Source organism: Streptomyces diastatochromogenes (genome assembly GCF_002242805.1).
GTDB classification, from domain to species: domain Bacteria; phylum Actinomycetota; class Actinomycetes; order Streptomycetales; family Streptomycetaceae; genus Streptomyces; species Streptomyces diastatochromogenes.
On record NZ_MCGQ01000029.1, the window covers coordinates 56371 to 227348 of the forward strand.

A 170978-nucleotide genomic window follows, 5' to 3' on the forward strand; every position below is an offset into this window, starting at 1 on the left:
GCTCTCTTCTTCGTCTCGTGGGTCGTACGTATTGAGCCAATCCGTCTGCGGCGGGCCCGGCTTGTTCATGTCCTGTTAACGCGGCGTGGACTCAGTACACCGCCCCGTACTCCGACGCGGTCAGTCACCGAAACCATGAAGGAGTTGGCTGGCCACGGCGATCGTCTTGTAGATTCGTATGAACGGAGGTCATCGGTAACCCCTCCGTTTTCCTCGGGAAACGCTGGAAACAGCCCGACGACCCCGGAGAACGGCCTGCGCGCCCCGCGTCGGGTCACTCCCCCGTCACCCATCAAGATTCATCGTAGGTTTCGAGACAAAGAACGGCGGCGACGAGATGCGGCTGCGCGCACTGCTGGACACCGATGCGCTGGGCCTGCGGCTGCTCGGCGGCGAGGACGAGCTGGACCGCTCGGTCCGCGGGGTCATGACCACCGACCTGCGCGACCCGAGCCGCTACCTCTCCGGCGGCGAGCTGGTACTGACGGGCCTGGCCTGGCGCCGGGACGCCGACGACTCCGAACCCTTCGTGCGCATCCTGGCGCAGGCCGGGGTGGCGGCCCTCGCGGCCGGCGAGGCCGAGCTGGGCGATGTGCCCGAGGACCTGGTGCTGGCCTGCGCCCGGCACCGGCTGCCGCTGTTCGCGGTGCACGAGTCGGTGGCGTTCGCGACCATCACCGAGCACGTCGTACGGCAGGTCTCCGGCGAGCGGGCCGGGGACCTGGCGGCCGTGGTCGACCGGCACCGCCGGATGATGACCTCGGGCCCGGCCGGCGGCGGCCCGGACGTGGTCCTCGACCTGCTCGGATCCGATCTGGACCTGCGCGCCTGGGTGCTCTCCCCCGCCGGCCGGCTGATCGCGGGCTCGAAGGTCACGGGCCCCGAGCTGCCGCCGGAGACCTGCGCCAAGCTCGCCGCCGAGCACCTGGCGGCCGCCCGCACCGGCCGCCGCGGACCGCACCGGATGGTGCTGGGCGGCTCCCGGTACTCGCTCTTCCCGATCCGCTCCTCCGGGCGCTCCCCGCAGGCCGCCCGCGACGTCCGCGAGACGGTCCTGTCGGACTGGCTGCTGGCCGTGGAGGCGGACGCGGGCGACTGGCCGGAAGAGCGCCTCGACCTGCTCCAGGGCGTCACCCAGCTGATCGCCGTAGAACGGGACCGCCGGGACGCGGCGCGTACGGTACGGCGCCGGCTCGCGCAGGAGGTGCTGGAGCTGGTGCAGACGGGCGCGGCGCCCGCCGAGATCGCCGCCCGCCTGAGGGTCGCCGCGCCGGTGCTGCTGCCCGGGCTCGGGGCGGCCCCGCACTGGCAGGTCGTGGTGGCCCGCGTGGAGTGGGAAGGCGGCGCGGTCGAGGGCGGCCCGGTCGCCCAGTCGCTGCTGGAGGAGGTCCTGGTCGACCCGCTGGCCACGGGCCCGGAGCCCTCGGACCGCATCGCCGTCGCGCACACGGGCGACGAGGCCATCGCGCTGGTCCCCCTCCCGGCGGTCTCCACCGAGCACGACGGCTCGGAGTCCGGCCTGCTCGCCGACGCGCTGCTCCAGACGGTCCGCGAGCCGCTGTCGGCGGGCCTCAACGACGACGGGCGGCTCACCCTCGGCGTCAGCGCCGCCGTGCACTCGGCGGAGGGGCTGCGCGGCGCCCTGGAGGAGGCCCGGCACGCCCGCCGGGTCGCCGCGGCCCGCCCCGGCCGGGTCTGCGCGGCCGGCCACCAGGAACTGGCCTCCCACGTCCTGCTGCTCCCGTTCGTCCCGGACGACGTCCGCCGCGCCTTCACGGCCCGCCTGCTCGACCCCCTGAAGGACTACGACCAACGCCACCGCGCCGAACTGATCCCGACCCTGGAGGCGTTCCTGGAGTGCGACGGCTCCTGGACCCGCTGCGCCACCCGCCTCCACCTGCACGTCAACACGCTGCGCTACCGGGTGGGCCGCATCGAGCAGTTGACGGGACGGGACCTGTCGCGCCTGGAGGACAAGCTGGACTTCTTCCTGGCGCTGCGGATGAGCTGAGCTCAGGCGGGCGCGGGGTGATCAAACCAACTCACGCCAATGCCCCGCCACTTTGTGAAAACTTTCACCCATCCTCTTGGCCCGGCCCCGTCATTGGTGCTGGAATGCCGCCACCACTCAACAGCTCGACGGCGTGCTCGGGGAGGGCAACGTGGCGCATTCCGCCATGTCTGGTAACGGAACGACCGCCGGTGACGATCCTCTCCAGACCGCGGTATGGCGGTTGCGCTCGCGGGCCTGCTGGGCCGACGCGGCGGCGCTGCTCCCGACGGACACCCCGGCCACGACCCTGCAGCGGGCCGCGCTGCAGGTCGAGCGGTGTCTGTACACCGAGCGGGGCTGGGAGGAGGCGGAGGACGCCCTCCGCACGGCCGAGGCGCTGGCGCACACCGACGAGGAGCGGGGGGCGGCCGCCTGCGAACGCGGCCAGCTCGCCTACGCGGCCACGCTGCACGGGGTACGGGACCGGGCCGACGAGGCGCGGGCCGCGCTGGGGCGGGCGGCCGCGCTGATCCCTCCGGGGGCCGCGGGGCGGGCCCTGCTGGACTTCCGCCGGGGCCTGCTGGCCGAAAACCTCGCCCGCTCCCCGCAGGCGGCCCGCGCCGCGTACCGCCGGGCCCACGCGGGCGCGACGGCGCACGCCGACCCGCTGCTCCTGTCCTTCACCTGGCGCCACCTGGCCGGACTCGCCCTACGGGACGGCGAGTTGGCGGAGGCCCGGCACGGCTTCGCCGAATCCCTCCGTATCCGCGAGGAGTTGGGCTACTTGGTGGGCACCGCCCCCGCGCTGGCCTCCTTGGCCGACGCGGAGACCGAGCCGGAGGCTTCGCGGCTACGGGAGGAGGCTCGGCGACTGTTCCGGTTGCTCGGGGGCGTCCCCACGTGGCTGGCCCGCCAGTTGGCTCCGCCGGCTCCGGGGGCGGCTACGGCGTAGGGGGGTGCGGTTTCGTCGCCGGGTGCGGGCCGGTGGGGGTTGATCGCGCCCGCGCGGCGGAGCCGCAAATCGATACAGCCCCGCGCCCCTGAGGTACGTTGCGCTGACCCACCTGAAGGGGCGCGGGGAACTGCGCGACAAGCCACAACGGACCCGCACCCGACAGTCGACCCGTACCCCTACGGCGAGACCCCTGCTCAGCTCATGCTGGCGAAGTGCTCCCCCACCAGCGCCCGCACGACCTCCAGGTCCCGCGAGATCAACGCGTCCAGCAGAGCGGTATGTTCCGCCGCATCTGCCACCAGCTGCGCCCGGCCATGCCGCACCGGTCCCCCGACCAGCGGCCACTGCGACCGCCGGTGGAGATCCTCCGCGAGCCGGACCAGCTGCTCGTTGCCCGACAGGGACAGCACCGCCCGGTGAAAGGCCCTGTCGGACTCCGCGTACGTCGCCACGCAGCCGGAGGACGCCGCGCGTACCGTCGCCTCCGCGAGCGGCCGGAGTTCGGCCCACCGCTCGGCCGGGACGGCGCGGGCCAGCCGCAGCATCACCGGCACCTCGATCAGCGCCCGCACCTCGGCCAGCTCGGCCAGCTCGCGCGCACCCCGTTCGACGACCCGGAAGCCACGGTTGGGCACGACCTCGACGGCACCCTCCAGCGCGAGCTGCTGCATGGCCTCCCGCACCGGTGTCGCCGACACCCCGAAGCGTTCGCCGAGGACCGGCGCCGAGTAGACCTCGCCGGGCTTGAGCTCGCCCGCCACCAGCGCCGTACGCAGCGCGTCCAGGATCTGCCCGCGCACCGAGGAGCGCTGCACGACGGCCCGCGGCTCGGGAATCGGCCGCTCACAGTGCGTGTGCTCACCGCGCGCGCCCGGCAGGGCGACGTCCCGTTCCCGGGCCACGTCGACGTCCACCGCGCGCTGCTGCGCGGGCACCCGGGGGTAGCCCTGCAAGCCCTGCTTCACGGGGTCCTCCTCCGGCTGGTCGGCACTTGGGTCATTAACGGCGGGTTGTTACTTGTCCGTCAAGCACCTTAGGCGCACAAGGCGACACTTCAAACTCCCCGAAGGCGCAAATAAGGCTAGCCTTACCTAAGTAGTCTGGTCCGGAGCAGCCCCTCGGGTCCACTAAGATCATCGGAATCGGACCGCCCACCTCCGGACAGGTAATTCACAACTTCCTCACCTGTCCCAGGAACTTTCCGAGGAACCATCCGTGCGGGTAGTCTTATTCGAACTCAACTCCCGCCCCTCAAGCGGCAGTTCGAGCAGAACGCCGCCCTGGGCATCCCCTTGCACTTCCTTGGCGGCCTCTTGCCCCGAAACCCCCTGAGGGCCGTCGGGCGTGGGCCACTATGGCGGGCGTTACGCCCTATCCCAATGCAAGGGACCCCTGATGAGACTGACCGACATATCGCTGAACTGGCTGCTTCCCGGCGCCGTACTGCTCCTGGGCATGCTGGCGGCGGTGGCGGTGCTCGCGCGCGGCAAGCGCTCCTCCGGGGAGAACGCGAGCGCCGACGACTCGTGGGAGCGCAGCGAGGAGCGCCGCAGGCGCAAGGAGGCCATCTACGGCACGGCCTCCTATGTTCTTCTGTTCTGCTGTGCGGCGGTCGCTGCCGCACTCTCTTTCCACGGCCTGGTCGGCTTCGGCGAGCAGAACCTCGGGCTGACCGGCGGCTGGCAGTACCTGGTGCCGTTCGGCCTGGACGGCGCGGCGATGTTCTGCTCCGTCCTCGCGGTGCGCGAGGCCAGCCACGGTGACGCGGCGCTCGGCTCCCGGATACTGGTCTGGTTGTTCGCCGCGGCCGCGGCCTGGTTCAACTGGGTGCACGCGCCGAGGGGCGTGGGTCACGACGGCGCGCCGCAGTTCTTCTCCGGCATGTCGCTGTCCGCGGCCGTCCTGTTCGACCGCGCGCTGAAGCAGACCCGCCGGGCCGCGCTGCGCGAGCAGGGTCTGGTGCCGCGTCCGCTGCCGCAGATCCGCATCGTCCGCTGGCTGCGGGCCCCCCGCGAGACCTACAAGGCCTGGTCGCTGATGCTCCTGGAGGGTGTGCGGAGCCTGGACGAGGCCGTCGAGGAGGTCCGCGAGGACACCAAGCAGAAGGAGCAGGCGCGGCAGCGCAGGCGCGACCAGCAGCGTGTGGAGCGCGCCCAGCTGAAGGCGATCAGCCGGGGCCACCGCGGCTTCGTCGGCCGCACCGGCGGCCGCCAGGTCGAGATCCAGCTGGAGCGCGACCCCGCGCCGGCAACCGCGGAGCCTGCCATATCGTCGCCGGAGCAACTGCCCGTACGCTCTCGGCCGTCCCTTCAGCCGGTCCGCAAGGCCGGTGAGCCGCTCACGGTCGACCTCACGGCTGAGGACGACACCATGGCTCTGCCGCGCCTGGACTCGCTCGAGCGCAAGCTGAAGGACCTTGAGCAGCAGTTCGGCTAGGACTTCGGCTCATCACGGGACGGGGGCGTGACCGCACGGGTCACGCCCCCGTCCCGTTCCCGTCTCTCTCACGCGGTCCCGCTCACGCGGCCTCGGCGCCGAGTTCGAACCACACCGACTTGCCCACGCCGTGCGACCGTACGCCCCAGGCGTCCGCGAGGGACTGCACCAGGACCAGCCCCCGGCCGTGGGTGCCGTCGCCGGTGTCCGGCGCCCGCAGGTGCGGCCTGCGGGCCACGAAGTCCCGTACCTCCACGCGCAGTCCGCGCGGCGAGACGACGGCGGTCAGGACGGCGTCGTCGTCGGTGTGCACGAGCGCGTTGGTGACGAGTTCGCTGGTGAGCAGCTCCGCTATCTCCGAGCGGCCGGGCCTGCCCCAGTGCCGCAGCAGTTCGCGCACCTCCCGGCGGGCCTCGGGCACCGCCCTGAGGTCCGCCCGCCCCAGTCTGCGCCTGACCTGAGGCCCGTGCGCCCGTTCCGTGATGGTGTCGGTCTCTTCCCCCGCCTTCGCCGAGGAGGCCCCTATGGCCACGGGACCGCCCCCTCGCGCTTGCCTCTTCATGGCCCCCGCCCGCACGTCGCCGTACCTGCCCCTCCTGATCGAACACGTACACGGGGATCCATGCCCAACGGTCCTTCGGGCACGCATGGCGATCCGCCGACGGCCGTCTGTTCGGCCACACCCGTACGGCCCTCCGGCCGGCCCTCCGGCACCCCCGCACCCGTGCCGGGCCCGCCAAGCCCGCCGTACGGCGTCACGGGCGCCCCATCGCGGCAGCGCGCGACCGTCCGGCACCGGAGACCGACGGGCCGTCACCCCGCCCGAAACTGGCCGGAAACCATCGCTCCGGTCGGGGATATGACACACGCCCTCAGGGCCTCGGGACGTTGCGCAGGTTGGAGCGGGCCATCTGGAGCATGCGGCCGACGCCGCCGTCGAGCACCATCTTCGAGGCGGAGAGCGCGAATCCGGTGACCATCTCGGCGCTGATCTTCGGCGGGATGGACAGGGCGTTGGGGTCGGTGACGATGTCCACCAGGGCCGGGCCCTTGTGCCGGAAGGCGTCCTTGAGGGCGCCGGCGAGCTGCTTGGGCTTCTCGACCCGGATGCCGAAGGCACCGCAGGCGCGGGCCACGGCGGCGAAGTCGGGGTTGGTGTTCGTGGTGCCGTACGAGGGCAGTCCCGCGACCAGCATCTCCAGCTCGACCATGCTCAGGGAGGAGTTGTTGAACAGGACGACCTTCACCGGCAGGTCGTACTGCACCAGGGTCAGGAAGTCGCCCATCAGCATGGTGAACCCGCCGTCCCCGGACATCGACACGACCTGGCGCCGGCGGTCGGTGAACTGCGCCCCGATCGCCATCGGCAGCGCGTTCGCCATCGAGCCGTGCGAGAAGGAACCGATGACCCGGCGGCGGCCGTTGGGAGAGATGTAACGAGCCGCCCATACGTTGCACATACCGGTGTCGACCGTGAACACGGCGTCGTCGTCGGCGAGTTCGTCGAGCACGGAGGCCACGTACTCCGGATGGATCGGGACGTGCTTCTCGACCTTGCGGGTGTACGCCTTGACGACACCCTCCAGCGCGTCGGCGTGCTTCTTCAGCATCTTGTCGAGGAAGCGCCGGTCGGTCTTCTCCCGCACCCGCGGGATCAGACAGCGCAGGGTCTCGCGGACATCGCCCCACACGGCGAGGTCGAGCCGGGAGCGGCGGCCGAGGACCTCGGGCCGCACGTCGACCTGGGCGATCCGCACGTCGTCCGGCAGGAAGGCGTTGTACGGGAAGTCGGTGCCGAGCAGGATCAGCAGGTCGCACTCGTGGGTCGCCTCGTAGGCGGCGCCGTAGCCGAGCAGACCGCTCATGCCGACGTCGTACGGGTTGTCGTACTGGATCCACTCCTTGCCGCGCAGGGCGTGCCCCACGGGCGACTTGACGCGCTCCGCGAACCGCATGACCTCGGTGTGTGCGCCGGCCGTGCCGCTGCCGCAGAAGAGGGTGACCTTGCCGGCCGCGTCGATCATCTCCACGAGTCTGTCGATCTCGGCGTCGCCGGGCCGGACGGTGGGCCGGGACGTGACGAGGGCGCTCTCGGGGGACTTGTCCGGGGCGGGTTGGTCGGCGATGTCGCCGGGCAGCGAGACCACGCTCACGCCGCTCTGCCCCACCGCGTGCTGGATGGCGGTCTGCAGCAGCCGGGGCATCTGCTGCGGGCTGGAGATCAGCTCGCTGTAGTGGCTGCACTCCTGGAAGAGCCGGTCCGGGTGGGTCTCCTGGAAGTAGCCGAGGCCGATCTCGCTGGAGGGGATGTGCGAGGCGAGGGCGAGCACGGGGGCCATGGAGCGGTGGGCGTCGTACAGGCCGTTGATGAGGTGCAGGTTGCCCGGGCCGCAGGAGCCCGCGCAGGCGGCCAGCTTGCCGGTGATCTGGGCCTCGGCGCCGGCCGCGAAGGCGGCGGTCTCCTCGTGGCGTACGTGGATCCAGTCGATGGCGGAGTTGCGGCGGACGGCGTCGACGACCGGGTTGAGGCTGTCGCCGACGACGCCGTAGAGGCGGCGTACGCCGGCGCGGACGAGGATGTCGACGAACTGTTCGGCGACGTTCTGCTTGGCCATGGCTCGCGTCAGCCCCTTCGATGTCCCGGGACCCGCCCCTCCCGTTCCATCAATCCACAAGGGCCGCGGTCACGCCTCCCAAACGGCCGCCGCCGTACGGTCGTCCGAGTAGCCCTTCACCCGCACCTGGGTGTCCGCGAGGAACGCGGCGAGGCCGGGCGGGGTACGGCCGGACCAGCGGCGGGCCAGGTAGGCGCAGAGGGCGGGCTCGCCGCGCAGCGGGTCGGCGAGGCCTCCGGTGCCCATCACCAGCACATCACCCGGGCGGGCTACCGAGGCACGGAACCGGAAGGGTTCGCGCGGCGGCTCGGGGGCCGGTTCGTAGGGGCTCGGCGGGGTCGGGATGCCGAGGTCCATGGTGAGGCGATCGCCCTCGGGGGTCTCGGCCGGCGGGGAGCCGAAGCCCAGGACGGGTTCGCCGGTGGTGTCGGCGGGTGACACCCGCGGCTCGATGTCCTGCCACTCACCGTCCCGCAGCCGGAACAGGCCCCCTTCGCCGACACCGAAGAAGACCCGGGTACGGCAGTCGGGGTCGGCGGGCAGCAGCAGACAGCGCAGGCTCGCCGAGTAGTCCTCGGGGTCCAGGTCCTGCTCGACGGCGCTGGCGCGCAGCTTGCCGAGACTGCGGTCGGTCAGCCGGTGCAGCCCCGACTTCAGGTCGCCGCGCCGGGCGGCCCGGATGTCCGCCACCAGCCGCTGATGGCTACGGCCCACGGCCCGCCCGATCAGCCAGCACGCCTCGGCCGCCGCCAGGTGCGCACCCGGCGTGGCCCGCGCGCCGGTCGCCATCGCGACGAGCACCAGCGCCTGCTCCCCCGTCCCGAACCGCGCGGTGAGCAGGGCGTCCCGGCGCGGCTCCCCCCGGTACCGCGCCGAGTCCCCGCGCAGCGACACGGCCCGCAACGTGGAGGACCCGTACCGGGCACCGTCCAGCACGGTGTCGGCGACCAGATCACCGAGTTCATCGGGATCGGCGACGGGGAGCGCGGTGGGCTCGGGGTCGTAGGTGGGGGGTCCGGAGCCGACGTAGTCGAGGGAGGAGGGGGGTGGGGGTGGAGCGGAGGTGGCGGGGAGGTCGAGCTGAGTGGCCACGGGAGGCGCGCTTGCGAAGCCGGCGACCGGGGGCCGGGAGGCTTCGGGGCGCTCGGACGCCTCGGAGGTCGGGTCGGGCTCGGGCGGTACGGCGGACCGGTCGGCGGGCGCCGGTTCGGGTTTCTCCACCTGTCCTTCTGCGCTGCCCGACACGGGCGGCCAGGCCCGGGTCACCTCGGCTTCCGCGCTCCGGGCCGGTGCGGGCGCCTTCTGTGTCCGTCCGTCCGCTCGGCCCGGCACAGGCGGCCAGGCCCCGGGCGCCCCGGGATCGACGTCCCCGGCCGGTGCGGGCGCCTTCTCTGCCCGCCCGTCCGCTCGGCCCGGCACAGGCGGCCAGGCCCCGGGCGCCCCGGATTCGGCGCTCCCGGCCGATGCAGCCGCCTCCTCCACCCGTCCGTCGGCCCTGCCTGCCACGGGCGGCCAGGCCCCGGGCACCTCGGGATCGACGTCCCCGGCCGGTGCGGGCGCCTTCTCTGCCCGCCTGTCGGCCCTGCCCGCCACGGGCGGCCAAGCCCCGGGCGCCCCCGCGTCGGCAGGCGGGGGTTCCCAGGGGGCGCGCCGGCTGGGCGGAGTCGACGGGCTCGGACTGGGCGGCGGTGGTGCGGCGCGCTGTGGTGGTACCGCGGGCTCCCGAGGCGGCTCCTGGCGCGGTGTCTCCGGCGCCGTGCCCCCGGTGTGCCCCGGCGTCCCGCCCGGCTGCCCCGCCACCGTGTTCTTCGCCGAGGCGAAGCGGTCGTCCAGGGAGTCGGGTGCGGCCGTGGGGCCCGTGTCCTCGGTGGAGTCGTCGTACAGCTGCCCCCACCAGTCGTCCTCGTGACGGGTGGGCCTTCCCCCCTGCTGGCTCATGCCCCTAATTGTCCACCGCAGGGGCCGGATGAAAACGGGGCATCAGGAAAATCCGGCGCACATGGCCGGCTCGAACGGCGTGTCGAGGGATAGAGCGAACAGCCGTACGAGGAACGGCGGTTGATGGCCGCCGGGCGACCCCACCCCCCACGGGAGGGCCGCCCGGCGACATCGTGAGTGACCCGGCCCCGCATCCCCTCGTGCGCTCGCGCACGTGCGGGCCCGGGTCACCGTCTCACGCGACCGGGTCGCCGAGGGCGCCGGTCGAATGGCGTGATTGTGGCTTGGTTTCCTGGGACGCGGCTGTGAATTGTGTGCACGGCCAACGTCCTTCGATGGCCCCACCTTGGCAGAGTCACCCGCGGTACGGCGATGATGTGCGGCGGCGGGTTTGTGCCGTGGCCGGTTTCCGCCAGACCGTACGGCGTGGACGGCTGGTTCTCAGGGGAGGGACGTGGGCCGATGCTGGCAGCGATAGGCCTGGACGAGACGCACGAGTCGGCGTACCGGGCTCTGGTGTCCGTGGGCGCGGCCGAGGTGGCCGATCTGGCCCGGCGCCTGTCGCTGGCCGAGCCGGACACCGAGCGTGCGCTGCGCCGGCTGGAGCGGCAGGGCCTGGCGGCCCAGTCCCCGGCGCGGCCGGGCCGCTGGGTGGCGGCCCCGCCCGGCGTGGCGCTGGGAGCGCTGCTCACCCAGCAGCGGCACGAGCTGGAGCAGGCGGAGCTGGCGGCAGCGCTGCTGGCCGAGGAGTACCGGGCGGCGGCGGCCGAGCCGGAGGTGCACGACCTGGTGGAGGTGGTGACCGGCGCCTCGGCGGTCGCCCAGCGCTTCCTGCAGCTCCAGCTGGGCGCCGCCGAGGAGGTGTGCGCGCTGGTCACCGGCAACCCGGTGGTGGTCTCCGGGACGGAGAACGACGCGGAGGAGCAGGCGGCCGGGCGCGGGGTCCGCTACCGGGTGGTGGTGGAGCGCGCGGTGCTGGACCTGCCGAACGGGCTCACCGAGCTGACGGCCGCGCTCGGCCGGGACGAGCGGGTACGGGTGGTGGACCGGGTGCCGACCAAGCTGGTGATCGCCGACCGTTCCCTCGCGATGGTGCCGCTGACCTCACGGACGGCCGAGCCGGCCGCGCTGGTGGTGCACGCGAGCGGTCTGCTGGAGCTGCTGGCCGGGCTGTTCGAGTCGGTGTGGCGCGAGGCGCTGCCGCTGCGGCTGGGCGCGTCCGGGGTGATCGAGCAGCAGCCGGACGGCCCGGACGTCACCGATCTGGAGGTGCTGTCGCTGCTGCTGGCGGGGCTGACCGACGCGAGCGTGGCCAAGCAGCTCGACCTGGGCCTCAGGACCGTACAGCGCCGGGTGAAGCGGCTGATGGAGCTGACCGGGGTGACGACCCGGCTGCAGTTGGGCTGGCAGGCCTACGAGCGGGGCTGGGTGTCCCGCGAAGGCGGCTCCGGGTGACCTGCGGGTTCTTCCGTCCTCCGGCACTCTGGGCAGATGGGAGCGTGGGAACTCCTGCTGGTCGGCGTGGTGCTGGTGCTCGGCCTGTGCGGAGTGCTGGTGCCCGGGGTGCCGGGGTCGTGGCTGGTGTGGGCCGCGGTGCTGTGGTGGGCGCTGCAGGACCCGCAGCCGGTGGCCTGGGGCGTGCTGGTGGGGGCCACCGGGGTGCTGCTGCTGTCGCTGGTGGTGCGCTGGGCGCTGCCGCCGCGCCGGCTGCGGGCGAGCGGCGCCACCCCTCGCATGGCGGTGTACGCCGGGGCCGGCGCGTTCCTGGGCTTCCTGCTGATCCCGGTGGTGGGCGCGCTGCCGGGCTTCATGGCCGGGATCTACCTGCACGAGCGGCTGCGGCTGGGCCGGCACGGCGAGGCGATGGCCGCGCTGCGCACGACGATGCGGTCGGGCGGCTCCAGCGTCCTCGCCGAACTGTTCGCGTGCCTGCTGATCGCGGGGGCGTGGCTGGGGGCGGTGGTGTGGGGCTGACGGTCGGCCGACGGCGGCGATGGTGGTCCCCCGGGGCGCGGGGAACTGCGCGACCAGCCACGACGGCGCCGCTGACGGCTGACGGCTGACGACACATCCCGCGGAGCGCTCAGTGGCTTGCGTGCGTGCCGGGCGCCGCGCCGCAGGCGGGAATGGTCAGACAGGCCCCAGCGCACGCGCCACGACCTTGGCCACCCTGTTCATGCCCGCGTCGTTGAAGTGCAGGTGGTCGCCGGGGTCGTAGCCGGGCAGGATGCGCTGGGGCGCGGCCGGGTCGCGTACGGCGGCGTCGGCGTCGGCGACCGCGTCGAAGGCGCCGCCGGTGCGGATGAACGCGTTGACCCGCTGCCGTACCGCCTCGCGGGCCGGGGTGTAGGCGGGGTAGCCCCCGTAGGGGGTGAGGGTGACGCCGACGACCCGGATGCCGCGGGCGTGGGCGCGGGCGACGAGGGTGCGGTACGCGGCGGCGAAGGCGGCGGGGTCGTTCGCCTCGGGGCTGCCCTTGATGTCGTTGATGCCCACGAACACGATCAGGGCCCGCACCCCGGCCCGGTCCAGGGCGTCGGCGTCCAGGCGGGCCAGGGCGCTCGGTCCGACGCCGTCGCGCAGCAGGCGGTTTCCGGCGACGCCGGCGTTGAGGACGCCGAGCCGGTGGCCGCTCAGGCGGTGGGCGAGCCGGTCGGGCCAGCGGTGGTTGGTGTCGGCGGTGGAGCCGTTGCCGTCGGTCAGGGAGTCACCGAAGGCGACGACGCTCCCCGCGCCGGTGCCGAGGACGTCGACACCGGTGACGTAGTACCAGTAGCCGATGGCCGTGGTGTACGCGGAGCCGTCCACGTCGGCCGGGTGACCGGCGCCGGCACGGGCGAGGTAGCTGGTCTGCAGGGCGGTGCGGTGATAGGTGGCCGGCCCGGAGTCGACCGGGGTGAGGACGGTGACCAGCAGGTCGGCGGCGGGCGGTACGGGCAGCCGGACCGGGTCGGTGACCAGATCCCGTCCCACCGGGACGACGGCCGTCGGGGCGCCGCCGAAGGTGGCGGTGCGCAGGGTGCCGAGCACCGCGTCCGGCCCGGCGCCCCGGCGCAGCGCGACCGTGACCGCGCCGAGCCGCAGGGGCGCGGTGCCGAGCCGGTTGCTGAGCCGGACCCGCACGGCCGTGCCGCCGACGCTGAGGTGGACGACGTTGCGGACGGCGGCACCGGGCAGCGCGGGGGCGGTGCCGGAGGGGGCCGTCTCCCAACTGCCGGTCCACACCGGCGTCGCGGGCCGGGCGGCGGCCGTCGCCGTCGGACCCGGCAGCACCGCGAGCAGAAGCGCTACGACGACCCGTCCGACCTTGCCCATGCCTGCGCCCGCCCTTCCCGTGCCCGTCGCAGGCGACCGTCCCACACGCCCGCCGCACGGCACCGGAAGATGCGCACCGGTCCACCCGGTCGGCCTAGGGGGTGTCAGACCGGCAGTGCCCCCTCCAGCTTCAGCAGCCACACCTTGCGCTCAAGTCCTCCCGCGTACCCCGTCATCGAGCCGTCCGCGCCGATGACCCGGTGGCAAGGGCGCACGATGAGCAGGGGGTTGGCGCCGATGGCTCCGCCGACGGCGCGGACGGCGGCGCGCGGGGCGCCGATGCGGGCGGCGATCTCGCCGTAGGTGGTGGTGCCGCCGTACGGCACGGCGTCGAGCGCGGCCCACACCCGCTCGCGGAACTCGGTGCCGTGGGTGCGCAACGGCAGGTGGAACTCCTTGAGTTCGCCCGCGAGGTAGGCGGTGAGCTGTTCGTCGGCCGCGCGGAAGGGGCCGGGGTCGTGTCGCCAGCCGTCCTGGACGGTACGTCCGCCCTTCTGGCCCGGCATGGACAGGGAGGTGAGGGCGCCGTCCGCGTCGGCCGTGAGCAGGAGCCGGCCGAGCGGGGTGTCGAGGTCGGTCCAGTAGGTCGCTTCCATCAGTGGCTCAACTCTCCCGTGATGCGCAGATGTTGGGCGGCGTAGGAACGCCAGGGCCGCCAGGTGTCGGGTACGTCAGCCCCGGGTGGGGCCACGTCGGGGTCGCCCAGGGCGCGGGCGCGCAGGGTGGCGACGACGGACGGGGCCAGGCCGGGCAGGGCGAGCAGGGCCTGCTGGGCGTCGTCGCGGTCGGCGCCGGGGTCCAGACGCAGGGTGCCGTCGGCGAGGGCGGCGGCCAGCGCGCCCAGCGGTCCGCCGAGGTCGGCCTCGGCGAGGGCGGCCGGCTCCGGGAAGAGGTGGGTCAGGCTGCCGCAGGGGGCGTCGATCGCCTTGCCGTACCGGCGGACCAGGTCCTCCGCACCGGCCACCCCCACCAGCGCCCGAACGGCGGGCTCCAGCGGGTCGACGGAGCCGGGCGAGCGCAGCCCGGGCCGGGCGGCGACCAGCGGGGCGAGCCGCGGGTCGGCGCCGAGCCGTTCGTCCACCGCGTACGGGTCGGCGTCGAGGTCGAACAGCCGCCGCAGCCGCTGCACCGCGGTGGTCAGGTCCCGTGGGTCGGTCAGGTGCAGGCGCGCGTCGAGCCAGCCGCCCGGATGCGTGCCGCCGCCCGCCTTCGGCCCCCGGGTGCGCTCCTCCACGGCGACGAGCGCGGTGCCGTACGGCAGCCGCAGGGTGCGCCGGTAGATACGGCCACCGGGAGCGCCGCCGACCTCCTCGACGCCGGGCACGGCCTCCCGGGCCAGCTGGTCGAAGACGGCGGCGGCCTGGTAGGGGCCGCGGTAGGCGAGCCGGAGGGGGATGCCCGCGCTCGGGGTGGCCCGGCGGGCGCCCCTGCCCCGGGGTGCGGCGGACCGTACCTCGGTGGGCGTGGAGGCGTACACCTCGCGGACGGTGTCGTTGAACTGCCGCACGCTGGCGAACCCGGACGCGAACGCGATCTCGGTGATCGGCAGGTCGGTGGTCTGCAGCAGGACCCGGGCGGTGTGCGCGCGCTGGGCGCGGGCGAGCGCCACGGGTCCGGCGCCGAGTTCGGTGGTGAGCTGCCGCTGCACCTGCCGGGCGCTGTAGCCGAGCCGGGTGGCGAGGCCGGCGACGCCCTCGCGGTCGACGACCCCGTCGGCGATCAGGCGCATGGCCCGGCCGACGGCGTCCGCGCGGACGTTCCACTCGGCGGACCCGGGCACGGCGTCCGGCCGGCACCGCCGGCAGGCCCGGAATCCGGAGCCCTGCGCGGCGGCGGCCGTCGGGAAGAACCGCACGTTGCGCCGCTTCGGGGTGACCGCCGGGCAGCTGGGCCGGCAGTAGATCCCGGTCGTCTCGACGGCGAAGAAGAACGCCCCGTCGAACCGTCCGTCCCGGCTGCGCACCGCTTCGTACCTGGTGTCCTCGTCCATCACGTGTTCCAGTGTGGGGCGCGGCGGCGGGGCGGTCTGGCGAAAATCGGACGTGCAGCTGGTCACAGGCAGGCCCCTAGAGGGCGGAGTCGTCCCACTGGTCCAGAAGGTCGTCGGCCGTCTGCGTGGGCTCGTGCCGGTCCGCCTGCAGGGACTGCTCCGCCCAGATCACCTTGCCGCGGGCCGTGTAGCGGGTGCCCCAGCGGGCGGCGAGCCGGGCGACCAGGAACAGACCGCGGCCGCCCTCGTCGGTGACCGCGGCCTGGCGCAGGTGCGGGGAGGTGCTGCTGCCGTCGGAGACCTCGCAGACCAGGCTGCGGTCGTACAGCAGCCGGACGCTGATGGGCGGGGAGCCGTACCGGATCGCGTTGGTGATCAGCTCGCTGAGGATCAGCTCGGTGGTGTATCCGATGTCCGTGAGCCCCCAGCCGTCCAGGGTGCGGGCGCACGCGGCGCGGACCGGGGCCACGGCCGCCGGGTCGGGGCGCACCTCCCATTCGGCGATGCGGTCGCGGTCCAGCAGCCGGGTGCGGGCCACCAGCAGGGCCACGTCGTCGCTCGGCCGGGCCGGCAGCACCGCGCCGAGGATGTCCGCGCAGGTCTCCTCCGGGGTACGGCCCGGCCGGCCGGCAAGCGTGGCGCGCAGCTGCTCCAGACCCGTGTCGAGGTCCCGGTCGCGGTCCTCCACCAGCCCGTCGGTGTACAGCACCAGCCGCGATCCTTCGGGCAGGGCCAGCTCGCGCGCCTCCACGGGCATGCCGAAGCCCAGGCCCAGGGGCGGGGAGACGGGGACGTCGGGGTAGGCGGCCGTGCCGTCGGGCAGGACCAGGGCGGGCCCGGGGTGGCCGGCCCGGGCGACCGTGACCCGCCCTGCGACGGGGTCGTAAAGGGCGTAGAGGCAGGTGGCGCCGGTGATGGCCGAGCCGCCGTTCTGGTCGCCCGTCTCGTCGCTGTCGATACGGCTGACCAGCTCGTCCAGGTGGGCCAGCAGTTCGTCCGGGCTCTGGTCGAGGGCGGAGAAGTTGTGCACGGCGGTGCGCAGCCGGCCCATGGTGGCCGCCGCGTGCAGCCCGTGCCCGACCACGTCGCCGACGACCAGCGCCACGCGCGCGCCCGGCAGCGGGATGACGTCGAACCAGTCGCCGCCCACCCCGGCCTGCGCGGGCAGATAGCGGTAGGCCACGTCGAGCGCGGACTGCTCGGGGACACCGCGCGGCAGCAGGCTGCGCTGCAGGGTGACCGCGGTGGTGTGCTCGCGGGTGTAGCGGCGGGCGTTGTCGATGGCGAGGGCGGCCCGCGCCACCAGCTCCTCGGCGACCGCCACGTCCTGTTCCTCGAAGGGTTCGGGCCGCTCGGAGCGCCAGAAGCTGGCCACGCCCATGAGGATGCCGCGGGCGCGCAGCGGGATCACCATCATCGAGTGGATGCCGTGTTCGAGGATCAGGCGCGCGTTGACGGGATCCTGTTCCTGCCATCCGGTGAGGTCGGGCAGGTGCGCCTCCAGGACGGGCTCACCGGTGCCGAAACCGATCGCCTGCGGGGTCGCGGAGCCGAAGTCGATGAGCTTGCCGACCGGGTACAGCGGATGGTTCTCGTGGATGCCGGTGAGGGCCGTACGACGCATCATCGTGCCCTCCGGCTCGTGGCCGCCCCGCAGGATCGAGTCGACCAGGTCGACGCTGGCGTAGTCGGAGAACCGGGGGACGGTGAACCGGGTGAGTTCCTCCGCGGTCCGCTCCAGGTCGAGGGTGGTGCCGATCCCGGTCATGGCGTCGTACAGCAGTCTCAGCCGCCGCTCCGCCACGGCGGCCTTGCCGGTCACGGCCCGCAGCTCGGTGGTGTCCCGCAGCGTCACGACGCTGCCGGGCGGGCCGCCGTAGGGTGCGGTCGGCCGTACGCTCACCGCGAGCATCCGCTCGCCTGCCTCGCGCACCTCGTCGGTGGCCTGCTGCCCGTCGGCCAGCAGGGCGGCGAGGCCCGGTTCCAGGCCGAGGTCGGTGACGCGGCGACCGCGCACGTCCTCGGGCAGGTCGAGCAGACGCCGTGCCTCGTCGTTGACGAGCACCAGCCAGCCGTCCTCGTCGACGATGAGCACGCCCTCGCGGGCGGCGTGCAGAACGGCGTCGTGGTGGTCGTACATGCGGCGCAGCTCGGCCGGCTCCAGGCCTCGGGTCTGCCGCCGCAGCCGGTTGCTCACCAGCGCGGACCCGCCGGTCGCCAGCAGCAGCGCACCGCCGGCGGCGCCGAACACGAGCGGCAGGTGCTGTGCCACGCGCGCGTGCACGCTGCGGACCGTGATGCCGACGGCCACCAGCCCGACGACCTTGCCGCGGCTGTCGAGGACCGGGACGGTGGAGTCCACCGCCTGGCCCACGGGTGTCTCGAAGGTCGAGGTGTGCGGATGCCCGGCGAGCGCTTCGCCGTACGTGCCGGTCACATGCTTCCCGATCAGGCGCGGGTCGGGATGGGTCCAGCGGTATCCGGCCGGGCTGAACGCCACGATGTAGTCGACGCCGGACCCCTTGCGGGCCGCCTCGGCCCGGGGCTGCAGCAGCGCGCTGGGGTGGGCGGAGCGCATCGCGTCGAGCGTGCCCGGGGCGTTCGCGAAGGTCTCGGCACCGGCGAGCGAGCGTTCCCGTGCCTCGGCCAGGCTCGCCTGCTGGGCCTGCAGCACCAGGGCCGTCACGGCCGCCGCGCCGACCAGCAGCAGGATGACGAGCTGCAGGACGAACACCTGTCCCGCGACACTGCGTTCGAACAGGCCGAAACGCCTCTTCATGGTCTATTTCTACATCAATGACGGGAATCGTCATCAACGATAGAGAACAGATGCATCGCTCGCGGCGCAGCACTACGGCTCCTGGCGGGCGCCGAAGCCGCCCGCCAGGAACTCACCCTCACCCCGGGGCCGCTACATCCACCGCCCCCGCTTGGCCTCCATCGCCGCCTTGCCCTCGGCCCCCTTGCGCCTCCAGTCCTTGCGGATCTCGGAGCGGAGCCGGGCGTCCGTCTTGGCGACGATCCACTGGTTCTCCCGCATGAGCTTGCGGTAGCTCTCCAGGCGGCGGGCCGGGAGGACACCGCTGTCCACCGCGGAGCGGACCGCGCAGCCGGGCTCGGTCTCGTGCGCGCAGTCGTGGAAGCGGCACTCTTCGGCCAGTTCCTCGATCTCGGAGAACACCTGCCCGACCCCGGTCTCGGCGTCGAACAGCCCGACACCCCGCAGCCCGGGGGTGTCGATGAGCACGCCCCCGGAGGGCAGGGGCAGCAGGTTGCGGGTGGTCGTGGTGTGCCGGCCCTTGCCGTCGACGTCACGCGCGGCCTGGACGTCCATGACGTCCTCACCGACGAGGGCGTTGGCGAGGGTGGACTTGCCCGCGCCGGACTGCCCGAGCAGCACGGTCGTGCCCGAGCCGACGAGGGAGACGAGCACGTCGAGGCCGTCGCCGTGCAGGGCGCTGACGGTGAGCACGGGCACACCGGGCGCGGTCGTCTCGACGTCCTGGACGAGGTGGGCGAGCGTCACCGGGTCCGGCACGAGGTCGGCCTTGGTGAGCACGACCACGGGCTGTGCGCCGGACTCCCAGGCCAGGGCCAGGAACCGTTCCACGCGCCCGAGGTCGAGTTCGAGGGCGAGGGACACGGCGACGACGGCGTGGTCGACGTTGGCCGCGAGGATCTGCCCCTCGGACCGCTTGGAGGAGGTGGAGCGCACGAAGGCGGTGCGGCGCGGCAGATACGCGCGCACATAGCGGGGGTTGCCGCCGGGTTCGACGGCGACCCAGTCGCCGGTGCACACGACCCGCAGGGGGTCGTGCGGGGTGACGAAGGCGGTGTCGGCACGCACCACACCACCCGGGGTGACCACGTCGCACTGACCGCGGTCGACCCGGACCACCCGTCCGGGCAGCAGCCCCTCGGACTCGTACGAGGTGAACGCGTCGGCCCAGGCGTCGTCCCAGCCGTAGGGAGCCAGCGCGGTGAAAACAGCGGAGCTGGAAGTCAAGGGAGACCCTTCACAAGGGTGGCCCCGGCGGGCGCGTACAGCGCAGGTCGGTCAGCCGGCGGCCACGGAGGTGGACTTGAGGAGTTCCTGGATGAGGGCAGCGCCCAGCACAGTGACAGCCATCGGTCGACACCTCCTCGCTCAGCTCGTACGTACCCACGCCACCTCGGCGTGCTTGATCACTGTAGCCCGCCTCCGGCGCCTCGCGTCAACGCATTTTCACGGCACCGGTCGCGGACGCCTCGGCGCCCGCCGTCAGCTCGTCGCGCAGGCCGCCCCGTTGAGCGTGAAGGCGTACGGCACCCGGTTCTTGCCCTGCCAGGACGCCAGGAAGCCGAACGTCAACGTCCCGTGCGCGGCCACGGACTTGTTGTAGTCGGCGGCGGTGGCGGTGACGCGGGAGCCGTTCTGGTGGACCGTCGCGTCCCACATCTGACCGACCTGCTGGCCGTCGCGGAAGCTCCAGGCGACCTGCCAGCCGCTGAGGGCCTTGCCGGTGGTGACGGTGAGGGTGGCCTGGAAGCCGTCGGTCCACTGGCTGTCCAGGTTGTAGTCGACCCGGCAGGTGGGCGCGGGGTCGGTCGTACGGCTCGGACCGCCGCTGCCGGTGGTGGCGGCGGAGGTGCCCTGGGGTTCGGGGTCGGGGTTCTTCCGGTCGGACTTGCCCTTGGAGGCGGTCGGGGAAGGGGTGGTGGAGGGCGTGCGGGAGGGGGTCGGGTCGGCGGCGGTGGCGGCGGTGCCGGAGGCGGTGGGGTCGACGACCGGCTGACGGTCGTCGCTGGCGGCGACCGCCTTGTCGTCGCCGGAGCCGCCGGATGCGCCGGAGCCGCCCGAGTCGCCGAACGGCATCATCGACACGCCGAGGGCCAGCACCGACAGCAGGACGGCGGCGGCGAGCAGGCCGTTGCGCAGGACGCGGCTGCGGCCCTCCTTCTCCTTCGGGTCGCCGCCGTCGGCCTCGGCCGCGCCCGGTCGGCCCACGCCGAGCCGGACCTCGGCGGCGCGGCGCCGACGCTCCAGATAGGCGAGGCCGCCCCAGCCGACGACCCCGCCGGCCAGCGCGGCGGGCAGCCCGCCCCCGTGCAGCCGCAGACAGGCGGCGGCCTCGGCGCACTGGACGCAGGTGGCGAGGTGCCGGGAGAGGTCGCCCGGCGTGTCGGCGGCCGGCGAGCGGGTGACCGCGTCCAGCAGGCGGGCGTAGCTGCGGCACTGCGCGTCCATCGGGGTGTCGACGTGCGCGCGGTGGCAGCGGTCCCGGAACAGGCCGCGGACCTGGTCGAGTTCCTCGGCGACGGTGGCCGGGTCGAGACCGAGCCGACGGGCCACGGTCGGCAGCGGCAGCGCCTCCACCTCGGCGAGCCACAGCAGCGAGGCGTCCGCGTCCTGCATGTCCCTGAGGCCGCGCAGCGCGACCGGGCGTTGCAGCGGCGGGCCGGTGTAGCGGGCGGCCTGGCCGGAGTTGAGCCACAGCCTCAGGTCGGGATCCAGCTTGTGCCCGTCGCCGTCGGCCTCCCAGCCGGCGGCCGTGTTGCGTACGGCGGTCAGCAGCTCCGGGATCATGGGCAGCCGGGCGGCGCGTCGGCCGGGGCCGCGCGCGGGCACGGTCCCGGCGGCGCGTACCTCGCGCATGCCGAGGGTGAATGCCTCGGTCGCCAGCTGATGTGCCGTCAGCGAGCCGGAGGTGCACAGGTCGGCGTACGAGAGCACCGCGTCCCAGCACTCCGAGAACAGCGCGGCCTCGGTGGCGTCCTGGGGGGTCGGCAGGTCGGGCATGGGACTCCTGCATCCACGTGCGAGGTCAACTCACCATAGAGGAAATGGAGTTGGGGGGAACCTCGCGGCGGCAGGAGCCTTTCACGTCATCGCCACAACTGACAAGCGCCGTATTCAAATCCGGTGACCACGAGGTCGCGCGACGTGACCGCATCCGCCCAGGACCACAACTCCGGCCTCTGATACGGATGCGGGCGCCGTGCGACTCAACGTCCCGTCGGAAAACTCGTGCGGATCACACCTCCGCCGGCTCCGCGGCCGGCAGGCTGTCCATGAAGGAGCTGACGGAGAACACCGCGCGGCCGGGTCCGGGCGGGCCGTAGCCGGGGGGCGAGGAGAGGCCGAACTCGTCCATGGTGGCCCGGTAGGCCTCCAGCAGCCGGATGTGGTACTCCAGCGGCGCGCCCTGCGGGTTGGCCTTGCCGAGCGGGGTGGTGGGCTCCGGGCACCAGGTGGTGAAGCGGGGCGTGATGCCCTGCGACATGAAGAAGCGCAGGCCCTCGGTGGTGGAGGCGATGGCCTCGTCGACGGTGGTGAAGCCGAACGGCTCGGCCATCTCCACGCCCGCCACGAAGTTGGGGATCACGTTGCGCGCGCCGAAGATCTCCGCCGAGTCCAGGATCCGCTTGTGCCACTCGTCCCGGCCGACGTACCGCTCCTTGCCGGGGCAGTACAGCTCGAACAGCCGGCGGTCCCACACCTCGAAGTTGGGGTGGTAGATCTGCACGCCGTAGTCCTTGAACCGCTGCACGTCGTCGCGCGGCAGCGCCTGGGCGACGACCTTGCCGATCCACCGCCCCGGGAAGCGCTCCTCGATGGCCTTGGCGTAGTGCCCGTAGAAGTCGGCCTCGTCGCGCCCGGCGACCGTCTTGGTGATCGCACCGCCGGTGAGGGTGTAGGCGGTGGACGCCTTCTGGGTGTCGTACCGGTCGATGATCTCCAGGGCCTCCAGGACCTCCTCGACGTCCTTGACCCCGGTGTACGGCCGCCCGGCCGCCTTGTGCTGGCGCCAGTTGTGGTTGATGTCGCAGTACTGGCACTCCTCCTTGGCGCCGAAGTACTGGCAGACCCGGAAGACGGTGAGGTAGATCAGGTAGCCCCACTGGATGGTGGGGGCCACCTCCATCACGGACTTCCCGTTGGAGAGGGTGTGCCGGTAGTACTCGGGCATGGGCGGCACGCCCACGTCGGCGATCCGCTTCCCGTCGAGGTAGAGCCCGAGCAGCCCCTCCTCGTCGGCCGCCACACGGTACGGCGAGGCGGGGTTCACGCGGACCGACACCACGGTCCGCCGCAGGTCGTACGGGCCGCCGGTGAGGATGATCTCCTCCGGCGGCCGGCGCAGCGCGGCCTCGCCCAGCTCGGGCAGGGTGCCGTGGTCGAAGGAGAAGATGAAGTACGACTTCGGCTTGACCTCGCCGCTCTCGTTGTCACTGAGGGCCGACGGGTCGAAGGCGACGCCGCCGCGAAGCAGGTCCTCCTTGAAGACGGCCTCCCGTGGCACATGCGGGAAACGCTCCATCAGATCCTCGACCAGCGCGGTGCGACTGCCCATCCGTAATCTCCTCCCGGCTCAGGCGTTCGCCTCTCACCGTATGCCCCTGCCCCCGCGTCAGCCGTGCCGGGTCCCCGCACGCCGCGCGATGTGCCCCGGTACGGCGGTGTCGGACGGCAGCGCCGGGTCGGCGACGGGCTCGCCCCAGACGGAGGTCAGCGGCAGGACCCCGGCCCACAGGCCGAGTTCCGCGTCGGGACCGTCACCGTCGTCGGGAGCGCCGGTACGGATCTTGACGGAGGCCTCTTCCAGGGAGAGCGCGAGCAGCGTGGTGGCGGCGAGTTCCTTCCGGTTCGGCCGCCGGGCGTACGACCACTGCCCGGGCGTCGCGTGCTCGGTGAGCCGGCGCAGCCCCTCCAGCTTCTCTTCCGGGTCGGTGACCTTGCGGGCGTCGCCATGGATCACGGCACTGCGGTAGTTCACCCCGTGCTCGAAGACGGACCGGGCGAGCACGAGTCCGTCGATGTGCGTGACGGTGACACAGACCGGGAGATCACCGGCCAGGCTGCGACTGGCCACGGACCCGTGGACGTACAGCTGCCGCTCGTCCCGCCCGTACACGGTCGGCACGACCAGCGGCCGCCCCTCGACCACCACCCCCAGGTGACAGACGAACCCGGCGTCCAGGATCGCGTCCAGATCGGCCCGCTCCAGGCTGCCCTGCTCGCGGAGGCGGCGGTGGCGGGTGCGGTCGGTTTCGGGGAGTCGAGCAGAGAAGGCTTCAGAGGGCATGCAGCGGAAGCTACCGAAACAGCCACGATACGGCCAGATATTTTTCGGATTCCGCAAATGAAAGTCATCTAGACAACGAAATCCGCACTACTGTCGAGACAGGAAGGCGGACGCCGCACCCGCCAGGAGCGGACCGACGACGACCAGGTTGGTCTGGATGTCACCGAAGGCGGTGCGATCCACACCCAAAGCGCTTTCCAGCCGGGAACGTTTGTCCAGGGCATCGGCCAGTTCATCGGGTGCCAGCGGCCCCAACGGATGGCAGATGTCGACCAGTTCGCGACCGCGCTGACGTAGTTTCGCCGCCACCGGCGCGTACACGATCGCAACGAGCGCGGAACTGCCGGCTCCGAAGACCAGAGTGCTCTCAATGCTGGTCTGCTCGTGCATGCGCTGGCTGGTGGCTTCAGCGATCACCAGCAGGGCGACGATCCCGCCCATGACGGTCAGCAGTGACTGCAGCAGACGTCCGGCCGAGATCAAAGTGCCGAGTTGGAGTCCGGGTGCGGCGGGGGCGGTGTCGGCGCGGATGCGCGCCACATGACCGACACCGACCATGGTGGCCGCCCCGGGGGCGAGCCCCAGGCCGGCGAGCGCGATCAGCACCAGTGCCCGCCAGGCGTGGGCGAGATCCCCGAGCAGGAGCACGACCAGGATCGCGCCGCTGATCGCATACAGCAGGACCAACGGCCGGGCCACCACCTGCGGCGGTACGTCACCGAGCGCGGCGAGTTCTGCCCAGCGCCGCAGTCCATGGACAAAGGCGGCGCCGCTCGCGGCAGCCAGCGCGACCGCGGCACAGCTCCAGACGAGCCAGGCGTCGGTGCCCCGGTAGGCGGACGTCAGCACCACACCGAGCCCCACAGCGCCGGCCAGGGGCATCGTCAGGCCCGCAAGCCAGGGGAACGACGCACAGCTCCGAACACTCATCACAACCCCCCACGACAGTACCGCTGCTGTTTACTCCGCTCTGCGCGTCGAGTCCCGCAGCACCACATGCGTGCCCAGCACCAGATGCTGGCTGTCGGGCAGTTCCTCGCGGTGCAGGGCGAGGCGGACGGCGGCGCGGCCCAGTTCCTCCTGGGGGACGTGGACCGTGGTGAGGGCGGGGTAGACGTCGCGGGCGACCGGGATGTCGTCGTAGCCCGCCACCGCCACGTCGTCCGGAATGCGCCGGCCGGCCTCGCGCAGGGCCTGGATCACGCCCGTGGCGATCATGTCGGTGGCGGCGAAGACGGCGGTGAACTCCGGGCCCGAGGCGAGGAGTTCACGGATTGCCTGGTAGCCGTACGAGCGGGAGAAGGGGCCGTCGACGATCAGCCGGGGGTCGGGGGCCAGGCCGAGGAGGTCGTGGGCCCGGGTGAAGCCGCTGATGCGCTGGGCGCTGGTGGACAGGCCGGGGACCCGGCCGAGGTAGGCGACGCGGCGGTGACCTGCGGAGAGCAGGTGGGTGGTGAGGGCGAAGGCGCCGCCCTCGTTGTCGTAGTCGACGACCGTGGCGGGCACTCCGGGCCCGAGCGGCGGGCGGCCGACGAGGACCAGCCGGGAGCCGGCCCGGTCCAGGGCGTGCGCGAAGTGGGTCATGCGGTCCTGGTAGGCCTTGTCCTCCCAGGCGCCGCCCACCACGATCACCGCGTCGGCGCGCTGCTCGCGCATGGTCTCGACGACGGCGAGGATGCGCTTCGGGTCGCCGTGCGTGGTGCACAGCATGCACAGCCGGCCCTCCGCCGAGGCCTGCTCCTCCACCCCGCGGGCGATGTGCGCGTAGAAGGGGCCGGTGACGTCGTCCACCACGAACGCGACCGTGTTGTTGGTCGCGCCGCCGAGCGCGCGGGCGTGCGCGTTGACCACGTAGTCCAGCTCGCGCATCGCCTTGAGGACCCGGGCGCGGGTCGCCGCGGCCACCGGGTAGGTGCCGCCGAGCACCCGCGAGACGGTCGACGCGGACACCCCGGCCCGCGCGGCGACGTCCCGTACGGTCGAGGCGTCCCCGTTCGGTGCGGGCTGCGTCCGCTTGACCACCGCTCGGCCCCCCTTCCTCACATGTTCAGGTCACCTTATGAGGCGGGGGTCCGTCACGCCGCCCGCTCCAGCGCCGTGTGGTCCACCGCGTACGCCAACTCGCCGCCGGACAACAGTCGTTCGGCCTCCTCCACGACCGTCAGACCGAGCCGCGCCACCTCGTTGCCCTGGGAGCCCGCGAGGTGCGGGGTGATGAAGGCGTTGGGCAGGTCGAACAGGGGCGAGTCGGCGGGCAGCGGCTCGGGGTCAGTGACGTCGAGGACGGCGTTCAGGCGTCCGGTGCGCAGTTCCTCGACCAGGGCGTCGTGGTCGACCAGGGCACCGCGCGCGGTGTTGATCAGCACCGATCCGGTGGGCATCAGGGCCAGTTCGCGGGGGCCGACCAGGTGCCTGGTCTCGGGGGTCTGCGGGGCGTGCAGGGTGACGATGTCCGAGGTGCGCAGCAGGTCGTCGAGGGGCAGCAGGGGTACGCCGAGCCGCGCCGCCTCCGCCGCGTCGACGTACGGGTCGGCGAGGCCGACCCGGAGGTCGTAGGGCCGCAGCAGTTCGATCAGGCGGCGGCCGATGCGCGAGGCGCCGACGACGCCGACGCGGCGGCCGTGGTTGCCGATGCCGGGGACGATGTCGCCGTAGGGGAAGGTGCGGCGGGCGCGCAGCAGGTCGCGGAAGGCGAAGACGTCCTTCCCGGCGAGCAGGATCATCGCGAGGGTGTACTCGGCGACGGGCAGCGCGTTGGCGGCGGCCGCCGACGAGACGGCGATGCCGCGCTGCCAGACCTCGGGCGTGGTGAACCCCTTGACCGAGCCGGCCGCGTGCAGCACGGCGCGCAGCTTGGGGGCGGCCTCCAGGACGGCCGTGTCGAGGCGGGGGCAGCCCCAGCCGGTGATGAGGACCTCGGTGCGGGCGAGCGTCTCCCGTACCCGTGGTTCGGTGAAATCGTGCGCCACCAGAGTGGGATCGATTTCTACGGACGCGCGCAGCCGCGCGAGCACCTCCGGCGGAAAAATGTGCGGCACGTTCTGGGCGGTCATGGCGAACAACGCCTGCGGACGCTCGGGCAACGAAGTGACCTTCCGGCTCGGTGGCGCACGGATAGCAACCGGTCTCTACGGTAGGTCGCGGCGAATGAGAGGGTCAATGGACACGCACTCACCCGGAGGGACGACAGGGATGACGGGAACGGCCGGCACGGCTACCACCAACTGGGCGCGCAACATCACCTATGCGGCCGAGGAGTTCCACCGCCCGCGTTCGCTCGACGCGCTCAGGACCCTGGTGGCCCGGGGCACGCGGGTGCGGGTGCTGGGCAGCGGCCACTCCTTCAACGAGATCGCCGACCCGGGCGCCGACGGCGTCCTGCTGTCGATCGCCGACCTGCCGCCGGTGATCGACGTGGACACCACGGACCGTACGGTGCGGGTCTCGGGCGGCGTCCGGTACGCCGAGCTGGCCCGCGCGGTCCACGCGCACGGCCTCGCGCTGCCCAACATGGCCTCCCTGCCGCACATCTCGGTGGCCGGCTCGGTGGCGACCGGCACCCATGGCTCGGGGGTGGGCAACGGACCGCTCGCGGCGGCGGTGCGGGAGGTGGAGCTGGTGACCGCGGACGGCTCGACGGTGTCGATCGCCCGCGGGGACGCCCGTTTCGACGGTGCCGTGACCTCCCTCGGCGCGCTCGGCGTGGTCACCGCGCTCACCCTCGACCTGGAGCCGTCGTACGAGGTGGAGCAGTACGTGTTCACCGAACTGCCGCTGGACGGACTGGACTTCGAGGCAGTCGCGGGGGCGGCGTACAGCGTGAGCCTGTTCACCGACTGGCGCGAGCCGCGCTTCGGGCAGGTGTGGGTCAAGCGCCGTACCGATCAGGCGCCGGTGGACTTCCCGTGGGCCGCGCCCGCGACCGAGGCGATGCATCCGGTGCCGGGGATGCCCGCGGGCAACTGCACCGAGCAGTTCGGGGTGCCGGGGCCGTGGCACGAACGGCTGCCGCACTTCCGGGCGGAGTTCACGCCGAGCAGCGGTGACGAACTGCAGTCGGAGTATCTGCTGCCGCGGTCGGCCGCCGTCGAGGCGTTGTATGCGATCGACGGGATCCGGTCGACGGTCGCCGGTGTACTGCAGACCTGCGAGGTGCGGACGATCGCCGCCGACCCGCAGTGGCTCAGCCCGGCCCACGGCCGCGACTCGGTGGCCCTGCACTTCACCTGGGTCGAGGACACGGCGGCCGTGCTGCCGGTGGTCCGCCGGGTGGAGGAGGCGCTGGACGCCTTCGATGCACGCCCGCACTGGGGGAAGGTCTTCACCGTGCCGTCGGCGGTACTCCGTGGACGGTATGCACGCCTGGCCGACTTCCGCGCCCTGGCCCAAACCCTCGACCCCACCGGCAAGTTCACCAACGCCTTCGTCCGGGGTGTCCTGGGAGACTGACGGGCGTCAACGGGCGGCAGACTTTCTCCACCCCCTTTCCTAACCCCTTGTCGATACTCCCTCCCAGCCCATAGCCTGACGCCGCGCCGGTGCCCACCTCGCCCCGGCCTGGCCTGACGGGATGGGAGGGGCAGCTCCGTGAAGCGCACTTCACGTGACATCCGCACCGCGAACCGCTACGAGGTGCTGCGCCAGATCATCGCCGAGTCTCCCACCTCCCGGCAGGAACTCGCGGCCGCCACCGGGCTGAGCCTGGCCACGGTCGCCACGCTCGTCGGCGAGCTGCTGGACCTGCGCATGATCACCGAGGTCGGTTTCGAGGACTCGGCAGGGGGCCGCCCCCGGGGTCTGGTCGCCGTCAACGCGGCGGGGGGCGCGCTGATCGGGGTCGACATCGCGGAGACGTACGTCCATGTCGAGCTGTTCGACCTGGCGCTGAACGTGCTGGCCCGCGCCGACGAGGACATGCGGCCCGGCGAGAGCCGTCCCGAGCAGGTGGTCGGCCATGTCGCCACCGCCGTCGGCTCGGTGGTCGCCCAGGCCGGGGTCGAGGCCGCCCGGGTGCTCGGCGTCGGGGTGAGCGTGCCGGGCCAGGTGGACCGGGACACCGGGATCGCCGAGTACGCGCCCAACTGGAACTGGCACGACGTCCCGCTGCTCGACCTGCTCGCGGAACACATCGCGTACCCCCTGTACCTGGACAACCCGCTGCGCGCCTGCGCGGTCGCCGAGCTGTGGTTCGGAGCAGCGCGGGGCCGCGGGGACGCCGTGGTGGTCAACCTCGGCACGGGCGTCGGCGCCGGTCTGGCGCTCGGCGGCGGGCTGCACCGGGGCGTGAGCAACAGCGCCGGCGAGTGGGGGCACACCACGCTCGTGCTGGACGGGCGGCTGTGCCACTGCGGCAACCACGGCTGCGTGGAGACGTACGTCGGCGCGCCCGGCATCATGCAGAACCTGCGCGAACTCAGCCCGCAGTCCACGCTGTTGCACCCCGAGGACCAGACGGCCACCATCGACGCGCTGGCCCGGGCGGTCGCCACGGACGACCCGGTGGCGCTCAAGGTGGTCCGGGACACCGCCCGTTACCTGGGCGCCGGGATCTCCGACCTGATCAACCTCCTCAACCCCGAAGTGGTCGTGCTCAGCAGCTGGGTGGCGTCCCGGCTGGGCGAGCCGCTGCTCGGCGAGGTACGCGCGGCCGTCGCCCGGCACGCGCTGAGGCGGCCGCTGGCCGCCACCGAGATCGTCCTCTCCCCGATCCCCACCGACCCGGTGTCCCTGGGCGCGGCCACGTTCGCGCTGGAGGGGGCCCTGCAGTCCGTCGGACAGAGGACTGGCACCAAGCGCACCACCCCACCCGCAAGGAGCCGTACCGCACCGCCTTCATGACGACGGAAGGGATGCACGTGTCTCACCCCCGCACCGGTCACCTCCGCACCAGGAGATCCGTCCTGCTGACAACCGCGGCCGCACTGGTTGTCTCCGGAGCGCTCCTCACCTCCCCGGCCGCGAGCGCCGCCGAACCCGCGACGGCCGAGGTCTCCCCCCACGCCGCCCAGACCATCGACGACATCGGCGCCTCGGGCGCCTGGTGGGTCAACGACCTGAAGAACTTCGACCCCAAGGTCCAGGCCCGGGTCGCCGAGCTGCTCTTCTCGCACCAGGGCCTGGACCTGAGCGCGTACCGCTACAACATCGGCGGCGGCGGTACCGGCGTGACGTACGCGCCGCGCGCCCCCGAGGACTTCCTGAACTCCGACGGCAGCTACGACTGGAGCAAGGACAAGGCCGGCCGGTACTTCCTCTACGCCGCCGCCAAGTACGGCGTGAAGGACCTGATCGGGTTCGTCAACAGCGCGCCCGCCGCGTGGAAGACGAACGGCAAGAGCTGCGGCGGCTATCTGAAGGCGGAGAACGAGCAGGACTTCGCCAAGTACGTCGCCGACGTCACCGACCACTTCGCGCGGCAGGGCGTGAAGCTCGACTACATCAGCCCCTTCAACGAGCCGACGAACAGCTTCGACTCGTGCGGCCAGGAGGGCATGCTCGTCGACCCCTCCCAGCGGGACGACATCGTCCGCGCGCTCGGCGCCGAGCAGCGCGCCCGGCACCAGAAGACGAGCATCATCGCCGACGAGTCGACCAGCACGGTCAAGTTCAACGAAGAGATACCCCAGTGGATCTCGCAGCCGGGCACGGCCCAGTACGTCTCCAAGCTGGCTCACCACACCTACGACAACCCCGGCGACGCCAACCGGGCCAAGGTCTACGAGACCTCCAAGGCCGCCGGAAAGCAGTCCTGGTCGACGGAGATCTGCTGCTTCGGCAAGGGCGGCACGGGCTGGGCGCAGGAGTACGACCCGACGATCGACGGCGGGCTGAACCTCTCGCGGATCATCTACAAGGACTTCGCGACCGCCCATGACTCGGCGTTCCAGTGGTGGGTGGCGCTGTCGGAGATGATCGGCAGCGACCCGCTGGCGAAGAACAACGACGGCTGGAACGACGGCCTGCTCTACTACGACCCGAACTACGCCACGAACGGCAACCAGACCCTGTACTTCACCAAGCGCTACTACGCGCTGGGCCAGTACAGCAAGTTCGTGAAGCCGGGCTCGGTCGCCCACAACGTGACCGGGACGCCGGACGGCGTGGAGGTGTCGGCCTATGACCGCGGCGGAAAGTGGGTCGTCGTGGTGAACAACCACAACACCACGGACACCGCGCTGAACCTGCACTTCAACGGCGCGACCCCGGTGCGGGCCACGCAGGCCGTGCGCACCTCGGCCGACGAGAACTGGGCGAAGGCCGCGAAGCCGGCCGTCAAGGGCGGTACGGCGACGGCGACGCTCGCGGCCCGCTCGATCACGACGTACGTCTTCGACCAGCGGGGTCACGGCAGTTCGGCGCTGACCGGGGCGCTGGTGGGCAAGCAGTCGGGCAAGTGCCTGACCGCCGACGCCTCGGGTGCGGTGCTCGCCACCTGCACGGGCGCAGCCGGGCAGTCGTGGTCGTACGACGCGAAGGGCACCCTGAAGAGCGCCAACGGCTATCTGACGGACGGCAGTTCGGGGCTGACGGCGGCCGCGGCGACCGGTGACGGTACGCAGCAGTGGCTGCTGAACTCCAACGGGCAGATCGTCAACGAGGCCTCTGGCAAGTGCCTGGACGTCAGCGGGCAGGCGACCGCCGACGGCAGCAAGGTGATCGCCTACAGCTGCAACGGCGGCACGAACGAGGCGTGGACCAGGCAGTAGCCCCCGTATCCCCCTGACCGAGGGCCGCCGGCCGTCTCCCTGACCCGGCGGCCCTCATCTCCCTTTGCCCACAGCCCTGTTCGGGATTCCGAACCGGACGCAACGCTTCGAACAGCCTTCGTCCAACCCCTTGCCGAAGCCTTAGCCGAAGGTTAACGTCCGGCTCCGCAACGCAATTTGAGCCACTGGGCTCTCAGGCGTAGAGCCGCCGAGCCGCACTCGACAGACAAGGACGTCAGCATGTCGGCACAGAGCAGCAACTGGGACCGCCGATCGATATTCCGGGCCGCAGCGGGCCTGGCCGCCGCCGGCACGCTGGCCGCGTGCGGCGGCAACAACGGCCGTGGCGGCAGCTCCGGTTCGGGCAAGAACCTGGTCCAGTACTTCCACGCCTACGGCGAGGCGGGCACCGAGCAGGCCATCAAGCGGTACGCGAAGGCGTACTCGAAGGCCGATGTGACCACGCAGTGGATCACCGGCTCGAACTTCGAGAGCAAGCTGTTCGCGTCGCTGCTGACCGACCAGGCGCCCGACCTGTTCGAGTTCCACCCGCAGATCCAGCTCGTCAAGAGCGGGCAGGTGGCGGACCTGACCGACATCATCGAGCCGGTCAAGGACGACTTCAACCAGGCCGACATCAAGTCGCACACCGTCGACGGCAAGATCTACGGCGTCCGGATGATCGACGACCCGCAGTTCTTCTTCTACCGCAAGTCCCTGCTGGAGAAGGCGGGCATCCAGCCGCCCACCACCCTGGACGAGCTGATCGAGGCGGCCGCCAAGCTCACCACGAGCAAGGTCAAGGGCCTCTTCCTCGGCAACGACCTGCACGCGGTGATCAACCCGATGATCTGGTCGGCCGGCGCGGACACCCTCGACGACAAGAACCAGATCGCCTACCACACGGACGGCGTCGTCGAGGGCCTGAAGAAGATGCGCAAGCTGTTCACCAGCGGCGACCTCCTGCTCGACGCCCCGGCCGACTACTGGGACCCGTCCGCGCTCAACCAGGGCCTGTGCGCGATCCAGTTCTGCGGCATGTGGGCCATGCCGCAGTTCCAGCAGACACTCGGCGACGACCTCGGCATCATGCCGTTCCCGAAGGTCACCGACGCGGGCAAGCCGTCCGTCTACAACGGCGGCTGGTCGATGTTCGTCAACGCCAAGGGCAAGAACGTCGAGGCGGCCAAGGAGTACGTGAAGTGGCTGTGGATCGACCAGAAGAAGTACCAGGAGGACTGGGCGACCTCGTACGGCTTCCACATCCCGCCGCGCACCTCGATCGCCCAGTCGGCGACCAAGCTGAAGTCGGGCCTGCCGGCGGAGGGCGTGAAGCTCTTCACCGAGTACGGGCACTTCGACAACATCGGCTGGACCCAGGCGATGATCACCGCCACGGAGAACGTCTTCGCCGACTGCGTCCGCAAGGGCGGTGACCCGGAGGCCGCGCTCACCAAGTGCGACAAGACGGTCAACGCCGAGCTGAAGAAGCTGTTCGGATAGGCCGCCGGGCGGACCACGACATGTCGACGACCACCACGCGCGGTCTCGCGAGCCCCGCCCCGGCCGAGGTCACCAAGCCCCGGCCGCGGCGGGGGCTGCGCGGCAGCCGCACCTTCAACTTCTGGCTCTTCATCAGCCCGTTCCTGCTCGGGCTGATCGTCTTCGTCTACATCCCCATCATCTGGAGCGCCTACCTCAGCTTCTTCGAGGCCCGCTTCACCGTCACGCCCAGCGACTTCGTCGGCCTGGACAACTACCGGGACATCTTCTCGGACACCCAGTTCACCGGCTCGCTGGTCACCTTCACCGTCTTCGCCGCGTTCATCGTGCCCACCACCTGGGCGGTCTCACTGGGCCTCGCCCTGCTGGTGAACCGCCTGAGGTTCATGCGGGCGTTCTACCGGTCGGTGTTCTTCCTGCCGACCGCGTGCAGCTATGTCGCGGCCTCGCTGATCTGGAAGATGTCCCTCTTCAACGGCGTCCGCTTCGGCCTGGCGAACACCGTCATCGGCTGGTTCGGCGTGGACAACATCGCCTGGCTCGCCAACCCCGACCCGCCGTGGTACTGGCTGGTCATCATCACCGCCCGGCTGTGGCTGCAGTCCGGCTTCTACATGATCCTGTTCCTGGCCGCGCTGCAGAACATCCCGCAGGAGCTGTACGAGGCCGCCGCCATCGACGGCGCCAAGCCCGGCTGGCAGACCTTCCGGTACATCACGCTGCCGCAGCTGCGGGCCACCTCCACGGCCGTGGTCCTGCTGCTGCTCGTCGCCGCCTACCAGGCCTTCGACGAGTTCTTCAACCTGCTCTCCAAGACGACCTGGGGCCGCCCGCCGCTCGTCGACCTGTACTACACCGCACTCGGCCAGGACCAGAACTACGGGAAGGGCAGCGCCGGCGCCATGGTGCTGACCGTGCTGATCTGCGTGGTCACCCTGTTCCAGGGCAAGATCATGGGATTCGGAAGGGGTGACGAGTCCAGGTGACCACCACCGCACCCGAGACCCGCAAGCGCACCCGGCGCGGCGGCGTGATGAGCTCCACCGGCCTGTACATCGCCACCAGCGTCGCCGCGCTGTTCTTCCTCGTCCCGTTCTACCTGCTGGTCCGCAACGCCCTGTCCACGGACCCGGAGATCACCGGCGAGAACTGGAAGTTCTTCCCCACGCACATCCAGTGGGGCAACATCACCGAGCCGTTCGACGACCCCACGGTCGACTTCGGCCAGTCGATGTGGAACTCGCTGGTCGTCGGCATCCTGCATACAGTCGGCACGCTGCTCGTGTGCTCCCTCGCCGGCTACGCCCTGGCCCGCATCCCCTACCGGCACGCCAACAAGATCTTCTACGGCGTCCTGGTGACCCTGATGGTCCCCACGGCCGTCACCTTCGTCCCCAGCTTCGTCCTGGTGTCGTCCCTCGGCTGGGTCGACAGCTACCGGGGTCTGATCATTCCGGGCCTCTTCAGCGGTTTCACCTGCTTCCTGTTCCGGCAGTACTTCCTCGGGTTCCCGAAGGAGCTGGAGGAGGCGGCGCGCGTGGACGGGCTCGGCTACTGGGGCGCGTACTGGCGTGTCGTGGTGCCGAACTCGCTGAACTTCTTCGCGGCGATCGCCACGATCACCTTCATCAACGGCTGGAACGCCTTCCTGTGGCCGCTGGTCATCGGCCAGGACCCGAGCGCCTGGACGGTCCAGGTCGCGCTGTCGTCGTACATGACCAACCAGACCGTGAACTACCACCTGATCTTCATGGCCACCGCCATTTCCATCCTGCCCCTGCTGTTCGTCTTCCTCTTCCTCCAGCGCTGGCTGGTCCAGGGGATCGCGCAGACCGGCATCAAGGGCTGAGCTAGGAGACCGATGACTTTCCGCACGGCCACCGAGTACGTCGAGAACGTCTCGCCGGGATCCGGAGCGCTGCCGCCCCGGCCCTGGTACGCGTCCTCGGACGCCAAGTCCCTCTCCCTGAACGGCAGCTGGCGCTTCAGACTGTCGGACACGGCCGACGCCGAGGACGACTCCTTCGCGGAGGAGGGGTACGACGCCGGTGGCTGGGCGGAGGTGTCGGTCCCCGGCCACTGGGTCCTGCAGGGGCACGGCTCCCCCATCTACACCAACCACCTCTACCCGTTCCCGGTCGACCCGCCCCGCGTCCCGACCGAGAACCCGACCGGCGACCATCTGCGCGTCTTCGACCTGCCCGAGGACTGGCCGGCCGACGGCGGGGCGGTGCTGCGCTTCGACGGTGTGGAGTCCTGCGCCCGGGTCTGGCTCAACGGCACGGACATCGGCGAGTTCAAGGGCTCCCGGCTGCCGCACGAGTTCGCGGTCGGCCATCTGCTGAAGACTGTAGACAATGTACTGGCGGTCCGCGTCCACCAGTGGTCGGCCGGCTCCTACCTGGAGGACCAGGACCAGTGGTGGCTGCCCGGCATCTTCCGTGACGTCACCCTGCTGCACCGCCCGGCCGGCAGCACCCTCGACTTCTTCGTGCACGCCTCCTACGACCACGTGACCGGCACCGGCACCCTGCGCGTCGACTCCGACGTGGACGGCCGGGTGACCGTCCCCGGCCTCGGCGTCGACATCGCGACCGGCGAGCCGGTGACGGTGCCGGTCGAGCCGTGGACGGCGGAGCGGCCGACGCTGTACGACGGTGTGCTGGCCACCGAGGGCGAGCGGGTGCCGCTGCACATCGGCTTCCGCACGGTGGAGCTGTCGGACGGCCTGATCAAGGTCAACGGCAGGGCGGTGCTCTTCAAGGGCGTCAACCGGCACGAGTGGCACCCGGAGCGGGGCCGCGCGCTCGACCTGGAGACCATGCGCGAGGACGTGCTGCTGATGAAGCGGCACAACATCAACGCCGTCCGCACCTCCCACTACCCGCCGCACCCCGCCTTCCTCGACCTGTGCGACGAGCTGGGCCTGTGGGTGATCGACGAGTGCGACCTGGAGACCCACGGCTTCACCGAGCAGGCCTGGCGGGACAACCCCGTCGACGACGACCGCTGGACCCCGGCGCTGCTCGACCGCGCCGCCCGGATGGTCGAGCGGGACAAGAACCATCCCTCGGTGATCATCTGGTCCCTCGGCAACGAGGCCGGCACCGGCCGTGGCCTGACCGCGATGGCCGAGTGGATCCGCGGCCGGGACTCCTCACGGCTCCTGCACTACGAGGGCGACCTGGGCTGCCGTGACACGGACATGTACTCCCGGATGTACGCCGACCACGCCGAGGTCGAGCGGATCGGCCGCGGCCTGGACGGCGGCACCCACAAACGCCGCGAACTCCCCTTCATCCTCTGCGAGTACGGGCACGCCATGGGCAACGGCCCCGGCGGACTCGTCGACTACCAGCGGATCTTCGAGTCGTACGACCGGCTCCAGGGCGGCTTCATCTGGGAGTGGATCGACCACGGCATCCAGGACGAGCGGTACGGCTACGCGTACGGCGGCGACTTCGGCGAGGAGCTGCACGACGGCAACTTCGTCTGCGACGGCCTGCTCTTCCCGGACCGGCAGCCCTCCCCCGGCCTGGTCGAGTACAAGAAGGTGATCGAACCGGTCGCGATCGAGGGCGACGGCGACGGCACCCTGCGCATCACCAACAAGTACGACTTCGCCGACCTGTCGGCGCTCGCGTTCACGTGGTCGTACCAGGTGGACGGCGAGACGGTCGGCTCCGGCGACCTGACGGTGCCCGCGCTGGCGCCCGGCGAGTCGGCCGAGGTGAAGCTGCCCGAGCCGCCGGCCACAGCCCCGGCCGGCGAGGCCCACTGGACGGTACGGGCGCTGCTCGCGGCCGACACCCCCTGGGCGCCGCGGGACCATGTCGTCGCCTGGGGCCAGGTCGCCGTGTCCGCGCGCCAGGCGCCGTCGGTCGCGGCGACCGACGGTCCGGTGCTCGGCGACGCGCTGATCACGCTCGGCCCGGCCTCCTTCGACGCCCGTACCGGCGCGCTCAGGACGGTCGGCGGGGTGGATGTCACCGGGCTGCGCCTGGACGTGTGGCGGGCGACGACGGACAACGACGACGGCGCCGCCTGGCAGACGGACGTCCGCTACGGCCTGCTGTGGCGCAAGCTCGGCCTGCACCGGATGCGGCACCGCCTCGACGCCGTGGAGCTGGGCGACGACGCGCTGACGGTCCGCACCCGGGTGGCGCCGGCGGCCTGGGAGATCGGGCTGTCGACCGTGTACCGCTGGACGTCGGACGGAAACCGTCTCCAGCTGACCGTGTCCGTGACACCGGACGGCGACTGGACCGTACCGCTGCCCCGGCTCGGCATCCGCTTCGGGCTGTCCGCGGCGGACCGTGTGCGGTGGTTCGGCGGCGGCCCGGGTGAGGCGTATCCGGACAGCAGGATGGCGTCGACGGTCGGCCGTTGGCAGTCGACTGTAGACGATCTGCAGACGCCGTACGTCCGTCCGCAGGAGAACGGCGCCCGCGCCGACGTCCGCTGGGCGGAGATCGGCGGCCTGCGCATCGAGGGTGACCCGGAGTTCTTCTTCACCGCCCGCCGCTGGACCACCGAGCAGCTGGACGCGGCGGCCCACCGCACCGACCTCTCCCCCGGCAGCGCTGTGTGGGTCAACCTCGACCACGGCCAGCACGGCCTCGGCTCCCAGTCCTGCGGTCCCGGCCCGCTGCCCCAGTACCACCTGGCGGCCGAGCCGGCGGAGTTCTCGTTCGTCCTCTCCGAGGCCCCCGCCTCGGAGACCAGGTGACCGACACGGTCCTGACACCTTCCGCGGCCGGCCGGCGGCTGTTCCCCCGGCCGGCCGCGGTCGCGTCCCGCGTGCGTCGCATCCGGCAGCCGAGGAGACATATCGAGTGATCGGCAACATCGAGGTCCGTGGCCTGACCCGCACCTTCCACACGACCGTCCGCCGCCCGGGCTTCGCGGGCGCGCTGCGGTCCCTGGTCAACCCGGAGCGCGTCGCCAAGCACGCCGTCTCCGACATCACCTTCGACGTCGCCGCGGGCGAACTGCTCGCCCTGCTCGGCCCGAACGGCGCGGGCAAGTCGACCACCATCAAGATGCTCACCGGCATCCTCACGCCCACGTCCGGCGAGGCGCGGGTCGCGGGTGTGGTGCCGTACCGGGAGCGGGAGCGCAACGCCCGTAACATCGGGGCGGTGTTCGGGCAGCGCACCCAGCTGTGGTGGGACCTGCCGGTGCGGGAGTCGTTCGCCATCCTGCGCGACATCTACGACGTACCGGAGGCCGAACACGCCGCCCGGCTGCGGGAGTTCGACGAACTCCTCGGCCTGTCCTCCTTCTCGGACACCCGGGTGCGCCACCTCTCGCTGGGCCAGCGCGTCCGCTGCGACCTGGCGGCCGCGCTGCTGCACGACCCGCCGGTGGTCTTCCTCGACGAGCCGACGATCGGCATGGACGTGGTGGTCAAGGAGCAGGTCCGCGAGTTCCTGCGGCACCAGGTCGCCGAGCGCGGCCGTACGGTGCTGCTGACCACGCACGACATGACCGAGGTCGAGCGGCTCGCCGAGCGGGTGGTGCTGGTGAACCATGGCCGGCTGGTCCTGGACGGCACCCTCGACGAGATCCGCCGCACGTTCGGCTCGACCTGGCAGGTGCGGGCGACCCTCGCCGACCCGCACACACCGGTGGGCCCGCTGCCGGGCATCGCGCTGATCCGCCGGGACGGCCCGCAGGTGGTCTTCGGCCCGGACGGTCCCGCCGCGCCCACGGTCCACCAGGCGCTGAAGCAGGTCATCGAGCGGTACGAGGTGACGGGCGTCGCCGTCGACGAGGCGGACCTGGAGGACGTGATGCGCACGGCCTACGCCCAGGCCGAGGCGGTGTGACATGGCCGTCCCGCATGCCTGGCGCGCCGCCCGGGTCACCCCGCTCGGCGAGCTGAACTCCCCGCCCCGCATCACGGCGGCCCTGCTCCGGCTGGCCGTGCAGGTCGTCCTGGTGGCGTCCCTGTGGCGGGGGCTGTACGCGCACACCGGTACGACGGCCGGGCTCGGCCGCGACCAGGCGGTGACGTACGCCGTCCTGGCCGTACTCGCCTCCCGGCTGCGGGAGTTGGACCAGCACACGGGCCGGGACACCGTGCAGCAGCACGTGCACTTCGGCACGATCGTCTACTGGTACCTGCGCCCGCTGCCGCCGCACCGCTACTACACGCTGCGCGCCCTGGGCGAGCAGCTGTACGGCCTGACGTGGGCGCTGGCCGGATACGCGGTCTGCCTGGCGGCCGGAGTGGTGGAACCCCCCAAGTCAGCGGCCGTGGCAGGGGTGTTCGCGCTGAGCCTCCTGCTCGGCCAGTGGGTCATGCACTACGTCATGCTGCTCACCGACCAGCTGTGCTTCTGGACGCTGCGCAACGATGTCGCCCTGATGATCCTGGTCTTCGCGCAGAACCTGCTGTCGGGGGTGTACGCCCCGCTGTGGTTCTTCCCGGACTGGTTCGTGACGCTCAGCTCGTTCCTGCCCTTCCAGGCCACGCTCAGCGTGCCGCTGTCCCTGTACGTGGGCCGCATCTCCCTGTCGGACGCGGGCTTCCAACTCGCCGTGCAGGCGGGCTGGGTGGTGGCCCTGTCCCTCCTCACCCGGTACCTGTGGCGGCGCGCGGGTCGCCGTGTCATCTCCCAAGGAGGCTGATGCCGGTGAACGCCGTCCGCACCGCCTGGCGCATCACGTGCCTCAACTTCCGTGCCCAGCTGGAGTACCGCACCGAGTTCCTGATGAACATCGCGATCGGCGCGATCTGGCAGGTGTCGGTGATCGTCTTCGCGACAGTGCTGCTGACCCGGTTCACCGGGATGGGCGGCTGGGACACCTCGGACGTGCTGCTGATCCCCGCGACCCGGATGCTGGCCCACGGCCTGTTCGTGCTGTTCCTCGGACGGGTGCACGGTCTGGGCCGGTCCATCCAGGAGGGCAGGATCGACGCGTATCTCCTGCGCCCCATGCCGGTCTACCGCCAGGTCCAGTTGCAGTACTTCCCCACGAACGCGATCGGCGACCTCACGGTGGCCATGGGCCTGATGGTGGGCGCGCTCGGCCGCAGTCACCTGGACTGGACGGCGGGCCGGATCTCGTACCTGATCGCGGCGATCCTCGGCGGCCTCCTCCTGGAGGCGGCCCTGTTCACGGCGGTGGCCTCCGCCTCCCTGCGCTTCCCGGCCGCCGACTACTGGGGCCGCTGGCTGGAGGAACTCCTCGGCACCTTCGGCAGCTACCCGCTGAACGTGCTCCCGAGGGCGGTGGGCGGCCTCCTGACCTACGGCCTCCCACTCGCCTTCGTCGCCTACTTCCCGGCCGCGGTCCTGACCGGCCACGGCCACACGACCGGTGCGCCGTACTGGCTGGCAGCGGCCTCGCCACTGGTGGGCCTGGTCGCGTATCTGCTCTCCCGGTTCCTGTGGCGGTGGAGTCTCGGGCACTACACGGGGGTGAACGGATGACGGCAAGGCCGCCGACTTCCTCTGCGCGGCCGAGCCGGAGCCCGCCCCGTCAGTGAGGCTCTGCCGGCCAGCCGAGGGCTCGGAAGACGGCGACGGGGTCGAGGTAGTCGCGCCAGTGCGTCACCTGGCGGTCCTTGATGGTGATCACGGAGACGAAGTGGTTGTCGTAGGCGCGTCCGGTGTGGACCGCCCGCCCGTGCACGGCGTACTCCAGGACGACCACGGACTTGTCGGTGTCGTGGTGGACTGCCAGCTCGTCCGCGCCGGCCAGGACCATCGCGTCGCCGTAGTTGCGGTACAGGTCGGCGACCGCGCGCCGTCCCTCGACTCGGCGCGGGTAGCCGGGGACGGAGACCACGTATTCGGTCACGACGTCCTCCGCCAGGAGGTCGAAGAAATGCTCCCCGTCGACCAGGCCCGCGAGGCCCTTCTGGATGATCCGGAAGAACGGGTCCAGGGCTGCGAAATCCGCAAGGTTCTCGATTGCGTTCTCACTGGACATGGTCACACGGCCGCCGTTGCGGTCCAGGCGTGGGCGTTGCGCCGCACGAACTCGCGGAAGGTGGTCGCCTTCTGGCCGGTGACCTTCTCGATGTCGTCGTTGGGCGTGGAGCCGTGACCGGTGATGATGGTGCCGGTCAGCCACCGGAGCATCACCGCGTACTCGGCGGGCACGATTCCGGCGGCGACGGCGCCGCCGATCCAGGCCTCGGGGTCGAGGTCCTGGTGCGTGACGGACCGGCCGGTCACGGCGGTGATGATGTCGGCGACTTCACCGACCGTGAGGGCCTGCGGCCCGGTGGGCGCGTAGGAGGCCCCGGCATGGACCTCGGGGGCGAGCAGCGTCTCGGCCGCGACGGCGGCGATGTCGGCCGCGTCGACGAAGGCTTCCGTGCCGCTGCCGGTGGGGACCGTGATCGCCCCGTTGATGACGGGCAGGTGGGCGTCGGCGAAGTTCTGCATCACCCAGGCCGGGCGCACGACGGAGTGGGTGATGGCCGTTCGGGCGGCCAGGTCGGCCTCGACGGCCTTGATGTCGATCTGCGGCGGGGTGTCGTCGGCGCCGTAGGTGCTCAGGTAGGTGACGTGGCGCACGCCGGCGGCCTCGGCGAGGTCGAGGAAGGCCGCGACCTGGTCGGCGTACGCGACCCGCATGACGGGCGTGACGAGGTAGAGGCTGTCGACGCCGGCCAGGGCGTCGGCGTGGGTGGCCGGGTTGTCCCAGTCGAACAGCACGTCGGCGCCGTGACGGGCCGCGGTACGGGCGCTGTGCCCCCGCTCGACGAGCCTCTTCGCCAGGAGCGAGCCGGTGCGGCCGGTGCCGCCGAGAACGAGCGTGGTCTGCGGTGATTCGGTCATGACTTCATCGTGCGAGAGGCCATGGGAGCGGATCAATGTGTGAATCGCTCGTTCTTTTACGTCAAACGCTCTGATCATTGCCTGCCGCGATCGCCCTGCTGATACTGGTCGTATGGACCTACTGCGTGATCACCTTGCGCGGGCTCGCGCCGGCGGCGCGGTGTTCGCCCGTACGGTCGCCGAGCCCCCGTGGGGGCTGCGGCTGGCCGGCACGATCCAGCTGTCCGTGCACACGGTCGTCCGGGGCCGGGGATGGCTGTGGTTCGACGCCGACGACCCGGGCCGCGCGGTGGAGCTCGTGCCCGGGGAGGTGACCCTCGTACGCGGCGGCACCGACCACTACATCGGCCACGAGCCCGGCACCGATTGCCTCGAACCGGAGGAGTTCCGGACCCGGCACGCCCACGACGGGGAGTCCGACAACCCCGGGGCGACCGTGTTCCTCTGCGGCGCCTACCGGTTCTCCGGCGACATCGGCACCGGGCTGCTCGAAGCCCTGCCGCAGGTCCTGACCCTGCAAGCGGCCGTCGGCGATCCACTGAGGGACGTGATCGCCCTGCTCTCCCACGAGCTGGCCAACCCCGAACCGGGCCAGCCCACCGTGCTCGACCGACTCCTCGACGTCCTCCTGGTACTCGCCATCCGCAGCGACTTCCGCCGCAGCCCGAACGCACCCCGCTGGTACCGCGCCTCCGCCGACCCCCGTCTGAGCCCCGCGCTCCAGGCCATGCACGAGGACGCCGGCCACCCCTGGTCCGTCCCCGAACTCGCAGCGCTCAGCGGCCTGTCCCGGGCCGCCTTCGCACGCACCTTCCACGAGGCACTCGGCCAGACGCCCATGCAGTACCTGACCGACTGGCGCATGGCCCTCGCCCGCGACCACCTGCGCACGGGCGAACTCGGCATGGCGAGCATCGCCAGGAACGTCGGCTACAGCTCGCCCTACGCATTCGCAGCCGCCTTCCGCCGCCACCACGGCGAACCACCCGGTGCCTGGCGACAACGAGAGTCGATGCGCGACAAGGAACGCCGGCCGAGCGGTCCCCACATCCACTGACGGGTAGCGCCCGCCGCATCCGCGGGCGAGATCAGTCGTCGGCGGCTTTTCATCATCGGCTGCCGCCGGATCGAGAGGCAACTCTCACGTCACGCACTGATATTGAACAATTTTCGCAACTATCCTTCAAAATCAAACAGGTTGGCATGAGCATGGTCCCCATGCGACCCATGAGACGACTCCTCACCGCCCTCACGGCGGGCGCCCTGGCCTTCGCCGGGCTCAGCGCCTCCACCGGCACCGCCCAGGCCGCGCCCTCCGGCACGTTCAACGTGCTCACGTACAACGTGGCCGGACTCCCGGAGGGCCTCAGCTCCAGCCATCCGGCCACCAACACCCCGCTGATTTCACCGCGGTTGGCGGGGTACGACATCGTGAACGTGCAGGAGGACTTCAACTACCACGCGGCGCTGTACGCGGGCGACAACCACCCGTACCGCACGGCCACCAGCGGCGGCGCGGGCATCGGCGACGGGCTCAACACCCTCTCGAAGTACCCCTTCGAGGACTTCGAGCGGGTCAAGTGGAACAACTGCACCGGCACCAACTGCCTGACCCCCAAGGGCTTCACCCTCGCCCGGGTGCGCCTGGCCGAGGGTGTCTTCGTCGACCTGTACAACCTGCACCCCAACGCCGACGACACCGACGACGCCCTCGCCGCCCGCCGCGCCAACATCGCCCAGGTGTCGGCCTTCATCAAGGCCAACTCCGCGGGCAACGCGGTGATCGTCATGGGCGACACCAACACCCGCTACACCCGCGCCGGCGACAACATCCGCACGCTCGTCGACGACAACGGGCTGACCGACGCGTGGGTGAAGCTGGTGAAGGGCGGTACGGCTCCCACCCAGGGCGCCGACCCGCTGCTCTGCCCGACATCGGCCCCGACGAACGACTGCGAGGTGGTCGACAAGGTCCTCTACCGCGGCAGCAACCTGGTGAACCTGACGGCCACCCGCTACAACGACGAGTGGGCGAAGTTCCTGGACTCGTCCGGCGGGAACCTCTCCGACCACTTCCCGCACACCGTCGACTTCTCGTACACCCTCAACACGAAGCTCCACGCGAGCGACTTCTTCGGCGGCCCGCACGGCACGGCCTTCAACGACGCCGACGACCTCCCGTCCACCCTCGCCCCCCGCACACTCACCCTGCGCGGCGACGCCCGCCTGGACGCGGTCTCCCTCACCCACGACGGCGGCACGGTCCTCACCCACGGCGGCACGGGCGGTACGGCGACCTCCCTGACCCTGGCCTCCGGTGAGCACCTCACCTCGGCGAAGCTGACGGAGGGCCAGAAGGACGGCCGTACCCGGATCTTCTCGGCCGCCTTCGGCACCGACAAGGGGCGCACCCTGTCCACCGGTACGGCGACCACGGACACCGTCACCTTCACCGCGCCGTCCGGCTGGCAGATCGTCGGCTTCACCGGCCGCTCCGGCGACGAGATCGACAAGCTCGGGGTGCTGTACGCGCCGATCAGCTGAGCGGGACGTCCGCCCAGACCGTCTTGTACACGCCGTCCGGGCGGAGTTCCACGCCCCACTTCTCCGCCAGCACCTCGACCATCAACAGCCCCCGCCCACCCTCGTCCGGCTCCCCCTGCGCCCGCATGGGGAGCCGCTCCACACGCGCGTCCAGCACCTCCACGCGCACGACATCCCCCTTCAGCAGCAACCGCACGCGGAAACCGCGCCCCCGGACCCGTCCGTGTCGTACGGCGTTCGCGGCGAGTTCGGCGGCGACGAGCGTGACGGTGTCGCTCACCTTGCTCCCATGTGCGAACCCCCATACATCCATCCGGTTCGCCACCAGGTGCCGCGCCCGCCGGGCGCCGTGCGGTGTCGCGCTGAAGAGCTGGGTGAACGTACGTTGCATGCCCCAACCGTCCCGCCGGGCACGGGAGTCGACCAGCGACAGAACTCGTACGCTACGCACTGTACGAGTTCACGCTCTGGACAGTCACCGTGACGTTCCGTGACCCTTGGTCGACATGACCGACAGCACCATCAGCATCGAGCAGACCACCAACGAGCCCGAGCCGTCCGACAGCCTGAAGGCGTTCGGCGCGGCACACAAGGCCTTTCGCAGGCGGGCGGGTTACACGCAGGAGCAGTACGCGCCGCTGGTCGGGTACCAGCCGGGGACGATCGCTTCCATCGAGCAGGGGCGGCGGTTTCCGCCCCGGGTGTTCGTGGAGCGGGCGGAGGAAGTCCTGGACGCGTTCGGTGTGTTGAAGGAGGTGTACAAGCACGCGACCAGGGAGAAGGGGCTGGCTTCGTGGTTCCGGCAGTGGGCGGAGCTGGAGGAGCAGGCGATCAGTCTGTACACGTGGGAGAACCGGTTTGTTCCGGGGCTGCTGCAGACGGAGGCGTACGCGCGGACGCTGTTCAGCGAGCGGATCCCGATGTTCAGCGACTCGGAGATCGAGGCCCAGGTGTCGGCCCGACTTGAGCGCCAGACGCTGCTCAAGGACCGACCCAACACGTTGTTCAGCTTCATCGTCGAGGAGCACGTACTCCGGCGGCTCACCGGCGGCGCGGACGTCATGCGTGAGCAGATCGAGCACATCCTGGAGGCAACGGAACCGCGCAACGTAGAGTTCCAGGTGATGCCGATGTCCCGCGGGTTCCACGCCGGCCTGAACGGCCCCGTCCAACTGCTGGAGACCCCCGAGAACGAGTGGTTCGCCTACTCCGAGGGGCAGGAAAACGGCCAGTTCATCGTCAAGCCGAACACGATCAGCGCACTCCACATGCGTTATGCGAAACTTCGCTCACAGGCTCTGACCCCGGAGGACACCCGGAGCCTGCTGGAGCGGATTCGAGGAGCGCTATGAGCACCACCGAACTGGCCTGGTTCAAGAGCAGCTACAGCGGCGACAGCTCCGGCGACTGCATCGAAGTCGCTACCTGCCCCACCACCATCCACGTCCGCGACTCCAAGAACACCACCGGCCCCCAGCTCGCCCTCACCCCGGCCTCCTGGACGGAGTTCCTGGCGTTCGCCGCTCGCGGCCGCGGGTGAGGTCGGAGCCTTTCAACCGCCGGGTGCGGCTGGTCGTCGAAGTACGTGACGACCATGACGAACTGGAGCTGGCGGAGAGTGTGTTCGCCGCTCAGGGATGGCGGGTTCGCCCGGCGCGGGACGGCGACGCGGTCAGCGCGGACGACGGATACTCGGCGCTGATCGTCGAAGTCCCGCTCCGGGGCTCCCGCTTGACCGCCAGGTCGATGGCAAGCGAGCAGGTGACGACACTCGCCGCCCGGCGGAAGCTGGACGTCTGGGTGCGCGAGGCCAAGCTCGTACGGCCCAAGCCCGCCGAGCCGAACACGACGTACCACGTCCATCACAAGGTGCCGGACGGCGCGAGCCCCGCTCTGCGGTGGCTCGCCGAGCACTGGATAGCCGTCGGCGGGTGGGACGTACGCCATACGCTGCATCTGCGCGGCGAGTACACGGAAGAGCAACGCGACCGCGCGCTCGCCGAGTTGAACGGGCGGAACCTCGGCGGGGCGCCGTTCGACCCCGATGCGCACGACGTCCGTAGGGCGATCGGTCCCCGGCCGCGCGACGGATCGATGGATCGACACCGGAAGGCGCTGCAGTTCGCCGTCATCGGTGTGGTCGTACTCGTGAGTCTCGCGTGCGGGATCACCCTTGGGGCGTCGAACACGCCCTGGCGGTTCCTGGCACTGGTCTGGCCGCTCGGTATGTGCTGGCCGGTGGGTACGTGGGTGTCCGCCAACGAGCCCCGGCCGTGGCTCGTCCGGCTCGGGATCGGCGTGGCCCTGGTCTGGGGCCTGACCGCCTTCGGGTTCATCTGGGGGGACTCCCAACCGGGTGGACTGTCCAGACAGTTCGCCGGGATTCTCCTCACCCTGCTCCTCGGCTTCACGGTCTTCGGCCTGTGGTACGCCCTGAGCGAGTCCTGGTTCAGCCGCAACATGCAGTGGTTCCTGCCCGTACTCGCGGCGCCGTTGCCGTTCGTGCTGCCGTGGGCCGGGTCGTATCTGCACTCCATGTACCTGGAGGAGCGCTTCGGGGTCCCGGCCGACTCGGTGCATGTGGCCTTCTACTGGCAGTACGCCGTGGCGCTGCGGCCGCTGGGGCTGGCCGTGGCGTGTTCGCTGGTGCTGGTCGCGCTGGGCGGCTGGGCCCGTCACTTCAACCTCCAGACGGGGGCGAGCGGACTCGTGCGATGGGTCCTGCCGCTGATGGTGCTGGTCGCGGTCCTGTCCGTGGCGATCGAGGCGCTGACCGGCGTGGACCATGCCGCCGACCGAACGATCGCGGACGCCACCGCCGGGAAGCGCTACCCGGCCGCGTACTTCGGCATCCGGGGCGAACTCGTCTGCGTCGCACCGCTCAACCCGAAGATTCCCGTCATCAACGGGCCGGTACCGACGACCCACCCGGTCCTCGTCTTCCAGGCGAGCGGTGACACCGTCTGGCTCTGGGATCCGGACCCGGCCCGGGGCAAGGACACGTCCCGCCATGCCCTGCGTGTGAGGGCGGAGGACGTGCAGTTGGCCGCCGGCGGCGGCAGGCGGTGCCGTGCCTGAGTGACCACCTGAACCTAGATCCCCTAGGATTCCCCCTAGGTGACCAAGGAGGAGGTGTCAGATGGCCCGTGCGGGACTCACCGTCGACCGACTGGTCGCGGCCGCCGCCGACCTCGCCGACGAGGCGGGCTTCGAGAACGTCAGCCTGTCCGCGCTGGCCCGGCACTTCGGGGTGAAGGACGCGAGCCTGTACTCGCACGTCCGCAACCTGAACGACCTGCGCACCCGGCTCGCCCTGCACGCGGGCGGCGAGCTGATCGACCGGATCGCGGCGGCCGTGGCGGGCCGGGCCGGGCCGGACGCGCTGGCCGCGTTCGCGGGCGCGTACCGGGCGTACGCGCTGGACCACCCGGGCCGGTACGCGGCCACCCAGATCCGCATCGACCAGGCCCTGATCGCCGACTCCCCCGCCATGCGCCGCACGGCCGAGATCACCTACGGCATGCTGCGCGCCTACGATCTGGACGAGCCGGATCTGACGGACGCCGTCCGTCTGCTGCGCAGCACCTTCCACGGCTACTGCGCCCTTGAGTCCACGGGCGGCTTCGGCGCGGCCCGCGGCGTGCAGGCCTCCTGGGACAAGGCGGTCGAAGCCCTGCACCTCACCCTCACGCACTGGCCCCGGGAGCGGAAGAACGATGACTGAGTCCCTGTCCTACGACTCCTACGACTCCTACGACGTCACGGGCAGCGGTCCCGTCCTGCTGCTCGTGCCGGGCGGTGCCGGGCACCCCATGGGGCTCGGACCGCTCACCGAGCGGCTGGCGCAGCGCTTCACCGTGGTGACGTACGACCCGCTGGGCCTCGCCCACGGCCGGCTCGGCCTGCCGGTCCCGGACCAGCGGCCGGCGGACTGGAGCGAGGGGGCGCACCGGGCACTGGAGGCGGTGCTGCCCCCGGACGAGCAGGCGTACGTGTTCGGGACCAGCTCCGGCGGCATCGCCGTCCTCGACCTGCTCGCCCGGCACCCGCGGCGGCTGGCGCACGTGGTGGCGCACGAGCCGCCGTGTGTGACAGTGCTGCCGGACGGCCGGGAGCGGCGGGAGGAGCTGATCGGTCAGCTGGACGGCCCCGGACGGCCGCCCGCCGAGGGCGCCGACGCAACCCCGATGGGAGTCTTCCTCGCCCACGTCCTGCGCCCGTTCTCCGCCCACCTTCCCTCCCTCACCGCCCCCGAGCACCGTCTCACCCTCGCGGTCGGCGCCGACTCACGCGGACAACTCCTCTACAACACGGGCGAGTTGCTCGCCGACCGCTTCGGCAGTCGGTTGATGGAGTTCCCGGGCGGGCATATCGGCACCCTGGATCACCCCGTGGAGTTCGCCGACGTCCTCGCCGAAACACTCCTCTCCAGCGCACGCACCTCGTCGTAGGAGGGTGTCGTACCGCCCGGCACCCGCCCGGCGGCGATGTCCGACACCGCGTCCAGGGCCGCGCCCAGCGCCCGCCGGTAGAGCAGCGAGCCGAGGCTGACCCGGCGGACGCCGAGGTCGGCGAGCCGGGGCACGGTGGGTCCGGCGGGCGAGTACAGGATGTTGAGCGGGGCGTCGACGCGCCGGACGAGGGCGTCGATCCGGGCGGGGTCGGTCAGCCCCGGCACGAACACCCCGTCGGCGCCCGCCTGTTGGTAGGCGTCGAGGCGGCGCAGGGTGTCCGTCTCGTCGCCGTCGCCCAGCCAGTACGTGTCCGTACGGGCGTTGACGAACAGACCGGGCACGGCCGCCTTCACCGCGGCAATCTTCGCGGCCTGGCGGGCGGCCGGCCCGAGCCCGTCCTCCAAGTTGATGCCGACGACGCCGACGGCCCACAACTGCCGGGCCAGGTCAGCGACTTCATCCGGGTCGTCGGAGAAGCCGTCCTCGGCGTCGGCGGAGAGCAGGTACGGCTCCGAGCCGAGGGTGAGGGCGAGGCGCAGGGTGTGGTCGCGGGTCGCGGCCTCGCCGTCGGGCAGTCCGACGGCCGCCGCCACGGCGAGACTGGTCGTGCCGATCGCGGGATAGCCGTGGGCCGCGAGGGCGGCGGCCGAGGCGTGGTCCCAGGCGTTGGGCAGGAGCAGCGGCTCGCCGGGGCGGTGGTGGAGTGCGGCGAAGGGTGTCACGGCAGGCTCTGCGGTCATACGCCCACGGTAGGCGCGGGTCGTTTCGGCGCCGGCCGAACTGTGCGGACCAGCTGTCCCGGATCCTCCTCCCCGCGCTCCGCCGCACTGCGCTCCGCACAGAACAGGATCTGTGCGGTGCCTCAGCCGGCCCCCGGCACGATCGCACCGTACGGCTGGAGCACCAGGTCGCACTGATACCAGGTCCCTGGCTTACCGCCGAGGTGGGCCGGGTCGGCGGGCCCGACGGGGACGAAGCCGGCTTTGGCCAGCACGTGCTGGGACGCGACATTCTGGTGGGTGGTCGCCGCCCGCAGTGTGCGCAGCCCATGCCGGGCCCCCGCCAGCCGACACAGCTCCCGGACGGTCGCGGTCGCCACGCCGTGGCCGGCGACGTGCTGCGCGACCCGGTAGCCGAGTTCCGCAGTATGGTCCTCGATGTCGACCAGATTGAACCTGCCGAGTACCGAGCCGTCTTCGGCCACGAGCACGTGGAAGGCACAGATGCCGGCCTCCTGCTCGGCCAGCAAGGCGTTGAACCGGTCGGCGAACTGGTCGAAGAAGTCGTCGCCGCGGTCGGAGACCGAGGCGGCGAAGTAGGCGCGGTTCGCCAGCTCGAAGGCCAGGACCGCCGGGGCATGGCCGGCATGCAGCCGCTTCAGCTCGGGCATTGCCCGACCCTACCCAGGTAGTAAGCCGAACCCCCACCTGGTTTCCGTCGGCGACAGGCCCAACTACCGCCCCGGACATGGCCACCAAGGGCCGATCCACCTCGTTGTATTAGCCGTTGTAAGGTGCCGATGACCATGCAACAAATGAATCGGGGAACAGTGCATCTCTCTCTGAAGGCCGCGACCGTCACCGCTTCGCTCATCGGCGCCACGGCGTTCGCGATCGCCCCGGCCGGCGCCTCGCCCGCGCAGGCCACCACGAAGACCGCTTCCGCCGCCGCGTTCAGCTGTCACGTCTACAACACCTCCGGCTCCGAGCTGAACGTGCGCAGCGGGGCCGGGACGACGTACTCGGTCATCGGCACCATCGCCGCCAAGGGCAAGCTGCCGTGCGGCAGCCTCGGCGAGGGCTCCGTGAACCGCCAGCGGTACAAGGCGTGCGGCATCACCAGCACCGAGTGGATGACCGTCCGGATCAACGGCCACGACGGCTGGGTGGCCGTGACGTGCGTGGCGCTGGGCGTCTGAGCGTCTGAGCGTCTGAGGATCACCGGAGGAGCCCCCTCCCCAGGCGGGAGGGGGCTGTCTTACTTCCCGCGCTCCGCCGCGCTGCGCTCCACACAGAACTCGTTGCCCTCGGGGTCGGCGAGGAGCGCCCAGCCGGTGCCGTCGGGCTTGCGGTGGTCGTCGACCAGGGTGGCGCCGAGGGCGAGCAGCCGCTCGACCTCCTCGTCACGGGTGCGGTCCTGCGGCTGGAGGTCCAGGTGGACGCGGTTCTTGAGGGTCTTGGGTTCCGGCACGGTCACGAAGAGCAGGCCGGCGCCCTCGATCAGAGCCTCCGGATCCCCCGGATTGTCGTCCTCGTGCAGGGGCTGGCCCAGGACCTGGGACCAGAAGCTGCCGAGGGCGTAGGCGTCGGCGCAGTCGATCGTCACGTGCCGGATCTTGGAAGTCATGCCTCGGATTCTGGTGGGCGCCCCCGGAAATGGAAAACGAGTTTGGCAACCTTTCGCGGCCCGGCGGCCACCGAAGGGCATGACATCTGCACGACGCACGACACGCCACCGCCGGGTCCGGCTGGCCCGCAAGCCCGCGATCGGCGCCCTGGCGGCGGCCGGGGTGCTCGCCGGGGCGTGGTACGCGACCGCCGGGGCCGCGACGACCAGCACCCCCGACCTCACGGTGACCAGCACCGCCGTGAGCCTGAGCGCCAAGTACCCGTACCTGTCCGCGGGTTACAACAACACCCGCGAGTGGAACCGCACGGCCACCGCGGTCGCCCCGAACGGCACCCTGCGGGTCGCCTGGCCGGCCGCGAACGGCGTCCATGTCACCCCGCTCACGGCGGCCGGGAAGCGCTCCGGCGCGGACACGGTCGTCAAGGGCACCAAGGAGGTCGGCGGCCTGGTCGCGCACAACGACGGCTTCGCGCTCCTCACCCGGGTCTCCGACAGCAACAAGTGGAACGAGACGGCCGCCGCCATCGTCCGCTACACCGGCGGCAAGCAGACCTGGCGCACCAAGCTCACCGGCACCGCCTCCCACGACACCGCCCCGACCCTGGACGGCCAGCTCACCTGGAACGGCACCAAGTACGGCGCCTACTTCGTCGTCCACGGCGCGGGCGGCTTCGCGGACGGGCACTACGGCGACAAGCTGTCGTACATCAGCGCCAAGGGCGCCAAGCTCAGCGGCGGTTGGGGCTGGGGCTGCAGCCACAACGAGGGCATAGCGCTGCACGCCGAGTCCTCCGGCGCGTTCACCTCCCTCTGCTTCGACGACTGGCGCTCGGGACTGTTCGTCTCCACCGGGATCGGCGCCCCGGACGAGGCTCCGGTGGTGCAGCGCGAGCAGTGCTGGGCGGGGTACTGCGGGGGTACGTTCCCGAGCCGCACCGGTGACTTGGTGAAGTCCGCCTCCGGCCGCTACGCGACCGCCTTCGCCTCGCGGGGCGCCGCCTCCGCCAAGAAGAACCCGGACGACTCCAGCGGCCGCGGCTGGACGGTCACCCCGAAGACCAGCACCCACCAGGTGGCGATCGCCTTCCTCAAGAACCGCAACTCCGGTCCCGGCAAGGCGGTCTACCTGTCGAACACCAAGGGCACCGAGCACGTCAACGTGCACCTCACCCCGTACGGCAAGGACAAGCTGCTGCTGTCCTGGGAGTCCCTGAAGAACGCCAAGTGCTCGGCGGGCACCTGCACCGGCACCTTCACGGGCACCCACCTCCGACTCGTCGACTGGAACGGCAAGTTCGCGAGCGCCGACAAGGTGGTGAGCGCGCGGATCACCGGTGACATCGCGGTCCTCCAGGACGGCTCCCTCACCTGGGCCTACGCGCCCGTCACCCCGACCTACGCCACCCCGCTCACCGGGGCGTCACCGACCACGACGACCCTGCGGATCGCCCGTCTGAAGCCGTGAAACGGAACTGCCTGACCCCTCCCGAGGCCCAGCGGACGCTCAGGTCGTAGTCGCCCCGCACTTCCACGGTCACCAGGTCCCGGAGGGGCAGGGGGTCGGGTTCCGCGGTGAGGCGGGCCAGGGCCACGAACAGGGTGGGGGTGGCGCCGGTCGTGCCGGAGGGGGCGAAGCCGTCCGACAGGCCGTGGACCGGGACGAGTTCGGCCTGCTCGTCCTCCCACGGCACCCAGCCGGTGATGTGCACCTCGGTGCCGGGGTCCGCCCCCGCCACCAGATGGGCCCGCACCTCCACCGCGCCGTCGGCCACGACAAGGCTGGTCACCTCCACCCCGGAGCCCACCGTGTACCGGGAGGCCGCCCAGCCCTCCCCCACGCCCAGTGGCACGATTCCCGTGCGGATCGGGTCGCCGTCGACCATGACGATGTTGTCGGGCGGCGACCCGAGGGGCCGGGTGACCGTGGAGTACGCGAAGCGCGTGTAGTACGGGTCGTAGCGGATGTCCTCGCTGCCGTGGTTGTGGAGGCGGACCACGCCGTCCGAACGGGTCGACTGCAGCAGCCAGTTGGGGCCCGCGATCGACGTCACCGCGTCGGCGCGCTCCGCCGGGCCCGGCTCCTCGGCGGCCGTCCACACCTCGTGGTCCGGCGGCAGCAGGAGCCCAAGGAAGCCCTTGCTCGCCCAGTACGGGGACGCCGGCCCCGAGTAGGTCTGCAGGACGGCCTCGTCCGGGCCGTGCCAGCCGAGGGTCAGCAGGCCGTGGGAGTCCACGGCGCCCCGGTCAAGGAAGTACTTGAGCGCTCCGGAGGCCAGCCGCCGTGTCTCGCCCGCCGCCAGGGGCGTACGACCCGTGAGCGCGCCCAGCCACAGCGGGGCCGTGGTCGCGAACCGGTACGTGAGTGAGCGGCCCTGGTGCAGGGGGGCTCCGTCGCCGCCGAACAGGCGGGCGTAGTCGGAGAGATGGCGTTCGAGCCGGGCGCCGTACAGCTCCAGCAGCTCGGCGTCGTCGGCCAGCCAGGCGTGCAGCACCGGGTAGAGGTGCATGGCCCAGCCGTTGTAGTAGTCGTACTTGCGGCCGTCGCCGTCGGTGTACCAGCCGTCGCCGACGTACCAGTCCTCGATGCGCGCGAGGCCGCGGTCGATCGCCTTGCGGGCCGCCTCGGGTGCGTGGCCGATCTCCGCGAGGAAGCCGCCGACGGTGACCGGGAACAACTCCCAGTTGCAGGGCCAGGGTTCGGCGGTCAGCGCGTCCGTCAGCCAGGCCGCCGTCCGCTCGCGGACCGGCTGGTCCAGGCGGTCCCACAGCAGGGGGCGGGTCAGCCGCAGGGCGAGGGCGATGGAGGCGGCTTCGACGAGCGGCTGGCTGCGGTCGGCGATCTCGGGCCAGACTCCGCCGGGGCCGGTCGCGAGGCCCTCGGCGTAGCGGCCGAGCACGGTCTCGTCCCGGCGGAAGGCGGCCAGCAGCAGGGTCCGGGCGTAGCCCTCCAGGCCGTCGGAGAGGTGGCCCGCGTGGCTCACGTGGTCACCGGGGAGGTGGTAGAGGGCGCGGTCGGTGGTGGCGTAGGGCTCGACGGCGGCGAGCAGGGCGTCGGCCGCGGCCTCCCAGTGGGCGCGGGTGTAGCCGGTGTACGGGCTCGCGGAGCGGTCGTCGGCGGGCAGTTCGATCACGGCGGGTGGCTTTCCTTTCCTGACGGGCCCGGGGCGCCCGGGTCCGGTGGCCCTGGGGCTTCCGTCTACCGTCTACCGTCTACCAGCTACCGTTCACCGTTTACCGTTTACCGTTTACCGTTTACCGTTTACCGTTTACCGTCTACCGGCGACCGGCGACCGGCGACCGGCGACCGGCGACCGGCGACCGGCGACCGGCGACCGGCGAGCCTAGGGCGCGCGCCCCGCTTTGGGCGGTCCTGGGACGCCCCGGTTCCGGTCGAGGCGCCCCAGGAGTTCATCCCACCCGCACTCTGCCCTCCGGCACCAGATGCTGGGCGAGGAGTTCGTCGCGGACCAGCCCCGCGTAGACGGTGGCGCCGTGCACGGAGGTGTGCGTGTTGTCCCGCTTCTCGTTGTAGAGGTACAGGGCCTTGGAGCCTTCGACGCCGAGCGACTCCACCAGCGCCTTCGTCTTCGCCGTGAGGTCGATCAGCGGGACCTTCTCCGCTGCGGCGACGGAGCGGATGACGGCCGGGTGGTCGACGCCGAGGCCGTTGACCAGCAGGGCGGTGTTGTTGTTCAGGGTGCCGTCGGCGTTGAACCAGCGGCGCACGATCGGGGTCACGAGCACCGGCTCGCCGCCCCGGTCCCGGATGCCCGCCACCAGGGTCTCCAGGTTCGCCCGGTAGGTCGCCTCGTCGGTGGTCTTGTCGTTGTGGGCGAGCTGCACGAGGACGAGGTCGCCGGGCCGGATCAGCGGCTGGACGGTGGCCCACAGCTGCGGGTTCTGCAGGTAGGTGACCGTACTCTCCCCGGAGTCCGCGTAGTTGGCGACGGACAGTCCCCTGCGCAGGTACTGCGGGAGCTGCTGGCCCCAGCCGGAGTACGGGTCGCCGGGCTGGTCGCAGACCGTGGAGTCGCCGATCAGGATGATCTGCCGGGCGTGCCGGGCCGGGGTGACCCGGATGCCGGCGAGGGCGGGGGCGGAGCCGCCGAGGGTGAGGTCGAGGCCGGGGGTGCCGTCGGGGCCGGTCGGTTCGCCCTCGGGGGTGCGGACGTTCACGGTGAAGCTGCGCGTGACCCGCTCGCCGGCGTCGACGGCGGTCTCCGGGAGCAGGGAGCGGCGGGTCTCGCCGCCGATGCTCGTGCTCGACGCCGCTTCGCCGCCGAGGGTCACCCGGACGTCGTACGTGCCGGGCGGGACGTCGAAGTGGCAGGCGGTCGCGGTGCAGTGGTCGATGCCGAGGGGCGGATGCCGGTCGTGCGCCTGCGCGGGTACGGCCGACAGCGCGCCGCTCAGGGTGACCGCCGCCAGCAGGGCGATGCTGAAACGTCTCACTCGGGGCTCCTCCGTCCACGCCGACAAGGTGGCGGCTGGACCGTACCGCCTTTGGCAAGCGCTTTCTAGCCCCTGGAGTGATTTCACAAGACTGCCAACCTTCCGCAAGCGAAAGCCCTTTCGCGAAATCGATTCAACTGCCACCCTGCCAACACCCGCACCCCACTCGCTTCCGAAGGAGGCACCCCCATGTCCGCATCTGAGAGCAGTTCGGTCGGACGCCGTACCTTCGTGCTCGGCGCCGCGGCCGCCGCCGGATCCGCGGCCCTCGCCGGTCCGCTCGCGCCTGCCGCCTCGGCCGCCGGCTTCGGCTGGTCGGACGACGGCTCCCACTACGTCGTCGACACCGGCGCGAACCTCGTCTTCAAGGTCAGCAAGACCAACGGCGACCTGACCTCACTGGTCTACAAGGGCACCGAGTACCAGGGCTACGGCGGCAAGAACTCGCACGTCGAATCGGGCCTCGGCACCTCGACCGTGACGATCGCCCAGTCCGGCTCGACGATCCTGATCTCGGTCGCGTACGGCACCCTCAAGCACTACTACGCGGCCCGCAGCGGCGAGAACAACGTCTACCTGTGGACCAACAAGGCGGACACCTCCGTCTCCGCGACCCGTTACATCGTGCGGGTCAAGGCGGGGCTGTTCCTCAACGACGAGCCGGACTCCTACACGTACACGACCAGCACCATCGAGGCCTCGGACGTGTTCGCGAAGTCCGACGGGCAGACCCGGTCCAAGCACTACTCGAAGCTCCGGGTCATCGACTACGACTACATCGGCTGGACGACCGGCAGCGTCGGCCTGTGGATCGTGCGCAGCAACCACGAGAAGGCCTCCGGCGGCCCGTTCTACCGCTCGCTGCTACGCCACCAGAGCGCCGACGGCGGCGGCCTGTACGAGATCCTCTACTACGGCGAGAACCAGACGGAGGACCAGCGCTTCGGCCTCCAGGGCCCGTACGTCATCGCGTTCACGGACGGCGGGGCGCCCTCCTCCTCGCTGTACCCCGCGAACCTCACCACCTCGTGGGCGGACTCGCTCGGCATCTCCGGGTACGTCGGCGCGGGCGGGCGGGGCCGGGTGGCGGGCGTGGGCATCGCCGGGCGGAACACGGCGTACCCGTACACGGTGGGGCTCGCAAACTCGGGGGCGCAGTACTGGGGTACGGCGCGTTCGTCGGACGGGTACTTCTCGGTCGGCGGTGTACTGCCGGGTGCATACACGCTGACCGTCTACAAGGGAGAGTTGGCTGTATACAGTACACAGGTGACCGTATCCGCAGGATCGACGACGACCCTCAACACGATCACCATCTCCTCGTCCAACGACCCCTCCAACGCGAGCGCGATCTGGCGGATCGGCGACTGGAACGGCACCCCGAGCGGCTTCAAGAACGCGGACCTGATGACGTACGCGCATCCGTCCGACATACGGGCCGCCTCCTGGACCGGCAACGTGGTGATCGGCAGCGGCAGCGAGACCTCCGCCTTCCCCGCGTACCTCTGGAAGGACGTCAACAGCGGTCTGCTGGTCTACTTCAAGCTGACCGCCGCCCAGGCCGCCGCCGCGCACACCCTGCGGATCGGCGTGACGACGGCCTACGCCAACGGCCGGCCGCAGATCACCGTCAACGACACCTGGACCTCGGCGATCCCCTCCCCGCCCACCCAGCCGAGCACCCGCTCGCTGACCGTGGGCTCCTACCGGGGCAACAACTACACGTTCACCTACAGCATCCCGGCGAGCGCCTGGCTGACGGACACCAGCCAGTACAACGTGCTGAAGATCAACGTGGTGAGCGGTTCGGGGACGACGGGTTATCTCAGCGCGGGCACGGCGGTCGACGCGATCGATCTGCTGGCCTGACGGCGAGCCGGCGATCCCGTCGGCCGGCTCGGCCGGGAGGCTCGCCCTCGGGGTCGGACTGACGCCAGGCGGCCCGTAGTTCGTGGACGGCGTGGACGAGACCGACGCAGCCGCGGAGCACGTCTGCGGTTGCGTCGGGGAGACGGGATGCCGCCGCGAGGATCACACTGAGTCCTCCGAGGGCGGCCAGGATGTGAGTGACGCTCATGTGCATTACTGTCGTCCCACCCGGCGGCCGTACGGACGAATTCCTACGGCAGCCGACACAACCGGACGGGGGAACAGGGTGGGTGTTCCGGGCCAGTTCAAGAAGCCGTCTCTGCCGGCGGGCCGGTTGCGCGATCTCAACGACGCCCTCCACGCACTGCATCTGATCGCGGGGCAGCCGAGTCTGGAGATCATGCACCGCCTGCTGCAGAAGCGGATCTCCCGCACCCGCCTGCACGACGCCTTCACCGAGCCGCGGCTTCCGCCGTGGGACACCGTCGACGCGCTGGTCGAGATCCTCGCGGCGCGCGCTCCGGGCACGTCGCCTCAGGAGGTCCTGCCCGAGGTGCACGCCCTCTGGGTCCTCGCGTCCCGGCAGCGGTCGCTGCTGAATCCGTACGAGCGTGAGGTGCGGGACGAGGTGGTCGCGATCTTCGCACAGCAGATGGAGGTCAGACAGCGTGAAGTGGAGCTGGTGCTGGACGTGCCTCTGGTGGAGATCGCGGCCGATTCACTGACGGTGCTCGAAGCCGTGGGCGTCATCGAGCGGTGCTTCGGCGTCGTTCTGGACGAGGAAGGCGTCATGGAAGCGGTCACGATCGGGGAGATGGTGACCTTGACTCTCTCGGCGCTGAAGGCGACGCAGGAGTGAGGGTGGCCACGAGGTCTCCGGTGTTCGGGTTCTTCTTGGTCGATGAACCCTCCGCCGGAGACCTCACGCACGTCAGAGCGGCTTGATGCGGGCCTTGAGCAGGCAGAACTCATTGCCCTCGGGGTCGGCCAGGACATGCCACTGCTCGTCCCCGGTCTGGCCGATGTCGGCCCGGCGGGCACCGAGCTTCAGGAGGCGTTCGAGCTCGGCGTCCTGGTCGCGGTCGGTGGGGTTGACGTCGATGTGCAGCCGGGACTTCCCCGGCTCCGGCTCGTCCCGGACGCTGAAGAAGATCGTGGGCTGCGGACCGCCGAACCCTTCCGGCGTCCCGATCTCCACGCAGCCCTCCTCGCGGCCGACCACGACGTAGCCCAGGACCTCGCACCAGAACTGCGCCAGCAGTTCGGGGTCGCGGCAACCGAGCACCAGCTCACCGATACGACATGCCATCAAGAAACCTGCTCTCAGCCTGGGAACTCCCGCGACCGTACCGGACGAGGCGATTACGGGCGAGGTGATTTCAGAGGCACGGACAGCTGTGGCACTCAACTCCCCCGTGTCCACTGCTGGTTGGTCCCGCCGTTGCAGCTGTACGTGATGATCGCGGCGGAGTTGGCGGTGGACGCACCGGACACGTCCAGGCACTCGCCGCTCGCGCGGGCCTTGAGGTTCACGTACGAGCCGGAGGTGACGAGCGACCACTGCTGGGTGGTGGCGCCGGTGCAGTTCTCCTGGGTGACGTCGGAGGCGTTCTCCTGCAGGCACAGGGAGCTGCCCCGGCCCATCAGCTCGTAGTAGCCGTTGCCCAGGTCCTTGAACCACCACTTCTGGTTGGCGCCGCCGTTGCAGGTGTACTGGCTGATCGCGGCGCCCTGCCAGAGGGACTGGCCCGGTACGTCGGCACACTTGGAGCTGTGCCGTGCGACCAGGGTGTTGTACGTGGCGCTCGTGCCGGTGACCGTGCCGGCGGCGGTGTCGACCGCGACCTCCGGGGACCAGGACATGGACATCGAGGTGGACGTCGGGAAGGTGAGCGGCAGCCACACGTACCGGGAGTCGTTGACCGTGCCGCCGAAGGAGTTGCCCCAGCGGTCGCCCATGTACAGGTACGAGGTGCCCGAACTGCCCTGCACGGGAAGGACGTAGGCGGTCTGGGAGCCGTAGGCGGTGGTGTCGCCGATGTTCGTCCACGCGGTCCAGGGGCCGGCGAGGGAGGTGGCGGTGGCGTACTGCTGCTGGTTGGGGTTCCAGCCGGTGGCACCCGAAGTCAGCATGAAGTACACGCCGCCCCGCTTGAAGAGGGCCGGTGCCTCGCGGTGGCCGCCGGGCCAGGGGTTGGCGAGCCGGCTCTCGATGCCGGTGTAGTCGGCGGTCAGCCTGTAGATGTGCAGGTCGTAGTTCTCGTTCGCGGCCGAGACCATGTAGGCGGTGCCGTCGGTGTCGACGAAGGTGGTCAGGTCGCGGGACATGTACTGGCCGAGCGGCCGGAAGCTGCCCTGGTAGGTGTAGGTGCCGTCGACGGTGTCGGAGACGGCGACGGCGGCGCGGGCCTCGCTGTAGTCGACGCCGTTCTCCTTGTGCATCCACATGACGAACTTGCCGGTGGACGCGTTGTAGATGACCTTGGGGCGCTCGATGTAGGCGGTGGCCAGCTCGGTGGCGGAGGACTGGGACAGGACGCGGCCGCGGAACTCCCAGCTCTTCAGGTCGGTGGAGCGGTAGGCGTCCACGGAGCGGAAGGTGTTGTCGGAGTTGCGGTCCTCGCCGAACCAGTAGTAGTAGGAGCCGACCTTGATGGCCCCGCCGCCGTGCGCGTGCACGGGGTTGCCCGAAGTGTCCGTGAACTGGGTGCCGTTGGTGATCGTCTGCGGTGCCGCCTGGGCGGGTCCGGCGGTCACCAGGGCGGCGGCGAGCGCACAGCACAGGGCGAGCAGGATGGCGTACGCGCGTCTCATCTCACACACTCTCCTTCACCGTGTCGGCGACGGGGATGCCGAAGTCCGGGGTGCCGTCCGGCTTCCAGCCGAGCTTCTGGATGCGGGTGTGGCGGTTGGGGTCGTGCAGCGGGTCGCCGGTGATCTCCTTGTACTGGCGGGCGTGGTAGACGAGGACGTCGCTGTGCCCGTCCTCGGCGACTGTGAAGCAGTTGTGGCCGGGCCCGTACTGCTTCGTCGTGTCGTTGCTGGTGAAGACCGGGGTCGGGGACTTGGACCAGCTCGCCGCGTTCATCAGGTCGCTGTCGGCGTCGGCGGTGAGCAGGCCCATGCAGTAGTGGTAGTCGGTGGCGCTGGCCGAGTAGGTGAGGAAGACACGGCCGTGGCGCTGGAGGACGTACGGGCCCTCGTTGACCTTGTAGCCGACGCACTCCCAGTCGAACTCCGGTGTGGACAGCCGGACTTGGGGTCCGGTGAGCGTCCAGGGGTTGGCCATCCTCGATATCCACAGCGCGGTGTTGTTGTCCATGCCGGGCTCGTGCTGGGCCCAGACGAGGTAGCGGGTGCCGCGGTGCTTGAAGGTGGTGGCGTCCAGGGAGAAGGTCTCCCAGGCGGTCTTGATCTGCCCCCGCTCCACCCAAGTCCCCTGGAAGGGATCGGGGTTGGCGTTCTCCAGCACCCAGATGCGGATCGCCCACACGTCCTCGGCGGGCGCGGAGGCGAAGTAGATGTACCACTTGCCGCCGATCCGGTGCAGCTCCGGCGCCCAGATGTGCGCGCCCATCGGGCCCGTGGCGTGCGCCCGCCAGATGACCGACTCGGGGGCCGTGGAAAGCCCGTTCAGGGTGCGGGAGCGGCGCAGGATGATGCGGTCGTACTCGGGGGCGGTCGCGGTGAAGTAGTACCGGCCGTCGGTGTGGCGGGTGATGTGGGGGTCGGCCCGCTGGAGGACGAGGGGGTTCACGAAGGGGGCCGTCTCGCGGGAGGTGGACGGGGTCGGGGACGCGAGTGCGGGGGTCGCGGAGGTGGCCGCCAGGGCGCCGGCGGCCGCGGCGCCCTTCAACAGCAGGCGGCGAGTGGGGGGCTGGGGAAGGTGGTGGGGGTCGCGGCTCATGCGGATTGCCTCTCGGTGGGGAAGCGAGGGGGTTCGAGGCGGTTCGATATTACGAACACCATCTGTCATTCCGAACGCCGAAAAGGTAAGGGTGAGCAACCAGGAGGTCAACGGGTCTGACGGACAAGGGGGTAAGCGATTTCTAACGGGTTCCGATTTTCTGTTATCCGTCGGCAGGTCCGTACGTCTCCCAGTCGTGCGCACCCAAACCCACAGGACAGCAGCGGCCGTAGGCGCCCTCGCGGCGGTCGCCTTCACGATCGGCGCTCCCTCCCCTTCCGCCGCGGCCGGCACCCAGGACGTGACCGCCGACGTCCTCGCGGGGCGGGACGTGACGCTCACCGGAGACGCGGTGGTCACCGTCCCGTCGGGGACGACCACGTACGACGGCGTCTTCCACGGCGAGGGCACGCTCACCGTGCGCGGCGGCGGCACGCTGATCCTCACCAAGGACAGCGACTTCACGCTGCCGAAGTCCCGGCAGCGGCAGGTCGTGCGCACCCAGGGCGGCAACCACCCCTACACCACCGTGACCAACCCCGACCCGCCCGCGATCACGGTCGAAAGCGGTGCCACCCTGCAGTACGGTACCGGCGGCGGCACCGGCCTGATCGGCCACTTCCCCTACAACACCCCCGGCTACCAGCTGAACCAGCTCAACGTCCGCGTCGACGGCACCCTCCGCCTGTCCCTGACCCGCACCTTCAACATCGGCACCATCAGCGGCTCGGGCCTGGTCACCCAGCCCCGCAACATGTGGGGCACCCTCGACCTCGCCGGCACCCACCCCTTCTCCGGGGTCATCGACAACGGCACCGGGATGGCCGTGGGCCGCCCCGAGTTCCCGGTGGCGCTGCCCCGGGCCCGCGCGATCCTCAACCAGGGCTCGTGGATCATCGACACCCCGCTGTACCAGACGATCACCCTGCGGCAGGACTTCTACCAGCGGGAATACGGCAGCGACATCAACGTCCACACCCGGCCGGGCAGCAAGGTGGTGCTCACCGGGCAGTACAGCTACAGCGACCGAGGCGGCGACACTCACCCCTCGCTCAGCATCCCGGCCCTGAACTGGCGTGCCGTTCCGCACCAGTTGAACAAGCGGGGTACGAACATCGAGGGTGCCGATGTGCAGTGGGGCGACGGGACCACGCACCGGATCTTCATGCCGGGTACGCGGGATACCGTATACATCAACCTGCATTCCGCCAGCGGTCGACGATCCCGGCTGACCTTCGACTACAACGGCCCGGTGACGCTGGGCGCCCCCATCGGCGGCGGCAGGTACCACGACACGCTGGCCGCGCCCGGCGCCGGGGACGTGGTGATCGCGGGGACGCGCGGCAACGACGTGACCTTCGCGGCCGCGCAGTACTACGACGGCTCGACGACCGTCGGGAAGGGCGCGGCGCTGCGGCTGGGCTCGGGCGCGAAGGGCGGCGACGGCTCCCTGATGACGGGGACGGCGGGCCGGCGGATCGTGAACGACGGGACCCTGTTCGTGCGGAACGTCTCGACCCCCGTGCGGCTGGCCCAGGTCGGCGGGAGCGGCGCGCTGGTCCAGTCGGGCGCCGCGACGACCACGCTCACGGGCGACGCCGTGACGTACACCGGGACGACGACCGTCGCGAAGGGCACGCTGGCCCTGCGCTCCGGGGCGACCCTGCTGCACAGCAGGGCGATCAGGCTCACGTCGGCGGGCGCGCGGCTCGACGCGGGCACCTCGGGGCTGCGGGTGGCCACCTCGCTCTCCGGTAAAGGCACGGTGCGGGGTGCCGTGACCAACGACGGCCTGGTGACCGGCGGTCTGACGGTGACCGGGGACTGCACACAGCACGCGAAGGGCGAACTCGTCCTGCGGGAACGGCCGTTGAAGGTGACGGGCGGGCTGCGTCTCGCCGGGTCCCTCGACATGTCCGCCGCCGGGACCGCCCCGGCGCCCGAGATCACCGTCGTCGAGCACGGCGGCCGCTCCCGGACCACGGGCGCCTTCGACGGTCTGCCGGAGGGCGCCAAGCTCAAGCTCGCCGACACCGACTACCGGATCCGCTACAACGGCGGCGACGGCAACGACGTCGTCCTGACCGCGACCGGCGCGAGCCGCGCCCCCGGCGCCCACACCAAGGCCGCCGCCGGTCCGAGTGCCGTGGCCACCCGGACCGCGAACACCGCGGCCGACGGCTTCGGCTGGTGGCCGTACGTCCTCGCCCTCGGCCTGCTCGGCGGCCTGGTGTTCCCGGCGACCCTGCGCACCCGCCGGGGCAGGGGCCGGCGCGGGGGCGGCCGGCACGCGGCGCAGCAGTAGACGGCGAACGGCGGTGGGCCCCGGCGGAACGGAATCCGCCGGGGCCCACTGCTGAGTACGTACGACCGCGGGGTCAGTCCGTGCCGGACTCCATCGCGGCGCGGTCGAGCATCGTCTCCTCTTCCGTGGCCTCGCCACGCGAGGCGATCGCCTCGGCGCCACCCTGGTCCATGGCGCCGATCAGACCGGTCGAGGCCGCCTGGGCCGCGCCGATCGGGGCCGGGTGGTCGGTGCCGACCAGACCCAGGGCCGCGTACTGCTCCAGCCGGGCACGGGAGTCGGCGATGTCCAGGTTCCGCATGGTGAGCTGGCCGATCCGGTCCACCGGGCCGAACGCCGAGTCCTCGGTCCGCTCCATGGAGAGCTTGTCCGGGTGGTAGCTGAGCGCCGGGCCCCGGGTGTCGAGGACCGAGTAGTCCTCGCCGCGCCGCAGCCGCACGGTCACCTCACCGGTGATCGCCGCGCCGACCCAGCGCTGCAGCGACTCGCGCACCATCAGCGCCTGCGGGTCCAGCCAGCGGCCCTCGTAGAGCAGCCGGCCGAGGCGCCGGCCCTCGTTGTGGTACGCGGCCACGGTGTCCTCGTTGTGGATCGCATTGACCAGGCGCTCGTAGACGATGTGCAGCAGCGCCATGCCGGGCGCCTCGTAGATGCCGCGGCTCTTCGCCTCGATGATCCGGTTCTCGATCTGGTCGGACATGCCGAGCCCGTGCCGGCCGCCGATCGCGTTGGCCTCCATGACGAGGTCGACCGGGGAGGCGAACTCCTTGCCGTTGATGGTGACCGGGCGGCCCTGGTCGAAGCCGACCGTCACGTCCTCCGTGGCGATCTCCACCGACGGGTCCCAGAACCGCACACCCATGATCGGGTCGACGGTCTCGATGCCGGTGTCGAGGTGCTCCAGGGTCTTGGCCTCGTGCGTGGCACCCCAGATGTTGGCGTCCGTGGAGTACGCCTTCTCCGTCGAGTCCCGGTACGGCAGCCCGTGCGCGAGCAGCCACTCCGACATCTCCTTGCGGCCGCCCAGCTCCGTGACGAAGTCGGCGTCCAGCCAGGGCTTGTAGATCCGCAGGTGCGGGTTGGCGAGCAGCCCGTACCGGTAGAACCGCTCGATGTCGTTGCCCTTGAAGGTGGAGCCGTCGCCCCAGATCTGGACGCCGTCCTCGAGCATGGCCCGCACCAGCAGCGTGCCGGTCACGGCACGCCCCAGCGGCGTGGTGTTGAAGTACGGGCGCCCGCCCGACCGGATGTGGAACGCGCCGCAGGCGAGCGCCGCCAGGCCTTCCTCGACCAGCGCGGCACGGCAGTCGACGAGGCGGGCGATCTCGGCGCCGTAGGCGAAGGCGCGGCCGGGCACCGACTCGATGTCGAGCTCGTCGTACTGACCGATGTCGGCGGTGTAGGTGCACGGGACGGCACCCTTGTCCCGCATCCAGGCAACGGCGACCGAGGTGTCGAGCCCGCCGGAGAAGGCGATACCGACGCGCTCGCCGGTGGGGAGGGAGGTGAGGACCTTGGACATGGCAAGATTATGCAGCATCTCGCATTTTCATGCAACGTCTGCGGTTCATGCAGGTCAGGACGGGTCAGCCGGCTCCCGGCGCCCCCGCAGCCACACGTAGACCGGAATGCCCGCGAACAGGAACAGCACGCCCTGGTAGACGGCCGCGTACCCGGCGCCCGCGATCAGCCAGAAGGAGAAGGCGAAGGAGAGCGCGGCGACGATCAGGTCGCGGACCAGACCGGCCGGGCGGACCTGCTCGCGGGTGCCGCGCGCCAGCCAGTACAGCTGGGCGGCGGCCGAGAGGAGGTAGGGGACGCAGCCGGTGAAGGTGGTGATGAGGACCAGCACGCGGAAGGTGGTGTCCGGCCCCGCGGTGTAGTTCAGGGCGATCAGCAGCGTGCCGAGGACCACGCAGGCCCACACCCCGAAGCCGGGCACCCCGCCCTTGCCGACCTTGGCGAACGGCGCCGGGAAGAGTCCGTCGCGGGCCGCCGCGTACGGCATCTGCGCGGCCATCAGGATCCAGCCGTTCAGGCAGCCGACGATCGAGGCGACCGCGACCAGCGCGATCGCCGTACCGCCCCAGTGTCCGCCGGTGATGACGTCCACCGCGTCGGCGAAGGGCGCGCCGGAGTCGACCAGCTTGTCGTGCGGGACCAGGCCGAAGACGGCGACCGTGCCCAGGATGTAGACGAGGGCGGAGCCGAGCGTGCCGAGGATGCTCGCGCGGCCCACCGTGCGCTCCGGGTCGTCCACCTCGCCCGCGCTGACCGCCGCCGACTCGACGCCGAGGAAGCTGTACAGGAGCAGCGCGGCGGAGGCGGCCAGGGCGCCGGGGACGCTGTCGCCGGAGGCGTTGAAGGGGCCGAAGTTGTCGGCGTCGACGAAGAACAGGCCGATGGTGGCGACCAGGAGCAGGGGGACGAACTTCAGGATCGTGGAGACGATCTGCACCGCGCCGACCCAGCGGGTGCCGGCGAAGTTCGCGGCGGCGGGCAGCCACAGCGCGGCGAGCGCGACCAGGCCCTCGGCGAGGTGGTTGCCGTGCAGCGGTATGAGGACGTCGACGTAACCGACCACGGCGACCGCGAGCGCGGCGATGCTGACCCAGCACATCGTCCAGTACGACCACGCCGACAGGAATCCCGCGAACGGGCCGAACGCGTCGCGCGGGTACACGTACAGTCCGCCGGTGACCGGGCTGCGCCGGGCCAGCTTCCCGAAGAGCAGGGCGAGCAGCACGGCGGCGACGGACAGGACGACGAAGGCGAGCAGGCTGACCGTGCCGTACGGGGCGACGGTGGCGGGCAGCGCGAAGATGCCGCCGCCGATGATGTTGCCCATCACCAGGGCGGTGGCGGCGGCCAGGCCGAAGGTGCGGCGGGGAGAAGCGGGCCGGGCCTCGGACTCGGCGGCCTCGGTGGAGTCGGTGGAGTCGGCTGTGTGCGGGGCGGTCATGGCGGTTCCGGGGGTGCGTGGGGACGCGCGGGGGCGCGGCGCGGCGTACGGGGTGGGGCGGGGGGATGGGGGTCGTGATCGTATCCCGGCGTTCCACATGCTGGTCTATTTGTTCATCAGGTGGACACAATCCGGGGCCGACATCGGCATCGACTAGCGTCATGACATGAGCAGCAACACCTCCCCCAGCCTCGCCGAAGCCCTTGCCTCCGGGACGGTCGTGCTCGACGGCGGCATGTCCAACCAGCTGGAGTCCGCGGGGCACGACCTGAGCGACGAACTGTGGTCGGCGCGGCTGCTGGCCGAGCGGCCCGAGGCGGTCGCCGAGGCGCACCTCGCCTACTTCACGGCGGGCGCGAACGTGGCGATCACCGCCAGCTACCAGGCCACCTTCGAGGGCTTCGCCCAGCGCGGGATCGGCCACGCGGAGGCGGCCCGGCTGCTCGGGCTGAGCGTGGAGCTGGCCCGGGAGGCGGTACGGCAGGCGCAGGACGCCGGGGTCGCGGGGCCGCTGTGGGTGGCCGCGTCGGTCGGCCCGTACGGGGCGATGCTCGCGGACGGCTCCGAGTACCGGGGGCGGTACGGGCTGAGCGTCGACGAGCTGGAACGCTTCCACCGGCCGCGGATGGAGGTGCTCGCCGCTGCCGGTCCGGATGTACTGGCCCTGGAGACGATCCCGGACACCGACGAGGCGGCGGCGCTGCTGCGGGCGGTGCGGGGGCTCGGGGTGCCGGCGTGGCTCTCGTACACCGTCGACGGTCGGCGCACCCGTGCCGGGCAGCCGCTGGAGGAGGCCTTCGCCCTGGCTGCCGACCTCGACGAAGTGATCGCGGTCGGCGTGAACTGCTGTGCCCCGGAGGACGTGGAGTACGCCGTCGAGACCGCGGCCCGGGTCACCGGCAAGCCGGTCGTCGTCTATCCCAACAGCGGGGAAGCGTGGGACGCGGAGGCGCGTGCCTGGACGGGGCGGACCACGTTCAGCGCCGAGCAGGTGAAGGGGTGGCGGGATGCGGGGGCGCGGTTGATCGGGGGGTGCTGCCGGGTGGGGCCGGAGGGCATTGCGGGGATTGCGGGGGCGCTGGCTGTTTAGGGCGGGTCGAGCCGGTGGGAGCAACTCCCGCTTGGGCGGGCTCTGTCAGCGCTCGTCCTGCTCGTCCTGCTCGTCCTGCTCGATCGACCGTACGCGCCGGATCTCCATCCAGCCCTTGACCGCGTGCAGTCCCAGTGACGGATCGTGCTCCGGTCGGCTCGGCAGCCAGGGCAGGGCCGGTTCACCGTCCGCGTCCAACCCGTGCACCATGAGGCTGCCCGCGCGCTCCGGCATGCCCGCGGCCTCCCACGTCTGGGCGAGTTCCCCCACGGCGGACGGTTCTCCCGCGTCCACCGCCACCCGGCACAGCCGTTCGGCCTCGGAGACGTGACCGGCCTCGCGTCGCATGCGGGCGAGCGACACCAACGCCGGGGCGTGACCGCCCTCGGCGGCTTGCTCGTAGAGGTGCTCCGCCTCGTCCAGATCGCCGAACTCCCACTGCCGCTGCGCCAGCCACGCCATGGCGTGCATGTCTCCCTCCTCGGCCGCCGCCCGCAGGATCGCCTCTCCCGCTCCGGCGCCATCCGTCGCCTCGGCGTGGTCCGCGAGCACGGCCAGGCCCTGCTGCCGGCCCATGTACTCCCAGAACGACAGGTTCACCATCCGTGCCGGGCTCAGGCCGCCCAGAGCCGCGGCATTCCGGGCCATGCGTTCCCCCTCCGCCGGGTCGACGCTCCTCACGAGCTGAGCCATCATCCCCAGGACGAAGAAGTCGCCCAGCTCGGCCCCCTGATACGCCGCCGCGACGGCACCGGGCACGTCGTCTTCGTTCACCAGCCGCATACGGGCCAGTTCGAACGCGGCAGCGTGGTCCCCGGCGGCGATGGCCCTGCGGAAGTACCGCTCCGCCGCGCCCAGTTCTCCGGCGAGCATGCGACGGCGGCCCAGGAAGGTCAGCGCCGCGGCCCAGCCGAGTTCGGCCGCGGCCCTGGCCAGCCGCTCCACTTCGCCGTCGCTGCCGGCGAGTTCCTTGCCTTCCGCGACGAACAGCAGGGCCTCCGGATGGCCGGTCCCGATGATCTCCGGAACAAGCCGTCGCGCCGCCTCGTCATCGCCGTCCTCCTCATACCAGCTGACGAGATCGAGCAGTGCGGTGGCGTCACCCGCGTCATGCCCCTTCCACATCAGCTCGACGGCCTCCTCCCTGCATCCGCGGGTCTCCCGCAGGCTCGCCATCTCGGCCCACGCGCGGGCGTGCCCACGCTCGGCCGCCCGCCGGAAGAGGGTGTCGGCGACGGCGTACCGTCCTCTGCGGCGGGCGGAGTTCGCCAGCTCGTACAGGTCGGCGGCGTCGGCCGCGAACCGCTCGGCCGCCTCCCAGAAGGGCGCGCCGGGACAGACGTAGGACCTCGCGAGGCGACCGTACTGGTCGAGGTAGTCGGCCAGCCTCCGCTGCCCCGGCCGCGCGCCCATCCCGCCGGCCGCGGCCACCTCGCCCAAGGGCGCCACGACCCCCTTGATCCGATGCCGCCCGTGGTCCAGCGCCCCGGCGAACCAGTCGGCTCCGGCTCCGGCCCGCTGTGTCTCGTTGAGATACGCCGGGGCGGCCGCCTCCAGGAGGCCGTCCGGGAGTGCGGGGCCGTGGCCCAGGCGCCGCGCGTCCATCGCCGCCGTGAGAACCGCCTTGCCATAGCAGGCCGGTGAGGCGTCGGCGGCCTCGTAGTACTCGACGAGCTGCGGTCCGGCCGCCAGCGTCTGGGTGAGGGTGCCGTCCCGGCTCGCGAGGCTCGCCACGGCCAGGGAGGGATCGCGCGTACCGCTGATGTCCCGCAGGGCATCGGGTGAGAAGGCCGCCGGAACCCGGCAGCCGATCGCCTGCGTGAGCAGGGCCCGCGCCTGCGGGTGCGGGTCCTTGCCGGGGGCGTCGGGCTGGGCGGTCAGCGCACGGTGGTGCTCACGCCACATGGTCATCAGCACGACGATCGGCTGGGGCCGCTCCAGAAGTCGGCGCAGCTGCGCGGCGACCTCCTCGCCCCGCTCCCGGGCGAGGAAGTTCTGCCCTTCGTCCAGCCACAGCACGGTCCCTGGACGTGCCAGGCCGGCGTCGAGCAGGCCGAGCAGGCTGCCGGAGTCCTTCGGGAAGACCAGGTCCCAGTCCGGCAGGCAGCCGCGTACCGCCTCGTACGCGGTCCGTGTCTTGCCGGTGCAGGACTCGCCCAGGATGAGCACGAGGGCCGGATCCGGCCCGAGCGCCGCCTGCCGCAGCCGGTGTCGCAGGTGTCGGTCGTGGTCGCGCGGAACGTAGGTGGGCAGGACGAAGTCGGTCACAGAGGTGGGCAGTACGAAGTCCGCCGCCGCGCCGGTCGTGCCGCCGGGGGCACCCACGATGCCGGGGACGGCGGGGTGCACTCCGAGGCTGCCGGGATGCCAGTCGGCGACGGGCCGGGGCAGGTCCGGCAGCGCGGCGCGGCGGGATTCCGCGTCGTACCGTTCCACGGCTCGGGCGGCCTGCGCACTCTGCACCGCCAGCCCCGTGGCGTGGTTCCGTGCGCCCGCCAGCTCTGTATAGCGCTCACGCCACCAGGCCGGTTGCAGCAGTTCCTGGTCGACGCCAGGAATCGCTTCCTCCAGCCGGCTCGCCTGTTCGCGCAACTTCCGGACCACGCCGAGCAGATGCTCGACATCGTTCGGCATCCGGTCGCCGTCCAGCCATGCGCTGACCGTCGACTTGGACCTCACCCCGGCGGCTCGTGCCAGCACGGACAGGCTCGGGCTCCCGCCCAGCCGGACCCGGTGCAACTCCCCGAGCCGGCGCAGCCCTGCCCGGAAGGACTCCTCCGCGCTCCCCTCGCGCGTTCCGTTCGCCACCCGCTCCCCCAGCGTTCGACCGTCCAGCGGACGGCACTGGACGCCCCTGAAGTCTATGGCGCTGAACAGGCACTTCACGGGCCCGCCGTCCAAGGTGCGCAGACGGTCGCGGAACGCCCCGCTGGACGGACACCTTCATGCCTGCCGCCGCACGCGGCTTCCGTACCCGCCCACCCTCGATCCGGGAGTGCCCATGGCCGTCGTCGTCTGGTCCGCCGAGTTCCTCACCCCGTTCGGCACGCTGTTCCTCGTCATGTTCCTGCTGCTGTTCGCCGGTGTGATCGTCCCGGCCGTCTGGTCCCACCACCGGCACCGGCGCAACGCCGCCCACCGCGTCCTCGTCCTCCTGCTGCACTCCGCGCGGGACGTACTGGCCGCGCTGCGCAGGGCACTGACCCGTTGAACTCCCGGCAGACGAGAGTCGGTTGGGCGGGGCGCGGCCCGGTACGGCACGGGCCGCCGCTCCGGCCCCTCCCCACTGCTAGCCTCCGAACGGGAACCGGTTGCCGTCATGTTGCCGCAGTTCCCGTGGGGGCGGGCCACCCTGCCCGGGGAGGGACGAGGCGGGCATGACGAGGAAGAGCGAGGACGCCGGGCGCAGCACCATCCGGGACGTGGCGGCGCGGGCCGGGGTGTCCGCGTCGACGGTGTCGCGGGTGCTGGGCGGCGTGTATCCGGTGAGCGCGGCCACGCGGACGCGGGTGCTGCGGGCGGTCCGCGAGATGGACTACGTGGCCGACGCGCGCGCCAAGGCGATCGCCGGGGCGGGGACGCCGACGCTGGCGTTCGTGCTGGAGGACATCACGGGGCCGTCGTTCGCGCACATGGCGCAGGGTGTGGAGCGTGAGGCGGCCCGGCTCGGCCACCTGTGCCTGGTGTGCAGCACGGACGGGGACGTGCGGCACGAGCTGGAGTTCATCGAGATGATGCGCGCCCAGCGGGCGGCCGCGGTGATCCTCGTCGGGGGCACCGCGGACACCCCCGAGTACCGCGAGCGCACGCGCCGTATCGCCGACTCGCTGGCCTCGGCGGGCTCCCGGCTCGTGCTGTGCGGGCGGCCGCCGCTCGGCCCGGGGGCGCCGGTGACGGTGATCGAGTACGACAACGAGGGCGGCGCCTACGCCCTGGTGGCCCATGTGCTGACCCAGGGCCACCGGCGCGTGCTGTTCCTGGGCGGCAGACCGGACCACACCACGGCCCAGGGCCGCGAGCGCGGCTACCTCGCCGCCCACCGCGCGCGGGGCCTGGACCCGGACCCGGAACTGCTCCTCCACGGCGACTTCACCCGCGACTCCGGCCACCGCCTCATGCGTCAGGCGCTGGAGCGCGGGCTGGAGTTCACGGCCGTGGTGGCCGCCACCGACATGGTCGCCGCGGGCGCGCTGACCGCGCTGCACGAGGCCGGCCTGGACGTGCCGGGGGACGTGTCGCTGGCCGGGTACGACGACATACCGTTCGCCCGCGACCTGCACCCGGCGCTGACGACGGTGCATGTGCCGTACGAGGAGCTGGGCCGGCTGGCGGTGCGCACCGCGCTGGGCCACACCGCCGACACGGCCGACGAGCATCTGCTGCTGGGCACGCATGTGGTGGTGCGGGGGTCGGTGGCGGCGGTGGGTGACTGAAGACTGTCTACGATCTTCGGTCGACCGGCGACCGGCGACCGTTCAGCGGCGCCGCGCCCCCACCGAGCGGCGCAGGCGTCGTACCGCTGAGGCGAGTTCGGCTCCAGGGGCCCGGGCGTCGGAGGCGGGGGTCGGATCCGGGACCGTGGGGGCCGTCGACCAGAGGTCGAGTTCCGGATCCCGTGGACCGTATGCGGTATGCGGGACACCCTCGTCGAAGATCCGTACCGGATGGGAGGCGTCCCAGGCCTGCCAGCCCGGATCCCCGGTCGCGGCGAACCGTACCCAGGCCGCGTGCATCGTGGTGCACAGCTCCGGCGGGGCTCCCTCGCCTGCCAGCCTGGCGGACTCCGGGACGTCGCCGGTGTCGAAGACGAACCCCAGCTCCAGGGCGTGGCAGGCGGCGAGGCCGGGGAGGCGGGACGGCCAGGCGAACTCGTAGAGGTACGAGGTGCCGGGGCGGGCGTCGGCCAGCCGGTGCAGCGGGATGCGCAGCAGGTGGTCGGTGACCATCTGGCCGACGATCTCGGCGATGCCGGCGTCGGGGTGCAGGGTGCGGTAACCGCGCGGGACCTCGTGGCCGACGTGACAGCGGGCCATGGCGCCGGCCAGGGCGACCGGGCCGAGCCGGTCGACGCGCTCCAGGAGTCCGCCGGGCACCAGCCACAGCCGGTACTCGTCCCGGGTCCAGCCCAGGAGCAGGTCCACGCCCTGGGCGGCCTCACCGTCGATGAGGGCCTGGAGCGGGTCGCGGGGTACGAGGTCACCGTCGACGACGATGCCGAAGGAGGGGCCGCCCAGGACGGGGCTGCTGAGCCGTCCCACCTCGGCCTGGGTGCGCAGCAGCAGGTCGCGGTCGACGGTGGCGAAGGCCTCGGCGGTGGCGGGGATCCTCAGCCGGGTGGCCATGCGGCGCACCATGCGCCTTACCTTGTCGCGTTCCGAGACTTCCGGCGGCCCGCTCTGCAGGACCGCCCGGCGTATCAGGCCCTGGGTCTGGGGTGCGGCGATCAGGGCGCCGGCGCTGATGGCTCCGGCCGACTGTCCGCAGAGGGTCACGTTGCCGGGGTCGCCGCCGAAGGCCGCGATGTTCTGGTGCACCCAGCGCAGGGCGGCGAGCTGGTCGCGCAGGCCGGGGTTGGGCGGTGCGTCCGGGAACAGTCCGTAGCCCTCCACTCCCAGCCGGTAGTTGACCGAGACGCAGACGACTCCGTCACGGGCGAACGTGCGTCCGTCGTACACGGGTACGGCCGAGGATCCCCTGGTCAGGGCTCCGCCGTGCAGCCACACCAGGACCGGGAGCCGGGCGCTCGGGCCCGGCTCGGGGGTCCACACGTTGAGGTTGAGGCAGTCGTCGCCGGGGATGACCGGGTCCGACAGGTACTGGGCGAACGCCTCGGAGTACGGAGGTTTCGGCGCGGTGGGCCCGAAGGCTCCGGCGTCGCGGATCCCGTCCCAGGGCTCGGGCGGCTCGGGCGGCCGGAACCGCCGGGGGCCGAAGGGCGGGGCAGCGTAGGGGATGCCCCGGAACACCGCGATGCCCTGCTCGTACCGACCGCGTACGGCCCCGTGGGGCGTCGTGACCACGGGGCCCGTCTGGTCTGCCGTCATCGCCCACCAGCCCTTCGCCGTGCGCGTGCACCGCTCACATCAGAGCACCACATCGCCCGGATGTATTCCGGTGCACAGACCCCACGCTGGGCCGTTCGGGCGTACGAAGGCCCTGACGGTCGCCGTAGCGACGCCGTCAGGCCAACGTGTCCGGCCTGCCGTGCTCCCCCGCGTGCGCCCGTGCGCGTGGCGGAGTGGCTTTCGGGGTGGTGGGAGCGGGTGATGGTCTTCTCCCGGCCGCGTCCGACACGGGAGAGGGGCCCTTTGACGATGACTGCCGAGCCTGCCACCCCTGACGCCGAACCCCCGGACCGCACCGCGACCCTGGCCGCCGCCCCGGGGGCTCTTCCGCTGCTGGGGCATGCCTGGCAACTGCGTTTCCGTCCCCTGCGGTTCCTCGACTCGCTGTGCGGACAGGCCGATCTGGTCGCCCTGCGGCTGGGTCCGGTCCCGGGATACCTGGTCAACCACCCCAGGCTGGTCCACGAGCTGCTCGTCGTACGGCACCAGGAGTTCACCAAGAGCGGCAGCCCGCTGTGGGAGACCGTGCGCGTCCTCGTGGGCAACGGCCTGGGGACGAGCGAGGGCGAGACGCACCTGCGGCAGCGCCGCACGCTCCAGCCCCTGTTCCATCCGCACCGCATGGAGCACTACGCCCGGATCATGACCGCCGTCGCCGAGGAACGCAGCGCCGCATGGCGGGGCGGCCAACCCCTGCGCGTCGACCGGGAGATGTACCGGATCGCCGCCACCGCGCTGACCCGCTGCCTGTACTCGGTACGCCTGCCCGACGACGCGGTGCACGAGATCACCACGCACCTGCCCGTCGCCTTCGCCGGCGTCGGCAAGCGCGCCGCGCTCCCCGTCGGCTGGCTCCACGCACTGCCCACGCGCGAGAACCGCGCCTACACCACCGCCGTACGCCGCTTACATGCCCTCGTGACGCAGCTCGTCGACGGCCGTCGGCAGGACCCCACCCCCAGCCCCGACCTGCTGACCGCGCTGCTCGCCGCCCGCGACGAGCACACCGGTCAGCCCCTGTCCGAGCAGCAGATCCACGACGAGGTCATGACGCTCCTGCTCGCGGGCACCGACACCACCGCCGCCCTGCTCTCCTGGACCCTGCACCTGCTCGGCGCGCACCCCGACGTCAACCGGCGCCTGAACACCGAACTCCGGCGCGAACTCGGCGACAAGCCCCCCACTCTGGAGGACCTGCCCCGTCTCGGCCTGCTGCGCCGTGTCGTCGCCGAGACCCTGCGCCTGTACCCACCGGCCTGGCTCACCCCCCGCCGTGCCGCGACCGGCGCTCGACTCGGCGGACACCGCATCCCGGAAGGCGCCTACGTCTTCTACAGCCCGTACGCCCTCCACCACGCGCCCGGTCACCATCCCCGCCCCGACCGGTTCGACCCGGACCGCCCCGAGGGGGAGCTGTCCTACACCGGTACCGGCCACGCCTTCCTGCCCTACGGCGCGGGCCCCCACAAGTGCATCGGCAACGCGTTCAGCCTCGCCCAGGTCCACCTGGCCCTCGCCACCATCCTGCCCCGGTGGCGCCTGCGCCCGGAGCCGTCGTACACCGTCCGCCCGCGTGCCTTCACCACCCTCTCTCCGGGCCCGCTGCCGATGCGCGCCGAACAGCGCGCGCGGTGAGAGCCCGTCGTCCGGCCCCCGCACGGGGCGGGAGCGCGGACCACGGGACGGGCGTCCTGGGATGGAGGACCCCCTACTTGGCGTACATGAGGGTGCCGAAGCCGAGCTGGTCAAAGCCGCCCGAAGTGGAGCCGTAGTCGCCGCCTCCGCCCTCGGGGGCCACCGAGAAGCACATCTGGGCGATGTACTGGTCGTCGAGGTAGAGGCGCCGGTTGTAGTGGTAGTGGAGCATCGCCCACACCGGGCGGACCTGGCCGCGGGAGGCCGTGGAGATGGCGGTCTGGGACTGCTGGGCGCAGTTCTGGCCGCTGCCCCAGGTGTAGGTGGTGTACGGGACGTCCTGGCCGAGGTTGTACTTGGCCACGTACTGGGCGGCCTTCATGAAGCGGCGGTTGTCGTAGGAGTACAGATCGTCGCCCTGGTTCCAGGCCATCTCGCAGAGGGCGCCCATCTGGCCCATGCCCATGATGCTGTGGGCCTGGTCGCGGCCGGACTCCTGCCACTGGCCGAGGGCGTATCCGGCGGAGTCGGTGTACAGGTAGGGCACGGCGTGCCCGATAAAACCATTGCCGGCACCGGACTTGAAGTAGGTGACGGCCTGGTCGTACTTGGCGGCGTTGTCGGTGAGGATGCCGATGGCCATGATCGAGGCCATGTTGCACAGGTCCCAGTTGGCCCAGTAGTTGGTGATGCAGGCGTCGTTGTGGCCGGTCAGGAACTGGTTGTTGAGCGGGTAGAAGACGCTGACCATCATGTTCTGGAAGGCGGCGAGGTCGAAGCCGGCGTGGCCGCGGACGAGTTCGGCGGCGTTGGCGAGCTGCCAGCCGTAGATCCCGGCGGCGAGGAAGCGGTCGGCGTTGCCGGTGACGGTGGTGAGGGTGGACGCCCAGGCGTTGAGGATCCGTACGGCGCAGTCGCCGTGCGCGGAGGTGCCGGCCACGTTCCAGCGCAGGGCGTTCTGGTAGGCGGCGGCGATGTCGTTGTAGAGGATGCCGTAGTTCTCGCCGGTGCCGCCGCGGACGATCGTGGCCTGGGGGTTGGGCGTCCAGGTGGACTGGGCGTGGGAGTTGGCGGTGAGTTTGTTCCAGCCGGACAGCCAGGGGTCGGTGCCGGCGGCGACCCTGACCTTGGCCCGGTTGATGTCGCCCCAGTTGTGCAGCATGCCGGGGTGGGTGAAGCTCGCCGGTGCCGCGTCCGCCGTGGGGGCGGCGGACGCGGAGCCGACGGCGAGGGCTGCGGCGAGTCCGCCGGTGGTCTTCAGCAGACTGCGGCGGCTCAACTCGTCGGTGTGGGGGTGGTGTTGCTCGCGGCGGCTCATCGCGATGGTTCTCCTTCGTGGGGGAAGGTCAGGTGGGCGTGATGCTCACCTCTTCGAATTGCGCGGTGGCGAGGGCCTGTGGGGTGCGGGAGCACACCACGAGGCCCACGTAGTAGGGGGCGTCACCGAAGGACGGGATCGCGCCGGTGGAAAGAGGGGTCCAGGTGGCACCTTCGTCGGTGGAGACGGCTGCGGCGAAGACGGTCCCGGTGCGCTTCAGCCGCAGCAGCAGGGGGAGCTGGACGGGGGTGGTGCCGGAGAAGGCGGAGGCTCCGGCGACGGTGGGCCGCAGCATGAGCTGGGCGCTGCCGCCGCCGGTGACGATCAGGCCGGCCGCCTGGTCGAACGGCGACAGCGACTTGGCCATGAGCAACCCGACCCGATCGGCACCGGCCCCGGAGCGGGAGACGAGCCGTACGGTGATCTCGGCGTCCCCGGTGACGGGCTGGCGCACGAACTGCGCTGTCATTCCTTGCGAGTTGACATTGAGGTCACTGCCCGCGCCGCGCACGGTGAAGGTGCCGTCGGCGTAGGCGGCGTCGCCCGGGGTGAGCACGGCGACCACACCGAGCGTCCCGAAGGCCCGACGGTCGCTGACCACGTCACCGAGGTCACCACTGCTCCAGGGCGCGGGTAGAGCCGAGGCGGCCGACTCGGTCTCTGGTGCACTGACGGTGACGCTGGGCATCACGGCACGCACGGGCGTCGAACGGGGTCCGTTTCCCGCGCAGTTGGTCTTGGTGACGGCGTAGCGGTACGCCGTTCCGGGGTCGCCGCTCGTGTCGGTGTACCGGACGCGGGTGCCGAAGCCGACCGCGCCGACGCCGGTGGCGAGGGTGATGTAGGGGCCGTGGGTCCAGAGCGAGCGCAGGACGGTGTAGCGGGCGGTGGGGTCGGGGTCGGTCCAGGCCAGGTCGACTCCGGCGGCGTCCGTGGTGGCGCGCAGGTCGGTGACGGTGCGGGCGGGGCGGGGGACGCGATAGACGGAGCGCTCGCCCGAGGTCACGCTGACGTTGTCGAAGGCGCCGGTGCCGGTCTCGGCGTACTCCTCGTCGACGCCGAGGCAGGAGGTGAGGACGAGACCGGCGTATGCGATGTGCGGCAGATCGCATACCGTCGACCCCACCTCGGTCCATCGCATACCGTCTGCCGAGATCGCCCCGCTGCAGCGGTCGCCCGCGCGGGTCACCCGCACCCAGTAGGGCGCCCGCATGCGGTATCCGTCACCGGCTCCCTCGACGTACGGAGCCTCCAGCGGGGTCGCCGACTCGGGCAGCGCCCCCAGGTCGGAGATCGGAAAGGCCGCCCCGGTGGTGATCGTCTGCTGCTGGCCGGGCGGCACGGGTGTGCTGCCGGTCGCCGACACCTCCCCGCCGTCCCGCGGGCGTACGGTCCACACCCCGCTCCAGGTGTGCAGCGGCAGGCCCTGGATCAGCATGGAGGCGTGCGCCGCCGCCGGGTCGGTGCCGGCGCGCAGGGTGACGCCGATCTTGGAGTATTGCGAGCTGAGCGGCCACACGATCCGCGCGGTGACGGTGCCGTCGCCGTGCAGCGGGAGGTGGACCAGGCGGTACGAGTCGGCGGTGCCGCTCGCCTCCAGCACGAACCGCTCGCCGTCGAAGTGCGCCGCCCCCGGGAGCCGTACGGCCCCGATGTCCTGGGTGGACCAAGGGGCGGGCAGCCCGGCGGTGGCCGAGACGACGGCCGAAGTGCCGCTCGCGCCCATGGAGTTGGTCGCGCCGACCGTGTAGTAGTACGTCCGCCCGGTCCGCACGCCGGCGTCGCGGTACGTCGGCTCGGTGAGCCCGGAGGCGATCTCCTCGTACGGCCCCTGCGGGTGCTCGGCGCGCCGTACGCGGTAGTCGGTGGCTCCGGCGGAGGGGAGCCAGGACACGGTGACCGCGTGGTCGTCGCCTGCGGCGGTGATCCCGGCCGGTGCCGGGGGCGCGCTCGGTGCGGGGGCGGTGGCGCCGGCGTAGGCGAAGGTGCCCCAGCTGGGCAGGTCGTCGTTGCTGCCCTCGACGATCCGGGCACCCGAGGGCCCGCGGAAGACGGCGGCCTCGGTCCAGGGGGCGTCCAGGCCGCGGACGCCCGCGTAGTGGGCGTAGTACATCTCGTAGACCGGTGGCAGGGTGCCGCGTCCGGTCGCCGAGACGGTCTTCTTGATGTACTTGCCGGTGCGGTCGAGGTCGGGGGTGAAGGGGACGTCGCCGCCGAGGTTGTAGCGGGCGGCGTACTCGGCGCCCGCGAGGATGCGGCGGCCGTCGTGGCCCCACAGGTCGACGCCCTGGTTCCAGGCGGTCTGGGCGATGTCGCCCATGAGGCCTACGGCGAGCTGTTCGTGGCCCTGGTCGCGGCCGGACTCCTGGCCCTGACCGGCGTCGGTGACGATGCGGTGGCGGACGCTGCCGTTGCCGGCGCCGGCCGCCGCGTAGCGGAGGGCGTCCTCGAACAGGGTGGGTTCCTCGCAGAACACGCCGATGGCCAGGATGGTCTGGACGGCGGTGAGGTCCCAGTTGCCGTTGGCGTAGAGCATGTAGCCGGAGACGGCCGGATACCAGACGTCGAGGAAGGAGCGTGCGCAGCGGGCGATGTCGGCGTCCGTCCAGCCGTCGTAGCCGGTGTGCCTCAGCAGTTCGGCCGCGTTGGCGAACTTGAAGGCCTGCAGGCCCGCGCCGAGGGGTCCGTCGGCGCCGGTGATGATCTGCAGGGAGGCCGACCAGGCGTTGAGGATGTCCCGGGCCTTGTCTGCGTGTGCGCTCTCGCCGGTGACGGCCCACAGCAGGGCGTTCTGGTAGGCGGCGGCCGAGTCGGCGACGGCCTGGTTCATGTAGTTCGACGGGCCCCGGCCCCAGGTGGTGATCTGGCCGGTGTTCTGGATGCTGTATGCGGTCTGCGAACGGGGATGGGCGGCGAGAGCGAGGTAGCCGTCGTACACGGGCGACTGCCGACTGTCGACCGCCGACCGCATACGGGTGAGATCGTCGGCTGTATGCAGGATGCCGGGGTGGACGAACCGTCGCGCCCGGTCCTCCCCGTCCGTCGCCGCCCGGGCCGCGGGCAGGAAGAGCGTGTTCGCGCCCGCCGCGAGCAGCACCGCCCCCGACGTCCTCAGCAGGCCCCGTCGGCTGATCGGGCTCACTGAGCGGCCGCCTCGGCGGTGGTGAGGAAGCGCAGGTTCAGCACGTGTTCGTTGGCGAACCACTGGATGGCGTCGGTGGTCTGGTACCACTTCGGCTTCTGCATCGAGTCCGCGATGACCTTGCCGTTGATCACCAGGTTCTCGAAGGTGACGTTCTTGATCGCGTGGTCGGCGTCGTAGCCAAGGAGGAGTGACGGGTTGGCGTGGGTGCCGGTGTAGGTGAGGTTCTTGACGTACACGTCCTCGATGCCGCGGCCGACCGAGGTGTTGTACTTGGTGTTGTACATGACCCGCAGGTGGATGACCTGGCCCCAGCGGAAGTCCTCGATCCGTACGTCCTCGATGCGGACGTTCTTGATGAGGTTGGAGTCGCCCGGGTTGAGGGCGATGCAGCCCTGGTAGCCCATCTGGGGTTCGCGGTGGTCGAGGATGTCGACGTTCCTGATGACCAGGTTCTCGATGGTCTCGGGGGCGTCGGTGTTGCCGTGGGTGCCGACGTTGACGGGGTGGGCGACGTCGGCCCACAGGGTGCAGTTCTGGATGGTGATGTCGCGGGTGTCGCCGTAGTAGTTCCAGCGGTGGGCGTAGATGGCGAAGCAGTCGTCGGAGTTGCGCATGAAGCAGCCGTCGAAGAGGACGCCGGTGGAGGAGAAGACGTCGAAGCCGTCGCCGTTGCCCTTGGAGCTGAACGAACGGGCCTTTCTGACATGGATGTTGTGGCTCTCGCCGAAGGTGCCCGCGTAGCCGGCCGGGTTGAGGATGATGACGTCCTCGATCCGGATGTTGCTGCTGCCCTCGCAGAGGATGGCGCCGCCGGGGTTGGCGTACAGGATGCCGTGGCCCTTCAGGCAGGCCTTCTCGACGTTCTTGAAGTAGACCTGGGCGGTCAGGACCGCTCCCCCGGCCAGGTAGACGGTCTTGCCGCTGGGCACGGTGAGGACGCCGCCGGTGACGGTGTGCACGCCGGGGCCGAAGTAGAGGACGTCGGGGTCGTCGGCGGAGGGTGCCTGATGCTCGACATGGTTGGTGATGACGTGCAGACAGTCGAAGATCTCGTCGTTGATCTGGACGACGACGTCCTTGGGCTCGTCGAGGGTGAACCGCAGGGTGTCGCCGAGGAGTTCGGGTGCGATGCCGAGCGCGTCCGGTCTCACCCGGGCCTTGGTGGTGCCGCCCTTGAGGTAGGTGACCTCGACTTCGACGGCGCCGTGGAAGTCGAAGTACACCATCGAGGTGTTGTAGACCTTGCCGGAGCCGGTGCTGGGGTTGATCTCCTCCAGCTGGGGCCGCCAGATGTCCAGGGTCTGCCAGTCGCCGTCGGGGGCGCTGCGCACCCGCACCTTGAAGCCGGTGTTGGTCGGCATGGTGGCCGGGCGGGGATAAGTGACCAGTTTGGGCGGGGAGTTGTCGTCGTCGGCCCGGGCGGCCGGGGCCGTCAGGCCTGACATGCCGACGGCGAGCGCGGTGGCGCCCGCCGCCTGGAGGGCGGTGCGGCGGGACAGGGACGGGTTCATGAGCAACTCCTGTGGAGAGCGAGAACGCAACTGGACAGCGAGAGCGGCAACCGCGGGGAGCAACCGGTTGCTATGACGATGAGGGGAGCGTCATCCCGTACAGAAGGGACGTCAAGAGGGGTGACGGACTTTCGAAAACCGTTCGGCGGCAACCGGTTGCTCATGCGCACCGGTTGCTACGGATGGACCGTTCGACCGGCCGTACGCGAAAGATTCGGCTTCATACCCCTTGCTGGGAGCCGCTCGACCATCCTACTGTCCCGTGGAAACCGGTTTCTAAATCACTGGAGCGCCAACTTCCGAAGGAACACGGTCAGATGAACTCCACCAGCCCCCGGAGAAGGTTCCTCAGCGCCGCCGTCGCGGGCCTCGCACTGACAGGTCTGCTCTCCGCCTGCGGCGGATCCGGTTCCGGCGACTCCGCATCGGCCGACGGCCCGGTCACCCTGCCCTTCTGGGGCTGGGCGAACGGCCAGGACGCCGTGGTCGAGGCGTTCAACGCCGCTCACAAGGACGTCAAGCTCAAGTACACGAAGGTCACCGACCAGCTGACCATGCAGAAGCAGCTGACCAACGCGGTGAAGGCGGGCAACGCCCCCTGTCTGGTGCAGAACACCGCCGAGTACGTGACCAGTTGGGTCTCCCAGGGCGCCCTCGCCGACATCACCTCGTATGTGCGCCCGGCCCAGGACAAGTTCAACTCCGGCTCCTGGGCGGCCGCGCAGGTGCAGGGGCGGCTGTACGGCGTCCCCACCAGCTCGGCCCCGAACTTCACGATCTACCGCACCGACCTCTTCACCAAGTACGGCGTCAAACCCCCCACCACCTGGGACGAGTTCATCGCGGCCGGCAAGGTGCTGAAGAAGCACGGCATCAAGATCACCAACTACGCCGGTGAGGACCCCAGCACGCTGGAGGTGCTCGCCATGCAGGTCGGCGCCCACTGGTACGGCATCGACGGCAACTCCTGGAAGGTGGACTTCCAGGACCCGGGCACCCTGAAGGCCGCCAAGGTCATCCAGGAGATCATCGACAACGACCTCAACTCCAGGCTGTCGTTCGCCGATTACGCGGCCGTCCAGCGCAATTACGACAACGGCGGCACCGCCACCCGCCAGATCTCCACCTGGCAGATGGCCGGCATGGTGCAGAACTTCACCAAGTCCTTCGGCAAGTGGGCGCTCGCCCCCTGGCCGGCCTACACCGGCGAGGCCGCGAAGACCCCGGCCGGCACCAACCTGACCGGAAGCGTCACGCTGGTCACCAAGCAGTGCACGCACCAGAAGCAGGCCGCCGAGGCCGCGTTGTGGATGTCCACCGACGCCGGCGCGGTGAAGACGATGGCGAGCCCGACGACCGGCAACGGTGTGATGCCGGCACTGAAGAACAGCGCCACCTACGTCGACGAGGCTATCTCCGCCAAGCTGCTGGGCCCCCACTACGAGCCCGCCAAGAAGGTCGTCACCGACAGCCTGAACACGGTCACCACGGACTGGACATTCGGCCCTGACTGGACCGCCATGTTCACCGAGCTGCAGAGCGGCTGGGCGAAGGTCGTCAGCAAGCAGCAGAAGGTCACCGACCTGCTCGCGCACATGCAGCAGTGGACGGTCAAGGACCTGAAGTCCCGCGGCATCAGCGTCAAGGGCTGAGGCGAGAGGCCGATGGTCCGCTCCCAGCGCTGGAAGGGCGCCGCCTTCACCGTGCCCTTCCAGCTCGGCTTCGTGTTCCTGTACCTGATCCCGATCGGCTACGCGGTCTACGAGTCCCTGTACCGCGAGCACCAGTCCGGGCTGGGCCTCGGCGGCGCCACCGAGCAGTTCTCGGGACTGGCCAACTACCGCCAGGGCCTGACGGATTCGGCATTCCTCCACTCCGTGCTGCGGGTGTTGCTCTTCGCCTGCGTACAAATACCGGTCATGCTGTTGATCAGCCTCCTCCTCGCACTCTTCCTGGACGCGCTGTCCTCACGTGTGGCGGGCCGGTTCCGGATCCTGCTGCTGGTGCCGTACATGATCCCCGGGGTGGTCGCGGCCATCGTGTGGATCAACCTGTACAGCCCGGACGTCGGCCCGCTGACCCCGCTGGGCAAGGTCTTCGGTCTGACCTGGAACTTCTTCGCCCCGTCCATGGTCTGGCCGTCCATCGGCAACCTGCTGACCTGGCACGGCATCGGCTACAACATGGTGATCATCTACTCGGCGCTGCAGGCCGTACCGCGCGAACTGTTCGAGGCGGCCCGACTGGACGGCGCCTCCGAGCCGCGGATCGCCCTGAGCATCAAAGTCCCGTACGTGCGAGGCGCGTTGGTCCTCACCGGCATGCTGTCGATCATCCAGATGCTGCAGATCTTCAACGAGCCGGCCCTGTTCCGGAACGTCACTCCCCAAACGGTCGGCGACAGCTTCACCCCGATCATGGTGATCTACAACCAGGCGTTCAACGCGGGCAACTACCACTACGCGGCGGCCCTTTCGGTGCTGCTCGCCCTGATCCTCGGCCTCGCCTCCTTCCTCTTCTACCGGCTCACCGCGCGAGAGGCCGACTGATGACGCTCACCGAAGAACGCCGGCCGGCGAGCCCGGTCCGCCGCCTGACCCGCCCGGACCCCGCCTCCCGCTCCCGCGGCGGCCAGCGTTTCCTGCTGCTCGGGCTGGTGCTGGCGAGCGCGTACAGCCTGTTCCCGGTGTGGTGGCTGCTGGTCGCCGCCACCAAGAACCGTACGGACCTGTACCAGAGCAACGGCCTGTGGTTCTCAGGCATGCACCTGTGGTCCAACCTGCGCCAGCTGTTCACCTACGAGCACGGCATCTTCCTGCGCTGGACGGCCAACTCGTTCCTGTACGCCGGCGTCGGCTCGCTAGGCGGCACGCTGATCGCCCTCGCCACCGGCTACGGCCTGGCCCGCTTCGACTTCCCGGGCCGGGGGGCGGTGTTCGCCTGCGTGGTGGGCTCGTTCCTGGTACCGATCGCCCTGCTCACGCTCCCCCTCTACCTCCTGTTCTCGAAGATCGGCCTGGTGGACACCCCCTGGGCGATGCTGATCCCCTGCCTGATCAACCCCTTCAGCGTCTACCTGGCGAAGGTGTACACAGAATCCACCGTCCCCTACGAAATCCTGGAGGCAGCCCGCATCGACGGCGCGGGCGAGCTGCGGATCTTCATCACCATCGTCCTGCGCATGATGACGACCGGCGGCGCCACGGTCTTCCTCCTGGCCTTCGTCAACACCTGGAACGCCTTCTTCCTCCCCCTGACGGTCCTACGCGGCGAGGAGAACTGGACGCTCAACCTCGGCCTGTACAACTGGACCGGAAAGCGCCTGGAGTCGGGGGTCGACCTGACCAGCCTGGTACTGACGGGGGCGTTGCTGTCGATCGTGCCGATGGCGGTGATGATGGTGGCCATGCGGAGGTATTGGCGGACGGGGGTGACGTTGGGGGCGTTGAAGTGACAGTGCTGGGAAATCCCGTGAGCTGCGGCTTCGATCCCGACCCCTCGCTGGTCAGGGCCGGCGACTGGTACTACGCGGCGGCCACGTCGTTCGAGTGGTTCCGGACCATCTAGGGCGCGTATCGAGTCGTGATCATCGGGTGGTCCTGGTGAGGTCTTTGATCCAGATCATCGAGGCGTGCAGGTGGAGACTGGCGAGGTAGCTGTCGGGACTCTTGTCGTATCGGGTGTCTCACCGTCCCTGTCCCGGCCCCCTGGTACGTCACGCTCTGGGGCGGGTGAGGCACGTGGAGCCGACGTGAGCCGACCGGTGCACTGATGTCCGGGCGGGGACTCATGGGACATGGCCCGGCACCCGGCTCAGGTTCCGGGGAGGATACGGCGCGTTTCGTAGGCCCACATCGCGATCTCGACCCGGTTGCGGGCGCCGAGTTTGGCCATCAGGCTGGCCAGATGCGTCTTCACCGTGCTGAGGCTGATGTGCAGCGCATCGGCGATCTCGGTGTTGGTCAGCCCGCGAGCGACGGCGAGGAGCACCTGCTCCTCGCGGGCGGTGACGGGGGAGACCGGCTGGGCCACGGGCCGGCCGGCGGGCAGGTCCGCGAATGCCTGGAGCAGACGGACGGTGACGCTGGGCGCAATGAGCGCCTCACCGCCGGACGCCGACCGTACGGCCTGCGCCAGAAGGTCCGGTCCCGTGTCCTTGAGGAGGAATCCGCGGGCGCCGGCACGCAGCGCGCCGTAGACGTACTCGTCGAGGTCGAACGTGGTGATGACGACCACGGCCAGCGGGTCGGCGACGCCCGGGCCGGCGACCAGCCGGGTGGCCTCGAGCCCGTCGAGTACGGGCATGCGGATGTCGAACAGGCAGACGTCGGGGCGTAGTTCGCGGGCCAGACGTACTGCTTCCCGCCCGTCGGCGGCCTCGCCGACCACCGCGATGCCGAGCTGGGCGTTCAGCATGATCCGCAACCCGGTGCGGATGATCGTCTGGTCGTCAGCGACGAGGACGCGAATGGACACCGCTCTCGCTCCTCGCTCTCGGCAGTTCGGCTTCGACATGCCAGCCCCGGTCGATACCCGGGCCGGCTCGTAGTGTGCCGCCGAGCAGAGTCGCGCGCTCGCGCAGTCCGGTAAGTCCGTATCCGTCGCGACCCCGGCCGGTGCGCCGGCCGTTGTCGCGCACGCTCACCCGTACCGAGTGCCGTTCCGCGGCGACCCGAACGACGAGCTCGGTCGCGTCGACCGCATGGCGCAGCGCGTTGGTCACCGACTCCTGCACGATCCGGTAGACGGCCGCGTCCACGGCCGGGGGCAGCGCGTCCAGTTCACCGTCGAGCCCCAAGTCGACCCTGAGGCGACCACCCGGGGTGCGCACCAGGCGCTCCAGATCCGCGACTCCGGCAGGGGGCGCCAGCTCGGCGCCGACCCCGCGGTCGCGCAGCGCGGCGACCATGGCGCGCATTTCCTCCAGCGTGCGCGCCCCTTCCTCCTCGACCCCCTCCAGCGCCTCGACGGCGGCGGACGGGTCGGTGCCCGCGAGCACCCGGCCCGCCTGGGCGATGATCACCATGGCCGACACGTGGTGGGCCACCGTGTCGTGCAGTTCCCGGGCGAGCTGCTCGCGCTCGCGGGAGCGCACCTGCTCCAACTGCCGCTCGCGAGCGGTCACCCGGAACCGCACGGCAGCCCCGACCACGCCGGGCAGCAGCAGGAAGACGAAGCCCACGACGTTCTCGACGACCGGGGTCTCGTCCGTGACGGAACACAGCGCGCTGGCCGCGAGGATCACCGCGCCGCCCAGCACGATCTCGCGCCCCGATCCCCACCGGGGCAGCGCGTACACCAGCACGAGCACGACCGCGCCGGTGTACAGACCGACCGGCTCCCGAGGAGTGGCCACCAGCGAGACCACCTGGAGCACGATCATCGCGCCGAACGCGAGCACGACCGTCGTCAGCGGGCGGGTCCGGCGCCACAGGGGCAGTACGCACAGCCAGACGGCGAACACCACGGCCACCGGCCGCCACACGACGTTCTCGCGCAGGGTGGCCTCCAGCACCACACCGGCAAGGCCCGCGGCGAGCAGCGCCCAGTCCCGCAACACCCGGGCGGGCGCGTCGGGCGGCCGGGGTTCGGTCCACAGGGTTCGCACGTCGTCTCGCAGCACGGTTCTCAGCCTAGGGACCGCGCCGTGCCGCGCATCGGCCGAAAGGACGGGTCGTCACTCCGCCCTGGGGCCGACGGATCCGCGGCCCGCGAGCCGATGCCGCAGAGCGCCGTGGCGACGAACCTCGGCATCGGCGGCCGTACAAGGACGGCCGACGAGGTGGTTGGAGGACCCGATGCTCACGAAAGCCCTGTTGCGCCTGGGCGCAAGCGCCGCCCGCCATCCCTGGCGGGTGATCGCGGCATGGCTGATCGCCGCCACGCTCGCCGTCCTCGCCGCGATCGCCATCGGCGGGCGGACCGCGGACTCGATGACCGCTCCGGGACTGGACTCCCAACGGGCCGCGGAACTGATCGAGCGGGCCGGCACCGGCCAGGAGGGGATGACCGCCCAAGTGGTCGTCACCCCCCTCGACGGCGGCGCGACGTTCTTCGACCACGGCAGCGCGCGCACCGCTCTCACGCGGCTGCAGACCGAGGTGAAGCGGCTGCCGCACGTGCTCGGCACGAGCGACCCGGCGGGGGCACTCGACGCAGGCGGGGACACCACCGTGCGCGGCGGCCTTGTCTCGGCCGACGGGCGGATCGCGGTCGTCCGGGTGCAGTACCCCGACCAGAGCCGGCTGTCGGCCAAAGACCTCGACGCCCTCGTCGATCTCGGCGACCGGCTGCGCGCCGAGCTGCCCCTGCGCATCGAGATGGGCGGGAACCTCTTCTACGTCTTCTCCGACCCCGACGGCGGCGCGAGCGAGTTGATCGGCCTCCTCGCCGCGGCCGCGATCCTGTTCCTGGCGTTCGGTTCGCTCGTCGCCGCCGCGCTGCCGATCGGCATGGCGGTCTTCGGACTGACCGTCGGGGTCGCCACGATGACGGTACTGGCGGGGGTGACAGAGGTCCCCACCTTCGCACCGGTCCTGGGCAGCATGGTCGGGCTCGGAGTGGGCATCGACTACGCGCTGTTCGTGCTCGCCAGGCACCGGGAGTACCTCGCGCGCGGGCTCGATCCGCACGTGGCGGCCGGACGAGCGGTGGCCACGGCGGGGCGGCCGGTGGTCTTCGCCGGCGGCACCGTCGTCGTGTCGATCCTCGGCATGGCGGTCGCGAACGTGCCGTTCATGACGGTGGGCGGGCTTGCCGTCTCGATCGTCGTCCTGACGATGGTGCTCGCGTCGGTGACGCTGCTGCCGGCCTTCCTCGGCGCCGCCGGCCCACGCCTGGCCCGGGCCGGCCGGATCGGCCGGGCTCTGCAGACCAGGAAGCTGGGCCGCCTCGGCCGGCGGCGGGACACGGCGGCGGGCGCCGTCCCCGCCGCCGGGTGGCGTCGCTGGATCGGGCACGTCAGCCAGCACCCGGTGCCGTACGCGGCCGGCGCGGCGGCGCTGCTGCTGACGGCGACGCTGCCCGTGCTCGGCCTGCGCGTCGGCCTGCCCGACGACGGGTCACTGCCGCAGAGCCGTACCGAGCGCCGGGCCTACGACCTCGTCGCCGAGGGGTTCGGCCCGGGCACCAACGGTCCCCTCGTTATCGCCGCGGACCCCGCCGGTGATCCGGGAGTGGTGGACCGTCTTGTCGCGACGGTCGCGGCGGATCCGGGGATCGCGTCCGTCGCGCCGGCGCGCATCGACCGGGCCACCGGCGTCGCGACCCTCGTGGTGTTCCCGACCACCAGCCCTCAGGACAAGGCCACGGCCGACACCCTCTCCCGGCTGCGTGCCGAGGTGCTGCCCGCGGCGATCGGGCACGGCCCGGCCAGGGCGCACGTCGGCGGGGCCGCCGCGAGCCTGTCCGATGTGGGGCGACGCACCAGCGAACGTCTGCCGGTGTTCGTCGCCGCCGTGCTGGCGATGTCGTTCCTGCTGCTGATGCTGGTCTTCCGCTCGGTCCTCGTACCGCTCAAGGCGGTGCTGCTGAATCTGCTGAGCATCGGCGCGGCCTACGGCATCATGGTCGCGGTCTTCCAGTGGGGCTGGGGAGGCGCACTCATCGGGCTGGAGACGACGGTGCCGATCGTGTCGTTCATCCCGATGTTCCTCTTCGCCATCCTGTTCGGCCTGTCGATGGACTACGAGGTGTTCCTTCTCTCGCGCGTGCGCGAGGAGTACCTGCGCACCGGCGACAACGACACGGCGATCGTTGAGGGCGTCTCGGGCACCGCCCGGATCATCACGTCGGCCGCCCTCATCATGGTGGCGGTCTTCCTGTTCTTCGCCGTCGCCGAGGACCCCTCCACCAAGATGTTCGGGCTCGGCCTGGCCACCGCGATCTTCATCGACGCGACGGTCGTACGCATGGTGCTGGTACCGGCGACCATGACACTCCTCGGCCGGGCCAACTGGTGGCTGCCGGGGTGGCTGGACCGGATGCTTCCCCGCGGCCCGGTCGGCACCGACGACACCGACGCTGAATCCACGGGTGAGGCCCCGCGTCCACGGCTGGTTGACCGTTGACTCAACTCCTGCCCGCCCTTGGCGTCCGGCACCTCAGCGCGTCACCTAGGGGCATATCGAGTCGTGATCATCGGGTGGTCCTGGTGAGGTCCATGATCCAGATCATGGAGGCGCGCAGGTGGAGACCGGCGAGGTAGCTGTCGGGAGTCTTGTCGTATCGGGTGGCGATGCCTCGCCATGCTTTGAGCTTGTTGATCAGGCGTTCGACTGTGTTCCGCTCCTTGTAGAGATCGGCGTCGTGGCTGACGGGTCGGCCACCTCTGGAGCCCTTCTTCTTCCGGTTGGCGGCCTGGTCCTTCTTCTCCGGGATGACCGCCTTGATACGGCGTTTGCGCAGGTGGGCGCGGTTTCCGCGGGACGAGTACGCCTTGTCCCCGGCGACCGTGTCCGGCCGGATGCGGGGTCGGCCGACGGGCCCGCGTACCCGTACCTTCTTCAGGACGGGGATGAACTGCGGGCTGTCCGCTGCCTGGCCTGTGGTCAGGATGAACGCCAGCGGGCGGCACTTGCGGTCGGCGGCGAGGTGGACCTTGCTGGTCTGCCCGCCTCTGGAACGTCCGAGGAGGGCGGCCTTCAGCCGGAGTTTCCGCCGACGCCGGATGCGTCGTCGTTCTTCCAGCGCGGGATCACTTTCGGTCTCTTGCCCGTTTTGCTCTTCGAGGTCGCCCCCTTTGACCTGGCCTTCTCCTCCTCGGCCGCGGCTTTCTCCAGGGCGGTGACGACGTCCTCGTCGAGGTGCATCCCGGCCGCGTCGTGGTGGGCTCGGGCGGTGGTGGAGTCGATGCTGACCAGGGACAGGTCCACCTCACCCCGCTTCGCGGCTTCCGTGATCAGGCCCTCCCGCAGGGTCTCGAAGACGCCGGCGTCACGCCACTGCCGGAAGCGGTTGTGGACGGTCGACCAGGCGCCGAACTCCGTCGGCATCTCCCGCCACTGCCCGCCCGTCTTGAACCGCCAGATCACGCCCGCGAACTGCTGCCGCAGTCGCTCGGGGTACGGGCCATACTCGCCGATCGGCAGGTACGGCTCGATGAACTCCCAATCCGGATCGGTGAGTTGCACTCGCGTCACGTAAGATCGTCTATCGGACCGGACCGTGCCACGAAGGCGCATCCCGCAAATTGATCACGACTCGATACGCGCCCTAGTACTCCAGTTGAACATCGTTACGTGCCCTGGGCTTGGGGCTGCCTGTCGCTGACGGAATCCAGGTGGGGACTCGGCTTACTACCTGGATAAGGCCGGGGGGACGCTGAGTCCCATGGCGACACCCGGCTGGGGCCACGGACCAATCTCTGCGAGCTGAAGGCTTCCCGGCGGTATCGGGTTGGGTGATCCCGTATCAGGCTCCCGAGAACCCCTTGGTGCTGGCACCAGTGCTGGTGGCCCATTCGCAGGATGCGGAAACAGCGCGACGCCTGCGGGACACCGGTCACGGGCCTCCGCGACGGTATCGCCGTCGCGGGCTATGGAGAAAACCGCCGACGATGTGCTGAGCGACCTTCGCTTCGCCTCCGTCGGCGTGGGAGAGGCCCGCGTGAGCGCTGCGCGGAGCAATCGTGCGGCCGCCGACGGTGTCTCGCCCTGCCTGGACGCAGACTTCACCGTGCTCAAGTCGGGGGAATGGCAGGTCTTCATGGGCTCCGCGCCGGTTCCTGCGAAGTTCAGGAACCAAGCAGGCGCCAACCGGGGCGTGATCTCCCTCTCGGTGGGGGGAAGGTGCAAGAGACCCTCGTAACACCGTCGCTCCGACGGCTCCGTCCGCTTCTACGCAGGAGGCAAGACCGCCCTCACCGGTTCCGGAACGGAGGTCATCGCGCCCAAGGACTACTGGCTGACCCGCATCGCCCTAGGGTGAGCCACAGCCGACCGGACCCCGCCCTGTTCGAAGTTTCGAAAGTCCCTCCGCCCACCATCCCGTGAATTCCCATGTCTTCACGCCGTGTTGACGCGCATCTATCGTAGGAAGCGCTTTCTGCATGCTCGGTGAGCAGGCCGCGGAAGCAGCGTTGGTCGCAACTTTCGATGGCCCAAGGGCGGGTCGGAGAGGCGGGTTCCCTATGGTCCGTGCGGGGAGTGCGAGCGTGGTGGCCGGGCCGACGCTGGCGGTGGTCGCCCGCGAGGCGGGGGTGTCGGTGCCGACCGCGTCGAAGGTGGTCAACGGGCGGGAGGACGTGGCTCCCGAGACCCGGCGCCGGGTCACCGAGGCGCTCGACCGGCTCGGGTACGTGCGCAGACCCCGTTTCGACGCGGCGAAGGCGCCGGCCCTGGTGGACCTGGTGGTGCACTCGCTCGAAAGCTCCTGGTCCGGTGCCGTACTGCACGGGGTGGAGGAGGCGGCGTACGAGGCGGGACTGGAAGTGGTGGTCTCGGCGAGCCTGAACCGCGCCCGAGGCGAACAGCCCGGGCGCGACTGGCTGGACAAGCTCACCGCGCGCGGCTCCTCGGGCGTGCTGTTCAACCTGGCCGAACTGTCCCCCGCCCAGTACGCCTGGCTGGACCACCACCGCATCCCGTTCGTGATGATCGACCCCGTGCACGAGCCGCCGGCCGGGGTGATGTCGGTGGGCGCCGCCAACTGGCAGGGCGGGGTGAGCGCGACCGAGCATCTGCTGGCCCTCGGGCACGAGCGGATCGCGGTGATCGCCGGGCAGCGCCGCAAGATGTGCAGCAGCGCCCGGGTAGCCGGCTACCGCTCGGCGCTCGCCTCGGCCGGGGTGCGGCACCGCGCCGAGTACGTGCGGCACGCCGGGTTCGAGGAGCCGACCGCCCGGCTGCGCATGCACGAACTGCTGGACCTGCCCCAGCCGCCGACGGCGGTGTTCGTGTGCTCCGACCGGATGGCGCTCGGGGTGTACACCGCGCTGGCCGAGCGGGGGTTGAGGGTTCCGGACGACGTCAGCGTGGTCGGCTTCGACGACCTGCCCGAAGCCCGCTGGGCCACCCCGGCGCTCACCACCGTCCGCCAGCCCCTCGCCGAGATGGCGGCGACCGCGCTGCGGCTGCTGGTGCGGATGATGCAGGGCGAGCGTCCGGAGGGCACGCGGACGGAACTGTCGACCCGGCTGGTACGGCGGGCGAGTACGGCCCCGCCGCCCGCGGCCCGTTCGGCCGCAGCGCGGTGACCACCCCCAACCCAAGATCGTTTACCGGGCATGAATCCCACCCCGCGCACCGCGGCGGCCCTCGCAGCGGCCGCCGTCGCCCTGGTCACCGCCTACGGCACCGCCCAGGCCGCGAGCCGGACCCTCGCCCCCGCACAGCACCGCACCACCGTGGCCGCCCCCGGCGACGAACACGACCCGAAGGAGGACGTCGAGCTGGACGAGAACGGCCGCCCGGACCTCCGCGAGGACTGAGGAGAGGCTTCAGCGGCACGGCGGAGCGGAAGGGCCGGGCATCCCCCGCACGGGGTGCCCGGCCCGACCTTCGCACTCCCCTGTCTCAGTCCTCGCCGTCCCGCTCGAGGTCGCCGAGCAGGGCCTGGATGGCGTCCACCGCGCTGCCGTCGTGGTCGCTGCCCGCGGTGCCCTTTCCGGTCTGGAAGTTGAGCGTCCGGTCGACCTCCAGGATCGAGTCGGACTGCGAGTTGTCGATGACGGTGACCAGACTGCTCCCGTTGGCGACCGCGGGCGCGGCACCGGTTCCGAGGAGCGCGGCCGCGATCACCGTCGCCGCCCCGAGCCGGGGCCCGGCACCGCCCGTCACACGCCCACGCCCTCGGGCTGCAGCCGCTCGGGGGCGATGTTCCGCTCCAGCAGCGTGGTCGACGCCTTGACGCCGACCCCGCTCGCCGGATCCAGCTGCGGCAGCCGCCCGTCCTCCGCCTTCAGCTCGGCGAGCGCGGAGTCCATCGCCTCGTGCGCGGCGAACAGACAGGGGGTGCTGTAGATCGCGACGTCGACCCCGAGGTCGGACAGCTCACCCAGCGACAGGCGGGGTGACTTGCCGCCGGCGATCTGGTTGAACAGCAGCGGCTTGTTCCCGACCACCTCGCGGATGCGCTTGATCCACTCGACGCTGCGCACCCCGTCGACCAGGACCACGTCGGCGTCGGTCGCGGCGAGCCGCTCGGCCCGGTGCAGGATGTCGTGCTCGTCGGTGGCGTCCGTGCGGGCGACGACGACCAGGTCCTTGCGGGTTTCGAGCACCTTCTCCAGTTTCTCCAGGTACTCCTCCAGCGGCAGCACCTGCTTGCCGTCCGCGTGCCCGCAGCGGCGGGGCCGCTTCTGGTCCTCCAGGATCACCCCGGAGGCACCGATCCGCTCCAGCCCCTCCACGACGTGACAGGCGACCTCGGGGTCGACGTACCCGTCGTCGATGTCGACCAGCAGGTGGTGGTGCGGGAACGCGCCCCGCAGCCGCTGGACGAAGGCCACCATGTCCGGCCAGGCGATGAACCCGATGTCCGGCAGCCCGTAGTACGACGCCGCGAAGCCGAAGCCCGAGACGAACATCCCGTCGTAGTGCTTGGCCGCGATCGAGGCCGAGTACATGTCGTACACGCCGATCAGCGGTGTGGTCCCGGGCCCGGCGATCCGCTCGCGCAGCTTTTTCCCGTAAGTCAAGGTCCGGCTCCTCCTGTGGGTGGGTGACGCGGGACCGGGGGTCGGGCCACCGCGTCTCGACGCCCTTTACCAGGACAAGAGGATCTCTAGATACACACGTGACCTGCGTTGTACGCGAGCTTTACTCACCCCAATGGCGCAACGGGTTCACCGCAGAAACGTCACTCGGAGAGCCGTCCCGCCCAGGCGATACCGCCGCTCAGGTGGCTCAGGAAGTCCGGGTCACGGTAGGCCTCGGCGGCGTGTCCGAGGGCCGTGTAGAACACCCGTCCGTCCCCCTGCCGGCGGCACCAGGCCAGCGGATGGTCGGCCCCCATCCCTCCCCCGGCGTACGACGCCTCGTCCGCCCGCAGCAGCACCCGTACCCGCCCTCGCGGGTTGGACCGGAAGTCGTACCACTCGTCCGTGAAGTCCCAGACGGCGGGCAGCTGCCGGGTCGCGGGATGCTCCGGGTCCTCTACGACGGCCTTCCCGGGCTGGTACTCCGGATGCCGCTCGAAGCGGGCGCCGAGGAGTTCGCCGTAGTACGGCCACCCGTACTCGGTGCACGCGGCCGCGTGCACCCCGACGAAGCCGCCGCCCGACTCGACGTACGCGGTGAGCCGTTCGCGTCCGGCGGGGGTCAGCACGTCACCGCTGGTGGAGAGGAAGACGACGGCCGCGTACGCCTCCAGCGGGCGCTCCAGGTCCGTGGGGTTCTCCGTGTGCTGGACGGTGAACTCCCCCAGCGCGCTTACGGCGTCGACGGCGTCCGGTATGGAGTCGTGGCGGTAGTCGGTGGTGCGGGTGTAGACGAGCAGTCGAGCTGGGGACGTTGCTGTCACAGGTACTCCCCGTGTGTGTGAGGGACCCCTCAGGGGGATCCGGGCAACCAGTGCAGGGCAAACCAGAGTTCCATGCGGACGTCCGGATCCCGCAGGTCGACGTCGAGGAGTTCGGTGATCCTGGCGAGGCGGTGGCGCACGGTGTTGCGGTGGATCTGGAGGGCCGCTGCGGTGCGGTCCCAACTGCCGTGCAGGGTCAGCCAGGTGCGCAGGGTGTTCAGGAGGACCGTGGCGCCCGGTGGGCCGGCCTCGTCCAGCGGGGCGAAGCGGGCTCGGGCCAGCTCCTCGGCGTCGGCGGGCGCGATGAGCGCGTGCATGCTGAGCGTGTCCGATGAGTGCACGACGGCGGGTGCCTCGGCGGCGAGCGCGCGCTGCAGGGCGCGTTCGGCCTGTCGGTCGGCCCGGGGCAGGTCGGGCGCGGGCGCGGGTGAGCTGAAGCCGAGGACCCACCCGAGGTCGGCGGCCTGAGCGGGGGCGCTCGGCCTGGCGCCCGGCGCGCCGGGGATCAGCGCTCTCAGGTTCGGGCCGTCGATGTACAGGTACGGCGTGCCCAGTGCGGTGCCCAACGTCGCTAGCCGGGCCGGGTCGTCGCCGCTCGGCGGTGCCGGTGCGGAGCCGGCGGGGAGGTGCCGGCCGTGGACCACGGTCCAGTGGTCGCCGGTCGTCCGGCCGGCCCGGGCGAGGGCGGGTGCGACCTCGGCGGGGGTGGCCCCGAGCATGAGCCGTACCAGCGCGCCGACGCTGTGGGTGTCGGTGCCCAGGGCGTGCCGGGGGCTGGTGAGGAGGGCCAGCAGGACGGTCGCCATGCCGGTCACCTGGCGGTGGACCAGGGTCGGGGCCGTGGTGGTGGCCTGGCCGAGTGCCAGTGCCGTGGTGGTGCTGTCCGCGCCGGGCAGGGTGTGGACGGTCAGGTGGACGCCGTCGTGGTGATCGGCGGCTGCGGCAGGTGGAGACGGTCTGCCCGCCGTACGACGTGGGCGGGTGCGCGCGGTGGTGCGTACGGCCAGGTCGCGCACCAGCCGCGGCGTGGGGGCCGGGGGGCGGGAACCCGCGCTGAACAGTTCGTTGCCCTGGGCGTCGTAGAGCGCCGCCCAGGCCCCGGTGTGGGCGCTGAGCTGGGTGAGCACGGCCTGGAGCGCGTCCGGACGGGCGGCGGCGGAGGCAAGGGCGGACTGCGCCTTGGAGATCTCCCGCAGCGCGCGGTTGCGGGCTTCGGCGATCGCGGCGTACGTGGCCTGCCCGACCGCCACGAACGGTGTGGCCGGCGGGAGCCGCAGAAGGGGCAGCCCATGGCGATCACAGGCGGAGACGAGTGCGGGCGGGACCTCGTCGTGCACGGGGGCGACGCCGAAGCCGAGCGCGGCCACCCCGGCGGCTACGACCCGCCGGACATAGGTGTCGATGCCGTCCGCCTCGCTCGGGAGGCGGACGCCGGCGGTGAGGAGGAGTTCGCCGCCGACGAGGTAGGGCGTGGGGTCCTCGATCTCCGTGGTGCCGACCGTGCTGACGCTACGGTCCTCGGTCGGCCCGGCGACCTGGCTCAGTCCCAGTGCGGGGTCGGCAAGCAGCACGCGGAGCGGAACGGACGGCTGCTCGGTCTCGGTCATGATGAGGCATCCTCCCAGCCCGGCGGCACCGCACAGGAGTGCCGGATTCATCCGACGGATGACTCCATATTGGATGAAACCTGCACTTCAGCGCCCGGTCGCCGGGTGGATACGGTCGCAGCCGCTGCCCCTCGAGCAGCCCCCTTGGCGGCCTCGCGCATCAGGCGCCGGCCGCGGCGAACCGGAGGACCCGATGACTGTCGACTACCTCGTCATGGCCGCATACCTGCTGGGCATCATCGGCGTCGGCTGGTGGGGCAAGAAACGCGCCGCGTCCAAGAGCGACTTCCTGGTCGCCGGAAGACGGCTGGGCCCGCTGATGTACACCGGCACGATGGCCGCGGTCGTCCTCGGCGGAGCCTCCACGATCGGCGGCGTGCGCCTGGGGTACACCTACGGCGTCTCCGGTGCCGCCATGGTCTTCGCCATCGGACTCGGCCTGCTGGCCCTGAGCGTCTTCTTCTCGGCCCGGATCGCCCGCCTGCGGGTGTACACCGTCGCCGAGATGCTCTCCCTGCGCTACGGCGACGCGGCCAGCGTCATCTCCGGTCTCGTGATGTGGGTCTACACCCTCATGCTGGCCGTGACCTCCACGATCGCCTACGCCAGCGTCTTCGACGTCCTGTTCGACGTGCCGCGCTGGGTCGCGGTGGTCATCGGCGGCACGATCGTCGTCGGGTACTCGGCGCTCGGCGGCATGTGGTCCATCACGCTCACCGACATGGTCCAGTTCGTGGTCAAGAGCGTGGGCGTGCTCGTTCTGCTGCTGCCCATCGCCGTGGTCAAGGCCGGTGGATTCGCCGCGATGGCCGACCGTCTCCCGCACGGCTACCTCTCGCCGACCTCCATCGGCGGCCAGACGATCTTCACCTTCGTACTGATCTACACCTTCGGCATGCTCATCGGGCAGGACATTTGGCAGCGGGTCTTCACCGCCCGCAGCGACAGGGTCGCCGCCTGGGGCGGAACCGTCGCCGGCGTCTACTGCCTCGTCTACGCCCTGGCCGGAGCCCTCATCGGCATGGCCACCAAGGCGCTCTACCCCGACCTGGCCGCCGCCGACCAGGCGTTCGCCACCATCGTCCGGCACGCCCTGCCCACCGGCGTCAGGGGCCTGGTCCTGGCCGCCGCCCTGTCCGCGATGATGTCCACCGCCAGCGGCGCCCTGATCGCCTCCGCCACCGTCGCCAACAACGACATCTGGGCCCGGCTGCGCCGCCGTACTCCCGCCACCGACCGGGACCGCGACGAGGTCGGCTCCAACCGCCTGGCCATCGTCGTCCTCGGCGCGACCGCCATGGCCGTCGCCTGTCTCCTCGGAGACGTCATCGAAGCCCTCACCGTCGCCTACAACCTGCTCGTCGGCGGCCTGCTCGTACCCATCCTCGGCGGCCTGGTCTGGCGACGCGGGAACCTGCCCGGCGCCATGGCCTCGATGATCGCGGGCGGTGCCACGGTGATCACCTTCATGGTGACCGACGGACTCCTCGCCAACGAGCCGATCTACTACGGCCTGCTCGCCGGCCTCGTCGCCTATGTGGCCGTCAGCCTCGCCACCAGGCCGACCGAAGAGGCCGTCGTCGCGGCATGGCACCGCCGCCTGGCGGGCGAACGCACCGCGGCCGACGCCGAGTTCAGCGCGGCCTGACACCCCAGAAGGAGCACCCATGACCGAAGTGACACTCCGCCCCGACCGCGCCGCCCAGGTCGCCTCCGCCGAGGAACACCGCCTGCGCTGCGAACTCGCCGCCGTCTACCGCCTCGTGGCGCACTTCCGGATGACCGACCTGATCTTCACGCACATCTCCGTCCGGCTCCCCGGACCGGAGCACCACTTCCTCATCAATCCCTACGGCCTGCTCTTCGAGGAGATCACCGCCTCGAACCTCGTCAAGATCGACCTGGCCGGACACCCCGTCGAGGACACCCCCCACCCCGTCAACCCCGCCGGCTTCGTCATCCACAGCGCCGTCCATGCCGCCCGCCCCGACGCCCACTGCGTGCTGCACACCCACACCAGGGCCGGCTGCGCCGTCGCCGCCCAGCGGGACGGGCTGCTCCCGCTCAACCAGATCTCCATGGAGTTCTACGGCAGGCTCGGCTACCACGACTATGAAGGCGTCGCCCTCAACCTCGCCGAACAACAGCGCCTCGTCACCGACCTCGGCGACCACCCGGCGATGATCCTGCGCAACCACGGCCTGCTCACCGTCGGCGAGACCCCCGCCCAGGCCTTCCTGCGCATGTACTACCTGAACCAGGCGTGCGAGATACAGACCGCGGCCACGGCCGCCGGCGCCCGGCTCGTCGTCCCCCACCCCGACATCTGTGAACTCACCGCACGCCAACTGGCCGGCGAGGACGGCAGCTCGGACCTCCAGGACGACAGGGCGTACGACCTCGCCTGGGCGGCGCTGCTCCGGCTGGTCGAGCGGATCGCACCCGACCACAAGGACTGAGCGCGCGGGCGATCGTGCCGCACAGGTGTTCCACACAGGAGTGTCGTTCCCGTAACCTCCCCCGGAATGAAGCCGATTCCTCCGCTGCTGGACCACCTCGTCCTCGCCACGCCCGATCTGGCCGCGACCGTCGCCGAGTTCGCGTCACGGACCGGGGTGACGCCCGCGCCCGGTGGGGTGCATGTCGGGTTGGGTACGCGGAACTACCTGGTCGGGTTGGGCGGCCGGAGCTATCTGGAGATCATCGGGCCGGATCCGGAGCAGCCGGAGCCGGTGGAGCTGCGGCCCTTCGGGGTGGACCGGCTGGCCGGGCCGGCCACGGTGACCTGGGCGATCAGCCCGCCCGACCTGGAGGCGGCCATCGCGGCTGCCCGTGAGCGGGGATACGACCCCGGGCCCATCCACCCGATGAGCCGTCGCACCCCCGACGGCACCCTGCTGCGGTGGCGGCTGACCGACAGCGGCAGCGGGCATCCCTCCGGGCTGGTCCCGTTCCTCATCGACTGGGGCGGCTCGGTGCACCCTGCCGCCTCGGGACTGCCCGTCACCCCGCTGCTGGAGGTGACGGCCACGGCTCCGGAGCCGGACAAGGTACGGCCCCTGCTGTCGGCGCTGGGCACCGAGCTGGCCCTCGGTGAGGGGCCGTTCATGATCTCTTTCACCGTTCGGACGCCGGAAGGGCCGGTCACCTTCGGCTGAGCCCCGGAAGCCCGGGTGCCCTCCGTGTGCCAGCATGAGGCTGTGATCGTGGTCCTCCCCGGCTGGGTCTGGCGAGGCGGTCCGGTGCGCAGGGCAGTGAGCGTCGGGCTTCCGGCCGGTGTCTTCTTCGGCGCGTTCGTACTGGCCGAGTCGGGGTCATGGGTGGGCGCGGTCGCGGCGGTTCTCGTCCTCGGCCCCTTCTACGGAATCAGGGTGGCCCGACGGATGGGCAGGGTCTGGCCCGGGGCCAGGGACCTGGATCCCGCGGATCGGTCGGCGGTGGTGGGCGCCGCCCGACGTGGTGAGGACATCGGTGACGCCCGGCTGGCGCCTGCCGTCGTCGACTACTGCGACGGCCTGCGGACGGCACGGGAACAAGACCGCCTCCTGCTCTGGGTGATCCTGGTCTTCGCCGGACTGGCCGTGGCTCTCGCGGTGATCGACACCTCCTCCGGATCGACGCGGGAGGCATGGGTGTCGTGGCTGTTCGTCCTGTTCTTCCTCGTGGAACTGACGTGGTGGCCCAGGAGACAGACGCGCATCATGTCCCGGGTGGAACAGGCGGAGCAGTCGGCCCGTCGCCTGGTACGACAGCGGAATGCGGCTGGTGAGTGAGACGGTCTAGAACAGGCGGAAGGTGAAGTGGTCCCCCACCTGGTCGTAGATCCCGCGCAGCCACGGCTGCCGTACGGCGGGCAGTCTGGCCAGCGTGTACAGGAACAGGCGGCGGTCGGGCCGGAACGTCCACCTCGGGCGCAGCGGCAGCGGATCGTCGCGCTCGACGCCGCGGGGCAGTCCGCCGGTCACCGGCAGGCGCGAGTGGTCTTCGGGGAAGGCCAGGCCCAGCCACACGTCGGCGGGCAGCGGTACGGTCGCCGGGCTGCCGGTCGGCTGCCATGCCTCGCCCGTCTGCGGATGCACCGGGACCAGAGCGATGTCCGCACCCGACGCGGGCAGACCCGGGCCGGCCAGGGCCACCGTACGGGCCGGGCGCCCGGGCGGGAGCAGAGCGTCGAGCGCGCGGCCGAACATGTCCGTGACGAGTCCGCCGGGCAGCGCCACGGGCGCGCCGGTCGAGGCCGCCAGCAGGTGGGCGAGGGCGACACCGGCGGCCGCCTCCCACTGCGGGCTCCAGAACCCGGGCTGCTCGACGGGTGGCGTGCTGCGCCTCTCCGCCACCAGGGTCTCCCAGTCGATGACCCGGGGAGCGGGGCCCGGAACGCGGCGTACGGCGACGGGGTGCAGCCACACCGCCTGCCAGAGCGAGCAGTCGTCCATCCTGGTCGCCACCGCCTGGCCGCACTCCTCACAGGCCAGGTTCGGGCCGTCCCTGCCGTCCAGGCCCAGGCAGTAGCCGTCGTGGCCGGGGATCAGCACGGTGCCCCGGACGTCGCCCGGCGCGACGACGACCGCGCCCCGCGGGCCGGAGGACAGGGAGTACACCGGAGCGAACACCCCCTCGGCCGCCGCCCCCTCCTCGCCGACTTCGTCCCAGGGACGCCAGGGCGGTCCCCCGGGCTCCGGTTCGACGGCGTACGTTCCCGACTCCATCAGCGCGGGGAGCATCTCGTGCCCGTAGAGCTGATGGGCCCGCACGGGAAGGGCCACCCTCGACACGGGTGCGGTCAGCTCCGTACCGCACCGGTCACACACGAACACGTCGGCCAACAGCCACTCCCCCACGATCGAACAGATGGATCATTCCGACCGTGGGAAGTCGCGTGCAACTGCTTATCCGGCGGCGCCGCCGTGTCCGATTCCTTCAAGACCGGGCACCCGGCCCCTGCCTACGGTGAACCCATGACTCCACGATTCGCCGTGATCGGCGTGGTGGCCTCCGACCTGGCCGCCTCGCTCGCGTTCTACCGTCGCCTCGGGCTGGTCTTCCCCGAAGGGGCCGAGGACCAGCCGCATGTCGAGGCCGAGTTGCCCGGTGGGCTGGTGCTCGCGCTGGACACCGAGGAGACCGTCCGGTCGTTCCACTCCGGGTGGCGGCCGCCCGCCGCCGGGGGCCGGGTCGGGCTCGCCTTCCGGTGCGGCTCGCCGGCCGAGGTCGACTCCGTGTACGAGGATCTGGTGGGCGCCGGGTACCACGGGGAGCTGAAGCCGTGGGACGCCTTCTGGGGGCAGCGGTACGCCACCGTGCACGACCCCGACGGCAACGGCGTCGACCTGTTCGCGCCGCTAGCCGCTCAGTAGCTCTCCGAGGGTCACCCCGGACAACTCCCTCACGTCCCGGGCGAGATGGGGCTGGTCCGCGTATCCGGCGCGGGCCGCCGTCTCGGCGTACGGGACTCCGGAGCGGGCGAGGGTGAGAGCGTGTTGCAGGCGCAGGATGCGGGCCAGGGTCTTGGGGCCGTAGCCGAACGCGGTCACGCAGCGGCGGTGCAACTGGCGGGCGCCGATGCCGAGTTCGGTGGCTGTCGCCGCCACCGGGCGGCCCGTTTCCAGGCACTCCACCAGGTGGCGCAGGAGCGGGTCGGGGGGTGGCGACTGGGCGGCCCGGTCCAGGGCGATGTCCTCCAGGGCCGTCGCCGGGTCGGGGGCCGCTTCGATACGGTCGCGCAGGCGCCGTACCCGGGCGGCAGGCCACAGGTCCGCCAACTCGACGCGCACGTCGCGCAGTTCGTGGGCCGGCACGCCGAGCAGGGCGGGGGCGGTGCCGGGGAAGAAGCGGATGCCGGCCCAGGCGCGGGGCGGGCCCTCGGGGACGTACGCGCGGGTGTCGGGTCCGGCGACCAGCAGCCGGCCCTCGCTGAACAGCAGGTCCATGCAGCCGTCGGGCAGTACCGGGCGGACACCCTCCAGGCGCTCCGGGGTGCGCCGCCACACCACCGCGCCGGTCAGCCGGGACGGCCGCTCCTCGTACACGGACGCCAGGTTACGCCGCCCTCGTGCGGTGCTCCTGGGGACTGACCCCGTACACCCGCTTGAAGGCGCTGGACAGGGCGAAGGCGCTGCCGTAGCCGACCCGGCGGGCGATGGCCGCAAGGGTGTCCTCGCTGTCGCGGAGCCGGTCGGCGGCCAGGGCGAGACGCCAGCCGGTGAGGTAGGCCATCGGGGGCTCGCCGACCAGCTCGGTGAAGCGGCGGGCCAGGGCCGCCCGGGACACCCCGGCCTTGGCGGCGAGCGCGTTCACCGTCCAGGGGTGGGCCGGGTCGTCCTGGATCAGGCGCAGGGCGCGGCCGACGACCGGGTCGCCGAGGGCCTGGTACCAGGCGGGCGCGGCCGCCTCGGGGCGGGAGAACCAGGCCCGCAGCGCGCTGATCACCAGGAGGTCGAGCAGGCGGTCCAGGACCACCTCCTGGCCGGGTTCGTCGCGGACGACCTCCTCCATGAGCAGTGGGGTGAGCGGGCACTGCCACACCTCGGCCGGGAGGGTCAGCAGCGGGGGCAGGGCGTCCAGCAGGCGGCCGCTGATCTCGCCCTGCATCAGGTAGGTGCCGATCAGCATCACGGTCGGGGCGTCCGGGCGGTCGCCCCAGGTGCGCACGCCGAGGTCCATGGAGCCGTTCAGGGAGCTGCCGTCGGGGTAGCGGCACTCACCGCCCGGCAGGATCAGCGCCTGCGGGGCGGTGCCGGGGGTGTCGGCGCAGGTGTACGGGTCCGGGCCGCGCGCGATGGCCAGGTCGCCGGGGCGCAGCCGTACCCGCTCGCCGCCGTCGTGGGTGATCCAGGCGTCGCCGCGCGCCATCAGCATCACCGTCAACGGGGCGCGGTCCTCCACACGCACCGCCCAGGGCGGCTCGAAGCACGCGCGGATCATGAAGGCGCCGTGCGCGCGGGGGCCGTCCAGCAGGCCTGCGAGAGCGTCCATGGGGTCAGCGTAGACGCGCGCTTATGCGCCTGAGCCGATCGGCGATGGTCCCTTGTCCGGGGCCGCAGTTGACTGACGGACATGACACAGAACACGGGTGAGACACAGGGTTCGACGGTGCTGGTGACCGGCGCGTCCGGTCGTACGGGCAGCCGGGTCGCCGAGGCCGCGCGGGCGGCCGGGCTGACGGTCCGGGCGGCCTCGCGGGCGCGGGGCTTCGACTGGCACGACGGGTCGACGTGGCCGCAGGTGCTGCGCGGCGCCGACGCGGCCTACCTGGTGTACCCCTCGGACGTGGGGGCGCCGGACGCGGCGGAGACGGTCGGGCGCCTGGCCCGCGAGGCCGTCGCTCTGGGGGTGCGGCGGCTGGTGCTGCTGTCGGCGCGGGGCGAGGAGCAGGCCCGGCCCACCGAGGAGGCGCTGCGCGCGTCGGGCGCGGACTGGACGGTCGTACGGGCCGCGTGGTTCGCGCAGAACTTCAGCGAGGGCCCGCTGGTCGCGGAGCTGCGGGAGTACGGCGAGCTGGTGTTCCCGGCCGGGGCGGTGCGGGAGCCGTTCGTCGACGCGCGGGACATCGCGGACGTGGTCGTGGCGGCGCTGACCGGGGGCGAGCGGTACGTCGGACAGGTGGTGGAGGTCTCCGGGGCTCGGCTGCTGACCTTCGGCGAGGCGGTCGCCGAGGTCGCGGCGGCGACGGGGCGGGAGCTGTCGTACCGGGCGGTGCCGGCCGGGGAGTACGGCGAGCGGCTGGCCGGGTTCGGGGTGCCGCCGGAGGAGGTGGAGTTCCTTGTCGGCCTCTTCGAAACCCTCCTCGACGGTCGCAACGCCCACCTGTCGGACGGGGTACGACAGGTGCTGGGCCGTGGGCCGCGGGACTTCGGGGACTTCGCGCGGGAGGCCGCGGCGGCGGGGGTGTGGAAGCCGTGATCCGAGAGCGGGGGGCGTTACTTCGATGACGTGTCCCCGTTCACCCCGTGGGCCTTGTGTGTGTGGTGGTGCGGGTTCTTTGCGTGGGTGCGCAGGCGGGCGGTGACGTCCTCCGGGGGGAGGAAGCGGGACCAGCGCTCCGGGAACTCGGACGGCATGTCGGGGTCGTCGGGGTCGGCCTCGCGGGCGGCGGCGACGCGGGTGACGTACTCGACGACCTCCGCCTCGCGCAGCCGCTCGTTGGCGGCGCGGGCCGCGGCCGTGGCGGCGGCCGGCCAGACCCGGTCGATGGCGGCGTTCACCGCGGCGCCGACGAGCACGGCGAAGGCCGACACGCCGATCCAGAGGAGCACGGCGACGGAGGCGGCGAGGGAGCCGTAGATGGTGGCGCCCTCGATGGTGTTGGTGAGGTAGATGCGGAGGAGGAAGCTGCCCAGGACCCACATGGCCAGGGCGACCAGGGCGCCGGGGACGTCCTCGATCCAGGGGGAGCGTACGGGCACGGACACGTGGTACAGGGTCGTCAGGAAGACGATGGACAGGACGATGACGACGGGCCAGTACAGGACCTGGACGACCGTCGCCGACCAGGGCACGACCCCCACCACCGCGTCCGGTCCGGCCACCATGAGCGGCAGCGCGACCGAGCCGATCAGCAGCGCCACGATGAACAGCAGGAAGGACATCATCCGGGTCTTGACGATGCCGCGGACGCCGTCGAGGCCGTACATGACGGTGATCGTGTCGATGAAGACGTTCACCGCGCGGGAGCCCGACCACAGGGCGAACAGGAAGCCGATGGAGATGACGTCCGGCCGGCCGCCCCTCATCACGTCGTGCAGGATCGGCTCGGCGATCTCCTTCACGCCCTTGTCGGACAGGACCGTGCGGGAGGCCTCCAGGATGTTGTTCTCCAGGCTCTGGATGGTGTCCGCGCCGGTCCAGGCGTCGACGTAGCCGAGGAGGCCGATGAGGCTCAGCAGCAGTGGCGGCACGGACAGCAGCGTGAAGAACGCCGCCTCGGCCGCCAGGCCCAGGATGCGGTACTCCATGCAGGAGTTGACGGTGTCCTTGAGCAGCAGCCAGGCGGTCCTGCGCTTGGAGACGTTGCGGTAGAGGGCTCGGGCCCGGTGGAGCCGGCCGGCGGGCCGCTCGGGGGTTTCACTTCCTGGCTGCACGACCTAACGGTATCCGCCGAACGGGGCCGCTCTCACCTTCCTGGGCAGGTGACCGGGCCCGACGCGACGGGGGCGGTCCTGTGCGACTCTGGAGACCCGTACCGCCGTGATCCCGGGTAGGTTCGCAATCATGGCAGGCAACTCCACCCACACCGTGACGAACCAGCCCCCTCCGCTGGTGGGATACGACCTGTTCACCGCTGACCGGGCCCTCGTCGAGGCGGTCGAGCGGCACACGGATCCCGATGTGCTGGACAAGGTGCGCGACGAGCTGTCCGTGCTGGGCCGGGCCTCGGGTTCGGCGCAGGTGCAGGAGTGGGGGGTGCAGGCGAACGAGCATCCGCCGCGGCTGCGCACGCACGACCGGTACGGCCACCGGATCGACGAGGTCGACTTCCACCCGGCCTGGCACCGGCTGCTCGGCAAGGGGGTCGGGGCGGGGCTGACCGGCGCCTGGACGCGTCCTGCCGGGCATGTGCGCAGGGCGGCCGGGTTCCTTGTCTGGACCCAGGTCGAGGCGGGCAACTGCTGCCCGCTGTCGATGACCCACGCGGCCGTGCCCGCGCTGCGGGCCGACCCGGTGCTGGCCGCCGAGTGGGAGCCGCGGCTGACGTCCACGGTCTACGACCGTGAGCTGCGGCCCTCGGCGCGGAAGCCCGGCGTCCTGTTCGGCATGGGCATGACCGAGAAGCAGGGCGGCAGCGACGTACGGGCCAACACCACCGAGGCCCGGCCGCTCGCCGAGGACGGGACGTACGTCCTGACCGGGCACAAGTGGTTCTGCTCGGCGCCGATGTCGGACGGCTTCCTGGTCCTGGCGCAGGCCCCCGGCGGGCTCACCTGCTTCCTCGTCCCGCGCGTCCTCGCCGACGGCACCCGCAACGTGTTCCTCATCCAGCGGCTCAAGGACAAGCTGGGCAACCGGTCCAACGCCTCCGCCGAGGTCGAGTTCGCCGGGACGTGGGCGCGCCGGGTCGGCGACGAGGGGCGCGGGGTGCGCACCATCATCGAGATGGTCGCCGCGACCCGGCTGGACTGCGCGCTCGGCGCGGCGGGCCTGATGCGGCAGGCGGTGGCGCAGGCGGTCCACCACTGCACGTACCGGGAGGCGTTCGGCGGGAAGCTGGTCGACAAGCCGCTGATGCGCAACGTGCTGGCCGACCTCGCGCTGGAGTCCGAGGCCGCGACCGCGCTCACGCTCAGGCTCGCGGCCGCCTACGACGACGGGGGCGAGCAGGAACGTGCCTTCCTGCGGCTCGCGGTGCCGGCCGCCAAGTACTGGATCACCAAGCGCTGCGCCCCGGTGGCGGTGGAGGCCGCCGAGTGCCTGGGCGGCAACGGCTACGTCGAGGAGTCGGGGCTGCCCCGGCTGGTGCGCGAGTCGCCGCTGAACTCCATCTGGGAGGGCGCCGGAAACGTTCAGGCACTGGATGTGCTGCGGGCGCTGCAGCGCGAGCCGGGCGCACTGGACGCCTGCCTCACCGAGATCGGGCGGGCGCACGGCGCCGACCACCGGCTGGACCGGGCGGTGAAGGACCTGTTCACCGAACTCGCCGATCTGGACGGCATCGAGGGCCGGGCCCGGCGGCTGGTCGAGCGCCTCGCACTGGTGCTCCAGGGTTCACTCCTGGTGCGGTTCGCACCCCCGGAGGTCGCCGACGCGTTCTGTGCCTCCCGGCTCGGCGGCGACCGGGGCGCGGCCTTCGGCACCCTGCCGAAGGGCCTGGACCCGGCCTCGGTGGTGGAGCGCGCCCGGCCTCTGTCCTGACCCCGCTGACCTGTGCTTTTACGGGAGACACGGCACGGGGGTGGTGCTGCGCCGACACGGCACCACCCCCGCCTCCTGGGCCCGTTGGAGGCCACGAAACGCCGCCCGAAGGCGGCGCCGGGTCAAGTCTCAGCCAGCCTCGTGCCATTCACCAGGGTTGCAGGGGGTTGCAACTTGTTGGTGACTGTGCGCGGACTCTGTGCCTCCGGCATGCGCCGGACGGCAGTATGTGGGGAGAAGTCGGACCGGAAACCGCCGCCCGGACGGCTTGACAAGTGTGTTCGACGCCCATTCCGGGAGGACCCCAGTGGTGAACCCGCCGATGAACGTGGCGCGTCTGGTCGCCGTGGACGCGGCGCAGGCGGCGCGGGTGCTGAGCGAGTTGCGCGAGGCCACGCTCGCCGGGCAACGTGCGCGGATCGCGCCCCGGCCGGAGATCGAGCAGTCCTGGGGACGGATGCTGCGCAGCGGGGTCGACCCCGACCACGACTTCAGATCCCGGCTGCTGCCCGCCGACGAAGTGCGGCGCAGACGGGAGGAGTCACCGCTCAGGCACATCATGCCGGTGCTGCGCCAGGGGCTGCTTTCGGTCGCGGACGTCGCCCAGCACATCATGGTGGTCGCCGACGCCGAGGGACGTGTCCTGTGGCGGGAGGGATCCTCGCCGGTGCTGCGCAAGGCCGACGGGCTCGGCTTCGAGCTGGGCGCGGACTGGCGGGAAGACGTCGTCGGCACCAACGGCGTGGGCACCCCCGCGGTCGTACGGCGGCCCGTGCAGGTCTTCGCCGCCGAGCACTTCGTCCGCTCGCACGCCTCCTGGACGTGTACGGGCGCCCCGATCACCGACCCCAGGGACGGCCGGCTGATCGGGGTGGTGGACGTGAGCGGCCCGCTGGAGACCATGCATCCGGCGACGCTCGCCTGGGTGGACTCGGTGGCCAAACTCGCCGAGGCCCGGCTGCGGGAGCTGCACCTGGCCTCGCTGGAGCGGCTGCGCGCGGTGGCGGCGCCGGTGCTGGCCCGGCTGGAGGGGCGGGCGCTGGTGGTGGACCGGGACGGCTGGACGGCGGCCGTGAGCGGGATGCCGTACCTGCGGCGCGTGGCGCTGCCCAAGTCCCTCACACCGGGCCACCGGTGGCTGCCCGCGCTCGGCGCCTGCGCGGTGGAGCCGCTGGCCGAGGGCTGGCTGCTACGGGTGGCCGAGGAGCCACTGCCGTCCAGCACGACCCGGATCTTGCTGGACCTGAGCCGCCCGGGCCGCAGCTCGGTGACCGTGGCCCGGGCGACGGGTTCCTGGTCCCGCGAACTCAGCCCCCGGCACGCCGAGTTGCTCTACCTGCTCGCCGAACACCGGTCGGGGCGCGGCGCGGCGGGTCTTGCCGAAGACCTGTTCGGCGATCCATCCAGAACGGTGACGGTAAGGGCAGAAATGTCCAGAATTCGCCGCTATCTTGGGGATCTTCTGGGACATCGGCCGTATCGTTTCTGCGAGAACACCGAGATCGAGGTGCTCCTGCCCGACAACCCCCGTGACCTGCTGCCCCGGTCGACGGCACCCGCGGTGGCCCGGCGCCGGACACCTGGCTGATCCCATGGGACGCAGGGTCGGTTAGAGGCGGGCATCTTCCGCATATTTGCGGGTCTTGACCCTGCGGCGCCCGCCGCTGCCGTAGCATCGCTACGGGCCTCCCCACCTGCTCCTCGGTCAACGTACGGACCACCAGGCGCAGTTGGCCCGCCTCGGGAGGAAAAATGAAGCATCGCGGCAGACACCGCCGGCGCAGACGGGGCGCAGCCGTGCGCGCGTTCCTCGCCGGGACCGCGCTGGCGCTCACCGCGGCCGCCACGCTGATCAGCGCCTCACAGGCCACCGTCACCGAGAACCCGGGCGCGCTCAAGCCGCTGACCTCCCCGGCGGAGACCGACCAGCTGCGCCTGCAGGAGCACCTGGTGCCCGCCCGCACGCTGAACCGGCTCGCCTCGTCCATGGGCCGCCCCGTCGGCGTGGACGCCGTCCTGCAGAGCGCCGACCGCACTGCGAGCGCCGACTGCACCTCCGAGGACCACGCGTCCCTGCCCGTCGCCCCGGCCGCCACCCGCGCCTACTGCTGGGACCCGGCCGACACCGCCACCACCGCCTGGCGACCGGCCTCGGTGACCACCTCCGGGGACGCCGACGACGACGGCGTCTGGGGCACCCACCGGGCGATCCTCACCGGCTGGACCCACAGCACCACCACCGGGGCCACCGCCGAGCGCGGCCTCGCCCGGGTCGCCTTCGTCGACGCCGACGACCCCGACCGCCCCGTCTACCGTTGGGTGCTGCTGGTGGTCCCCGTCGACGGCGGCCGCGACTACCGGGGCCTCGCCTCCGGTGTCTCCGGCATGGTCTGGTACCAGGACAAGCTCCTGGTCACCACCACGACCGGCAGCGCCGACGCGCTCTACGTCTACGACCTCGACCGCATCCAGCGCACCACGGTCGACACACCCGCGATCGGCCGGGTGCCCGGCGGCTGGTCCGCCGACGGCTACGAGTACGTGATGCCTGCCGTCGGCTCCTACCGCTACCTCGCCGGCCGCTGCACCGCCTCCGGCGCGCCCTGCCCCGCGAGCCTGTCCCTGGACCGGGGCACGGCACCCGACAGCCTGGTCGCCGGTGAGTGGACCGTACCCGGCAGCGACCGGCACGCCCGGCTGTGGCGGTACGCGTTCAGCACCGACCCCGCGCGCGCCGGGCTGCTCGCCACCGACGCCGCCGGGCGGGTGGACGCGGTCGAGGCCTACCGGACCCGCGCGACCGGGATCCGGGGCGTGCTGTCGTACCGGCAGGCCGGGGCGAAGGGTCCGTCCTGGTATGTGGGACGGCTGTCCGGCTCCGGGGACGGCCACGGCGGACTGTGGCGGCAGGACGCGAAGGGGGCGAAGGCGGCACACTGCGGCTCGGACGCCTCCCACCACTGCTGGGCCGCGTCCGCGGGCTCCCTCTCCTACTGGCAGGAGACCGGCGAGGTGTGGTCCGTGTCGGACCGGATGCTGTTCGCGGTGCCCCTGGCCGTGCTCGACGGCTCGCTGGGCTGAGCCGCGGGGCCGGGCGGCCGGGCGGCCGCTGCGGCGATCAACGACGTGACCTGCACGATCGACAGACCGCGGGCCGGGATGATTCCCTGGCCCGCATGAGCAGCATCCCCGTCACCACCTGGTCCCTGGAACAGACCTCCCCGGCCGACCTCCTGCCGGCCGCCGCCCCCGAGGGCGACGTCCGCATCGTCCGCGCCGAGGTCCCCTCCCCCGAGTTCAGCCGCTTCCTCTACACCGCGGTCGGCGGCGACATCCGCTGGACCGACCGCCTCGGCTGGACCTACGCCCGGTGGCAGGAGCAGCTGGACCGTCCCGGTGCGGAGACCTGGGTGGCCTACGACCGCGGCACCCCCGCCGGATACGTCGAGCTGGACCCGCAGGACGACGGCGTGGTCGAGATCATCCTCTTCGGCCTGATCCCCGCGTTCCGCGGCCGCCGCATCGGGGGCCACCTGCTGTCGTACGGCGCCGCCCGCGCGTGGGACCTGGCCGAGCGGTGGCCTGAGCGGACGCCCACGAAGCGGGTGTGGCTGCATACGTGCAGCAAGGACGGGGAGTTCGCGATGGACAACTATCAGCGGCGGGGGTTCAGGCTGTTCGACACGAAGGTGGAGCTGGAGGCGGAGGTGGAGACGCCTGGGCCTTGGCCGGGGGCGTAGGGGGTGGCCAGGGACTCGATGAGGCGCAGTAGTTCATGGCTGAGGTCGACCTTCACCCTGCGGTAGCCCGGGCGCATGCACAGGACCATGCCCAACAGCAGAAGGACGGCCACGGCCGCGACGGTCCAGTTGTCGAGCAGCGCCGAAAGGGCGAAGGCGGTGGAGAGAGACACACTGAGTGTTATCCACGTCAGCACCCCATAATCGACGCGCACTTCCGGATCCTCCATGGTCGCCAGGAGCAGGAAGCACAGGGTAAAGCCCCCCAGGAGCACCGCCAGGCCGACCGTCGGCGCGATCCAGTGCGGGGACACGTTCCACGGATGCCAGCCGAGCAGTGCGGCGACGGACCTGGCAATCGCTCCCAGTCCGGTGACCACGTACAGGGCAAGCCCCCACCAGACCGAGTCGGTCCACGCCGACTTCTTGCGGTCGGCCAGCTCGTCCCTGCTCCGCTCCCACATGGCCTTGGTGAGGTAGCCGGAAGTCAGCAGGACATTCAGTGTCTGCCGGGCCTCCCGGGGCGGCAGCCGGTCGATCAGCCACCCGCGCCAGTGAGGCAGTGCGTTGGCCCTCGTCATCTCGCGCACAACAGCTCTCTCAGCCCGCTGCCCTACCCGGACGTCCTCCACCGGGTCGGCCAGCAGCCCTGTCCACCGGTCGACCGGGCCTCCGATCCGGACGGGTGAGTCGGCCTGCGTATCCACGAGGGCGAGCGGTACGAGAATCCTGGGGTCGGGCTGGACATCATCAGGCAGTGTGGCGTCGGGGTCGAGGGCGGTGTCGGACAGGCAGCGCGCCAGCATGCCGACGACTCTTGTCGTCTGGTCGTCGCCACGGCGTGTGAAGGGCTTCCACACCCACTCGAAGCGACCTTCGAGCCCCGTCTGCTGGATGCGCGCATCGCGGAACACTTCTTCGAGCCCGCGGTCACGCAGCAGATCAGCGAGATACGCGTCAACGCCCGCGGCTTCGGGACCGTAATAGTCCATCGCGTTACACAGCGCCAGCGTCGCCTTCTCCGTGTGCACCCGCCACAGCACCCGGGCCACCTGCCCCGAAAAGAACAGCTGCCTGTCCTCCAGGGCCAGCACCGCCAGATCCCCCATAGCCACCAGCGCCTCCTCCGCCCCCGGCAGCTCTGCTATCCCGTCCGCCAGGAACCGCGCCGCCTTCAGCACGTTCGTCGCCGCCAGCGCCCGTACCGCCATGCGCGCCCGCGCGGGGTTCGTCGTGTCCCGGGCCGCCGCGCACAGCAACTCGAACACCGCGACACCCCGCACCCGCCGCTGCGCCGCCACCACCCCGAACGCCGCCACCACCGCCTCCTGCTCCAGCGAGGCCGAGTCGTCTCCCAGCAGGGCGCCGAAGTGAGCGATGATCTCGTCCGCCAGGGAGTCCTCGATCAGCTGCGCGTCGGCCAGGCACTGGAAGGCCAGCAGGGGATCGACGGCAAGGACCTCGCGGACCAGCGGAGTGCAGTCGCGGGGTTCCGCTCCGCACCACAGCCGGACGACCTCGCGCCAGACGTGCGGGTCGGCGCGGTACCGGTCCAGCAGGACGTCGGCCTGGACGGCCTTCGCCGCCAGGTACTCCTGGAGGGTCAGGTGGGCGAACTGGTAGCGCTCGCCGTTGTCGATGGCCAGCAGGAGGCCGCTGCGGTCGACGATCTCCGACAGGATGTCGTCGGTCTCCTCCACCGGACGGCCGAGGCGTTCCAGGACGGCGCCGACCTCCCGCCGTACCTTCTCGTACGGCATCGCCAGGCGGTCGTACGCGTCCGACGGCACGCTCTGCGCGGCCAGCGCGAGCTGTTGCAGGACCGCGCGCTTCAGCGTCGCCGGGAAGCGGCGGACCCGCTCCAGGTCGCGGTCCCGCAGCAGGCTGACCGTGACCTCGTTGTAGAAGTCGGCGCGGTTGTGGGGCAGGACCTGGTCGGTGCCCGCGTACTCGTAGCTGTAGAGGTGGGCGATCATCGTCAGCAGCAGCGGGTTGCGGGCCAGGGGCTTCAGCTGGGGCGTGTCCCGCAGGGCTCCCAGCAGCTGCTCGACCGTGTCCGGCGCCAGGTTCGGCGGCCAGGGCCAGCCGTGCAGGAAGCGCTGGATGAGGCGGTCGTCGAACTCCTCCACCAGGAGGACCGGGACGGCCTCCTGCGCGAACTCGCCCCGGTACACCGCCACCCGGCAGGTCACCACCGCACGACAGCGGTCGTACACCTTCATAAAGCGTCTGATCGCGGCGGCGACCCTCGGCCGCTGGGTCGTGGGGACCTCGTCCAGGCCGTCGAAGTACACCGCGAGGCGGCCTTCGTCGAGGGCCCGCTCCACCCAGGTGCGGGCGTTCGGGAAGTCGTGGTCGGCGAAGTGGTTGACGATGTGCGCGGTGATGTCGCCCGCGTCCAGGTCGACGGAGTGGAGGGAGAGCAGCACCGGGATGTCGGTCGGTGTGCCCAGGTCGACCCGGTGTCTGCGCCGAGGGTCGTACCAGGTGCGGCGCGCGGGCAGGTCGGGGCGGTAGCGCTCGCGGGCCCAGGCCAGCACGGTGTGCCGCAGGAGCATCGTCTTGCCCGCGCCGGGTACGCCGAGCACCACCGCCTGGCGGGACTCGTGCAGCGAGGCCGTGGCCTCCCGCTGTTCGGCGCCGAAGCCGGTGGCGGTGCGCAGCGGGACGTATACGGACGCCATGTCCATGGCCCGGTTCCTGGCCGGCTGGAAGGAGACGGAGAAGCTCCGGTGCCGTTCGTGCGTCTTGATCGTGTAGCGACGTAACGCCGTGCGGCGGAGCAGCGCGCTGCCGGCCAGGCGGCGGTAGAGTGCGGCGCCGGCCTTGTCCACCAGTCGTTTGAACCAGTCCTTGAGTTTGAGGAACAGAACCCCCAGGACGAAGGCGCCCACCGCCGGCAGCCACTGCCGCACCTGGTCCCCCACGGCCCGTCCCCCGTTCGCCGTCCCAGTCCCTGGATCGGCAGGATAGGGGCGGAGTTGTCCGGGTGTCCCAGGTTCGGACACAGCTTGCGGGACGGTTCTGACGCTACGTACGAGACGCACATCACAGTGTCCCGCCATTCGAGACAGCCATGTCCAGTATGCGGATAACAGTGGACTGCCCAGAGATCCCCGTGACACGCTTCCGTCATGTCTGGAACTGGAATTGCCTTGGTGAGTCGGCGGCACGTCGACCTCGGCCGCATGTCCAGCGCCATCTGTCCGGCGAGCTGACCGCCCCAGCACCGCCGACCTCCCCGTACTTGATCCCTGCTGCGCAAGGACGCGCACGCATGCCCGCGTGCGCGCGTATGCGCAGGTCAGAGCCGCTTACCGCCTGTCCGAAGGACGTAGAACCATGGCCGCCACCCCGCAGAACCCAGCCGCGTCCGCGCCCCGCCGCAAGGTGAGTCGTCACCGCGGTGAGGGTCAGTGGGCCGCGGGGCACTTCACCCCGCTCAACGGCAACGAGCAGTTCAAGAAGGACGACGACGGTCTCAATGTGCGGACACGCATTGAGACGATCTACTCCAAGCGCGGCTTCGACTCCATCGACCCCAACGACCTGCGCGGGCGGATGCGCTGGTGGGGGCTGTACACCCAGCGTCGGCCCGGGATCGACGGCGGCAAGACCGCGATCCTGGAGCCGGAGGAGCTGGACGACGAGTACTTCATGCTGCGGGTGCGGATCGACGGCGGGCGGCTGTCGACGCAGCAGCTGCGGGTGGTCGGCGAGATCTCGCAGGAGTTCGCGCGCGGCACCGCGGACATCACCGACCGGCAGAACGTGCAGTTCCACTGGATCCGCATCGAGGACGTCCCGGAGATCTGGGAGCGCCTGGAGGCCGTCGGCCTGTCCACCACCGAGGCCTGCGGTGACACGCCCCGCGTGATCCTTGGCTCCCCGGTCGCCGGCATCGCCGCGGACGAGATCATCGACGGCACCCCGGCCGTCGAGGAGATCCACCGCCGGATCGTCGGCAACCCGGCCTTCTCGAACCTGCCCCGCAAGTTCAAGTCCGCGGTCTCCGGCTCGCCGCTGCTGGACGTGGCGCACGAGATCAACGACATCGCGTTCGTCGGCGTGGTCCACCCCGAGCACGGCCCCGGCTTCGACCTGTGGGTCGGCGGCGGCCTGTCCACCAACCCGAAGATCGGTGTGCGGCTCGGCGCCTGGGTGCCGCTGGACGAGGTCCCGGACGTCTACGAGGGCGTCATCTCGATCTTCCGCGACTACGGCTACCGGCGCCTGCGCACCCGTGCCCGGCTGAAGTTCCTGGTCGCCGACTGGGGTGCGGAGAAGTTCCGGCAGGTGCTGGAGGACGAGTACCTGAAGCGCACGCTGGTCGACGGTCCGGCGCCCGCGCAGCCCGTTGCGCGCTGGCGCGACCACGTCGGTGTGCACCAGCAGCAGGACGGGCGTTTCTACGTCGGGTTCGCGCCGCGCGTCGGCCGGGTCGACGGCACCCTGCTGACCAAGATCGCCGACCTCGCCGAGGCGCACGGCTCGGGCCGGGTCCGTACCACCGTCGAGCAGAAGATGATCGTGCTGGACGTCGAGGAGGCGCAGGTCGAGTCCCTGGTGGCCGGTCTCGAGGCCCTGGACCTGAGCGTCAGCCCGTCGCCGTTCCGGCGCGGCACGATGGCCTGCACCGGCATCGAGTTCTGCAAGCTCGCCATCGTGGAGACGAAGGCGCGCGGCATCTCGCTGATCGACGAACTCGAGCGCCGCCTCCCGGAGTTCGACGAGCCGCTCACCATCAACATCAACGGCTGCCCGAACGCCTGCGCCCGTATCCAGGTGGCGGACATCGGTCTCAAGGGGCAGCTGGTCGTCGACGACAAGGGCGAGCAGGTCGAGGGCTTCCAGGTGCACCTCGGTGGCGCGCTGGGCCTGGAGGCCGGCTTCGGCCGCAAGGTCCGCGGTCTGAAGGTCACCTCGGAGGAGCTGCCCGACTACGTCGAGCGCGTCCTGAAGCGCTACCAGGCGGAGCGCGAGGACGGCGAGCGGTTCGCCACCTGGGCTGCGCGCGCTTCGGAAGAGGCCCTGTCATGAGCGAGCGGGCCGCACCTTTCTACTGCCCCTACTGCGGTGACGAGGACCTGCGTCCGAGCGAGCAGGGTCATGGCGCCTGGGAATGCGGGTCGTGCAACCGCGCATTCCAGCTGAAGTTCCTCGGGCTGCTCGCCCGGGGGCTTCAGCGAGCCGACAACGGAGGGGATGACCGGATATGACGACGGCTCAGGAACAGCGTACGACCGAGGAGTTGAAGCAGCTCGCCGAGCAGGCGGGCCGGGACCTGGAGGACGCCTCCGCCCTGGAGATCCTCCAGTGGGCGGTGGACACCTTCGGCAAGCGGTTCTGCGTCACCTCCTCCATGGAGGACGCGGTGGTCGCCCATCTGGCCTCCCGCGTGCTGAAGGGTGTGGACGTCGTCTTCCTCGACACCGGCTACCACTTCCCGGAGACCATCGGCACCCGGGACGCCGTCGAGGCCGTGATGGACGTCAACGTCATCACCCTCACGCCGAAGCAGACGGTCGCCGAGCAGGACGCCCAGTACGGCCCGAAGCTGCACGACCGCGACCCCGACCTGTGCTGCGCGTTGCGCAAGGTCCAGCCGCTCGAAGAGGGGCTGAAGGGCTACCAGGCGTGGGCGACCGGCCTGCGCCGCGACGAGTCCCCGACCCGGGCGAACACCCCGGTGGTCGACTGGGACGAGAAGCGGCAGAAGGTCAAGATCTCCCCGATCGCCCGCTGGACCCAGGACGACGTGGACGCCTACGTCACCGAGCACGGCGTCCTGACCAACCCGTTGCTGATGGACGGCTACGCCTCCGTCGGGTGCGCCCCGTGCACCCGCAGGGTCCTGGAGGGCGAGGACGCGCGCGCCGGCCGCTGGGCGGGCCGGGCCAAGACCGAGTGCGGGCTGCACGGATGACGGCGCCCACAGCTACCCACACCTCGCCCACAGTTCCGGCTGTTACTGCTCTTACCGCTGTTACCGAAGCGACCACTGCGACCCAGGAGAACCACGTGACCACCGGAGCCACCGTCTGGCTCACGGGTCTGCCGAGCGCCGGCAAGACCACCATCGCGTACGAGCTGGCCGGCCGGCTGCGTGCCGAGGGCCACCGTGTCGAGGTGCTCGACGGCGACGAGATCCGCGAGTTCATCTCGGCGGGCCTCGGCTTCAGCCGCGAGGACCGGCACACCAACGTGCAGCGCATCGGCTTCGTCGCCGAGCTGCTGGCCCGTAACGGCGTCAAGGCGCTCGTCCCGGTGATCGCGCCGTACGCGGACAGCCGCGAGGCGGTGCGGGGGCGGCACGCGCAGAACGGGACGTCGTACCTGGAGATCCATGTGGCGACCCCGGTCGAGGTGTGCTCGGTGCGGGACGTGAAGGGGCTGTACGCCAAGCAGGCCGCGGGCGAACTGTCGGGGCTGACGGGGGTCGACGACCCCTACGAGGAGCCCGAGACGCCCGATCTGCGGATCGAGTCGCAGCACCAGACCGTGCAGGAGTCCGCGGCCGCGGTCCACGCGCTGCTCACCGAAAGGGGACTGGCATGACGACCGTCGCCACGGTCGAGGAGGGTACGGCCAACCCGTACGCCCTCTCCCACCTGGACGCCCTCGAGTCCGAGGCGGTGCACATCTTCCGCGAGGTGGCGGGCGAGTTCGAGAACCCGGTGATCCTTTTCTCCGGTGGCAAGGACTCCATCGTCATGCTGCACCTCGCGCTGAAGGCGTTCGCCCCGGCCGCGGTCCCCTTCTCGCTGCTCCATGTGGACACGGGACACAACTTCCCCGAGGTGCTGGAGTACCGGGACCGTGTGGTCGCCGCACATGGGCTGCGCCTCCATGTGGCCTCCGTACAGGACTACATCGACCGCGGTGTGCTGAAGGAACGTGCCGACGGCACCCGCAACCCGCTGCAGACGCTCCCGCTGACGGAGAAGATCCAGAGCGAGAAGTTCGACGCGGTCTTCGGCGGCGGCCGGCGCGACGAGGAGAAGGCCCGGGCCAAGGAGCGCGTCTTCTCGCTGCGGGACGAGTTCTCCCAGTGGGACCCGCGCCGCCAGCGGCCCGAGCTGTGGAACCTGTACAACGGCCGGCACGCTCCCGGCGAGCACGTCCGGGTCTTCCCGCTGTCCAACTGGACCGAGCTGGACGTCTGGCAGTACATCACCCGCGAGGGCATCGAGCTGCCGGAGATCTACTTCGCGCACGAGCGCGAGGTGTTCCAGCGGGCCGGCATGTGGCTGACGGCGGGCGAGTGGGGCGGCCCGAAGGAGTCCGAGACCGTCGAGAAGCGCCTGGTCCGCTACCGGACCGTCGGTGACATGTCCTGCACGGGCGCCGTCGACTCCGACGCGACCACGCTGGACGCCGTCATCGCCGAGATCGCCGCCTCCCGGCTCACCGAGCGCGGCGCCACCCGCGCCGACGACAAGCTCTCCGAGGCCGCGATGGAAGACCGTAAGCGCGAGGGGTACTTCTAAGCATGAGCACGACCACGACCGAGGCGCTCTCGGCCACCACCCTGCTGCGGTTCGCCACCGCCGGCTCCGTCGACGACGGCAAGTCCACGCTCGTCGGACGGCTGCTGCACGACTCCAAGTCGGTCCTCGTCGACCAGCTGGAGGCCGTGGAGCGCGCCTCGGCCAGCCGCGGCCAGGACGCCCCCGACCTCGCGCTGCTCACCGACGGCCTGCGCGCCGAGCGCGAGCAGGGCATCACCATCGACGTGGCGTACCGCTACTTCGCGACGCCCCGCCGCCGGTTCATCCTCGCCGACACCCCGGGCCATGTGCAGTACACCCGCAACATGGTCACCGGCGCCTCGACGGCCGAGCTGACGGTGGTCCTGGTCGACGCCCGCAACGGCGTGGTCGAGCAGACCCGCCGGCACGCGGCGATCGCCGCGCTGCTGCGCGTGCCGCACGTGGTCCTCGCGGTCAACAAGATGGACCTGGTCGAGTACCAGGAGTCCGTGTTCGCCGCGATCGCCGAGGAGTTCACGGCGTACGCGACCGAGCTGGGCGTCCCCGAGGTCACCGCGATCCCGATCTCGGCGCTCGCCGGCGACAACGTGGTGGAGCCGTCCGCCAACATGGACTGGTACGGCGGCCCGACCGTCCTGGAGCACCTGGAGACCGTCCCGGTCAGCCACGACCTGGCGCACTGCCACGCCCGGCTGCCCGTGCAGTACGTGATCCGTCCGCAGACCGCCGAGCACCCGGACTACCGGGGCTACGCGGGCCAGATCGCGGCGGGTACCTTCCGGGTCGGCGACCCGGTCACGATCCTGCCCTCCGGTCGTACGACGACGATCTCCGGCATCGACCTGCTCGGCGAGCCGGTCGACGTGGCCTGGACGACGCAGTCGGTGACCGTCCTGCTGACGGACGACATCGACGTGTCGCGCGGCGACCTGATCGTGCCGACCAAGGACGCGCCGGCCACCACGCAGGACGTGGAGGCCACCGTCTGCCACGTCGCCGACCAGCCGCTGACCGTCGGCCACCGGGTGCTGCTCAAGCACGGCACCCGCACGGTCAAGGCGATCGTCAAGGACATCCCGTCCCGTCTCACGCTCGACGACCTGTCCCTGCACCCGCACCCGGGACAGCTCATCGCCAACGACATCGGCCGCGTGAAGATCCGCACCGCGGAGCCGCTGCCGGTGGACTCGTACGCCGACTCGCGGCGCACGGGCTCGTTCATCCTGATCGACCCGAACGACGGCACCACGCTCACCGCGGGCATGGTCGGCGAGTCGTTCGCCTCCCCGGAGCCGGTCAAGGACGAGGCCGAGAACGACGGGTGGGACTTCTGACATGAACCCGTACGACTTCTACTCCACGTTCGCGAAGGAGGGCGGCCGCGTCGGCAGCGGCGACCTCGGCAGCGGGCAGGGCGGAGTGGCGCGATGTGTGCGTTGACGTACGCGCACTGCCTGCGCGCCCTCACCCCCCACCGCCGTAAACGAAGACCTGCCGATCTCCCGGCCACGACCTGAAAGACCGTGACCGCCGGGCCAACGAGAGGAACACCTCCCGTGCCTGCCAACCTCCCCCTTTCTCGACTTCGCTCGAATGGGGGCGCCCCCATGACTTTCCTTCGCCGCGGCATAGCCGTGGTCGCCGCACTTCCGCTTCTCACGCTCGCCGCTTGCGGCTACGGGTCCGAGTCCAAGGCCGACAACGCCAAGGAGAAGGTCGCCGCCGGGTCGTCGAAGATCGACGGACTCGACTCCGTCAAGATCGGCTACTTCGGCAACCTGACCCACGGCACCGCCCTCGTCGCCCGTCAGCAGGGCTACTTCCAGAAGCAGCTGGGCGCCACCAAGGCCGCGTACCAGATCTTCAACGCCGGCCCCTCGGAGATCGAGGCCCTCAACTCGAAGTCCATCGACATCGGTTGGATCGGCCCGTCCCCGGCGATCAACGGCTACACCAAGGCCAACGGCACCAACCTGCGCATCATCGGCGGTTCGGCCTCCGGCGGCGTGAAGCTCGTCGTCAACCCGAAGAAGATCAAGTCCCTGAAGGACGTCAAGGGCAAGAAGATCGCGACCCCGCAGCTCGGCAACACCCAGGACGTGGCATTCCTCAACTGGATCGCCGACCAGGGCTGGAAGGTCGACGCGACCACCGGCAAGGGCGATGTGTCGGTGCTCCGCACCGACAACAAGATCACCCCGGACGCCTACGCGTCCGGTGCCATCGACGGCGCCTGGGTGCCGGAGCCGACCGCGTCCAAGCTGGTCGCGGAGGGCGGCAAGGTACTGCTCGACGAGGCGTCGCTGTGGCCGGACAAGAAGTTCGTGATCACGAACATCATCGTGCGGCAGGACTTCCTCAAGCAGCACCCGAAGGCCGTCGAAGCGGTGCTGAAGGCCTCGGTCGAGGCCAACAAGTGGATCAACGCCAACCCGGACCAGGCGAAGGCGGCCGCGAACAAGCAGTTGGAGGCGGACTCCGGCAAGGCGCTTCCGGCGAAGGTCCTGGACCCGGCGTGGCAGTCCATCCAGTTCACCGATGACCCGCTGGCCTCCACCCTCAACACCGAGGCGGAGCACGCGGTCAAGGCCGGTCTGCTGGAGAAGCCCAGCCTGAAGGGCATCTACGACCTCACGCTCCTCAACAAGGTCCTCAAGGCCGGCGGCGCAAGCACGGTCGACGACGCCGGTCTCGGCGCCAGCTGATCCCCGACCCGATGAGTTCCCAGGAGGTGACGACCATGGCCACGACCCTCGCCAAGGCCGCCGAGACCGTGGAGTACGCGGCGCGCCTTGAGCATGTATCGAAGTCCTTCGCGGGACCGGGCGGGCAGCAGCTCGTCCTGGACGACATCAGCCTCGATGTCGCGCCCGGCGAGTTCGTCACCCTCCTGGGGGCCTCGGGCTGCGGCAAGTCCACACTGCTGAACCTGGTGGCGGGACTGGACCGGCCGACCGTCGGTTCGATCGCCACGGACGGCCGCCCGGCCCTGATGTTCCAGGAGCACGCCCTCTTCCCGTGGCTGACCGCGGGCAAGAACATCGAACTCGCCCTCAAGCTCAGGGGAGTTCCGAAGAACGAGCGCCGCGACAAGGCCGAGGAGCTGCTCGAACTCGTCCGGCTGAAGGGCGCGTACGGCAAGCGCGTCCACGAGCTGTCGGGCGGGATGCGGCAGCGCGTGGCGCTGGCCCGGGCGCTCGCCCAGGAGAGCAACCTGCTGCTGATGGACGAGCCGTTCGCGGCGCTGGACGCCATCACGCGTGACGTGCTGCACGACGAGCTGACGCGGATCTGGGCGGAGACCGGCCTGTCCGTCCTCTTCGTCACGCACAACGTGCGCGAGGCGGTACGGCTCGCCCAGCGGGTGATCCTGCTGTCGTCCCGGCCCGGGCGGATCGCGCGCGAGTGGGCGGTGGACATCCCGCAGCCGCGGCGCATCGAGGACGCGCCCGTGGCCGAACTGTCCCTTGAGATCACTGATGTACTGCGTGGGGAGATCCGCCGTCATGGCCAGCACTGAGACGACGTCGGCCCAGGACGCCGGAAGTGTCGAGGCCGGCCTCGACGCCCTGGAGACCACGGCCGCCGGCCGTACGCCGTTCGCGCAGACCTTCAAGAACAAGATCCTGCCGCCCATCATCGCCATCGCCGTGGTGCTGGTGGCCTGGACCCTGCTCTACCCGGTCGTCGACAACCCGTCGAAGCTGCCCTCCCCCAACGACGTATGGGCCGAGGTCGAGGACCAGTGGCTCAAGGGGACCCTCCTCGACTACATCTGGGGCAGCGTCTCCCGCGGTCTGCTCGGCTTCCTGCTGGCGCTGGCCATCGGTACGCCGCTGGGTCTGCTGGTGGCGCGAGTGAGGTTCGTGCGCGCGGCGTTCGGCCCGATCCTCTCCGGTCTGCAGTCGCTGCCCTCGGTCGCCTGGGTCGCGCCCGCGGTGATCTGGCTGGGCCTGGACAACTCGGTGATGTTCACCGTGATCCTGCTCGGCGCCGTTCCCTCGATCGCCAACGGTCTGGTGTCGGGCGTCGACCAGGTGCCCCCGCTGTTCCTGCGCGCGGGCCGCACGCTGGGCGCCACGGGCCTGCGCGGCACCTGGCACATCGTGATGCCGGCGGCGCTGCCCGGCTATGTGGCCGGTCTGAAGCAGGGGTGGGCGTTCTCGTGGCGTTCGCTGATGGCCGCCGAGATCATCGCCCAGTCGCCGGACATGGGTATGGGACTGGGCCAGCTGCTGGAGGTGGGCCGCACGAACAGCAGCATGGCGACGGTCTTCCTCGCCATCCTGCTCATCCTGTTCGTCGGCATCGCCATCGACCTGCTGATCTTCAGCCCGCTGGAGCGGTGGGTGCTGCGCAGCCGCGGCCTGCTGGTGAAGAGCTGAGGTCGCATGCGCACCAAGCCGGTTCGTCCCGTCCTCGTAGTGATCGCCCACGGCAGCCGCGACCCGCGGCACGCGGCGACCGTGCACGCGCTCGTCCGGCGTGTGCGGTCGCTGCGGCCGGGGCTGCGCGTGGAGACCGGCTTCCTGGACTTCACCCTCCCCTCCGTGCACGGGGTGCTGGAGTCCCTGGCGGCGGAGGGCGTGCGTGACGTCGTAGCGCTGCCGCTGCTGCTGACCCGTGCCTTCCACGCGAAGGCCGACATCCCCGCCGTCCTGCGGGACGCCCCGCCCCAGCTCCGCATCCGCCAGGCGGACGTGCTCGGCCCGTCCCCGCTCCTGCTGGCGGCGCTGGAACGACGGCTGTACGAGGCGGGGCTGACGCCCGCCGACAAGTCCTCGACCGGGGTCGTGCTGGCCTCGGCGGGGTCCAGTGACCCGGAGGCGATCGCGGTGATCGCAGACATCGCGCGGGAGTGGTGGCACACCGGTTGGTGCGCCGTGCGGCCCGCGTTCGCCTCCGCATCCCTTCCCCGCACCGAGGACGCGGTACGGGAGTTGCGCGCCCTCGGCTGCGAGCGGGTGGCGGTCGCGCCGTACGTGCTGGCCCCCGGCTTCCTGCCGGACCGCATCGCGCGCGGCGCGGCCGAGGCGGACGTCCTGGCGGACGTGCTGGGCCCGGCGCCGGAGGTGGCACGGGTGCTGCTGGAGCGGTACGACGAGGCGCGCCTGCCGGTGCCGGCGGCGCTCGGCGCCTGACGGCCGCGTCGCGCCCCCGGCTGGGGCCGTGGGTCGGGCCCGGTCAGACCGTGCCGCTCAGGCCGGGCCTGGAACCGGACCTCGGTGACCGGGTCCGGGCGGTGCTGCACGCCAGGTGAGCGGCGGACGGGGCCCCGTGTCGGCGGCGGGGCCCCGTCTGCTCACAGGCCAAGTACCTGCATGAACTGCTGGGTGAACGCGAGGCTGCCGGTGCCGGCCGAGGCGCCGATGCTGATGGCCTCCAGGGCGGAGCGGATACGGCCGCGGTTCGGCGGCCCACCGTCCTCGAGGGCTCCATCAGCGCGCCCCGGATGGTCTCTCCGTGGCGCACGAGGCCCGGGTACTCGGCGCGCAGTGCTTCCATCAGCCCGTCCGAGAGCCGGACGAGGCCCTCCGAGGCCGGTGCGTAGGGGTCGATCGTGCCACGGCCGAGATCGCCGATGCCGGCGGGACCGTTGAAGTTCCCGTAGTTGTATGTGCTCATCTTCCTGTCCTGACTCCTGCTCAGTGAGGGCCGGCGGGCTGAGGTCACGGCCCGGGCATGGCGATCGTGCCGTTGATGCCGAAGATGCTGGGACCGCTGACGTTACCGATGTTGCAGCCCGCGCCCGGGGCCTGCGCGACGTTGGCGCGTTTCAGCTCGTTCAGCCGGTCCTCCGCCGCGGCCTCCACGTGCGGCGCTGCACGGCCGAGGTCGGTCCGGGTGGTCGCGTGGGCGCGGAGTGGGCCGAAAATCGCCACCCATCCGAGTGATCCGTACCCGTTGACCAAGGCCCGCCCTCCCACCGGAACGGCGAGCGGCACGATCATCGCGAGGCACGCCGAGCGGCGGTCGGGGGCCATGAGGCCGATGCCGGGGCCGTACCGCGGCAGCGCCGGTAATGGCCTCGCCGTCACACTCATCCGTCCCCCTCGGCCGTTCCGCGCGCTTCACCCTAGGGACAACCCGCGGGGTTTGTCGCGGGGTTCCGAGGAGCCGGGCCGCCGCGGTCCGGCACTCCCCTGTGACGTCGGACCGCGGTCGGCTCTTCGTTCTGCGTCAGCTCCTGCGGATGTGTCACCGGCAAGGGGAATCCATCACACCGGAGGGATGTTTATCAGCCAACCTTCCCTCGGCGCCGAGAAGTTCAGTCGAAGCGAAGGGCTCCCGTGCGGGTGCGCTTGAGTTCGAAGAAGTCGGGATGGCGGGCCAGCACCCGGAAGCTGTCGAAGAGTTCGGCCGCCTCGGCGCCGCGCGGGATCGCTCGCAGGACGGGGCCGAACCACACCGTGCCGTCGACATGGATCGTGGGCGTGCCCACATAGCCGCCCGACTCTTCTTCGGCGCCCGCCGTGTGGCTGCGGCGCACCGCGTCGTCGTAGGACGGGTCGTGCGCCGCAGCCAACAGCTCGGCGGGGAGCCCGAGTTCGGCCAGGGACTCGGCGATCACCGCGTCGAAGTCCTTGATCTCCCGCTCGTGGATCCGGGTGCCGAACGCGGTGTACAGGTCGCGCAGCACCTTCTCGCCGTGCTGTTCGGCGGCGGCCACGGCGACCCGGACCGGGCCGATCGAGCGGTCGACCAAGTCGCGGTACCAGTCGGGGAGTTCATTTCCGATGTTGTGCAGATACAGGCTCATGGCGTGGAAGCGGAGGTCGAGCGGACGGGTGCGCTCGACCTCCAGCAGCCAGCGGGAGGTGATCCAGGCGAACGGGCAGGCGGGGTCGAAGTAGAAGTCGACTCGGGTCGGGTCGGGGTGTGTCGTACGGCTGTGCTCGGTAGGCGTCATGGCGCCGACGCTAGTCCGCCAATGGTGCAGAATCCCGACCCAATCCACCCCTCTTTCAGTGGTCCACTTCTGGCTCCCCCGGCGCGGCGGCGATCTCGATCTCCCGCAGGCGTTCCGGCTCGGCGACGACCTCGATCCGGGTGATCCGGCCGCCGTCGTCGAACGTGAAGGCCAGGACCACACGGAGCCGCCCGTACGGCGCCATGACCAGGCCGAACCGGCCGTCCAGCAGGGCGACACCGGTGAACTGGGCCCGGGCCACGGCGGCCATGGCGCCCTGGGCGACGGGCTCGGCGCCGCGGACCGTGATCGGTCCGGGGGTGGGGACGACCCGGGCGTCGGCGTGCAGCACCACGTCCGGGGCGAGCAGGGCGACCAGGGCCGCGAAGTCTCCGCCCCGGGTCGCGGCCAGGAAGGCCTCGACGGCCTCCCTACGGCGGCCCGCGTCGGCGGTGGGCGCGGGGGCCCGGCCCCGGACCCGGCGGCGGGCCCGGCTGGCCAGCTGCCGGGTGGCGGCCGTGGTCTTCTCCAGCAGCGGGGCGATGTCGTCGAAGGGCACGGCGAACAGGTCGTGCAGGACGAAGGCGACCCGCTCGGCGGGGGCCAGGGTGTCCAGGACGACGAGCAGGGCGACGCCGACCTCGTCGGCCAGCAGCGCCTCGCGCGCCGGGTCGCCCGCCGCGCCGCCGAGGGCCGTGTCCGGCTCGTGGGCGTCGAGGGGGTCCTCCCGCCGGTTCCGGCGCGTGCGCAGCTGGTTGAGGCACACCCGGGTCACCACCGTGGTCAGCCAGCCGGTGAGGTTCTCGACCTCGCCGATGTCGGCCTGCTGGGCCCGCAGCCAGGCGTCCTGCAGCGCGTCGTCCGCCTCGGCGGCCGAACCGAGCAACCGGTACGCGACCGCCGCGAGATGCGCCCGGTCCGCCTCGAACCGCGCCGCAAGCCGTGCGCTGTCCCCTGTGATGCCGTCCACCGTGCCCCCGTCACTTCCCTCACGCCCGCGCACCGCGAGCCCCCGGCACACGAAACGCCAACCCGGCCGGAAGATCAACCGCCTTTGCGCGGTCAGCCGTTCACCGGTCGGCCGCCCCCACCGCCTCCTCGGCCAGTCGCAGCAGTTCCGCGATCGGCAGGGAGCCCGCCGGCCGGTGTTCGCGGGCGAAACGGTTGGCGAGGCGCTGCAGCAGTTCGTTCAGCGGGGTCGGTGTGCCGTGCAGGCGGCCGAGGAGGACGATCTCGCCGTTGAGGTGGTCCGCCTCGATGGTGCCGGTGCCGCGGACGAGGGACTGCCAGGAGGAGCCGCCACCGCGCGGTGACCCGTCGAGCGGGACCAGGGTGACCTTGTCCGCGCGTGCCTCCTTCTGTTCCTGGGCGCTCGCGTACGCGATGCCGGCGGCGTCGAGCACGGCCTCCCCCTCGGCCCGCACGCTCGCGTACAGGGCCATGGCCTGCTCGCTGTCGACAGGCCCGCTCACGGCTTCCAGAGCGTTGCCGAGGTTGCCGAGCAGCTTGGCGTACTGCCAGCGGGCCACGTCCGGCACGACCGGCGCCTCGAAGCGGGCGGCCGCCAGGTCGGCGGCGATGCGCCGGGCGGTGTCGTCGGCGCCGTGCGGGTACCGGCCCAGGTGCAGGATGCCGGTGAGCGGGGTGCCGGCGGCGGAGACGACGCCGGGTTCCACGAAGGTCGACGGCAGCCAGACACAGACGCCGTACACCTGCCGGAAGCGGCGTAGCGCCAGCCGCTGGCCCTCCACCCCGTTCTGCAGACAGACGAGCGGCAGCCGCTCGGCCGCCGTACCCCCGCCCGCCACCGGCGCCTCGCCCCAGGCTTCCAGGGCGGCCACCGTGTCCTGAGTCTTCACGGCCAGCAGCAGGACGTCGTCGGCGCGCAACTCGCCGAGCGGGTCGGGTCCCTCGACGGCGGGCAGCCGGTACGTCGACTCGCCCTCCGGCACCCGCAGCTTCAGCCCCCGCTCGGCGAGTGCCGCCAGGTGCTGCCCACGGGCGACGAGTACGACCTCACGCCCGGCCTGGGCCAGCCGCCCGCCGACGGTGCCGCCGACCGCCCCTGCCCCGATGATGATGTAGCGCATGGCGCAGAGCCTCGCACACCGGCCCCGTCACCCTTCCGGAGCGGTCAACTCGACCAGTTTGAGGACCGTGTTCCAGTTCCGGCTGGTGGCGATCACGCCCTTGGTGATCCGCGGCCGGGACAGGGCCTCGGCGAGCTTGGAGCGGCCGAGGCCCTCCGGGGCGTACAGGTACAGACAGCGGTCGCCGAGGCGGAACTCCTCGGGGAGCCGGTCGGCGGGGTCGATCTCCGCGAAGCGCTCCGCGGTGACCGGTGCGGAGAAGTAGGTGACGTGCAGCTGCTTGGCCTCCAGTTCGGCGGCCGGGAACGGGCAGGCCTCGGCCACCGCCCGCAGATAGGCGTGGTCGCGCACGATGACGTCGACCGGGAAGCCGAACCGCTCCTCGATGGCCCGGGCCAACTCGGCCGCCAGGGACTCCTCGTCGCCCCGGCCGGCGCTGAAGACCGCCTGCCCGCTCTGCAGATGGGTCCGTACGCCCTCGTAGCCCAGGCCGGTCATGAGCGTGCGCAGATCGGCCATCGGGAGCTTCTTGCTGCCGCCGACGTTGATTCCGCGCAGCAGCGCCGCATAGGTGGTCATCCGGCCACCCTAGAGCGGCCGTCGTGCCCCGTGGGGGTGGGCACGACGGCCGTACCCGTGCATGCGCCGGGTTGCGCGAAACTCTGTCCGATCCGGAGGGTGCGGATCAACTCCTACGCCCAGCTGTGACTTGTTCAACAACCTTTCGTAATCACAAAGTGGATCTCTGTCGGCGGATCGGACATCCCTGAGTCCCGCCCCCGAGAGCCGGCCGCGAGAACCCCGATAGATGTAAGGGGCCGTGGTCCTCCCCAGCGGTGACCCGGGCCCTCGGCACTTCACCGGACAGCACGACGAGGCGTCCTTATCCGGCCCATACCGTCGAAGTCGAGCAACAGAAGACGTGGCGGCAGGGGGCCGTCACCGCACACGAGGGGGACATCCCGTCATGGGGAACACGGACGTGCGCGTGCGGGGCCTGGCCGCCCGCGCCGGCGGCTGGAGCGCCCGGCACCGCTGGGCCGCCGTCGGCATATGGGTGCTGTTCGTCGTCCTGGCCATGGGACTCGGCTCGGCCGCCGGCCGGGTCGACGTGGACGAGAGCGACCAGCTCAAGGGCGAGACACACACCGCCGCACGCATCATCGACGACGCGGGCATCAAGCAGCCGGCCGGGGAGACCGTGCTGATCCAGTCCAAGGACGGCGCCGTGAAGGCCACGAGCGGCGAGTTCCGTGCCGCCGTCGCCGACGTCGTCAAGGCCGTCGGCGCCACCGGCAAGGTCACCGACGTGACCTCGCCCTACGACACGCACACCATCTCCCGCGACGGCCGCAGCGCGCTGGTGCAGTTCGACATGCGCGGCGACGCGGACACCGCCGCCGACCGGGTCGAGCCGGTACTGAAGGCCGTGGCCGGGGTCCAGAAGGAGCACGGCTCGCTGCGGATCGAGGAGATCGGCGGCGCCAGCATGAAGAAGCAGTACGACGACGCCTTCGGGAACGACTTCCAGCAGGCCGAGTACTCGGCGGTGCCGGTGGCCCTCGGCATCCTGCTGATCGCCTTCGGTGCGCTGGTGGCCGCGCTGCTGCCGGTGGGGCTCGCGGTCACCGCGATCATGGCGACGATGGGCCTGATGGGCCTGGTCAGCCATGTGCAGCCGATGAGCGACACCGCCAACTCCGTGATGCTGCTGGTCGGCATGGCCGTCGGCGTCGACTACTGCCTGTTCTACCTGCGCCGCGAGCGCGAGGAGCGGGACGCCGGGCGGGACCCGGGTACCGCGCTCCGGATCGCCGCCGCCACCAGCGGCCGCGCGGTCATCGTCTCCGGTGTCACGGTGTGCGTGGCCATGGCGGGCATGCTGTTCACCGGTCTCGCCACCTTCGAGGCGATGGGTCTGGCCTCGCTGATGGTGGTGGCCGTCGCCATGGTCGGCTCCGTGACGGTGCTGCCCGCGCTGCTGTCGCTGCTGGGCGAGCGGGTCGAGAAGGGCAGGATCCCGTTCCTGAACCGGCGCCGGCGCCGGCAGGACGGGCCCGCGGAGAGCCGGTTCTGGACGGCCGTCCTGCGGGGCGTGCTCGCCAAGCCCGTGATCTCCGTGGTCGTGGCGGGCGGCGCGCTGCTCGCGGTGGCCGCGCCCGCGCTGGGCATGAAGACCCAGCAGCTCACGCTGGACCAGGAGTTCGGCAACTCGCTGCCGATCGTGCAGACCTACAACCGCATCAACGACGCGTTCCCGGGCGGTTCCGAGCCGGCCCAGGTGGTCGTCAGGGCGAAGGACATCGACGCACCCGCGGTGCGGCAGGCGCTGGCCGACTTCAAGCAGCGGGCGATCTCCTCGGGCGCCTCGCGCGGCCCGGTCGACGTCAAGGTGCACGAGGCGCAGAACGTCGCCCTGGTCTCCGTACCGCTGGTCGGCGGCTCCGACATGGACCAGGCGGTCAAGAGCCTCGACAAGCTGCGCGACGAGGTGCGGCCGGCCACCCTGGGCAAGGTCGCGGGCGTCGAGGCGCCGGTCACCGGACAGGTCGCGGGCAACAAGGACTTCAACGACCAGCTGCTCGGCTCGGTCGTCCCGGTCTTCGCCTTCGTGGTCGTCTTCGCCTTCCTGCTGATGCTGCTGTCGTTCCGCTCGCTGACCGTCGCGATCACGTCGATCGTGCTCAACCTGCTGTCGGTGGGCGCCGCCTACGGCATCCTCGTCGCCGTCTTCCAGCACGGCTGGGGTGCCTCGCTGGTGGGCGCGGAGGGCGTCGGCGCGGTCGTCACCTGGCTGCCGCTGTTCCTCTTCGTGATCCTGTTCGGCCTGTCCATGGACTACCACGTGTTCGTGGTCTCCCGGATCCGCGAGGCACGGATGCGCGGCCGTACGACGAAGGAGGCCATCCAGCACGGCGTGGTCACCACGGCCGGTGTCGTCACCAGTGCCGCGGTCATCATGGTCGCCGTGTTCGCGATCTTCGGCACGCTGTCCATGCAGTCCATGAAGCAGATGGGCGTGGGCCTGGCCGCCGCCGTCCTGATCGACGCCACGATCATCCGCGGTGTGCTGCTGCCGGCCGTGATGGCGCTGCTCGGCGAGCGCAACTGGTACCTGCCGAAGTGGCTGCACCGGCTGCCGGACCTCACCCACGACGAGTCGCCCGAGCCGGTCGCGGCGGCCCCCGCGCGCGGTGAAGGCGAGCGGCTGGGCGTCTGAGTCCACCCGTTCTGAGTCGACCGTTCTGAGTCCACCGTTCTGAGTCCACCCATTGACACAGGGCCCGTTGGTTTCCGGGGGGAACCAACGGGCCCTGGCACGTCCTCCGGTCGTACGGACCATGCCGGTCGTACGGACCATGCCGCTCTACAAGGCGCCGCTCGCCGCCCCCGGCTGTCCCTGACGTCGTCCGGCCAGTTCCGCCTCGATCAGGTCGGCCGCCCGTCGGGTGCCGCCCTCCTCGGCCATCGCGGACCGGATCTCCTGCAGGCGCCGGGCCACCTCCGGGTCGCCGGACAGGGCGAGGGCGGTTTCGCGGAGGCGTTCGGCGGTGGCCTCCTCGGTGGAGAGGCGGCGGGCGACGCCGAGGGACTGGAGCATGTCGGCGTTGCCGAACTGGTCGACGGCCTGCGGTACGGCGATCATCGGCGTGGCGGTGGCCAGTCCCTCCTGGCTGCCGCCCGCGCCGGCGTGCGTGACGAACAGGTCGGCCTGTCGCAGCACGGCCAACTGCGGGACCCAGCTGTGCACTTCGACGTTGGCGGGTACGTCGCCCAGCTCGGCGGGGTCGACATGCCTGCCGATCTGCAGGACCAGGTGCCAGCCGGGCAGGTCGGCGAAGGCGCGTACGCACGCGCGGTAGAAGGCGGGCTGCTTGGTGAAGGCCGAACCGAGGGAGACCAGGGCCACCTTCTCGGCGCCGGCGGGCCGCTGCCAGTCGCCCTGGTCGGCGCGGTCCCCCTGGCAGGCGCCGACGAAGGTGTGGACGCGCTCGTCGACCCGGTCGGCATGGGGCTGGAGGGCCTTGGGGATCAGGACCAGGGAGCGGGCGGGACGGCCGACGAAGGGGTCCGGGTGCTCGGTGATCCCGTTCTCCGCAAGCCAGGCCTCGAAGCGGGCGTAGTAGGCCTGCCCGCGCTCGGTCTTCCTCGGCTCCGCCCACATCGGCTCGGCGACCTCCTTCTCGTAACCGTCCCAGGCGACGAGGTTCGGCGAGAGGGAGATCGCGGGGACGCCCCAGCGGTGGGCGAGGACGCGGGCCGGGTAGGAGGTGATGTCGTGCAGGACGAGGTCGGGCTCGTCGCCGTCGTAGGCCTGGATCAGCTGCGGCAGCGCCTGGATCGCGTCCTCCAGGAAGGGTTCCACGTTGTCCAGCAGGGTGCTCCCCCAGGCCTCCGAGTCGGCGTCGGGCCCGGGCAGCGTGGAGGTGTAGAGCACGGGCCGGGCACCCGTCGCGGCCACCTTCTCTTCGAAGGCCGGCGGGACGGCGTAGGTGACCCGGTGGCCCCGGGCGACGAGTTCGCGGATCACCTCCAGGCTGGGGTTCACATGGCCGTGGAGGGCGATGGAGAACATGGCGATGTGAGCAGGTGTGTTCATGGTGGTCATGGCGGTCGCGTCAGCTGTGGCGGTCATGACGCCGAGGCTAGGCGAGACGATACGTCTCGTTCAATTGAATTACGGCAGCCCGGGTCGGCCCAGGTCAGCGCTGATACCGGGCCAGCACCAGGTTCCCGTCCCTCTCCAGACGTCTGCGCAGCTCGTCCAGGCCGATCGAGCCGCTGTAGTACTCCTGGAAGGCCGGGGTGGCCACCTTGTCCTTCCACTCCGGGTAGCCGCGCACGGACTGGGCCGGCGCCGGCCGGAGGTGGGCCGCCAGGGCGGTGCCGGTGGCCCAGCCGTTCTTCGCGGTGTGCAGGGCGGGGTCCCGCAGGGCCTGGGTGCCGGTGGGCAGCATCCAGTCGCCGAGGGCGAGCCGGACCATGTTCCGGGGCCGCAGCAGGAAGTCGATGAACTCGGCGGCCTCCCTCTTGTGCGGGCTGTCCGCGGCGATGGACAGGGTCTGCGGGCTGACGCCCTGGGTGAGCCCGTCGGCGCCCGCGGGCGCGGGCAGCACCTCCCACTCGAAGCCCTTCGGGGCCTGCTGCACGATCTGCTGGCGGTAGGAGAAGCCGAGCGGGACCATCGCGTACCGGCCGCCGAAGAAGCCGGGCAGCGTGTCCGAGCCGCCGCTGCCGAGCGTCGAGGCGGGCGCGCTGTGGTCGGTGGCGACCTGGTCGTGGACGGTACGGGGTACGACCGCGTCACCGGCCCCGAATTGGACGCTCACCTTGCCGTCGGCACCCCGGTGGAAGAGCTGTCCGCCCGCCGAGAGGGAGAGGTTGAGCGTGGCGGAGACGGGCTCCTTCAGCGGCCAGGCGACGCCGTACTTCCCGTCGCGGCTGAGCTGCTCGGTGATCCGCCGGAACTCGGCCCAGCTCCAGGGGTGTTCGGGCGTCGGTCTGCGCACGCCCGCCGACTGCAGCCAGGTCGCGTTGGCGATCAGCACCCGGGGTTCCTGGAGGAAGGGCACGCCGTAGATCCCGTCCCCGAAGGTCGCCGTCCGCCAACTGCGCTGCGGGATGTCGGACTTGAGCCGGGCGGACAGCAGGCCGGTCAGGTCGGCGAGGTAGCCGCCGTAGGCGAAGTCGGCGAGGTCGTCGGAGGCGTCGTGGATGACGTCGGGGGCCTCGCCGCCCTCGAAGGAGGTGAGCAGCTGGTCGTGGATGCTGTCCCAACTCCCTTGGACATACTCGACCTTGACGTCCGGGTGGGTCGCGTTCCACGCCTTCACCAGTTCCCTGTTGGCCGCGACGGACTCCTGCTGCCAGGCGAGGGACTGGAAGCGCAGGGTGATCGGGCCGCCTCGGTCTCCGCCTCCCGACGAACAGCCCGCGAGGAGCAGGAGGAGTACGACGAGTGCCGTGACGCCTCTGGTCCGCATCAGCTCTTCACCGCCCCGGCGAGCAGGCCGCCCGTGATCCGGCGCTGGATGAGGGCGAAGACGGCCAGGGAGGGCAGCGTGGCGAGGAACGCGGCCGCGGCCAGCGGGCCGAGGTCGGCCACGCCCTCCGCGCCGATGAAGTGGGTGAGGACGACCGGGAGGGTCTGCTTCCCCGGGCTCTTCAGCAGCACCAGCGCGAAGAAGAACTCGTTCCAGGCGGTGACGAACGCGAACAGTGCCGTCGCCGCGATCCCCGGCGCGAGCAGCGGCGCCGTCACCGACACCAGGGTCCGCAGCCGCCCGGCCCCGTCGACGGCCGCCGCCTCCTCCAGCTCGGCGGGCACGGCCCGGACGTAGCCGACGAGCATCCACAGCGCGAACGGCAGCGCCCACACCACGTACACCAGCCCCAGGCCGGACAGGGAGTCGATCAGCCGCAGCTCCTTCAGCACCAGGAACAGCGGGATGATCACCAACACGAACGGGAACGCCTGGCTGACCACCACCCATCCGCTCGTCGCCCGGGACAGCGGGGACCGGTGCCGCGCCATGACGTACGCCATCGGTGTCGCGATCAGTACGGCGACGACGGCGGCGCCGGCCGCCACGAGCAGGGAGTTGAGGGCGGCGTGCAGCAGCGGCTGCTCGTCGAAGGCCTGGCGGAAGTTGGCCAGGGTCGGGTGGCGCGGGATCCAGGTGGGGTGGAGACTGCCCAGCTCGCGCGGCGACTTGACCGCGGTGGACAGCAGCCACAGGAGCGGGAAGGCCAGGAAGACGAGGTAGGCGAGCAGGGCGGTGTACTGGCCGGCGCGTGCCGCGGGGCGGGTCCTCATGCGTCCTCACCGCCCCGGAGCCGGCCGGCCAGGAACACCGCGAGCAGGATCGAGATCACCGCGACCATCACGCATCCCATCGCCGCCGCGTAGCCGAACTGGCCGTAGCGGAAGGCCTCTTCGTAGGCGAACAGCATGGGCAGCCGGGTCCTGCCGCCGGGCCCGCCGCTGGTGAGCACGTACACCAGGGCGAAGGAGTTGAAGTTCCAGATGAGGTTGAGCGCGGTGATGGCCAGGGCCACCGGTCTGAGGGCGGGCCAGGTGACCGTGCGGAACCGGCGCCAGGCGCCCGCGCCGTCCACCGCCGCCGCCTCGTGCAGTTCGCGCGGGGTGTTCTGCAGCCCGGCGAGCAGGGCGACGGTGGTCTGCGGCATGCCCGCCCAGATGCCGACGACGATGACGGCGGGCAGTGCGGTGGCGAGGCCGCTCAGCCAGTCCCGGCCGTCGCCCAGGCCCAGGTCGCGCAGGGTCTCGTTGAGGATCCCGGCGTCCGGGTTGTAGACGAGTCGCCACATGACGCCGACGACGACCTCGGGCATGGCCCAGGGGACGATCGCGAGGGCGCGGGCCAGCCACCGCAGCCGTAAGTCCTGATTGAGCAGGAGGGCCAGGCCGAGGGCCAGCAGGAACTGCGGCACGGTCACGCCGACCGCCCACACCAGACCGATCCGGAACGACTCCCAGAACAGCGTGTCGTGCAGCAGGTCCCGGAAGTTGAGGCCGCCGATCCACCGGGTGGCCGCGGTCCGGCCGGACTGGGCGTCGGTGAACGCCAGCAGGATGCCGTACAGCAGCGGACCGACGCTCAGCACGAGGATCGGGATCAGGGCGGGCAGGACCAGGAACCAGGCGCCGTGACCGGAGGCGGGCCTGGTCGGTCGTCGCGCTTCGGCCACTGCTGTCACTGGATCAGCCCCTTTGCCGGATCCCGTTGGCGTGTTCATGTTCGTGAAGGGGTGGAGCCCCGTCAAGAGCCCGCGCCCACGGTCCGACCTGTGCGAATGCGAGACTTGCCGAAGACCGGACACGCACGGCGCGGGACGAACGGCACGGAGGCGGACGATGGACGAGGCACGCGCGCGGGACGTACTGGCCGCGGCGAAGGTGCTGCCGGGCCCGGCGCGGGACGCGCGGCTCCTCGCCCTCGGTGAGAACGCGGTGTTCGCCGCCGGCGACCTCGTCGTCAAGGTGGGCCGCGACGCCGAACTGCTGGAGCGGGCCCGGCGCGAGCTGGACATCGCCGGCTGGCTGGCCGAGGCGGGCGTACCGGCGGTGCGGGCGGCCGACCCGAAACCACTGCTGGTCGAGGGGCACCCGGTGACCGTGTGGCACCGCCTGCCCGACCCCGTACGCCCGGCCGAGCCCCGGGACCTGGCACAGCTGCTGCGGACCGTGCACGCGCTTCCCACTCCCCCCTTCGCCCTCCCGCCCCGCGATCTGCTGGGCGGTGTGGAACGCTGGCTGCGGCTCGCGGGAGCGGCGATCGACCCCGCGGACGCGGCCTACCTGCGGGCGCGCCGGGACGGCTTCGCCGCGGCCGCTGCCGCCTTGACGCCCCGTCTGGCGCCGGGGCCGATCCACGGCGACGCGCTGCCCCGCAATGTGCACGTCGGCCCCGACGGCCCGGTCCTCGTCGATCTGGAGACCTTCTCGGCCGACCTGCGCGAGCACGACCTGGTGGTCATGGCCCTCTCCCGCGACCGCTACGGCCTGCCCGCCGAGGCGTACGACTCCTTCACCGAGGCCTACGGCTGGGACGTGCGGGAGTGGGAGGGCTGCGGGGTGCTCCGCGGGGCCCGTGAGACGGCCAGCTGTGCGTGGGTGGCCCAGCACGCGCCGAGCAACCCCAAGGCGCTGGCGGAGTTCGAGCGCCGGGTGGCGTCCCTGCGGAACGGGGACGAGACGGTGCGCTGGTATCCGTTCTGAGCGGCCGCACGGCCACCGCGCCCGTCAGGGAGCCACCTCGCCCTGGATGGTTCGTGCCGCTCGCCTCAGTTCCGTCAGGACCGTGCGGACCGCCTTTCTCGCCGTGCGCTCGGGGCGGCACAGGACGTCGATGTGCCGGGTGGCCTGGACGCCGCTGAGCGGCCGGAGGACCAGCGCCGGATGCGGGCGCATGGTCCAGCGTGGCATCAGCGCGATTCCGCCCCCTGCGGCGACGGCCTCGGCGACCACCGCGAACTCGTTGATGCGATGGGCCAGATGCAGCCGCCGGCCGGCCGCCGCGGCGATGGCCTCGATGGTGGCCAGGACCGGGAACCCGTCGTGCACGGTGATCCACGGCAGGTCGGCGACGTCACGCGGCGTCACCCGCCGCTTGGCGGCGAGCGGATGGCCGGCCGGCATCGCCACGTCCAGCGGCTCGTGCAGCAGCGTGGTCACGGTCACCGTGCGCGGCCAGGGCGGGGCGTGGTCCAGGCGGTGGGCGAGGACGAGGTCGTAGGCGCGGGTCAGCCGGGGGAAGTCCTCCTGCGGTACGTCCTCGTCGGCGAGCGCCACCGTCGGCGCGTCCGGCCCGGCGAGGCCGCGCAGCAACAGCGGGAAGAACGCCGCACCCGCGCTGTGGAACGCCGCCACCGACACCTCTCCGTCCGGCCTGCCGACGAACTCCTCGACCGCGTGCCGGGCCCGTGCCAGCGCAGACTCCACCTCGACGGCGGCGTCCGCCAGGGCCTGCCCGGCGTCGGTGAGCACCAGGCGCCGCCCCTGCCGCTCGGTGAGCGGCACCGGGATCGAGCGCTGCAGCAGCCGTAGCTGCTGCGAGATCGCCGACGGCGTCACCAGCAGCGCCTCGGCGACCGCGGTGACACTGCCCAGCTCGCCCAGCTCCCGCAGGATCCTCAGCTGCCGCTCGTCCACCCCGTCAGTGTAGGGCGACGATGTAGGCCTACTAAAAGATCGTTTAAGAAGGTGGTTCTGGGCTTCAGACAGGTGGCTGGTGCACCGTGGGCGGGTGACCGACGCCCGCCGTACCGACGTGGTACTCCTGCTCGTCGCGCTCGTCTGGGGTTCCAGCTATCTGTCCGCCCAGACGGCCGTGGGCGCCCTGCCCGTCCTCCTCGTCCTGTTCGCCCGCTACGCCCTTGCCGCGCTCCCCTGCCTCGGTCTTGTCGCCGCCCAGGGCGGACTGCGCGGGTGGACCCGCGACGAGGTCCGCGCGGGGCTGCCGCTCGGGGTCACCCAGGCCGCGGTCCTGGTCGTGGAGACGTACGGCGTCGCCCACACCACGGCCGCCAACGCGGGTCTGATCATCAGCCTCACCATCGTCCTCACTCCGCTCCTCGACCGCACCGGGCGCCGGGGCGGTCCGCCTCCCGCCTTCTTCGCCGCGGCCGGCGTGTGTGTCCTGGCGGTCGCTCTGCTCATGTCCGGAAACGGCTTCCACGCGCCGCGCCTCGGGGACCTGTTGATGCTCGCCGCGGCCTGCGTCCGGGCGGTGCACGTGGCCCTCGTCGGCCGGCTCACCGCGGGCAGGGCGATCCGCCCGCTGCACCTGACGACGCTGCAGACCCTGGTCGGCACGGCCCTGTTCCTCGCCCCCGCCGCCCGCGACCTTCCGGTACTCGCCCGGGCCGACGCGGCGACCTGGACCCAGCTGGTCTATCTCGCTCTCTTCTGCAGCGTGTTCGCCTTTCTCGCCCAGACCTGGGCGGTGCAGCGCACCTCCGCCAGCCGGGCCAGTCTGCTGCTGGGCACCGAGCCCGTCTGGGCCGCGGCGGTGGGCATCGCCCTCGGCGGCGAACATCTCACCCCGCTCACCGCCCTGGGTGCGGCCCTGATGGTCACCGGCACGTACTGGGGCCAGGCCGTGGAACGCGCCCACCGGACCGCCGAGGCCACCGAGGCCACCGAGGCCACCGAGAGTGCCACCAGCACCAGGACCACCGACACGGCCAGGGCATTCGCGCCCGCCATGTCCCCCGAGAGGACCGGAGAAGACGCCCCATGCCCGACGCCGACACCTACCAGCATCTGATCTCCCTCCTCGACGCCTCCCACGTCGACTACCGCCTCATCGACCACGCGCCCGAGGGCGCCACCGAAGACGTCAGCGCGCTGCGCGGCCATCCGGTGAGCCAGGCCGCGAAGTGCATCGTGCTGCGGGTCAAGGTCGACCGCCGCACCACGCGCCACGTCCTCGCGGTCGTCCCCGGGGACCGGCGGGTGGATCTGGACGCCGTGCGCGCGCTCTTCGAGGCCCGTTACGTCGGCTTCAGCGACGCCGAGACCGCCGAGCGGCTCGCCCGCTCGGTGCCCGGCACCGTGCTGCCGTTCAGCTTCGATCCCGAGCTCGAACTCGTCGCCGACCCGGATGTCGTCGCCCAGCCGCGGCTGTACTTCAACGCCGCCCGGCTCGACCGCTCGCTGTGTCTCACCGGCACCGACTACGCGAGGCTCGCCGAACCGCGGGTGGCCCGCATCGCGAGCCCCGCACCGGCGTGACCGCCCGGCTCGAACACCCGGCTCAGACCTTTTCGTCCGCCAGGTCCGCCGGCTCCCGCAGCGGCCAGACCCCGTCGACCACCGCGTCCGCGTCCCCCTTGCGGCGCAGGAAGGCCTGGAAGTCCGCCGCCCACTCGGCGTACCAGTCGATCTGTCTGCGGTGCAGTTCGGCCGGGCCCAGGGACGCGATCTTCGGGTGGCGGTCGGCTATCGCGGAGGCGAGACGGGCCGCGGCAAGGGCGTCGGCCGAGGCGTTGTGGGCCGCGTCGAGGACTATGCCGTACTCGGCGCAGACCGCTTCCAGGTTCCGCTTGCCGCGGCGGTAGCGGTCGACCCAGCGGTCGATGGTGTAGGGGTCGACGACCGGCGCCGGGGCGCGGCCGCCAAGCCGGTCGGAGAGGGACGGCAGGCCGTACCTGCGCAGCTCCGCGGAGAGCAGGCTGAGGTCGAAGGCCGCGTTGTAGGCGACGACCGGGACACCCGCCTGCCAGTAGGAGACCAGGACGTCCGCGATGGCGTCGGCCACCTGGTCGGCCGGGCTGCCCTCGGCCGCCGCGCGTTCGTTGCTGATGCCGTGGACCGCGACCGCGTCGGCCGGGATCTCCACGCCCGGATCCGCCAGCCATTCCCGGCGCCCCATGGGCTCACCGGCCCTGACCTCGATCACCGCGCCGGTGACGATGCGCGCCTCACGCGGATCGGTCCCGGTCGTCTCCAGGTCGAAGCCGATCAGCAGCTCCCGGTGCCAGCCCATGGGCGGCCCCCCTTCTTGGTGGTGCTTTCCCCCAGTGGCTTCCACCATCGCACGCGGCACTGACAATCCGAGGACCGCGTTCCGCTTGCCGGGGTGGACGGCTCAGGACACCGGGCGCGAATCCGCCCAGGCCAGCTCGAATTCCTCGCGGTATGTCGGGAAGAGCCCGGCTTCCAGCACGTCGTCCGACTTGACCAGCTTGCTGCCGTTGCGCAGCACCAGCACCGGCGACTCCATGCCGCGCGCCCCGCGCAGATAGGACTGCACGACGGCGATGCCGTCGGCGCCGTCGCCGTCCACGAGGTAGGCGGTGAAGCGGGGCGTCTCGTCGTAGACCTGGATCTCGAAGGCGCCGGGGTCGCGCAGCCGGGACCGCACCCGGCGCATGTGCAGGATGTTCATCTCGACGGACCGGCTCAGTTCGCCCCGTTTCATCCCGAGTTCGCGCTCGCGGCGCTTGACCGCGCTGGAGGCCGGGTTGAGGAAGAGCAGCCGTACCCGGCAGCCGGACTCGGCGAGCCGGACCAGGCGGCGTCCGGAGAAGTTCTGCACCAGCAGGTTGAGGCCGATGCCGATGGCGTCGAGGCGGCGGGCGCGCCCGAAGATGTCCTCGGCCGGGAACTGGCGCATCAGCCGCACCCGGTCGGGGTGGACGGCGACGACGTCCGCGTACCGGTCGCCGACCAGGTCCTCGACCGCGTCGACGGGCAGCCGGCGCGCGGAGGGCACGTCGCCGCCCGCGCCGAGCATCTCCAGCAGCCGGGCCGAGGCCCGCTCGGCCTGGTCCAGGACCGCCCCGGACAGGGCCCGGTTGCGGGAGACGACGTTGCGGGTCACCTCCAGCTCGTCCAGGGCGAGTTCGAGGTCGCGGCGCTCGTCGAAGTACGGCTCGAAGCACGGCCAGTGCTGCACCATCAGCTCGCGCAGCTGCGGCAGCCTGAGGAAGCTGAGCACGTTGTCGTCGGCCGGGTCGAGCACATAGCCCTTACGGCGGCTGACCTCGCGGACGGCGACCGCCCGCTGCACCCACTCCTGCCCGGCGGGCCCGGCCGCGGCCACCACCCACTCGTCGCCGTGGACGGGTTCGTAGATGGGGCGCAGCACGGCGGCCACGACCGCGCGCAGCCGCTGTTCGACGAGGTTCAGCCAGATGTAGGCCCGGCCCGCCCGCTGGGCGCGGGTGCGCACCTCGAGCCAGGCGTCGGCGTCCCACTCCAGTTCCGGCCCGATGGATCCTGTCGCGTCCATCGGGCGGGCCAGGGACACCGCGCCGGGCGGGACGTCTGTGGAGTTCCCCTCGTGACTCTCGTCACCAGGGGGCAGCTCCAGGCCTCCCGAGCCCACCCGTGCACCGCCTTCCGCCACCCTGGGCCTTCCCCGTCTCAACGATCAAGGAAGGGTACTCCGGGAGCGGTCGGCGATGCAGCCGGATGGACAGGTAGGTTTCTCAACTGCGCGGGCGCCAATGGCCGTTCTGCCATGCCAGCGCGTCGGGAGTGAGCGGATTCATAGCCGTGACGTCCCGCGGGGAGATGGCGAAGCCCTGCCAGTGGATGGGCATGGGCTGCTGGTCCTCGTCCCGGGCTATGTGGTGGAAGCCGACGTTCATCCAGACCACCGGGTGGGTGAGGGTCTGGCCGTTGACCCACTTGTCGACGGACTTGCCCGCACCGGCCGGGCAGGCGCCCGGGTTGTTGCTGGCGAACTGCTCGCACTTGTTGTACTCGGTGAAGTACACGTCGTGCTTGGTGAAGCTGCGGCCCGGGTACTTCGTGGTGGGGCCGGGGACGATCTCGTACGAACGCGCGTGCCCGTCCTTGTTCTTGCCCGTCGCGCTGACCATCCGCCACCAGCGGTAGGTCTTGTAGTCGCCCGCGAGTTCCTTGGTGACCTTGGTGCGGGTGGTCTTGTTGGTGGGCGCCTGCTGGCCGTGGGCGGGGGCGGTGACGGCCGAGTCGTACTGCTCGACCTTCGTCTTGGAGGAGCCGTCGAGGCCGAAGTCCAGCCGCCAGAAGACGTTGTGGCTGTGGCTGGTGGCGTAGGCCTTGGCGCCCTTGCCGATGGGCCAGCCGCGCCCGTCGCCGGCGTCGTAGTCGTCGTAGGAGAGGCTGCCGGTGGCGCCGACGTTCATGTTGACGGTGCCGTCGTCCTGGAAGCGCCACTCGGTCATGTACTCGTACCAGCCGACCTGGTTGACCGTGTAGACGAGCAGGTCCTTGCCCTGCGCCTGGAAGACCTTGTTGGCGCTGTCGCCCTGCATGCGGTAGGCGTGGCCGCGCGAACGTGTGGTCGTGCACAGGCCGTTGACGTCCGGGTGCTGCGGGTCCCAGGCGTCCGGGACGCGGACGGTCTTGATGGTGCCGCCGGGACACTCGCCCGGCGCCAGGTTCACCAGGCCCTGGGCGAAGCCGAAGCCGGTCAGGTCGTCGTACTCGACGCTGCCGTCGTCGTAGGGGACGTCGATCTGGGCGAGGCGGGCGCTGTTGAGGACCTTGATCGGCTGGGTCTCGCCCTTGGGCTGGTACGAGACGTTCTCCAGGACCAGGCCGGCCTTGCTGTCGTAGCGCCAGCACATGCGCCAGGTGGTGCCGCTGGAGAGCTTCTGCTCGATCTTGTACTGGGCGCTGCAGTCGGCGGCCGCCGCGGGCGCGGCCTTGGGCTGGGCGACGGCCGGTCCGGCACCGGCCGTCGCACCGGCGGCCAGTGCGGCCACGCTGACGCCGACGGCCGCCCGCGCGCGGGCACGGCTGATTCTCCGCGGCCGGAGGCCGCTGATCGAACGCTGTACGGGCATGACGAAGTGGCTCCCTTGCAGGACGAGCAAGTTGGAAAAGTGAACGAAGGGCTGCTGCTCGGTGGCGGTTGCCGCTCAGCGGCGGTCGAGCATGGCGACCTTGCGGGCGCTCAGGTCGACGACCAGCCACCGGGCGTCGATCCAGGGGCCGTTCTTGACCTTCGGGAACAGCCGCACACAGCGGTGTTCGCCGCACTTGTCGAGTACGGCGGGCTGACCGCCCGGGGTGGCGCGGTAGACGGCGCCGTTGAACAGCAGCTGGTCCGGAGAGGTCAGCTCGTGGCCGGTGGCGTCCTTGTAGTCCGCCTTGAGGCCGGCGCCCAGCGGGTCGGCGATCAGCAGCTTCGCCGCCTCGGCGTTCTCGGCACGGCTCAGCGGCGGCTGGACGCCGTGCTGGGTGCCGGTCTGCTCGACCTTGCCGGTCTCCAGGTCGACCGTCTTGGTGACGAGCGTGTCGGTCTTGTAGTCGTAGAACGTCACGTCGGCCCGGCGCGGCGCGTTCGGGTCGTCCAGTTCGTTCGCCTCCGGGTCGGCGAGGTCGACGCTCAGGCGCTGCGGGCCGCGGCCGCCGTCGACGTTCTCGCCCGTGTTCAGCAGCTGCTGGTTCAGGGCGAGCTTCGCGACGCGCTGGATCTCGTCGTCGGTCAGCGGGTCACGGCCCGTGCCCTTCTTCCCCTCGGCGGGCGCCTGCTCGACGACGCCGGGCTGGACCGCGTCCGGGCCCTGCCCGGCCTGCTGCGCGGCCTGTGTGCCGCTGCCCGATCCTCCCGATTCGTCGGCTCCTGCCGTGCCCGGCAGGGTGATCCCCACCATCACCGCGGTCCCGGCCACCGCCAGGGCCGCGCCCGCCACCACCTTGCCCAGATGGCGGTGCACTATCTCGCGCACATCTTCCCCCTACTCCCCCAACGTCCCCGGGAGTACGTGTCTGCCCCACTGGTTCGGCATACGGCGGGTAGTCCCTTCGCCGTATGCACTGGTCGGACGGTAAGAGGGGCGTAAGTCACAGGAGGTTCCCTCACTTTCGGGCAGACTCGGAGCCAACGCGGCCCCGGCGGGGCGGCACACCTGGAAGAGTCGTGTCCATGCAGGTCTGGCCTGGAGAGGCGTATCCGCTCGGCGCCACCTATGACGGCGCCGGAACCAACTTCGCGGTCTTCACGGAGGCCGCGGACCGAGTAGAGCTGTGTCTGCTGCACGACGACGGCTCGGAGACGGCGGTGGAACTGCGCGAGAGCGACGCGTTCGTGCGGCACGCGTACGTGCCGGGCGTCATGCCGGGACAGCGGTACGGGTTCCGGGTGCACGGCCCGTACGACCCCGGGCGCGGACTGCGTTGCAACTCGGCGAAGCTGCTGCTCGACCCGTACGCGAAGGCGATCAGCGGGGCCGTGGGGTGGGGCGAGGAGGTGTACGGCTACCACTTCGGCGCCCCGGAGCGGCGCAACGACCTGGACTCGGCGCCGCACACCATGAGCTCGGTGGTGATCAACCCGTACTTCGACTGGGGCGACGACCGGCTCCCGCGCACCGAGTACCACCACACGGTGATCTACGAGGCCCATGTGAAGGGCCTGACCATGCGCCACCCCGGCCTGCCGGAGGAGCTGCGCGGCACGTACGCGGCGCTCGCGCACCCGGCGATCATCGAACACCTGACCAAGCTGGGCGTCACGGCGCTGGAGCTGATGCCCGTGCACCAGTTCGTGAACGACCACCGGCTGGCCGACCTGGGCCTGAGCAACTACTGGGGCTACAACACCATCGGCTTCTTCGCCCCGCACAACGCCTACGCCTCCTGGGGCGACCGCGGCCAGCAGGTCCTGGAGTTCAAGTCGGCGGTCCGCGCGCTGCACGAGGCCGGCATCGAGGTCATCCTGGACGTCGTCTACAACCACACCGCCGAGGGCAACCACCTGGGCCCGACCCTGTCCTTCAAGGGCCTCGACAACCCGTCGTACTACCGTCTCGCCAACGATCCCCGCTACTACACGGACACCACGGGCACCGGGAACTCGCTGCTCATGCGGTCCCCGCACGTCCTCCAGCTGATCATGGACTCGCTGCGCTACTGGGTCACCGAGATGCACGTCGACGGCTTCCGCTTCGACCTCGCGGCGACCCTCGCCCGGCAGTTCCACGAGGTGGACCGGCTGTCGTCGTTCTTCGACCTGGTGCAGCAGGACCCGGTGGTCTCCCAGGTGAAGCTGATCGCCGAACCGTGGGACGTGGGCGAGGGCGGCTACCAGGTGGGCAACTTCCCGCCGCTGTGGACCGAGTGGAACGGCAAGTACCGCGACACCGTCCGGGACCTGTGGCGCGGCGAGCCACGGGCGCTCGCCGAGTTCGCCTCCCGGCTGACCGGCTCCTCGGACCTCTACCAGGACGACGGCCGCCGCCCGCTCGCCTCCATCAACTTCGTGACCTGCCACGACGGTTTCACCCTGCACGACCTCGTCTCGTACGACCGCAAGCACAACAAGGCCAATGGCGAGGACGACCGGGACGGCGAGAGCCACAACCGGTCCTGGAACTGCGGCGTGGAGGGCGAGACCGACGACCCGGACGTGCTCGGGCTGCGCGCCCGCCAGATGCGGAACTTCGTCGCCACGCTGATGCTGTCGCAGGGCGTGCCGATGATCAGCCACGGCGACGAGTTCGCCCGCACCCAGCGCGGCAACAACAACGCCTACTGCCAGGACAACGAGCTGTCCTGGGTGGAGTGGCCGGAGTCCGTGGAGGGCGATCTGCTGGAGTTCGTCCGCGCGATGGTGTGGCTGCGCCGGGACCACCCGGTGTTCCGCCGGCGGCGCTTCTTCCACGGGCGGCCGGTGGAGGGCACCCACGACGAGCTGTCCGACATCGCCTGGTTCACCCCCGAGGGCGCCGAGATGACCCAGCGGGACTGGGACTCGGCGCAGGCGTCGGCGCTGACGGTGTTCCTGAACGGCAACGCGATCTCCGAGCCCGGTCCGCGCGGGGAGCGGATCGCCGACGACTCTTTTCTGCTGATGTTCAACGCCTCGCCCGGGCCGCTGGACTTCCTGGTGCCGGTCGACCACGGCCGGCAGTGGCAGGTCGTCGTCGACACGGCCCGCACGGAGGAGGTGCCGCCGGGGACCGGCGCGAAGGTCGCGGCCGGCGACCGCATCACCCTGCCGGACCGGAGCCTGACGGTGCTGCAGCGGCCCGCCTGAGGGGGAGCCGCGGGAGGATCGGGCGGATGGGCGGAACGAGTGAGCAACAGAACGCGGTGACCCTGCTGTGGCAGGAGCACCTGGTCGCGCCTTTCCCGCCGAGGCTGCGCACCGCGGACCCGGCGGGCGTGGACGTGGTGCTGCTGGACGCGGGCATCGCCGGGTGCGTGTCCGTCTGGCGGAAGAACGGCGGCCGTCTCGACGCCGGGCGGCAACGGACCCTGCTCCACTGCGCCAGGGAACTGGAGCGGGCCCTGCCGCTCGTCACCGATGCGGAGGAGCTTCGGTATCTGCTGCGCCTGCGGCGGCTGGCGGAGCTGACAGCGGCGCACTAGCGGGTGGCGTCGCATCCGCCGGCTCGTCGTGCACGCGCGCGCGGGGGGCGGTTTCGGGCTGCCCCCAATACGTCGTCGGACGGGCCGTCAGGGCGATGGCGAAGGTGAGCGCGGCCGCCGTGCTCGCCGCCGCGAAGGCCGCCGAGGGGCCGTAGGACTCGGCGAGGCGGCCGGCGACGGCGACCGCGAGGGCCTGGCCGCCGACCAGGGCGCTGGTCGCGAAGGCCATGGCCTCGGACAGCCGGGCGGGCGGCACCGCGCGCTCGGTGAGCCCGAACACCGTGATCAGGTGCGGGGCATAGGCGATCCCGAGGACGGTGACGACGGCGTACAGGCCGGTCATTCCGTCGGTCCGCAGCAGGGGCAGCGACAGCACGAGCGCGGCCCCGGTGGCGAGACGCCAGCGCGCCGGGAGCCCGAGGCGCGCCGGTACGGCGGCCATGGAGAGCCCCGCCACGGCGCTCATCACGCCCATGGCGGCGTACACCAGCCCCGCCTGGTCCTCCTGCCCGAGCCGGGCGGTGAGTGCGGTGATCCCGGCCTGGCAGGCACCGAACATGGCGCCCTGGAGGGCGAGGGCGGCGCGCAGGGCGTGGACGGAGCGGGGCATGGGGAGCCGTCCCGTGGCGCGGGCGCCGCGCGGCGCCCGTGCCGGGCGGTGGGCGCCCGGGGCGGTGTGGCCGGCCTCCACCGCGGGATCCGGCGGGGTGTCACGGGCGCGCGCCCGGCGGTCGCCGACCGGGGTGGGCCACGGAGCCTTCGCCGTCCCATCCGGGCCGGTGTCCCGTGCGCGTGCCGGGTCATGGGGCTCGGGGGCGGCGGCCCTGGCGGTCGGATGCAGGGCGAAGGCGCTGCCGCACACCGCCACCAGCAGGGCCGCGCCGGCCAGCGCGTACGCCGGGTGGGCGAGGACCGCGGCCACGCCGACCAGGGCCGGGCCGAGCACGAAGGACAGTTCGTCCAGGGTGCTCTCGAAGGAGAGCGCGGCGCCGACGGTCGCCTCGGGGGCGCCCGCGCGGCGGGCGAGGGCGACCAGGCGGGTGCGGGCCAGCGGGCCCACGAGCGGCACGGTGGCCCCGGCCACGGCCCCCAGGAGGGCCAGGACGGGCGTGGGCAGGCCGGCCAGGGCGCCGGTGACCAGGGCGGCCACGGCCAGCGCGTTGGCGAGCGAGAACGCGAGCACGACCGTCCGCTGGCCGTGCCGGTCCGCGAGCCGCCCCACCAGCGGCCCGCAGGCCACCTGGCCGAGGGCGAGCGCGCCGCCGGTCAGTCCCGCGGTGGCCAGCGAACCGCTCGTGCGGGCGACGAGCAGCACGCTGCCGAACTCGATGGTGGCGGTCGGCAGCCGCCCCAGGAACGACACGCAGGGCAGCAGCGGCCCGGTCAGGCCGATCACCTCGCGGTACGTGTCGAGCGTGCCGTGCCGTGTCCTGAGCCGTCTCTTCGTCCCCATCACTCGAAGCTAGGCACGCGCGCGTGGGTGCGTGCAGGGGGCGATGACACGAAAGGCGGCGGGCTGGGTACGTAGGTTTCCATGACTTCTGCGCGACCCGGACCGGGGGTGCCCACGGCCACCTACCGGCTGCAACTCCAGCCCGCGTTCCCGTTCGCCGCCGCCGCGGCGGCCGTACCGTACCTGGCGTCGCTCGGCGTCTCGCACCTGCACCTGTCGCCCGTCCTGGATGCGGTCCCGGGCTCCACGCACGGCTACGACGTCGTGGACCCCGCGCGCGTGCGCGAGGAACTGGGCGGTGAGGAGGGGCTGCGCGCGCTCGCGCACACCGCTCGGGAGCACGGCCTGGGCCTGGTGGTGGACATCGTGCCGAACCACATGGCCATGGCACCGCGGCACAACCACGCCCTGTGGGAGGTGCTGCGCGAGGGGCCCGGGTCGCCCTACGCGCGCTGGTTCGACATCGACTGGGAGGCGCAGGGCGGACGCCTGCTGCTGCCCGTGCTCGGCGGGCCGGTCGGGACGGAGCTGAACCACCTGGTGGTCGACGACGGTGTCCTGCGCTACCACGACCACGCGTTCCCGCTCCGGGCGGGCACCGAGGAACTGCCGCTGCCGCAGCTCCTGGACGCGCAGTGGTACCGCCCGGTGTGGTGGCGGCTGGCCCGCACCGAGCTGAACTACCGGCGTTTCTTCAGCATCTCGGAGCTGATCGGGGTGCGGGTCGAGGACCCGGAGGTGTTCGACGCCACCCACGCCAAGATCCTGCAGCTGATGGCGGAGGGCGTGGTCGACGGGCTGCGGATCGACCATCCCGACGGGCTCGCGGACCCCGACGGCTACCTGGAGCGGCTGCACGAGGCGACCGGCGGGCGCTGGACGGTCGTGGAGAAGATCCTCGCCGACGGTGAGCACCTGCCCGCCTCGTGGCCCGTCGCGGGCACCACGGGCTACGACGCCCTGCGCCATGTCGACGGCCTGTTCACGGACCGCACCGGGGCGTATCGACTGCTCGGGCGGTACCGGGCGTTCGCGGCGCCGCAGACGGACCGGGGCGGCGACTGGGAGGCCACGGTGCGGCGGGCCGCCTACAAGGTGATCACGCACGAGCTGGCCGCCGAGACCGACCGGCTCACCCGGGTGGCCGCCCGGCTGTGCGCCGCCTCCCCGGACCTCTCGCTGCGCGACCGGGCGCCCTGGGCACTGCGCACGGCCCTGGAGGAGCTGCTGGTCCGGCTGCGGGTGTACCGCCCGTACGCCTCCGGTGACGCTGCCGCCGTCGTCACCGAGGAGGCCGCCGAGGAGGCCCGGCCGGCCTTCGCGGTGCCCGAGGAGGCCGAGGCCGTCGGCATCGTGCGCCGGCTGCTGGTCGAGGCGCCCGGTGGCGGGCCGGCGACGGACCAAGCCGGCCGGGCGGAGTTCCGCATCCGGTTCGCGCAGACCGCGTCGGCGCTGCGCGCCAAGGCCGTGGAGGACACGGCGTTCTACCGCTATGTGCCGCTGCTGTCGGCGGCCGAGGTGGGCGGCGATCCGGGAGCGCCCGGCGTGTCCCCCGAGGACTTCCACGCGTACTGCGCGCGCGTGCAGCGCGACTGGCCGGCCACCGGCACGGTCGTGTCCACCCATGACACCAAGCGCAGCGCCGATGTCCGCGCGGCCCTGGCCGTGCTCACCGAATGCCCGGACCGCTGGGCCGAGTTGCTCGCCGAGGTGACCCTGGCCGAGGAGGGCGTGCCCGACGGGCAGCTGGCCTGGGCGGCCTGGCAGACGGTGTTCGGGCTGGGCCCGGCGGAGGAGGGGCGGGTCCAGGGGGCGCTGCTGAAGCATGTGCGCGAGGCCGGCATGTACACGAGCTGGACGGAGCAGGAGCCGCCCTACGAGGAGGCGGTGGCGGCCTTCGTCACGGCCGGGCCCTGCGGGCCGCCGGGGGAGCGGGTGACCGCCTTCCGCAAGGCGCTGGAGCCGCATGTCCGGGCCAACGTCCTGGGCACCGCGCTGGTCCATCTGACGATGCCGGGCGTGCCGGACCTGTACCAGGGCACGGAGGGCGAGTACCGGGCACTGGTGGACCCGGACAACCGGCGACCGGTGTCGTTCCCCCCTGCGGCGCCCGGCGAGAAGAACGCGCTGACGGCGGCGGCGCTACGGCTGCGCGCGCGACGGCCCGACGCCTTCGGACCGTCGGCGACGTACGCCCCGCTCACCGCGGACGGGCCGGCAGCGGAGCACTGCGTGGCGTTCGCACGCTCCGGAGCGGTGATCACGGCGGTGACCCGGCTGTCCCTGCGACTCGCGGAGTCGGGCGGCTGGCGGGAGACACGGCTGGACCTGCCGCCGGGGCGCTGGGCGGACGTACTGGCCCCGGGACGGGAGTTCACGGGCCACGCGCGCGTGGCGGACCTTTTCGACCGGCTGCCGGTGGCGCTGCTGGAGCGGACAGCCGAGGACTGAGGTGCTGACGCCCGCTCAGCCGACCTGCCCGGCGGGCAGGGCGCAGTCCTCGTTCAGGGCGGTACGCGCGCGCGGCAGACCCAGTCGAACGGCTGCCGGTTTCGCTGCTGGAGCCGACCGGTCAGGGCTGAGGGACTGACGCCCCCTCAGCCGACCCGCGCGGCGGGCACGTCGCACGCCTCGTACTCCCGCACGACGGCCGCCCCCAGCGAGGGCCACGCGGCACGCAGGAGATCCACGAAGGCCTCGGCGGCCCCGGTGGGCGGTACGCGCGCGTAGATCGTCAGGGCGCGTTTCCAGGCCGGGTCGGGGGTGAGGACGACGCAGTCCTCGCCGACGGCGCCCCGTACGACGTGGGCGGGCGCCACGCACACCCCGACCCCGGCGGCGGCCATGCGCACGGCCGTGGAGGTGTGCTCGGTCCACACGGCCGTCCGGGGGCGGTATCCGGCCCGTCCGCACGCCCAGTCGAGGAAGCGCTCGCCGTGGACGACGGGTTCCATGGCGCAGCGGATCCAGGCGCGGTCGGCGAGTTCGGGCAGCGTCACCCTCGTACGGCCGGCGAGCCGGTCGTCGAAGGGCACGACGAGGACGAGTTCCTCCTCGCCGACGGGTACGACGGTGCCGGGCGCGCCGACGGGCTCGGGGCCGATCGCGAGGTCGGCGGTGCCGCGCTGGACGGCCTCCTCCAGGGCCTCGGAGGTGGCGTACTCGTGCAGCCGCAGCAGGACCCTGGGATGGGCCGTACGCCAGCGGGCGAAGACGTCGGGGAGCGCGCCGACGGCGATGGAGTGCAGGGCCGCGATGTGCAGCTCACCGCCCTCGGCGCCGGCGGCGGCGCGGGCCGCGCGGCAGGCCTGGGCGGCGCTGCGGACGGCGAGTTCGGCGTGCGGCAGGAAGGCACGGCCCATAGGGGTGAGGCGCACTCCGCGCGGCATGCGCTCCAGCAGGGCGCCGCCGACCGTCTTCTCCAGGGCCTTGATCTGGTGCGAGAGCGCGGGCTGGGTGACGTGGAGCAGCTCCGCCGCGCGCGTGAAGGACGCCTGCTCGACGACCGTCAGGAAGTACTCCATCTGCCGCAGGCTCAACTCCGCGCCCTCCCATGAAGATCCTGCATGGGTTCCACAAGAACATTGCCTTGGACTCATGGCAAGGGGCGGGCGGAGGGTGGGGCCATGAGCATGAACACACCGGACGTCATCGTCATCGGCGGGGGCACGGGCGGGTACAGCACCGCCCTGCGCGCCGCCTCCCTCGGGCTCGACGTCGCGCTGGTCGAGCGCGACAAGGTCGGCGGAACCTGTCTGCACCGGGGCTGCATCCCGAGCAAGGCGATGCTGCACGCCGCCGAACTCGTCGACGGCATCGCCGAGGCCCGCGAACGCTGGGGCGTGAAGGCGACGCTGGAATCCGTGGACTGGCCGGCGCTCACGGCCACCCGGGACGACATCGTGGCGCGCAACCACAAGGGCGTGGAGGCACATCTGGCACACGCGGGCGTGCGGGTGGTGCGGGGCAGCGCGCGGCTGACGGGGGCACGCACGGTGCGCGTGGAGGACGTGCACGAAGGTTCCACGCCCGGCGTGCACGACTTCACCGCGCGCCGGGGAATCGTCCTTGCCACCGGCTCGCGACCGCGCACGCTCCCGGGGCTCGTGTCCGACGGACGGCGCGTGGTGACCAGTGACGACGCGTTGTTCGCGCCCGGGCTCCCGGGGTCCGTGCTGGTGCTGGGCGGGGGTGCGATCGGGGTGGAGTACGCCTCCTTCCACCGGTCGATGGGCGCGGAGGTCACCCTCGTGGAGGCCGCCGACCGGATCGTGCCGCTGGAGGACGCCGACGTGAGCCGGCATCTGACCCGCGGTCTGAAGAAGCGGGGCGTGGACGTGCGGGCGGGCGCGCGGCTGCTGGACGCGGAGGTGCTGGAGAACGGCGTACGCGCCCGTGTGCGCACCGCGCGCGGGGAGACCCGGACCGTGGAGGCGGAGCGGCTGCTGGTGGCCGTCGGCCGGGTCCCGGTCACCGAGGGCCTGGACCTCGCGGCCGCCGGCCTGACGACGGACGAGCGGGGGTTCGTCGCACCGGCGGACTGGAGCCGGCTGGAGACGGCCGTGCCCGGCATCCATGTCGTGGGCGACCTGCTGCCGCCGCCCTCGCTCGGCCTGGCCCACGCCTCCTTCGCGGAGGGCCTGCTGGTGGCCGAGACGCTGGCGGGGCTGCCGTCGGCTCCGGTGGACTACGCGGCGGTGCCCCGGGTGACGTACTCGTCGCCGCAGACCGCCTCCGTGGGGCTCGGCGAGGCGGAGGCACGCGCGCGTGGGCACGAGGTCGAGGTCAACACGATGCCGCTGACCGCCGTGGCCAAGGGGATGGTGCACGGGCAGGGCGGCATGGTGAAGGTGGTCGCCGAGGCCGGCGGCGGGCAGGTGCTCGGTATACACCTGGTGGGCCCGAACGTGTCGGAGATGATCGCGGAGAGCCAGCTGATCGTCGGCTGGGACGCCCAGCCCTCGGACGTGGCCCGGCACGTGCACGCGCATCCCACGCTGTCGGAGGCGGTGGGCGAGGTGTTCCTGACGCTCGCGGGACGCGGCCTGCACCAGCAGTGAGCCCCCGGATCGCGGCGGTTCGGTACCGCCCGTGAATGCGTCCGGGCGCCCCCTGGAGCCTCCCCGCCGGATGCTTGACAGTTCACCCATGCCGTGCGGCACTGGGAGGGCGAAGCCGGGCGGACAAGTCGGGGGTGAGTCTCCTGCCGGAGCTGCGCTACCCCAGCGTTCCCGAACTGATCGCCTCCGCACGGGCGTTGGCCGCTCAGGAGCCCGGGCTGTGCTCGCTCAGACAGGTGGGCGTCTCGCGAGCCGGCCGACCTCTGCACCTGCTGTCGGTGGGACACGCCCGCCGCGCCGTGCTGGTCGTCGCGGGCGCCCACGCCAACGAGCCGACGGGCGGCTCCACCCTCCGGGTCCTGGCCGAACGCGTGCTGGCCGAGCGGGAGTTGCGGACCGGAACCTCCTGGCACTTCCTGCTCTGCGCCGACCCGGACGGCGCGAGTCTGCATGTGACCCCGGCGCCGCGCAGCCTGCTCGACTACCACCTCGGCTTCTACCGGCCGACCGGCGCGGAGCAGCCGGAGTGGTCCCCGGCGGTGCTGCCGCCGGACCGCCTGCCGCCCGAGACCCGGACCCTGACCGGGGTCATCGACGAACTGCGCCCCTACCTCCAGGTGACCCTGCACGGCACCGATCTGGGCGGCAGCTGGGTGCAGTTGACGAAGGACGTGCCCGGCCTCGCGGAGCCGTTCGCCAAGTCCGCCGCCGAGCTGCACATACCGGTCGAGACGGGTGCCTCGGACGCCGCGGGCTGGCCTGCCTCGGGGCCCGGGGTGCATGTGATGCCCGGCCCGGAGACGGGCGTCGCCTATCCGAGCATGCCGGACGACGCCCGGCACAGCACCTGGTACCACGCGCACCGCTACGGCGGTCTGACGGCCGTGGTGGAGGTGCCGATGTGGGCCAGCGACCTGGTGGACGACCCGGCGCCGCACCCGGCTCCGGCGGCGGCGATGCGCCGCCTGGCCCAGCGGCTGCTGCGGGACTCGCTGGAGGTGGAGCGGGTGCTCGCCGAGGCGCTGCCCCGGCTGGAGGGTGCGGACGGGCCGCTGCTGCGGGCCTCGCAGTGGGCGCTGGAGCTGATACCGGGCCTGGCGCAGGACTGGATCCACACACCGCCGGCCGCCACGACGATGGCGTACGTGGGCAGTGTGGACGCCTTCGGGCGGCGGCTGCCGCTACGGGCGGCGGCGATGCTGCTGCGGGTGCTGCGGGAGACGGACGACCGGGCGGCACCCCGGCTCGAACAGCTGGTCGCCTCCTGGTGCGAGGCCTTCGCGGAGCGTTTCCGGGCCCGCTGGGTGCCGTTGGAGAACCAGGTGGAGCACCAGTCCCGGACCGTGCTCGTAGCCGCCCAGCAGGCCCGTGAACGGGCGGCGTGAGGCCTCCACGCCGCCACCTCACGCGCATCCCGCGCCCGCCGCGCTGCGGGGCTCAGCCGTCCAGGGCGAAGACCGCTCCCGTCCGCGCGTTCATGACGCACTTGCTGGAGTACGTCTCCTGGTAGTCGACCGGCCGTCCGTTCCACTGCCCGCGCGCGTGGACGGTCACGGGAGCGAAGATCATCGGGCAGAAGACCTTCTTGGCCGGGATGCGTGCGATGTCGCCGTGGGCGGCCGCGAGTTCGGTGCAGGCCTCGGCCGCGCGCGGGTGTCCGAGGGGCGGGTCGCACAGCAGCAGCGTGCCGCGCGTGTAGCCGGTCTGGGCGTCGCCGCGGGTGACGGTGAGGTCGAGCCAGTTGCCGTGAAGGCTGTCGCGGGGTGCGGCCTGGGCCGGGCCCGCGGCGAGGAGACCGACGGAGGCCAGCAGGGCGCCTGCCGCCGCCGTCGCTCGGGTGATGTACGTCATTCCCGAAGCATCGACGCGGCGGCCCGCGTTCCGCACCCCGACTCACCCGAACGGGACCGTACGGGCGCACAGCGGTGCGTCAGTTCGAATGCGGGACGGTGTCTCAGTCCGCCGAGAGCCGGAAGGCGATCCGTCCGAAGCCGACCTGGTCGCCCTCGCGGACCACGACGGCGCCCACCACACGGCGGCCGTTGACCGTGGTGCCGTTGGTGGACCCGAGGTCCCTGAGGACCCACATGCCGCCCTGGCGGCGCAGTTCGGCGTGCACGCGGGAGACGGTCTCGTGGTTCAGGCGCAGCCCGTTCGCGGGGTCGCGGCCGATGCGCAGCGGATGGCCGTTCGCCGGCTGCGGCAGCCGCAGCTTGGGCAGCCGCTCGGCCTGCCAGGCCCGGCGCAGCCGTACGGTGAAGCCGGAGACGGCCTCGACGGTGCCGAAGACCGCGCGCGAGAGGCGGTTCTCGCGGGGCAGGTCGGCGGTGAGGGCGGCGAGTTCGTCGGCGCGGCGTGCGGCCAGCGCGAGTTCCATGCGGCGTACGAACGTGTCGTGCGACAGGCGGCCCATGGCGACGCCGTCTCGCAGCACCTGCAGCGCCTTGTCGCGCTCCGCGTCGGACAACCGCGCGGGGTACGTGGGGAACTCGAAGGACGACGTCACGCTGGTGATTGTCGGTCAGTGAACCCGTGGTGTCCAGAAACGAGGGAAACGGTTACCGCACGCGCATCGTTCCACGACACCTGCCGGAAAAGAGGGGATTCGAAAGCGGATTGATCGCTTTCGCGGCACGATGGACGGGCTACATCACGGTGAGCAGACGAAGGGGAACCGTCCGTGCAGTTCGAGGTGTGGGCACCGCAGGCAGACCGTGTGACGCTCCATTGCGACGGCGCCACGCGCGCGTTGGAGCGCGCTTCCGGACGCGACGGCTGGTGGACGGGGGAGGCACAGGCTCAGGACGGCTCGCGGTACGGGTTCGCGCTGGACGACGGTCCAGTGCTGCCGGATCCGCGTTCGCGCCGTCAACCGGACGGTCCGGACGGCTTGAGCGCGGTCGTCGACCACGGGCGCCACGCGTGGCGTTCCGCCTGGGCGGGGCGCGAGCTGCCGGGCGCGGTGCTCTACGAGCTGCACGTGGGCACGTACACCCGCGAGGGCACCCTCGACGCGGCCGCCGGGCGTCTTGAGCACCTGGCGGAACTGGGTGTCACCCATGTGGAGTTGATGCCGCTGTGTCCCTTCCCGGGGCGGCACGGCTGGGGGTACGAGGGGGTGTCGCTGTGGGCGGTGCACGAGCCGTACGGCGGCCCCGAGGCGCTGAAGCGGTTCGTGGACCGGGCGCACGAACTGGGCCTGGGTGTCGTGCTGGACGTCGTACACAACCATCTGGGCCCGTCGGGCAACCATCTGCCGCGGTTCGGGCCGTACTTCACGGACACGCACCACACGCCCTGGGGTGCCGCGGTGAACCTGGACGCGCCCGGTTCGGACGAGGTGCGCGCGTACCTCGTGGGCAGCGCGCTGGCGTGGCTGCGGGACTACCGGATCGACGGGCTGCGCCTGGACGCGGTGCACGCGCTGCACGACACGCGCGCGTGCCACTTCCTGGAGGAGCTGTCGACGGCCGTCGACGGCCTCGCGGGTGAGCTGGACCGCCCGCTGTTCCTGATCGCCGAGTCCGACCTGAACGACCCGCGGATCATCACCCCGCGCGCGGAGCACGGCCTCGGGCTGCAGGCCCAGTGGAACGACGACTTCCATCACGCCCTGCACTCCGCGCTGGCCGGCGAGTCCCAGGGCTACTACGCCGACTTCGCGCGCGCTCCGCTCGCCGCGCTCGCCAAGACGCTCACCGGCGGCTACTTCCACGACGGCACGTACTCGAGCTTCCGTGGCCGCGGCCACGGCCGGCCGCTGGACCGCGCGCGGGTGGCCGCGCACCGGCTGCTGGGCTACAGCCAGACCCACGACCAGGTCGGCAACCGCGCTCAGGGGGACCGGCTCTCCGCCCTGCTCTCCTCCGGTCTGCTGGCCTGCGCGGCCACGCTCACGCTGACCGCGCCGTTCACGCCGATGCTGTTCATGGGCGAGGAGTGGGCGGCGGGCACGCCCTGGCAGTTCTTCACCGACCACACGGATCCGGAGCTGGCCGACGCGGTACGGCGGGGCAGGCGGCGGGAGTTCGCGCAGCACGGGTGGGCCGAGGAGGACGTACCGGACCCGCAGGACCCGGCGACCCGGGAGCGGTCCTGTCTCGACTGGTCGGAGCCGGAACGCGAGCCCCACGCGCGCGTGCTGGCCTGGTACCGGCGGCTGATCGAGCTGCGCCGGGAGCAGCCGGACCTCACCGATCCCGACCTGGCGGACACCAAGGTGGCGTACGACGAGGAGGCCCGCTGGCTGGCGTTCCGGCGCGGGGACGTGCGGGTGGCGGTGAACCTGGGCAAGGAGCCGGCGGCGATCCCGCTGGGCACCGGGCGGGTGCGGGTTCTCGCCGCCTGGGACCCGGTGGCGGCACCGGGCCCGGACGGGCTGCTGCAAGTGCCCGGGGAGTCGTGCGTGGTGCTGGTCCAGCCCTAGGGCTCCGTCTCGTCGTCCTTGAACTCGGTCACCCGCTCCAGCAGGATCGGCTCCCAGGCGCGCCGCAGCTGGATCCGCAGCAGCGGCAGGGAGCCGGTGGCGCGGCCTTCGATGTGGTCGGTGAGGCGGACGACGGTGTCGCAGCGGGCGAGCCACAGACCGCGCAGGCAGGGGCGGGCGCCGTAGCCGGCGAGGGTGGCGGCGCGGACGGCGGCCGGGGAGCCGACGGCGACGGCGAGGCCGGCGATGTCCTCGGCGGGGTCGCCGAGGGCGGCCGCGGTCCAGTCCAGGATGCCGCGGACCCGTCCGTCGGCGCTGACCACCACGTGCTCGCCGGTGAGGCCGTGGTGGGTGAGCACGGCGGTGCCGGTCTGAGCGGCGAGCTGGGCGGCGCCGGGCGGGGTGAGCTGGTGCAGGCGGGCGGCGTCGAACTCGTCGGCGGCGGCGAGCCGTTCGGCCGCGTGCACGGCCATGCGGCGCAGCGCGTCCAGGGAGCGCGGGGCGGTGCGCGGCACGCCGAGCGCCTCCACCTGCCGTGCGGGCACCGCACGCAGTCCGCTGAGCAGTCCGGCCAGGTCGGCCTCGCCGACGGCGGAGACGTCGTGCTCGTCGGCGGTGCCGCCGGGCAGCTTGGTGTCGAGGGTGTAGGCGAGGCCGGGTGCCCAGTCGCCGTGGGCGACGCTGGTCGGGACCGCGACGGGCACGTGCGGGCGGACCAGGTCGCGCAGGCGCAGTTCACGGCGGCGGCGGACGGAGGCCTCCCGGTCGGGGGCGAGGCGCAGCACATGGCGGGTGCCGACCCACCAGGTGTGCTCGCGGCCCTCGGTGACGGGCCGGACGTCGGGGCCCTCGGTGCCGTCCGCGGTCGCCTTGCTCTCCTTGAGCAGGGAACGGACCAGTCTGCGGACGGTGTCCGCGGTGGGTGTCGGTGCCTGGGTCATGGGTCGCGCCGTAGCCGTTCCGGGATGTCGTCGAGCGGGTGTCTCCTGGTCTGTCAGCCGTTCTCTCAGTCCACTATGACCATCTCACGGGTGGTGTTGTTGAGGCGGCGACCGCCGTCCTCGGTCACCGTGACGATGTCCTCGATGCGCACTCCGAAGCGGCCGGGAAGGTAGATGCCGGGCTCCACGGAGAAACACATGCCCGGTACCAGCGGCTGCTCCTCGCCCTCGATCATGTACGGCGGCTCGTGCGTGGTGACGCCGATGCCGTGCCCGGTGCGGTGGATGAAGTACTCGCCGTAGCCGGCGTCGGTGATCACCGCACGGGCGGCACGGTCGACCTCCTGGCAGGCGACGCCCGGCCGTACGGCCCGGAAGCCCGCCTCCTGGGCGGCGCGCACGATGTCGTGGACCGTGCGTTCCTCCTCGGTCGGCTCGCCGACGTGGACCGTGCGGGTGGTGTCGGAGCCGTAGCCGTCCTTGAGGCCGCCGAAGTCGAGGACGACCATGTCGCCGTGCTGGATGACGCGGTCGCCGACCTCGTGGTGCGGGTTGGCGCCGTTGGGGCCCGAGCCGACGATGGTGAAGTCGACCTGGGAGTGCCCGAAGCGGCGCAGCAGGTCGGCGAGGTCGTGGCCGACGTCGGACTCGCGGCGCCCGGCGAAGGGAACCTTCCGGATCTCCTCGAACGTTGCGTCCGCAGCCGCGCCCGCGGCTGCCAGGAGCTCCAGTTCGGCCGCGTCCTTGACGGCGCGCAGCATGGGCAGGGCGTCGGTGAGGGAGGCGTAGGAGGTGCCGGGCAGGGTGCGCTGGAGGCCCAGCAGGTGCATCGCCCAGGTGTTGTCGCTGATGCCGAAGCGGCCGCTGTGGTCGAGGAGCGCGGCGGTGACGGCGTAGGGGTCCTTGCCGTCGGTCCAGTCGCGCAGGCTGAGGGCGGACGCGCCGGTCGCGTGCTCGGCGTCCGGGGCCTCCAGGGTGGGCACGACGAGCACGGGGTCGTGTCCCGGGGTGAGGACCAGCACGGTGAGCCGTTCGGTGACCGCGGTGGGCGTGTAGCCGGTCAGCCACACCATGTCCGGCCCCGGCGCCACGAGCAGTCCCGCGAGGCCGGCGTCGGCGGCAGCGCGCGCGGCGCGCTCCATACGGGCCCTGTAGTCGTCGGCGGTGAAGGGCGCGGGCGTGCTACCGGTCATCCGGGCCTCCGAGCGCGGTCGTGGTGACGGGGCTAAGCGGTCTCGGGCAGCATCCTGCCCGGCCGGACAGGGCGGCGCGAGCCGATCGCGGAGTCCTGCTGCGGCGGTCCGCTGGGACGGGGCTCGGCATGGGGCCATCATGGCGCGTGGGGCGGGGTGCGACCAGCGAGTTTCCCGACGTGTCCGGACACTCGGGACCGTCACTTCGGCCGCGGTGAGGTCAGCATCCCGTCGAGTCAGCTCCCCGTCAGGCGACCCACCCGTCAGGTCAGCACCCCGTAAGACGACCACCCCGTCAGGTCACCACCCCCGGAACGACCGTCAGCTGTTGGTAGCCGCCGCCGGGATGGCGCACGGTGAGGGTCACCTCCGTTCCGGGGCGGGCGTGGGCGACGGCCCGGGCGAGGTCGGCGGCCGTGTCGACGCGTGCGCTGCCGAACTGCAGCAGGATGTCGCCGCGGACCAGGCCCGCCGTGTAGCCCGGGCCGGGCACATGGACACCCACCACCAGGGCGCCGACCTTGTCGGCGTCGACGGCCTCGACGCCCAGGGTCGCGCCGGTCCGGGTCTCCGAGGGGCTCGGGGAGGGGGCGGGCGTGGCCGGGGGACGGTGCGGCGGGGCCTGGCGTTGCAGCTCGGCCAGTCTGCTCATGCCGATCACCGTGGCGCCGACCGTGCCGATGCCGACCCCGGAGAGCACCAGGACGGTGCCGGTGAACAGCCCGAACAGCAGGGTCCTGAGCCGCCGGCCGCGGCGGCGCGCGGCGTGCGGGTGCCGGGCGGAGCCGGGAGTGCCGCTCCCGGGCCGCTCCTGACCGGGCATCGGCTTGGGACGCAACGCAGTCTGATCCATGGTTCGCTCGCCTCCGGCTGGTGCTCTACCCGGGGCTCCGCTCCACGACGAGACACGAACGAGTGAGACTGGCCGGAGCGTGGCGGAGGGTAGTCATAGCCGTCGAGGCGAAGCACCGGACCGTCGTTCACGCACGGTCAACCAGCTGCCGGACCCCCGCTCACGCACGCTCCACCAGCTGCCGGACCACCTCCGCCGCCGCGCCCCTCGGAGCCCCGCCGTGCAGGAGTTCCGTGCGGTGGACGACCCGCGGTGCGGTGAGCGCGACGGCGACGGTGCCCGGAATGCCCGTCGCCGTCGAGCGGGGCAGCAGGGTGAGGCCGTGGCCGGCGGCGGTGAGGGCGGTGAGGGTGCGCAGGTCGGTGCCCTCGTAGCGGAGGGCGGGGCGGAAGGCGCCGCCGCCGTTGGCGCCGCGCAGGTGGGCGAGCGGGAGGGCCGCGTCGGGCGCGTCCAGCCAGCGGGCGTCGGCGAGGTCGCCGAGGCGCAGGCCGGTGCGGCCGGCGAGGGGGTGGCCGGTGGGCAGCAGGACGCTGACGGGTTCCTCGGCGACGCCGTGCGTGGTCAGCGGGGCCACGTCGGGCAGCCTGAGCGGATCGCTGGGGGCGGCGAGGCCGTCGACCAGGCCGAGGTCGGCGGTGCCGGTGGCGACGGCGGCCGGGATCTCGTCCCGGGTGAGGACGCGCAGGGTCACGCCCGCGGCCGGGAGCGCGCCCAGGACGCCGGGGCCGAGGGCGGTCGGTGTGGTGGCGAGGGTCAGGCCGTGGGCGGGCGCGGCGGCCATGCGGACCACGTCGGCGCGGGCCGCGTCCAGGCGCAGCAGCAGCGGGCCCGCGTGCTCCAGGAGGCGTTCGCCCGCCGCGGTGGGTGCGACGGGCCGCCGGGTGAGCAGGGGCGCGCCGAGGTCCTGTTCGAGGGCGGCGATGTGCTGGGACACCGCGGACTGGGTGTAGCCCAGTTCGCGCGCGGCCTCGGAGAAGGAGGCGAGGCGCGCCACGGTGACGTACGTGCGCAGCAGGTGCGGGTCCATGCGGACCAGGATCCCACTCCATCAGCACTGCTTATCGAGCATGCAGGAATCATCGTTGGACGTGAACCACGGGCGCCGCCCAGGATGAACGGCATGACGAACACCGCAGCTCACACCGCCACCCTCGCCCTCGTCGGGGACCGCTCCCCCAACGTCGTCTCGCACACCCGCGTCCCGCTCCTGCTGGACGCCCTCGCCGAACGCGACCGGCTGGTCCTGGACGCCTACTGGATCCCGTCGGAGGACGCGGCGGCCGAAGGCGCGGTGCGGGGCTTCGACGCGGTGTGGGTGCTGCCGGGCAGCCCGTACCGCAGTGAGGCGGGCGTCCTCGCGGCCATCCGCACCGCGCGCGAGGAGGGCATCCCGTTCCTGGGCACGTGCGGCGGCTTCCAGCACGCGCTGCTGGAGTTCGCCCGGAACGTGTGCGGGCTGACCCGGGTCGCGCACGCGGAGAACGACCCCGGCGCCGAGGACCCGCTCATCGAGCCGCTGGCCTGCTCGCTGGTGGGCCACGAGGCGGCGGTGGCCATCGAGCCCGGGTCGCTGGCCGAGTCGGTGATCGGCTCGGCGCGCACGGTCGAGCGGTACTTCTGCGCGTACGGCCCCTCCCGCCACCTCGACACCCTGCGCGCCCACGGCCTGCGGTTCTCCGGGCACGACGAGGACGGGCACGTCCGGGTGGCCGAACTGCCGGGCCATCCCTTCTTCCTGGCCACCCTGTTCCAGCCGGAACTGTCCGGCGACGGCTCACATCCGCACCCCGTCGTACGGGCACTGGCGCGGGCGGCGGTCGAACACGCGGCGAGGGTGCGCCAGTCGGCCTGAACCGAACGCCACCGCACCGCCGGTGCGTCGCTGTCAGTGGCGGCTGTTACGTTCGGTGACATGACCGATCACGCCCTGCGGCTGCTCAGGCAGCACCGGCATCTCGCCGAACTGGCAGCGTTCCCCTTCAACTTCGACCTGGACCGTGCCGCCCACGGCCACGTCGAACCGGTCCGCCTGGCCTCCGGCGGACCGCTGGAGGTGGTCGCGGGCGACGACACCGGCGGCACGTACTTCCAGTGCGCCGACGGCTCGATGCTGTACGCCGACTCGGAAGGCTCGGCGGGGATCATCGGGACGAGCGCGGACGAGGCGCTGGAGATCCTGATCGGCCTGCCCGGCTGGCACGGCTACGTGGACCTGTCGCCGGCGGACGGCACGGAGGCGATCCTCGCGCAGGTGGCCGGGACCGAGAAGGAGATCCGCGAGTACTACGGCATCGACGCCGAGCGTGCCGAACTGCGCGCCGCTCTGGGCTTTCCCGACCGTTCCCCGGTCGAGCTGATCGGCCTGCTGCACGCGGCACTCCTGCGCACCGAGCCCGACCACGTGCTGCTCAACGCCGAGGAGGGCATGGCCTACCACCTGCTCGACGAGCACCCCCGCCCGCCGCTGTGGGAGCCGGTTCTGGAGCGCGGCCGGGCCGATCTCGCCCGGCTGCGCGCCGGGGACCCGACCATGGCCGACGATCCGGTACGACGCCGACTGGTGCTGCGGGCGGCCCAGTTCGACCGCTCGGACGACGACCTGCCGCTGCTGCGGCAGCTGCTGCGCCGTGAGGCGGAGTCCTCGATGACCGACGAACTGCGGCTGGCCGCCGTCCTGGTGGGCCTGCACGGGGACCCGGCGGATCTGCCGCTGCTGCACGAGGTGCGCGACACGGACTTCGACACCTGGTGCGGCCTGGGCGGAATACCGGAACGGGACGCGAGCGGGCCCGAACTGCGCCAGTGGGCCGCGGACTTGGACGCCTCCCTGTTCGGTCCGGATCCCTCCGACGAACCCGTGTCGACCTGGACCGACCTGGCCGCGGCCCAGGGGCTCACCGAACTCGCCAGAGTCACCCTGATCCGCCGCCTGGACGACCTCGCCATGAACCAGAGCCTGCTGCTGCGGCCCGGGAGCCGCACCGAGATGGATCCCTCCCCGCTGCACTCCCTGGCCTTCGACTTCGAGCACCTGGGCGATGCGGAGCAGGCGCTGCGCGCCCAGCGCCTGTACACCGGGCTGCAGGAGACGGCCTGGGACCGGGTCTCGGCCCAGCGGGACCTGGCCCGTCTGGAGCGCGAGACGGGCCTGCTCCTCCCGGCCGCGCGGACCCTGTCCGCACTCCGCTCCACCCTGGACGCTCCGGGCGACGACTCCCTCGCGCACTGGCAGGCGGTGAACCTCGGCCGGTTCATCGTCCAGGAGCACTACGCGCTGGCCCGCGCCCTCGCCGACGCGGACCTCGCCGCGGATGCCCGCGCGGTCCTGGCGGGCGGTGACGCGATACGCGGCGAGCTGCGGGGAGCGGCCGTCAAGGGGCTGGACGAGCTTGCCGCGGAGGTGGTGGAGCGGATCGGGGACGTCAGCTGACCAGCGTCACGGGTGCCGGGGCACGGTCGGGCAGGAAGCCGTGGGCGCGGCGGGCGAGGAACGGGGCCTTGTAGCGGTCGACCTCCCGGTGCCAGTGCAGGATGCCCGCCAGCCAGTTCTGCAGGTCGGCCACGTAGTCCGCCATGGCCTCGCGCGCCTCGGCCGACAGAGCGAAGTCGACGTACAGGACGGGCAGTTCGTGGCTGATGATGTGCTCGAACTGCTGCATGCGCTGGGTCATCAGATCGTGGACGATGCCGAGCGCGGCCGGATAGTCGCAGCCGAAGAAGTTCTGCACGACCAGGATCGCGTTGTGCAGCTCCCCTTCGTACTCGATCTCCTTCTGGTACGAGAAGACGTCGTTGGTCAGGCACGCGTAGTCCATGGCGGCCTTCTCCAGCGCCTGGACGGGGCCGGTGCGGTAGATCTCCGGCGGGATCGCGGGGCCCTGGCGGCTGCGGGACAGGCCGAGGGTGAGGTCGGAGCCGAAGGTGTCGCGGCGCATCTCCAGGTAGTCGACCGGGTCGGGGATTCGGTTCTGCAGCTGGTTGGACAGCTCCCACACCCAGCTCTCGGTCATCTTGTCGACGGAGTCGCGCAGGTCGCGCCGCTGGTCGGGGGTCAGGCCGGCGGTGGTGCGGGCCCAGAGGTCGGTCAGGCCGCGTTCCATGCCGGTGACCGGGACGACGGTCGTCTCCTCGCCGTCGCAGGGCATGCACGTGGACAGGCGGGCGGTGGCCAGCCGGGCGGCTGCCAGGTCGCGGCGGGCACCGAAGACCAGTGGGTAGTAGTCGTCGGCGTAGGTGCCCCAAGCCAGCCAGTGGGCGCTGAGGTCCAGGGCCTCAGGGGTGGCGTCCGGGTCGATTCCGGCCGAGCACAGCGCGAGGTCGTAGGCGGCGAGCTTGTCCTCGTCCCAGACGCCCTCCTCCAGCATGCCCATGCGGTGCATCCAGGCGGTCAGGCGGGGGCGGCACGCCTCCAGGTGCGGGCTCAGCTCGACCTCGTAGGGCAGGTGGAAGTCGGGCAGCAGTGACGGGCCGACCTTCTGGAAGGGCACGTGCGCGTAGGCCCGGAGGCGTTCCACGGCGGCCGTGGCGAGCAGCGCGCCGATGTCGGCGGCGGAGGTGCCGGGACCGGTCAGCTTCTGCCAGGGTGCGAGGGAGGTGGCGCCCTTGTTCATGTAGCGGCTGGAGCGCAGGTGCCACTCGTGGCCGCCGGACTGCCAGTCCTGAAGTCCCTTGGTGTAGGCGGCGACCGCGGCAACCTCGTCGGGCCTGAGCCCCTTCTCCAGGGCGACGGCGGGCGCTTCGGTGAGCGCGGTGTGCTCGAACTGGTGCAGGCGCGAGGTGAGGATGTCGTTGACGGTCTCGGCGGCCTCCTGGGTGGTGCAGCCGAAGAACGTCTCCAGCACGAGCACGCCGTTGCTGTTCTCGCCCTCGTCCTCGACCTCCCGCTGGTAGGAGAAGAGGTCGTTGCGCAGGTGGACCGCGTCGGAGAACGTCTCCATGAGCACCCTGAGCGGCCGGGTGCCGGAGACGGCGGCGGGCACCTCCGCGGTCGCGTACTCCACGAGCCCCGACGACCAGGGGGCGCCGCCCACCTTGCGGCGCATCTCGATGTACTCGACCGGGTTGGCGATCCGCCCCTCGTTCATGTTGGACAGCTCCCACATGGACTCGTTCAGCAGGTGCTCGGTGGCGACGGAGAAGCGCCGGCGCCAGTCGACGGACATCGACGGCACCGTGCGCCTCCACAGGTCGGCGAGTCCCGCCTCGACCGGGTTCTCCGGCTCCGGCATGGGGGTGGCCGGGTCCAGCGGCATGAACAGGGGCAGGCGGTCCAGGTGGGCCTTTCCGGCGGCGCGGTCCTGGGTGCGCTTGTACATGTCGAGGAAGTGGTCGTCGAAGAAGAACACCCAGACGTACCAGTCGGTGATCAGCGACAGGGCCGGTCCGTCGCAGTCGGGGTGGGTGTAGGCACACAGGAGCCCGTAGTCGTGCGCCTCCAGATCGGCCTGCTCCCAGACCCCGGAGCCCTCCAGCATGCCCATCTCGCGCGCCCACGCCGTCGAGTGGGCACGCGCCACGTCGACATGCGGGTTGAGCCGCGCGGGATACGGCATGTAGAAGTGCGGGAGTTCGAACGGCTGCGTCATGGCGGGGCCCTACCCGGGGGCCGAAAGGGCCATCCGTCGCGCGGCCGATGATCACACCATCGCGTGAACCGCCGTCGAAACGGGGACCTTTCACGGGTTCCTGTGGCGTCGGCGTGGCCCGTCCGGACCCTTGCCGAGCCCCCGCGCGCGGGTCACGGTAGGCGCATGACCTCCTTCGTGTTGCCCCATGAGGTGCACGGCGACGGCGCCCACAAGGTGTTCGCCGTGCACGGCTGGTTCGCCGACCGGTCCGCCTACGCGGCCGTCCTGCCGGATCTCGACCGGACCGCCTTCACCTACGCGCTGGTCGATCTGCGCGGCTACGGAGCGGCCCGGGACGCCGTGGGCTCCTATACGACGACCGAGGCGGCCGTGGACCTGGTGGAGCTGGCCGACCGGCTGGGCTGGGAGCGGTTCTCGGTGGTCGGGCACTCGATGGGCGGCGCGGTGGCGCAGCGGCTGCTGTCGGTCGCACCGCACCGGCTGCGGCGGATCGTCGGGGTCTCCCCCGTGCCCGCCTCGGGGCTGCCGCTGCCCGGCGAGCAGGGCGTGCTGTTCGCGGACGCGGCGCACAGGCCGGAGAACCGGCGCGCGATCATCGACTTCACCACCGGGAGCCGTCGTCCCGCGGCCTGGCTCGACCGGATGGTGGACCTCTCCCTGGAGCGCAGCGACGCGAAGGCGTTCCGGGCCTGGCTCGACTCCTGGGCGGGCGACGACTTCCGCGCCGACGTCGAGGGCAGCGAAGTGCCCGCACTGGCCGTGGCCGGCGAACTCGATCCGGCGCTGTCGCCCGAGCTGATGCGCGAGACGTGGATGTCCTGGTACCCGCGTGCCGAACTCGTGGGGCTTCCCTGCGCCGGGCACTACGCCATGGACGAGACTCCGCTGGAGCTGATCCGCACGGTGGAGGACTTTCTGCGGGCGGACGCGGGCGAGCCGGCGTGAGCGTACGGGAGGCCCCGCCGGTGCCCGACGTCTTCGACCCGCGCCGGTACGCCGCCGGTGTGCCGTACGCCGACTACCGCGTCCTGCGCGACCACCATCCCGTGGCCTGGCAGGACGAGCCGGAGGTGCTGGGCTGGCCGGCCGGTCCCGGGTTCTGGGCGGTGACCCGGCACGCCGACGTGGTCCGCGTGCTCAAGGACTCGGCGACGTACTCCTCGTACATCGGCGCGACCCAGATCCGTGACCCCGACCCGGACGACCTTCCGTTCATCCGGCGCATGATGCTCAATCAGGATCCGCCGCAGCACGGCCGGCTGCGGCGGCTGGTGAGCCGGGCGTTCACTCCGGGGCGCGTCGACCGGTTCACGGCGGTCGCGCGCGAGCGGGCACGGACCCTGCTCGACCGGGCCCTGGACGAAGCCCGGTCGGGCGACGGCACGGTCGACCTGGTCGCCACTGTCACCGACGATTACGCCCTGCTCAACCTGGCGGATCTGCTGGGGGTTCCGGAGAGCGACCGGCGGCAGCTGCTGCACTGGACGCAGCGGGTCATCGGCTACCAGGATCCGGACGAGGCGGGTCCCCCGGTGCTGGACGAGGTGGGCAAGCCGGTCAATCCGCGTTCGCCGGCGATGCTGCGGGACATGTTCGCCTACGCCGGACAGTTGGCTGTATACAAACGACGGTATCCCGCCGACGACATCATGACGACACTGGCTCATGACCCCGAACTCGTCGACGCCGAACTGGAGATGTTCTTCTTCCTGCTCACGGTGGCGGGCAACGACACGGTGCGCAGCGCGGCCCCCGGCGGACTGCTGGCCCTGGCCGAGCATCCGGAGGCGTACGAGCTGCTGCGCGCCGGGAAAGTCGGCATACCGTCCGCGGTGGACGAGTTGCTGCGCTGGCATCCTCCGGTCCTGAGCTTCCGCAGGACGGCCGCGCAGGACACCGACCTGGCCGGCCGCCGGATCCGGGCGGGCGACAAGGTCGTGGTGTTCCACGCCTCGGCCAACCGCGACGAGCGGGTCTTCACCGGGCCCGACCGGCTGGACCTCGCCCGCACACCCAACCCGCACGTGTCCTTCGGGGACGGCCCGCATATGTGCCTGGGCGCTCACTTCGCCCGGCTGCAACTGCGGCTGCTCTACGAGGAGGTGCTGCGCACACTGCCCGGCCTGCGACCCGCAGGGCCCGCCGGACGTCTGGTGTCCAACTTCATCAACGGCCTCAAGTCGCTTCCCGTGCACGTCACTTGAGGGCGTTCACCTGGATCAGCGCGTGCGTGCCGCCGGTGCGCCAGCGCCGCCCCTCGGCCGCGACCAGCGCGGCCTCGGTGGCCGGGGTCAGGCCGGTGATCACGTCGGACTTCAGGGTGCGCAGGGCGGCGACCGGGCCGGGGAAGTAGGCGGTCACCTCCCGGAAGGGCGTGGTGGGCGGCCACAGCCGGTCGCCCACCAGACGGCGGTAGTTGAGGTCGCCCTTGAAGATGGTCAGGGTGGCCGAGGCGAACTCGGCACGCAGGTCGTCCGGCTGGTCGGCGTACGGCAGCGGGGCGCAGGAGAAGGGGTGGGCCCGCACCGTGAGACGGCCGTCGGCCATGGCCGACCAGAGCGTGCGCCCGTACCCGGCGGCAGCGCCCGGTGCAGCGACGAGGCGCTGCAGCGCGTCGACCACGTCGGCGGTCGTGGCGTCGGAGACGTAGTAGGGGTACGGCTTGACGTGCAGGACCGCCCGGCCGATCCGGCCCTCGGCGAGGAGATGGGCGATCAGGAGCAGGTCGGGGACGAGTTCGCGGCCCGCGTTGTCCGCGACCAGCACGAGCGTGCCCGTGCCGGAGGGCGGCAGCAGCGACCACAGGGTCTCGCTGTCGTCGGCGACCAGAGCGGGGACCGGTTCCGCGGCCTCGGCGCCCACCGCGGACAGCCGGAAGCCGAGGTCGGCGCGGTTGCCCCACAGCGAGCCGTGCAGCAGGGCGCGGGCCCGCTCCGGCTCCGGACGGCCCTGGAGCGCGTCGAGCGCCCCGAGTTCCTCGTCGGTCTCCGGCGCGTCGAGTTCGGCACGCTTGAAGGGGCGGAACGGGTCGACGCCCTGCCAGGCACCCGGCCCGAACCAGCCGACGGCATCGAGCAGCCGGCGGTAGAAGTGGCTCTCCGACCACAGCCACGGCGCGTCGAACCAGGACCGGCCGACCTGGTCGTCCAGCCCCCAGGCGCGCCACCGGTCCAGGTCGCCGGCATCCTCGGGCAACGGCTCGATCACCCCTTCGGTGCAGCTCTTCAGCAACTCGTCGAGCGCGTGGTGCTGCCCGGGGCCGTACGGGAAGGCGTCCCGCACCTGCCGGATGATCGCGGGGTGCCGCTCGGCCAGCACACTGTGCGGGAACGAGCCGGGTTCGTCGCCGAGGATGACCGGTGCCGTGGAGGTGTCGGGCATGGGCGTCACCGTACCGTGCGGGTCAGCCGGTTCTGACCTCCCGTTCCAGCTGCGTGGCGAGGGTCAGATAGCGGGGGCGGCGGTGCACCGGCACCAGACCCCGGACCATCAGGTGCCACATCTCGGCCACCCTGCGGGGCAGCCGTCCGACCGGTTCGAGGGAGCGGCCGGCGACCCGGGTCCCGACGAAGAAGCACACCAAGGAGTGGGCGACGACCCCGACGTCGATCTCGGCGTGCACATCCGCCTCCTTGACGGCACCGCTGAACTTGCGGGTGGCGAACTCCAGCCACTCGGTGAAGGGATGCCTGAGCGGTGGCCGTACCGGGACGTCCGCGGTGGCGAGGCGGAGTCCGGCGCGCGGCACCGGATCCTCCACGGCCAGTCGGGCGACGGCGAACGTGGCGCGCATCAGGGCCTCCAGCGAGGAGTAGCCCCTGCCTTCGACCTCGGCCACCACCTGCTGCGCGGACCTGGCCTGGATCTCCAGGATGGCGTGGGCCAGGTCCTCCTTCGCGGCGAAGTGGAAGTACAACGCCCCCTTGGTGACCTGCGCGTGACCCACGATGTCGCTCAAACTGGTGGATTCGTAGCCCTGTCGGTCGAACAGATCGGCGGCGGCAGTGATGATCGTCGCCCGGGTCTGCTCAGCGCGTAATTGCCTCGCCATCGACTGACCCCTCCTCGCAGCTCTAACGAACGGGACACGCGGTTTGTTTTGACTCCACGCATACGATAACTCACCGACGGCCAAAGGGAGTCAGCCGGTCGGACTTCCCTGTCCGCCAGCTGTCCCTCACCGGTACGACATCAGGCCCAGGCGTAACACTCCGCAAACGGACGGCCCCTGAACGCACTCCTCCCACTGCTCCTGCATGTTTCCGGAAGCCAAGGGGTGGCGCTGGCCTCGCCTTTGACATCCGCCACAGGGGGCGCCCGGCCCGCACTCCGGTCCGGCCTCGAAGGGGGCCGCCAAAACCGTCTGACCGGTCTGAGTCGTGCGCCGAACCGTGCCGGGGACGCCGGGGAGGGTGAACGGAGCCGAGATGTGGCCCGTACTGGACTCAGCAGACCCCGTTCCCGCGCCTGCCGAGGAGACGTCCCGGATGACTCGGATGACCGCCCGCCTGAGCGTCACGGCGGCCGCCGCTACGGCCCCGCTCCTGCTCCTGCCGTGGGCGGCGGGGTCTGCCCAGGCGCACGGTGCCCCCACGGACCCGGTCAGCCGGGTGTACGCCTGCTCACCCTCGGGCGGCAGCGCGAACCGGTCGGCGGCCTGCCGGGCGGCGATCAGCGCGAACGGCGCCCCGTTCACCGCATGGGACAACCTGCGCGTGGCGGGGGTCAACGGCCGGGACCGACAGGTGATTCCGGACGGCAGGCTGTGCAGCGGGAACCTGCCCGCCTATCGGGGCCTCGATCTGGCCCGGCGGGACTGGCCGGCGACCCGGCTGACCGCGGGCGGCAGACTGACGATGACGTACGCCTCGACGATCGCGCACACGGGCACGTTCAGGCTGTACCTCACCAAGCCCGGCTACGACCCGGCGAAGCCGCTGAAGTGGGCCGACCTGCCGACGCGCCCCTTCGCCGAGGTCACGGACCCGCCGCTGACGAACGGGGCGTACCACATCCGGGCGACGCTGCCGAAGGACCGGACGGGCCGTCAGATGCTGTACACGATCTGGCAGAACAGCAGTACGCCGGACACGTACTACTCGTGTTCCGACGTGGTGTTCTCGGGGGCGAGCGCGGGAGCTGGGTCAGGGTCGGCCAAGGCCACGGAGACTTCCGCCGCTTCGAAGGCACCGACGAGCCCGCGTCCCGTACCGACGAAGAGCGCGCAGCCCGCGTCCGGAACGCCGACTCCCGCTGAGAAGAAGGGGACTTCCGCCGGCACGAGCAGCGACAGCGCGCCGGTGGCCGAGGCGACCCGCTCGGACGCGGGCCCCTCGGCGCCGTTGCTGGCGGGCGGCGCCGCCGCGGTGCTGGTGCTCACCGGGAGCGCCGCCCTGGTTCTGCGTCTACGGCGACGCTGAACCTTCCTGCTACGAGGGTCAGTTGACGTAGACCCGGGCGCCCGCGTCGGTGACGGGGGCGTACTTGGCGGTGAAGTAGCCGTTCGCGAAGCACAGCGACGAACCGGAGCTCTTGGTGAACTGCTGGTTGGTGAAGGCGATGCTGCTGTCGCTGTTGTCGGCCTTACCGGTCAGGCTGGGCGCCTGGTAGACGCAGGTGATGGTGCCCAGCAGGGTGCGCAGCTTGACCGTGGTCTGGATGGTGGAGCCGCTGGCCGGCGTGACGGTGAGGGTGCCGTCGGAGGCGACCGTCGCGGTGTAGGGCAGGTTGTCGACCGTGATGCTGCTGACGCCGAGCACACCGGTGACGTTGCTGGTGCAGCTGCTGCTGTCGAAGGTGTGCCCGGTGACCGATTCGGTGGCCGTACCGGGTGCGGTCGGGTTGCCCGTGACTGCGGCGGTGAACTGCGACGACGTGCAGGTGACCCCGCTGGTGCCGGTCGCGCTGGAGTAGAGCGTCGCGGTCGTGCCGCTGGCCAGCGGCGCGGTCAGGGTGTCGCCGACCGCGGCGGCGGGGCCGCCGGCGCTGCCCGTGGTGAGGACGGCACTGCCGTCCGCGGAGGCGGGGACGGCCGCGGCCAGGGTGAGCGCG

143 protein-coding genes and 1 pseudogene are annotated in these 170978 nt (G+C 71.7%); 73 read left to right on the top strand and 71 right to left on the bottom strand.

What is annotated here, in order from left to right; translation table 11 throughout:
- The first annotated feature begins 337 nt into the window (after window positions 1–337).
- Window positions 338–2011, top strand: coding sequence for a PucR family transcriptional regulator (locus BEK98_RS30315; RefSeq protein ID WP_094219898.1), 1674 nt, complete (start codon window positions 338–340; stop codon window positions 2009–2011).
- A 166-nt stretch (window positions 2012–2177) separates the two neighbouring features.
- The gene (locus tag BEK98_RS30320; RefSeq protein ID WP_167444294.1) at window positions 2178–2945 is read left to right on the top strand and encodes a hypothetical protein; all 768 of its coding nucleotides are present in this window, start codon (window positions 2178–2180) and stop codon (window positions 2943–2945) included.
- A 197-nt stretch (window positions 2946–3142) separates the two neighbouring features.
- Here the strand turns inward: BEK98_RS30320 and BEK98_RS30325 are convergent, their stop codons facing one another.
- Window positions 3143–3913 (bottom strand): GntR family transcriptional regulator, encoded by a 771-nt coding sequence (locus tag BEK98_RS30325; protein WP_094219899.1) that lies wholly within the window; start codon window positions 3911–3913, stop codon window positions 3143–3145.
- 430 nt (window positions 3914–4343) lie between these two features.
- Here BEK98_RS30325 and BEK98_RS30330 point away from each other — a divergent pair, with 430 nt between their 5' ends.
- A complete protein-coding gene (locus BEK98_RS30330; protein WP_094219900.1) occupies window positions 4344–5384 on the top strand; it encodes a DUF2637 domain-containing protein in 1041 nt (346 codons plus the stop codon).
- Window positions 5385–5466: 82 nt separating this feature from the next.
- Here BEK98_RS30330 and BEK98_RS30335 read toward each other — a convergent pair whose 3' ends face one another.
- The 3 genes from BEK98_RS30335 to BEK98_RS30345 form a co-directional block, all read right to left on the bottom strand.
- Window positions 5467–5916 (bottom strand): ATP-binding protein, encoded by a 450-nt coding sequence (locus BEK98_RS30335; protein ID WP_094219901.1) that lies wholly within the window; start codon window positions 5914–5916, stop codon window positions 5467–5469.
- A 340-nt stretch (window positions 5917–6256) separates the two neighbouring features.
- Complete coding sequence (locus BEK98_RS30340) at window positions 6257–7999, bottom strand: pyruvate dehydrogenase (protein WP_094219902.1); 1743 nt, start codon at window positions 7997–7999, stop codon at window positions 6257–6259.
- 69 nt (window positions 8000–8068) lie between these two features.
- The gene (locus BEK98_RS30345; RefSeq protein ID WP_094219903.1) at window positions 8069–9937 is read right to left on the bottom strand and encodes a protein phosphatase 2C domain-containing protein; all 1869 of its coding nucleotides are present in this window, start codon (window positions 9935–9937) and stop codon (window positions 8069–8071) included.
- A 462-nt stretch (window positions 9938–10399) separates the two neighbouring features.
- On the opposite strand from BEK98_RS30345, the gene BEK98_RS30350 reads away from it, so the two are divergent.
- Window positions 10400–11392: a helix-turn-helix transcriptional regulator gene (locus tag BEK98_RS30350; RefSeq protein WP_094219904.1), complete on the top strand. Its 993-nt coding sequence runs from the start codon at window positions 10400–10402 to the stop codon at window positions 11390–11392.
- Between the two features lie 36 nt (window positions 11393–11428).
- Window positions 11429–11911, top strand: a complete 483-nt coding sequence (locus BEK98_RS30355) for a DUF456 domain-containing protein (protein ID WP_094219905.1) — start codon at window positions 11429–11431, stop codon at window positions 11909–11911.
- A gap of 156 nt (window positions 11912–12067) precedes the next feature.
- On the opposite strand, the gene BEK98_RS30360 is transcribed toward BEK98_RS30355, so the two are convergent.
- The 11 genes from BEK98_RS30360 to BEK98_RS30410 all read right to left on the bottom strand — a co-directional run bounded on the left by BEK98_RS30360 (window position 12068) and on the right by BEK98_RS30410 (window position 26391).
- Window positions 12068–13252 (bottom strand): GDSL-type esterase/lipase family protein, encoded by a 1185-nt coding sequence (locus BEK98_RS30360; protein ID WP_094219906.1) that lies wholly within the window; start codon window positions 13250–13252, stop codon window positions 12068–12070.
- A 104-nt stretch (window positions 13253–13356) separates the two neighbouring features.
- Window positions 13357–13848 carry a methylated-DNA--[protein]-cysteine S-methyltransferase gene (locus tag BEK98_RS30365; RefSeq protein WP_094219907.1) on the bottom strand — a complete coding sequence of 164 codons (492 nt, stop codon included), beginning with the start codon at window positions 13846–13848 and terminating at the stop codon, window positions 13357–13359.
- On the bottom strand, window positions 13848–15242 hold the full coding sequence (locus BEK98_RS30370) for a DNA-3-methyladenine glycosylase 2 family protein (protein ID WP_208643280.1): 1395 nt from the start codon (window positions 15240–15242) through the stop codon (window positions 13848–13850). The genes BEK98_RS30365 and BEK98_RS30370 overlap by 1 nt, the downstream gene beginning before the upstream one ends.
- 76 nt (window positions 15243–15318) lie before the next feature.
- A complete protein-coding gene (locus BEK98_RS30375) occupies window positions 15319–18021 on the bottom strand; it encodes a SpoIIE family protein phosphatase/ATP-binding protein (protein WP_094219909.1) in 2703 nt (900 codons plus the stop codon).
- Window positions 18022–18153: 132 nt separating this feature from the next.
- A complete protein-coding gene (gene rsgA / locus BEK98_RS30380) occupies window positions 18154–19248 on the bottom strand; it encodes a ribosome small subunit-dependent GTPase A (RefSeq protein WP_094219910.1) in 1095 nt (364 codons plus the stop codon).
- A gap of 255 nt (window positions 19249–19503) precedes the next feature.
- Window positions 19504–21021: a cellulose-binding domain-containing protein gene (locus BEK98_RS30385; RefSeq protein WP_094219911.1), complete on the bottom strand. Its 1518-nt coding sequence runs from the start codon at window positions 21019–21021 to the stop codon at window positions 19504–19506.
- A 235-nt stretch (window positions 21022–21256) separates the two neighbouring features.
- Window positions 21257–22576, bottom strand: coding sequence for a radical SAM protein (locus BEK98_RS30390; protein ID WP_094219912.1), 1320 nt, complete (start codon window positions 22574–22576; stop codon window positions 21257–21259).
- Between the two features lie 57 nt (window positions 22577–22633).
- Window positions 22634–23308 (bottom strand): pyridoxamine 5'-phosphate oxidase family protein, encoded by a 675-nt coding sequence (locus BEK98_RS30395; protein ID WP_094219913.1) that lies wholly within the window; start codon window positions 23306–23308, stop codon window positions 22634–22636.
- Window positions 23309–23395: 87 nt separating this feature from the next.
- Window positions 23396–24160, bottom strand: coding sequence for a hypothetical protein (locus BEK98_RS30400; protein WP_143684183.1), 765 nt, complete (start codon window positions 24158–24160; stop codon window positions 23396–23398).
- Window positions 24161–24268: 108 nt separating this feature from the next.
- On the bottom strand, window positions 24269–25330 hold the full coding sequence (locus BEK98_RS30405; RefSeq protein WP_094219915.1) for a LacI family DNA-binding transcriptional regulator: 1062 nt from the start codon (window positions 25328–25330) through the stop codon (window positions 24269–24271).
- Between the two features lie 53 nt (window positions 25331–25383).
- Window positions 25384–26391: a hydroxyacid dehydrogenase gene (locus tag BEK98_RS30410; RefSeq protein WP_094219916.1), complete on the bottom strand. Its 1008-nt coding sequence runs from the start codon at window positions 26389–26391 to the stop codon at window positions 25384–25386.
- Between the two features lie 109 nt (window positions 26392–26500).
- Between BEK98_RS30410 and BEK98_RS30415 the strand changes: the two genes are divergently transcribed.
- The 10 genes from BEK98_RS30415 (at window position 26501) to BEK98_RS30460 (ending at window position 39959) form a co-directional block, all read left to right on the top strand.
- Window positions 26501–27757 (top strand): FAD-binding protein, encoded by a 1257-nt coding sequence (locus tag BEK98_RS30415; protein ID WP_094219917.1) that lies wholly within the window; start codon window positions 26501–26503, stop codon window positions 27755–27757.
- A gap of 138 nt (window positions 27758–27895) precedes the next feature.
- The gene (locus BEK98_RS30420) at window positions 27896–29146 is read left to right on the top strand and encodes an ROK family transcriptional regulator (protein ID WP_094219918.1); all 1251 of its coding nucleotides are present in this window, start codon (window positions 27896–27898) and stop codon (window positions 29144–29146) included.
- 11 nt (window positions 29147–29157) lie between these two features.
- Entirely contained in the window at window positions 29158–31014 is a 1857-nt protein-coding gene (locus tag BEK98_RS30425) for a glycoside hydrolase (RefSeq protein ID WP_094219919.1), read from the top strand.
- 240 nt (window positions 31015–31254) lie between these two features.
- Entirely contained in the window at window positions 31255–32517 is a 1263-nt protein-coding gene (locus tag BEK98_RS30430; protein WP_094219920.1) for an ABC transporter substrate-binding protein, read from the top strand.
- 20 nt (window positions 32518–32537) lie between these two features.
- Entirely contained in the window at window positions 32538–33503 is a 966-nt protein-coding gene (locus BEK98_RS30435; RefSeq protein ID WP_094219921.1) for a carbohydrate ABC transporter permease, read from the top strand.
- A complete protein-coding gene (locus BEK98_RS30440; RefSeq protein WP_094219922.1) occupies window positions 33500–34366 on the top strand; it encodes a carbohydrate ABC transporter permease in 867 nt (288 codons plus the stop codon). Before BEK98_RS30435 ends, BEK98_RS30440 begins: the two co-directional genes overlap by 4 nt.
- Before the next feature lie 12 nt (window positions 34367–34378).
- Window positions 34379–37246 carry a glycoside hydrolase family 2 TIM barrel-domain containing protein gene (locus BEK98_RS30445; protein ID WP_094219923.1) on the top strand — a complete coding sequence of 956 codons (2868 nt, stop codon included), beginning with the start codon at window positions 34379–34381 and terminating at the stop codon, window positions 37244–37246.
- A 106-nt stretch (window positions 37247–37352) separates the two neighbouring features.
- Window positions 37353–38348 carry an ABC transporter ATP-binding protein gene (locus tag BEK98_RS30450; RefSeq protein WP_094219924.1) on the top strand — a complete coding sequence of 332 codons (996 nt, stop codon included), beginning with the start codon at window positions 37353–37355 and terminating at the stop codon, window positions 38346–38348.
- Between the two features lies 1 nt (window position 38349).
- Window positions 38350–39153 carry an ABC transporter permease gene (locus tag BEK98_RS30455; protein WP_094219925.1) on the top strand — a complete coding sequence of 268 codons (804 nt, stop codon included), beginning with the start codon at window positions 38350–38352 and terminating at the stop codon, window positions 39151–39153.
- On the top strand, window positions 39153–39959 hold the full coding sequence (locus tag BEK98_RS30460; RefSeq protein WP_208643274.1) for an ABC transporter permease: 807 nt from the start codon (window positions 39153–39155) through the stop codon (window positions 39957–39959). Before BEK98_RS30455 ends, BEK98_RS30460 begins: the two co-directional genes overlap by 1 nt.
- A 49-nt stretch (window positions 39960–40008) precedes the next feature.
- On the opposite strand, the gene BEK98_RS30465 is transcribed toward BEK98_RS30460, so the two are convergent.
- Together BEK98_RS30465 and BEK98_RS30470 are read right to left on the bottom strand one after the other, a co-directional pair.
- Window positions 40009–40461 (bottom strand): nuclear transport factor 2 family protein, encoded by a 453-nt coding sequence (locus BEK98_RS30465; RefSeq protein WP_167444295.1) that lies wholly within the window; start codon window positions 40459–40461, stop codon window positions 40009–40011.
- Between the two features lie 2 nt (window positions 40462–40463).
- On the bottom strand, window positions 40464–41318 hold the full coding sequence (locus BEK98_RS30470; RefSeq protein ID WP_094219927.1) for an NmrA family NAD(P)-binding protein: 855 nt from the start codon (window positions 41316–41318) through the stop codon (window positions 40464–40466).
- A gap of 112 nt (window positions 41319–41430) precedes the next feature.
- Between BEK98_RS30470 and BEK98_RS30475 the strand changes: the two genes are divergently transcribed.
- Window positions 41431–42375, top strand: a complete 945-nt coding sequence (locus BEK98_RS30475) for an AraC family transcriptional regulator (RefSeq protein WP_094219928.1) — start codon at window positions 41431–41433, stop codon at window positions 42373–42375.
- 170 nt (window positions 42376–42545) lie between these two features.
- Window positions 42546–43862, top strand: a complete 1317-nt coding sequence (locus BEK98_RS30480) for a jacalin-like lectin (RefSeq protein ID WP_094219929.1) — start codon at window positions 42546–42548, stop codon at window positions 43860–43862.
- Here the strand turns inward: BEK98_RS30480 and BEK98_RS30485 are convergent.
- Window positions 43855–44253, bottom strand: coding sequence for an ATP-binding protein (locus BEK98_RS30485; RefSeq protein ID WP_094219930.1), 399 nt, complete (start codon window positions 44251–44253; stop codon window positions 43855–43857). The genes BEK98_RS30480 and BEK98_RS30485 overlap by 8 nt on opposite strands.
- Before the next feature lie 115 nt (window positions 44254–44368).
- Here BEK98_RS30485 and BEK98_RS30490 point away from each other — a divergent pair, with 115 nt between their 5' ends.
- From BEK98_RS30490 to BEK98_RS30510, 5 genes are all read left to right on the top strand, one after another.
- Window positions 44369–45214 carry a helix-turn-helix domain-containing protein gene (locus BEK98_RS30490; protein ID WP_094219931.1) on the top strand — a complete coding sequence of 282 codons (846 nt, stop codon included), beginning with the start codon at window positions 44369–44371 and terminating at the stop codon, window positions 45212–45214.
- Window positions 45211–45402 carry a DUF397 domain-containing protein gene (locus tag BEK98_RS30495; protein WP_094219932.1) on the top strand — a complete coding sequence of 64 codons (192 nt, stop codon included), beginning with the start codon at window positions 45211–45213 and terminating at the stop codon, window positions 45400–45402. The genes BEK98_RS30490 and BEK98_RS30495 overlap by 4 nt, the downstream gene beginning before the upstream one ends.
- Window positions 45399–46940, top strand: a complete 1542-nt coding sequence (locus tag BEK98_RS30500) for a hypothetical protein (protein ID WP_094219933.1) — start codon at window positions 45399–45401, stop codon at window positions 46938–46940. The genes BEK98_RS30495 and BEK98_RS30500 overlap by 4 nt, the downstream gene beginning before the upstream one ends.
- 61 nt (window positions 46941–47001) lie before the next feature.
- Window positions 47002–47586, top strand: coding sequence for a TetR/AcrR family transcriptional regulator (locus tag BEK98_RS30505; protein ID WP_094219934.1), 585 nt, complete (start codon window positions 47002–47004; stop codon window positions 47584–47586).
- Entirely contained in the window at window positions 47579–48313 is a 735-nt protein-coding gene (locus BEK98_RS30510; RefSeq protein WP_094219935.1) for an alpha/beta fold hydrolase, read from the top strand. The genes BEK98_RS30505 and BEK98_RS30510 overlap by 8 nt, the downstream gene beginning before the upstream one ends.
- Here BEK98_RS30510 and BEK98_RS30515 read toward each other — a convergent pair.
- Complete coding sequence (locus BEK98_RS30515; protein ID WP_094219936.1) at window positions 48247–49056, bottom strand: isocitrate lyase/PEP mutase family protein; 810 nt, start codon at window positions 49054–49056, stop codon at window positions 48247–48249. The genes BEK98_RS30510 and BEK98_RS30515 overlap by 67 nt on opposite strands.
- Window positions 49057–49178: 122 nt before the next feature.
- Complete coding sequence (locus BEK98_RS30520; RefSeq protein ID WP_094219937.1) at window positions 49179–49706, bottom strand: GNAT family N-acetyltransferase; 528 nt, start codon at window positions 49704–49706, stop codon at window positions 49179–49181.
- 144 nt (window positions 49707–49850) lie between these two features.
- On the opposite strand from BEK98_RS30520, the gene BEK98_RS30525 reads away from it, so the two are divergent.
- The gene (locus tag BEK98_RS30525) at window positions 49851–50234 is read left to right on the top strand and encodes an SH3 domain-containing protein (protein ID WP_143684184.1); all 384 of its coding nucleotides are present in this window, start codon (window positions 49851–49853) and stop codon (window positions 50232–50234) included.
- A gap of 59 nt (window positions 50235–50293) precedes the next feature.
- Here the strand turns inward: BEK98_RS30525 and BEK98_RS48680 are convergent, their stop codons facing one another.
- Window positions 50294–50662, bottom strand: coding sequence for a VOC family protein (locus BEK98_RS48680; RefSeq protein WP_094219939.1), 369 nt, complete (start codon window positions 50660–50662; stop codon window positions 50294–50296).
- Window positions 50663–50741: 79 nt separating this feature from the next.
- Between BEK98_RS48680 and BEK98_RS30535 the strand changes: the two genes are divergently transcribed.
- Entirely contained in the window at window positions 50742–52130 is a 1389-nt protein-coding gene (locus BEK98_RS30535; protein WP_094219940.1) for a hypothetical protein, read from the top strand.
- Here BEK98_RS30535 and BEK98_RS30540 read toward each other — a convergent pair.
- Both BEK98_RS30540 and BEK98_RS30550 read right to left on the bottom strand, forming a co-directional pair.
- Window positions 52075–53793 carry a DUF2264 domain-containing protein gene (locus tag BEK98_RS30540; protein WP_208643281.1) on the bottom strand — a complete coding sequence of 573 codons (1719 nt, stop codon included), beginning with the start codon at window positions 53791–53793 and terminating at the stop codon, window positions 52075–52077. The two genes, BEK98_RS30535 and BEK98_RS30540, sit on opposite strands and share 56 nt — an antisense overlap.
- Before the next feature lie 280 nt (window positions 53794–54073).
- Window positions 54074–55117: a rhamnogalacturonan acetylesterase gene (locus BEK98_RS30550; RefSeq protein ID WP_094219942.1), complete on the bottom strand. Its 1044-nt coding sequence runs from the start codon at window positions 55115–55117 to the stop codon at window positions 54074–54076.
- A gap of 189 nt (window positions 55118–55306) precedes the next feature.
- On the opposite strand from BEK98_RS30550, the gene BEK98_RS30555 reads away from it, so the two are divergent.
- Window positions 55307–56986, top strand: a complete 1680-nt coding sequence (locus BEK98_RS30555; RefSeq protein ID WP_094219943.1) for a rhamnogalacturonan lyase B N-terminal domain-containing protein — start codon at window positions 55307–55309, stop codon at window positions 56984–56986.
- Between the two features lie 91 nt (window positions 56987–57077).
- Window positions 57078–57845 (top strand): acyl carrier protein, encoded by a 768-nt coding sequence (locus tag BEK98_RS30560; protein ID WP_143684186.1) that lies wholly within the window; start codon window positions 57078–57080, stop codon window positions 57843–57845.
- Window positions 57846–57917: 72 nt separating this feature from the next.
- Here BEK98_RS30560 and BEK98_RS30565 read toward each other — a convergent pair whose 3' ends face one another.
- From BEK98_RS30565 to BEK98_RS30575, 3 genes are all read right to left on the bottom strand, one after another.
- A complete protein-coding gene (locus BEK98_RS30565) occupies window positions 57918–58295 on the bottom strand; it encodes a VOC family protein (protein ID WP_054228059.1) in 378 nt (125 codons plus the stop codon).
- Window positions 58296–58390: 95 nt separating this feature from the next.
- A complete protein-coding gene (locus BEK98_RS30570) occupies window positions 58391–59800 on the bottom strand; it encodes an RICIN domain-containing protein (protein WP_094219945.1) in 1410 nt (469 codons plus the stop codon).
- A 1-nt stretch (window position 59801) separates the two neighbouring features.
- Complete coding sequence (locus BEK98_RS30575; protein ID WP_094219946.1) at window positions 59802–60893, bottom strand: glycoside hydrolase family 43 protein; 1092 nt, start codon at window positions 60891–60893, stop codon at window positions 59802–59804.
- A gap of 196 nt (window positions 60894–61089) precedes the next feature.
- Here BEK98_RS30575 and BEK98_RS30580 point away from each other — a divergent pair, with 196 nt between their 5' ends.
- Window positions 61090–63198 carry an autotransporter gene (locus BEK98_RS30580; RefSeq protein ID WP_094219947.1) on the top strand — a complete coding sequence of 703 codons (2109 nt, stop codon included), beginning with the start codon at window positions 61090–61092 and terminating at the stop codon, window positions 63196–63198.
- Window positions 63199–63271: 73 nt separating this feature from the next.
- Here BEK98_RS30580 and argG read toward each other — a convergent pair whose 3' ends face one another.
- Together argG and BEK98_RS30590 are read right to left on the bottom strand one after the other, a co-directional pair.
- Window positions 63272–64720: an argininosuccinate synthase gene (argG, locus tag BEK98_RS30585; RefSeq protein ID WP_094219948.1), complete on the bottom strand. Its 1449-nt coding sequence runs from the start codon at window positions 64718–64720 to the stop codon at window positions 63272–63274.
- A gap of 54 nt (window positions 64721–64774) precedes the next feature.
- Window positions 64775–66160 (bottom strand): amino acid permease, encoded by a 1386-nt coding sequence (locus tag BEK98_RS30590; RefSeq protein ID WP_094219949.1) that lies wholly within the window; start codon window positions 66158–66160, stop codon window positions 64775–64777.
- A 166-nt stretch (window positions 66161–66326) separates the two neighbouring features.
- Between BEK98_RS30590 and mmuM the strand changes: the two genes are divergently transcribed.
- On the top strand, window positions 66327–67250 hold the full coding sequence (mmuM, locus tag BEK98_RS30595; protein WP_094219950.1) for a homocysteine S-methyltransferase: 924 nt from the start codon (window positions 66327–66329) through the stop codon (window positions 67248–67250).
- 45 nt (window positions 67251–67295) lie between these two features.
- Here the strand turns inward: mmuM and BEK98_RS30600 are convergent, their stop codons facing one another.
- The gene (locus BEK98_RS30600) at window positions 67296–70058 is read right to left on the bottom strand and encodes a tetratricopeptide repeat protein (RefSeq protein WP_094219951.1); all 2763 of its coding nucleotides are present in this window, start codon (window positions 70056–70058) and stop codon (window positions 67296–67298) included.
- 193 nt (window positions 70059–70251) lie between these two features.
- Here BEK98_RS30600 and BEK98_RS30605 point away from each other — a divergent pair, with 193 nt between their 5' ends.
- Both BEK98_RS30605 and BEK98_RS30610 read left to right on the top strand, forming a co-directional pair.
- Window positions 70252–70461, top strand: coding sequence for a hypothetical protein (locus BEK98_RS30605; protein WP_094219952.1), 210 nt, complete (start codon window positions 70252–70254; stop codon window positions 70459–70461).
- A 166-nt stretch (window positions 70462–70627) separates the two neighbouring features.
- Window positions 70628–71683 carry a LacI family DNA-binding transcriptional regulator gene (locus tag BEK98_RS30610; RefSeq protein WP_094219953.1) on the top strand — a complete coding sequence of 352 codons (1056 nt, stop codon included), beginning with the start codon at window positions 70628–70630 and terminating at the stop codon, window positions 71681–71683.
- A 42-nt stretch (window positions 71684–71725) separates the two neighbouring features.
- On the opposite strand, the gene BEK98_RS30615 is transcribed toward BEK98_RS30610, so the two are convergent.
- A complete protein-coding gene (locus tag BEK98_RS30615) occupies window positions 71726–73294 on the bottom strand; it encodes a carboxylesterase/lipase family protein (RefSeq protein ID WP_208643275.1) in 1569 nt (522 codons plus the stop codon).
- A gap of 270 nt (window positions 73295–73564) precedes the next feature.
- Here BEK98_RS30615 and BEK98_RS30620 point away from each other — a divergent pair, with 270 nt between their 5' ends.
- Window positions 73565–74950 carry a cytochrome P450 gene (locus BEK98_RS30620; protein WP_167444296.1) on the top strand — a complete coding sequence of 462 codons (1386 nt, stop codon included), beginning with the start codon at window positions 73565–73567 and terminating at the stop codon, window positions 74948–74950.
- Window positions 74951–75023: 73 nt separating this feature from the next.
- On the opposite strand, the gene BEK98_RS30625 is transcribed toward BEK98_RS30620, so the two are convergent.
- From BEK98_RS30625 to BEK98_RS30635, 3 genes are read right to left on the bottom strand one after another with little or no spacing between them, the layout of a single operon-like run.
- Window positions 75024–76268, bottom strand: coding sequence for an alginate lyase family protein (locus tag BEK98_RS30625; protein ID WP_094219955.1), 1245 nt, complete (start codon window positions 76266–76268; stop codon window positions 75024–75026).
- 28 nt (window positions 76269–76296) lie between these two features.
- Complete coding sequence (locus BEK98_RS30630; protein WP_094219956.1) at window positions 76297–79410, bottom strand: alginate lyase family protein; 3114 nt, start codon at window positions 79408–79410, stop codon at window positions 76297–76299.
- Complete coding sequence (locus tag BEK98_RS30635) at window positions 79407–80924, bottom strand: glycosyl hydrolase family 28 protein (RefSeq protein ID WP_094219957.1); 1518 nt, start codon at window positions 80922–80924, stop codon at window positions 79407–79409. The genes BEK98_RS30630 and BEK98_RS30635 overlap by 4 nt, the downstream gene beginning before the upstream one ends.
- 317 nt (window positions 80925–81241) lie before the next feature.
- Here BEK98_RS30635 and BEK98_RS30640 point away from each other — a divergent pair, with 317 nt between their 5' ends.
- The 3 genes from BEK98_RS30640 to BEK98_RS30650 are packed head-to-tail and all read left to right on the top strand — an operon-like array spanning window position 81242 to window position 84378.
- Window positions 81242–82576: an ABC transporter substrate-binding protein gene (locus BEK98_RS30640; protein WP_094219958.1), complete on the top strand. Its 1335-nt coding sequence runs from the start codon at window positions 81242–81244 to the stop codon at window positions 82574–82576.
- Window positions 82577–82588: 12 nt separating this feature from the next.
- The gene (locus BEK98_RS30645; protein WP_094219959.1) at window positions 82589–83473 is read left to right on the top strand and encodes a carbohydrate ABC transporter permease; all 885 of its coding nucleotides are present in this window, start codon (window positions 82589–82591) and stop codon (window positions 83471–83473) included.
- Window positions 83473–84378, top strand: a complete 906-nt coding sequence (locus tag BEK98_RS30650) for a carbohydrate ABC transporter permease (protein WP_094219960.1) — start codon at window positions 83473–83475, stop codon at window positions 84376–84378. The genes BEK98_RS30645 and BEK98_RS30650 overlap by 1 nt, the downstream gene beginning before the upstream one ends.
- Window positions 84379–84737: 359 nt before the next feature.
- Here BEK98_RS30650 and BEK98_RS30655 read toward each other — a convergent pair whose 3' ends face one another.
- Window positions 84738–85400: a response regulator gene (locus tag BEK98_RS30655; protein WP_094219961.1), complete on the bottom strand. Its 663-nt coding sequence runs from the start codon at window positions 85398–85400 to the stop codon at window positions 84738–84740.
- Complete coding sequence (locus BEK98_RS30660) at window positions 85375–86547, bottom strand: sensor histidine kinase (protein WP_094219962.1); 1173 nt, start codon at window positions 86545–86547, stop codon at window positions 85375–85377. Before BEK98_RS30660 ends, BEK98_RS30655 begins: the two co-directional genes overlap by 26 nt.
- Before the next feature lie 175 nt (window positions 86548–86722).
- Here BEK98_RS30660 and BEK98_RS30665 point away from each other — a divergent pair, with 175 nt between their 5' ends.
- A complete protein-coding gene (locus tag BEK98_RS30665) occupies window positions 86723–88993 on the top strand; it encodes an MMPL family transporter (protein WP_094219963.1) in 2271 nt (756 codons plus the stop codon).
- Between the two features lie 67 nt (window positions 88994–89060).
- Here BEK98_RS30665 and BEK98_RS30670 read toward each other — a convergent pair.
- Window positions 89061–90064 (bottom strand): annotated as a pseudogene (locus tag BEK98_RS30670) (IS5 family transposase).
- A 989-nt stretch (window positions 90065–91053) separates the two neighbouring features.
- Between BEK98_RS30670 and BEK98_RS30680 the strand changes: the two are divergent.
- Entirely contained in the window at window positions 91054–92118 is a 1065-nt protein-coding gene (locus BEK98_RS30680; RefSeq protein WP_094219966.1) for a LacI family DNA-binding transcriptional regulator, read from the top strand.
- A gap of 30 nt (window positions 92119–92148) precedes the next feature.
- Window positions 92149–92352, top strand: coding sequence for a hypothetical protein (locus tag BEK98_RS30685; protein WP_094219967.1), 204 nt, complete (start codon window positions 92149–92151; stop codon window positions 92350–92352).
- An 85-nt stretch (window positions 92353–92437) separates the two neighbouring features.
- Here the strand turns inward: BEK98_RS30685 and BEK98_RS30690 are convergent, their stop codons facing one another.
- The 4 genes from BEK98_RS30690 to BEK98_RS30705 form a co-directional block, all read right to left on the bottom strand.
- The gene (locus tag BEK98_RS30690; protein ID WP_094219968.1) at window positions 92438–92701 is read right to left on the bottom strand and encodes a hypothetical protein; all 264 of its coding nucleotides are present in this window, start codon (window positions 92699–92701) and stop codon (window positions 92438–92440) included.
- A complete protein-coding gene (locus tag BEK98_RS30695; protein ID WP_094219969.1) occupies window positions 92698–93561 on the bottom strand; it encodes an isocitrate lyase/PEP mutase family protein in 864 nt (287 codons plus the stop codon). Before BEK98_RS30695 ends, BEK98_RS30690 begins: the two co-directional genes overlap by 4 nt.
- Window positions 93562–93722: 161 nt before the next feature.
- Window positions 93723–94385 (bottom strand): ThuA domain-containing protein, encoded by a 663-nt coding sequence (locus BEK98_RS30700; protein ID WP_094219970.1) that lies wholly within the window; start codon window positions 94383–94385, stop codon window positions 93723–93725.
- A 29-nt stretch (window positions 94386–94414) separates the two neighbouring features.
- Complete coding sequence (locus tag BEK98_RS30705; protein ID WP_094219971.1) at window positions 94415–95992, bottom strand: PucR family transcriptional regulator; 1578 nt, start codon at window positions 95990–95992, stop codon at window positions 94415–94417.
- A gap of 193 nt (window positions 95993–96185) precedes the next feature.
- On the opposite strand from BEK98_RS30705, the gene BEK98_RS30710 reads away from it, so the two are divergent.
- The 4 genes from BEK98_RS30710 (at window position 96186) to BEK98_RS30725 (ending at window position 99765) form a co-directional block, all read left to right on the top strand.
- Entirely contained in the window at window positions 96186–97640 is a 1455-nt protein-coding gene (locus tag BEK98_RS30710) for a sodium:solute symporter family protein (protein ID WP_094219972.1), read from the top strand.
- A 19-nt stretch (window positions 97641–97659) separates the two neighbouring features.
- Window positions 97660–98451: a class II aldolase/adducin family protein gene (locus BEK98_RS30715; protein ID WP_094219973.1), complete on the top strand. Its 792-nt coding sequence runs from the start codon at window positions 97660–97662 to the stop codon at window positions 98449–98451.
- A 66-nt stretch (window positions 98452–98517) separates the two neighbouring features.
- Complete coding sequence (locus tag BEK98_RS30720; protein WP_094219974.1) at window positions 98518–99150, top strand: VOC family protein; 633 nt, start codon at window positions 98518–98520, stop codon at window positions 99148–99150.
- Window positions 99151–99192: 42 nt separating this feature from the next.
- Window positions 99193–99765 carry a hypothetical protein gene (locus BEK98_RS30725; protein WP_094219975.1) on the top strand — a complete coding sequence of 191 codons (573 nt, stop codon included), beginning with the start codon at window positions 99193–99195 and terminating at the stop codon, window positions 99763–99765.
- A 6-nt stretch (window positions 99766–99771) separates the two neighbouring features.
- Here the strand turns inward: BEK98_RS30725 and BEK98_RS30730 are convergent, their stop codons facing one another.
- Window positions 99772–100818 (bottom strand): hypothetical protein, encoded by a 1047-nt coding sequence (locus BEK98_RS30730; RefSeq protein WP_094220036.1) that lies wholly within the window; start codon window positions 100816–100818, stop codon window positions 99772–99774.
- Between the two features lie 132 nt (window positions 100819–100950).
- Here BEK98_RS30730 and BEK98_RS30735 point away from each other — a divergent pair, with 132 nt between their 5' ends.
- Entirely contained in the window at window positions 100951–101349 is a 399-nt protein-coding gene (locus BEK98_RS30735) for a VOC family protein (protein ID WP_094220037.1), read from the top strand.
- On the opposite strand, the gene BEK98_RS30740 is transcribed toward BEK98_RS30735, so the two are convergent.
- Both BEK98_RS30740 and BEK98_RS30745 read right to left on the bottom strand, forming a co-directional pair.
- The gene (locus BEK98_RS30740; protein WP_094219976.1) at window positions 101335–102021 is read right to left on the bottom strand and encodes a helix-turn-helix domain-containing protein; all 687 of its coding nucleotides are present in this window, start codon (window positions 102019–102021) and stop codon (window positions 101335–101337) included. The genes BEK98_RS30735 and BEK98_RS30740 overlap by 15 nt on opposite strands.
- A gap of 10 nt (window positions 102022–102031) precedes the next feature.
- Window positions 102032–102967 carry an AraC family transcriptional regulator gene (locus tag BEK98_RS30745; RefSeq protein ID WP_094219977.1) on the bottom strand — a complete coding sequence of 312 codons (936 nt, stop codon included), beginning with the start codon at window positions 102965–102967 and terminating at the stop codon, window positions 102032–102034.
- Window positions 102968–103048: 81 nt separating this feature from the next.
- Here BEK98_RS30745 and BEK98_RS30750 point away from each other — a divergent pair, with 81 nt between their 5' ends.
- A complete protein-coding gene (locus BEK98_RS30750; RefSeq protein WP_094219978.1) occupies window positions 103049–103894 on the top strand; it encodes an NmrA family NAD(P)-binding protein in 846 nt (281 codons plus the stop codon).
- A 17-nt stretch (window positions 103895–103911) separates the two neighbouring features.
- Here the strand turns inward: BEK98_RS30750 and BEK98_RS30755 are convergent, their stop codons facing one another.
- Window positions 103912–105072 carry a YihY/virulence factor BrkB family protein gene (locus BEK98_RS30755; protein WP_094219979.1) on the bottom strand — a complete coding sequence of 387 codons (1161 nt, stop codon included), beginning with the start codon at window positions 105070–105072 and terminating at the stop codon, window positions 103912–103914.
- A 130-nt stretch (window positions 105073–105202) separates the two neighbouring features.
- On the opposite strand from BEK98_RS30755, the gene BEK98_RS30760 reads away from it, so the two are divergent.
- From BEK98_RS30760 to BEK98_RS30775, 4 genes are all read left to right on the top strand, one after another.
- Entirely contained in the window at window positions 105203–106840 is a 1638-nt protein-coding gene (locus BEK98_RS30760) for an acyl-CoA dehydrogenase family protein (RefSeq protein ID WP_094219980.1), read from the top strand.
- Between the two features lie 322 nt (window positions 106841–107162).
- Complete coding sequence (locus BEK98_RS30765; protein WP_208643276.1) at window positions 107163–108428, top strand: GAF domain-containing protein; 1266 nt, start codon at window positions 107163–107165, stop codon at window positions 108426–108428.
- Between the two features lie 164 nt (window positions 108429–108592).
- On the top strand, window positions 108593–109921 hold the full coding sequence (locus BEK98_RS30770) for a hypothetical protein (RefSeq protein ID WP_094219982.1): 1329 nt from the start codon (window positions 108593–108595) through the stop codon (window positions 109919–109921).
- A 95-nt stretch (window positions 109922–110016) separates the two neighbouring features.
- Window positions 110017–110580, top strand: a complete 564-nt coding sequence (locus tag BEK98_RS30775; RefSeq protein ID WP_094219983.1) for a GNAT family N-acetyltransferase — start codon at window positions 110017–110019, stop codon at window positions 110578–110580.
- On the opposite strand, the gene BEK98_RS48085 is transcribed toward BEK98_RS30775, so the two are convergent.
- On the bottom strand, window positions 110496–113507 hold the full coding sequence (locus BEK98_RS48085; RefSeq protein ID WP_107428303.1) for an NACHT domain-containing protein: 3012 nt from the start codon (window positions 113505–113507) through the stop codon (window positions 110496–110498). The two genes, BEK98_RS30775 and BEK98_RS48085, sit on opposite strands and share 85 nt — an antisense overlap.
- 207 nt (window positions 113508–113714) lie before the next feature.
- Here BEK98_RS48085 and BEK98_RS51160 point away from each other — a divergent pair, with 207 nt between their 5' ends.
- The 11 genes from BEK98_RS51160 to BEK98_RS30835 all read left to right on the top strand — a co-directional run bounded on the left by BEK98_RS51160 (window position 113715) and on the right by BEK98_RS30835 (window position 123214).
- Window positions 113715–113798 (top strand): putative leader peptide, encoded by an 84-nt coding sequence (locus BEK98_RS51160; RefSeq protein ID WP_309486338.1) that lies wholly within the window; start codon window positions 113715–113717, stop codon window positions 113796–113798.
- A 124-nt stretch (window positions 113799–113922) separates the two neighbouring features.
- Window positions 113923–115620, top strand: coding sequence for a nitrite/sulfite reductase (locus BEK98_RS30785; RefSeq protein ID WP_094219984.1), 1698 nt, complete (start codon window positions 113923–113925; stop codon window positions 115618–115620).
- The gene (locus BEK98_RS50240; RefSeq protein WP_094219985.1) at window positions 115617–115799 is read left to right on the top strand and encodes a hypothetical protein; all 183 of its coding nucleotides are present in this window, start codon (window positions 115617–115619) and stop codon (window positions 115797–115799) included. The genes BEK98_RS30785 and BEK98_RS50240 overlap by 4 nt, the downstream gene beginning before the upstream one ends.
- Entirely contained in the window at window positions 115796–116506 is a 711-nt protein-coding gene (locus BEK98_RS30795; RefSeq protein WP_094219986.1) for a phosphoadenylyl-sulfate reductase, read from the top strand. Before BEK98_RS50240 ends, BEK98_RS30795 begins: the two co-directional genes overlap by 4 nt.
- Window positions 116503–117138, top strand: coding sequence for an adenylyl-sulfate kinase (gene cysC, locus BEK98_RS30800; protein WP_244202070.1), 636 nt, complete (start codon window positions 116503–116505; stop codon window positions 117136–117138). The genes BEK98_RS30795 and cysC overlap by 4 nt, the downstream gene beginning before the upstream one ends.
- Window positions 117135–118070, top strand: coding sequence for a sulfate adenylyltransferase subunit CysD (gene cysD, locus BEK98_RS30805; RefSeq protein WP_094219988.1), 936 nt, complete (start codon window positions 117135–117137; stop codon window positions 118068–118070). The genes cysC and cysD overlap by 4 nt, the downstream gene beginning before the upstream one ends.
- A 2-nt stretch (window positions 118071–118072) precedes the next feature.
- Window positions 118073–119407: a sulfate adenylyltransferase subunit 1 gene (locus BEK98_RS30810; protein WP_094219989.1), complete on the top strand. Its 1335-nt coding sequence runs from the start codon at window positions 118073–118075 to the stop codon at window positions 119405–119407.
- 273 nt (window positions 119408–119680) lie between these two features.
- Window positions 119681–120778 carry an aliphatic sulfonate ABC transporter substrate-binding protein gene (locus tag BEK98_RS30820; RefSeq protein WP_094219991.1) on the top strand — a complete coding sequence of 366 codons (1098 nt, stop codon included), beginning with the start codon at window positions 119681–119683 and terminating at the stop codon, window positions 120776–120778.
- A gap of 35 nt (window positions 120779–120813) precedes the next feature.
- Complete coding sequence (locus tag BEK98_RS30825) at window positions 120814–121593, top strand: ABC transporter ATP-binding protein (protein WP_094219992.1); 780 nt, start codon at window positions 120814–120816, stop codon at window positions 121591–121593.
- Window positions 121580–122458 (top strand): ABC transporter permease, encoded by an 879-nt coding sequence (locus tag BEK98_RS30830; protein WP_094219993.1) that lies wholly within the window; start codon window positions 121580–121582, stop codon window positions 122456–122458. The genes BEK98_RS30825 and BEK98_RS30830 overlap by 14 nt, the downstream gene beginning before the upstream one ends.
- Before the next feature lie 6 nt (window positions 122459–122464).
- Window positions 122465–123214 carry a sirohydrochlorin chelatase gene (locus BEK98_RS30835; RefSeq protein WP_094219994.1) on the top strand — a complete coding sequence of 250 codons (750 nt, stop codon included), beginning with the start codon at window positions 122465–122467 and terminating at the stop codon, window positions 123212–123214.
- A 528-nt stretch (window positions 123215–123742) separates the two neighbouring features.
- On the opposite strand, the gene BEK98_RS30845 is transcribed toward BEK98_RS30835, so the two are convergent.
- The 5 genes from BEK98_RS30845 to BEK98_RS30865 all read right to left on the bottom strand — a co-directional run bounded on the left by BEK98_RS30845 (window position 123743) and on the right by BEK98_RS30865 (window position 127652).
- On the bottom strand, window positions 123743–124117 hold the full coding sequence (locus tag BEK98_RS30845) for a hypothetical protein (protein WP_143684187.1): 375 nt from the start codon (window positions 124115–124117) through the stop codon (window positions 123743–123745).
- Between the two features lie 224 nt (window positions 124118–124341).
- Window positions 124342–124983, bottom strand: a complete 642-nt coding sequence (locus tag BEK98_RS30850; RefSeq protein ID WP_094219996.1) for a mycothiol-dependent nitroreductase Rv2466c family protein — start codon at window positions 124981–124983, stop codon at window positions 124342–124344.
- A 55-nt stretch (window positions 124984–125038) separates the two neighbouring features.
- Window positions 125039–125944, bottom strand: a complete 906-nt coding sequence (locus BEK98_RS30855) for a sigma-70 family RNA polymerase sigma factor (RefSeq protein WP_094220038.1) — start codon at window positions 125942–125944, stop codon at window positions 125039–125041.
- A 109-nt stretch (window positions 125945–126053) separates the two neighbouring features.
- Window positions 126054–127073 carry a ketopantoate reductase family protein gene (locus BEK98_RS30860; RefSeq protein ID WP_094219997.1) on the bottom strand — a complete coding sequence of 340 codons (1020 nt, stop codon included), beginning with the start codon at window positions 127071–127073 and terminating at the stop codon, window positions 126054–126056.
- A gap of 27 nt (window positions 127074–127100) precedes the next feature.
- Window positions 127101–127652, bottom strand: a complete 552-nt coding sequence (locus BEK98_RS30865) for a DUF1697 domain-containing protein (RefSeq protein ID WP_094219998.1) — start codon at window positions 127650–127652, stop codon at window positions 127101–127103.
- 388 nt (window positions 127653–128040) lie between these two features.
- Between BEK98_RS30865 and BEK98_RS30870 the strand changes: the two genes are divergently transcribed.
- Window positions 128041–130293, top strand: a complete 2253-nt coding sequence (locus BEK98_RS30870; protein WP_094219999.1) for an MMPL family transporter — start codon at window positions 128041–128043, stop codon at window positions 130291–130293.
- 147 nt (window positions 130294–130440) lie between these two features.
- Here the strand turns inward: BEK98_RS30870 and mgt are convergent, their stop codons facing one another.
- The 4 genes from mgt to BEK98_RS30890 form a co-directional block, all read right to left on the bottom strand.
- Window positions 130441–131709 carry a macrolide-inactivating glycosyltransferase gene (mgt, locus tag BEK98_RS30875; RefSeq protein WP_208643277.1) on the bottom strand — a complete coding sequence of 423 codons (1269 nt, stop codon included), beginning with the start codon at window positions 131707–131709 and terminating at the stop codon, window positions 130441–130443.
- Window positions 131710–131776: 67 nt separating this feature from the next.
- Window positions 131777–133057, bottom strand: a complete 1281-nt coding sequence (locus BEK98_RS30880; protein ID WP_094220000.1) for an ABC transporter substrate-binding protein — start codon at window positions 133055–133057, stop codon at window positions 131777–131779.
- A complete protein-coding gene (locus tag BEK98_RS30885; protein ID WP_094220001.1) occupies window positions 133057–133890 on the bottom strand; it encodes a carbohydrate ABC transporter permease in 834 nt (277 codons plus the stop codon). The genes BEK98_RS30880 and BEK98_RS30885 overlap by 1 nt, the downstream gene beginning before the upstream one ends.
- Window positions 133887–134795, bottom strand: a complete 909-nt coding sequence (locus tag BEK98_RS30890) for a carbohydrate ABC transporter permease (RefSeq protein WP_208643278.1) — start codon at window positions 134793–134795, stop codon at window positions 133887–133889. The genes BEK98_RS30885 and BEK98_RS30890 overlap by 4 nt, the downstream gene beginning before the upstream one ends.
- A 157-nt stretch (window positions 134796–134952) precedes the next feature.
- Here BEK98_RS30890 and BEK98_RS30895 point away from each other — a divergent pair, with 157 nt between their 5' ends.
- Window positions 134953–135816 carry a phosphotransferase enzyme family protein gene (locus tag BEK98_RS30895; protein WP_094220003.1) on the top strand — a complete coding sequence of 288 codons (864 nt, stop codon included), beginning with the start codon at window positions 134953–134955 and terminating at the stop codon, window positions 135814–135816.
- 24 nt (window positions 135817–135840) lie between these two features.
- Here the strand turns inward: BEK98_RS30895 and BEK98_RS30900 are convergent, their stop codons facing one another.
- The gene (locus BEK98_RS30900) at window positions 135841–136749 is read right to left on the bottom strand and encodes a LysR family transcriptional regulator (RefSeq protein ID WP_094220004.1); all 909 of its coding nucleotides are present in this window, start codon (window positions 136747–136749) and stop codon (window positions 135841–135843) included.
- A gap of 94 nt (window positions 136750–136843) precedes the next feature.
- Here BEK98_RS30900 and BEK98_RS30905 point away from each other — a divergent pair, with 94 nt between their 5' ends.
- Both BEK98_RS30905 and BEK98_RS30910 read left to right on the top strand, forming a co-directional pair.
- Window positions 136844–137866: a DMT family transporter gene (locus tag BEK98_RS30905; protein WP_094220005.1), complete on the top strand. Its 1023-nt coding sequence runs from the start codon at window positions 136844–136846 to the stop codon at window positions 137864–137866.
- A complete protein-coding gene (locus tag BEK98_RS30910) occupies window positions 137836–138333 on the top strand; it encodes a YbaK/EbsC family protein (protein ID WP_094220006.1) in 498 nt (165 codons plus the stop codon). Before BEK98_RS30905 ends, BEK98_RS30910 begins: the two co-directional genes overlap by 31 nt.
- A 22-nt stretch (window positions 138334–138355) precedes the next feature.
- Here the strand turns inward: BEK98_RS30910 and BEK98_RS30915 are convergent, their stop codons facing one another.
- From BEK98_RS30915 to BEK98_RS30930, 4 genes are all read right to left on the bottom strand, one after another.
- Window positions 138356–139087 (bottom strand): 3'-5' exonuclease, encoded by a 732-nt coding sequence (locus BEK98_RS30915; RefSeq protein ID WP_094220007.1) that lies wholly within the window; start codon window positions 139085–139087, stop codon window positions 138356–138358.
- A gap of 102 nt (window positions 139088–139189) precedes the next feature.
- Complete coding sequence (locus BEK98_RS30920; protein WP_094220040.1) at window positions 139190–140431, bottom strand: SAV2148 family HEPN domain-containing protein; 1242 nt, start codon at window positions 140429–140431, stop codon at window positions 139190–139192.
- A 103-nt stretch (window positions 140432–140534) separates the two neighbouring features.
- Complete coding sequence (locus BEK98_RS30925; RefSeq protein ID WP_094220008.1) at window positions 140535–141881, bottom strand: copper amine oxidase; 1347 nt, start codon at window positions 141879–141881, stop codon at window positions 140535–140537.
- Window positions 141882–141956: 75 nt separating this feature from the next.
- Window positions 141957–142769: a Tat pathway signal sequence domain protein gene (locus BEK98_RS30930; RefSeq protein ID WP_094220009.1), complete on the bottom strand. Its 813-nt coding sequence runs from the start codon at window positions 142767–142769 to the stop codon at window positions 141957–141959.
- 197 nt (window positions 142770–142966) lie between these two features.
- Here BEK98_RS30930 and glgX point away from each other — a divergent pair, with 197 nt between their 5' ends.
- Window positions 142967–145078: a glycogen debranching protein GlgX gene (gene glgX / locus BEK98_RS30940; RefSeq protein WP_094220041.1), complete on the top strand. Its 2112-nt coding sequence runs from the start codon at window positions 142967–142969 to the stop codon at window positions 145076–145078.
- A 26-nt stretch (window positions 145079–145104) separates the two neighbouring features.
- Window positions 145105–145413, top strand: coding sequence for a hypothetical protein (locus BEK98_RS30945; protein ID WP_094220010.1), 309 nt, complete (start codon window positions 145105–145107; stop codon window positions 145411–145413).
- Here the strand turns inward: BEK98_RS30945 and BEK98_RS30950 are convergent.
- Window positions 145343–146866, bottom strand: a complete 1524-nt coding sequence (locus BEK98_RS30950) for an MFS transporter (protein ID WP_094220011.1) — start codon at window positions 146864–146866, stop codon at window positions 145343–145345. The genes BEK98_RS30945 and BEK98_RS30950 overlap by 71 nt on opposite strands.
- A gap of 81 nt (window positions 146867–146947) precedes the next feature.
- Here BEK98_RS30950 and treY point away from each other — a divergent pair, with 81 nt between their 5' ends.
- Complete coding sequence (gene treY / locus BEK98_RS30955) at window positions 146948–149317, top strand: malto-oligosyltrehalose synthase (protein WP_208643279.1); 2370 nt, start codon at window positions 146948–146950, stop codon at window positions 149315–149317.
- A gap of 146 nt (window positions 149318–149463) precedes the next feature.
- Here treY and BEK98_RS30960 read toward each other — a convergent pair whose 3' ends face one another.
- Window positions 149464–150390, bottom strand: a complete 927-nt coding sequence (locus tag BEK98_RS30960; RefSeq protein ID WP_244202072.1) for a LysR family transcriptional regulator — start codon at window positions 150388–150390, stop codon at window positions 149464–149466.
- A 108-nt stretch (window positions 150391–150498) separates the two neighbouring features.
- Here BEK98_RS30960 and lpdA point away from each other — a divergent pair, with 108 nt between their 5' ends.
- Both lpdA and BEK98_RS30970 read left to right on the top strand, forming a co-directional pair.
- A complete protein-coding gene (gene lpdA / locus BEK98_RS30965) occupies window positions 150499–151926 on the top strand; it encodes a dihydrolipoyl dehydrogenase (RefSeq protein ID WP_208643282.1) in 1428 nt (475 codons plus the stop codon).
- 134 nt (window positions 151927–152060) lie between these two features.
- Window positions 152061–153311 (top strand): M14 family zinc carboxypeptidase, encoded by a 1251-nt coding sequence (locus tag BEK98_RS30970; RefSeq protein WP_094220015.1) that lies wholly within the window; start codon window positions 152061–152063, stop codon window positions 153309–153311.
- Window positions 153312–153363: 52 nt separating this feature from the next.
- On the opposite strand, the gene BEK98_RS30975 is transcribed toward BEK98_RS30970, so the two are convergent.
- Entirely contained in the window at window positions 153364–153777 is a 414-nt protein-coding gene (locus BEK98_RS30975) for an SSI family serine proteinase inhibitor (protein ID WP_094220016.1), read from the bottom strand.
- Between the two features lie 103 nt (window positions 153778–153880).
- On the bottom strand, window positions 153881–154432 hold the full coding sequence (locus BEK98_RS30980) for a DUF1707 and FHA domain-containing protein (protein WP_094220017.1): 552 nt from the start codon (window positions 154430–154432) through the stop codon (window positions 153881–153883).
- Between the two features lie 174 nt (window positions 154433–154606).
- Here BEK98_RS30980 and treZ point away from each other — a divergent pair, with 174 nt between their 5' ends.
- Entirely contained in the window at window positions 154607–156352 is a 1746-nt protein-coding gene (gene treZ, locus BEK98_RS30985) for a malto-oligosyltrehalose trehalohydrolase (RefSeq protein ID WP_094220018.1), read from the top strand.
- Here treZ and BEK98_RS30990 read toward each other — a convergent pair.
- The 4 genes from BEK98_RS30990 to BEK98_RS31005 form a co-directional block, all read right to left on the bottom strand.
- The gene (locus tag BEK98_RS30990) at window positions 156349–157293 is read right to left on the bottom strand and encodes an aminoglycoside phosphotransferase family protein (RefSeq protein WP_094220019.1); all 945 of its coding nucleotides are present in this window, start codon (window positions 157291–157293) and stop codon (window positions 156349–156351) included. The genes treZ and BEK98_RS30990 overlap by 4 nt on opposite strands.
- Before the next feature lie 65 nt (window positions 157294–157358).
- A complete protein-coding gene (locus BEK98_RS30995) occupies window positions 157359–158486 on the bottom strand; it encodes an aminopeptidase P family protein (protein ID WP_094220020.1) in 1128 nt (375 codons plus the stop codon).
- Between the two features lie 295 nt (window positions 158487–158781).
- Complete coding sequence (locus BEK98_RS31000) at window positions 158782–159339, bottom strand: PDZ domain-containing protein (protein ID WP_094220021.1); 558 nt, start codon at window positions 159337–159339, stop codon at window positions 158782–158784.
- Between the two features lie 160 nt (window positions 159340–159499).
- Window positions 159500–160366, bottom strand: a complete 867-nt coding sequence (locus BEK98_RS31005; protein ID WP_094220022.1) for a LysR family transcriptional regulator — start codon at window positions 160364–160366, stop codon at window positions 159500–159502.
- Between the two features lie 93 nt (window positions 160367–160459).
- Here BEK98_RS31005 and BEK98_RS31010 point away from each other — a divergent pair, with 93 nt between their 5' ends.
- On the top strand, window positions 160460–161191 hold the full coding sequence (locus BEK98_RS31010; protein ID WP_094220023.1) for a CTP synthase C-terminal region-related (seleno)protein: 732 nt from the start codon (window positions 160460–160462) through the stop codon (window positions 161189–161191).
- Window positions 161192–161251: 60 nt separating this feature from the next.
- On the top strand, window positions 161252–162769 hold the full coding sequence (locus BEK98_RS31015) for a hypothetical protein (RefSeq protein WP_094220024.1): 1518 nt from the start codon (window positions 161252–161254) through the stop codon (window positions 162767–162769).
- Here the strand turns inward: BEK98_RS31015 and cyc2 are convergent.
- Window positions 162762–164924, bottom strand: a complete 2163-nt coding sequence (cyc2, locus tag BEK98_RS31020) for a germacradienol/geosmin synthase Cyc2 (protein ID WP_094220025.1) — start codon at window positions 164922–164924, stop codon at window positions 162762–162764. The genes BEK98_RS31015 and cyc2 overlap by 8 nt on opposite strands.
- 165 nt (window positions 164925–165089) lie before the next feature.
- On the opposite strand from cyc2, the gene BEK98_RS31025 reads away from it, so the two are divergent.
- Window positions 165090–165872: an alpha/beta fold hydrolase gene (locus BEK98_RS31025; RefSeq protein WP_094220026.1), complete on the top strand. Its 783-nt coding sequence runs from the start codon at window positions 165090–165092 to the stop codon at window positions 165870–165872.
- Entirely contained in the window at window positions 165869–167131 is a 1263-nt protein-coding gene (locus BEK98_RS31030; protein ID WP_094220027.1) for a cytochrome P450, read from the top strand. The genes BEK98_RS31025 and BEK98_RS31030 overlap by 4 nt, the downstream gene beginning before the upstream one ends.
- Here the strand turns inward: BEK98_RS31030 and BEK98_RS31035 are convergent.
- Window positions 167124–168308, bottom strand: coding sequence for a damage-control phosphatase ARMT1 family protein (locus BEK98_RS31035; protein ID WP_094220028.1), 1185 nt, complete (start codon window positions 168306–168308; stop codon window positions 167124–167126). The genes BEK98_RS31030 and BEK98_RS31035 overlap by 8 nt on opposite strands.
- 22 nt (window positions 168309–168330) lie before the next feature.
- A complete protein-coding gene (locus tag BEK98_RS31040; RefSeq protein WP_094220029.1) occupies window positions 168331–168978 on the bottom strand; it encodes a ScbR family autoregulator-binding transcription factor in 648 nt (215 codons plus the stop codon).
- A gap of 436 nt (window positions 168979–169414) precedes the next feature.
- Here BEK98_RS31040 and BEK98_RS31045 point away from each other — a divergent pair, with 436 nt between their 5' ends.
- Window positions 169415–170347 (top strand): lytic polysaccharide monooxygenase, encoded by a 933-nt coding sequence (locus BEK98_RS31045; protein ID WP_094220030.1) that lies wholly within the window; start codon window positions 169415–169417, stop codon window positions 170345–170347.
- 18 nt (window positions 170348–170365) lie between these two features.
- On the opposite strand, the gene BEK98_RS31050 is transcribed toward BEK98_RS31045, so the two are convergent.
- Window positions 170366–170978, bottom strand: a 613-nt coding sequence (locus tag BEK98_RS31050; protein ID WP_244202073.1) for a Tat pathway signal sequence domain protein, incomplete at its 5' end; no start/stop codon positions are given.

Bases quoted from the DNA above. Each gene is read 5' to 3' on its own strand.
- BEK98_RS30315 (WP_094219898.1), top strand. From the start codon at position 338: ATGCGGCTGCGCGCACTGCTGGACACCGATGCGCTGGGCCTGCGGCTG.
- BEK98_RS30320 (WP_167444294.1), top strand. From the start codon at position 2,178: ATGTCTGGTAACGGAACGACCGCCGGTGACGATCCTCTCCAGACCGCG.
- BEK98_RS30330 (WP_094219900.1), top strand. From the start codon at position 4,344: ATGAGACTGACCGACATATCGCTGAACTGGCTGCTTCCCGGCGCCGTA.
- BEK98_RS30340 (WP_094219902.1), bottom strand. From the start codon at position 7,999: ATGGCCAAGCAGAACGTCGCCGAACAGTTCGTCGACATCCTCGTCCGC.
- BEK98_RS30345 (WP_094219903.1), bottom strand. From the start codon at position 9,937: ATGAGCCAGCAGGGGGGAAGGCCCACCCGTCACGAGGACGACTGGTGG.
- BEK98_RS30350 (WP_094219904.1), top strand. From the start codon at position 10,400: ATGCTGGCAGCGATAGGCCTGGACGAGACGCACGAGTCGGCGTACCGG.
- BEK98_RS30355 (WP_094219905.1), top strand. From the start codon at position 11,429: ATGGGAGCGTGGGAACTCCTGCTGGTCGGCGTGGTGCTGGTGCTCGGC.
- BEK98_RS30360 (WP_094219906.1), bottom strand. From the start codon at position 13,252: ATGGGCAAGGTCGGACGGGTCGTCGTAGCGCTTCTGCTCGCGGTGCTG.
- BEK98_RS30365 (WP_094219907.1), bottom strand. From the start codon at position 13,848: ATGGAAGCGACCTACTGGACCGACCTCGACACCCCGCTCGGCCGGCTC.
- BEK98_RS30370 (WP_208643280.1), bottom strand. From the start codon at position 15,242: ATGGACGAGGACACCAGGTACGAAGCGGTGCGCAGCCGGGACGGACGG.
- BEK98_RS30375 (WP_094219909.1), bottom strand. From the start codon at position 18,021: ATGAAGAGGCGTTTCGGCCTGTTCGAACGCAGTGTCGCGGGACAGGTG.
- BEK98_RS30385 (WP_094219911.1), bottom strand. From the start codon at position 21,021: ATGCCCGACCTGCCGACCCCCCAGGACGCCACCGAGGCCGCGCTGTTC.
- BEK98_RS30390 (WP_094219912.1), bottom strand. From the start codon at position 22,576: ATGGGCAGTCGCACCGCGCTGGTCGAGGATCTGATGGAGCGTTTCCCG.
- BEK98_RS30395 (WP_094219913.1), bottom strand. From the start codon at position 23,308: ATGCCCTCTGAAGCCTTCTCTGCTCGACTCCCCGAAACCGACCGCACC.
- BEK98_RS30415 (WP_094219917.1), top strand. From the start codon at position 26,501: ATGACGGGAACGGCCGGCACGGCTACCACCAACTGGGCGCGCAACATC.
- BEK98_RS30425 (WP_094219919.1), top strand. From the start codon at position 29,158: ATGCACGTGTCTCACCCCCGCACCGGTCACCTCCGCACCAGGAGATCC.
- BEK98_RS30430 (WP_094219920.1), top strand. From the start codon at position 31,255: ATGTCGGCACAGAGCAGCAACTGGGACCGCCGATCGATATTCCGGGCC.
- BEK98_RS30435 (WP_094219921.1), top strand. From the start codon at position 32,538: ATGTCGACGACCACCACGCGCGGTCTCGCGAGCCCCGCCCCGGCCGAG.
- BEK98_RS30445 (WP_094219923.1), top strand. From the start codon at position 34,379: ATGACTTTCCGCACGGCCACCGAGTACGTCGAGAACGTCTCGCCGGGA.
- BEK98_RS30455 (WP_094219925.1), top strand. From the start codon at position 38,350: ATGGCCGTCCCGCATGCCTGGCGCGCCGCCCGGGTCACCCCGCTCGGC.
- BEK98_RS30460 (WP_208643274.1), top strand. From the start codon at position 39,153: ATGCCGGTGAACGCCGTCCGCACCGCCTGGCGCATCACGTGCCTCAAC.
- BEK98_RS30465 (WP_167444295.1), bottom strand. From the start codon at position 40,461: ATGTCCAGTGAGAACGCAATCGAGAACCTTGCGGATTTCGCAGCCCTG.
- BEK98_RS30470 (WP_094219927.1), bottom strand. From the start codon at position 41,318: ATGACCGAATCACCGCAGACCACGCTCGTTCTCGGCGGCACCGGCCGC.
- BEK98_RS30475 (WP_094219928.1), top strand. From the start codon at position 41,431: ATGGACCTACTGCGTGATCACCTTGCGCGGGCTCGCGCCGGCGGCGCG.
- BEK98_RS30480 (WP_094219929.1), top strand. From the start codon at position 42,546: ATGAGACGACTCCTCACCGCCCTCACGGCGGGCGCCCTGGCCTTCGCC.
- BEK98_RS30485 (WP_094219930.1), bottom strand. From the start codon at position 44,253: ATGCAACGTACGTTCACCCAGCTCTTCAGCGCGACACCGCACGGCGCC.
- BEK98_RS30490 (WP_094219931.1), top strand. From the start codon at position 44,369: ATGACCGACAGCACCATCAGCATCGAGCAGACCACCAACGAGCCCGAG.
- BEK98_RS30495 (WP_094219932.1), top strand. From the start codon at position 45,211: ATGAGCACCACCGAACTGGCCTGGTTCAAGAGCAGCTACAGCGGCGAC.
- BEK98_RS30505 (WP_094219934.1), top strand. From the start codon at position 47,002: ATGGCCCGTGCGGGACTCACCGTCGACCGACTGGTCGCGGCCGCCGCC.
- BEK98_RS30510 (WP_094219935.1), top strand. From the start codon at position 47,579: ATGACTGAGTCCCTGTCCTACGACTCCTACGACTCCTACGACGTCACG.
- BEK98_RS30515 (WP_094219936.1), bottom strand. From the start codon at position 49,056: ATGACCGCAGAGCCTGCCGTGACACCCTTCGCCGCACTCCACCACCGC.
- BEK98_RS30520 (WP_094219937.1), bottom strand. From the start codon at position 49,706: ATGCCCGAGCTGAAGCGGCTGCATGCCGGCCATGCCCCGGCGGTCCTG.
- BEK98_RS30525 (WP_143684184.1), top strand. From the start codon at position 49,851: ATGAATCGGGGAACAGTGCATCTCTCTCTGAAGGCCGCGACCGTCACC.
- BEK98_RS48680 (WP_094219939.1), bottom strand. From the start codon at position 50,662: ATGACTTCCAAGATCCGGCACGTGACGATCGACTGCGCCGACGCCTAC.
- BEK98_RS30535 (WP_094219940.1), top strand. From the start codon at position 50,742: ATGACATCTGCACGACGCACGACACGCCACCGCCGGGTCCGGCTGGCC.
- BEK98_RS30555 (WP_094219943.1), top strand. From the start codon at position 55,307: ATGTCCGCATCTGAGAGCAGTTCGGTCGGACGCCGTACCTTCGTGCTC.
- BEK98_RS30565 (WP_054228059.1), bottom strand. From the start codon at position 58,295: ATGGCATGTCGTATCGGTGAGCTGGTGCTCGGTTGCCGCGACCCCGAA.
- BEK98_RS30570 (WP_094219945.1), bottom strand. From the start codon at position 59,800: ATGAGACGCGCGTACGCCATCCTGCTCGCCCTGTGCTGTGCGCTCGCC.
- BEK98_RS30575 (WP_094219946.1), bottom strand. From the start codon at position 60,893: ATGAGCCGCGACCCCCACCACCTTCCCCAGCCCCCCACTCGCCGCCTG.
- argG (WP_094219948.1), bottom strand. From the start codon at position 64,720: ATGTCCAAGGTCCTCACCTCCCTCCCCACCGGCGAGCGCGTCGGTATC.
- BEK98_RS30590 (WP_094219949.1), bottom strand. From the start codon at position 66,160: ATGACCGCCCCGCACACAGCCGACTCCACCGACTCCACCGAGGCCGCC.
- mmuM (WP_094219950.1), top strand. From the start codon at position 66,327: ATGAGCAGCAACACCTCCCCCAGCCTCGCCGAAGCCCTTGCCTCCGGG.
- BEK98_RS30605 (WP_094219952.1), top strand. From the start codon at position 70,252: ATGGCCGTCGTCGTCTGGTCCGCCGAGTTCCTCACCCCGTTCGGCACG.
- BEK98_RS30610 (WP_094219953.1), top strand. From the start codon at position 70,628: ATGACGAGGAAGAGCGAGGACGCCGGGCGCAGCACCATCCGGGACGTG.
- BEK98_RS30615 (WP_208643275.1), bottom strand. From the start codon at position 73,294: ATGACGGCAGACCAGACGGGCCCCGTGGTCACGACGCCCCACGGGGCC.
- BEK98_RS30620 (WP_167444296.1), top strand. From the start codon at position 73,565: ATGACTGCCGAGCCTGCCACCCCTGACGCCGAACCCCCGGACCGCACC.
- BEK98_RS30625 (WP_094219955.1), bottom strand. From the start codon at position 76,268: ATGAGCCGCCGCGAGCAACACCACCCCCACACCGACGAGTTGAGCCGC.
- BEK98_RS30635 (WP_094219957.1), bottom strand. From the start codon at position 80,924: ATGAACCCGTCCCTGTCCCGCCGCACCGCCCTCCAGGCGGCGGGCGCC.
- BEK98_RS30640 (WP_094219958.1), top strand. From the start codon at position 81,242: ATGAACTCCACCAGCCCCCGGAGAAGGTTCCTCAGCGCCGCCGTCGCG.
- BEK98_RS30645 (WP_094219959.1), top strand. From the start codon at position 82,589: ATGGTCCGCTCCCAGCGCTGGAAGGGCGCCGCCTTCACCGTGCCCTTC.
- BEK98_RS30650 (WP_094219960.1), top strand. From the start codon at position 83,473: ATGACGCTCACCGAAGAACGCCGGCCGGCGAGCCCGGTCCGCCGCCTG.
- BEK98_RS30665 (WP_094219963.1), top strand. From the start codon at position 86,723: ATGCTCACGAAAGCCCTGTTGCGCCTGGGCGCAAGCGCCGCCCGCCAT.
- BEK98_RS30680 (WP_094219966.1), top strand. From the start codon at position 91,054: ATGGTCCGTGCGGGGAGTGCGAGCGTGGTGGCCGGGCCGACGCTGGCG.
- BEK98_RS30685 (WP_094219967.1), top strand. From the start codon at position 92,149: ATGAATCCCACCCCGCGCACCGCGGCGGCCCTCGCAGCGGCCGCCGTC.
- BEK98_RS30705 (WP_094219971.1), bottom strand. From the start codon at position 95,992: ATGACCGAGACCGAGCAGCCGTCCGTTCCGCTCCGCGTGCTGCTTGCC.
- BEK98_RS30710 (WP_094219972.1), top strand. From the start codon at position 96,186: ATGACTGTCGACTACCTCGTCATGGCCGCATACCTGCTGGGCATCATC.
- BEK98_RS30715 (WP_094219973.1), top strand. From the start codon at position 97,660: ATGACCGAAGTGACACTCCGCCCCGACCGCGCCGCCCAGGTCGCCTCC.
- BEK98_RS30720 (WP_094219974.1), top strand. From the start codon at position 98,518: ATGAAGCCGATTCCTCCGCTGCTGGACCACCTCGTCCTCGCCACGCCC.
- BEK98_RS30735 (WP_094220037.1), top strand. From the start codon at position 100,951: ATGACTCCACGATTCGCCGTGATCGGCGTGGTGGCCTCCGACCTGGCC.
- BEK98_RS30745 (WP_094219977.1), bottom strand. From the start codon at position 102,967: ATGGACGCTCTCGCAGGCCTGCTGGACGGCCCCCGCGCGCACGGCGCC.
- BEK98_RS30750 (WP_094219978.1), top strand. From the start codon at position 103,049: ATGACACAGAACACGGGTGAGACACAGGGTTCGACGGTGCTGGTGACC.
- BEK98_RS30760 (WP_094219980.1), top strand. From the start codon at position 105,203: ATGGCAGGCAACTCCACCCACACCGTGACGAACCAGCCCCCTCCGCTG.
- BEK98_RS30765 (WP_208643276.1), top strand. From the start codon at position 107,163: ATGAACGTGGCGCGTCTGGTCGCCGTGGACGCGGCGCAGGCGGCGCGG.
- BEK98_RS30770 (WP_094219982.1), top strand. From the start codon at position 108,593: ATGAAGCATCGCGGCAGACACCGCCGGCGCAGACGGGGCGCAGCCGTG.
- BEK98_RS30775 (WP_094219983.1), top strand. From the start codon at position 110,017: ATGAGCAGCATCCCCGTCACCACCTGGTCCCTGGAACAGACCTCCCCG.
- BEK98_RS51160 (WP_309486338.1), top strand. From the start codon at position 113,715: ATGTCTGGAACTGGAATTGCCTTGGTGAGTCGGCGGCACGTCGACCTC.
- BEK98_RS30785 (WP_094219984.1), top strand. From the start codon at position 113,923: ATGGCCGCCACCCCGCAGAACCCAGCCGCGTCCGCGCCCCGCCGCAAG.
- BEK98_RS50240 (WP_094219985.1), top strand. From the start codon at position 115,617: ATGAGCGAGCGGGCCGCACCTTTCTACTGCCCCTACTGCGGTGACGAG.
- BEK98_RS30795 (WP_094219986.1), top strand. From the start codon at position 115,796: ATGACGACGGCTCAGGAACAGCGTACGACCGAGGAGTTGAAGCAGCTC.
- cysC (WP_244202070.1), top strand. From the start codon at position 116,503: ATGACGGCGCCCACAGCTACCCACACCTCGCCCACAGTTCCGGCTGTT.
- cysD (WP_094219988.1), top strand. From the start codon at position 117,135: ATGACGACCGTCGCCACGGTCGAGGAGGGTACGGCCAACCCGTACGCC.
- BEK98_RS30810 (WP_094219989.1), top strand. From the start codon at position 118,073: ATGAGCACGACCACGACCGAGGCGCTCTCGGCCACCACCCTGCTGCGG.
- BEK98_RS30820 (WP_094219991.1), top strand. From the start codon at position 119,681: ATGACTTTCCTTCGCCGCGGCATAGCCGTGGTCGCCGCACTTCCGCTT.
- BEK98_RS30825 (WP_094219992.1), top strand. From the start codon at position 120,814: ATGGCCACGACCCTCGCCAAGGCCGCCGAGACCGTGGAGTACGCGGCG.
- BEK98_RS30830 (WP_094219993.1), top strand. From the start codon at position 121,580: ATGGCCAGCACTGAGACGACGTCGGCCCAGGACGCCGGAAGTGTCGAG.
- BEK98_RS30835 (WP_094219994.1), top strand. From the start codon at position 122,465: ATGCGCACCAAGCCGGTTCGTCCCGTCCTCGTAGTGATCGCCCACGGC.
- BEK98_RS30845 (WP_143684187.1), bottom strand. From the start codon at position 124,117: ATGAGTGTGACGGCGAGGCCATTACCGGCGCTGCCGCGGTACGGCCCC.
- BEK98_RS30850 (WP_094219996.1), bottom strand. From the start codon at position 124,983: ATGACGCCTACCGAGCACAGCCGTACGACACACCCCGACCCGACCCGA.
- BEK98_RS30860 (WP_094219997.1), bottom strand. From the start codon at position 127,073: ATGCGCTACATCATCATCGGGGCAGGGGCGGTCGGCGGCACCGTCGGC.
- BEK98_RS30865 (WP_094219998.1), bottom strand. From the start codon at position 127,652: ATGACCACCTATGCGGCGCTGCTGCGCGGAATCAACGTCGGCGGCAGC.
- BEK98_RS30870 (WP_094219999.1), top strand. From the start codon at position 128,041: ATGGGGAACACGGACGTGCGCGTGCGGGGCCTGGCCGCCCGCGCCGGC.
- mgt (WP_208643277.1), bottom strand. From the start codon at position 131,709: ATGACCGCCACAGCTGACGCGACCGCCATGACCACCATGAACACACCT.
- BEK98_RS30880 (WP_094220000.1), bottom strand. From the start codon at position 133,057: ATGCGGACCAGAGGCGTCACGGCACTCGTCGTACTCCTCCTGCTCCTC.
- BEK98_RS30885 (WP_094220001.1), bottom strand. From the start codon at position 133,890: ATGAGGACCCGCCCCGCGGCACGCGCCGGCCAGTACACCGCCCTGCTC.
- BEK98_RS30895 (WP_094220003.1), top strand. From the start codon at position 134,953: ATGGACGAGGCACGCGCGCGGGACGTACTGGCCGCGGCGAAGGTGCTG.
- BEK98_RS30910 (WP_094220006.1), top strand. From the start codon at position 137,836: ATGCCCGACGCCGACACCTACCAGCATCTGATCTCCCTCCTCGACGCC.
- BEK98_RS30915 (WP_094220007.1), bottom strand. From the start codon at position 139,087: ATGGGCTGGCACCGGGAGCTGCTGATCGGCTTCGACCTGGAGACGACC.
- BEK98_RS30925 (WP_094220008.1), bottom strand. From the start codon at position 141,881: ATGCCCGTACAGCGTTCGATCAGCGGCCTCCGGCCGCGGAGAATCAGC.
- glgX (WP_094220041.1), top strand. From the start codon at position 142,967: ATGCAGGTCTGGCCTGGAGAGGCGTATCCGCTCGGCGCCACCTATGAC.
- BEK98_RS30945 (WP_094220010.1), top strand. From the start codon at position 145,105: ATGGGCGGAACGAGTGAGCAACAGAACGCGGTGACCCTGCTGTGGCAG.
- BEK98_RS30950 (WP_094220011.1), bottom strand. From the start codon at position 146,866: ATGGGGACGAAGAGACGGCTCAGGACACGGCACGGCACGCTCGACACG.
- treY (WP_208643279.1), top strand. From the start codon at position 146,948: ATGACTTCTGCGCGACCCGGACCGGGGGTGCCCACGGCCACCTACCGG.
- BEK98_RS30960 (WP_244202072.1), bottom strand. From the start codon at position 150,390: ATGGAGTACTTCCTGACGGTCGTCGAGCAGGCGTCCTTCACGCGCGCG.
- lpdA (WP_208643282.1), top strand. From the start codon at position 150,499: ATGAACACACCGGACGTCATCGTCATCGGCGGGGGCACGGGCGGGTAC.
- BEK98_RS30975 (WP_094220016.1), bottom strand. From the start codon at position 153,777: ATGACGTACATCACCCGAGCGACGGCGGCGGCAGGCGCCCTGCTGGCC.
- BEK98_RS30990 (WP_094220019.1), bottom strand. From the start codon at position 157,293: ATGACCCAGGCACCGACACCCACCGCGGACACCGTCCGCAGACTGGTC.
- BEK98_RS30995 (WP_094220020.1), bottom strand. From the start codon at position 158,486: ATGACCGGTAGCACGCCCGCGCCCTTCACCGCCGACGACTACAGGGCC.
- BEK98_RS31000 (WP_094220021.1), bottom strand. From the start codon at position 159,339: ATGGATCAGACTGCGTTGCGTCCCAAGCCGATGCCCGGTCAGGAGCGG.
- BEK98_RS31005 (WP_094220022.1), bottom strand. From the start codon at position 160,366: ATGGACCCGCACCTGCTGCGCACGTACGTCACCGTGGCGCGCCTCGCC.
- BEK98_RS31010 (WP_094220023.1), top strand. From the start codon at position 160,460: ATGACGAACACCGCAGCTCACACCGCCACCCTCGCCCTCGTCGGGGAC.
- BEK98_RS31015 (WP_094220024.1), top strand. From the start codon at position 161,252: ATGACCGATCACGCCCTGCGGCTGCTCAGGCAGCACCGGCATCTCGCC.
- cyc2 (WP_094220025.1), bottom strand. From the start codon at position 164,924: ATGACGCAGCCGTTCGAACTCCCGCACTTCTACATGCCGTATCCCGCG.
- BEK98_RS31025 (WP_094220026.1), top strand. From the start codon at position 165,090: ATGACCTCCTTCGTGTTGCCCCATGAGGTGCACGGCGACGGCGCCCAC.
- BEK98_RS31035 (WP_094220028.1), bottom strand. From the start codon at position 168,308: ATGCCCGACACCTCCACGGCACCGGTCATCCTCGGCGACGAACCCGGC.
- BEK98_RS31040 (WP_094220029.1), bottom strand. From the start codon at position 168,978: ATGGCGAGGCAATTACGCGCTGAGCAGACCCGGGCGACGATCATCACT.
- BEK98_RS31045 (WP_094220030.1), top strand. From the start codon at position 169,415: ATGACTCGGATGACCGCCCGCCTGAGCGTCACGGCGGCCGCCGCTACG.